We start from the raw sequence: 186,941 nt of genomic DNA, 5'->3' as shown, positions 1-186,941 counted from the left end.
TTTCATTGACGTTATAGTCATCAAAAGCACTTCCTGTAATCAAGTGACTGCTTAATTCCATCTGACAAACCATTCTTACTTGCGGATATTGCGTATTTTTTTGACGTGAAAATGCTTCATTATTCTTTGGGCTATCTGGGGCTCGCCAAACCACACCATCAACCCCCAAGAGCGTTAGCCCATTCCAATGAGGCAAATGAGCGCTGGCTAGCCAAGACGAAGTCATTCGTTGAAATACGGCCTTCATTGCTGCCTGACCAAGTGTTTTGCGGCGTTGAGTTAATGCACTTGGTGCGACAAATGCTTTCCCTGTTCTATCAACAATATCAAGTTGATTAACTACTTCTTTCATGGACTTATCATTATAAATAGCCATACCGACGAGTAACCATACCATGGATTCCAAAGTTAATTTGCGTTTACGCATGGTCACAGTGGCAGTCAGAGAATAGGCTTCATCAATAAGCTCTAGAGGAAGTAAGTCAGCCAACGTTTCAATATTATTCGGCTTCCAATCATTGATGATATTAAGTGCTTGAGATACGTCCATAAAAAAATCCGAGTGTTTAAAAACACTCGGATTTTGCCATCTTATAAAGATCGGTCAACCGATCAATAAACTGCTAAATGATCGGCATTACGGCTAATGCCGACCTTTTTTATTCACTCAAGTTTAATACTATTTGATAGTCATTAAGCGGCTGGAGTCTCTTTTACATAGAGATCCATTTGTGGGTATGGAATACCAATGCCAGCTTCATCTAGTGCAATTTTAATCTGCTCTAGAATTTCAAAATGCGCAGGCCAGTAGTCAGAACCATTTACCCATGGGCGAACCACAAAGTTAACCGATGAATCAGCAAGCTCTGACACGGCTACTGTGTATGCAGGATCTTTTAGCACATACTGGTTATTTTCAAGAATGCTAGTCAGTACCTTTTTCGTCTCAGCTAGATTTGCATCATACGAAACACCAATCACTAAACCTAAGCGACGAGTCTCCATCGCGGAATAGTTAACAATGGTGCCATTCATCATTGCCGAGTTTGGTGCGATAACCACTTTATTGTCAGGTGTCAGCAGTCGAGTTGAGAAGATAGTGATTTCATCTACCGTACCCGCAATGCCAGCAGCTTCAACATAGTCACCAACACGGCATGGTCTAAACAGCACCATTAACACGCCAGCGGCAAAGTTAGACAGTGAGCCTTGAAGTGCCAAGCCTACCGCTAAACCCGCGGCACCAATAACAGCAACTAACGAGGCGGTTTGCACACCAATTTGGCCAAGCGTGGCAACGATGGTAAATACAAACACCAATGCCCAAGCCATATTGGCAACAAACGACACGACCGTCGTATCGACTTTACGCTTTTTCAATAATTTTGTAGTTAGTTTTTTTGCTATATTCGATAAGAACTTACCGATGACAAAAATGATAATGGCAAAAAGTATCTTCATACCATAGGTGACGATTAGCTCTGGTGCTTGGTCCATTAAACCTTGCAAGTTATCCATTTACATACTCCCTTAAATATATGATAAAACTATTGAATAATAACTAAAAACTCGACACGTCGGTTCTGTTGACGACCATACGCGTTTTGATTACTGGCAACCGGGAATTGACTCCCCATACCTTTAACCTGAAATCTATTGGCAGCAAACCCAAACTGCTCAACTAATACTTTCTTTACCTGCTCGGCTCGCTCTCGCGACAACTTTTGATTAACGCTCCTGTCACCGATAGAATCCGTATGGCCAACGAGCAACAGTGGCACTCTTGTCACGGCTAGCCAACGCGTTAGCAGCTCAAATGCTTTTACCTGGGACATTAAAACTTGGGATTGAGCAAATTCAAACTTAACAACCACCGATCTATTTTCTTTACAGCTAGCCGGATATAAACGCCCATCACTGGTCGAAAAACATAAGTTTGGCACGATTCTAAGCTGCTCGATGACCACTGCACTGCCTTGACGATGATCACAACCTCGAGCATCGACACGCAGATCTCTGGCAGTATCTTCACAAGCATCTTTTAAATCTGGCACTCCATCAAGATCGGTATCTTGCCACTGCCGAGCCGATAACCCTGCCGATAAGTTCATGGTAATAAGCAACATCAGCATCAACTTTACCAAAGTCATCTCCTCTAAAAACCTAACACACTCTACTAAGCTTTTATCGATAAACCTTATATCTGACTAGAAATGTTCGATTTTACCAGCGAGACCCAACATCTATCACCATGGGCTAGGCGGTCAACATTTTACGCCAAATAATTTAAAAACACAGCAGAATAATTAACTTAAGCATTACAAGCATAGCTAATATCTAGCATATTTCGATTTTAGGGCTATTTTCCCCTCATGCAACAATAAAGACCGAACGCAAAGCATAAAAAAACCGTTATTACTGATGTAATAACGGCTTATTTGTGTTTATTAATAGCGTTCTAACTTGTCGCTTTTAACCTGACTTTGATAGTGTCGTAGCACCAGTTAAAAGCCACAGCATAGAAAAAGAAAAACACTAAGAAAGCGGCTTCCATGGCTAAAGCTTGTAATAGCGTCAAGTCTAAAAACCACGCAATGGCTGGTACGGTTATAAATATCAGTCCACCTTCAAAGCCACAGGTATGGGCAATTCGCACCTTTAAGCTACGGTTAATTCTGTCTGCGCCGAAGCGCTTATCAAACCAAATGTTATAAATGTAATTCCAAACAACAGTATACAGACTCAGTCCAACACCCACTGCCATCATAGATGTGGCTTCTGTACCCGATAGCATCGACGCTACTGGAACAATAATGGCCAACGCGATTGCCTCAAAAAGAATAGCGTGAGTGATTCTGTCTTTAAACGTCATTTTTATGCGTCCTAAAATTTACTTGTCGCTATTATCATCTTTAATTACGATACTTAAAAATTAGATACCATCACCTTTACTGATATGTTAACCATTGAACAGCTCTACTCATTTGTAACGACCGTTGAGGCAGGATCTTTTTCTGCCGCAGCGAGAAAGCTTGGCAAGGTTCAGTCTGCAATTAGCCAGCACATTATTAACCTCGAAATCGATACGAATCAGACTTTATTTGATAGAAGTCATCGCTATCCGGTATTAACTCGTGCAGGGGAACAATTACTGCCTCAGGCTAAAGCCGTGATAGCTCAACACCAACGGCTCAACCAGCAAGTTGCCGCACTCGACAAGCAAGAAGAATTAAAACTTACGCTCGCTGTGGACGAAGGGATCCCTTATGACAGGTTTACAGCAATGCTCAGCAACCTATCGAATCAATATCCAGAGTGTGAACTTGAGCTCCTATGTGCTTCGAGTCTAGATATCATTCAATTGGTAGATACTAAGCGAGCCGATTTAGGCATCGTCTTTAGCGAACTGACTTACTCTGAGAGTCTCGATTTTGAATCATTAGGTACCGTAAAGTTTGAGTTGCTCGTAAGCCCTAACCACCCGCTTGCACAGTCGACCTCATCTCATATCGACGTACTTAAACTACATAGACAGTTAGTTATTGGTTCTAAAGCAAAACAAAAAGGTTGGTTTAATACCCCTCACTCTCCGGATGTATGGCATGCAGATAACTACTACATGTTGCTTGAGTTAACAAAGGCAGGTTTTGGCTGGACCTTGTTACCACTGCACATGTGTGAAGAGGCCATTGCAGAAAAGCAGTTATGTAAGCTTAAGATTGATTTCGAGCAGCTCGGTTGGCAAGCCAATGTTGATGTGATTCAACATAAAAGCCGACTCGATAACTCGCTTAATCGTCAGCTAAGAGTATTGATGAGAGATCTGCTCAATTAAGCAAAAAGGTTCACATTGATTAAAAGATGGTTTAAAAAAAACGGCCATTTGGCCGTTTTCATATTTGAGCTAACTTACTCAAAGCTAGCTGGTGTAAAGCTGACTAAATATAAAAGCTTTACTTGCCTTCAGGCTTTGGCGGGTAGTTAAGCAGTAATGCTCCTACCGCTTCGTTAACCACTTCGACACGCTCTTCTGGCGTATCTTTGTCGCGCATTGTGTCTGCAACAGAACCTCTCCAGATAAGCTGCCCCGTCTTGCGGTCGACCATATCTAAAATTAAAGTACCGACTTCATATTCACGAACCGTTGTTTGGCTATGACCAGCGCTGCCACTCCAACCCCAGCCTGGGCCGTAATATGGGTTATAGCCGTAGTTGGTATTGAACGTGTCTACATTAATTTTCTTGTCGACTTTAGTTAAGTAGTTTACTAAAACATCGGCTGTTGCAGCATCAGTTCTTGTTAGCCCTTTTAGCTGTAGCTGATCTTCAACCGCTTTGCGAACGCGTTGATCCATAAGCCCATCGAGATGATAAGTTGCATCATCAGTTTTCTTTTGAACCCAAGCGTAAGTTTTCACTTCTGAAAAGTTTACACCTGGATCATAGTCTGAACTTGTCTTAAGTGAACTACATGCACTTAACGCCAGCGCAGCAATGACAATCAATAACTTCTTCATGTTTTACTCCAACAATAATCATATATATTTTGAGCACTTATTAAGCCAGCTTACAGAGCAATCTATTAATCTACAACTCTATTTTAGTAAAGACACCTGTCATTGAGCTTGACTTCATCGCCCAGCTTAATGATAATGATTATCAATTAGTATATTTAAGAGAATCATTATGCTTTGGTTTATGGCCGCGTTTGCTATCGCCCCTATCGTGTTTTTAATTACCCCAGAAAAAGTGACTGAAAACACAGCCACTGACACCTCATCAATTGACAAACTCAGCAAATACTCATTAGTCATATTGCCATTAGTCGTTCTTAGCTGGGTTGTGATTGCGATTGCAACAGCCCCCGTAACGCACTTTGCCGGTACTGCAATCGGTTTTGTTCTAACGTCTTGCGCTATAGCCTTGCCAAGTACACATAAATATATTGCACCGCTAGCATGCTTAACCTTTGCCTCGTTATTCATTGAGCTCGCGCTTTACCTATAAAGGTTTTAAATTCTGTAAAGAGCTGCAGTTTTTGCTCTAGCTCGCCTCTCAACAGATATGATTCTCTTTCGCTTGCCTCTCCCGTATTGCCTGCATCTTTGCTAAACTGCAGCCATAAGTTAACCAACGACCATATATATGAAATCTGATCCAAACGTATCTTTAGTCTACAGCACTGATAGCGGTAGAATAGCCCCCGAAAAAGCGATCCAATCTGCTCCTGAAGGTGATGGCATTGTCAGAATTCATAAAGACAGTAAGGGTCGTAAAGGCAAAGGGGTTTCAGTTATTAAGGGCCTAGGTTTACCTGAAAAAGAATTAAAAGCTTTGGCACAAAAACTGAAAAAACAATGTGGCTGTGGTGGTACGGTAAAAGACTTCAATATTGAAGTGCAAACCGATAATAGAGAGCAAGTGAAAACGTTGCTCGAGAAGCTCAATTATACTGTCAAATTGGCTGGGGGCTAAACGCGCCTAATATGGAAAAGTCTATGGACAGTCTACAGAATCACTTCTTAATCGCGATGCCATCTTTGCAAGATACCTATTTTGAACGTTCACTCATTTATATCTGTGAGCACAACGAAAAAGGCGCTATGGGCATTGTTGTTAATAAACCCAGCGGCATTATTGTTGATGAACTTTTAGAGCAGATGGAGCTGACTGAAGAGCCTGAAGCAATTGAAGCTTTGGCTGCTGAGGTGTTAGTTGGTGGGCCCGTTAATCCTGAGCGAGGTTTTGTACTCCACAGCACACAAGATTGCTGGAGCAACAGCGAGGCTGTCAGCGATGAGATCATGCTAACAACCTCACAAGATGTACTCACCTGTTTAGGCTCAGATAAAGCGCCAGAGAAATTCTTAATTGCTCTTGGCTATGCAGGTTGGACCCGTGGCCAGCTAGAGCAAGAGATAATTGAAAACACTTGGCTATCAATCCCAGCAACGGCAGAACTACTGTTTGAAGTAGAGCACGACGAACGTTGGCAACAAGCAACTGAGTCCCTCGGTTTCGACATTTGGCAACTGTCTAATCTTACTGGCCATGCATAATCGCCGTAACAGGCACTGTAAATACATAGGAATAAGCTGAGATGGGCGATAAAAGCGTCTTAGGATTTGATTACGGTACCAAGAGTATTGGTATCGCCATTGGGCAAGAACTCACTGCAAGCGCACGACCTTTATTATCAATTAAAGCGGTTGATGGTATACCAAGGTGGGAAGAGATAGGCGCGCTTATCAACGAATGGAAACCCGATCTTGTTGTTGTAGGTTTGCCACTTAATATGGATGGCACAGAACAAGAGATGACTCAACGAGCCAGAAAATTTGCGAATCGAATAAATGGCCGTTTTGGTATCAAGGTCGAGACTCAAGATGAGCGCCTTACCACTGCCGATGCCAAAGCAAGACTCTTTGAAATGGGTGGCTACAAGGCACTGACCAAAGGTCAGGTTGATGCTATGTCTGCAGTCTTGATTGTTGAAAGTTACTTCGAGAATCAATATCTGTAATTCGGTGCAAAATCTGAGTAACCCACATCAATATTAAAAAGGGAGCGACTATTGAATGAGTCGCTCCCTTTTTGTATCACGCCGGTATAAGCTTAAATATACGGTTTAACGATATTCGCCATCATCTTAATATGGGCGTCATCATCATTTAGCGCTGCAATATAACGATATTGTTCACCACCAGCCTCTTCAAAGATTTCACGGTTTTCACCGGCGATCTCTTCTAAGGTTTCTAAGCAATCGGCACTAAAAGCCGGACAAACAACAGCAATGTCTTTAACACCTTGACCAGGTAAAGCAGCCATTGTCGCGTCAGTATAAGGCGTTAGCCACTTAGCTTTACCGAAACGAGATTGGAATGTTGTTATATATTGCTCTTCACTCAGGCCTAGCTTTTCAACCACCAGCTTAGTCGTTGTCATGCAGAAACAGTAATAAGGGTCACCTAAATGCAGGTTACGCTCAGGCATACCATGGTATGAGAGCACTAACTTTTGTGGCTGACCATTAAGCTCAAAGTCTTTAGCAATCGATGCCGCTAAGGCATCAATAAAGTCAGGATGATCATGATAAGTATTGATAAAATGCAGCGCAGGCAGGTAACGCCAGCTTGCCAACTCTTTAGCTATGGCATCGAAAGCCGATGCTGTTGTTGGCGCCGAATATTGCGGGTAAAGCGGCAACACCACTATTTTATCAACTCCCTCTTTATGCATTCGTTGCAGGGTCGATGACACTGATGGCGAGCCGTAACGCATACAAAAATCAACCGACACGTCTGTTCCAGCTTGATCGAAGTGCTCTGCCAACTTTTGGGTTTGACGACGCGTGATATCCATCAAAGGTGAGCCTTGCTCGGTCCACACTTGTTGATAAAGTGCTGCAGATTTTGCTGGCCGTACACGCAATATAATACCGTGTAAAATGATCATCCAAAGCAACTTTGGGATCTCGACTACACGCGGATCGGCTAGAAATTCTGCCAGATAACGTCTTACAGCTGATGCTGTAGGCGCATCAGGGGTTCCTAAATTAACTAACAACACCCCAGTTTTACCGCGCTTTTTATGCCCAACTTCTTTGGTCAATCCTGAAAACTTAGCCAAGATAACTCCTTAACCTTTTAATGATAGCTACAGATACGTTTTGATCCGCTTTGAGATCAACATTAATCATAAAAAAGCTGGCAATACAAGATATTGCCAGCTTTTTATTAAACCGTTGTTAATTAATCTAAATTGAGTGTCACTCCATCCATCGAACTGCTACTCGCGGGATCTGAACTCTGTAACTTAATCATCAAGCGTAAGTCATTTGGCGAGTCAGCGTGATGCAATGCATCAGCGTAACTAATTTCACCATCGCTATAGAGTTTTAACAAGGCTTGATCGAACGTCTGCATGCCCTGCTCATTTGATTTTGCCATGGTATCTTTAAGCAAATGTAGCTCATTTTTAGCAATCAAACTTGCCACTCGAGGGGTGTTAATTAACACCTCAATCGCCGCACGCCGTCCAGTGCCATCACTCTTAGGCACCAGTTGCTGGGCTACAATGCCGCGTAAATTTAATGACAGATCAAATAATAATTGATGATGCTTACTTTCAGGCACAAGATGCATAATTCGGTCAAGGGCTTGGTTAGCATTGTTAGCATGTAAGGTAGCCATACATAGATGACCCGTTTCAGCAAACGACAGCGCAAACTCCATGGTTTCTTGGCTACGAATTTCACCAATCAAAATCACATCAGGAGCCTGACGTAGTGAGCTCTTAAGTGCAGCATCAAAGGACTCAGTATCAATACCCACCTCACGCTGCGTAATAATGCTCTGCCTGTGGTCATGGACAAATTCCACTGGGTCTTCAATAGTCAAAATATGCCCACGTGCATGGTTATTGCGATAACCAACCAAAGCCGCAAGTGAAGTTGACTTACCTGTGCCTGTACCGCCCACCATGATCACCAGACCACGTTTACTCATCACTAAGTCTTTAAGGATCGGTGGCAGCATTAGCTCATCGACATCAGGGATCTTGGTCTCGATACGGCGCATCACACAACCAGGGGCTTCACGTTGCCAAAAGGCACTGACACGGAATCGGCCCAGATCTTGTGCGGCGAAGGCAAAATTACATTCACGAGACTCGTGAAACTCCAACTTTTGTGCCTCTGTCATCAACGACTCAACAAAGTCTAACGACTGCGCCGGAGTAAACGGGTTTTCCCCCAGTGGGCGCAGCTCACCATCAACCTTTGCGCTTGGCGGAAAACCTGCAGTGATAAACAGATCCGATGCCTTACGATCAATCATCACCTTTAGAAAAGGACGAACATCCATAGCCTAACTATCCCTATTAAAAGTTGGTTTGTTTATTCGAACTCTTAGCCATGGCATCTTCACGGGTGATCTGACCGCGATTAACCAAGTTCTGTAAACACTGGTCAAGGGTCTGCATACCATGAGCCATACCTGTTTGAATTGCCGAATACATCTGCGCGACTTTATCTTCACGGATAAGGTTACGAATAGCAGGCGTACCCATCATAATTTCGTGAGCAGCCACTCGGCCTCCGCCCACCTTTTTAATCAAGGTCTGAGAGATAACCGCCTGTAAAGATTCAGACAACATGGTTCTTACCATACCTTTCTCGCCTTCAGGGAATACATCGACGATTCGGTCAATCGTTTTAGCAGCAGAGGTCGTATGTAAGGTACCAAATACCAAGTGACCCGTTTCCGCTGCAGTCATTGCTAGTCGGATGGTTTCAAGGTCTCGCATCTCACCGACTAAGATCACATCCGGATCTTCACGCAGTGCACTTCGTAGCGCGGCGTTAAAGCTGTGGGTATGACGGTGAACTTCACGTTGGTTAATCAAACACTGTTTATTTTGATGCACAAATTCTATCGGATCTTCAATCGTTAGAATGTGGTCATGGCGGTTATCATTGACGTAATCTATCATTGCCGCCAAGGTGGTACTCTTACCTGAGCCGGTTGGCCCGGTCACTAACACTAGACCACGAGGAAAACTTGAGATCTTCTTAAAGATTTCGGGGGCACCTAACTGCTCTAAGCTCAAAATATCGCTTGGAATGGTACGAAAAACCGCAGCCGCACCACGAGACTGATTAAAGGCGTTAACACGAAAACGTGCAAGACCTGGAACTTCAAACGAAAAATCGATTTCTAAATGTTCTTCATAATCCTTACGCTGCTTATCATTCATGATGTCATAGACTAGGCTATGCACACCTTGATGGTCTAAAGCAGGTAAATTAATCTTTCTCACTTCACCATCAACACGGATCATGGGAGAAACACCCGCTGAAAGGTGTAGATCTGACGCATTGTGTTTTACACTAAAGGCAAGTAACTCTGTGATTTCCATAGTTTGGGATATCCATTCAACCAAAAACTTACAACATGACAACAATAACAGACAGACTCGCAATCGCCCAGCATCGGATCGCTCAAGCGGCGCAAAAGGCTTCTCGTCGAGCAGAAGATGTACAACTGCTAGCGGTAAGCAAAACTAAGCCCAATGAATACATAATCGAAGCCTACCAAGCCGGACAACGTCGCTTTGGCGAAAACTATGTGCAAGAGGGGGAATCTAAGATAAATACGCTTAGCGAAGCGTATCCAGATATCGAATGGCACTTTATTGGGCCACTGCAATCTAACAAGAGCAAAATAGTCGCAAGCTTGTTTGACTGGATGCATACACTGGAGCGTGAAAAAATCGCTCAACGCTTAAGCGAACAACGCCCTGAATCATTGCCAGCACTCAATGTATGTATTCAGGTCAACATTAGCCAAGAAGCCAGTAAATCAGGGGTGGCTGTAGATGATGTATTTGACCTTGCAGAAAAAATAGCGCAATTACCTAAGCTGACATTACGCGGCCTGATGGCGATCCCCTCGGCCGACGTTGATGAACAAACCGCAGCGGCTGAACTTTCAGCGTTACAAGGCCTTTATACAGAGCTCGCTAAGCGTTTTGATAGTGTCGATACCTTATCTGTAGGCATGAGTAACGATCTAGAGCTTGCCGTCGCTCACGGCTCAACCATGGTACGTATTGGCAGCGCTATATTTGGTGCTCGCGATTACAGTTAGATAAGATTTAAGATAATAGTGCTTGGCAAACAATCGTAAGATGAAATCAATCGTAATATGAAATGATTGCTAGCACGATACATTTAAGTGCCAACAGCTTGCAATTCACGGTTTAGCCCAGATATTAATAGCTAAAGTTGCCATAAAACCAACTAAAACAACAAGAGATCTTCATGACGCAAAAAAAAGTATGCTTTATTGGTGCGGGCAATATGACTCGCAGTATCGTTAGCGGCCTAGTCAACAGCGGTTATAACCCTGAACTAATCGAAGCCACTAACCCTAGCCAACCAAAGCTAGATGCTATGGTCAGCGATTTTGGTATTAAGGTTTCAAATAACAATCTTAAAGCTGCACAAGCAGCAGAGGTCATCGTACTTGGCGTTAAACCGCATTTAATGCAAGTTGTTGGCGAAGAGCTTAGCGGCTTAGATCTCTCAAGCAAACTGATTATCACCATAGCAGCAGGGGTTACTGCAAAGCGTTATGGCGATTATTTTAAGCAAGAGATCAAACTAATCCGCACTATGCCTAATACTCCTACGCAAATCGGTGTAGGCTTAACGGGCCTTTTTGCAGGTGAAGATATATCTGCTGAGCAAAAAGCTATTTGCGAAACGCTAATGGCCACAGGTGGTGAAATTGTTTGGGTCGACAAGGAAGACGATTTAAACCAAGTCATTGCACTAGCGGGTAGCTCTCCAGCTTATTTCTTCCTATTTTTAGAATCTATGGTAGAAAGTGCTGTCAAAGGGGGGATGTCTGAAGTAGCCGCTAGAGATATGGCGCAGCAAGCAGCCCTAGGTGCGGCGTTAATGGTGAAGCAAAACCCTGAGCTAAGCCTTGCTCAGCTAAGAGCAAACGTCACCTCAAAAGGGGGCACAACAGCGCAAGCCGTTGAGACGTTTGAAAAAGGTAACTTACGAGGCTTGGTCGATAGCGCAATGAACAATTGCATCGCCCGCGCTGAAGAGATGGCAAAGCAGTATTAGTTTTTAAATTTAACTTGAACAAGTAGAGTAAACAGATGAATGCATTTAGTTTTCTGATAAGCACGGTATTCGATCTATACCTGATGGTTGTGGTATTACGTATTTGGCTACAGCTAGCCAAAGCTGATTTTTATAACCCGTTTAGCCAATTTATTGTAAAAGCCACCCACCCGATTGTTGGCCCATTACGCCGAGTACTGCCCTCTTTTGGTAGTTTTGACACCGCCTCTTTCGTACTGGCAATAACCGTCGTGATAGCAAAGTTTGTTATCTTAAGCCTGATGGCTGGCGCAGCGATTGATGTACTGACACTGCTACTTATCTCGCTAGTCTCTGTGATTAAAGAAGCGGGTGTACTGCTGTTCTGGATGCTAATCTTACGTGCAATTTTAAGTTGGGTAAGCCAAGGCAGTAACCCAATTGAGATGGTAATGGGTCAACTGACGGAGCCATTGCTTGCGCCAATTCGCCGTATTTTACCGCCAATGGGCGGCTTAGATCTGTCATTGCTGGTCATGATGATTATTCTTAACTTCGTCAATATCTTACTCGCGCAGTACGTGCCATTTTGGGCTAGCGTATAGTGACACCAGCCATATTGCAGCAGGGTGACCTGCTGCTTCAACTCTATATCCAGCCTAAAGCGAGTCGTGACCAAATTGTTGGCCTACATGGTGAAGAGATAAAAATTGCTATCACAGCCCCACCCGTTGATGGCAAAGCCAACGCCCATTTAACTAAGTACTTATCAAAAGCCTTTAAAGTACCGAAGGGCGATATTGCCATAGTGAAAGGCCAAATGGGACGCCATAAACAGGTAAAAATCACCGCTCCTAAGCTTATCCCAGCTGAAATACAAAACCTTTTGTAACCTTATGCGTATTATTCCAATAGCGCATTGAGCCCAACAAAGTTCTATACTGTTAGCAAGATATCTTCCTAAGGAAAGCGAATATGATCCGTTCTTTAACCGCTGTGCTAATGCTCTGCTTTTGTTTAAGCAGCAATGCATTTGCCGAACAAAAAGAAAAAGTGGGTAACTACGATATCCACTATGTAGCCCTTAGTAGCACCTTTTTAACCCCGAGTATTGCCAAGAGTTATGGTATTAAACGTAGTAGCTACACCGGCATCATCAATATTTCAGTGCTTGATACTAGCGTCAAAGGTCACCCTGCCGTTCCTGTTGAGATCTCAGGCGTCGCCAATAACTTACTCGATGCCAGAATCGACTTAAAGTTTAGGGAAATTCGCGAAGGTAACTCTATTTATTATATTGCCGAAGTTCCGTATCGTGACGATCAAGAGATCAACTTCAAGATCGCAATTAAGTCCGGTAAAAAGCTCAATACCACACTCAAGTTCAAACAAAAATTCTACGTCGAATAATCTCTCATTAAATTGAATAAATAGGGGCATTTCGCCTCTATTTTTTTAATTGTTCAACGCGATTGCTACTATCGAAAACACCGTATCTCGGCTATTATTGCCGCCATTATTAACTGACTCATCGAAAGAATCCCATGAACCAAATCGTCCTTGCCAGCGGCAACAAAGGTAAACTCAAAGAATTTTCTGAATTGATGGCTAATTACGGCGTCGAGATCTTAGCTCAGAGTGAGTTCAATGTTGTTGAAGTCCCTGAAACTGGTACTACATTTGTTGAAAATGCCATTATCAAGGCAAGGCACGCCGCGGAAATTACCGGTCATGCAGCCATCGCTGATGACTCGGGTCTAGAAGTTGACTTCCTACAAGGCGCCCCAGGTATTTACTCGGCGCGTTATGCCGGTGAAGGCGCTAAAGATGAGCAAAATTACACAAAACTATTAAATGCACTTGAAGGCCAAACCGAGCGTAATGCACGTTTTCAGTGTGTTTTGGTTTATATGCGCCACGCTAAAGACCCAACCCCAATTATTTGCCAGGCAGCATGGGAAGGCACAATAGGTTTTGGCCCACAAGGCGAAAATGGCCACGGTTACGATCCTATTTTTATCCCTGCAGAACACGAATGCGCCGCAGCTGAGCTAAGCAGTGATGAGAAAAATACGCTCAGTCATCGTGGTAAAGCATTGGTATTGTTAATTCAAGCCATGAAGCAACAAGGTATCTTTAACTAATGCTAACCCTGCCACCGTTAAGCCTTTATATTCATATTCCTTGGTGCGTACAAAAGTGCCCTTATTGTGATTTTAATTCCCATGGCCAACATGGAGAGTTACCCCAGGCTGAATATGTTGATGCACTGATTAAGGATCTCAAACAAGATCTGCATTATGTGCAAGGTAGGCAACTACACACGATTTTTATCGGTGGCGGAACGCCCTCTTTGTTCGATGCTGCGCATATAGGGCGTTTACTCGAAGAGGTGGATGCACTCATCCCCTTTAGCGACAACATTGAAATCACCATGGAAGCAAACCCTGGCACCCTAGAGCATGATGATTTTGAAGCATACAATAAAGCAGGTGTAACTCGTCTTTCTATTGGCGTACAAAGTTTCTCGACTGACAAGCTCAATCTGCTTGGTCGTATTCACGATAAAGATGAGGCTCAAGTTGCTGCGCAAAAAGCCAAAGTTTCAGGCTACCAAAGCTTTAACTTAGACTTAATGCATGGTTTACCAAACCAAAGTTTTGATGAAGCCCTTGCCGATATTGAAACAGCAGCAGAACTCGCGCCGCCGCATTTGTCTTGGTATCAGCTCACCATAGAACCAAATACCTTGTTCCATTCTAAACCACCGCAGTTACCAGATGATGAAAACTTGTGGCAGATCTACGAACAAGGCCAGAAACGTCTAGCTGAGCTGGGCTATCAGCAATATGAGATCTCAGCATATGCTAAAGAAGGCTATCAGTGCAGACATAACCTTAACTATTGGCAGTTTGGCGACTACTTGGGGATCGGTTGTGGCGCCCACGGTAAAATCACCCTAATTAACGATAATAACGTTAGCGACAGCAAAATTATCCGCACAGTTAAAATAAAGCACCCTAAGGGCTATTTAACAGCAGATAACTATACCTACGAAACCACCGAAGTTGCGCAAGAAGATCGAGCATTAGAGTATCTAATGAATCGCTTACGCCTAATGAGCCCCATTCCTAAGGTGGAATTTGAGCAGCGTACCGGTTTATCACGAGACACCATTAGTGACGGCATCAAACAAGCCTGTGCCAAAGGCTTAATGACCGAGTCTGATAAACATTGGCAACTGACTAGCAAAGGTCACCTGTTCGTCAATGAGTTGCTGTCACAGTTTCTATAGCGCGTTCCATCTGTTACAAACACCAATTAACTAGCTGAATAAAAAAAGAAAAGATGTTAATACCGGCTCGCATAGAAACATTTACTAACACTTAGATCAAAAAATTAACCGCCGGCTTCTTTAGGATAACAATCATAATTCTAAGGAAGCCTAAAAATGCCTATAAAAACAAAAATCAGCTCTATCGCCCTATCACTTTCAATTGTATTTAGTGCCACTACCACATTTAGCACCACAGCGATTGCCGCCTCATCCTCTGTACAATTATTAAGTCCAAGTGAGAGCATTGCTCATAAGGCTGAAAGCGAGTCAGAAAAAGCCAACCTCTTATTTGAAAGCATTTTCATGGAAAATGTTATGGCGAGCCCTATTTCACAAACGCACCTTGGGATTAAAACTGACTATGACAAATGGGACGAGATGGGTGATGCCGCCGATGACGCAGCCCTTGCACGAGATAAAAAACACTTAACTCTGCTACAAAAAATCGACCCAAGTAAGCTCGATAGACAGACTCTACTTAGCTATCAGCTATTAACTCAAAAGCTTGAGCAAAGCATTAAAGATGACAAGTGGCGTTACCATAGCTACCCGGTCAACCAGATGTATGGTGGCCACTCACAAATCGCCTCTTTCTTGATTAACCAGCACCAAATTGGCAACGTTGAAGATGCCAAAGCCTATATTAGCCGCCTACAAGGTGTGCCTAAGCGATTATCTCAACTACAAGCGGCCTTAGAAACGCGTGAAACTAGGGGCATTGTTGCGCCTAAGTTTGTCTTCCCTTATGTAATAACCGACAGCAAAAATATCGTAGCTGGCGCACCTTTCACTGCTGAGTCTAATAAGGGCGATATGGCACAAGATAGCGCGCTATGGGCTGACTTTAAACGCAAAGTATCAAGCCTTGAATTGAGCGATAGCGACAAAGATAGCTTATTACGCGATGCTAAAACGGCATTAGTTAACGATGTAAAACCTGCCTACGACAAGCTAATCGCCTACATGACTAAGCTTGAAACTAAAGCCGATACTCGTGACGGCGCGTGGAAATTTCCACAGGGCGAGACTTACTACAACAATGCATTAGCTCGCACGACGACAACCGACATGACCGCTAATGATATCCATGAGCTAGGTCTATCTGAAGTGGCGCGTATTCACAGCGAAATGCGCGATATCATGACCAAAGTTAACTTTGAAGGCTCATTAACCGAGTTCTTCAAGTTTATGCGCGAAGACGAGCAGTTCTATTACGCCAATGACGATAAAGGCCGCCAGGCATACCTCACAGAGGCCACCGCACTTATCGACACCATGAGCAGCAGGCTCGATGAAGTGTTTAAGGTCAAACCTCAAGCACCTATGATAGTTAAACAGGTTGAAGCCTTTAGAGAGAAATCTGCAGGTAAAGCTTTTTACAACAACCCATCACCAGACGGAAGCCGCCCTGGTACCTACTATGCCAATCTATATGACATGAAAGCCATGCCAAAATATCAGATGGAGGCGTTGGCCTACCATGAAGGCACGCCGGGTCACCATATGCAGATAGCTATCGCCCAGGAGCTTAATGGTGTACCAAAGTTTCGTAAGTTTGGCGGCTATACCGCTTATATCGAAGGCTGGGGGCTTTACAGTGAGTATTTCCCGAAAGAGATGGGCATGTACTCTGACCCATATTCAGACTTTGGCCGCTTAGCGATGGAGTTATGGCGCGCTTGTCGTTTAGTGGTCGATACCGGTATTCACGCTAAAAAATGGACGCGTGAAGAGTCTATCGAGTATTACGTTTCTAACACGCCCAATGCCAAATCTGATGCAGTAAAAATGGTTGAGCGCCATATTGTGATGCCATCTCAGGCAACCGCTTATAAAGTGGGAATGCTAAAGCTACTAGCCTTAAGAGACAAAGCGCAGCAAGCCCTAGGCGATAAATTTGATATTCGTGATTTTCACACCATAGTCCTTAAAAATGGTCCAGTACCGTTAGATGTACTCGAAAGTGAAATCGACCTATGGATAGAGCAAAACAGCTAATAACAGCGATTAATAACGGTTGTAAATAGTCATCCAGGTGCTGTCAGGCGAGCTCTGTCGCTATTGCTCAGTTGCTCTAGCTTAGCCACGATGAGCCAGCCTGCCACAATGACTGAGCGATAGAAGCCTAGCTGCAGTCGCTTAATTGCAGTCGCTTAATTGCAGTCGCTTAGCCACAATCGCTCTAGCGCAATATAGAAATCTAAACTAAAGCGGGCACAATTATATTGTGCCCGCTTTCATTTCTAAGTTGATCAACAAGACACCAGCCCTAAAAGATTCTAATTTACCTCACGGCCTTAGCCATTGATTACAGCCTAACGGTTTATGTAAACAGTAAATTCGATTCAAAATTGTACTTATCACCTCAAACAAATTAGTTTTAATAAGATAAATGTAAACATGCTGCGGTTAAGGGAATATATGTCTGAAAATACGCAAGTTGAGCTAAGCACAGAGATAGGTCCAAACTGGTTTGCCTCTGTTATGGGCACAGGCATCATCGCTAACGCCGCAATCGGGCTACCTATGTTTGGCGGGCACTTAAACGACATAGGGCTGATTATCTGGTTACTCGCATCCTTGATGTTAGTTGCTATGCTATTACTGAAAATAGTTCAGACCATTACCAAGCCCCACATTATCAAACGACAATTTAACGACCCGGTGATGTCGCAATTTTTTGGTGCACCTCCCATGGCGATGATGACTATAGCAGGAGGCGCGCTGTTGTACGGCTCACAAGTTATGGCCGTAGAGACCGCAATGACGCTAGCCTGGAGCCTGTGGATAGTAGGAACACTACTTGGGCTGCTGACCGCCGTTGTTATTCCATTTCGTCTTTTTACCCATCATCAGGTCCGGGAAGACGCCGCTTTTGGTGGTTGGTTGATGCCCGTTGTACCGCCTATGGTCTCTGCTGCTATTGGCGCCATGTTAATCCCCCATTCTGAAAATATTGCCCTACAACAAACGCTGCTTTATGCCTGCTACGCCATGTTTGGCATTAGCTTACTTAGTGCACTAATCATTATCACCATGATCTGGAGCCGCTTAGCTTACTCAGGCACATCAGGCAGCGCGCGCGTTCCGACCCTTTGGATTGTCTTAGGGCCTCTCGGGCAATCTGTTACTGCGGCTGGAGCACTGGGTAGCGCGGCGCTATTTGTGGTCGATGAGCCGATTTCTACAGGCATGAATACTATGGCAATTCTTTATGGGGTGCCTATCTGGGGATTTGCTTTTTTCTGGTCGATATTAGCAAGCTTACTAACACTGCGCGCTCTGCGCAGAAAAATGCCCTTTGCGCTCACTTGGTGGGCATTTACTTTCCCTGTTGGTACTTGCGTTACCGGAACCACACAATTAGCTTTACATACTAGGCTACCTGCGTTTGAGTGGGCTGCAGTTATTTTATTTGCCGGCTTAATTTGTGCCTGGATTATCGCAGCAACTGGCACAATAAAGGGATTTAAAGGTGGCCATATTATGAAGAACCCAACCACATCAAACCATGTCGTTTCTAAGAAGGGCAAGCTCTGAAAGACGTCATAAAAATGTTCAGTCCTAGGTCCTAGGTTCTAGGCCATCACATTTAGTCGTAAGCTCCGACATTAGGCACGCTAAAACTGACATCATTCCAAGGCCAAGGCACCTTCGCCATAAAGGCTGCTAATTCAGGTGAGTCAGCGTGTTGATCACGGATCACAACCATCGTCCTGTGTACATGAAAGGGATGTATAGGCTCATTAGCACCAATGGCGTTAAAGTACTCAGCAAGAATATCTAAATACTCTTTTTTGTCAGCTAGAGCTAACACTGCATCGGCCATTACCGGCGCCCCTTTAAGACCTGACAGATGAGCGGCACAGTCCCAGCTGGCAAACTGCTTGATGATACTTGCTAATAAGTCTGCGCCCTTTTCATCGTAACCTGCTGAAGCAAACAGATCGTACTCACTTTGGACGGTACACCCGTTGACTTGTTGAGTAACAAAGCCAAAGAATAGTGATAACGGCTTATCTTGAGCTTGCTCTTGTTTTAGAGCTTGGTTTGGCGTTTTATTTAAAACTTTATTCTGCTCATTACTTAGCTCTAGCTTTGCATCCAAGTTGGGGGCATTTTTATTCATCAGCTCATAACTGGCGTGGTAATGCAGCTGTAGCTTCGGCATTAAAGCGTTCAGTGTTTCAAGCGTTGCCAGCTTTGCTGACGTATCATTTAAATCTTGATAAAAAATATCGACTTGCCCACTCTGAGTCGGCACTTCAGTCAGCCCTGCAGGTATATCTAATATGACCCCTTTTTGCCGACATACCGCTGAAACAAGACTCGCTGAAGAACCCTGTTTTTTATCAGCGAGATCCATCAGCCAAATACGCCCATCCTCCTCGTCACCAACCGCCACCAATAATTGGTCATCAATTTGAGATTTAATCACAACGGGTTCGAGCCCAAACACCAGCAAAGAGCGAAGAATGCCACCACTATTTCGTTGCATCAGTTGCTTCAGAGGGAATATACATTCACCCGTTAACGATAGCTGCTGCACCACGCCATCTTGCCAGCCAAGCCAAATGCTGTTGCCATCAGCAGCAACAGTGGCCGAGGTTAGACACTCTACAAAGGTTTGCAGCTCATCATGGTGACTTGAGCTGCTATCGCCAGCGGCAATCGCAGTTAATGACGCCACAAGCTCTTCAGCTTGATAACTGGCACAAATTTGTGATGGATTAAGTGTCCTAACACTGCGGCTCCACAGTGCCTTTTTCTGCTTAAAATCGATTAGCTGTAATACAAAATCAAAGCCTGGAGCTTCAGCCTGATCAAAAGCTTCAGCCTGAGCAATCACTTCAGCTTGATTAAGAGCCTCGGCAATCGATTCAGAAGCGTCAGTATCAGTTAATACAGTCATGCTAACCGTCTCAGCATTGGCAAGCAGCGCAATACCGCGTTGGTTATCCATGAAAAAAGTATTACGAACAGAAATTTCCGTCGGTGCGGGCTTGCCTTCAAGTGGATGAACTTTCATCTCAGAACTAAGAGGGCTAAAGCTCACCAGTTGATGCATTCTGCGCTTTTCACGCTGATAAAACACAAACTCATTATCAGCCAAATACACCATACTGCCGTTAACAAACCTAAATGGCATTTCATAACAACTGATATCGGTACAGAGGAGCTCAAAAGAGCCAACTTTTGTATGGCTGTCATTCTCTGCAGCCGCGCTTGCCTGCCTATTTAAGGCTGCGCCTATATCGATACAGTACATTGACCGGGCGCTGCGTCGCCCACCCTGCTTGGCGCCAACGAGCCAAAGCTTGCCATTGTTACAGCAGGCATCATTTGTTGGGTACAACTCTAGCGATGTTAGCGCAACTAAACTCAGCTTGCTTGGCTTGCGGCTTTGAGAGCTAGAAGCTGAGGATGTATTTAAACTCATGTCGGAGCTTATGCCATTGCTGATATCAGAGCGGGCACCAGAGCTGAAACAAGCACTATAAATTCGGCCTATTGAATCCACCGCAATAAAGCGCTCATCATCAAGCCACTCAACCAAAAGCAGTTCGCAGTTATCACTACCAACCAATTCAAACTGACTCAATAGCTCAATATTGAAACCACTGCGTTTAACTATTTGCAGCTGAATCAATCCATCGTAGTACAACCTATGGTGCTGAAAAGAGTATTCATGCTCAGCACTTGTTTCTGAGGTCGTAGTTGCTGAAATCTTTTCTGCTGAGGTAGTTGTTTCCGAAGTAATTGTTGCTGAAATCTTTTCTGCAGAGATAGTTTCAGCTACGGTTTCAGATGCAGTTCCAAGATCAGCAGAACCCGAAAAAAGTGACTTAATAAATTTATTCAATGTAATACATGTCTCATGAAATAAATGGCTCTACAAAGCATCGAACGATAAAGCTAAGAGAAGATAATATTTTCCAATATTATCTGTAGCTTAAGATAGTTTCACTTCAAGTATCAAGCGCTTTATACCAATCTGGGCCGTAACTAAACTCGAGGCCGAAATATGCTTGGTCATTAACCCTGCAAGCAAATTCGGCTAACAATGGCTTCTATACCCAGGCCACCAGCAGATGCCGATGATGATAAGGCTCGCTAAACTCATCTCCTCGGTTATAAACAGTAGCACGGTTCACCTGCCAGCCCAGTAAGCAGACTGCTCACGACTTTCATTATTCACCAGACTGAAATGATTCAAAAGTGAAAGACCTTGATATAGAACGAACTTCAAACTGTTTCAAATGCAGAACAAGGGAAGGTATTTAAGCTTTGGTACAGCCCAAAAAGAAAAATACCCCGGCTATAAATAACCGGGGTAAACCAAACTAGGTGATGGTTTTAAGGCTGACATTGTTTTAGTTCTTAAACCGTCTGTCAGCATTGATGCAAAATGCTTTTAGCTGCTCTGTATAGCGCAATAGAGAGGGGTCATTCTCGATTACACTATAGGACTCAGAACTTTTGAATCAACTGCCTGCAATTGTATTAAAACGAGAACAAACTTCAACTGAAATGATTTTAAGTTGTTTAGCCAAGGCTAAATTCAGCTTGACTAAACAATGTACAGCAGGGATTAAGTGATTGAATAAAAGGCACTTAAGAACTCACTACATTAGCAAGATTTCACACTGTTCAAAATATAAAACAATGTTTCTCCATTTTACTTACGTTTTGCATACAATTCTTTTAAAGGCGCATCCCAATATGGCGGTGTACCGATATGATCTTTTATAAAATCAATAAAGGCACTGACCTTTGGTGCTAAGTGTTTACGTCTTGGGTAAACCGCTTGTAATGGCAAATGATGAGTCAACTGCCAGTCTTCAAGAATTGGCACCAGAGTCCCCTTTTCCAGCTCATCTTCAAGCAGATAGCTTGCTAGATAAACCACACCGAGTCCGCTTACCGCCGCCGACTTTAATGCTGGGGCATTATCGACTCTGAAATTACCTGTTACGCCAATCTCACAGTAATCATCACCTTGCTTAAATTGCCAGATACTGTGCTCATGCCATTCACCTTGATATACCAAGCAGTTATGGTCTACTAACTGCTCTGGGCGGCTAGGTACACCATGCTTCTCTACATATGATGGCGACGCGGCTAACAAGAACTGACATTTCATCAGTGGTCTTGCAACCATCCCAAGTGGCAATTGCTCTGACATCGTAAGTAGTAGGTCTAAACCTTCACTAACCACGTCGACTTTATGGTCAAGTAAGCTAACTTGAAGTTCGAGCTCTGGATGCTTAGCCATAAACTCTGGCAAAGCAGGGATGATGTGCATGGTACCGAATGACTGAGAAATACCCACTTTCAATACGCCTCGGGTAGCATCATTAAGATTATGAACGCTAGCAACAGCTTGGTCGGCATCTCTTAATAACTCTTCTCCTTGGGCATACAATAGATGGCCCGCCTCAGTTAAACTCAAGCTTCTTGTGGTACGTTGAATCAATTGAACACCAAGCTTATGCTCCAGATCGGCCACTTGGGTACTTACTTTAGACTTTGATATGCCTAACTTTCTCGCCGCAGAGCTAAAACTGCCCGCTCGAGCCACATGGGTAAAAATTGCGATTGGTTCTAAAAGTTCTAACATGTAAATCGCCTTAAGGTGTTTACGACAGTAATAGTACTTCCATCGCTAAGACATGCTGTTTTCTATTAAAAACAATATCTTAAGTGAATATATGTACGCTAGAGTAGAGTTTGTATTATGTAACCAATAGTTGGTTTTTGTTTTTATTTTTAGAAGTATACCAAAAAATCCCCATAACTCATCAAATATGTAGTTTGGGCTAGGTACAAAGGGGATCGGTAGTACAAAAGTCTAGTGAGGCTTTAAATGTAAAAACCCCTGCATAAAGGGGGGATGCAGGGGAGGTTGCAAATCAATCAAGGCAACAGCTTTACTTCATTGTTTTACCAAGCGTATATCTTAGTAACGAGTCCAGTGAAGTAATGTTTACTCAAGCATAGTGGTATTAGAGGATTCAACTAAAGGATAGCTAGCAAGTTCTGGGATCTCGTCACGCAACTGTTGCTCCAGTACCACTAAGGTTTTAAATCTTTCGCATAGCTTTTCGCCACGGGCTTCTAGATCAGCGGCTTGCTGCTCCATCTGCATCTCGATATCATCACCAATGGTTTCCATCTTTTGAGAAAAAGAGTCCATCTTCTGTTCAAAGCTATCACCGTCGCCCGACATCATTTGTGCGCCTAAAGTCATCATCATGCTGCCGAGTGAGTTCTGCACTAACTCTTCCATCTCTTGCTCAAACTCCTCTCCAAAGGCATCTTCTAGTGATGACTCTGTCGAGCCAAGGTAAAACGTATCGCCATGTTGGTACGCTACGCTTTCGATTCGTTGCTCAAGACCTGACATCATTTCGTCAATCTTAGCACCTGCGCTATCACCTAACAGTGGGGTTAACGCAAGACTCACTGCAGAAGAAGCCATTCCAACCGCATCATTAACCAGTTCAATCACCTCAGGTACTTGCGAAGAAACCTCTTGTGAATACTGACTCACTAATGCTTGCTGCTGTTTATTAAGTGACACTTGCTTGCCATTAACAAATAGCTCATCCATTTCGATGCGATACTTTTCATCACCAACCTCACTGACAATCAGTTTCTTAGGCTCTACCGTGACGTCATAATTAAGCGCGACTTCGCACTCTTTATTCATTGACTGGTCGCTATGAGCGGCAACGGTTTGTAGACTCGTTGCTGATAGCAACACGGCTGAGATCCCAACAGAGGTAAGTAGTTTTTTCATCGCATCAATCCTTTATCGCTATAGTCTGTATGATATTATTTTCAATCTTGACGTAAATAAAGCATAGACCATGCCAAACAAGCTAACACCATGTTTTTAAAGGTTATCACTTGAGTTGTATAGAGGTGATACACGCTGCTAAATAATATATTTGGCCAATTAAGCTAACAATTGGCCAAATATCAAAAACAGCTGATGTTGATACTGATGTAGGAACTAATTGTAGAAACTGACTATAGTGACTGGCTGTAGACAATTGACTGAGTAAAACTAAAAAATCGAACGGCCTAAAGTCTGACTCAAGGCTTCTAACACTGCCGTGCCCGCTAAAGAGTTGCCATTGGCATCAAGCTCCGGAGACCAAACACATACAGACATGTCACCAGGGATCACCGCGATAATGCCACCGCCGACACCGCTCTTACCCGGCATACCGACGCGATAAGCGAACTCACCCGCACCGTCATAAAGGCCGGATGTGGCTAATAACGCATTTAACTGCCGATTCTGTACAGGACTAATTAACTGTTTACCAGCAAGGCTTTTACCTGAGTTAGCTAAGTAAAACATAGCACGGGAAAGATCTGCGCAGCTCATGCGAAGTGAGCAATAGTGAAAGTAGCTGTGCAACACAGTATCAACGTCGTTATTAAAATTACCGAATGATTTCATCAAGTAAGCTATCGCGGCGTTTCTTGCGCTGTGTTGATATTCAGATGCGGCAACGATTTTATCGTATCCCACTCTATTGTTTTCACTTAAACCACGAACAATCTCAAGCATACGGTGCTTAGGCGCACCTAAACGACTTTGCAAAAGATCGGCAATAACCAGCGCACCGGCATTGATAAATGGATTTCGCGGTAAGCCTTTTTCCAATTCAACTTGAACTAAAGAGTTAAAAGAATGGCCTGAGGGTTCTTTACCGACTCTCGACCAAATCTCATCTTCTTCATACAGCATTAGCGCCAAGGTAAGACTAAATACCTTAGAAATACTCTGAATTGAAAAGGGCTCGAGATAATCTCCAGCCCCTATAGTGACACCGTCAGAGGTCGTCACTGCAATACCTAACTTATTAGCATCAACTTGGGCAAGGGCTGGAATATAGTCAGCCACTTTACCCTGTCCTAGAAGAGGTCGTACTTTTTCTAGGATCTCTTCAAGTAATGCCAATTCAGGCATTAGCCCCACCAAATATCGTAAAGCTCGCCAATTTCGAGATCAGATACAGGTTGAGCGTCAAAGAATGCTTTAACTGCAGCTCGGTGCTCTTCTGTACACTTGCCGATACCTTGAGTGGCAATAATACCTTCCCACTCTTTGTGTCCACCGCCGTGATAACCTAGGTCGTTAGGTTCAATCACTTCATCGATAAACTGATCAACGATTGCATCAATTTGCTCTTCTGTTACTGACTCATTAAAAATCCAGTTAACGTCAAATCCAAACTCTTGGAACTCATCAACGCGTAATTTCTTACGTAAGCGACGGCTACGGTTTGCTGCCATGGTTGTTCTCCTAGATAGCTTATTTACAGTATATAAATTCGGTTTAGCGCTTAAACACGCTCAAACATAAGATCCCAAACCCCATGACCTAAACGGTGGCCACGCGCTTCGAATTTAGTCAATGGACGATGATCTGGACGTTCAACAACATCACCTGTCGCAGATTGGTTTTTATAACCAGGCGCGGCATTCATCACTTCTAGCATATGTTCGCTGTAGTTTTCCCAATCTGTTGCCAGATGGAATACACCGCCAACCTTAAGTTTCTTGCGGATCAATTCAGCAAATGGTGCTTGAACGATACGGCGCTTATGATGACGAGTTTTATGCCAAGGATCTGGGAAGAACAATTGCACACAAGCCAGACTGCCTTCAGCAATGCTATTTTCAAGTACTTCAATTGCATCATGGTGATAAACACGTAAGTTAGTCACGCCCGCTTCAGCAGCTTCTGCCAAGCATGCACCGACGCCGGGTTTATGCACTTCGATACCGATAAAGTTAAGCTCAGGAGCCGCCTTAGCCATTTCCACCAATGACGCGCCCATGCCAAAGCCGATCTCTAGAACGGTATCTGCTTCACGACCAAATACTTCGACTAAATCAATCGATTCTGGAGTGTAATCTAGGCCCATGATTGGCCATTGCTGCTCCATTGCTTGAGCTTGGCCTTTAGTTAAACGGCCCTCTCTCAATACAAAGCTTCTCACTTTGCGAAGGTATTTACCTTCTTCATTGAATTCAGCGGTTGTTACGTCGCTCATTTTCGCCCTCGCTTAAGACAGCATAATTTAAAAAAGAAAGGCATTATCCAAAGTTCAACCTTCAGTGCAAGCCTTATTGTGGCGAAATTATACCAATAATCTCAGTTTGTGCGAGCAGTGCCTTTGCTTTACAGCTAAATAAGCCATATTTTGCTTACAACTCCAGCCACTTTGCCATAAAAAGCCCTGTGCTTTGCTTGTTTAAACCCTAGGCTAAAGTTACACTGCGCCGATGAAAACTACCGCGCTTTTTTCAACAAGAATTATCGAATGGTACGACAACTTTGGTCGTAAACAACTTCCTTGGCAACTCAATAAAACCCCATATAAAGTATGGATTTCAGAGATCATGCTCCAGCAAACGCAAGTTGCTACGGTTATCCCCTATTTCGAAAAGTTTATCGCACGATTTCCAGATATTGATAGCCTAGCCTGTGCCGAGCAGGACGAAGTGTTGCATCACTGGACTGGACTTGGTTATTACGCGCGCGCCAGAAACCTACATAAAGCCGCACAAATAATGCAGTCTGATTTTAATGGCGAGTTTCCAACTCACTTTGATGATGTTTTGGCATTACCTGGTATTGGTCGTTCAACGGCAGGTGCAGTGCTTTCGCTATCTTTAGGACTCAACTTTGCTATTCTCGACGGTAATGTGAAGCGTGTTTTAGCTCGCCATGGTGCAATCGAAGGCTGGCCAGGTAAAAAACCTGTCGAGCAGCAACTTTGGCAATTAACCGAAATGTTAACCCCAGCTAAAGATATTCAAAAATATAATCAGGCCATGATGGATATTGGTGCAACAGTCTGTACGCGCTCCAAGCCTAACTGCGCCCAATGCCCTGTAGCCATAGACTGTAAAGCCCAGTTAAGTGGCCGGCAGACCGAATATCCAGGTAAAAAACCAAAGAAATCCATTCCAGAAAAGTTTGCTTGGCTATTAGTCATAGAAGATGAGCATCAAGTGCATCTTGAGAAACGACCACCCGTGGGTATTTGGGGCGGTCTCTGGTGCTTTCCTCAATTTGCAGAGCGCGCCGAACTCGACGCTTATATTAAAGACAAGCAACTAAAAATGACCTCGCAACAAGAGTTAGTCGGTTTTAGACACACTTTTAGCCACTTTCACCTCGATATCCAGCCGGTGTTGGTCCGAGTAAGTGGTATTAGCAATAACCAGATCATGGAACAAAGTTCCACGCTCTGGTATAACTTATCTCATCCACCTAAAGTTGGTTTAGCCGCCGCTACTGAGCGAATTCTGGCTGACTTAGGTTCTGTATTAATTAAGGAGTAATCATGGCTCGCACAGTAAACTGCGTGTACTTAAACAAAGAAGCAGAAGGCCTAGGTTTTCAGCTTTACCCAGGTGACTTGGGCAAGCGTATTTTCGACAATGTCAGTAAAGAAGCTTGGGCACTTTGGCAGTCAAAACAAACCATGCTGATCAACGAAAAGAAACTGAACATGATGAATGTTGATGACCGTAAGTTCTTAGAAGAGCAGATGGTAAACTTTTTGTTTGAAGGTAAAGATGTCGAAATTGAAGGCTACGTGCCGCAAAAAGACGACGAGTAACTGACTGTTTAGCATTAGTTCGAGCTGGTCGCAGCTTTAGTCTGCGCCACAATGTAACGTCATCAAAAACGCCGCTTAAATTAATTTAAGCGGCGTTTTGTTTTATCTATTTAAAGCACTTTTTGGTGACTTGAAATTACTTACGAATTCCTTCTACCACTAAATCTAAAACCACATTAGCTGATGCTGGCCCTAAATCGACTTTAACGTCATAGTCTTTTAAGGCAAATTCAGTGCTGCCAACAAAACCTGAACGATAGCCGCCCCATGGGTCACTGCCCTCACCTATTATTTTGGCATCTATGGCTAACGGCTTTGTGACACCATTAAAAGTAAAGTCACCATTAATAACAAAATTGCCGTCGCCCTTGTCTACTGCTGATGTTGATACAAAGCGTGCCTGCGGAAATTTGCCCGTATTTAAGAAGTCGCCACTACGTAAATGCTTATCTCGCTCAGCATGATTAGAATCGACGCTGGCTGTCTTAATAGTCACATTGACTGTAGAATCTGCAATATTGTTGATATCGAAGCTAAAATCACCTGCAAATTGATTAAAACGGCCTACCACAAAGCTATAACCTAAATGGCTTACTTTAAATTCGATAGAGGCATGCGCGCCCTCTGTATCTATCACATAGTCTGCGGCTTGCGCGGTACTTACCATACTCATAGAAGTGGTTACTGATGCTGTTAATGCTAGAGCTAAAAATTGGCTGTTCATATTCTATCCTTGTTTATCGTGCGCTCGATTAAATGAGCTAAATCGTTTGAGCTGGTTAATCTTTGCTGTCATAGCGGCGTAACTTTAAGGCCCTATGGCAATGGCTTAATCATTCTGCTTAGGGTTTTGTCTTTATCAATATAGTGATGTTTGAATGCCCCTATAGCATGAATAACCACCAGAGCAATTAGCCCATAAGCTAAATATTGATGAATAGCCCCAGCGATATCGGCTTGTTTGCTTATCAACTCACCAAAACTTGGCACCTCTAACCAATCAAATATCCAAATACCTCTGCCATCCGCCGTCGAAATGAGATAACCACTGAGCATAATCAGCAGCATTAATAGATAAAGTGCATTGTGCGCTAAGTGAGCTGCACGTTTTTCCCAAGGCTTATGGGTCGTCAACTCGGCCGGCTTAACCGAAAAATAACGCCAAACGAGTCTAATTAAAGTCAGTAGCAGCAATAACAACCCAATACTCTTATGCAGATGGGGGGCAGTTTGGTACCAACTGCTGTAATAGGTTAAATCGACCATCCAAAAGCCGACGGCAAACAGTCCAATCACAGCGATGGCTGATAACCAATGGATCAAAATGGCCACCAAGCCGTAAGAGTTATCTGTATTGCGAAACATAATTTTCCCAGCACCTAGTTAATGAACCCATCATACAAACTATTTTTAAACATAAAACCAGTAAATTTAGGCGGTTAAATTCTATTTTTTAGAAAGGTTTTGCTCGATAGCTAAGCAAACTGCTCATGGTTGAATAAAGCAGCTCAAACATCGCGGTATTACTATTGCTGTTTTCGTTAACGCTTTATTAATAGCGCAACGGTTAATCAATTGATGAGCGCATGGGCTCAGTTGATTGTTCTGATTTATCAAGCTGCACACAAACTAGCCGAACAATCATTAATGAGTAAAAAAGCCCTTGCAGGATTTTATATCCCGCTATAAGATACGCGCACTCCAAACGGGACAGGCCTTAACGCCATCTAGTTTGCAGTAGCAAATCTAACGTTTACATTTATGTATCGCTAGTTGCCCGAATAGCTCAGTCGGTAGAGCAGAGGATTGAAAATCCTCGTGTCCCTGGTTCGATTCCGGGTTCGGGCACCAACATTTTTTAATGAGTGACTTAACAATAGTTAATTGACTGGTTAAACAAATAAGCCGGCATAGCTCAGTTGGTAGAGCAACTGACTTGTAATCAGTAGGTCCCGAGTTCGACTCTTGGTGCCGGCACCATAAAAACAAAAAAGCCACTCAATAGAGTGGCTTTTTTGTATCTAAAATCAGCAAGCATATTCCCAAAGTTATACCCAATCTATACCTAAGCTACATCACTCAATAAATTATCTTTCTATCACACAGGGGATTGCTCACCTGACTGAATAATTTGTGTCAGGTAGCCACTGTAACTCATGCATACTTAACTATCACAATTAATTTAATGAAACCTGATTTAGCCAAACCCAATGTGACGCAGCCCGATTCAATCGATTTCGAATGACTGCAACCTACCCTTTTTAGCTATAGCTTACTTTTGCTAACGCCTTTTGCTAAATTCTGCTTAGCTTGCTAATGAACTTACGACTGAAACTGACGGCTTTGCTTACTGTTTAAATCGCAAGCATCATGATTCGGTTATTTTTCATAGCACCTAGCGTTCATAGCACCTAACTTTCATAGTATCTAACTTTCATAGCACCTAGCGTTCATAGTATCTAGTTTTCATAGCACCTAACTTTCATAGCACCTAACTTTCATAGCACCTAGCGTTCATAGTATCTAACTTTCATAGTATCTTGCGTTCATAGTATCTTGCTTTGCCAGCAAACATATTTACCTGACTTACCCCTTTGCTGTGAAAGCTTACAGCTCATAGTGGCGAAGCAAATGGCGCCACTGCGCAAATAAAGCTCAAGCAGCCTTAAAAACAAGCGCAAACCTCGGGGAGAGCTTATTTGTTGCGCAGTTGCACACTTAGGTACTTGCACCTTCAAAAACATCGCTATATTATACGCGCACTCCAAACGGGACTGGCTTTAACGCCATCAAGTTTGCAGTAGCAAATCTAACGCTTACATTTAGTAGCGATTAGTTGCCCGAATAGCTCAGTCGGTAGAGCAGAGGATTGAAAATCCTCGTGTCCCTGGTTCGATTCCGGGTTCGGGCACCAACATTTTTTAATGAGTGAGTTAACAATAGTTAATTGACTGGTTAAACAAATAAGCCGGCATAGCTCAGTTGGTAGAGCAACTGACTTGTAATCAGTAGGTCCCGAGTTCGACTCTTGGTGCCGGCACCATAAAAACAAAAAAGCCACTCCTTCGAGTGGCTTTTTTGTGTCTGTAATTTAACAATGTATTCTTAGTCGACATGCGGTTAACGTTTAAAACACTACTGGTGCTGCTCCCCCTTTAACAGGTAATCAAAGTCAGTATAAAGATTTGCTCCCTCAGCCAGAGCTTAGCGCTGCAGAGGCAAGGCCATTCATGGCTCTTCGGTAACTGCGCCTGCGTTACTCAGCCTCCTATATTCATATAGCCTTGTTTTCATATAGTCGTGTATTCATACAAGCTTGCATTTATGATATTTCCAGCAGCAAACCTTAACGGATAGAGGAAATGTCTTATGTATGTCGGGAACATACAAGACCATGTGGTTTGCAACGAGTGAAGAGCATAGTCATTTTACGTTTAAGCTCGTTACACAGTATCAGAGCCGCTAAAACTTGCCTGTAAGGAGCGTTTTTGCGGCCTCCTTCTGCATTGAATAGGCTCAGAAGAAAACAACTATTATGTCATCCATTCGCCTTGAAAGAGTTTGCCAAGAAACACTCTGAGTAGATCAACTTCTTATACTGATTGGTATAATGAGCCTTCAGTCAGTGGTTATTTTCAAAAGCCACCTGTTAGCAATAGCTAACCCACGCAATAAAATCGTCATCATTAACTGTCTTAATCTGTGTCTAAACGCACTATCTTGAGCAGTACTTGAGCAATGACAGTGGTAAATAACTTACTTTAGACAGCTTTAGATTGCGATTCGTCGCCACAAAACAAAAAAGCACTTGCACCTTATAAAACATCACTATATTATACGCGCACTCCAAACGAGACAGGCTTTAAATGCTGTGTTTGAAGTAGCAAATCTAACGCCTACATTAGTAGCGATTAGTTGCCCGAATAGCTCAGTCGGTAGAGCAGAGGATTGAAAATCCTCGTGTCCCTGGTTCGATTCCGGGTTCGGGCACCAACATTTTTTAATGAGTGACTTAACAATCGTTAATTGACTGGTTAAACAAATAAGCCGGCATAGCTCAGTTGGTAGAGCAACTGACTTGTAATCAGTAGGTCCCGAGTTCGACTCTTGGTGCCGGCACCATAAAAACAAAAAAGCCACTCAATAGAGTGGCTTTTTTGTATCTGTAATTGCTCATCATTTAAAGTTCTTAATACTAAAGAAAAATCTAACGAGATAGACGCCTAACCTCCCATGCGTCTCCTATAGCACTCTAGCACTTTGTATAAGCGTTATGTTGTTCCTGAACGCTTTTCCCACCTTTGCCATGCTTTGCCCTTAAAAAAACAAAAAGGAGCCCTTAGGCTCCTTTATGGATCAAACCTCAACATTAAAGAGGCATGACAGAGTGACTAAGCTGATTACCAGCTGCGCATCTTATGGCCTTTTAAGGCGTAGAATAAGATAAACAGATAACAAGGTAAGCCAACCCAATACGCAACCTGTGTATTGCCTGCAAAGTAGGCCACTTTACCAAATACCAAAGGTAAGATTGCACCACCTGAGATCCCCATGATTAATAGAGCTGAACCTTGAGCCGTGTACTTACCTAAACCTTCTAGTGCTAACGGCCAGATTGATGGCCATACAAGTGCATGAGCTAAACCCATCATAGCGACAAATGTCACCGTATCAGGGATCACCGGAATACCGCTCCAGCCCCAAAGAATATCAGCAATCATTGTGCTTTCACGAGAACCTAACGCAGCACCAATAATACAGGCAATCCCCGCTAGAGCTGAGCCAAGTAGTGCCTTTTCTTGACTAATAAACTTAGGAATACAAGTCACACCAATAATGTAGCCAAACACCATAAACACCATGGTGTAAGACGTCAGTGAAGCAAAGTTATTTACCCCTAAACTCTCACCGTACAAACCAATTGTGTCACCAGCAATAACCTCGACACCAACATAAGCAAACAAAGCAACTGCGCCTAGTACCACTTGTGGAAAGTGAGTAATACCACCCTTTTCTTGATGATCATCAGCCACTTCAAACTCTAGCTCTGGCAGCGATGAAAACTTAACTAAACCAATTAAGAACGTCAGTGCTATAGCCATATAAATATAAGGCATCACCAGTCTTGATGATAGCTCATTGATCTGCGCTAAACGGTCGGCCTCGCTCAATGCCGCTAAGTGATCGGCAGTAAAATTTTCAAAACCTGATAATACCAATGCAGTAAATAAGATAGGTACGATGACACCAGCACCTTTGTTAATCAAACCCATAATACTAATACGCATTGCGGCGCTTTCTTTAGGGCCAATATGCACAACATAAGGGTTAGATGCGGTTTGCAAAATGGTCAATCCCGTACCCAATACAAATAACGCTCCTAGGAATAGGATAAAGTTGGCACTCTGGGCAGCGGGAATAAAGAGTAATGAGCCAACAACCATAATAGCTAGGCCTATCGCCATACCATTTTTATAACCCGTCTTCTTAAGTATCGATGACATTGGTAGTGCCATCACCGTATAAGCTATATAGAACGCAAACGTAACAAATAACGCTTGGAATTCATTAAGCTCACAAATGATTTTAAGGAAGGGGATCAGTGAGCCATTAAGCCAAGTCACAAATCCGAAGATGAAAAAGAGCACACCTATAATGGTCATAGGCAGTAAGCTGCTCTTGGGGCTAACTTGAGCCTGAGTCGTTGCTGTCATGTATTAAACCTGCTTCTTATAGTAATTGATTTTATGATACCAGATTAAACTGCTACCCCATCCTTCATTGATACCACTTAGCTTTTGCAGACTGTCATCTGCTTATATTCTGTGCTTAGCTTTTTAACGTAGTGCTAATTCAAAGCCCAATGTTTCATCGATGTTAAAGCATTATTGCAAAAAAGACAACGCTGTCATTTTTACTTAAACAACCTATTTAACTTAGTTAAAGTTGCCTCCCCGCTTACTCCCAGGCAGTATAAAGCCCAAGCTTTAGATTTAACTTAAGAGTAAGTTTAAGGCTAACAACTTAAACCTTGATGAAAATCTCGCGCTTATACATCCAGTAAAGTACCAACCACTGCACCAATAATAAGCCTATAACGCTTGCTAATGCCTGCGCATTCTCAGGCAAACTTAAAATCACGCCACCAAATAAGCTGCTTGCGGTGTAGTTCCAATTTACGATACTCGAAGCAATATAAATCACAATTGAGTTGCAGCCAATGACCGTAAATAAAAAGGCCCATTTCTGCACTTTAATGACATCAATGATGGCGTAAAACAGTGCCAAGAGCAGTATGCTCCAACCCGATGTCACTAAGGTAAAACTGCTGGTCCATAGGGTTTTGTTCACAGGAATGAGAGGAGATAACAACCAGCCTCCCCCAACGAACGCGATACCCGATGCCATTAATATAGCCACTTTATACCAGTCACCTTGAGCATGGGGCTTGACGATAAAGTGCCCCACAAACACTCCTATTAAGCCATTAACTACAGCAGGGATCGTCGAGAGTATACCTTCTGGATCAACCGCCGCATTTTGATAAGTCACTCCAGGTAAAAACAAACTATCAACTGCCGCATTAATTGAGCCCGTCACAGTAAATGGACCTGTGTCATCAAGGGATATAACGGGAAAGGCTTGTAGTAAAGCATAACCAATTAGCACTGTAATCGCGGTGATAATTTGTGTCCGCAAGCTAGTGTGCCAAACCAGTAAAGCACAAAAAAACCAAGCAAACGCGATTCTGCCTAACACACTGGCATAGCGAACGTCGCCAGCAGAAAATGGTGCCCCTGTACCCCAGCCATGGTTATAAATCACGCCAAAAAACAGTAATAACAGCAGTCGTTTTACCGCATGTTTATATAAAGGAAAACGTTGAGGTATTGGCAACTTATCAAGGCGTTTTGGTGACAAGCCTAATGCGACACCTGACAGGAAAATAAATAACGGGAAAATTAAGTCGTAGAAGGTAAAGCCGTTCCAAGCACTATGATGCATTTGCGCGTCAAACCACTTAAAGCCAGCCCAACCGGTCATCACCAACAAAGCAGCAAAAATAGCTTCGCCACCTAAGATCCAGAACATATCAAAGCCACGTAATGCATCTAAAGACTTGAGCCTAAGCTTTACTCTGGGCTTTTCATTTGATTGGGGGTTATTTGTTATTATTGTCATGGTAACGACCCTTTCTACGACTTTTTATAATGGGTATAAATCAAAGCCTTTGTTTTTCAAGTTAGTATTCACTACTGAGGCTTTGATTGACAGCTTCGTTGTTAACTGTAAATTCTTAGCTACTGAGTACTTGAGTGCTGAGTACTTGAGTGCTTAAGTGCTGAGCTCCTAAATACAGAGCTCTAAAATGCTTAGTGATTGAGCCCTTGGATACATAATCCTTGAGTACTTAATCCTTGGGTACTGAGGTCTTGAATGCAAGGCTCTTTGCTACAGAGCCCTTAGTAGCAAAGCCCTTAGCAACAAAGTCTTTAATAGAAAAAACCTTAATAAAAGAGCACTTAACAGACGAATGTCTAACACTTAGGCTCTACATAAGCTCGATAACATAGCTCATCTAGACAGCAGCACCTAGACCAGAGAATCCAGATAAGAGTATCTAGACAGCCTAACGCTTAAAAACTCGCTCACCAGCAATGAAGGTTTGCACGGCACCATAGTTATTATCAACCAGCACCATATCGGCTCGGCCGCCAAGCTTAAGTGTTCCCATCTTGTCACTAATACCTAAAAATTCAGCTGGGTATAGCGATGCCATTCGCAGTGCTTCTGCAGGCTCAATACCCAACATATTGATAGTATTAGCCACCGCACCAGCCATATCGAGCACGCAGCCCGCAAGCTCACCCGTTACAGCGTTGAGCCTGTCGCCAACACGCAGCACCTGAGTACCAAAGAGCTCAAAGCTGACCTCCTCCTCCAAACCGACTGGCGGCATTGCATCAGTCACTAACATCACCTTACCTTTAGGCTTGGCATTGATTGCGACTCTTGCCGAAGCTGGGTGAACATGGTGACCATCAACAATCAAGCCACACCAGGCATCCTGGCTCTCAAGCGCAGCACCAACCATGCCAGGATTTCTTGAATCTAGTGCAGACATAGCATTAAACAGGTGAGTAAAACCTGAAGCACCAGCGCCAAGGGCTCTTTTAACCGTCTCGTAATCTGCATTAGAGTGGCCTAGACACACTCTTACATCAGCTTTAACTAAGGCCTCTATGACTTCAGAACTCACATTTTCAGGTGCGAGAGTAACGACTTTGATGCCTAAATCTTGACGACTAAAAACCTCAAGTTCCGCATCTGAAATGCGTCTAATATGAGGCTGTGGGTGCACACCTTTTTTAGGCACACTTAAATGGGGCCCTTCAAAGTGAACACCTACAACTCCTGCACTGTTTATCGTTATCGCCTCTGCAACGGCATCAGCAGCTTGACGCATAACACTGACATCATCGGTAATTAACGTCGGTAGAAAAGCCGTAGTGCCAAATTTAGCATGAGCTTGGCCAATGGCTTCAATGCCTCGTAAGCTCGGAGAGGCATTAAATAACACCCCACCACCGCCATTAACTTGTACGTCAATAAAGCCTGGTGCAATAAGGCCGCTTACGCGTGACTCGCTGGCCCCCTGCACCGTATCAAACGCCAATATATGGCCGTCTTCAAACGTGATAGGCAAGTCAGTATGGAATCGAGTTCCGTCAAACACGCGATCTGCAATTATCGTCTGCTTCATTTTATTCTCGCTTACTCAAATATGGCGCCATTGAATTGTTTTCTATCTGCTATACATGCCCGCGCTTAAGCCTTCGCATCTTGCTGCTGAGCATAAAAGGCTGCGCCCCACTCTGGCGGCTGCAGTGTGGGTGAAAGTCTACCTAATACATCTTCGTCTAACCAAGCTGCTAATGGTTCAGCTAATCCACCAATCATAGAAAATCGAGGCGGATTTAACTCAAATAACTTTCTAGCTAGTTCGCTTATATAGCCTGCGCCTTCACGCACTATGTCCAGAGCGACGCCATCATTTTGCGCCGCACATTCAAACACGATTCTAGCAAGCTTGGCGTAGGTACTTGATGACTGCCCAGCGAGATTTTCAACAATGCCTAATGCGCTATTAACCTCAAAGTATTCATAGAGTCGCTGACTTAATAAGGTTTTTTCACCAAAACCATCTAAATCTAATAACGCGCTCTCACTGGCCTTTAGACCAAGCCAAGCGCCACTTCCCTTATCACCTAAGGCAAAGCCGTGGCCGCCTAAAAACAGCTCTTTATCTGCTACGCGAGCGTAACCACAAGAGCCTGTACCTGTGATAATAACCGCGCCATCTAGGCCTTGATGTGCACCAATACAGGCTGTGTGTAAGTCGGTAGTCAAATACATACTGGCAAACGGATGCTGCCAAGTGGCGATATCTTGATACAGCCTAGGCACATTCACTCCGGCTAATCCAAGGCCTGCGATTAAACGCTTGCTATCGGCGGGAGTCAGACCCGCATCAGCCAATGCCAGTTGGCTAGACTCTTCAATGGATTGAAATGTTTGAGCTAAACCATGAAGGGGATTGGCGCGCCCTGCGACACCCGTACCGAGAACTCGATAGTCACGAGTGTAAATTGTTGCACGGCACTTACTACCACCACCGTCGATTCCTATGTATAGGGACTCTTCTTTCGTCTGGCTCATGCCCATGACAGACCTCTTTATTGTTCTCATTCTTTTAGTGCAGAATGGATCTAGGTTTTATATACGCGAATTGCGAATAAAGCCCACCAAGTTAACCTCATGTTACAACAACAATGACAGCGTTGTCATTTGTTTTTTAAACTTGATCACAAAAACCAAAAAAACGCAGCAACGCCTTAGCACTGCTACGTTCAAGCTTAGTTACTACTTACATTTCCAACCAACACACCTGTTGAGTAATTGTTACTTAACAATTAGAGCGCGCCCTTTACGCTTACCGTCAGCTGCAATAACACGCACCTCAACTGGCGCGGTAACTGCTACACCATCTGAATATGCCTGCCATTGTCCTGTTGCATCACGATATTCAATACTAAGACCTGGAAAAATCACATTGGCAAACAATTTTCCATCTTTGATGACAGCACCAGCTGTAGGAACTCGATAGGCGATATCTGCTTTATCTAGCTTAATAAGTTCTTTAGCACCTAAGGTGTTTGCCACACGGTGCCAATCATCAGCCTGAGCTTGACGCATCTCTTTAGTAAAGAAGCCACTTTGTTGATTATAAACCGCGCCTTGGTATTGATAAGGTACTTCCCACTGTGGCTTATGCCATGCACGCTCAGCGAGCATCATTACTCGAGGAAACATCATGTATTCAGCAACATCATCACTGCGCACGGTTTCGCTCCATAGCTGACCTTGAATACCCGTAAATTGCATTGAGGCTTTTAATGGTCCGCTAATGATGTTACCCGCCTCATCTTTTTTAAGCGTATCATCGGCTTCAAAAGGCAAGTTTTCGATGTCAGTCCATTGCTCTGCATTGGCTGGCAAGTTACCCGGCATAAAGCTATGTATTTTCTGTGAGTTGGTATTACGACTCGCCCAGTAATAGCCGTGCTCTTTAGGGTCGGCCTCATACGGGAAGTCAAAATATAAGACTTCAGGCTGACCTAACACAGCCTGCCAACCAAGATTAGCCTGGGTGTGAGCGCGTTGATGACCGCCATGAGCGACTACGTCCCAAATATTTGATTGGACTTGTTTGGGCATATTTTCAGGGCGTGTATGGCTCATACCATCACTCCAGCCGGCAGCCTCTATACCTTTGTCAGCAAGTAACTTAGCCGTTCTTTCGATAAAGTAAGCACCGAGCTCTTCCATGCTAGTTACGCCTTTATCATTGTTAGCAATAAAGGCCTTACATGCTGGAGACGCTAACCAAGCACCTGCCGTTTCATCGGCACCTATGTGATAAAGGTTAAGCGGCACACCCGCTTGTTTGTGCATAGCAGCGATTTCATCAATGACTTTATTAATAAAGGTAAAGGTCGATTCCATACACACATTCAAGGTGTTGTCGTTGTAGTACTGTATTGATGAATAAACCGTTTTATCTTCGCTGTCGGACAATAGATATTGTTTTGCAGCTTCGGCTTTATCTGCAGCCATCAAAGTGCGATACCTTGCTTCCATTGACTTAATCGCTGCGCGTGAGTGACCCGGCATATCCATCGATGGGATCACTTGGATTTGTCTTGCGTTAGCGTATTTTAGAATTTCAATGTAATCGGCTTTGCTATAGTAGCCATTCACTTTAGCATCGCTAAAGGGGCCGCTGCCCAGCTGAGGCAATAAACAGCTATCTTCATTGAGATCATGACAACGCTTACTGCCAACCTCTGTTAGCTCAGGAAGATCTGCAATCTCTAAACGCCAACCTTCATCATCGGCCATGTGCAGGTGCAGCTTGTTAAGCTTGTATGCTGCCATTTGATCTAGCAGGTCTAAAATCAACTGTTTGCTATGGAAGTTACGCGAGACATCGATATGCATGCCGCGAAAATCGTAACGTGGTGAGTCTTCCACCAGCATTGGGTTAATCTCTAACGTATTGGCATCGACAAGAGATGCCAATGAGGCAAGACCATATGAGAAGCCCGCGTCATCGGCGGCAGAAATACTGATCATCTCAGGAGAAATATCCAAACGATATTGTCCTGTAGTCGCTGCTGAGGTTAATGGCAATAGTACTGTCTTGAGCCCTTTATCACTTTGACTCACACCAATTCGCGCTAATCTTTGTAGCGCAGCATCAACCGCAGCTAAGCTGACGTCATTGAGCTCGACATTTAACCCAGATTGCAGCGAAACAGGCTGACTCGCGGCTTTAATTTCAACCTTAACGGGTGTTGGTAAAATACTGTTTTCAGCCAAGGCCACGTTATTAGGCATAGCTAAGTTATTGCGATACAACACTCCTGTTGTAGCCCATTCTAGCTTGTCGATTTCACGGCGTTTATATTGGGTTTCGCTATTACTAAAGGCACTGACATAGGGACGCACCTCCATGCCTGTTTCAGGATCAACCGTGACTTGTGTACTACGAATAATGACGGGCTCAAGGCCTTCAGCAACGATATAGTAATTTGGCATGGCATCAATTTCAGAAAGTTGCCACAGCTCGCCTCTAAACTGGATGGTTTTAGTTTCGCCGAGTGTAAGCCCTTTAAAGCCTGCAGCGGGTGTTATCTTGTGTAGATCGCCTTGCACTCGCGTAATATCAAACTCATCGCCAACGATGCTTTGAATCGGACGCATCTGAGAGAAATAGATAGACCAGTCTTTATTGCTGATATCCATTTGGGAAGTGAGCGCAATTTCGGCTAAGAAGCATCGTCCATCACTAACGTTTTTATCACAGTTATCATCTGGAACATTGGTTACAACGGTATATTGAACATCGAGGGTATCGGCAATGTTATTAAGAATTGATTGCGTCAAAACACCTTGATTGACAGTTTGCGGGCTGGATGCCTTTGAACTTGCTGGGGCTTCATTTGGGTTAGAGCAAGCACTTGCCGCTAGTGCCAATGCTATTGCGGCGACTACCACTTTAATTTTCATTACTTTCCTCGTTATCAATATTCTTATATCAAAGGTGAAATAATTTAATTTATTTTGATTTGTTTGGATTTAGTCTCGCCACTTCCTCCCCTTTAGAAGTAAGCGAACCCCTATACCAACCTACGCGTCTCTTCCATTGTGCCAGATAAAAAAATGGCCGAGTACTCATAAAGCACTCGGCCCATACTAGTTTCTGGGGAGAGACTATATAGGAGTAACAAACATCATGTTTGCCAAAAACATGAAGTAGGAGACCTCATCCTCTTCATGTAGACCTTACAAACAACCTGTCACACAAGCAGATGACAACGCTGTCATTTAAATATACACAAAAGTGTACAAAACAACTACATTTATTTGACACTTAAGCCATGAATCACTGTTAGCAATTAAAAATATCTAATAAAGCTTCTTTTAAACATGTAGTTAAGAAATCCCCCCAGTTAAAGCGATCTCCCCCCTGAGGATTAAAAAGCACTCAATGCGAGTAACGTTAACCCCATTTCAATCCTCTATTGCCAGTATCACTCGAAGACAACAAATTGCTTAGCTGTTTAAGGTCAATTATTGACAGCGCTGTCACTTATTAGTATACCTATCGTTAACAAGTAACACACATGAGTGTTGCCCTACTTTAGGCTAAATAATATTTAACGACGCAATATTTACAAAGCTGTATTTATCGAGCCTGTATTTACAAAGCTATATTTATTGAAGCTGTATTTACGAAGCTGTATTTACGAAGCTGTATTTACGAAGCTGTACTCACAGCTATTTATGCCACAGTCTAAATGGCTGTACCAAAGGACTCAGTAGAATGAACAATAATATCGTCCCTCTTAATTCTGACCATCACCTTAACTTGCTCATTAGCGAGTCACAAGATTACAGCCGTTTTGCCGATCAAAACCTGATACCTGTGGTTTTTCATGAGTTTCATCATTTGGCGATAGAGTTTCCGCTAGTATTTGTAAAAAATAGCGAAACAGGTCAATTTATTCCCGTCGCTATGATGGGGATTAAAGATAGCCTCAATCTGTACTGCCAAAATAGTAACTGGCCCGCAGCAGTTAAACCTCGTGGTTTTAATAATGCACCACTGTCTTTAGTCAAACCCAACCAAGACAGTGATAATGTTCTCGTCTGTATTGATACTAGCAGCCCTTTAGTTACCGAGTCTGATGACAGTGCTCAGCGGGTATTTAACGACGACAAAGAGCAAAGTGAATACCTAAAAAAGCGTACTCAAGCATTGCTCGAAATAGCAGCATTTAATGAACAAACAAACAATATCTGTCAGTTGCTCGCCGCAAAAGGGTTATTTAGTGTAAAGCAGCTAACAATAAAGCTTGCGCAAAGTGAGCAACCTATCAATATTGATGGTGTCTATGTCGTTGATGAACAGACTTTAAACCAGCTGAGTAATGATGAATTTTTATCACTAAAAGATAATGGATTATTACCGCTTATCTACGCCCATCTGCTATCACTGCAGCAGATCCCTCGCCTTATCGAAAAACAAAATCAGTACGACTTAACTCATTAGTTAATGTGAGAGTTCAGCCGTAAAGCATCTTTGTGGTTGCTACGGCTGATAGTTCGCAAATGCCAAAGGTAGACCAAATGATCGCTACGACTCCTCCAAAAAAGATAATTATTATAGGTGGAGGCACCGCCGGTTGGATGAGCGCAAGTCTTTTGCATCATGCTTGGAGCCGTGCAGGCTGTAACATTACCGTTATCGATTCTGCCGAAATTGCAAAGATTGGTGTAGGAGAAGGCTCCACTCCAGCATTAAAACGTTTTTTTGAAACCCTAGAAATAGCAGAATCTGAATGGATGCCCAGATGTAATGCCACTTACAAATGTGGTATTAGCTTCCCTAACTGGCTGTCTAACATTGAACACAATAGCTACTTTCATCCGTTTTATTCTGATATTGATACCAAAACAGGTCAGGCGTTTATCCATAACACTGACCTAAAGCGTCAAGGTTTTGCGGTCGATGCACATCCTGATAATTACTGGTTACAAAGCTTTTTAGCAAAAGAAAACCGCAGTCCAAACACCGATATAGCGCTCAATGGCACTATGGAATATGGCTATCATTTTGATTCTGCATTATTAGGTGAATATCTAAAAGAGCGCGCAATAAAACTAGGGGTAAAGCATGTCTCTGATACAGTCGAACATATTGAGACTGATGAAAAAAATAATATAAAGCAGCTTCTCACTCAGTCCGGTGAAAGACTTACCAGCGAGCTATTTGTTGATTGCACAGGTTTTAGCGCTTTATTAATTGGTAAAACCCTAAAAACATCATTTAAAGACTATTCAGACAGTTTGCTCAACGATAGCGCAATCGCGATCCCATCGAATATCAATAACTGTGAACCTATGCCACCTTTCACTGAGTCCGCGGCTTTAAGTGCAGGTTGGGCATGGAAGATCCCCTTAAGTAGCCGTTATGGTAATGGTTATGTATATTCCTCAAAGTATATTGATAGCAACACAGCTGAAGCAGAATTGAGGGCACATATTGGCAATGACTGTGAAGGTATGCCTGCCAAGCATTTATCTATGCGACTCGGAAGAGTTGAAAAACATTGGCATAAAAATGTGCTAGCGGTGGGCCTTTCTCAAGGCTTTATCGAGCCCCTTGAGGCCACAGCCTTAATGGCAGTGCAATATACGCTAGAAGAGTTTATTCGCAGCTATGCAAGAGCTGAGTTAAGCCAGCAAAACCTATTTAACAGCAAGATTAATGCGATGTTTGATGCCATTAAAGACTACATTCAGGCACATTATTTTTTAAATACTCGCACCGATAGCCAATATTGGCTTGATGCACGAAACCTGCAAACCTGCTCTGACAAGCTAAAGCAAATCATAGCGGTTTGGGATTCACCTGCTGGCGATCTAGAGACAGTGCTACAAGCGACACAAAGCCATACGGCCTACCTGACTCCGAGTTGGTACTGCCTGTTAGCCGGGAAAGAACGTTTTAACCCACAAAACACCAACAAGCTGGCAAGCGATAAAGCGGTTAAACTTGATAATATTATCAAATACTTTAATACCGTCACACAGCACTTTCCGCCACATCAGCAGCAGCTCCAATCCCTTTACGGTAAAGAGTGGAGAGGTTCTAATCCGTACTCTTAGTACGTTATCCCTGGATGTTATCCCTAGATGTTATCCCTGAGTACTATTCCCCTGAGTACTATTCCCAGGTGCACGATTCTTAGATGCTCTCCGTAAGCGCTATTTGAGCATCGCTAGACGCTACACCCTTTGTAGACCATAGCGCTTAATTTTTTCAAGTAGCTCTCGGTGTTCTGGCAGAACACTAATTAACTGAGCTGAAACCTCATCTAGCCTTTGCTGATAGGAGCTGTTATTCAGTTCGCTTTTATCCTGATTAACCTCAGTGGTATAGTGCATGCCATAAAGCACATAGAGGTAGTTTTCTAAATCGAAAACCTCAAATTTACTAAAGAAGTCTTCTCTATTAGGTACAAAATCTTGCCAAAGGGCCAAGCGACTTTTAAGCGTATCAGACATTGTTGCGGGGCAACGATTATCAATCCAAAACTGAGAGTCGGCTCTATCTGACAAGCAATAATGCAACTTGATAAAATCAACCACTCGCTCCCAGGCATACTCCATTACATGGTTAAAACGCTGTTTCAGAACAGGTAATTGTTCTGTCGAGGTAGGAAAACGACTCGCTAACAAACCTGCTGCAAAGTCAGTTAATAAGATTGATGTGGCCTCAAGGGGCTCTAAGAAACCCTGCGCTAAACCCAATGCTACGCAGTTTTTCTCCCACGAGCGCTCACGGTAGCCGACCGTCATAGGAATAACTCTGTGCTGATGCTCAGAAAGCTTTCCACCTAAATACTTGTCCAGTTTGCTCACCGCAGTCGCATCATCCATGTATTTAGAACAGTAAACAAAGCCCACTCCACGTCGGTTGCTTAATGCAATATCCCAAATCCAACCGGCTTGATGCGCCGTAGAAACCGTGAAGGGAGGAATAATATCGTCACTTGCGGTAGCGACTTGAACCACAACAGCTTTATCGACAAACAACTCCTCAGCCTTACTGATAAACGGCACCTTTAATGAACCGTCAATTAACAATGAAGCGAAGCCTGAACAGTCGATATAAAAGTCAAAATCAAGCGTACCACTGGTATCTGTCACTAAAGACTTGATTTCGCCCTCTTCACCTAATACGACCTGTTTTACGTTCGCACGAATATGTTCGACTCCAAAGCGCTCTGTTGCATTTTCTCCTAACAGCTCAGCAAACTTTGCCGCATTAAGGTGATAGGCATACCCCAAACGACCACTGTACTCTGGATCTGTGATCGCTTTAGGGGCTTTATATGCCTCGCAAACTGCGTGTTGAGGCGATATAGTTCCTGCGTAAGCGCGATCTTTTTTAGACAACCATTGAGCCGTTAACGCTTCTCCCATTGCCGCAGGCATATCAAAGAGGTGATGATAAAAGTTTTCCTCACCATGGCTGTTTTTATCAAGCCAATTAACAAACTTTATTGATTGCTTGAAAGTCACATCACAGCGACGAATAAACTCTGCCTCACTGATCCCAAAACTGTTAAGCGATTGACGAATAGCAGGGACAGTACCCTCACCGACCCCTATAGTAGGAATATCAGGAGACTCGATTAAAGTTACCGATAAGTGCTGATTGCTTAGCGCAGCCTTACCTAAGTGATTCGCAGCCAGCCAGCCTGCTGTGCCGCCACCTACGATAGCAATTCTTTTAATATCCATAGACCCTCTCAATATTCTTGAGTCAAAAAGACCAATACCAAACTAGCACACACTAAGTATTTAATATTTGGCATTTAGCATTTAGCATTTAGCATTTAGCATTTAGCATTTAGCACTTAGCACTCCAATAAAAAATGCTAATTATCAGATTGTTATTTAATAAAAAACCCAGCAAATGCTGGGCTTTTTGATGACGACTATATTGTATTGATTAGAAGCGCAATGCTACGCCAACTTTGTAACGTGCTTCGCCCTCAAAGCTCCACACTGGGTAGTCAGCTTTAAACTCTGGGATAACCTCTGCATCAAGCGGGGCAACACCCGTTTGAACGCTATCTTCTTCTGTTAGGTTAACAGCTTCGAACGTCACATCCATCCACTCTGTTACGCTGTATGATGCACTCAAGTCAAGTGTGCCATAATCTTCGTGCTGACGGTTACCGTAGAAACCTGGCAGCTCACGCATCATGTACTCGCTACGCCAGTTATAGGCAAGACGTGCAGAGAATGAGTCCATCTCATAAAAGCCAACCAAGTTAACAGTGTGCTTCGATGAATCAGAGAACACACCCACTTGATCTGGATAGTTTTCTGATGGAGAGCTCGCATCAGCGAAGGTATAGTTTGCCGAGTAACCTAGACCATTATCGAAAGAGTCTTGAAGCTGTAGTTCAACACCTTCAATTCGACCACCTTCGGCATTGTACTTCTCACTCACTGTCCAGCAGTCAAATACGCCTTCACCACAAGCACTTGGGTTACCATTATTTTCCCAATCAGCTTTAACATCATTATCGTCAATACCAATCTGCTGATTAAGCTTTTGACGAGTAGAAATGAATGAGTTCACGTCTTTAATGAAATAGGTAATTGCTGCAAGACCTTCGCCGCCAAAGTACCACTCAAGGCTCACGTCAGCCTGTGTCGCTTTAAATGGGTCTAGTGAGACAGAACCTTTATTTAACTTCTCATTACCAGGAACACCATCGTTTAGCCCTGGTAAGGTCGATGTCGCAAACAACTCAGAGTAGTTAGGACGAGACATCACCTGCGCGGCGGTTGTACGTAAAATCAAATCTGAAGTTAAATCAAAGGCAATATTAATGCTTGGTAATACATCGCTGTAGCTCGCTTTATCAGTACTTAAATTATCAGCAAACTGGCCGGTATCACTTAATGCATAATAATCTGACCTCACATCACTAGATACATAGCGTAGGCCGACGTTACCGCGAATACCTTCAGACTGGAACGTCGCCATGGCGTACATAGAGAAGTTTTTCTCATTCAGCGTTCCATAACCTGACTTATCACGCTCAAAACCTGTAATAGCGGCATTCGCATCGTTGATCATTGCATCAAAGTTAGGTTTTGGCAGAGTAAAGCCTGCACCTGATGAAATTGTACCGTTGTAATAATATGATGGGTCACGCACTGCAATATCACCGACAATTGCAAGATCGGTTTGCTGTGTTACGTCATGATCTGCATAACGAACGCCCGTCTTGAATGAGGTAATTGCACCTAACTCAACAGGGATCGTGAAGTTTAAATCTGCATAGGTTTCTTCGTCACTGTTTGGCTGCTTCTTCAATGCCCAAGCAGCTGTTGACAGGTCGCCATTGAAATCACCTGCATCAAAGTCTTTTTTAGCGATATCGATGTCAATAATCTTACCGGTGGCATCGTAACGACCAGCAAAGTCTCCAGGTTGGCCAATTGAGTTACCATAGTTAGAGGTTAAGCTAGTACCACCATCTGATTTAGTGTTACCCACACGGCCATCAACAGTAAAGTTTTCAGCTTCATAGTTAAAATCAAAATCAAGCGTGTCAGATGTCATTTTTGCTTTACGCGCCCACGTTTGAGCCCAAGCAAATCCACCTTCACCAGTATGGGTAATATCAGTACAAACGCCTGCGGCATTGACTTGATTACAGGTATTCACGCCTTGCTGAGTCGGGAATAGGAAGATAGAGGTATTGGCGTTATTGGCTTTCATCTCTAAGCCGGTATAAGTCAGACCAAACTCTAGCGCATCGGTTGGACGATACTGTGCAGCCACATTGATAGCGGTACGTTTACGGTCTTGCTGGAAAGTAGATGGGACTATTTCCCCCCAACCAAGCAGTGTTTCAATACCGTTACGCTGGTAGTCAGTTTCAGAACCTGCTGCTGAGACTAAAACACCAAAGTTTTCATCATCATTTTTCCAGCTATAAAGACCAGAAAGCTCAGGGTCGATACTTTCTGAAATCGTACCGTAATCGCCTTTTGCGCTAATAAAAACGGTGTTTGCATCTAAATCCAGTGGTTTACGAGTCTTAACGATTACCGTACCACCAATGCCACCTTCAGGAAGGTCAGCTTGAGATGACTTGTAAACCTCAATGCCACTTACCATCTCAGGCGGTAGCAGTGAATAGTTAAAGCTACGGTCAATAGCTTGCTGATCGAACCAACCTGTTGATGCAACAGCGTGGCCATTTAATAAGGTACGGGTCAATTGGCTTGATGCACCACGAATGGAAACCTGTTGGCCTTGGCCAAACTGACGGTTAACAGTAACACCCGGAATACGAGCGAGTGACTCACCCACATCACCATCGGGAAACTTACCAATATCTTCTGCGGTAATGGCATCAACAACAGAATCTGAAAATCTTTTTTCATTGATTGACGCTTTCATTGAAGCGCGCATGCCGCGAACTTCAATTTTTTCAATGTTTTCGTCTGCTGCAGCTTTCGCATCAGCCTCTGCTGCTATTGCAGAAACTGACATAGCGCCACTCATTAGCAGCGCGATATTTGTAGCTAGTACACTTTTCTTAAAGGTAGATGGTCGCATCTCGTTTCCCTTCCATAACTTATTATCTTTTTTTTATATCCATAACCATTCCAGAAGCGGAATGACAACGCTGTCATGTCTAGGGCAAACATTACACAATTATTAACAGTCGCGCCACAACAAAATAACCACCGAGCTCATTATAATTGTATAAAATAACAATAACCGATATTGCACGACTTAATAGTCATTAAAATACATATAGTTAAATCACAGAAAACATTGTGACTAATAAGTGACTTTTTTTTAATCCGAGTAAAAAAACATAAAAGTTGCCTGCTTATCATTGCTAATTTGGATAAAACTTCGCACTATACCGCTAAATTTACGGGCAAATGGCACCATCTCAGCGCCAATTGTTAATCTTGTGTTACCATGGTTTGGCAACGCAGAATGTGTAACGAAGAGAATCTCGCTTAATGAAAGTCACCATAAATGATGTCGCTAAACATGCAGGCGTATCGATAAAAACCGTGTCACGGGTTACCAATAATGAGCCTTCGGTAAAGCAAGAGACTATCGACAAAGTGAATACCGCGATTGCAGAACTTAATTACCAGCCCAACTTGGCTGCGCGAAATCTGGCTGGAACAAAGTCATATGTAATTGGTTTTATTTATGATAACCCTAATGCTTATTACATCATCGATATGCAAAATGGCATTCTTTCTGCTTGCAAAGATTTGGGTTACGAGCTGCTCATTCACCCTTGCAACTCTAAATCAAAAAATATTTGTGAAGAGCTGACTAAATTAGTTAAGCACAACCGTTTATCCGGTTTGGTGCTAACCCCGCCGTTATCTGAAGATCCTATTATCTTAGCTGAGCTAGACAAAATCGATGCTAGCTATGTGCGCATTATCGCAGGGGATAAAGTCAAAGCAGACACAGGCTTAGCCGTTATGGTTAACGATAGATCCGGTGCAATTTCCATTACTCAGCATCTGATTGATCTTGGCCATAAAGATATCGCATTCTTAAGCGGTGATCATGAGCATGAGTCGACCAAAGAACGTTTAGCCGGATTTAAGCAGGCATTGAAAGATAACCATATCTCACTCAATGAAAGCTATATCATAGATGGCAAGTATTCATTTGAGTCTGGTGTTGAAGGAGCCAAAGTCTTACTTAAGAAACAGGTGAGACCGACAGCTATTGTAGCTTGTAATGATGAGATCGCCGCAGGTGCATTATTTGCAGCAAGACTCGAAGGTGTAGATATTCCGTCAGACATATCTATTGTAGGGTTTGAGGATAGTCCTTTTTCACGTCAGACTTGGCCTAAGCTAACCACAGTGCATCAACCCAATGAAGAGATCGCACATATTGCGACAGAGTTACTCATCGCTAAACGCCGAGAACAAAAGTCTGATGTAGCTAAAATCTTCCAGCCAGAGCCTGTCATCAGAGACTCATCAGCCAAGCCACGAATTTAATGTCGGCTATGTTCAACTAAACTCTGTAGCTGCTTTTTCGCATTATTTGTACAATCAGATAATGCGAAAAAGTCGTTAACGCTTATACCGCTTCTTCGTTCTCTTCACCGGTACGAATACGAATAACACGCTCAATATCTGTCACGAAAATTTTACCATCGCCAATCTTACCGGTTCGCGCCGTATCAACGATGACTTCTAAAGCCTGCTCAAGCAGTTCATCTTGAATCACTAGCTCAATTTTAACTTTTGGCAAAAAATCAACCATGTACTCAGCACCACGATAAAGCTCGGTATGCCCCTTCTGACGACCGAAGCCTTTTACTTCAGAAACAGTCATACCAGTAATACCTATATCAGCAAGTGATTCGCGCACATCATCTAACTTAAATGGTTTAATAATGGCTTCGACTTTTTTCATTGTAAAACTCCCTAAAAACTTGCTGAAAGGCTTAATTTGACTGCGCGGTAGCTTATCACGCAGTAGCAAAACTATGAAGTCTAAAGTGATTTATGGGTTAGCACAAAAGTAAACGCAGTCTTCATATAACCGAACAATATACCAATGCGCACTTAAATTCGTCATCAGTAGACTATACTTCGGCTGTACCCCACTCAATATTTACAGGATGTAAATATGCAACTCAAGGAAGAGTTAATATGTACTATAAATCAAGCGGATTCACTCTAGTTGAACTCATGGTGACCTTAGTTGTTGCCACCATATTGACAGTAATTGCAGTGCCTTCTTTTAACTCTATATATGCAGGCGTGCGATCCGATTCTAATATTAGAAAAATTCAGCAGTCAATTCAGATGGCAAGAAACCATGCGGTTGCCTATGGTTCTAGGGTGACAGTCTGTCCGTTAACGGCACATGCCTGTGGCAATGATTGGCAAGGTAATATCAGTATTTTTACTGATTCAGGCCAGTCTAATATTATTGATGGTAATGACAAAATTATTTATCAAATAGGTCCATTTAACTCAAAGGATTACATTAGTTACAATCGATCGGCAATTCGGTTTCAACCTGAAGGTCTCGCCTCTGGTACTAACGGCACATTAAAATACTGTCCAGACTCAGCAAACAGTGAATACTCGAGAGCTATCATTGTCAGTCAGTCAGGAAGGATCCGCTTCTCAAAGAAAACGGATATCAGTTGTGACTAAAGGCTTGTAGAACCTTTGCTAATTAATACAGTTAATGTCTTCTCGCATAAAGTCAAAAAAGTCTTTTGAGCCAATATATTGGCATGTAAAGTGGCGGATTTGGTTACTGAAAATACATCGAAAGTGTAATATACTGATGGCGTTATTAGGCAAAGGAAATCGCCATGAGAAAGTACAAAAATACAATAAAAGCTTTCACTCTTGTTGAGCTAATGGTGACGTTAGCCGTTGCGACCATATTGATCAGTATTGCCGTCCCTTCCTTTACAGCTATGTACGAAGCTTCTCGTAGCGACTCAAGCATTAGAAATATTCAGCAATCTTTAACCGTCGCTCGAAGCCATGCTATTAGTTACGGCGCTATCGTTACCGTCTGTCCATTATCAGGTACAAGTTGTGGCACAAACTGGCAAGGTGGCTATAGTATTTTTATCGATAACGGCACTATTGGTACGATTGATAGTACTAATGGTGTGAAAGATCAGGTTATTCGAGAGGTCGATGCATTCAACTCTAATGACTTTGTTAGCTATAACTTAAGCTCTATCAGCTTTAACCCCGAAGGGATGTTGACAGGAATTTCATCAGGCGGTACTAGACAAATTATTTATTGCCCTTCGAGTAAAAGCAACGAGAATGCGAAAGCGGTCGATATTATGTCATCAGGAAAGCTGCGTACTTCTTCTGCCACTGGCTTAACTTGCAGCTAATTGCTATCTTTAGCTGCCACAATAGAATAAAAGTAGCAGCTAAATGGCAACAGCAATACACTCCTTTTGATGTTTAAATATATCAAGAGGTAAGTTCATTAAAGGTTATTAGGTTGCAAGTTGAAAGCCACTGCGATGACTTCCCCCCTCTTTTACCTAGAAATGTTTATCTAGGTGTAACTTTATCCAACGCGTTAGCTTCAGCACTCTTGAAAGGCTCATCAAGTAAAACACACTCAAAGACATCTTTAATATAAGGTCTATTACTGCGACCATCATTTGGAACTTTACGAGCAGATAAACGGTTCATGTTGCGTTGAAAGCGATTAACCTCCCAACGATAAAACACTACTTTCTTACTCACAGATGTTTCTACAAAACACTTATATTCTGCTTTTTCTACTGGCTGGTCCTGTGCAACTGCAGCCGCAGAAAAAGACAATATAGGAAATAGAAGCCATTTCATTACCAACACGCCTTAGGAGTTTTTGCTCCAGTTTCAGTGATTTTTATTGTCGCGCATTCGCTGTCTCTTTTAGCTTGTCCAGCCAATGCTGTCGCCGTCAAAGTAAAGCTACCCGTTCCGGTTGAGCTACTCAGGCTGTAATCACCACTTTCACTCACATATGGGCTTTTATCAAAGCCCAGATTGGTCATGTCTGTTGTATAAACACGATTATCTAAATAAAACTGCTCCTGTCTATTTGCCGCCTCAACAAGTAGCGATAAACCATCAGCTCTAACACCTTTTGCCACATACTCTACATATGATGGATAAGCGATTGATGCCAAAATGCCGATAATTGCGACCGTAATCATTAACTCAATTAAGGTAAAACCTTTATGTTTCAACATCTATCTAACCTACTCGTCTACATGATAATAAATTCGGTTTACCCCTAATGCGCCACCAACACACTTATTGTCACCAGGTGCACAAGGAGGAGGCGGTGGGCAATCTATACTACCTGCAGGGCAATCTTTAAGCTCCATTTTATCTCCTGCTGCACCGATACCAATAAGGTACATGTAGCTGTCATCTGAACCATTTGGTGGCACAACTAGCTGCGGCGTATCTGGTACTCTCTCACCCATTTCTAAATACTCATGAGTATATGAACGGATCCCGCGGTGAAGATCAAATCCATATAGACGACCAACGCCGCTAACTAAACATTGGTTAGCATCTGAGGCTTGGCCTGGCACATAAGAAGTGAAGAACACCCGCCCTTCGATAATTGTTGCCGCAGCTAAACTCTTTTCTCCCACGCCGCCAAAGCTATAGTACCAACCGAGTGTCTTGCCAAACTCGATATTTTCGGTATCTGTTGCCGGGGAGCCTGAAGTCACATCGTAGAGGTTATTAAAGCTAATTGGACTTGGGATAGTATTATCACCCGATCCGGTAAACGAGCGAGTAACTACATTACGATCTTGCAAGGTAAAGAAGTAATCATTTCGCTTTACATCCAAAGGGTGTGGGCGATGGCCCGAGCCAATCACCACCGCATCATATGGCACACTTTGATACGTTGTAGTGCTGCTTGTTTGCCCTCCAACAGTGACATCAACTTCGGCAATATTAGTAAACACCGTTTGGGCTACTGCAGGCTCAACGAAAAAACGTCTATCACTGGTGACGGAATTCCCGCCTAAATCTGCAAATTTAAATGCTGTCCATGGTTTATTAGAATCCTTAGGATTAGCGCTTGGTAAGTCTATACGCCATACATTCGCACCTGTATCTGATGCATAGATGCGGTCAGTTAACTTATCACCATTACTGTCTAATATAGCTACCGCATTAGGAATACTGTCTGTTATACCAGGTATCTGAGTGATATTAGCACCGCTATTTGGACCAAACGAATGCACTAACGCCCCCGTTTCGGCATCCAATATAAATACTCCACGACCTTGAGAATCGTTCGTGCCAACGGCTGCACTATCTTTAGTTGCTGGTGAATAACCTGCACCAAAAATCAATACCGGTTTTGCTTTAGAGTATTCAGTATTGCCTGCTGGCCAGCCCGGAATGTAAGTCACAACAGGTTCAGACCAAGTTTGCCCAAGTTCAGCCATTCCGGGATCATTAGCACTGACCTTCCAAAGCTTTTTAGGGCTATCTGGGTTGGAAATATCTAACGCATAATAGGACTTGCCACCACGTCTCATTCCTGCAAATAGCCAAGCTTTTTCTACTTCACCAGAGCTTTTGGTTTTCACAAATGACACTGTTGAACTATCAAAGCCATACACTGAATGCAATCCAGTTGGGACATTGGCTCTTAACTCTCTGATATTGGGTAACAGCTCATAGGGCATAAATGACCAAATTTCTGAGACGGTGTTACCCTCATCTTTAAACATGTGCAGGAAGCCGTGGTTAGTCCCTAATACAATCCGAATATCAGGATTGCCTTCAGTACCAAAGTTAATCGCTAACGGCTTAGAATGCAGCGGGTCTCCAAACACATCTTCTCGAATATCAGATGTCGAATTATCATTATCGTCATCATCGGTGTCTTTACCCTTTACCCAATCAATGTAGCTAGATATTTGCGACTTATCTATGCCCATATAGGCTGCCAATGCTGTTTCACTGCCCGCTTTGGCTACCGCATTACTTCGGCTGAATGCAGACAGGCTCCCATTGTTACCAAAATCACCATAAATAGTTCGGTCACTGGTACTTGTAGTTTGTAACTCATGTAACACGCCGCCGGTACGCACATCGTTACCGTCACCACCACCGCTTGCTGCAGAGCAAACTGAATTAGGCGTCCAATACGAACAAGCTGAATCCTTTAGGTTACCGTCATCACCAATAGCATTTGCACCATTTTTATCGACAATATCACCATTACCCGTCACCTTAAATTTCTTGATATTGCCAAGCCATCGCGGCCCTTTATTCGGCAAGAACATTGCGTAGTAAACAGAATCGAAGGTTTGTGTTCTATCGAAGTTATTGCTGGCAATGGAAGGAGAGGTGAAACTGGCATTAACTTCTAGGATCTGAGAGAAAACCTCTTGTAAAGCGGATTGCAGTGCCGATGCATCTTTAGCCGCAAAATACTTACCGCCACCTAATTCTGCCGTTTTCTTCAAAATAGGCGCAGCGCTGTTAGCCCCATCACTGAAGCCAATAGTAAAAGTGGAGACATGCTGGTCACCATCCATTGACGTATTAACGTCTTTACGGTTCATAATACTCGCCAGTGCAGGCAAATAACTGCCTCCTTCACGATCTGATGAACGGTAACCATTCATACGGCTAACATAATAATCAGCATTGGTATCGTTTGTCGGAGAGCCATCCGTAATGTAAACAACATAGGCATTACTAGAGCATTGCATCGCGTTAAATGGCGACTCATAGATACCATTTTTTTCTACTGAGGTATCCCTATCAGGCGTTAAGCCAGAAGCTTGCAAGCCGTATTTAACTGATAAACCAGCAAAATAGCGGTAAGATTCATATAAGGTTTCACAAAGTGGTGTCCAAGTATCAGCACCAAGATCGTTAATAGTATTAATCAAAGACACTTTATCGGCTGGATTAAGACGCTTTATCCCTGAGATCACGCGCCCACCATTTTGGTCACTGTAATAGTTTCCGTTAAATACCGCTAAACCAAAATCTACGCCAGGCGTTGCAACAACCGTATCTTCCATTACCCGTTTGGCAATATCTAAACGCGACTCCCACCCCTTACTTTTAGTCGAGTTATACCAATTAACGTAACGCTCAGTATAAAAAGTCACTGACTTACCGGTACCAAATTTTGTCAATTTTGCAGTTTCAACTGAAGAGTCAATATCAGATGAATTTGAATTTTTATTAACATAGGTATACAAAACCGGACTTTCTTTAGAGCCTAAGCTATCAACCGGAAATCCTTTATCGATCCCGCTAGCATTGCCGAAATACAGTTTGTCGCGATCTTCAAAGTCCTCAAAACAATCGAGCGTAGTGACGTTGCCATTTAAAGTATCAGGGAGCTCTGTCCACTCACCATTTTCACCGGTATAGCTATATTGGCGAACAAAACCAGTGAACATACCATAAGAACGTAAATATCTGCGCGATGACTGGCAGCCATTAACAGAGCCAAAGAAGTGATTAGGGCTGGTGAGCTCTGGAACCCCTATTCCACCTTTGCTGTAATAAATCTTGGTAGAGTTATCGACGGTTTCCCCTCTATCATAAAACTCCTCAGTATATTCATCCGTACTCATACTGCCTGAGTTATCAAAGATAATAAGAACTTGAGGGCGAGAACCTGAACGTGCAGACGATTCAAATACATATAGCTCGGTATCATCAGCATAACTCACACCAGAAACGACTGTCATTGCCATGGAAATAGATACAACAATGGACTTAAGACACTTGTTTATTTTCATCATTAATTCCCTGTTCCACCGAGAACTTCTTGTTCAATTCCAGTAACTAACGTTAATCGCCCCATATCGTTACGACCAAAGGTTGCTTCACTAGATATTTCCATTGGCACGCAATCAATCATCCCGGCTTGATTTGGGTGAAGCATTCTCATACAGTCGACATCTCCATCTGATAACGGCGTTAGTGTATTAGTCACATCAAATGTGCCATCAGCAATAACTGTAACGTTACTAATCTGCGCTAAATTCGTCCCCCGGTTATTGGCAATAACTCGGTCTTGCGCACCGCGAGCCACAGCAACGGCTTCTACCCGCTCAGAACCGGCGCCTGCCATTCGAATTGATTGCGTAGAGTTCACTGCTAACGCAACACCAATTACCGTCATAATCAGCAGTACAATTAGTGAAAAAAATAGCACGATCCCTTTCTGCTTTTGCATGATTAGCTTCCTACTAATATCGGGTTTTCAAGTACGATAGTTGTCGATAACACTCGTCGCCTAAAACCATCGTTTGCCGCGGCAATAGTCTTATCGCCGAGTACATAAGTTTGCTCATCGGTATAACTATTATCTTCTTCTACAGTGCGAACCAGTAGGTATAACCTAAGTGCGACTAATCGTTGATTAGGAGAACCATCCCAAATAGGAGAAGTGACATTTTGTGCTGGCATAAAACTATCGGCTGTTCTGTCACCATTCGTGTCGAAGCCATACATAACACGGAAGTCCTCAACCCCTTCTACCAGTTGCTCTAATGAGTTTGAACCTGTCATGCCACCAACACCGAGAACCCTCCGCATTAAAACCGGCACGCCATTACTCAATTGGATGAAATATATATGGTGCTGGTATTCCCAAAACCGTCCGTTATCTAGACTCGGGGGAGTTTGACTACCAGCAAAAATCACCGCTTCACTTGAATTAGTCCCCATGTAATACCGGTTGGCGTTAAAGGATGTGGTACTCGGCCCAATTAAGCGTTTTATTTGAAGTACATCGGTATTCGCTACCACAGTGCCTAAGCAGGCTATGGCCTCTCCACCCACTCCACTTTCGTAGCCCCAAATTTTTCTAAAGTTTGAAGATGTAACGCTCGCAGGAAAGCTGGCATTGTTTGGACCACCGCCAATACAATCACTGGCAGCGGCGATAGCTGGAGCGATAATACTGGTGCTTGACCCCACATTCAGATCAACACCTGTTAACTCAGCCATAAAGCCAGCTTGACTCACATCACGCTCAATTAATGCTAAAGCTATACGCCCATTTTCTTGTAACTGATTAAATTGGCTAGTGGTTGTGACATTGGAAGAAGACATGGCAAACATTGAGAATAAACCAGCGGTTAGAAATAAACTCACTAGCATAGCGACCATCAACTCGACTAATGAGAAGCCTTGTTGTGAATAAGCGTTAACTAACTTTTTCATATTTATATAATCACAGTTTCAAGTAGGTATATTCTGCGGCGATCACTTGCCACACCACACGCCTTGACAAACGAGGTACTATTTTCTGCGCCGTCATTGACTTCTCTGATCCCTCGCCAAGTAACCGCTATCGATACATTACCATTCACGTTTGCATCAATACATGCTGTGACATCATCTAATCCATCCATCAACAGCTTCCATTGATAGATATCCCACGCTAACGTCTCAGCATTTGAGCAGGTGACGACGGCGCCAACAGCAACATCACAAGACTTCCCAGGCTTGGTCAAAGTACCGGTATACTCTCCGCTATAAGCGGCCATCTGAGTGCGGTTTAAACGCAGTCTATTGACAATATCATTCGCTGAATAAGCGGCTAAGGTTTGCTGGAAGGACTCGAAACTACCACGCTTAGAAACCACGTGGAGATTGAAAACACCAATCAAGCCGACGGTTAAAATAACCAAAGCAACGAGCACTTCGATCAATGAAAGTCCTTTCTCCCTGGTTCCCATTCCGTCAATTCCTTTACGTTTGTCATATTGTTGACGTTAAAGATGTTACTTTAGCGTTTAAAAACGGCAACTTATAGTAATACAAAAACATACAGGTTAATAGTAAATTAGTCGAATGTTGAACTGTAGTGACTAAGTCATAAACATGATTAACAGTCAAAGTTAACCTGAATTTTGATCAAAAAAAAAGAGGCCTAGGCCTCTTTTTTATTTCAATTTGTATCTGAGTGTCGTTAGGTATTAACGAAGCTCGGCAGGTACAGCAAAAACGGTGTCTTCTAGACGTCCTTCGACTTCTGTCACCACACTTGGCGCCATATTAGCGATAGCATCAACAACTTGTTTAACCAATACTTCTGGGGCCGATGCTCCTGCGGTTACCGCTACGCGTTGAACACCATTGAACCAAGTTGCGTCAACATCATCAGCATTGTCGACTAAGAAAGCTTGTGTTCCTTTCTTCTGAGCTAATTCACGCAGACGATTTGAATTGGAGCTGTTTTTCGAGCCGACCACAATAAACAACTCTACCTTTTCAGCCACATTACGCACAGCATCTTGACGATTTTGTGTCGCATAACAGATATCATCTTTGCGCGGGCCTTCAATCGAAGGATACTTCTTTTGCAGCGAAGCAATGACATCGGCCGTATCATCCATTGATAAGGTTGTTTGCGTGACAAAACATAAGTTCTCTGGATCGTTAACCACAAGCCGCGCGACATCTTCAGGCGACTCAACCAAATGAACACCACCTGCAGGGTTATCGTATTGCCCCATGGTGCCTTCCACTTCTGGATGGCCTGCATGGCCAATTAAGATACACTCAATGCCCTTGCGGCTGGCACGTGCAACCTGAAGATGAACTTTAGTGACCAGCGGACAAGTCGCATCAAATACTTTAAGACCACGCTTCTTGGCTTCAGAGCGAACCGCTTGAGACACACCATGAGCACTGAAGATCACGATGCTTTCATCAGGCACTTGGTCTAACTCTTCGACAAACACTGCACCGCGATCTTTTAAGTTCTGCACCACATAGCGATTATGGACCACTTCGTGGCGTACGTAGATTGGCGGAGAGAAAAGCTCTAACGCACGTTCTACAATGCTAATCGCGCGATCTACGCCAGCACAGAATCCTCGGGGATTGGCCAGAAGAATATTCATAATTACAGTACCTGTACCACTTCTAGTTCAAAGGTGAGCACTTGTCCCGCCAATGGATGGTTCAAATCGATTGTTACCGAGTCGCCCACCACATCTCTTACCATGCCTGGAATTTCACTGCCACCTGGGCCAGCAAAACTCACTATCACACCAGGCTCAAGCTTCATATCGGCAGGGAAACGGCTTTTATCCATATGATGTACAGCATCTGGATTTGATTCGCCAAATGTATCAGCGGCTTGCAATGTAAAGTTGTGCTTATCTCCCTCTTTGAGGTTGATAATCTCAGCTTCAAATGCCGGACTTAAGCTTTCATCACCGACATTAAATCGTGCAGGCTTGCCACTTGAACGTGTGCTTTCAGCGGTTGAACCATCTTCAAGCACTATATTCATATGACATAAAATTGAATGCATCTCAGACACTTAATTACTCCTTTACGCCATCAGTTTTTTTATCATCTTTACCCGTAATAAATGAGTCTAAAATGATAAGTGCTGCGCCCACACAAATTGCCGAATCGGCGATATTAAATGCAGGAAAATGGCTGGTATTCCAATAGAAATGTAAAAAGTCTACTACATAGCCATGCTGCAGACGATCGATCAGATTACCTAGCGCCCCACCAATAACTAAAGTATAAGCAAGGTTTAAGCGCCACATCTTGCTTGGCTGCTGACGCAGCCAAACTGATAATAATACGCTAAAGCCGACTGCAACAAAGGTAAATAACCAGCGCTGCCAACCGCCTGCATCACTTAAAAAGCTAAATGCAGCACCATAGTTACGCACATAGGTAAAGTTAAAAACCGGCAGTAACTGAATCGATTCACCAAGATTAAAATTCGACAACACCCATTGCTTAGATAGTTGGTCGGCAACAAATACCAACACAACTATCCAATACCAACGCAGGCCACTGTCTTTCCATGTAGTGGGCATGACAGTTCCTTTATGCAAATTGGCGAACTTCGCCTTCGCCTTCGATGTTAGTCACGCAGCGAGTACATAGTGTTGGATGCTCAGCAACGGTGCCAACATCTTCTCTATGGTGCCAGCAGCGCTCACACTTTTCTGCTTCAGACTTTTTCAAGCTCAGCTTAAGTGAAGCAAGCTCTGTTTCAATCGCATCAGCTGGTGCTGCCGCTAATGCAACGACTTCAGTCTTAGACGTTAGCAACACAAAGCGCAGCTCATCACCAAGATTTTCAAGGATTGCTGCTAATGCTTCATCGGCAAATAAAGTCACTTCAGCTTCTAATGAACCACCGATCTGCTTCTCACGACGAGCATTTTCAATAACCTTGTTCACTTCGGCGCGAACGGCTAATAACTGATCCCAGTACTCATCACTCAAATCAGATTCAAGTGTCACTGACTTAAGGCCTTCATACCAGGTTTCAGTAAATACGTATTCACCGCGCTCACCAGGCAGCAGTTTCCAGATCTCATCAGCAGTAAAGCTTAGGATTGGCGCCATCCAGCGCACCATTGCTTCTGAGATGAGGTACAGTGCAGACTGACAACTACGACGCGCGTTGCTATCTTCTTTTGCTGTGTACTGTCTGTCTTTAATAATATCTAAGTAGAAACTACCTAGCTCAACTGAACAGAACTGCATTAGTTTTTGCGTTACTAAGTGGAAGTTATACTGTTCGTATGCTTCTAGTAGCTCTTGTTGCAGTGCAGCTGCACGGCGAACAACCCAGCGATCAAGTGCAACCATGTCTTCAACTGCAACCATATCTGTTGCTGGGTTAAAGCCATTGATGTTAGCCAGTAGGAATCGAGCCGTGTTACGGATACGACGGTATGCATCAGCGCTACGGTTTAAGATCTGGTCAGATACCGTCATTTCGCCACTGTAATCTGTCGCTGCAACCCACAAACGTAGAATGTCTGCGCCTAACTTATTAGTCACATGCTGCGGTGAAATCACGTTACCAACAGACTTAGACATCTTACGGCCTTGACCATCCACGGTGAAACCGTGAGTAAGCACTTGCTTGTACGGCGCTTTGCCATTCATCGCTGTCGAGATCATGAGTGATGACATAAACCAACCACGGTGTTGATCGCTACCCTCTAGGTAAAGGTCAATATCATGGCCATGGAACTCTGGACGTGCAGCAACAACAGTCGAGAATGTTGAACCTGAATCATACCAAACGTCTAATGTGTCAGTCACTTTGCGGTACTGGTCTGCTTCTTCACCTAAGAGTTCTGATGCATCGAGATCCCACCAAGCTTGAATGCCTTGTTGTTCGATACGAGCAGCTACGCGCTCCATCAAAGACACACTATCTGGGTGTAACTCTTCTGTTTCACGGTGTACGAATAGGGTAATTGGTACGCCCCATGTACGTTGACGTGAAATACACCAGTCCGGACGGTTCTCTACCATCTTCTCGATACGGCTCTGGCCCCAATCAGGGATCCATTTAGTTTGCTCTATTTCACTGATTGCCTGCGTACGCAGACCCTTTTGATCCATAGAAATAAACCACTGCGGCGTAGCGCGGAAGATAATTGGCGTTTTATGTCTCCAACAATGCGGGTAGCTATGCTTAATTTGTACATGACTAAGCAGCGCGCCTTTCTCTTCTAGCAATTCAACAACGTTCTTGTTTGCCTTAAATACATGTAAACCAGCGAAGATTTCAGTATCTGGCTTATAAACGCCGTTATCACCCACAGGGTTAGCCACTTCTAGACCGTACTTTTGACCAACAACAAAGTCGTCTTGACCATGACCCGGTGCGGTATGAACGATACCGGTACCTGAATCAACGGTGACGTGATCACCTAAAATAACAGGCACATCAAAATCATAGAATGGGTGATTAAAACGCAGTAGCTCTAAATCACTACCGGCTACAGTACCCAGTACAGAGTGTGATTGTGCGCCAAAGCGCTCAACACATGATTCATACAAATCAGTCGCCAATACTAATGCTTGAGTCTGACCATCTTTCACCATCTCAACTAAGGTATACTCAACATTAGCGCCTACTGCTAACGCGCGGTTAGCTGGCAGAGTCCATGGCGTCGTCGTCCAGATAACCATTGAGATATCGTGAGCGTAATCAGTCAAACCAAACTTAGCCAGTAAAGCGCTCTTATCTACAGCGATGAAAGCAACATCGATCGCAGGAGACATCTTGTCTTCATATTCAACTTCAGCTTCAGCTAAAGCAGAACCACAATCTGTACACCAATGTACTGGCTTAACGCCTTTATGCAGGTGGCCGTTATCGATCACCTTAGACAGTGAGCGCACGATATTAGCTTCAGTGCTGAAATCCATTGTTAGGTATGGGTTTTGCCAATCAGCAAATACACCTAAGCGAATAAAATCATCACGCTGACCGTCAACCTGCTTAGCAGCATATTCACGGCACTTTTGGCGAAACTCAGCCGCTGTGACCTTGTGGCCAGGCTTACCTACTTTTTGCTCAACTTTAAGCTCAATAGGTAGACCATGACAGTCCCACCCAGGAACGTAAGGCGCGTCAAAACCAGACATGGTCTTTGACTTAATAATAATATCTTTAAGAATTTTGTTTACTGAGTGACCAATATGAATATCACCGTTCGCATATGGAGGACCATCATGCAAAATAAACGGTTTAGCATCTTTACGGCTTTCACGGATCTGCTGGTACAGTCCATTCTCGTTCCAAGATTTCAACATCTCTGGCTCACGATTAGCCAAATTACCACGCATCGGAAACTCTGTTTCCGGCAAATTCAAAGTAGATTTATAGTCGCTCATTGATCCTTTACCGTTTTGTTAGCTAAGCTGTTCAGCCTGCATCGCTACCAAGTAGGGCTTTCGCTCTATTGGCATCATCTTTAATTTGTTTTTTCAGCGCATCTAACGATCCAAATGGCTGCTCGTCTCTAATCTTTGCCACTAATTCAACTTCAACGGCTTTACCATAAAGGTCACCATAAAAATCAAACAAATGGGCTTCTAACTGACAGACTTGACCATTTACCGTAGGTCTAAAACCAACGTTGGCTACGCCTTCATATATATCGCTATTATCCCAATAGACTTTTACTGCAAACACGCCTCTTACCGGCGTCACTTTACGTTTTAAGGCAATGTTAGCGGTAGGGAAACCTATGGTTCGCCCTATTTTTTCACCGTGAGCAACCTTACCGCTTAATGTAAAAGGATGCCCCAACAAACGCCGAGCCTGCTCTAAGTTACCTTTTGCAAGCTGCTGTCTTATTTCGGTCGAACTCACACGCTTGTCGCCAAGAATAAAGCTCTGAGTGCTCACCACCACAAAACCAAACTTCTCTCCGGCCTTACGCAGCATCTCAAAATTACCTTTACGCTGCTTACCAAAACAAAAGTCGTCGCCTACAACTAAGTACTTAACGCCTAAGGCCTTAACTAACAGTTGCTCGATAAAGTCTTCGGCACTATAGCTTGAAAACTTTTTGTTAAAGTTGACACATAACAGACGATCAATCTTTAACTCATCGAGTAAAACGATTTTATCTCGCAGCAAACTTAAGCGAGCTGGCGCATTTTCGCCTTGAAACAACTCTCGTGGCTGCGGTTCAAACGTCATTACAGCAGCAGGCAGACCTAACTGCTCTGCTTTTTTGACGAGCCGATTAATCACTTCCGCATGACCACGGTGAACACCATCGAAGTTACCTATGCTTAATACGCAACCTCGATGTTTCGGCAAAATATTATGAATACCGCGGATTAATTCCATTATCTTACACGACACATGAGAGTAAATGGGCGGATTATATACCAGCTAGGCTTTATAATCAGCACTCAAACAGCAGCTTTCATCTTCCAAGGGCGAATTCCGAGGCAAACTAAGCAAATAAAGTAAGCGACTGCTGCAAATACAATCAACTTAACCAAAGTATAGCTGCGCTCTATAAAGGATAGATCAAGCCATTGAGCGGTTGTTGGATCGAATTGGAATAACACGAGCAACATCACCCCAGCCGCAAGCACAGACTTGGCTAAAAAGACCAGCGTCGCCTTATTCACTCGGTAAACATTAGCCTTATGTAGCCCACGATACAATAACCCCGCATTAAGCAGCGCCGACATAGAGGTGGCGATAGCTAAACCGACATAACCAAATGGAATCGCAAAAATCAGGTTAAATACCATGTTACTGACCATAGCAATAATGCCATAACGCACAGGCGTCTTGGTATCTTGTCTTGAGTAATAACCAGGTGCAAGAATCTTTATCAACATAAAGCTTAATAAGCCGCTACCGTATGCCATTAAACTGTATGACGCCATTTCTACATCTTCATAGCTAAATGCGCCGCGCATAAATAGCACCATCAGCATTGGCTTGGCGAGCAAAATAAGACCACACATTGCGGGTAACCCAAGTAATATTATCGCTTTTACTCCCCAATCCATGGTTTTGGCAAACTCAGCACTTTCCGCATTAACATGTCTTTTAGATAAAGCAGGCAAAATAACTGTCGCGATCGCAATGCCAAATAATCCTAAAGGAAACTCCAATAGTCTATCGGAGTAATAAAGCCAGCTAATCGAACCAGTCATCAAGAAGCTGGCAATAAAGGTATCAAGCAATAAGTTAATCTGTGACACCGAGACTCCAAAAAGTGCCGGGATCATCAAAGTGCGTATTTTGGTCACGCCAGGGTGACTCCACCCCCAGCTCGGTTTCACCAACGCTTTCTCTTTCATCAGGAAAGGGATTTGAAACAAGAACTGGATTAAGCCACCCAAAAACACACCACATGCCAAGCCAATTTCAGGCTGCTGCATATTTGGTGCAAGGAAAATAGCCGCAGCGATAATGGCAATATTTAAAAATACCGGTGTAAACGCTGACACCGCAAAACGGCCGCGAGTATTTAATATCGAGCCAGCTAACGCAGTAAAGGTGATAAACCATAAATAAGGGAAAGTAATCTTTAGCATTAACGAAGCGAGTTCAAACTTTGCCCCATTAGGTTCGTCATTGAGCCAAGCTAAAAACCAACCGCCGCCAAATAGAGCCGCCAAGATAGGTGAAGCAATCACGCCGACTAATGTCACAATGCTAACAAGTACACCTAAGGTTCCGGCAACCTTTGAAATGAGATCTTTAACCTCTTCACTGCTATTTTTTTCTTGATACTCCGTTAATACAGGCACAAATGCTTGCGCAAAAGCACCTTCGGCAAACAAGCGTCTTAAAAAATTGGGGATCTTGTTGGCGAAAAAAAACACATCCGCACTACTTCCCGCTCCCATGAGGTTCGCGATAACCACGTCTCGAACTAAACCTAAAACACGGGAAATCAACGTCATGGCACTCACAATCAGGCCTGACTTTACTAACTTTTTGCTCAAAACGTCTCCCACCCCTACTACAGAGCTAAATTACTTTTGCTAATATCACGTAAAAATCAGTATTAGCTCTATTGTCTCATAGCAATACCTGCTAGAATTGCGCCACATATTACACGAGTTAGGTTGAAGATAGCCAAGCTGGTTGGATTATTTTGAGTTAATCAGATTGATTCAATCATTGTCATTGACAAAGTGACAAAAATAAGGCATATTCCTCGACCTTAAAAATACCAAACCCAGTTTTAGGAGTTGCACCTTGGCTAATAGCAAGTCTGCAAAGAAGCGCGCGCTTCAGTCTGAAAAGCGTCGCCAACACAACGCTAGCCGTAGCTCAATGTTACGTACTTTCGTTAAAAAAGTAATTGCTGCAATCAATGCAGGTGATCACGCGACAGCTACTGCTGCTTTCGCTAAAGCACAACCAATTGTTGACCGTATGGCGACTAAAGGTCTTATTCACAAGAATAAGGCTGCTCGTTATAAGTCACGCTTAAATGCTAAAATTAAAGCACTTGCTGCTTAATTTTTAGTTTTAAAGCAAATTAAAAACCGGCCTCGGCCGGTTTTTTTATGCCTGTAATTTATGTACACAACTCGCATCATCAAAATTCAAGCAAAAAAATAGAGAGGCAAGCCTCTCTATCAGTCATCCATTACATCGCTTCTGCAAAGCCTATAAAACCAGCCATAGCAAATTTTGCTAACAACTGGTCTTAGTTTGACTAAGCAACTGTCTTTAAGCTTTCACAATAGATGTTATTCAGTAATTTAATGATCTCTGCAACTTCTTCACTCTTTAACGAATAATAAACCGTTTGAGCTTCTTTGCGTGTTTCAACCAAATTATCTTTACGTAACCAAGCTAAATGTTGAGACAAAGCCGATTGGCTTAATCCCAACTTTTTGTTCATTTCACCAACGCACATCTCGCCTTCATTAAGAAGATAACACAAGATAAACAGACGACGTTCGTTAGCCAATGCTTTCAACAATACAACGGCATGGTCTGCTCGTTGCTGCATTAATTCTATATTCATTACGAGCTATTTCTCCTAAAACAAACCGACGCCCTAATATAGCGTTGCCTTACAGATATAGTCGGGACATAAAGCACACTTTTTGCTAGATTGTTTTAAAAAATGGGACATACATAATAAAAACAAAGGAAACTCATGAAAAGCATCTACACCAACTTACTCTCTGGGTTAGTTTTTCTTGCCTTGATTGGCTGTCAACACACCACAACTGACAATAAAGACAATGCAGTAACAGCAGCGTTACAACAAAAAGCGCTTAGCTCTAATCTTGCTTACGAGCTGGTTGAATCTTTAACGGTTGAAGTCGGCCCTCGGTTAGCAGGTAGTGAGCAAGATCTTATTGCAGTGCAATGGGCCGAAACAAAATTAGCCTCACTCGGATTCGACAATGTATATAAAGAAGCGGTGCAAGTCCCTGTATGGTCTCGCGGCAGCGCAAAAGCTGCTATCACAGCGCCATTTCCTCAACCTCTAGTCATAACAGCCTTAGGTGGCAGCATAGCAACGCCTAAAGCTGGCATAGAAGCGAATATTATCCGCTTTGATAGTTTACATGCTCTAAAGCAAGCCAATATGGCCGATGTACAAGGCAAGATAGTCTTTATTGATCACGTCACAGAGCGTCATAAAACGGGTAAGGGTTACGGTAAAAGTGTTGGCGGACGCTCAAGAGGAGCTGTTGCTGCGGCTGAAAAAGGCGCCGTCGCGATTATCATCCGCTCAATCGGCACCGATCATGACCGCATGGCTCATACTGGCATGATGCGCTATAAAGACGGGGTGGATAAAATACCTGCTGCAGCGATGTCAAACCCAGATGCTGATCTAATCAACGCTATGCTAAAACGAGATAAAACGGTCAGTGTGAAACTGCAGCTTTCCTCTGAGAATCACGGCTTTGCGACTTCATACAATGTAATAGCAGAAGTAACGGGTTCAACCAAGCCTGATGAAATCGTGCTCATTGGCGCGCATTTAGATTCTTGGGATGAAGGCACTGGCGCTATCGATGACGGCGCTGGTGTTGCAATTGTAACCGCTGCAGGAAAACTGATCCAAGACCTTAGCGTAAAACCCGCTCGCACAATTCGGGTTGTACTGTACGCCGCTGAAGAACTAGGGCTTGTCGGTGGAAAAGCTTATGCTCAAGCCCATGAAGCTGAACTTGACAGGCATTATATTGCCGCGGAATCTGACTTTGGTGCGGGTCGTATCTATCAAATTGACTTTAGAGCCAGTGAGCAAGGATATGAAGAACTTATTAAGCTAAGTCAGCCAATGACGGCTAATGGGGTCGTTATGGGCAGTAACACCGCTTCAGGTGGCCCAGATGTATCTATGCTGCCATCTAAAGGTGTACCTGTAGCATCCCTTAGGCAGGATGGTAGCGACTACTTCGATTATCACCACACGCCTAACGATACGTTAGACAAAATTGATCCCGCGGCGCTGCAACAAAATGTGGCTGCTTATGCTCAGTTTGCTTATTTAATGGCACAGTCGACAATAGAGCTACGTCCGATAGTGGCAAAATAATAGAACTCTCAGTTTCAAGATCGACGTCTAAACAAAAAAGCAGCCGATGGCCGCTTTTTTGCAAATTACGCTTCAAATAGCAGGTTCGTTATTGCTCTTCGCGTAAAAATACTGGCTCGTTAACGCTCGAGTCTTTCTCACTGTAGTAATAACCCGCTGTATCAAATTGAGTGAGTGCTTCTAACGAGTCGATATTATTATCCAGAATATATCGGACCATCATGCCTCTGGCCTTTTTGGCAAAGAAACTGATGACCTTGTACTGGCCATTCTTGCAATCTTTAAAGACAGGCGTTATCAGGTTCGCAGTAAGTTTCTTAGGTTTAACCGCTTTAAAATACTCGTTCGACGCTAAGTTAATAATAAACTCTTCGCCTTGTGCCCGTGTAGTCTGGTTGATTTCATCGGTAATGATATCGCCCCAGAACTGATAAAGATTGGCTCCTCTATCATTGGCAAGTCGAGTCCCCATCTCTAATCGGTATGCTTGCATCAAATCTAAAGGCTTAAGCAACCCATATAAGCCCGATAAGATCCTCAGCTGCTTTTGCGCTTTTTGTAAGCTGGCCTCAGGCAGAGTATCGGCATCAAGACCGGTATACACATCACCACGAAAAGCAAATACGGCTTGCTTAGCATTGTTCGGGGTGAAATCTTTTTGCCAACTGTCGAACCTTGCTACGTTTAACCCAGCTATTTTATCGCTTACCTTCATCAAAGTCGCGATATCTGTAGGAGTAAGCGTACGGCACACCTCGATAAGCTGCTCACTTTGATCGAGTAACGTCGGCATTGAATAGCTTTCGCTGCCTGGTGGATTGTCAAAGTCCAACGTTTTTGCAGGAGAAATTAAAATCAGCATCGCTAATTCCTATAAAGAGATATTCTTAAACTGACACAATCATACTGGTCAAAAACAAAAAAACCACGCTTTAACGGCGTGGTTTTTTAGATTGTGCTGATAAAGCTTATAGATTAAGCACGATTTGCATCGGCAACTTCTTGTGACTTAATCTCTTCAGCTACCGTTTTACTGGTCCAAATGTCCCCTTCCAAGTTAGATAACTCAGGGAATTTGCTTGCATCAAATGTTGGCGTTTTGCCGCTCTTTAATTGTTGGCGGTAATCGTTAATAACGCGGATAGCCACGCCAGACAATAGCAACAATGCAATGATGTTAACCGTGGCCATTAAGCCCATAGACACATCGGCCAGGTTCCAAACTAGGCCAATTTTTGCTACGGCACCGAACATCACCATACCTAAAACACAAACTCTAAATACCGGTAACGCCTTCTTGCTGTTACCCGATAAGTACATCACGTTGGTTTCAGCGTAAGAGTAGTTGGCAATAATAGAGGTAAAACAGAATAACAAAATCGCTAATGCTACAAATCCGCCGCCCCATGGGCCAACATGCATTGTAAGCGCATCGATTGTAAGCTTGATGCCATCACTATTTGCCCCAACGTCGCCCGCAAGTAAAATAATCGCAGCCGTCGCAGTACAGATAACAATCGTATCAACAAACACGCCCATCATCTGCACAAAGCCCTGTGATGCTGGATGGTTTGGATTAGGTGAAGCACTTGCCGCAACGTTTGCAGCACTACCCATACCCGCTTCGTTAGAAAACAGGCCACGCGCAATACCCGCTTGCATCGCTTGCGCTATGGTGTATGCCACACCACCAGCTACCACTTCTTGCAAACCAAATGCACTCTTGATCACCAACATGAATACGTCAGGTAGTTTTTCGATGTTCATTGCTACAACGACAAAAGCGATCAATATATACGCAACCGCCATCACCGGAACGATGATCTCCGACACTTTAGCGACTTTACGTAAACCGCCCATAATGACGAACGCGCTAACAATCACAATGCCGATACCGACATAAGTAGGATCTAGGCCGAAGACCTGTGTCATCGCACCAGTAATCGTATTGGCTTGAACAGCGTTAAATACTAGGCCAAATGCGATAATTAGGAAGATAGAGAATAAAATCCCCATCCAACGCTGACCAAGGCCCTTTTCCATGTAATAAGCTGGCCCGCCACGATACTGACCATCTTCGTCGCGTACCTTGTAAACCTGTGCCAAGGTCGATTCGACCATTGCCGTAGCCATGCCTAAGACAGCGATAAGCCACATCCAGAAAACGGCACCCGGGCCCGCCGCACCGATGGCGACTGCAACTCCCGCCATGTTACCCGCGCCAACGCGAGCCGCCATGCTAGTACAAAATACCTGAAAAGATGAAAGGCCACCTTTACTCTCACCCTGTCGACTCTTAAGCATAATTTCACCAGAATGCTTAAAGTGAGTGATCTGAATAAATGTCAGTCGAATCGTAAAATACAGTCCGGCGCCAACCAGACCGTATACTAATAACTTTCCCCAAAGCAGCGCATTGAGAAAATTAATCGTTGTTTCTATCATATAATTCAATCCCCATGACAAGCATAATCTAGCGAGTCGAACACTAGATTAGGTTTGTCCTGTGTTTATCCTTCTTAAAGTATTTAAATAACAGCAGATTTTATTTTAAAATTGTCTTAAACGTGAAAAAATTACATCACGCCTGCTGTATTCCGCGCAGCAAAATAGCATAGCATTGCTTCAACCCCGAGCGATATAGATCACAGTTTCTCATTTAGCCGACATCTACATCACACTCACCCCAAAACACCCCCACCAAACTCAACCAAATTAACACAACAGTTACACGCAAGTTAGCTACATTTAATTGTACAAAATTCTTTCAATAAATCAGAGATAGCACACGTTTTTGTAATAAAATTACAAATATAGTGAGTTATATGAAATTTGTTTAACTTTATGATTACGTAAATGGGGTTATTTATGGCACATCAGCAAGAAATTGTCGCACTTAAGAAATTTGTTAGAGCAACTAACTTTTTAGCGACATCACAAATTTACTTAAAGAAAAACGTGCTGCATAAACGCGCACTTGAACACACGGATATCAAGCCAAGGCTACTTGGTCACTGGGGAACATGCCCTGGTATCAATTTTGTCTACGCTAACGTTAACAGACTTATCACCAAGCACAATCGCTCATTCGTTTACTTAGTAGGTCCTGGCCACGGTTTTCCTGCTGTTCAAGCAAACTTATTTATGGAAGGCTCATTAAGCCACTTCTACCCCGATACCATTCCATATAATGAAGACGGGATCACCGATATTTGTCAGAAATTCTCTGCTGCTTATGGTTACCCTTCCCATGCAAACCCAGAAGCGCCTGGTCAAATTCTTGAAGGTGGTGAATTAGGTTATTCACTTTCAGTTGCCTGGGGTGCCGTTTTAGATAATCCAGACCTGATTGCAGCCTGCCTTATCGGTGACGGCGAGTCTGAAACGGGTCCACTAGCAGCCTCTTGGTATGCGAACCGCTTAGTTTCTCCAAAAAATAACGGTGCGGTACTGCCGATTGTTCATATCAACGGTTATAAGATTTCAGGTCCAACTCGTATGGGCCGTATGAGCCATGAAGAACTTGACCTTGAATTTAGAGGTCTAGGCTACCATCCAATTATTGTTGATGACCAATTAGAAGAAGACGTTTACCTGCAGATGACTGCCGCCATGGATAAGTCATACGAAATGATTAACGACATCCAAACCCGCGCACGCGCAGGTGAAGATATCGTTAAGCCACGCTGGCCAGTGATCTTAATGCGTACAGCCAAGGGTTGGACGGGAACTGCAGAGTATAATGGTAAGAAACTAGAAGGTAACTGCGAGTCACACCAAGTTATCGTCAACAAGTGTGCTAGCGACAAAGGTCAGCTAGATGCACTCAATACTTGGCTTGCAAGCTACAAATTTGATGAGCTTTATAGCATTAATGACAAAGGTGAGCTGATCTTCGACGCAGATATTCAGTCCCTTCTACCACCTAAAGAACTGACTTGTGGTCGCCAACATTTAAGTTATGGTGGCGAAGTGGTTCGGGCACTCGCAAAACCCGATCTTAACAAGCTTGCCTATGGCCCTGAAACACCTCGAGGACATCGTGGCTTATCTATGTATAAAATGGGTGAGTGGATGCGTGATGCATTTAAGCTTAACCGCGATCAGCGTAACTTACGTATTTTCTGCCCAGATGAAACCTATTCAAATCAGTTACAAGCAGTATTTGAAGAAACTAGCCGTGCATGGCAGTGGCCAATTGAAAGCTGGGATGAAGATATGTCTCGTGATGGTCGAGTCATCGAGCTGCTTTCAGAAAATCTATTATTCGGTATGCTACACGGCTACACGGTTACAGGCCGTCATGCCATGTTCCCAACTTATGAGGCATTCTCACAAGTTGTCTCTTCAATGGCCGACCAATACTGTAAATATGTTTACGCAAGCCAAGGCGTACATTTCCGTAAGCCCGTTCCAGCTTGTAACGTAGTACTGTCTTCGTTACTTGAACGCCAAGATCACAACGGTTACTCACATCAAAACCCCTCTTTCTTAGGTGCGATGCTTGAAAAACATCCGAAGATCATTTCAGCATATCTACCCGCTGATGGTAACAGCACCTTAGTTTATACAGAACGTGCTTATGCCGATCGTGACAAGCTCAACATCTTAGTGGCGGGCAAGAAAGATCTACCACAATGGCTAACACTTGATGAAGCTCGTCAACAAGCCAAAGATGGCGTAATGGTTTGGGATTTTGCATCGGATGAAAATCCAGATGTTGTTCTTGTTGGCTGTGGTGACTACGTGACTCAAGAAGCCATGGCAGCACTTGTGCTTATTCGTGAGCTTCTCCCAAGAGTTCGTATCCGCTTTGTAAGTGTGACAGAGCTAACAAGCAGTGGCCTAGGAAGTTTAGAGTTCCAAGGCAAGCCTTGGTTGATGGATGAAGTATTTACCGCTGACAAAGGCGTTGTGTTCAACTACCACGGTTATCCAAACACGATTAAGAAACTTGTATTTGACTATAAAGGTAGCGCTCGCTTTAGAATCAAAGGTTACGAGGAAGAAGGTTCAACAACCACTCCATTTGATATGGGTGTTCGTAACGGTACCTCTCGTTACCATTTGGTTATTGATATGGCTTACAAGCTATTCCAACAAAGCGTTATAGATGAGACACAACATGTTGCGATTACGACTGACATGCTGCAGCGCCTAGTCGACCATAGAAATTACATCAAGGCCAACGGTGTTGACCCTGAGAGCATTGAAAACTGGGTTTGGACACGTTAATCAATTTAGTTTCAAACACTAAATAGACCCAAATTAAAGGGCGTCTTTTATGAAGGCGCCCTTTTTTTAACCTTAGTTAACTATTATTTTTCACAATTAAAGTGGAAAATATTACATTTGCAACAGATAATAGTGTCAGCTAGCTAAAACATAAAGGAACTCCGTGATAAGCGCTAGCGCTGCTTACAATGATTTTAAGCAGACGGAGGAGTTTTATAAATAAAACATAAGGATTTTGAATGATGAACAATACACTAAAAGCAGTTCTGCTTACTTCGATGTTACCTTTTGCTGCTAGCGCAGCTGACGGCATGAGCCCCTGGTACGTAGGTGGCGGTGTCGGCATCAACAATTACGAACCTAATTGCGATCAAAAAACCATGAAGTCTTGTGGTAAAGATGACCCCTATGCATGGGACGTATTCGCAGGTTACCTATTTAACGACTACTTCGGTGCAGAGCTTGGTTATCGTGACTTAGGCCGTGCTGAATGGGTCGACTACTCAAATAAACTCAATGACGTTGGCGCTAAAGGTATGAACCTTGGCCTAGTGGCATTTTGGCCATTTGCGGGTGATTGGAGCTTATCTGCTGAAGCAGGTGCTTTCAACTACCTTATTTCAAACAACAAAAACTACGGTAGTGAATACTACAGTGACAGCGGTGTTGCTCCATACGTTGGCGCAGGTATTGGTTATAACATTACAGACAACCTTAAGGTCCAAGCTAAGTATCGTCGTTATGAAAATCTAGACGAAGATAAATGGAAAACCCTAGAGATGGAAAGCAACTACTGGGGTCTTGAGCTAAGCTATCGCTTTGGTAGTAAAGCTAAGCCTGTTGTTCCAGTACTAGACTCAGACAATGATGGTGTCAACGACGATATGGATCAGTGTCCAAATACGCCATTTGACTATAAGGTTGATGAGAACGGTTGTCCTATCTACCTAGAAGTAGAGACGCAGCTTGATATTGGAGCCAAGTTTGCGAATAACTCCGATAAAGTAGAGAAGTCTTCATATGGTGCTATGACTGAGTTAGCTACGTATATGAAACAGCACCCTAACTCTACGGTGACGATTTCAGGTTACGCCTCTAATACTGGTAAAGCGGACTACAATATGGATCTTTCTGAACGCCGTGCAATCGGGGTTGCAGAGGTTCTTATTAACGAATACGGTATTGAACCGGGCAGAGTTTCAACTAAAGGTTACGGTATAACAAGGCCGTTAATGGAAGGCAATTCTGCAGAAGCTAACGCTGCAAACCGTCGTATCGAAGCACATGTTACAGATATAGCTGTCACTCCAGTGCTTAAATAAAGTCAACACTCGATAGTAAAGGCTCACGGTTATCACAACCGTGAGCCTTTTTAATTTTATGCCTTCATAAAAACGCTATACTTCTTGATTAAACTTTTACCCAACAACAATTTTTAGCAGAATTTTGTACTTAGATTACCAAAAAACACGCTTCAAATGATTTTTTGCAACTTTTGTGTAATTTTTTTTCATATATAGTTGGAATGTTCATTAAAATGGCTTTTAATAGCTGCTAAATTAATTGTCCAATCGATGCAGTTCCTAGAGTAAGGATGTGATACACATGGCCAACACATTAGAACAACTTAAACCTTTCACTACCATTGTTGCCGATACTGGCGATATTGAAGCCATAAAACGCTACCAGCCAGAAGATGCAACGACCAACCCCTCTCTTATTTTAAAAGCATCTGAAATCCCTGAGTACAGTGCATTAATCGAAAACGCTATCGAATGGGCAAAAAGCCAAAGTGACGATTTAGCGCAGCAGATTGAAGATGCTGGAGATAAGCTTGCGGTTAATATCGGTCTTGAGATCTTAAAAATTGTTCCAGGTCGTATTTCTACTGAAGTTGATGCCCGCCTATCATTTGATAAAGAAGCATCAATCACTAAAGCACATAAGCTTATTAACCTTTACCAAGCTGCCGGTATCGACAAGTCTCGTATCCTTATTAAGTTGGCATCAACATGGGAAGGTATTTGCGCCGCGAAACAACTTGAGCAAGAAGGCATTAACTGTAACCTAACGCTGCTGTTTAGCTTTGCTCAAGCACGTGCATGTGCAGAAGCTGGTGCTTACCTGATTTCTCCGTTCGTAGGCCGTATTCTAGATTGGTATAAAAAAGACACAGGTCTTGAATACAGCGCAACTGACGATCCTGGTGTAGTGTCAGTTACAAGTATTTATAACTACTATAAGCGTCATGGTTTTAACACCGTCGTGATGGGCGCAAGCTTCAGAAATACGGGGGAAATCATTGAACTCGCAGGTTGTGACAGATTGACCATTGGTCCTGCACTACTGGAAGAATTACAAAACAGTACGACACCAATTGTACAAAAGTTACTTCCTGCGACTGACGTTGTTGCACCAGAAGCTGAAATGACTGAAGCACAGTTCCGTTGGGAATTTAACGAAGATGCAATGGCAGTTGAAAAACTTGCTGAAGGTATTCGCAACTTCGCTATCGACCAAGGTAAACTTGAAGTCATGCTTAAAGATAAACTTTCGTCTTAACCCTATAGGACCAAAAGATGACTGAACTCACTCAACAAGCCGTATGGCAAGCGTTAGAAAAGCACAGTAAAACGCTTTCCCATATGCGCGAGCTATTTAGCACTGAACCTCAGCGTTTTAATGACATGTCGACTCAGGCCTGTGGATTGTTTCTAGATTACTCTAAGAACCGCGCCTCAAAAGAGACGATGTCTCTTTTGTTTAAGCTGGCCAAAGACACGCAGCTTGAATCAAAAATTAAGGCTATGTTTGCAGGCGAAATCATCAACAATACAGAGCAAAGAGCAGTGCTTCATACCGCTCTACGCGCTCCTGCTGACAAAGTCATTAATGTCGATGGCTGTAATATTGTCGCCGAAGTACAGCAAACATTGGCAAAAATGGGTGAGTTCGTTGACTCTGTAACGTCGGGGAATTGGAAAGGTTACACTGGAAAAACGATTACTGACGTTGTCAGTATCGGTATTGGCGGTTCTTTCTTGGGGCCTAAAATCGTGTCCCAAGCACTACGTCCTTACTGGACGAATAAGCTCAATTGCCACTTTGTTGCAAACGTTGATGGCACGTCTATCACCGAAAAGCTAAAAGGCTTAAATCCGCAAACCACATTGTTTGTGATGTCTTCAAAGTCTTTTGGTACCCAGGAAACATTAACCAATACACTTACAGCCAAAGCGTGGTTTTTAGAGCAAGGAGCATCACAATCTGATGTCGCTAAGCACTTTGTCGCTGTTAGCTCAAATGTCGCTAAAGCAACCGAGTTTGGCATCGATGTCAATAATATCTTCCCTATGTGGGACTGGGTTGGAGGCCGTTATTCACTTTGGTCTGCAATTGGATTACCTATCGCACTCCTCATCGGCATAGACAACTTTCGCGAGTTATTAGCCGGTGCTCACGAGATGGATGAACATTTTGCCAACACGCCATTAGAAAATAACATGCCCGTCATTATGGGCTTGTTCTCGCTATGGTACGGTAACTTTTTCAATGCTCAGTCTCATGTAGTGTTAACGTATGATCATTACCTACGAGGCCTGCCAGCCTACTTCCAGCAGCTAGATATGGAAAGTAATGGTAAGTCCGTCACCCTAAATGGTACCGATGTTGATTACAGCACTGGACCTGTAATTTGGGGCGGCGAAGGGACAAATGGTCAGCACGCATACCACCAGCTATTACATCAAGGAACCGCGCTAATTCCTGCCGACTTCATTATGCCACTCAACAGCCATAACCCTGTGGGTGAACATCATGTACAACTTGCTTCAAATTGCTTTGGTCAAACCCAGGCATTGATGCAAGGTCGAACATATGAAGAAGCATTGACAGAGTTAAACACTAGCGGCCTTAGTGATGAGCAAAAGCAACTTATCGCTAAACATAAGGTGATGCCAGGCAATAAGCCAAGCAATACCATCTTAATGGATAAGCTTACTCCTGCAACTTTAGGTGCGTTAATTGCGCTATATGAGCACAGAACATTTGTTCAAGGTGCTATTTGGCAAATTAACTCATTTGATCAGTGGGGCGTAGAGCTTGGTAAGCAGCTAGGAAATGATGTTCTCGAACGCCTCTGCGCAAATAAAGATGCCGATGAACTCGATACGTCGAGTAATGGCTTAATTAACTTGTTTAGGCAAGGAAATATCTAGAGTCATACGCGCATTAAAAAAGCCAGTTTCGACTGGCTTTTTTGTTTTTTCCAGCTGAGCATTCCATATTGGTTACAGATAAGCCCATATTAATCTTCTCTCAACGAATACTAAAACATTAAAAGTTCATCCTGATTTAACATTTTTGAAACATTTAAGTTGCAACATGAACAAAAATCATGCTATTAATTTGAAGACAAAATAAACAACAGGAGGTTGCCATGAATCGACTCGATTATGGTAGTGCGCTAGAACTGGATAGTGTAGTTGAAAAGCCAAGTCGCTCAAGAAGCTCCAATAAAAAGCGGAAGTGGCGTGAAATTGAAGCTCTAAAGGAAAAGCACCGTTTACTTAAAGAACTTCAAGAAATGGATAATAATTTCAGTGGCGAGCTAGACACCCTCCTGATGTAACACCAAATAAAAGAGCGCTTAACGCGCTCTTTTATTTTGAGATATAGTTTCTGATTTAACCGCTGATTTAGTTCTTAATTCAGTTTCTGAGTTGAACCTAGCTATTCCGCCGCGATTAAGTACTCTCTAAGTTCTTCAAACAGCGCCTTATCGTTATCACTAAACAAAGGGTCATCAATCAAACGAGCATCACACATAGCCGCAACCACGTGCCAGTCTTCATTGGTAATAACCTCCCTCCACTTTGGAAACACTGTCGATTCCTCAAACTCCATATGCGCTTGCTGTAAACGCACATAATTTTCTAAATCAGTAACTAACTGCTGTTTTGATACCACAATATCATTTAAAATCAGGTTTAATGTCGCCATCAAAGACGCCGATGCTTCACCTAACTTCTGATGTTCTGAAGTGAGCTTTTCATTGATATGTGCCCGGCCTAGCTTATTCCAGTAAAACTCTGAAATGACCTCTTCCAATGGATGATGGCTATGCTCAGCATAGCTTTGCATATACTCCACGATATCTCGCACTAGGTTGTAGTTTATCGCTTCGCCAGCCGCCAGCTTAGTGTATTTGTCCTTTAGAACCTTAAGTAAAATAGCAATATGTTTATGATCGCGCATGAGCCTCGCTAGCATAGTCATCTCCATCCTAATTCCACCCACTACCACTAATATTAGTAAATCGTATAAAGAACACCCAATATAACAAGTGGACTGCTATCGAGTTTATGATGAAGATCAACTAATTTTAGATTAATTAACATAACGTTATAGCTCGATAATTAACTGAAAATAAATAATACCTCTATAAACTCAACCGGTTTTTCTATGCCGTGGCATAATATTGGAAAATAGAACATCGATAGTAGGACAAGTTTAGATGCAAGCTTCTCACCTTATTGGCGCCCATGTTAGCGCGGCCGGCGGTATCGCAAATGCTCCACTTAATGCCGCTGCGATTGGCGCAAACGCTTTTGCTCTGTTTACCAAAAACCAGCGTCGCTGGCAGGCTAATGATCTAGAAGAAAAACAAATATTACTTTTCAAACAGCATTGTCTTGATGCCAATATCAGCCTTGAATCTATTTTACCTCACGATAGTTACTTAATTAATTTAGGTCACCCTGAAAATGAGCTGCTAGAAAAATCTCGTCAGGCTTTTTACGACGAAATGCACCGCTGCGAACAGATAGGCCTTAGCTTATTAAACTTTCATCCAGGTAGTCACCTAAGACAGATCTCAATCGATGAATGCTTAGCAAAAATTAGTCAATCAATTAACTTAGCCTTAGAGCGCTCATCAGGTGTCACTGCTGTCATCGAAAATACTGCAGGGCAAGGCTCAAACCTAGGCCACTCTTTCGAACAATTAGCGCAGATCATCGATGGTGTGGAAGATAAGTCTCGAGTGGGGGTCTGTATTGATACTTGTCATCTGTTTGCCGCAGGTTACGATATTCGCACCCATGCTGCTTGCAAACAAACCTTTGAGCTTTTCGATAAGGTAGTGGGGAATCGATACCTGAAAGCCATGCATTTAAACGACAGTAAAACGGCACTCAACAGTAGAGTAGACCGTCATGAATCCTTGGGACAGGGGGAGATCGGTCAAGAAGCTTTTGCCAGCTTAATGAAGCTCGATGTGGTTAAAGGGATCCCACTTATTTTAGAAACAATACGCCCAGAGATCTGGCAGGAAGAGATAAACTGGTTACGTTTTCTCGCTAAGCAGTGAACTTCATCCCTCCTTTGCTAGATTAAACATTTGTAAATCACAGCAACGACTTTGGTTGGCTCGCCCAAGTCTGATTGCAACCATACGATATGAGTGCCTTTAAGCTCTTCGCCTTGTTTAATTGCGCTCAATCTTGCATCAGCGAGTGCATTATCGCCTCGCCCAACTCCTGTCACCATAGCGAAGCTGTCACAATGGGTTACTTCAAAGTCATAAGCTTCATTAATCCTGTGGTAAAGTTCAAACTCTTCTGTTGCACAACCACTTAACAGACTCACTAATAAAACACCTATGACAGCACGAAACACAATAACAACCCTCTTTAAAAACTGCCGCGCACAATATAAAAATTCACAGCTAAAATTTGTGACCAAAATCACACAGCGTTAGTTCTAAGTACCACAGCCTGCATCAACTGCTAAATAAACTAACTAACTATAAAGAGTATGAAAACTAAGATTGCACAGCTTTACACAGGTCGCACTAACAACACATTTAAGCAACAAAAAAAAGGAAGCGTTAACAGCTTCCTTGTTTAAGTAACGACTTGTAATTTTGTAAAATACTAAACCGATAACAGCTTAAATAGGTGAGCCTTTAACAGTTCAAAATCTGCCGGTAATTCTGCCGATAAAATGGCTTTGGGAACGACTCTAGCTAAAGGCTCTGGTAACGCTAATTCAATATTAAGGATCTCCTCGACCACCTCATTAAACTTAGCCGGATGAGCTGTAGCGAGAAATATTCCCTTCTCATCTGCTGTCATCGTCTGTTTAAGCGCTAATGCTGCAATAGCCGCATGGGGCTCTGAAAGGTATCCCGAACGATTAAGCGCTTGCAAAGAGTCTGCTGTTTGCGCTTCTGATACCCCTAACCCTACAATATCTTCCAAAGACCAATCCATCGCCTTCACTATCGCTTCAACACGTGGCCAATTACTTGGCTCTGCTACATCCATCGCATTAGATATTGTCGCAACCGTTGTTTCAGGCAACCAAGTACCACTTTCTAAATAGCGTGGCACGGTATCATTACTGTTTGTAGCAGCAATAAATCGTTTGATAGGTAACCCCATGGCTTTAGCAAATAAGCCCGCCGTTAGGTTACCGAAGTTACCACTTGGAACGGCAATAACAGGATCGCTGTCATTGTGCAGCTTAAATTGAGCAACCGCTTCAAAGTAATAGCAAATTTGCGCCAGCAAGCGGCTGATATTGATAGAGTTAGCTGAGTTAAGATGTAAACCGTCTCTAATATCAAGATCTTCAAACGATTGCTTCACCAAGGTTTGGCACGCATCAAAGTCAGACTCTACCGCCACGGTATGGATGTTGCCCCCTAAGGTGGTAAACATCTTTTCCTGTAGCACACTGATTTTTCCTTTTGGATATAGCACAACCACATTAATGTTATCTAAGCCATAAAATGCATCCGCTACCGCAGCGCCAGTATCGCCAGACGTCGCTGTTAGAATATTAATTTTTTCTGATTTGGCTAACTCATTTAAACACTGAGCCATAAAACGAGCGCCAAAGTCTTTAAAGGCAAGCGTAGGGCCGTGAAACAGCTCAAGACTATAGAGATTACTATCGGCTTTCACTAATGGCAGCTCAAAATTAAAGGCGCGCTCTACTAATCTATCAACTGTATCTTGGCCAAGTTCTGATGCTAACCAAGCACCAATGACTTTCTTACTTCTTTCAACAAAGGGGAGCGCCAATAGACTATCGACATCTTGCAACTGCGGGATCTGTTTTGGGAAAAACAAGCCTCTGTCTTTTCCAAGACCTAACTTTACCGCTTCAGTAAAACTTACCACCTGTGAAGGGTGCTTTAGGTTATACAATTCCATGGTGACTTCCTTTAAATTCAATTTATTACGATCTTTTTCCGGCATGCTTAATCAACTTTACGTGCGCCAGTGCTATCAATTTTGCAGATATGAGAAAACCCTTTACCAGCTTCAATATAATAGGTATCTAACCACTGCTGCGCTTGTTGAGCGACGCTCAGATCATCAGTAACACTGAAAAGTGTTGGCCCACTGCCAGAGATCCCCGTCGTTAGCATGCCTAACTCGGCTAAAGCCGCTTTAGCATTTTGATAGTGAGGGATCTCCCCAGCGCGATAAGGCTCAGCTAACACATCCTTTAATACCGCAATCGCCAGATCTGCATCTTGCTTATAGGATGCGTGTACAAAGGCACTTAAATAACGCCCAAAATCAATAGTGGTCTGTTTATCGAATGTAGTTGGCATCAATTGGCGCATTCTTGAGGTCGATAACGAGATGCCTGGATACGCCACCACCCAATACCATTGCTTAAACTCTGGGATCGCTTCACAAACACTCTTGGGCGTATCAAGCATTAGCTGCATCCCCCCTAAGTAACAAGGTGCAACGTTATCATAATGAATTGAACCACTAATTTTGCCTTCAAACTCGCCCATTAATCGCAGTAGTTCTTGCGGATTAAATGGCTGCTGAAAATATTCATTCAGCGCCATCAATGCTGCCACAACTGAGCTAGCACTCGAGCCAAGTCCACTGCCTACAGGTAAATTTTTCTCTAAGGTTAATTTAAGTCCCGCACTTTTATCTAAATGGCTTAAGAAAAATTCAGCACATTGATAAACAATATTTAGTTGCGGATCCTGCGGAAGCTTATCAGCCCAATGACCCGCTAAAACCAACGACAATCCATTCTCAGCAGCCTCTACAGTGACTTTATCACCAAGCAGGCTACCATCGACGGGCGCTAACGCCGCGCCTAGTAAATCAAAACCTACTCCGACGTTGCCCATCGATGCTGGAGCATAAATAGTGACACTCATACGCCCACCTCTCGAGTCCAATTTAGTGTACGTAAAATATCGGCAAATGCACCAGCCGCGGTAACATCGGTACCCGCGCCATACCCCCTAAGAACAAATGGGATCGGCTGATAATAACGGCTGTAAAAGGCCAACGCATTTTCACCTCCTTTCACACTATATAAAGGGTCGGCGGCATCAACTTCAACAATCTTAACCTTGCAGCCCTCCTCATCGATTTGGCCAACATAACGCAGCACTTTACCCTGTGATTTTGCCGCTTCTACCCGCTGGGCAATGGCAGCATCAAGAGACGGTAAATTGTTCATAAATGCATTCACGTCACCAGAGGCATCAAATGAGTCGGGCAGTACTGATTCTACGTGGATATCGCTCAGCTCTAAATTCATTCCCACTTCACGAGCCAAAATTAATACCTTACGCGCCACGTCCATGCCACTTAAATCATCTCTAGGGTCTGGCTCTGTAAAGCACTTATCTCTTGCAATAGATGTCGCCTGAGACAGTGTCATGCCCTCATCTAACATACCGAAGATGTAGGACAAGCTACCGGATAAAATACCATTAAAGCGTTGCAGCTCATCACCGGCGAATAGCAGTTTTTTTAGGTTATCGATAACCGGTAGCCCAGCGCCGACTGTGGTTTCATAAAGAAATTGACGACGCTGTTTAAGCGCTGTTTTCCTTAAATCTTGGTAGTAAGCCATATCACGAGTGTTGGCCTTCTTATTAGGCGTAACAACGTGAAGTCCTGCATTCATAACATCAATATATTTATCGGATACCAATTCACTTGAAGTACAGTCCACCAGCACAGGGTTGAGTAGTTGTTGCTCTTTCGCCCACACTAACATCGCATCAAGATCCGCTTGCTGCTCAGAATCTGCTAACAACCCCTGCCAGTTATTAAGATCGATACCTTCGGCATCTAACAACATCTTTTGTGAGTTCACGACACCACAAACCCGAATGGCAATATGCTGCAGCTTTAATATCTTGCGCTGTTTATTAATCTGCTTAAGCAGCCCAGCCCCGACGTTGCCACAGCCCACAAGAAATACATCAAGGTAATGTTGCACATCGAAAAATGACTGATGACATGCCGCTATTGCATGCTTAGTCTTGCGCTGCTCAACAACAGCTGAAATCGAGCGCTCTGATGATCCCTGAGCAATCGCAACAATATTAACGGTCGCTTGTGCAAGCGCCTGGAAAAACTTGGCAGCAACACCTTTGTGAGTGCGCATACCATCGCCAATCAGTGAGACTATCGCTAAATCGTGACGCATCTCAATCTGCTCTAAAATGTCGTTTTTAAGTTCAAGTTCAAATTCTTGCTCTAGGGCAAACTTGGCTTTAATCGCATCTTCAGTAGAAACACAAAAACTGATGCTGTATTCAGAGGAGCTTTGAGTGATCAAGGACACAGATACGCCGGAGCGCGAAATCGCCCCCAGTGTACGACTCGCCATGCCGACCATCCCCTTCATACCAGGTCCCGACACATCAAACATGGTTTGATCATCTAAATTTGAAATGGCTTTAACATGTAACCCTGTTTCGTCTGGCTTATCAGACACTAGAGTGCCGACTGCATCTGGGTTAAAAGTATTACGGATATAACAAGGGATATGATATTGAGCAATGGGTGCGACCGTTTTTGGGTGCAGTACTTTTGCGCCAAAATATGATACTTCCATCGCTTCTTGATAACTCAGTTGCGATAACAACTTGGCGTCTGTCACCACTCGTGGGTCAGTATTATAAATGCCGTCCACATCAGTCCAGATCTCGCAGCAACTAGCACTAAGACAAGCTGACAACACCGCCGCAGAATAATCTGAACCATTACGCCCAAGTGTAACCACCTTGCCTTCGCTGTCGCCTGCAGTGAATCCAGGCATTACCCAAACCTGCGCGACCGATAAATCCAGTGCATTGAAGCGCAGTTTACTCGCTTCAATATCAACAGCAGATTCTAGGCGAGGGCCATAACCGACAAGTAGAGACTCTGGCACTAATAAATCAGCGCTATGGTTAAAGGACTTCATCACCTCAACCATTAACGCAGATGATAGCTTTTCCCCTCCAACTAAAACTTGTGCTTCAACACTTTCAGGGCACTCTTCAAGTAAGCTCATCCCTTCAAGCTTACTTTGCCAAAATGTGAGTTGTTGCTGCAGTTTTTCATTAAGCAAAGTATTTTGTTCTGCACTTAAGCTGGCAGCCGCCGCAGCATATAGTTCATCAAACACCCTTCCTACTTTGGCTAACACGGCGCGGTAGTCACCGCCATTCACCGCAACATCAACCATCTCAATCAAGCCATTTGTCACTGTGGCTGGGGCTGACAATACTACGGCGGTTGCTTGTGAATGAGCTGACTGGCTGATAATTTCTGCTGCGCCTTTAAAGCGCTGCCAATTCGCCAGCGAGGTTCCACCAAATTTCATTACTTTCATCAAAAACTCCTTGTGCCGCGCCACCTAAGAAACAAAAAAGCCCGCTCCTTTTGGGGGAGCGGGCTTGATATTTTACTTATATCAGGTTGTGCTTAGCCCGCCCCCACGTTGGTAATCGTGGTGGTTGTAATAATGGTGGTGTTCATTAAAACCTGGCTAAACATATAAATTCGTTTCTATCCAATTGGATTGATTTGTGTACTAACACAATTGCTTTTTTGCTAACGAGTGTCAACCCCTAAAACCAACTTTATTGTTATTATTAAGACTATTAGCAATAAACGAGATAAAACAGCCATAAAACAACTATCAATGGGAGTTTAATGAAGAATTTATTACATAACGGCTAAGTTACGTTGACGTAAACCAAAACCCATAAAACAAATAACACAATCAAAATCAAACAGATAGCTGCCACCTAAAAAGTCAGAATATCAAAATCGGTACAAATCCACGACTTAAATATGAAATAGGCCAAACGTAACATTCTTAATAGTTCAGCAAAAAGGGGCTGACAGACTGACAAAAATCGACCTATGAATAAGTTTGCACTCGATATGAAAATTCCTTCTGTATCTAATCCAGCTCGTTTAAGCCAATACTAATTTATCCCCCTAAAGATGTGGCTTAGGTAGCAGAAGTGCATTCAATCTATCGCAAATAGCGTTAAAGCAGGCTAGAATGCGCGCAAATTTCCGATTGGAGCCAATATGAAAATCACCGAAAAATGTGCTGTTAGCATCCATTACCGATTATCAGATGCGAAAGGCCAGCTTGTAGAAAGTTCTTTTGAAGCCGAGCCAATGATCTATCTGCATGGTGCAGAAAACATGATCCCTGGTCTAGAAGCTGCGCTTGAAGGCAAAGCACAGGGTGACACCCTTGATGTCACCGTAGATGCAGAGCAAGGCTACGGTCCATATCATGATGGGCTTCGCCAAGAAGTACCAATATCAGCGTTTGGCGACATTGAAGACATCGTTCCAGGTATGCGTTTTATCGCAGAGACTGAAATGGGTCAACGTCCAGTACAAGTGACAGAAGTTAAAGATGATGTTGTTATTGTAGATGGCAACCATCCTCTTGCAGGTCAATCTTTAGTTTTCAATGTTGAAGTACTTGAAGTACGTGCAGCGACTGAAGAAGAAATTGCCCACGGCCACATTCACGCTCACGGCGGCGGATGCGGCGGTCATGAACATTCTCATGAAGGTGGATGTTGTGGCGGCGGACACGATCACGGTCACGAAGGCGGATGCTGCAGTGATGACGAAACTAAAGAAGCTAAAGAAGGTTGTGACGGTAACGGCGGCTGTGGCTGCAGACACTAGTTCTTTAGGTTGAATTCAAGCCCGTTTCATTAATGATAATGAAACGGGCTTTTTTTATGCTCTATAATAAAAAACTTAACATTAAGCTACGGAATTATTAGTTATTTTTGCAAAGGAACTGCAATGCTCTCAAAAACGGTCTATGAAGCTCTACCCTACTGCTACTTCACTATCGCCAGCGCAAGTATACTTATGTTAGAACAGACCTACGCCCTGCTTTTTGCGGTGTTATTATTTCTGCTAGGAAGTAAAATTTATGCATTACGCTCGAGTAACCGCCGAACGGATCCTAAAAAACGTAGAAAAAAAGGCTTACTTCCTATAGCCCTTTATGAGCATACCCCTGCACTTTACCTATTAATGGCGCTACTTCTGTTAAAACTCGACTCAAGGTTAGCACCAGTATTGAGCCTTATGTTGCTCAGCTACGCACTATATATAGGTTTAAGACGTACCCAGTATCGCAAACATCGAATCGTTGCAGCGCCACTATTGTGATATCGGATAGGTGAAGATGAATCTGCTCGGCACATCAGGAAACCATTCCTGCTCGTGCCCTGCTTCGTACCTAATCATTTACAAGATTAACAGCTTAACCTTTTCTCTTTGCTGCTCAGTCATATGCTTAAGATAATTAGAGCAACGTGTAATCGTCGCAATACTTATTTGGTATTCCTGCGCAATTTGACGCTGACTCATCTCACCATCTAATAGCATCTGAAAAACTTTTAGCCTGCCCGCGACAGCACTGCGTTCCTCTTCCGTTAGTAACAGCTCAAACAATACAGTTAAATCGTCCTGCGCTTGATGCGATAAGACTTTCTCTAAAACCGAACCCCATTCTGCTCGCATTTTATCTCCTAATTTCAGCCACAATCACGTACTAGTGCGTCATTACAGCGATTGTATCAAGAATGCCAACCACCATGCACTTTTTATAACAACATTAGCTCTTACTAAATAAAACTCATTTGTAACTAAGAGTAACTATTGTGAAAAACGATTGCAGTCAGCAAGATAAAACTATATACATTAGGCGAAAACAGATCACATAACACAATAAAAACGTGAGAATTACCATGAAAAAGACAGCCAAAATGAGCCTTATCGCACTAGCAGCAACTGCGACCCTAGCCACTAGTGCATATGCAAATAACTTTAAAGAAGCCGATGACGCAATCGATTACCGTCAATCTGCATTTAGCATGATTGCCCATAACTTTGGTGACATGGGTGCAATGCTTAAAGGCAAAAAAGAGTTCAACGCTGAAGTTTTTGCTATGCGAGCTGAAAATGTTGCAGCCTTATCAAAGCTACCACTTGAAGGCTTTGTTGCAGGTTCTGATAAAGGTGACACCGAAGCATTAGCTAAAGTCTGGAGTGATAAAGCTGATTTTGATGCCAAGATGAAAACCTTCCAAGAGAACGCCGCGATTCTTGCGCTGGCAGCAAAAAGCGGTGATAAGAAAGAGATGAAGCAAGCCTTTGGCAATACAGGAAAAAGCTGTAAAGGCTGTCATGACGTTTATAAAAAAGACTAACTATAAACGTCAGCCCCTCTAGTCCAGAATTAGAGGCATACTTTCCATTAAGCCAGTCTGAGTCCCGACTGGCTTTTTATTTAAGTCCTTAGAGCATATCAATCACAGGCCACATCAGATAGTTCAGTACCAAAGCGCCCACCACTAAGACTAAAACAAGTGCTTTTAACATGGATGCGAAGGCTAAATTGTTAGCGCCAGAATCTGTTATTTCCGATTCTGGTAGACTTTTATAACCGCTAAACATGGCACCAAGAATTTTATCGCCTTTAATCATGTGCACTCCAACGGCTAACACGTGCATTGCCGCTAAGATTAAAATCAAGTCAAAGTTCTTCTTATGTAACCAAGTTAACCAACTTGCCGTATCTGAGCTAACAAACGAATACAGAGGGCCTTCAGTAAAAATATCGTCGGTTGCAAACAAGCCCGTTATCAGCTGAATACAGATAAGCGTAATTAAGGTCACCACCATGTAACCGCCGACGGGATTATGGCCTATTGATGATGAGATCCCTTCGCGTCGAGTTCGATTGAGGTAGTGAATAACCGTTTTAGGTGAATAAACAAAGTGACTAAAACGAGCCGTATCACTGCCAACGAGTCCCCAGATAAGCCTTACAGCAATCAAAATCATCAAGCCATAGGCAAGAATTTGATGCCACTCCATCTCACCAGCATCGGCTGTCCACCATAACCCACCGAGTAAGCACAGCATACCCCAATGAAAAACACGCGTCGGAAGATCCCACACTTTAATTTTGACCAGATTTTGTTCCATCAACTGTCACTCTTGAAAATTAATTTACCTGAGGAGGTCATTATAAACGCGGAATTACTGAAGAGCTATCGAGTTATTTACACTGATTTTTTTGCTGAAAACACTAAATAAGGGACGACTTATCCAATCCAATATGACCTGATTTTTTGGGGTTTACAAGGAAATTTGGCCAGTTATTGTCTATATTTGTCTAAGTGATCAAATAAAAGGCGAACAGTTTAAAAGAGCCAATAAAACGTGATTTAGATCACGACTTTCATATCTGAGATTGGTAGTCTGAATTCAAGGAAACAACAAAAGGTTCGACATATGATAAAGATTACTAGCAAGCATTTTGAAGTTACTGAGTCTATCCGCGAACGTATTGAAGCCAGATTAGAGAAATTAGCAAGACACGATGTGCAGCTAATTAATCCACACGTAATTATTTTACAGGAGAAGCAAGGGTTTAAAATTGAAGCTTCTGTCGGCATCCCAAGTGCCAAGTTATTTGCCCAGGCGAAACACGACGACCTCTATGCAGCTATTAATGCAATGGGACAAAAGCTGGAGAAACAGCTAAACCGCCTGACTCATAAACCTGAAAGTCAACGTCACGCAACACTTAAAATAGAAGATGATGCCATTGATGACGACTTTGATGACAACCTAGAGGAGGAATACGCAGCTTGATATTATTGTTAAATTTACACGCAAAGCGCACCTTCGGGTGCGCTTTTTATTGCAAAAAACTCAATTATGCTAAGTTTTTATTGACACTTAAGGCCCCCCGCTTTAGTTTTATTTCAATGAATAAAATCCATACTACGTTTTTTACTTTCTTTTTTATGTCCCCCACCCTCGGAGGCGGAATTTCGGTGTAAAAACGAAAGTGAAAATTCCAAAGCCTCCCACATGGGAGGCTTTTTTATATCAGCTAAGGTAAGCATACATTGTCATGCTTATCACTAGGGTATTAATACTAAGCGCAATACAAGAGTCAGAGGCTAAGATGAGTAAACCACAACCCTTAAATCACACTCGAGAGCAGATCACCAGTCTCGATAATGAACTGCTGGCTCTGCTAGCAAAGCGCAGAGAATTAAGCCTAGATGTCGCACGCAGTAAAGAAGTCGATGTCAGACCAATCCGCGATACTACCCGGGAAAAAGAGCTGTTATCACGTCTTGTAAAACAGGGGCGTGAGCAAGGATTAGATGCCCATTATGTCATCTCACTCTATCAAAGCATCATCGAAGACTCAGTGCTTAACCAGCAAGCTTATTTACACGGCCGCGCAAATCCAGAAACCCAACAGCAGCAATATTGTATCGCCTACCTTGGCGCTAGAGGTTCATACTCCTATCTAGCTGCCAGCCGATACTGCGATAGACGCCAAGTGGAGATGCAAGATTTAGGCTGCAAAAGTTTCGATGAAATAGTACAAGCCGTTGAATCTGGCCACGCCGACTATGGCTTCCTGCCAATAGAAAATACCTCTTCAGGCTCTATTAACGAAGTGTATGACGTATTACAGCACACCAGTCTTGCTATTGTTGGGGAAACCACCATCGAGGTTGGTCACTGCTTACTGGCCAATAGCGGCAGCACTATTAGTGACATCAAAACTGTTTATGCACATCCTCAGCCGATTAGTCAATGCAGTCGCTACTTAAGTCAGCACGGTGAATTCAAACTAGAGTATTGCTCTAGTAGTGCAGAAGCGATGGAAAAAGTCTGTAATGCAAATGATAACAGTGTCGCTGCTATCGGTAGTGCAGAAGGCGGCGCCTTGTATCAATTAGAAGCGATTGAAGCAGATCTTGCCAATCAAAAAATTAATCAAAGCCGCTTTATCGTTGTCGCAAGAAAGGCTGTTGAAGTGCCATCGCAGCTTCCAGCAAAGTGCACACTGATCATGGCTACAGGCCAAAAGCCTGGCGCACTCGTTGAGGCCTTACTTGTGTTAAAGGCGCGTAATCTTAATATGAGTAAACTCGAATCTCGTCCTATTCCTGGCACGCCTTGGGAAGAGATGTTCTATTTAGATATCGATGCCAATCTATCAAGCGAGCCGATGCAAGCTGCGCTTAAAGAGTTAGAGCGCACCACTCGCTTTATTAAAGTGCTCGGTTGCTATCCCTGTGAAACCGTTAAGCCTACTCAACTGAGTAATAGCCAGTTGATGATTGAGCCTAACACCTCTAAGTCGACCACTGTTGCAGCAACAACCAGTAGTAAGCAACAGCGCTTTAGTAAGCAATATAAGAGTGAGTCTACGCAAGTTATCTGCGGCCAGCTAAACCTAGGAGCCGGTAATATCGGTGCGATAGCTCAAGTACAACTCCCCCTAGAGCTTCAGCAAGTTGAGCAGCTAGCAAAAGAGCTTAAAGAATCAGGTTTCCAAGCCGTTGCGATACAGGGATTAAACCAGCAAAGCGATGTCATTAACTCCATCAATAAGTTTAAGCATGCTCTCGCACAATTTGATTTAGTTTGTGTCCTTGTCATTGAACATGAAACCGATTTAACCATGGCGACTCAGTTTGCAGATGTAGTCATGCTATCGGGGAATCTAATGTATAACCAAGCCATTTTAACCCAACTTGGCTCTTTACTGGTTCCGGTTATAGTCGAGCGCAATACCATGGCTAGCGTCGATGATCTGCTTAATGCAGCAGAGGTTATCTTGAGCCAAGGTAATCAACAACTTATCTTGTGTGAATCAGGGGTCACAACCCTTAATAACTCAGGAAAACCATCACTGGATCTAGCGGCATTGGTTGAGCTAAAAGCCCTGAGTCACTTACCTATTTTGGTCAATCCAAGCTACGCGATTGAAGCAGAACAAATGCCTACATTTGTTAAGGCGATAAAACAGTTAAAAGGCGATGGTGTCATGGTGAATTTAAGTGCTATTGAGCAAGCATCAAAAGCTGACTCTACAACGCTCTTCAATGAGCTATTAGGCAATCTATACCATTAGCTTACGGGTAAATTTATATTAGTCTTTTATATCAGTATCTTGAAAGTTAGTCTCTCGATATAAGTTATTTGATATAGTCAGCTTAATAGCGATGGCTTATACAGACAATTTGATAGCGATAGCTTGATATTGATTATTTGATAGCGGCGGCTTGATAAAGAAACTGATATTCATTATCAAACCGCGTCTGAATTGAAATTAGCGTTTACGCTGAGCAGCTTGCTCAGCGTTACTTTTATCAATCAACCGAGGGATCGTTGTCCCTTGGACTAAGATAGAAAAAACCACCACAGCGTAAGTCATCACCATTAGCAGCTCTCGCAGGTCTATATTGCTGCCACTCATGACAATTATGCCGGTAGGTAAACTCATCGCCATCGCTAACGCTAAGCCGCCACGTAATCCTCCCCATACCAAGATTTTTTCTGCATAAGAGTTATAGTGCCTAAAACGCCTAAAGCCAAAATAAGGTAGATAAATGCTGATAGTGCGCCCAATTAACACTATCGGGACAGCAAGCAGCATAAACCACCACAACTCAACATCGAAATGAATGAGTAGCAGTAGTAAGCCTAATAGCAGAAACAATAATGAATTGAAAAATGACTCTATTAATAACCAGAAACTCTCTAGGTGTCCTTGCTCCTCTTCCTTTAGCAACTTAGGCACACTCACATTGCCAATGATAATTCCGGCTGCGACCATGGCTAGGGGCCCTGAAACCCCCAACATATCGGCCCCAATGTAACCTGCACTCGGCACCAATAATGTCATCAGTAAATACTGCGTTCGCTCTTCAGAGAAATGCAGCATGCCATGTAGAATAGCGGCCAATACTCCACCGTAGAGTAAACCGCCTAACGCTTCTCTAATAAAAAGCTTACTTACATCAATAAATGTTAACGGTTCAGTTGAAAACGCGACTTGTGAAACGGTGATAAAAATTACCAAACCAATACCGTCATTGAAGAGCGATTCACCCTCAACCTGAGTGGCAATATCTTCTGGCGCGCCAAGCTGTTTAATGATTGCCAACACCGCAATAGGATCCGTTGGCGAAATCAGTGCACCAAATAGCAGGCAATAACTAAAGTTTAGGGGTAAACCGATAGCAATAGCGAATAGGTACAGCAAGCTACCAACAACAAATGTTGATATTAGCGTCCCCACAAAAGCCAGTATGAATATTTCCCACTTTTGTTTTTTTAATATATTGAGCTTAATCTGTAACGTGCCAGCAAACAGTAAAAAACCCAGCATTCCATTAAGCAGTAGAGCTGTAAAATCAAGCTGCTCTAGATCGGTCACTAAGGTTGAATAAATTTTTATACCAAAGATCTTACCGGCCACCAAAATAGCTAAGCTCAAACACAATGCCAGTGCAGTAATAGTGACGGTTTGTTGCCAACGATGTAAACGTGAAGAGACAAGAGATATCACCAGAGAAAGCACAGAAAGTAGACATAAGATTTCGTAACTAGTCACAGTGAAGTCTCATTAAGCAAAAGGGAGGGGGAAATAACAGAGATTAGATTATGCGGCCTTCAATTAAGCTCAGCCAACCTTTAATCACTCTGCCGCTAAACCATATCGCACCGCCAACATAGAGCGTGGCACTTAACCACGGCTGAGCACACAAATACCCGGTTAACATGACTAAAAATAGGCCGAGGATAGACCAACGCTGCCAACGTAAATGGATTGCCAGCATGTTATTGGCATTTTGCTGTGGCTGATACAGATTAATAACAAGACTAAGGGCTGTGGGCACTAACATTATCGGAAAGCATGCCATCAGCGCATACAGGAAGTGTGCGAGATTTTTATCTTGCAGCGCTAGTGATTGAGAATGTAATGTTGATGCCATACGCCACTCCAAAAAGAAATAAGAGACAGGCGCAATTCCATCACGACCTATCATTAACCTTACTTTCTCATGATGAGTTACGCAACTTTCACGCCTGATTTATTTCAGATTTTCATGCCATTGACTTAGCGCTTAGGTTTATATACTTACAGTTCTAAGGTCACATCTGACTTTAATTTAGTTGAACATGCTAGCACAAAGCCCTGTGCGACCTCATCAGGTGTCAATGCCATTTGGCTTGTAGACTCGGTTTCTCCCTTAACAACCCTACACTTGCATGCACCGCAAACACCTGAACGACAGGCAGCAAGAATAGGTAACCCTTCGGCTTCAATGCCGTCCAATACGGTTTGTTCTGCAGACAAGGTTCGGCTTTTATCACCGATCATCAACATAAAACCGCTTGTCTCTGCGTTAATAGCTGTAGTTTGCGCTTTTACTGCAGCCAGTTCGGCGCTATCCCCTTTAAAGCTACCAAAGCTTTCCTGGTGGAAATGCGTCATATCAAAGTCTAACGATTCTAGTAATGCTTTAACGGCATTCATATAAGGCTCTGGACCACAGACAAACACAGTACGAGTTTTAAAGTCTGGTACTAATCTCGCTAAGTTATCAACATTTAGACGCCCAGGCAGATTATCGATATAAGGACTCGCTTGCTCACTAACCTCTTCTAAAATGTAGTTAAGCTTAAATCGGGCGCTGCGCTCAGCCATCTGTGAAATAGACGCTTCAAATATAAGATCGTTACTAGATTTTGCACTATGAAGAAAGCTCACATCTGGGCCAACTTCGGTATCGGTTAACCAACGAGACATGGAGTACATAGGCGTGATACCGCAGCCAGCACTTAAAAACAGATACTTTTGCGCTTGAATATCAACTAAATTAAATACGCCATCGGGGCCGAGAGCTCGCACCATATGACCGACTTCAAGGTTATCGGCTAAGTAGTTTGAAACCTTGCCACCTGCAATACGCTTAATGGTTAGTACAATAGAATATGGACGTGAAGGTGACGAGCTTATGGTATAGCTACGAGCAATTTTCTCACCATTAATTTCCAGCAATAAAGTAAGAAACTGACCGGGCTTAAAATGAAACTTAACTGGAGTGGCAGCTTGAAATCTAAAGCTGATAACATCGTGAGTCTCATTCCATTTTTCCACACACACCAGTTGATGTTCCCCAGACTGCCATTGCTGAGCCGAAAAAGATTCTAAATGAGAAGTTTGCTTATTCATTGCCATATTCACGCTATACCTACCTATCAAACTAAGTTGTTAACCCTTAAACTAAAAATGGCCACACATTGGTGACCATTTTAAACTTACTTATCACCCGTATCGATGCAGTTACGCTACATTAAGGATGCGATTTAGATCTGCTTCTACAGTTGTGGTGTTACGAAGACCAAACTTCTCTTCTAGCACTTTGGCCAAGTTAGGCGTTAGGAATGCTGGTGCCGTAGGACCTGTCATGATGTCCTTCACACCCAGTGATAATAGTGTCAATAACACGACAATGGCTTTTTGTTCAAACCATGAAAGTACTAAGGTAAGTGGCAATTCATTAATATCGCACTCAAATGCTTCAGACAGTGCAATAGCAAGCTGAATCGCAGAGTAAGCATCATTACACTGACCAATATCCAATAGACGTGGAATACCGTTGATGTCACCAAACTCAAGTTTGTTGAACTTATATTTACCACAGCCTAATGTCAGAATAATCGAATCCGCTGGCGCTTGAGTCGCGATATCCGTGAAGTAACCACGCTCTTGCTTGTCACCGTCACATCCACCGACCAAGAAGAAATGCTTGATTGCACCGCTCTTCACATTCTCGATTACGGTGGGTGCAGCAGCCATCAGCGCATTACGAGCAAAACCTATGGTGATTAGATGGGGGATCTCATCATAGATAAAGCCTTCTAAAGACTCAGCTTTAGCAATTACTTCACTGAAATCATCACCAACAATGTGGGTTACACCAGGCCAGCCTACAATGCTACGCGTGAAGATACGGTTTGAGTAATCACCCACATTTGGGTCGATAATACAGTTTGATGTCATTACTACTGCACCAGGGAATGTCGCAAATTCTTTTTGCTGATTCTGCCATGCACTGCCGTAATTGCCCACTAAGTGTGGATACTTTTTAAGTTCAGGGTAAGCCAGTGCAGGTAACATCTCACCGTGGGTGTAAACGTTAATACCTTTGCCTTGGGTTTGTTCAAGAATAAGCTCAAGATCTTTCATGTCATGACCAGACACTAAGATAGCCTTACCCTTTACAGATTTAGTGTTAACTTGCGTTGGCTCTGGGTGACCAAAGGCATGGGTTTCCCCTTCATCGAGCATTGCCATTACGCGGTAGTTAAGCTGACCAATCTGCATTGCTGTATTAAATAGCTTATCGGCATCAACTGAGTCTTCACCAAGAAAAGCCATGATCTCGTGGAACTCGCCAGCCACTTCATCGCTGGTTTGCTCAAGTACGCGAGCATGCTCCATATAGGCTGCTGCGCCTTTAAGGCCGTATAAGCAAAGTAAACGTAAACCCATAATATCTTCATGGACTTCATCTTTACCACGGTTAGGCACAGCTTGAAGCGCTTGAGATAGCATTTCAGGCTTAGTCGCGCCCAATACCAACTGCATAGGCGCATTCATTGGCTTGGCTTCAATGCTTAGTTCACCGCACTTAGCTTCGTATGCCGACTTTAAACGGTTACGGAAAGTTTCAGCTTGGGTGGTATAAGCAATGATACGCTCATCATCAAAGTTAACGTTGGTCAGTGTCGCGAAAAATGCCTTTGGCACAAAGGTATCAATCTCATGGTCGATAATGCCGACTTCACGAGCAAGGGCCGCGTATGACGACACACCTTGGAGAATATAGATAAGAAGATCTTGTAAGTCTGAGGTATCAGACGACTTACCGCACATACCTTGCGTGTAGCTACAGCCATTACCCGCAGGTGTTCTAATTGTTTGCTCACATTGAATACAAAACACGACACTAACTCCTATATTTTAATCATGCATCTCATCTGCATGTTTTGATGTTAGTGTACGCTTCTTGACGAATTGCAAAAGGGTTTTCTAACAACAAAAGCTAAAACTATGAAAGAGATCACTTTAAGTGTTAACTAATAAACACTTAAAGTACTGAAGGAATATAAAATAAAAAGCTTTATTTTCAGTGATTAATGCAAGCGCAGGAGCCGAGGGTAGCGACGTCATCTCAAGATGCATTCGCAAGAGTGAAGTTTTTAAGTAGTGATAAGCATGACCAAAAATGCGCAGTCATTCAATTAAAGGTAAGTAAAGCAAAAGCAAAAAAAGGCGCCTAAGCGCCTTTTCAATTTAAGGATTACGAGCAGTTATTAGCCAGTCTTCATGTCGTTTACTGATTGCAACATCGCACGACTCTCACGTTGGAATTGCGGCGCAAAATCACCAAACCAGCGAGACACCTCTGCAAACTGAGCCACAAACGCATCGCGATTGCCGGACTTTAAAATAGATAACGCCTGAGAGTAGTTATCTAAGTAATCGCTGATCGCAACAAGGCTTTCCTCTTGAGCGAAGATAATATCAGCATATAACTCAGGGCTTTGGGCAAATAAGCGTCCTACCATAGCCAGCTCTAAGCGGTAAATTGGCGAGCTAAACTGTAGCAATGACTCAATATCTGCTTCCTCTTTGTAAAGGTTCAAGCCATATACAAAAGAGGAAAAATGTCGCATGGCTTGCACCAATTGCATCGCTTTATCGTGTTTGCTTGGCTCAGCTTCAACAATTCGAGCTCCCCAAATCTCAATCTGCTCTATCAACCATTGATAAGCCTGTTGCTCGCGGCCGTGACACACGACGACAACTTGCTTTGCAAGGCTGCCTACATCTGGACCAAACATAGGGTGTAAGCCAAGCACGGGGCCAGAGTGCGCCGCCAGCATCGCCTCCACTGGTGCTCCTTTGATGGAAGTCAAATCGGCCAAGATGCAATCTTTAGGTAAGTTTGTCAGTTGCTCAGCAATTAATTCACAGGTAATGTTTATCGGCACGGTGACAATAACCAAGCCTGCCCCCTCAAAGATGCTTTCGCTGTTTATCCAATCATCTTTATCAAGCGTTTTTACCTGATAACCAGAAAGCGTTAACATCTGTGAGAACAACCCACCTAACTTACCTTCCCCCCCCACAATAACCACATGACCCAAATCAGCCTTAATTTGCTTAAAGCCTACGTCCTTTTCATTAAGGTAAGACTCACGCATAAGGCGACGTAAAATATCTTCAATGAGTTGTGGCGCGACATTCATCGCTTTCGCTTCAGCACGTCTTTTCGCTAGCATATTAGCTTCACGCTGCGGCGCGTAAATTGGCAAACCTGCACCATGTTTTACCGCGCCAACTTGTGCAACAAGATCTAAACGTTTTCTCAGTAAATGCAGTAACTGCTGATCGACACCGTCAATCAAACCTCTCAGGTTCTCAAGCTCTGCTGTAGTCTTCTCATTCATCAATCTTTCTTCCATCAGCCATTTGCTACTTTCAGCATATCAAATCGAGTCGGTAATATTGGGGCTAATAAGCTAGCACCATCTCGTAACAAGTTTTCCGTGGTTTGCCAGTCTATACAAGCATCGGTCACCGATACACCGTAAGCCAGTTGATTCATCGGTATGTCACTACTTTGCTTACCTGCATTTAGGTGGCTTTCTAGCATAACACCAATAATAGATTGATTACCTACAGCAATTTGGTTAAATACATCTTCACATACAGGCTTTTGTTTATTGTGATCTTTCGACGAATTCCCATGGCTGCAATCAACAATCAAGCGTGCATTAAGCTTTGCCGCATGTAACTGCTGTTCGCACTCAGCGACACTTGCTGCGTCATAATTTGGGGTTTTACCGCCACGTAAAATAACATGTCCATCTGGATTACCGGCAGTTTGTAGTAGTGCCACCTGACCTTGTTGATTAATCCCCATGAAGCGGTGCCCACTCGCTGCTGACTCTAGCGCATTTATCGCAACGCCCAGCTTGCCGTCAGTGCCGTTTTTAAAACCAACTGGCATAGAAAGACCCGAGGCCATTTCTCGGTGAGTCTGAGATTCTGTTGTACGTGCGCCAATTGCAGACCAGGTAATGAGTTCTGACATGTATTGCGGACTGATAGGATCCAGGGCTTCGGTCGCAACAGGTAACTCAAGCTCAGCCAGCCAAATCATTAGCTCTCTTGCTTGTCTTAGACCTTTATCAACATCAAATGATTCATTCATATCAGGGTCATTAATCATGCCCTTCCAGCCAACCGTTGTACGCGGTTTTTCAAAGTAAACACGCATCAATACAAAAAACTGCTCGCCGAGCTCATTATGAAGTTTCTTAAGCTTCAAAGCGTACTCTTTAGCGGCATCGATATCATGAATTGAGCAAGGACCAGAGATCACAAGCACACGATTATCACGTTTGTGTACGATATCTGACACGGTTTTTCGGGCATTTAGCACATATTGATAAGCATGCTTAGACAGAGGCAGATCGCGCTTTAACTCCTCAGGAGTCACGAGAACTTGCTCAGAACTGATATGAACATTATTAATTGTGTCTTGTTGCATGATAACCACCTGCCTTTATCTCTTATCTGCTTTGCGCTAACAGTCTTTATGTCACTGAAGAACGTCTCAACTTATATTTTAAGCTCGGTTTTATCGTCCGAACCGAGTACCACCGTAACGGTACAGCATTACACCTTAAGAACACTATGCCTAGATGAAGCGGTGAGATCAAGCGACATTTTCTATAAATGAAAATTTCTAATCTAGCTTTCGTAAATACGGCTGAAGAGTAATACCAATAACATGAAGATTCAGGAAGGAAATTGAAATGCCCAATAAATTTAGGCAACAAAAAACCGCCATATAGGCGGTTTCTCGTGCGAACACTGCATCTTTTTTATAGCAAGTACTAAATTACTTAGTAGCAAGCTTCTCACGGATACGTGCAGACTTACCTGAACGATCACGTAGATAGTAAAGCTTAGCACGACGAACACGGCCGCGACGCTTAACTTCGATGCTAGAGATGATTGGGCTGTGAGTCTGGAACGCACGCTCAACACCTTCACCATTAGAGATTTTACGTACTGTGAATGCAGAGTGAACGCCGCGGTTACGCTTAGCGATTACAACGCCTTCGAACGCCTGTAGACGCTCTTTACCGCCTTCTACAACACGTACTTTAACAACTACTGTATCACCGGCACCAAATTGTGGTACGTCGGTTTTCATTTGCTCTTCGTTGAGCATTTTGATGATGTTATTCATTAAATAAACTCCATACTAGTAATAACTGCGCTTCGACTAATCATCTTGTTTGATGGTGTCAACAAATTCAGCTAATAGCTTCTCTTGTTCGCCAGTCAGAGCTAGATTTTCAAGTAATTCTGGTCGTCTCAACAAAGTCCTACCTAGGCTTTGCTGTAGACGCCAGCGTCTAATATGTTCGTGGTTACCACTTAACAATACGGCTGGAACATCCAGGCCATCCAAACTTTCAGGACGCGTATAGTGGGGGCAATCCAGTAATCCATCAGAGAAAGAATCTTGCTCTGCGGAAGCTTGTTTTCCTAGCACGCCAGGAACCAATCTAGATACTGAATCAATCAAAGTCATCGCTGGAAGTTCACCGCCCGAAAGCACGTAATCTCCTATCGACCACTCTTCGTCCACTTCAGTTTGAATAATACGTTCATCGACACCTTCGTATCGACCACACACTAAAACCAAACTGGATGATTGCGCTAACTCTTCAACGCCTTGCTGTGTCAGCTTACGGCCTTGAGGAGAAAGGTAGATCACCTTTGCCTCTTTTCCAGCTGCAGCTTTTGCTGCATGGATGGCATCACGTAGAGGCTGCACCATCATTAACATTCCAGGGCCACCACCATAAGGGCGATCATCCACTGTTTTATGTTTATCATGGGTGAAATCTCGAGGATTCCACGTTTGCAACTCTAGCAACCCTTTGCTAACTGCACGACCCGTTACACCAAAGTCTGTTACGGCACGAAACATCTCGGGAAACAGGGTTACTACCCCTAACCACATATGTTGTACCTCGACTTAGAAGTCCGGATCCCAATCCACTAAAATCTGTTTTGCTGCCAGGTCCACCTTTTGGATGAACTGGTCAGTAACAAAGGGAATCATACGTTCCGCTTTGCCAAAGCCATCTTTTGCGTTAGCTTTAACTAGAAGTACGTCATTCGATCCTGTTTCCACGATCTCCTGAACGGTACCCATGTTGTAGCCTTTGGTATTAGTCACTTCACATCCGATCAGATCTCGCCAGTAGAATTCATCTTCTGGTAAATCTTGCATCTGCTCAGCAGGCACAGCAATCTCACAATTAGTAAGCGCTTGAGCCTCATCCCGTGTTGTTACGCCTTCAAGACAAGCGACAACCGCTTTACCCTGAAAACGCCACTGGGCGACTTTAACCTCGCGCCATTCACCTTGCTCTTTAATAAGCCAAGGAGAATAGTCAAAGATACCTTCAACAGAGTCGGTATAGGTAGTGATCTTCAACCAACCTTTAATGCCAAAACTGGAACCTAATTTCCCAAGGATGACGGGTTCTTGTTTACTACTCATCAATCTATACCCTAACGCTATTAAGCAGCTGCTTTACGAGCGTCTTTGATCAGTTTTGCTACACGATCAGTAGTAGCAGCACCGTTAGCAACCCAATGCTCAACACGGTCAAGATCTAAGCGTAGAGCTTCTTCTTGGCCACGAGCTACTGGGTTAAAAAAGCCAACGCGCTCGATGAAACGACCGTCACGGGCGTTACGGCTGTCAGCTACAACGATGTTATAAAATGGACGCTTTTTTGCGCCGCCACGAGCTAAACGAATGGTAACCATGCGTTTGGTATCCTCTAATGATTTGCTTTTTATCAAGCAAAAATAAAAACTGAAACTCCGTGTTCGCGAAGAGCCCCAGATAGAAAGCCGGCAGATTTTACCTGACTGACCGGCGAATGCAACCGTAATCGGCGTTTTTTACGCCTAAAACGATTTACAGACCAGAGCAAGTTTCACTCTAGTCTGTAAATTTAGCTATGCAGAATATTCTAAATGCCTAGCGGCCTGGCATTTTCATGCCTGGTGGTAACATACCACTCATGCCACGCATCATTTTTTTCATGCCGCCTTTCGCTGACATTTTCTTCATCATTTTCTGCATTTGAGTAAACTGCTTAAGTAAGCGGTTCACATCTTGAATTTGTGTGCCGCTGCCCAGCGCGATTCTACGCTTACGTGAACCCTTGATAATATCGGGACGTTGGCGCTCACCTGGCGTCATAGAATTGATAATCGCTTCCATCTGCCCAGTCATCTTGCCATCTTGAACTTGAGCAAGTGCTTCTGGTGGTAATTGCCCCACACCAGGTAGCTTCTCAATCATGTTCATCATGCCGCCCATGTTCTTCATCTGTTGCAGCTGTTCGCGGAAATCTTCTAAATCAAAGTTGCCGCCTTTTTTTACTTTAGCTGCAAGCTTCATCGCCTTTTCTTGGTCTACACCACGCTCAACCTCTTCAATAAGAGAAAGAACGTCGCCCATACCTAGAATACGTGATGCGACACGATCTGGGTGGAATGCTTCTAACGCATCGGTCTTTTCACCCACACCTAAGAATTTAATTGGTTTACCCGTAATGTGGCGAATCGATAATGCTGCACCGCCTCGTGCATCACCATCGACTTTGGTCAGTACCACACCGGTTAACGGTAGCGCTTCATTAAAGGCTTTTGCTGTGTTTGCCGCATCTTGACCCGTCATGGCATCAACCACGAACAATGTCTCAACCGGGTTCACCGTAGCATGAAGCTCTTTAATTTCATCCATCATGGCTTCATCGACGTGCAAACGACCTGCAGTATCGACAATAACCACATCAATGAACTTAAGCTTTGCGTGTGCAATTGCAGCCTTAGCGATATCAACAGGCTTTTGGCTCACATCTGACGGGAAGAATTCAACTTCAACTTCAGCGGCTAAGGTTTCTAGCTGTTTAATCGCCGCTGGACGGTATACGTCGGCAGACACAACGAGAACAGACTTCTTCTCGCGTTCACGCAAGAATTTAGAGAGCTTTGCAACACTGGTGGTTTTACCCGCACCTTGCAAACCCGCCATCATGATCACTGCAGGCGGTTGAGCCGATAGGTCTAAAGCTTCATTCGCTTCGCCCATCGCATTTTCAAGTTCGCTTTGAACGATCTTAATAAAGGCTTGGCCTGGACTTAGACTCTTTGAAACCTCTTGTCCAACAGCGCGTTCTTTAACGCTATTTACGAATTCACGAACCACAGGCAAGGCAACATCGGCCTCAAGAAGTGCCATGCGGACTTCGCGTAAGGTTTCCTTAACGTTTTCTTCCGTTAAGCGACCACGGCCACTGATATTTTTCAGAGTCCGTGACAATCTGTCAGTTAAGTTCTCAAACATTATCCAGTTCTTTACCGTTTAAAATTTACATTGATGGGGCTGTATTATAGCGATGCCCAGATATTATGCTACAGAATGACGCAAGTTACTTTTACAACTCAGTGCAGTGAAACGTAAAAAATCACTAAAAATCGTCAATAAGATAAAAAATCGACCTATTTTTGCAACCAAGGTCACTGCCCAAATCCCTTCCGCTCATGCTATTCTACACAATAATATTACATGCTAACTTAATGAATAAAGTCGAAACGACTTTAATGGCTAGACTCAAGGCTATATTTAGCTCACTCAGTGATTTAACTCATGCTTGAATCACGCTACTATGCGAGTCGTTTGGTCAACTTTTAATGCATTGTTAGAACATTAGGTCCTTAAAAACAAAGTAGGTTAATACTCGATGGTCATTTTCTCAGCTACAGCCATGTTGTTCTATAGTATTGCTTTGGTTCTCGTCGCAAGCCGACTTTTTCATGTTGATGGACCAAACAGAAAATTAATTGCAGTCTTTGCCGCGCTCGGCGTGGTGTTTCATGCTGCGGCATTGTCACAAGCTATCATCACAGGTGATGGACAAAACTTTAGCTTAACCAACGTGATTTCGATGGTTAACTGGATTATCACGTTCAGTTTCACCATTTTACTTTTTAGACTCAAAGTCATTGTTGTTTTACCGGTTGTCTTTGCCTGTTCAGTAATATCAGTGGCCTTGCTTTGGCTAGTACCGCCTGAGTACATCATCCATTTTGAAGTTCACCCGGATGTTTTAGTGCATGTTGTCTTGTCGCTTATGGCCTACAGTGCCCTGATGATTGCAGCCCTGTACGCGATTCAGCTGGCAATCATTCAAAACCGCCTAAAGAGTAAGAAATTAATAATGACTTCGGCAATGCCACCGCTAATGACAGTAGAGAAGCAGCTGTATCACTTAGTGATTGTAGGGGTGATTTTATTAAGTCTGTCACTTGCTACAGGCTTTATCTTCCTCGACGACATGTTTGAAGAAGGTAAAGGTCATAAGGCTGTACTTTCTATCATGGCTTGGTGTGTGTATATCGCCATGTTAGCCCAGCAGTACTGGGTAGGTTGCCGCATTAGAACCGCTGTTGCTTACACTTTGACTGGTGCGGTCTTGCTGTCACTGGCCTACTTTGGTGCTCGTATTGTAAAAGAACTCATTCTCAGCTAATGCCACCACTTTCGTCATTTAGCCCATCTTCAAATGATGGGCTAAACTTGACACCACTTTGAAAGTTCTGTAATTACTAATTTTTATAGCACTTTATTCAATGTTTATTCGCCTCTATCTTTAAAACAACAGCGGAGCTCCAAAGTTTGGACGATATATCCACTGGCGCACTTTTATCTATTTTGTTCGTCTTGATTCTACTCTCAGCCTATTTCTCAGGCTCAGAAACCGCCATGATGTCGCTCAATCGCTATCGCTTACGCCACCTGGCTAACAGTGGTCATAAAGGTGCCATTCGCGCCATAAAGATGCTTGAACGTCCTGATAGGCTCATTGGCTTAATTCTTATCGGTAATAACTTAGTTAATATTTTGGCCTCAGCCATCGCAACCATTATTGGTATGCGCTTATTTGGTGACATGGGGGTCGCCATTGCCACAGGTGTATTAACGTTAGTCGTGTTAGTCTTTGCTGAAGTCACCCCAAAAACCGTTGCGGCTCTTCACCCTGAACGTATCGCATTCCCCTCTAGCTATATCCTTCGCGTGCTATTAGTCATATTGTCGCCCTTCGTTAAAGTTGTAAATTTCATTACCTCAAGCTTCTTACGTTTACTCGGGATCCGATCTGTTAAAGCCGATGATGCTTTGAGCCAAGAAGAACTGCGTACAGTTGTGAATGAGGCGGGCGCCTTAATCCCTCGGCGTCACCAAGAGATGTTATTGTCGATTATGGATCTAGAAAACGTCACTGTAGATGACATCATGATCCCGCGTTCAGACTTATACGCTATCAACATTAATGATGATTTTAAGAGCATTAACAAACAAGTTATTCAAAGCCCGCACACCCGTGTTTTACTCTATCGAGACACCGTTGATGATGCCGTTGGTTTTGTGCATTTACGCGATGCACTTCGTCTGCAATCTAAGGGACAATTTAGTAAATCATCATTACTTCGAGCAGTAAAGGAGCTGTATTTCATTCCTGAAGCCACACCTCTTAACGTGCAATTGTCTAATTTTCAGCACAATAAAGAACGTATTGGCCTTGTGGTCGACGAATACGGCGATATTCAGGGCTTAGTGACATTGGAAGATATTTTAGAAGAGATTGTAGGAGACTTTACCACCTCAATGGTGACCACTGCGAGTGAGGATATCACCCAACAACAAGATGGTAGTTATCTGATTGAAGCGAGTATCAACATCCGCGACTTAAACAAAGAGATGGCTTGGCACTTTCCGATTGATGGACCTAAAACCATTAACGGCCTAGTCCTTGAATATCTCGAAGAGATCCCTGAACCAAACACATCAATGCGTTTGTACGGTTACCCGCTAGAGGTCATTGATGTTGCAGACAACATGATAAAAACAGTCAGAGTGTTGCCGCAGCATTATCAGTCACCTAAAAAAGATAAATAATCGTTTATCCAGATTGACATAAAAAAGGCGCTGTTAGCGCCTTTTTTATGGGTGAGCGACTCAATCAAACAAGTTAATTAAGTCGTTTTTTTAGCTGTTTCTATCGCTCTACGCTTATCTCTGGCCATAGGCGTAATCTCTGCTAACAAGCTCTTTTCCATACCCAGCATAAAATAAATCTCTGCCATTAAGAAAAAAGGTCCAATGAGCAATTGATTAAGATCATCTACAAATGCAGGCTTGGCTTTTTCATAGTGGTGGCCAATAAACTGAATGACCCAACCAACAAAAAATACAGCAACAGCAATCCATAATGCACCAGGCATTTGCGCCACCAGACTTGAAGTGTAAAGCACTGGAATAATAAACAGGGCTAAGCCAATCGCTAACCTAAAGTGCAAAAACACGTAATAGATGAGTACCCCAACAGCAAAAATAGTCGCAACATTAAAGCTGATCACCGGGTCATTAAACACCGCAAAGTTTAGCGGGATCAAATTGAGTAATAAAAACAATGACCAGATAATCAGTGGGATCCCAATAAAGTGGGTCTTAATGTTTTTCGGGTTTAAATGCACACTCTTATAGGTCGATAACTGCTCTTCGGCGGATTTCATCTGTTCTTCTCCATATAGGCTTGCCAGTATAAAAACTTGGCTGAACCTTAGTTTCTAACGTAACGATTGTATTTGGTTCAACTTGTTACGAGTCTCGCAAATATCGCGATAACCTCTTCTCAGGCTCAGTCCCGTTAACCGCCACCAAATTTAACTAAATATTAACCTAATGGATCTTGTCACATTTTAATAGCGTAAAAGTTCAAAAGAGCTTTTTATGGTTGGCTGACTCTCCAATAAAGCAGCTTATGCTAAGTCGCCGCCCTCAGCAGAGGATAGAGTTCATCTAGCAGCTAGTCCGTCGTTGAATAGGTCACCCATTTAGCAGAGTCATCATCATAGTAGCTTTCCTGTGTGACCTTACCTTTGCCATCAAGCTTTTTAATCACCACCGCCAGGCCATTCTCATCATAGATTTTAATCTGTTTATCTGTCACCACACCGTTGACATAGGTACGCTTGAATATTAACTGACCATTACAGTGATATTTAGCAAACTCGCCATCTTCTACGCCCATATTGTAATGCTCGCGAGAATCAACCCGACCATTTTCACCACAAAAGGTTAACTGCACCCCATGGCGAGTACTTAACGGGTTATAACCATAATGCTCCTCTGAGCGCCGCTTGCCATCTGAGCCATAGGTTTCTAATATCCCGCTGTTACTTGCTCTGTCGTAGTTAAATTTACTTCTTAAACGGCCACTACTATAGTAAGTTTTCTCATTAAGTTTTTTATAATCTGCATAAATGAATTCACTATTACTCTCAAGGTCGCCGCTTGCATAATAGTCCTTGTGACGCTGGCGCTTTTCACCATCAACAAAATAATACAGGCGCCATTCTCGGCCTTTTTCATAACTGATACTCTCGACTTCTTTGTCGCCTTCAAATCGCTTATAGCTGAGGATTACGCCCTGCTCATTATAAAGCCAGTGCTCCGTTTTTACGCCTGCTTGGTAAAACCTCACCCATTGCGGCTTTCCTGTAGTCGAAAAGTGGTAACTAATCTGTTTTCCATCTAACTTACCTGCCTTATACCAAGCGGTTTCAGTCAGTTGATTATTGAGCGTCGAGAAGCTATAGCCGTGCTCGAGTCCATCTTGATACTGAGTCACTCTATAAAACGCATTGCCATAAGCATAATTGGTCGCTATGCCAGTAAACAGCTTGCCTCGATAAGACTCAGGGCAATCACTTTGATATTGCGCGCTGCAGCGAGTTTGCTCTAAATCGTCCTCACTAACCGGAAGCTGTATATCATTGCCGCATGCCGATAGTAACCACACACTTATCAGCAGCATTAATAGGGACGTTATTCGCTTTAATCTTTGGGTATACAGCATAATCATTACTCAATGTGGTTAGAGGTATTTGGCTGGCAAGCCTAATACACAAAATAAAACACGTTGATAAAACATCAACTTAAACAGCTGCACAATACACAGAGTTAACTGGGTTCTCAAACTGCCTTGGCAATTACGCTGACTTTATTGGCAGTTTCGCAACTCAAATCACTATATTCTGTCAAAGTTAGCCAAAACACCCATCCTCAGGCCGCTCCAAGGCAATGATTAACGCTAGTTAATTTCACTTCCACAATTAAAAGCGTATAGTTTTTAAGTACTCCAATCAGTTCCGCTACACTCTTTATTATGGAACTATCTTATTATAGAACCATCACAGCAAACCATATCTGATGAGGAAAACTCAATGACACAGCTCTGTTCACTCGCACAATCAGGCGTTTTATCTAATCCAACATCTCATGTGGAATACCTCACTTTCTGCCTAAAAGATCACTCAGACCTTGCAAAGCAAATAGGCGATGGTATCGCTGCGATAAATGGCATTGAGAAGTCGATTAATCAAAAAGACTTAACTGCAGGGTTAAACATATCCATTGGTTTTTCCGCAAATGCTTGGCCACAACTATTTCCAGATCAACCTATGCCTGCAGAGCTACATCAGTTTCCAGCCATGAGTAACGGCGAACGGCAGTTCCCCTCAACCTATGGTGATATTTTTGTGATGATTAAGTCAGAGCGAATCGACTTGAACTTTCAGGCAGCGAAATACATCCGCAATGGTTTTGAGGACATTGCAACACTGAGCGAAGATATTCAAGGTTATAAGTATCTAGATAATCGCGACATGATTGACTTTGTTGATGGCACAGAAAACCCTACGGGTAATGAGCGCGTAGAGTCAGTATTAGTTGCTGCTGACATTGCATTGCACCAAGGCGGCAGTTACTTGCACGTACAGCGCTATATTGACCGCCAAGCAGATTGGGATAAGCAGTCAACAGAATACCAAGAACAGGTTGTTGGCCGTACCAAGATGGATAACGTTGAGCTAAGTGATGAAGCAAAACCTGCTTGGGCGCATAATGCTAAGAGTAAAGTTGAGATTGATGGTGAAGAAATTAAAATGCTTAGACAAAACCGTCCATACGGCAATGCGATGGAGCACGGTACTATGTTTGTTGGCTTTGCCGCCACACCGTCTATTATTGAAACCTCTCTAAGCCAGATGATCCATGCCGACGAGAATGGCCACTATGACCGCCTACTCGACTTTGTAGAAGCCAAAACAGGGTGTTTATTCTTTATGCCATCTAAGGCTTTTTTAGATCAATTTGACGACGAATAAATACTTCACTACTCACCCTGACGTTACGTTGAACGTTAGGGTGAGTTGATTCTTTTTATCACCGTTTTTAAACAAGCCGCTTGAGTCTTAATCAATAAAAGCGTTACTATCCGCGCCCAAACTTTTCCTTTAGCAATTTATTGATTGAGAAAGATGAACTTCTCCTCACCTTTACTGACTATTAAGCCTATCAGCAGTGACAACCTGCCAGTATTACTTACACTACAACTCAAAAGCAATCAATTGGGGTTTATAGAGTCCATTCCTCACTGCCTACAAGAGGCTAAAGAAGACTCTCGTTATACTCCCGTTGCGCTCTGTTGTGATCAACAAGTGGTAGGATTTGCTATGTATGGCTTGTTTCATGAGTCCAAAATGCAGCGAGTCTGGTTCGATCGATTTCTAATCGCTCAAGACTACCAAGGTCGAGGTTTAGGCGAAGCCTTTGCTCAATTGCTGTTAGCGTTTCTATTTAGCCACTTTCAATGCCAGCAAATTTTCTTAAGCGTTTACCCTAATAACCATGGGGCTATCGCTTTATATCGTAAGCTAGGTTTCGAGTTTACCGGCGAGCAGGACATCAATGGTGAGCATGTAATGCTTCTAAATTCATTACAAACTCAAGATCAAGATTCTAAGATCACCGTGGCAGTAGCATAGTGCACCTCATCAGCGATAGAGATGTGTGCATGCTTGCCACCCAATAAAGCTAACCTTTGTGCAGCTCCGTCACTAAAAGCGATAAGTGGTGCGCCATTTTCATTATTGCTGATCTCAATATGCTGAAACGACACCCCGCGGCCAATGCCGGTGCCAAGCGCCTTAGCTGCAGCTTCTTTAGCGGCAAAACGCTTAGCCAGATATCGCCCAGGATGGGATGATGCAATAAAGAGCGTAAACTCGGCTTCCGTTAACACTCGCTTGGCCAAACGACAAGTTAATAACGCGGCATCGCCAGCAGCAGGAATACGCTCCTCAATCCGAGCAATCTCCACAATATCAGTGCCTAAACCTACAATCATAACCTTTACCTATTTAAACGGAGCCAATCTTTTCAGAGCGAATAGCGCTTCTGAATAAACAAAAGCCGAGAACGCATGTCTCGGCTTTAATAAACAGTATTGGACTGCTGCTTATTCGCCGCGACGTCCTTCAAGCATAAGTTGCTTCATATCACGTACGGCTGTAGCTAAACCATCAATGGCTGCACGAGCAATAATCGCGTGACCAATATTTAGTTCGTAGAGCTCAGGGATTGCCGCAATCGCTTTTACATTATGATAATGTAAGCCGTGGCCAGCATTAACAACCAAGCCCTTTCCATGAGCATACGTCGCCATTTCGGTAATACGTTGTAGCTCAGCCGCTTGCTCTATATCGTTTTTGGCATCGGCGTAACAACCGGTGTGAATTTCAATCACAGGTGCGCCTACCGTAACAGCGGCATCAATTTGAGTTTTATCAGCATCAATAAACAAAGATACTTTAATCCCCTCTTGAGTCAGTCGCGCTACCGCAGCTGCAATTTTATCTTGCTGCCCTGCAACATCAAGCCCGCCTTCGGTAGTTAACTCTTCACGTTTTTCCGGTACTAAACACACATAAGCAGGCTTAATATCGCAGGCGATATCGAGCATCTCTTGTGTCACCGCCATCTCAAAATTCATACGCGTCTTTAAGGTTTTCGCCAATGTATAAACATCGCGGTCGATGATATGACGACGATCTTCACGCAGGTGAATAGTGATACCTTCTGCGCCAGCATGTTCAGCGACGGCTGCTGCATGAACTGGATCTGGATAGTTTGTACCGCGTGCTTGACGTAAAGTCGCAATATGATCGATGTTAACGCCCAATAAGATCCGGCCCATGATTGTTCCTTAAATAATAAGCTGAAATGAAAGCAGATATTGTACTAATAGGGTGACGGTTTAGCCAGTCCATGGGTAAGAACGGTATTGAATTTATCTTATCTTGTTCTCAGTCTAATCTTATTCTAAGTCTTGTCTTGCTTAATAAACAAGCTTCTCGAGTACAGTGGTTTATCGCCAAGTATTGGCGCGAGCAACTGCCGCATCAATTTTTTTGCCTCGCCATAGTGCTCAGCCGTTAATGTCTGCTGATTTAACGCCACTAACATTTCACCGGTAAAAAACTTATGCTGATTAAACGCTGTGGCAATCACAGGTGTAAAACCATGCGCCTGCTCTAATCGATAAAAGCCACTGGCAGTGATTGGCGCATCACTGGGATCGAAATCCAGTGATGGCATAGTGCCGAGTTCTTTTAAGAGTGCATGTTCGAAATACCGAAGCAAACTTTGATCAAATCGAGTCGCCATACCGATTAAGGTGCGATGGTAATCATAAAACAAGTTCTCAGCGTTATGCTGCCCGCTTAAGCAACGGATCAGTAGTTCATTTAGATACAGCCCCGAATATAGACAATCACCCGTTAGTGGCACAGCCGGGCTTGCAGCTTCTACTTGCTTTAAGTTCTTAAGTTCTGACTTTCCTTGTAACTGAAAAATCAACGGTTGAAAAGGCTGCAAAATACTGCGAATCGAGTTCTTAGCACTACCGAGTCGCGCCACAGCATCGACACGGCCTTTACCGTCAACCAGTAAGTTAACGATGACGCTGGAGTCACGAAAATGTCTGCTGTGAAGAACGTAGCCACGCTCCATGATTATCTCATTCCAATAAGTGAATAAACCAAGACAGTTACTAACATCATAAAGCCAAACCTTGTCGTGACCAAAACTAGTTAACTAGAAAGCTGCGCGATTAAACTGACAGAGCAGAATATAAAAATGCCTCTTCTTATTGCTAAAAAGAGGCACTTTCTCAAATCTAAGTATCGATATAAAGACTGAAAATTCAGCCCCGATCGTAAACTTACGCTTTACTCGTCGCCGTAACCTAAGCTACGCAGTGCACGCTCGTCATCAGCCCAACCAGATTTGACTTTCACCCACATCTCTAAGAAAACCTTGTTATCGAACAAGACTTCCATATCAACACGTGCTGCAGAGCTGATCTTCTTGATACGCTCACCTTTGTTACCGATGACCATGCGCTTTTGCGTTTCACGCTCAACAAGTACCAAGGCATTAATCTGATAGACACCGTTTTCCATCATCTTAAACTGCTCGATTTCTACCGTACAATCATATGGCAGCTCATCACCTAAGAAGCGCATTAACTTCTCACGAACAATTTCAGATGCCATAAACTTTTGCGAACGGTCAGTCACATAATCTTCAGGGAAGTAATGTGCCGATTCTGGCAGTGATGCCACAGACATATCGAGAATACGCTGTACGTTAGTGCCCTGCGTTGCAGAGATCGGCAAGATCTCATCAAAAGGAAACTTCTTCGATAATTCTTCAAGATATGGGAATAACGCTTCTTTATCTTTAATATTATCGACTTTGTTGATTGCTAGAATCGTTTTACGGCCATCATCACGGCTCTGAAGCTTACGCAGCACCATTTCATCATCTGGCGTCCAGTTCATACCGTCAACAACAAATACCACTAGAGCGACTTCTGCCAGTGAACTTGCCGCAGCGCGGTTCATCAAACGGTTAATCGCACGCTTCTCTTCCATATGAAGACCCGGCGTATCAATAAACACCACCTGACGCGGACCATCGGTATGAATACCCATGATACGGTGACGAGTTGTTTGTGGCTTCTTAGAGGTAATACTGATCTTCTGGCCCAACAACTTGTTGAGTAGCGTTGACTTACCCACGTTTGGACGACCAACGATAGCGACCATGCCACAATAAGTCACAGCATACTTAACTGCTGATGACGGATTGTTCATATTAGCCAGTAATTCGTCTAAGCTTGGCTCGTGGCTTTCAGGTAAATCTTTGTTGTCACTCATTTCTTCATTAACTCCAACACTTGAGCAGCAGCACTTTGTTCGGCTTTTCTGCGTGAACTGGCTACTCCAACAGCAACTTGGCTCAAGTCTTCAACAATACATTCAACGGTGAAAGTCTGCTCATGAGCATCACCTTCAGTATGGACCACTTTATAAATTGGTAGTGGTTTTCTAAACTTCTGCAAATGCTCTTGCAACAAAGTTTTGGGATCTTTTTGGTTTACAGGCTCAATCACCATTAAACGTGATTCATACCACTTAAGCACTAATGAGCGACACTTCTCAATTTCTGAATCAAGATAAATCGCGCCAATAATGGCCTCCACCGCATCAGCAAGAATAGACTCACGTCTAAATCCGCCACTTTTAAGCTCACCAGGTCCAAGCTTGAGGTAATCGCCAAGCTTAAACTCAATCGCAATTTCGGCCAGCATCTTACCGCAAACCAGTGTGGCACGCATACGGCTTAAGTCGCCCTCTGTCGCTGTTGGAAATTGATGATATAAAGCATCAGAAATGACGATTGAAAGAATTGAGTCCCCTAAGAACTCTAATCTCTCGTTATGCTTATTAGACGCACTACGATGCGTTAACGCCTGGTCTAATAATGCTTTTTCGTTGAACTCATACCCTAAGGTACGGCACAAACGTGGAATATTTTTAATCGGTTCCATATTACTCAATTCCGCCTACACGGTTAAAGCGAACCCCAGTTGGGATCCAGGTCGGCAAAAAGTCCGCTGGTGCTCTGTCAAATTCAAAGCTTATCCAAATAGCGACAGCTTTACCCACTAAGTTCTGTTCAGGAACAAAGCCCCAAAAACGGCTATCCGTACTATTGTCGCGGTTATCACCCATTACAAAGTATTGGCCTTCTGGCACCACAAACTCTGTTAATGGCACGTTTTGCTGACGGAAGTAATGGCTAATTCTATCGGGTATAGATGGGTTGATAAGAATGTCATGACTAATATCACCCAACTGCTCTTTGTAACGAATTAACGGTGTACCATTTTGAGAAAACTCGCCACGATTTACCAAGGCTCTATCAACCATCTTAAGCTCAGGACAAGGACTTTGCCCCTCTGCACACGCTGGCTGGATATAAAGCTCTTTATTTCTGTAAATGATACGGTCCCCCGGCAAACCGATAATACGTTTGATGTAATCGATTTGTGGATTCACCGGATATTTAAATACTGCAACATCACCGCGCTCAGGCTTGCCAGTTTCTTTTAGCGTTGTACGCCATACAGGATCTTTAATCCCGTAACTAAACTTCTCAACCAAGATAAAATCACCAACCAGTAGAGTTGGCATCATAGAGCCCGATGGGATCTGAAAGGGTTCGTATATAAAAGAGCGTAAGATCAATACAAACGCGATAACAGGGAAGATAGACTTCGATGTTTCAACTAGTGCAGATTCGCGCATGATCTTATCAACACTTTCTTCACTCAAGTCAGCTTGTGCAGCTTGAGCCATTGCCAACTTTTCACGGCGCTTAGGCGCAAAAAATAGGGCATCAGCCATCCACACTAAGCCACTGCTTAATGTCACTAACACCAATATAAGAGAAAAATAGGCTGCCATTATTAATTAACTCCTGCCGAACATAGTCAGTTTTATGGCAAAAATGCCATTGTCATTAAGGTTATACGCCAGTAATGAAAGCGCCGCAAATTGCGGCGCTCAGTCTAGCGATATATTAACAATTCTTAACGAATTAGTTTAATCGTTAAGCTTCAGTACCGCTAAGAATGCCTCTTGTGGCACTTCAACGTTACCAACTTGCTTCATACGCTTCTTACCTTCTTTCTGCTTGTTCAGTAGTTTCTTCTTACGAGATACGTCACCACCGTAACATTTAGCCGTTACATCTTTACGCATAGCCTTAATCGATGAACGAGCGATGATCTGGCTACCAACAGCCGCTTGAACCGCAATATCAAACATCTGACGAGGAATAAGCTCTTTCATCTTATTCACAAGGGCGAGACCCTTAGAGCGGATCAATCCTTTATGAATGATCATCGCTAACGCATCGACTCTGTCACCGTTAATCAAGATATCTAGACGTACCATGTCAGCAGGCTCAAAGCGGATAAAGTTATACTCAAGCGATGCGTAGCCACGACTGGTTGATTTTAGACGGTCAAAGAAGTCCATTACCACTTCAGCCATTGGCAATTCGTAGGTCAAAGCCACTTGGTTACCGTGGTAAACCAGGTTAGTTTGTACGCCACGTTTTTCAATACATAAGGTAATAACGTTACCTAAATACTCTTTAGGTACCAGAATGTTAGTTTCAACAATCGGCTCACGCATTTCGGCGATGTTATTTATCGCTGGCAGATCAGATGGGTTATCGACATAAATAGTCTCACCATTGGTCTGAACAATTTCATACACTACTGTTGGTGCTGTAGTGATAAGCTCTAGGTTATATTCACGCTCTAGACGCTCTTGAATGATCTCCATATGGAGCAGACCCAAGAAGCCAATACGGAAACCAAAACCTAGTGCAGATGAGGTTTCTGGCTCGAAAAATAGAGATGCATCATTAAGGCTTAACTTGTTCAGCGCGTCACGGAAGTTCTCGTAATCGTCGGTAGAGATAGGGAACAAACCAGCATAAACTTGCGGTTTAACCTTTTTAAATCCCGCTAGTGCTGTTTCTGCGCCGTGCTTAGAGTGAGTCAAGGTATCACCAACGGGGGCACCATGGATCTCTTTAATACCTGCGATAACGAAACCTACTTCACCGGTTTTTAGCTCAGTAGTATCAGTTTGCTTAGGTGTAAAAATACCGACACGATCAGCATTATAGTTCTGCCCTGTAGACATCACTTTAAACTTATCGCCCTTCTTTAATACGCCATTTTTAATACGTACTAAAGACACGACGCCTAAGTAACTATCAAACCAAGAGTCGATAATCAGCGCCTGAAGTGGTCCTTCTGGATCGCCTTGTGGTGGTGGGATCTGCGCCACAATCACTTCTAGAACGTCTTTAATGCCGATACCGGTTTTAGCAGAGCAACGCACAGCGTCTGTCGCTTCAATACCGACGATATCTTCAATTTCTTCAGCGACACGGTCTGGATCAGCCTGCGGTAGATCGATCTTGTTCAGAACAGGAACTACGTCCATATCCATCTCAAGAGCGGTATAACAGTTTGCTAGGGTTTGTGCCTCAACGCCTTGACCCGCGTCAACCACTAATAATGCGCCTTCACATGCTGCAAGCGAACGTGATACTTCATACGAGAAGTCAACGTGGCCTGGCGTATCAATGAAGTTTAACTGGTAAGTTTCACCATCATTGGCTAAATAATCCAAAGTGACACTTTGGGCTTTGATGGTAATGCCGCGCTCACGCTCAATGTCCATCGAGTCGAGAACCTGTGACGCCATTTCACGATCAGTTAAGCCACCGCATTCTTGAATAAGGCGATCTGAGAGTGTTGATTTGCCGTGGTCAATATGGGCAATAATTGAAAAGTTTCTAATATGCTTCATTATGCTGGGATGACTTAACTCGAAGTTGATAAAAATTTTAAAGTGCAGAATTGTACCCGATCGCAGCTTTAATACCAATTTTTATAGTGTGATTACTGAGGAAAATAACTAATGGACTGTAATATGGTGTAGTTAATTAGTTATCTCGATTGGCTTGCCTAAGGACTTGATGATAACAGGCTGCGCCTGTGCTTCTAATCTCTTGGCCGCTTTTTTGCCGATGGCCCAGAAACAGAAGCTACCGCCTAGCGCTCCCGATATCGATAACAGATCGGAAGCACCGCCCAATAATGAGCCGATTTGGTTTGCGCCAAAGGCACCAATAAATAAACCGATTAGCGGTAAAATATAGACTAGCGTTGCCGCTTTTAAGATCACACTTTCTGGTAAACCCAGTTTTAAGCGCTCACCTTTAATAAACTGCTTATCACTTTGAATTGAAAAGCGTTGTACTTTAGGAGCAAAAGCTTTTGACACAGCAGAAGTGCCACAGGAATCGCCACTCTCGCAGTGATTACAGGCACTTTTCATTTCAACTTCTACAACGACCCAACCAGAGTTGCCATTGGCGACAACTCTAGCGACTTCTTCCATCATGATAACACCTTCATTATTGCAACATGATGCTTTTAGCAATTCGGCTTAACGTTTCAGCGGGGACTTTACCGACAGCGACCACCTCAGCATTACCGACTCGCTCGGTAGCTAGAGATAGGCCATTACGGGTAACTAACTCTTCAGGTAGTGGTGCTTCACCGGCCTTAGCCACATAAACAGATATATTGGCTAATCCATCACTAATGGCAATGTATTCTACCGCTTCTTTGCTACCGATTAACCTATGCTGATCTTTGACTAACACTTTAAAACCTGCAGGTAGCCAACTAAATTGCCAATTCTCACCACCCTCTCGGTCTGATTGAGACATTACGGCTGGCCACTCTTGCTTATAGGCTTCTTTTAAAATAGCAGGGACTTCATCAAGCACTAGCAACTCAACAACTAACAGCTGCTCCAGTAGTTGTTTGTCGCCGCTTATCATATCGAAACGCAGCGGCAAATAGGTATCCATATCTAACCAGATCTGGTATCCATAGCGATTGTTATCGTTAGGGATAATGCGCACAAGTTGTCCAGGCCGACCCGCTATTCGGCTTCGTCCGCCTAAGACAAATTGATAACCGGCTTCAAGCTTAGAGACGTCGTCGGCAAACGCGCTAGGTATAACCCCTTGAATTCGAGATGCATACACGCTGTAAGCAGGTTGGTCATGCTCGATAAAAGTGACAGTATTTCCCACTCGCACAGCATTTTTAGGCGGTCCGTTTAGATGCTCTAAAAAAGCCACTTCTTCGTCATTAACTTTACCGTGTACATAAACCAGCGGGCGGATATGATCAGCTTGAAGTTGGATAAGAGATATTTTAAATTCTTGTTCTCGCAGGGCTTGGCTCATATTTTCTAGCCAAGCTTTGGCGGGCATATCTTCCCGCGCCATCGCGGGAAAACTCATGGCTAAAATAGCCAATAGGATTAGACGCAAGCTAACTCCTCATTATTGAGCAACAGGTGTGGTATCGACCTCACTATTGTCGTCGATATTCACTCCATTATTCAATCTTTGTTGCAACATATGATCTTGGATATAGGCATTAATACGGCGACGCTGGTCGACAACCTGATCATTAGTATAACTTTGGTTCTGCTGTACGGCACCAGTTTGTAGGCTAACTGGAGATGCACTACCAATTAATGGGCGCGTATTAAGCACAGGCAACGGAGAGTTGTCCATTAATGTATCTTGGTTATAGTTTTGCACACCGACAACCGCAACCATAGCAACAGTAGCAGCAATAGCGTATTGGCCAAATTGCTTAAACAGTGGAATAACTTTACCACTCGATGTGCTTGTTGACGCCTTAGCTGCAATAGTTGGCTGAGGCGCAACAATTGCAGGCTCTTCATCAATAGCAGCCATAATGCTAGCGCTAAGATCCAAAGACATCGTCTTTGGCAGCTCACCACGCATCGCATCACCAATCATATGATAATCACGCCACTGCTCATGTGAATCTGCGTCAGCCGCTAATTCAGCTAACGTGTGCTCATCAATTTCACCATCGACAGCAGCAGATACCCATTCCTGACCTAATTTATCCATTATTCACCTATCTTTATTTAAGATGCTAACGTTCTAGCAACGGCTTAAGCTTTTTATCGATTGCTTCTCGTGCTCTGAAGATCCGCGATCTCACAGTGCCTACAGGGCAATCCATAACATTGGCTATCTCTTCGTAACTCATACCATCAAGTTCTCTGAGTGAAATAGCCATCTTCAATTCTTCTGGTAATGTGTCTAAGGTATCAAAAACAACCTTTTGAATTTCTTCTGACAATACGAGACGTTCTGGGGAGGCAAACTCCTTTAACGCATCACTGCCATCATAATATTCAGCTTCTTCAGCATCGACATCATTCGCTGGGGCGCGACGCCCTTGAGCGACCAGATGATTTTTCGCAGTATTAACTGCGATGCGGTACAACCAAGTATAAAACGCACTTTCACCACGAAAATTTGGTAGTGCACGGTAAGCTTTAATAAAAGCTTCCTGCGAAACATCTGCAACGTCGGCCTGATTTCGTACATAACGAGATATCAGATTGGCGACCTTGTTTTGATATTTTTGTACCAAAAGGTTAAAAGCGTTTTTGTCTCCACGCTGTACGCGCTCAACTAACTGTTGATCACTTATTTGTCCACTCATCCGAGCCGACTACTCCTAAATCTAATACTGATTTCTCAGCCGCTCGAATCATATTCACTTATGTAGACTAGCGCGTTTCAAAAAAGTTCTAAAAAATTTTGCAAAGATGTGATTTTCTTTTATGGAAGCAATGATTTTTTATATGCGACCTATGAAAGTATCCATATTCAGCGCCATGGTTTAACATAGTCGGACTCCCAGATAACTCTATGATACCTGATGAAACAAGTAGTTGAACACCAATCTGACGTTTTGGTTATCGGCAGTGGTGCTGCCGGTCTCACTTTAGCTTTGCATCTTGCTGAAAAATCAAAAGTTATTTTGCTTTCCAAAGGTCCACTTAGCGAAGGCTCTACCTATTATGCCCAAGGCGGTATCGCTTCAGTCTTTGACGAAGACGACACCATTGAGTCTCATGTTGCCGACACGCTCGTTGCCGGAGCAGGGCTTTGCGACGAGCCTGTCGTGAAATTTACAGCTGAAAATGCCAAAGCTGCAATGCAGTGGTTAATTAACTGCGGCGTCGCATTCGATAAAGAAGAAGTTCCTGCAGGCAGTACAGCTGAAGCGCCTTATCACTTGACTCGTGAAGGTGGCCATAGTCACCGACGCATTCTACATGCCGCCGATGCCACAGGCAAAGAGGTCCAAGTCACCCTGCAAGACCAGGCACGTAATCACCCGAATATTCGAGTGCTCGAACGTTATAATGCCATTGATTTAATTACCACCCGAAAATTAAGTCGCCCAGGAAATCGCGTGCAAGGTGCCTATATTTGGAACCGAGATGAAGAGCATGTTGAAACCGTTAAGGCACGATTTGTCGCGCTAGCAACTGGTGGCAGCTCTAAGGTTTACCAGTATACATCGAACCCTGATATCGCTTCAGGTGACGGCATTGCCATGGCATGGCGCTCAGGTTGTCGTGTCGCCAATATGGAATTTAACCAATTTCATCCAACTTGCCTCTATCATGCTGATGCGAGAAATTTCTTATTGACCGAAGCGCTGCGCGGCGAAGGCGCGTTTCTACGTCGCCCTGATGGCACCCGCTTTATGCCAGAATTTGATGAGCGCGCAGAGCTTGCACCGCGTGATATTGTTGCCCGTGCAATCGACTACGAGATGAAACGCTTAGGTTCAGATTGCGTTTATCTTGACATTACCCACAAGCCTGCTGATTTTATTATTAAGCACTTCCCAACTATCTATAAGCGCTGTTTAGAACTCGGTATCGATATCACCAAAGAGCCGATCCCTGTTGTACCTGCTGCGCATTATACCTGTGGCGGGGTAATGACAGACCTACATGGACAAACTGACCTTAATGGTTTGTACGCGATTGGCGAGGTCGCTTACACAGGACTTCACGGTGCTAACCGTCTGGCCAGCAACTCACTACTTGAGTGTTTGGTATTTGCTAGGGCCGCAGCAGAGGATATTGAAAGTCAGCTAGGTAAGATCCCGATGCCGGGCACTTTACCCGCTTGGGATGAAAGCCAAGTGTCTAATTCTGATGAAGAAGTGGTTATTGCCCATAACTGGCACGAGTTACGCTTATTTATGTGGGATTATGTCGGCATTGTTCGTTCTGATAAACGACTTGAGCGCGCATTACGCCGCTGTGTCATGTTGCAACAGGAAATTCAAGAGTATTACAGCAACTTTAGAGTCAGTAATAACTTGTTAGAGCTGCGTAACCTGGTCCAAGTTGCAGAGCTTATTATTCGCTGCGCTATGGAGCGTAAAGAAAGCCGGGGCTTGCATTACAACATAGATCATCCAAACAAGGATGCATCACCAAAACCAACGATTCTACAGCCCGATTAGCCCCAGTCGTTAACCCTTGCAGTCTATGTAATGCTAATAAAGCATTGCCGTTAACTATAGCGGTTAGCCTTTCACCTCTGACTGGCTAACTGAAGCAGACGACACAGATGTCGATAGTTTGTGTCGTCTAGCATATCCGCCCACACCACTAATCTTGTACTTCGCTTCGCGAAACTAATATCAAACATCACCGCAAAAGGCGTAATAACAGGTTTGCCTTTTACTACGAAACCTATGTTCCCCTCAAGTTTACCACCGCCGTCGGCTCTAAGAACAAAGCGACAACGCCACGTTTTTAAGCGCCATATCTGCCATATAAAGAAAATACAACATGCAATAAACAGCAATGCTTTGAGTAAGATATAAGAGATGTTTTCAGCGTAAGGCCAAATAAGAAAAGAGCTTAGACAAATAAGAGCAATAACGGCCAACGAGAGACGTTGACCGAAAGAGGTTCGAACATCAAAACTATGCTGCTGGACGTCCACGAACCCTAATAATCATTTCTGCAAACTCAGGATCATTGCACACTTCGTGGCCCATAAACCAAGCGAACAGCTCAGGATCTTCGCATTCGAGTAGTCTGACAAAAGTGTCTTTATCTTTGACCGACATAGCTTCATATTGCTGTTCAACAAAAGGTTGAAACAATACATCTAGCTCAAGCATACCTCTGCGGCACGCCCACTTAACTCTCGGTAATTTCATAGGTTCTTGGCTTGAATCAGACAAAGTAAAACTCCAATCTTTGATAGTGCCGCTAGTGTAACAGTTGCTTATAACGCTTGCCTAGCCTTAGTGTCGTAACTCAATAAACGTTTTACTTTTAGAGCCTTGCAGCTAGGCCATAACGTGAAAAAACCGTCCAATATAGCGTTAAACACTAGCCAATATTAATACCTTATAACTGCTGCACGGTCAGGTCATTACCTGCAAATAGATCGCTAAAGTCAGTCTCTAAAAGCCGCTTAACCGCTGGATGCTGGATCATTCTTTCTGCAAACATCACATGGTAAACCTCTTTAATTTCAGATGTTTCACCCAGCAGCGTCATACCGTGAGCTAATATATCTTGCTTATAAATTGACGGTGCTACAAATATTCCCTGCTTGAAAAAACCAAATGATTTCATCATGGCGGCATCATCAAATTCACCGAGAATACTCACATTAAGTGCTTTCTCGTCAAACCAACGCACTAATTGCTGCCCAAGAGAACTCCGTCTACCTGGGATCAATAACTTGCCTTGTTCTAAACATTGCGGAAAAGGCTTAGAGTAAGTTTCAGCGGAGAAAAATGCCACACCAGACTCACCTAGCTGCTTAGAGAAAATCTCAGGGTATTTAAGGCTTTCACCCGCACAATCCGATAGGATCATATCTAGTTTATGTTCGCGTAATCGTGCCATCAAGTCTTCGTGAGTCGACTCATAACACGCTAAATGCATTGAACCATCGCTGGGTACTACAGACAATAAGACTCGGCTGGTCAATGCTTTTGACAGCGCTGCAGCAATACCGACCTCAAACAAGATGTTCTCATCTTTTTGGTAGTTCAGCAGATCGAGCATCTCATAGCTTAAGCTAAACATTTTATCGGCATAACGAAATACCAACTCACCTAACTCTGTCGGCTCTAATGACCGTCCCACTCGCTTGAACAAGCTGCCATTAAGGCTAGCTTCCAATACACGTATTTGACCAGTAACCGTCTGCGGAGTTAAGCATAATGCCTCTGCAGCCTTAGCAACCGTGCCCTTTTTCTGGATCATCCAGAAGTAGTAAAGGTGATTGTAGTTTAGATTTGCCATGATTAACGCCACAGTATTGAAAATAAAAAAAGAGGCAACTTATTCAGTTGCCTCGTTAATTGACTGTGACTTATTTAAGACGCTGACAGTCCAATAAGCCTGACATAACACTCGTCAAATCATCAGTACGTTTTATTTCACCGCTTGAGAATGCTTCAGCTAATCCAGCAACAAGCGCATCACGGTCTGGGAGGTTATCCTCACAAAAGGTACGGTTAGCTTCCTGATAACGCTTACCACCTCGGTATTTAAGCGCGCGAGACTCGTAGCCATCACTTTCTAATCGTTTACCCACTGCCGCCCCTTTATACATCAAGGCTCCATCAACGACACCTTCAAGGTAGTTATGACAAACAACACTATTGATATCTTGATTACACACTTCAACCTGTGTTGCCGATGCCATTGAAGTAAAACCCAGACCAACGACTAATGCTAATAACCTTAATCTCATACTTTCTCTCCTTTTTCAGGTAGCACCTTAGATAACCAGAAATAACCTATGGTTGCAGATGCTAGTGATCCCAATAAAATCCCAAGTCTTGCATAGTCTCCGTACATTTGGCCCTCGCCAGTAAATGCAAGTGACGAGATAAACATAGACATAGTAAAACCAATACCACACATAACAGCTACAGGAGTAATATGTCTCCATCCCATGCCATCTGGTAATACTGCCAGTTTAAGTTTTACTGCTATGAAACTAAATAGCATGATACCTAATGGTTTACCGATCAGTAGTCCAAGTGCAATACCTAACGGAACAGGCGATAGTAACGAGCTCAAGCTCATGCCGCTTAAATCTACACCCGCATTTGCGAAGGCAAATATCGGCAAGATCATGAAGGTGCTCCATGGGTGCAACCCGTGCTCTAAACTCTCTGAAGGTGACGAACCATCTTTTGCACGAAGCGGAATACAGAATGCGATAATAACGCCAGCAAGTGTGGCATGAACGCCTGATTTTAATACTGCAATCCACAATATCAGACCGAGTATTCCATATGGCGCTAATGCTGTTACACCTTTAACGTTAAGCCCTATCAAACCTAAAATTGCAACCGCAGCAATGATTAAGCTAATTGTCGACAGGTCCGTACTGTAGAAAAGTGCGATAATCACAACAACACCAAGATCGTCGATAATTGCTAGCGCCAATAAAAACACTTTTAACGCAACAGGAACTCGACTACCCAATAGCGCCATAATACCTAATGCAAACGCAATATCAGTTGCGGCAGGAATTGCCCAGCCTACCTGAGTGATAGGGTCTGAATAATTGAATATTAGGTAAACAGCAGCAGGGAAAAGCATACCGCCAATTGCTGCAAACGTCGGCAAAGAAGCCTGCGCTCGACTCGATAATGCGCCTTCCAATAGCTCTCGCTTGACTTCCAAGCCTATAAGTAAAAAGAATATCGCCATCAGGCCATCGTTGATCCAATGGATCAGTGTTTTATCGATATCTAGGCTGCCAACACGGACTTGCATTTCTGTTTCCAGAAAGCCTTGGTACATACCTGATAAAGGTGAGTTCGCCAAAATCATCGCTAATGCGACGGAAACCATTAAAATAATGCCGCCTGCCGATTCCTGGCTTAAAAAATTCCTAATTGCCCGTTCCATTTATACGCTCCATAAAATCTCAATACTGCCGAGTGTAGCTGAATACGATTAACCTGAATAATCGTTTGCGCCAACTACTAACATCGGTATATCCGAAGTATTGATTTAAATCCTAATATGCATAAGTACCAAACATCAATAGAATAATCACGCTTTATAAAGCCACAATAACAATAAAGCGTTGGAGATCACACTTTTTTAGGAAGTAAAACGGTGATCTATATTACAAGCCTATTATTCACACAATATAACAATTTAAAAAACAAACTTTTGACGATTCGAAAATAACGAGTATTTACTCAATTTTTCGTCAGGTAAATGCTGAATAAAGACTTAATATAAGCTTAAACCACTAAGATAATAGTAATTTATTAGTAGAGAGTTTCAAGCGGAGTATAAAAGGGAGGTAGCAAATCCACTTTCAGTGGTTTAATAAAATGTTAAAGCAAAAACTCGCCGTTAAGCGAGTTTATAGACGACCATGAATAGCAAAAATCTACACTGAAAATGGATAACTAATCGGTTCATGATGTTCATAACCCGTAACGTCAAAATCCTCCATTGTCACCCACGTTTCTAAATCTTCAAGTGACTTAATGTCCGGATTAATCACCAATTTCGGCGAAGCAAAAGGTTCACGTGTTAGTTGCACATTTTGCATCAGTTCTAGCTGATCTTCATAAATATGTGCGTTAACAATCTTATGGAATGCTTTGCCTGCTTTATAACCCGTAATTTGTGCCATCAAGGCTAGCAAGGTAAACACCTGAACTTGGTTAAAATTAAGGCCTAGCGGGACATCACAAGAGCGCTGAAAGCTGGTCAAATGAAGCGTATCACCAACTAAGGAAAAGTTATGAGTGTGCATGCAAGGTCTTAAACATCCCATGTGGAACTCACCAGGGTTGTAGAAGCTCAAGATCTCGCCTCTATCATCTATGCCTTTTGACAAATCATCAACAATTTTACGTAACTGATCGACAGTGCCACCATCTGGCTTACTCCAAGCACGGCCCTGCACGCCATAAACGCGCCCCATGTCATCAACGCCCTTACGATGAGGGTTGTTCAACCATGCTTGATTATCATTGGCATTAGCATCCCAGGTTTTTGCGCCAATTTTTCTAAAATCAGCAGCATTATCATATCCTCGGATATAACCCAGCAGCTCAGCAATTGCCGCTTTATAGAAACTTTTACGCGTAGTAATAAGTGGGAATTCATTTTTATCGACATGATAAACCAAATCAGCATTAATAACGGTAAGGCAACGCTTACCTGTACGGCTGTTTTCAACCCAAGTCCCTTCATCAATGATTCGCTGACAAAGATCTAAATACTGTTTCATGACTATCTACCTATAAAAAAAGATGCTGGGTTGTCTCCCAGCGCTAAACGAAGAAATACTACCGACATTTACCCAGTATAACATTATGCTAAAACAAGTTTCAGGCCCACAAGAGCAAGGAATACGGCAAAAAACTTCTTTAATTTTGCCGTAGGTAAATTAGTTGCGGCTCTTGCGCCCACAGGGGCCATCAACATCGATGTCGATACAATACCAATCAATGCCGGTAAATAGATATAACCTAAGGTCCATTCTGGTAAACCAGCAGCATCCCAACCTGCGAGTGTATATCCGATACTGCCAAATAATGCGATGAGTAAACCTGTTGCAGCAGAAAACCCAACCGCATTGCGCATTTGTAGCCCACACCAAGTTAAGAAGGGTACCAAAAGTACACCGCCACCAATTCCCATAAGCGCTGCGATAATAGCTATCGCGGTCGCTGCAAAGAACAAACTCATAGGCGATGGCATTGCTCGGTTTGATTCGGTCTTAAATGGAAAGGCCATCTGCACAGCCATCAAGATAACAAATACAGCAAATATTTGTTGCAGTGATTTCGCGGCAATCATTTCAGAAATAAAACCTGAACATAACGCGCCCAGCACAAAGCCTGGCAGCATAGACTTAAATAACGTCCAAGGAATATTACCCCTTTTATGATGCGCACGGGCAGATGAAAGCGAGGTAAGGATGATGGCCGCCAAAGAGGTTGCAATCGCGACATGGGGTAACTTTTCAGGTGTAATACCAACTTGGGGTAAAATATGCAGTAACGCAGGAACAGCAATCAGTCCACCGCCGATCCCGAGCAGCCCAGCCATAAAACCAATGCCTGCACCTAGCACTAAGCAAATACACAATATATATAGCCAGCTTTCCACAAGTACGACCTTTCGTTATTATTATTGATTAAGCTTAAATTATTCACTAACGGAATAACAAGTTATTGAGGCTTTTTAACTTATCACCGATAAAAGACCGCGTTGCTCACAATAATCACTGACTCGTTTTCTCACTTCATCGCCACTATTTAGGCATAATACTTTTGCTAATAATAAGCTTAACTCTTGCTGTGAAACACGTCTTAATAAGTAATTAATTCGCGCTAAACTAGCCTGATTCATACTTAATTGCTCATATCCCATAGCAACCAGCAAGATAGCACCAATAGGTTCACCCGCAAGCTCGCCGCAAACACTAATTGGCAGTTCGAGCTCATTACAGCGTTCGACTGCAAATTTGAGCGCTCTGAGAACGCCCGGGTGATAACTATCAAATAATGGGCTAACACTAGGGTTATTACGATCGACTGCTAATAGATACTGCGTTAAGTCATTGGAGCCTACTGAAACAAAATCTACCCGTTTAGCCACTTCATCTAACTGATATAGCAACACTGGAACTTCAAGCATGATGCCCACTTTCGGCATAGTGATCTGCTTACCAAGTTCTGAAGTCAGCTCCTGGCAAGCCTGTTCTAAATAGATCAAAGCTAAATCAATCTCTTCAAGATTACTGACCATTGGCAGCAAGATATGTAGCTGCTCAGTATCAATTGCCGCCTGTAGCATCGCTCTTAATTGAACTAGGAATAACTCAGGATGATCCAGCGATAATCGAATACCGCGCCACCCTAAAAACGGGTTATCCTCAATAATTGGGAAGTAATCTAGCGGCTTATCGCCACCCACATCCAATGTTCGCATCACCACAGGCTTATTACCGGCCGCCTTGAGAACCTTGCGATAAATTTCTAACTGCTCTATTTCACCAGGAAAGCACTGTTTGATCATAAACAGGATCTCAGTGCGATACAGTCCGATACCATCTGAGTCGGCGCCAGTTTCTGAATCAACGCTACTTAACAACCCGCTATTGATGTAAAGATAAATACGCTTACCATCAATTGTCACCGCTTTATGAGAGAGTTCTTGCGCGTATTGTCTTTGCTGCTCCTCTTGCGCCGCTATTAAGCTTCGATATTCAGACAGTACGATTCCTGATGGCTCAATAATGACCTGACCACGATTGGCGTTAATAATAATCTGCGACTTTTCTATATTGGCGCTTAATATGCCTTCAACACCAATAATCGCAGGTACTCCCATAGCCCTCGCTAAAATGGCCGCATGAGAGTTAGCACCGCCAAGCTCGGTGACGATCCCTGCTAATTTTTGTCTGGGAAACTCCGCTAATAAGGTGGTAGTGGCTTCACGAGTAATCAAGATCACTGGCGTTTGAGGCTCTAAAAAAATCTTATCCGGTTCAATTAACTGCCTCAGCACACGTTGGCCGAGATCTCTAATATCATTAGCGCGTTCTTTAAGGTAGAGGTCTGTCATCGAGCCGAAGTGTACGATGTAACGCTTGGAAACCAGACAAACTGCCGTTTCCGCGCTCCAGCCGGCTCTAACTTCTTTTATGTATTCTCCGCCTAAACTCGCTTTTTCAAGCAATAGCAGTAATGCCCTAAAAATCGAGGCAGCTTCTTCATCTTTTTCTCTATCGAAGCGTTGAGATAGCCCAACAAGCAGATCTTTGCACCGGTTCATTGCATCTTGAAGGCGCCTCTCCTCCTCATCAATTGATTTGGCCTGCCGCTCAACAAGATCAAATGAAATCTGTCCACCAAGCACCAAAGCTTGAGCTATCGCAATACCTTTGGAAGCCTGAGTGCCAGTGTAGTAACGCTGCTGCAAGTTAGTGGCAGATTTAACTCTATGAGTGACCCCCTTAATTGCAACGGCTAACTGAGCAGCTAGTGTCATCAAGAAGGCTTCTTCTCCTTCACTAAATTGACGAGCCTGCACTTGCTGAACCACGATAACGCCAATAACCGACTTTTGATAAACGATCGGCACAGCGAGAAAGGCGCTATAAGCTTCTTCTGAGACTTCTGGGAGTAATTTAAATCTTGGATGAGATGAGGCATCGGCTAAGTTAATAGCCTCTTCTCGCTGAGTAACTAAACCAACGAGACCTTGTGTAATGGGAATTTTTACGCGATTAACAGCTGTGGGCTCTAGGCCATCAGTTGCAGAAAGTACGAGTTGTTGTTCTTCTAATATATAGATAGAACAACACTCTGTAGCCATAGCTTGCTTGGTTTGCGTAACAAGCAGATCTAACGCGTTTTGAAGGTCGCGAGCTGACGCAACCGCCTGTGTTATATCTCTCAGTGTTTTTAGCACTACTGCAAACCTCCCTATTTAGCTTCTACGCATACCTCGTCTTCTATTGTTCGACTCTTTAACCTGCAAAGGTAAAGTGGTCACAGCAAACTCTTTCATGACTTTTCGGTAAACATCTCTTTTAAAAGAAACGACTTGTCTTACTGGGTACCAATAACTGACCCAACGCCAATCATCAAACTCTGGGTGACCACTGGCATTTAGGTCAATAGCACTTTCGGCACTTTTCAATTGTAGCAAAAACCATTTCTGTTTCTGCCCTATACACACGGGTTTACTATCTTGTCTGATTAACCGCTTAGGTAATCGGTAGCGTAACCATGATCGCGTAGATGTTAGAATTTGCACATGTTCTGGCTTTAATCCTACTTCTTCGTATAACTCACGATACATGGCTTCTTCTGCTGACTCTCCATCGTCAACGCCACCCTGAGGAAATTGCCAGGAATGTTGGCCAAAACGTCTTGCCCACATAACCTGCCCAAAGCGATTACAGATAATGATGCCCACATTTGCGCGAAAGCCGTCACTATCAATCACATGGACTCCGAACTATTAACTATTAATCTTTTGATTGTTTCACAAAGCGTGTCCGGCGGCAAATATCTGTTACACGCCAATCGTTGGATAAAATGACTTTTCTATCAACCTTATCAACAGAGAGCCAAATGAATAACTCATGATATCCACAAAAACTGTGGATATCTCTGTTGGAAACTCAATTAAAGTCTAATAACTTGCGCATTTACTATTGGTTTATTAATTTTACCTTAGGAGAAAAGCAAACAACAAGACACACAATAACAAAGACTTACACGGAGATATAAAAACCAAAACACTGGCGAAAGCTAAAAGCGGTCACTTTTTAACCAGCGCATTTAAATAGCTTGAATCGCTAGATAGCCGAAAGGTGTTATTCACAAGTGCAACCATTTTCCGTTTAAAAAAAGCAAAAAAACCGCCTTTTAATAGATTGACAGATCACTTTGATTGCAGTAGTTACTGAATAAATATAAGTTATCCAACAATTCTGTGGATAACTATGTTGGAAAAACAGGGAAAGCAGTGGTGTAACTTAGTAAAAACTCAAGTCCAGATATGAACAACAATAAAGTTCCCCATGCAATTCACTTACTTAGGTATAATTTCTACCGTTAGCGCCCAGTGTTTAACTAGCTGTTCGTTTTTCACTCTTATTTGATATAACTGACTATTTAGGTAAAATTATGCCTATGAAGAAATCACTTAGCTCCCCAGAAAGCATCGAAGAACTGATGCAACGCGCCGAAGCCATGGCAGGTTTAACCTTAGGCCAGCTTGCAAATTATCACGATATTGAGATGCCGAATGACTTAAAACGTCATAAAGGCTGGGTCGGACAACTAATTGAATTAGAGTTAGGTGCCTTAGCGGGCTCAAGGCCTGAACAAGACTTTGTTCATTTAGGCGTAGAGCTCAAGACGATTCCAGTCAACCGACAAGGAAAAGTGCTCGAAACGACTTATGTAACGGTAGCGCCACTGACCAATATACAAGGGTTAATGTGGGAAAATAGCGTGGTTTGCCATAAGCTCCAACAGGTATTGTGGATCCCTGTTCAAGGTGACCGAGAGATCCCCTTAGCCGAGCGCCAGATAGGCTCACCTATTTTATGGCAACCATCTAGTGAAGAGAGTGAACTCCTAAAACAAGACTGGGAGGAGATCATGGAGTTAATAGCAATGGGCCAAGTCGACAAAGTCACAGCTCGACATGGCGAAGTGCTACAGCTACGCCCTAAAGCCGCGAATAGTCAGGTCGTTACAGATAGCATTGGCCGTGATGGACAACTCACCCAAACCAACCCTAGAGGCTTTTATTTAAAGACCCAATTTACCCAAAAAATACTTTCACAGCTGCTTTAAGTCTTTTTTTGGCCAAAACTCACACTCATTTGACCTAGATCACAAATACTACTAGTCAAAGTAGGGGAATATTCTATAAAATAGCGCCTCCTAAAATCGTGTAGTATTTGGATACCCCCTTAATAGTGAAAGCACATATACAAGCGAAAAAATTAGCCTTTGCTATATTCGCTTGGACTTTGGCCATGGCGGCTTTCGTATTTTTTAGATACGCGCAAACTCCAGAACTTCCACAGTGGGCCATTGGCTCCGCTGATTTAGCCACGCTTTCAATTTATATGGGCCTGATTTTCGGCAGCCTTCACTGGATGTCGAACTTAATTGCAGATTTCAGTGCTATCAATCGCTTACCCTATGTTTTTTCGGTTGTTTTTAAAGGCCTGTTTTTATTGCTCGGCGCAACAACTTTGGCCTATATCACCCAATACCTCAACATGTGGGCCATTGAAAACCATATGACTACATTGCGCCAAATGTTAACAGCGCACATTCTTTATAGTCCTTCATTCCAGGCATTGATTGTCTATCTCGTTGTGGTGCGTGTCGGCCTAGCATTTATTGAGCAGATGGCACTATTAGTTGGCCCAAGAGTGCTACTTAATATTGGTTTAGGTAAATATCATAAGCCAAGATATGAACAGCGCTTATTTTTGTATTTAGATATGGTGGCATCAACCACTCATGCTGAATCACTTGGAGACTATCGTTTTAGCCGCTTAATCCAAGACAGTTTTAGTTTATTAGCCGATACGGTAACCAATAACGAGGCTGAAATTTATCGTTATATGGGGGATGCAGTTCTTATCCACTGGCCATTAAAAGACGGTATTAAAGAAGATCGATGCTTTAATATTTATCATGAGTTTAGTCAGCAACTCAGCTGGCAAAGACGCTACTTTGAAGAACAATATGGCTTTGTGCCTAAATTTAAGGCTGCGGCCCATTGCGGTCAAGTTGTTGCTGCCGTTGTAGGTGTGCAGAAGCAAGAGATTAGCTTCTTTAGCGATGTACTTAATACCTTAGCTCGGTTACAAGACCAATGTAACCCACTGGGTCAGCGAATGCTGATCTCTGGCTCGCTACAATCACGTCTTGAATATAGCGACTCACAGTACAACCTAAATAGCTTAGGACCAATCAAGTTAAAAGGTAAGCAACACTCCATCGAAGTCTTTGGTGTCACACCTAAACTCGCTAACTCTTAGCAATAAAAAATAGCAATAAAAAAGCCGATAATTTTATCGGCTTTATTATTTATACCAACGACCTATTTATCAGCTTGCTCTAATAACTTTTGGATCTCTAATCCTATCGTTCTAAAGGTCAAAATTCGGCTTGATGTTTGGCGCCAAACTAATCCGATGTCGCGGTAAGGCGTCTCACCAGGCGGGGCCATCGTCGTTAAGTCTGTGTTATTCAAAATCCCCGCATCGATTGCCATCTGCGGTAAGAATGTTGTGCCTAGTTTACAGTTCACCATCTGTACTAACGTGTGCAGGCTCGTCGCTGCAAATGGGTTGATTTTAATACTCTCACCTAATTGACAAGCCGAAATGGCATGGCCTGTAATACAGTGCTCTGCTTGCAGTAAAAAAATACTTTCATCCGGTAAATCTTGATAGTCGATGGGTTCATGGATCTCATCGCTCAAATCTTTATGCACTACCATTTTGAACGGATCAATACCAACCTTCATGCTATGAAAGCCACTCGTATCGACCGGAAGAGCCAGCAACAACAGATCGAGCTCACCTTTACCTAACGCGTCGATCAGACGATCGGTTGTGTCTTCTTTTAAGAATAGCGTTAAGTCTGGGTAAGCCTGCTTGCAATGTTGAACCACATTACTCAACAAAAAAGGCGCAATAGTAGGAATACAACCTAAGCGGATCTCACCAGTCATAGGCTCACCTTGATGCTTAACCAGTTCGACCAAATCATCAACATCAGTCAACAGCTTACGAGAGCGCATCACCACCTCTTCACCTATCGCGGTAAAGATAAATGACTTATGGTCACGCTCAATAAGCTGGTGACCTAACTGCTCTTCAAGGTTTTGAATGCCGCTAGACAAGGTCGATTGGCTGACATGGCATATTTTAGCGGCTCTGTTGAAGTTCTGTTCTTGGTGTAGATTCACCAGATAGAACAGATTCTTTAAACTTGGTAGATGTTTCATAAAATAGATTACCAGTGACATTATTTATCTAATCGTTCAATCTAACTCTACCATAAAACGCTAAGCCAACTCTGATTTAGAGCGGTTAGACTGTGAACTGAATCAAAAATGTACAAGATAATCTCTTGATACTGTTTAACGACAGATAAAAAAATAGCGCAGTGGATAATCCAAACTGCGCTATTAATATTGAAGCTAGGTTAATTTAAGCCTTAGACTCCAAGTATTCTTTTAATTGCTGCAAGTCTTTTGAAGCGTATGCAACAATTTCATTCAACCATGCTTGGTGCTCTTGTTCCCAAGATGCTTCTTCGCCATGTTGTAATAGCTGGGCATATTGCTGAATACGTTTAAGGCCAACTGAACCCGCTGCGCCTTTGAACTTATGCGCTTCGCTACAAAGCGTATCTTTATCGTTAGCTTCTTGTGCACTGACTAGGTTGCCAACGTACTCTGGCATCAGTTGTTCAAACAAGACGACGCTTTTAAGTAGCGTACCTGCACCAATTGCACTGCAGTATTGCTCCAGTGTATTAAGATCCAGAATTGATTCTAATTCAGCCGTTGCCATTTAGGCACCTCTCAAAATATTGCCATGTATACAAAAATACGAATTTACCACATAATACCCGCTAAAATCACCGGTGCAACAACTACTGTCACACGAGGTTAAATTTACACCGATTTTAACACTTTACCAACCTATCATTAAATAAAGTAACCTTGCGGCTACCTTGCCAATCTGATACTTGAACGTTTTTCGCACAAAGCTCCTAACAGTTTAAACGCTATTTTTCAAATAGGTACCTTGACCGCCTTTTGCCTTCAGATCATCAACAATTGCCACAAGACCATTCCAACGATAGGCACACCAGTCTGGTGCTAACAACATAGGTTTTTTGGCGTAAGCGGTAACTCGATGGAAGATCACCTCTTTGGGGGTCCAGCGTATCAGTTCTCCCACGCTAAAAGCATAGGTTTCAAGCTCAAGTAAACTCATCTTGTCGTTACGCCATGCTTTGGCCATGGTGCTGCCTTCCACAATATGCAGCGGGTGCAGCTTAATGCCATCAACGCCGACGGCTAACACCTTATTTAAGGTTTCAAGATAGTCTTTATGGCTTTCACCTGGCAGCCCCAAAATCAAATGAGTACATACCTTAATGCCTAAATGACGCGCGCGCTTAACTGTATCTTCATAGGCAGCGAAGTCGTGTCCGCGGTTAATTTTCTTTAGGGTGTTGTCATTAGCCGATTGCAGGCCTAATTCTAGCCATACATCAACGCCATCATTTTGATAGCCAACTAATAGCTCCAGTACGTCATCAGGAACGCAGTCAGGCCGAGTGCCGACACAGAGCCCAACAATATCACTATCTTGTATCGCTTCATCGTACTTTTGCTTTAATACTAGGTACTCATCATAAGTACTGGTATAGGCTTGAAAATATGCAATATATTTCGATGACTTAGATGATAAGCGCTCACGCCCCTGATTAAGTTGCTCTTGAATAGAAAGCTCTGTTTTATGTTCATGACTAAACGAAGCCACATTACAATAGGTACAACCGCCCTTACCCAAAGTGCCGTCACGATTTGGACAAGTGAACTTAGCATCAATAGTCAGCTTACGGATCCGCTCACCATATTTTTGTTTGCATACACCACCGAAGGTATTAACGTAACTATCCAGTCCCAACTGCTCTATCACCTTGCGAAAAAATTTGCGCTATTTTAACCAGTTCCACAATTCATTAATTAGCGCTAGCTCAAATAACCGTAAAGACCACGCTTTACTATTAATGATTTCTTTACGTTACTAACGACTGACCTTTACTACACTCATGTTTATTTATGCATAAATACTCACAAGTAAGAGTGGTTATCATTTCACTGTATGTGCAATAAAAATCACTTTACCGAAAACAGATACAATCAACACTTTAGTTACAAATAGGCGACTAGAAAAAACCGTAAATTTCAAAATCCTTTTTATTCATAACGTTATACGTGAAGATCTGCAGTTTACGTTAAGGTAAACCGATTAATACAGGTGTATTAAACATCAATTGCAAGTTACTTTTTATGCAATAATTTGGTTTGACCTTTAACCCGCTTGAGGTTAATTTGATTGATTCGGGTGCATATCTATAGAGATTTTTTGCTTTATCTCCCGAGTTGTATCAGTTGAGGTTAGGGAGTGTAGTAATGAGCTTATATCATCCAAGTTTTGAGCGGGACAATTGTGGATTTGGGTTAATAGCCCAGATGGACGGTGAAGCAAGCCACCGTATTGTACGTACCGCGATCCATGGCCTAGACCGAATGAAGCATCGTGGCGGTATTGCTGCTGATGGCCGCACTGGCGACGGCTGTGGTCTATTAATGCAATTACCAATTAACTTCTTTAAAGCGATAGCCGAAGAAAATGAATGGCATTTAAGCCGTCGTTTCGCCGTTGGCATGCTTTTCCTTAGTCAAGATACTATCTTAGCTTCGCAAACCAAGCAGCTACTTGAACAAGAACTCCAAAAGGAAACCTTAAGTGTTGCAGGGTGGCGAAATGTGCCAGTTAATGCCGACGTACTTGGACCAATTGGTAAAGCGAGTCAACCACAGATAGTTCAAGTATTGATTAACGCCCCCATTGGCTGGCGAGAAAAAGACTTAGAACGACGCTTATATATGGCAAGGCGGCGTGTAGAGCAACAGCTTACTCACGATAAAGACTTCTATGTAGCGAGTCTTTCAGGCCAGGTCATCGTCTATAAAGGTCTGATGATGCCTGCCGACCTGCCTGCTTTTTATAGTGACTTGGCAGATATCCGCCTCCAAAGTGCAATCTGCTTATTCCACCAGCGCTTTTCAACCAATACATCACCTAAATGGCCGCTGGCTCAGCCATTTAGATATTTAGCTCACAATGGCGAAATCAACACCATTACCGGTAACCGTCAATGGGCAAGAGCGCGTGCTTATAAGTTTCACGCACCATTACTACCTGATTTACAGCAGGCAGCACCTTTCGTAAATGAAACGGGTTCTGATTCATCATCTCTGGACAACATGTTAGAGATGCTACTTGCTGGCGGTATGGATTTATATCGCGCAATGCGTCTATTGATCCCACCAGCATGGCAAAGTAACCCTGAAATGGATGCAGAGTTAAAGGCCTTCTATGACTTTAACTCGATGCATATGGAGCCTTGGGATGGTCCTGCCGGTATCGTAATGACTAACGGCCGTCACGCGGCCTGTGCCGTTGACCGAAATGGCTTGCGCCCTTCGCGTTATGTCATCACTAAAGACCGTATACTAACCTTAGCCTCTGAAGTCGGCATTTGGGATTACGCTGCAGATGAAGTGATCGAGAAAGGTCGCGTAGGACCCGGTGAGTTGTTAGTACTCGACACCCTTAATGGGCAACTTTATTCATCGTTTGAAATTGATAACGACTTAAAGCGTCGCCACCCATACAAAGAGTGGATGGCTAAAAATAGTAAAGTGCTTAAACCTGCAGAAGATTTTGGACCGAACGATCAAGGTAGACGTGAATTTGATGATGCCCAGCTGCTGCAATATCAAAAACACTTTGGCTATTCTCGTGAAGAGTTAGAGCAAGTTATTTGGGTGCTAGCTCAAAAAGGTGAAGAAGCCACAGGCTCTATGGGCGATGACACGCCGATGGCAGTGTTGTCGAAAAAATCACGTACCCTTTATGACTATTTTCGCCAAAAGTTTGCCCAGGTAACCAACCCACCTATTGACCCGCTACGTGAAAAGCACGTGATGTCGTTAACCACTTGCGCGGGTCGTGAGCAAAACCTATTCAACGAGACCACAGGTCATGCCTACCGTGTGATGTTTAACTCGCCAGTGTTGCTATATAGCGACTTCAACCAGCTAATGGCACTCGATAGCACCTACTACCGTGCCAATACCGTCGATTTAAACTATGACCTCAGTGAAGGTTTAGAAGCGGCCGTTAAACGTATCTGTGATGAAGCTGAACGTTTAGCGCGATCGGGTACCACCTTATTAGTGCTTTCAGATCGTGCAACCGCTAAATCTAAGCAAGTGATCCCAGCTGCTATGGCGGTTGGTGCAGCACAGCAAGTGCTGGTTGATAATAGCCTTCGCTGTGACACCAACATCATTGTTGAAACCGCATCAGCCCGCGATCCTCATCACTTTGCAGTGCTGCTAGGCTTTGGCGCTACGGCTGTTTACCCCTACCTTGTGTATGAGTGCATCTCTGATCTAGCTAAGCGTAACGGTGTTGAAAATACCCGTGACTTGATGCTTAACTTCCGCCATGGCATAGACAAGGGTCTGCGTAAGATCATGTCTAAGATGGGCATTAGTACCGTCGCCTCTTACCGCTGCAGTAAACAATTTGAAGCAGTCGGTCTTGCAGATGAAGTCGTCGAGCTGTGTTTTAATGGCGTGATAAGCCGAATTCAAGGAGCGACGTTCGATTTAATCGAACAAGATCAGCAACTGCTACACAAAAATGCATTTAGAGCGCACCAGCCGTTGACCCAAGGCGGATTGCTCAAATATGTTGAGGGTGGCGAATACCATTGTTTTAACCCAGATGTGGTTAACACCTTACAAGCAAGCTTGAGAGATCAAGATTACCCAAGTTATAAACGTTTCACTGAACTTGTCGATAATCGCCCAATTGCAACATTGCGTGACTTAATTGAAGTCAAAGGTGAACTTGCCCCCGTTAAAATTGAACAAGTAGAAGCAGCTAAAACCCTATACCCACGTTTTGACAGCGCCGCAATGAGTATCGGAGCCCTAAGCCCTGAAGCTCATGAGGCACTAGCCGTTGCGATGAACCGCTTAGGCGGTCGCTCAAACTCCGGTGAAGGTGGAGAAGATCCACGCCGCTTCAATACCGAAGGTAACTCGGCAATTAAGCAGATTGCGTCGGGTCGATTTGGCGTAACGGCACATTATTTAGTCAATGCTGAAGTATTACAAATCAAGGTTGCTCAAGGTGCAAAACCAGGCGAAGGCGGACAACTTCCTGGCGATAAAGTCAGCGTTGAGATTGCCGCGCTACGTAATGCTCGCCCAGGTGTGACACTGATTTCACCACCACCGCATCATGACATCTACTCGATTGAAGACTTAGCTCAGCTGATTTTTGATTTGAAGCAAATCAATCCCAAAGCGCTAGTATCAGTCAAACTGGTATCTGAGCCCGGTGTCGGCACCATTGCCACCGGTGTCGCTAAAGCCTACGCCGATATGATTACCATTTCAGGGTACGACGGTGGTACTGGTGCCAGCCCTATCACCTCAGTAAAGTATGCCGGAAGCCCATGGGAGCTCGGTCTTGCCGAGGTACATCAGTCTCTGATCGCAAACGGTCTGCGTCATAAAATCCGCTTACAGGTGGATGGCGGCTTAAAAACCGGCAAGGACGTTATCAAAGCCGCACTGCTCGGCGCTGAAAGCTTTGGTTTTGGAACTGTGCCTATGATTGCTCTAGGTTGTAAATACCTACGTATTTGCCACCTCAACAACTGCGCGACGGGTGTCGCTACCCAAAATCCAAAACTGCGCAATGAGCATTACCATGGATTACCAGAACGCGTCATGACCTATTTTGAGTTTGTGGCACAGGAGATCCGTGAGTACATGGCGGCACTGGGTGTAACAGAGTTTGAAGAGATGGTAGGGCGCAGCGACTGGTTAGCAGCCATTGAGGGCGATACGGCTAAACAACAACATCTCGATTTAGCACCGATCCTATATCGCCCTAAGGTGCCAGAAAACTCAGCGGTTACATGGCGCGAAATCAATCCTCCATCAGACAAAGGTCAATTAAACCAACGTCTGGTCGCAGATTGTAAAGAGGCCGTATTAGCCGGTATATCCATTTGTGAGATGTTCAGCATCAACAATACCGACCGTTCTGTAGGAGCGAGCCTGTCAGGCTATATCGCAACCCACATTGGTAAAAGCGGCGCGAAAGCCCCTATCACCCTGAAATTTAACGGCAGCGCAGGCCAAAGCTTTGGAGTATGGAACGCACCGGGTCTTGAGCTAATGCTATGCGGTGATGCCAATGATTACGTCGGTAAAGGCATGTCTGGCGGTAAAATTTGTGTCTATCCACCACTGGGAAGCCCATTCAAGAGCGAGCGTTCGGCGATTTTAGGGAATACCTGTTTGTACGGTGCCTCTGGCGGCAAGTTATTCGCGTCAGGTAAAGCTGGCGAGCGTTTTGCGGTGCGTAACTCAGGTGCCATTGCCGTTGTCGAAGGCTTGGGTGATAACGGTTGTGAATACATGACTGGCGGCATTGTTGTTGTGCTCGGTAGAACCGGCGTTAACTTCGGTGCAGGTATGACCGGTGGGTTTGCCTATGTATTTGACCAATATGGTCACTTTAACCGCCGAGTCAATACCGAGATGGTCGATACACACAAAGTACAATCGCCAATACATCAGCAGCATCTACGCGATTTGATAGAGCAGCATGTAACAGAAACCAATAGCGATCATGCCAAGATGATCTTGAGCGATTTCGAAAACTGGCTAGATTGCTTCATTTTAGTGAAACCAAAAAGTGTTGCACTAGATGATCTATTAAAGTTAGCGCAATCAGAACCTGCACTTGCAGTCAGAGCGGGGTAAATAACATGAGCAATGATTTTCAGTTTCTTGAAGTTGGGCGTAAAGACCCAACTAAACATGCAGCTAAACAACGTGCAACGCAGTTTATTGAGATTTACCAGCCCTTTGCCCAACCACAGGTGAAAGAGCAAGCTGACCGCTGTTTAGATTGCGGTAACCCCTATTGTGAATGGAAATGCCCACTGCATAACTACATTCCCAACTGGCTGCAACTGGCCAAACAGGGACGTATTATGGAAGCGGCTGATTTGGTCCACGAGACCAACACCCTGCCCGAGATCTGCGGCCGAGTGTGCCCACAAGACAGGCTCTGTGAAGGGGCTTGTACCCTTAACGAAGAGTTTGGGGCTGTGACTATCGGTAATGTTGAAAAGTACATTACCGATACGGCCATCTCACAAGGCTGGCGCCCCGATATGTCAATGGTTACACCACGTAAAGAGCGAGTGGCAATTGTCGGCGCAGGACCTGCGGGTCTTGGCTGCGCCGATATTTTAGCTCGCAACGGTATTCAAGCTGTAGTGTTTGATAAAAACGTGCAGATTGGCGGCCTACTCACTTATGGAATTCCGTCATTTAAGCTCGATAAAGAGGTGATGCAAATTCGCCGCAATGTACTTGAGGGTATGGGCATCGAGTTTAAATTAGGTGTCACTGTAGGCAAAGATATCGACTTTAAGCAATTAATTGAACAGTACGACGCCGTATTTCTTGGCATGGGTACCTACACCGCCATGAAAGCCAATCTTGTCGGGGAAGATGCAAGTGGCGTACATCAGGCACTGCCTTACTTAATTGGTAATACCCATAATGTCATGGGGACTGAATGCTTAGATAATCCCTACCTCAGCCTAAAAGACAAACGCGTCGTCGTGCTAGGAGGTGGTGATACTGCAATGGACTGTGTACGCACTGCAGTACGTCAAGGTGCAACGCAAGTCATCTGTGCCTATCGCCGAGATGAGGAGAATATGCCCGGTTCTCGGCGTGAAGTGCAAAATGCTCGCGAAGAGGGTGTTGAGTTTCTGTTTAATCGTCAACCCAGTGAAATTAAAACCATCGACGGTAATGTGGTGGGAATCGAATTTATCGAGACCCAGCTCGGTGAAGCCGATGACAGTGGACGTCGCCGCCCAGAGCCTATAGCAGGCAGTGAACAGGTGCTTGATGCCGATGCCATCATTATCGCCTTTGGTTTCCAACCGAGCCCAGCAAAATGGCTTGATGACTACAACATTGAGCTTAATGACTGGGGCTTAGTCAAAGCGCCAAAAGTCGCCGATAATCCATTTCAAACCAGTAACCCTAAGGTGTTTGCTGGGGGCGACATGGTGCGCGGTTCTGACTTGGTCGTTACAGCTATCGCAGAGGGCCGTGATGCCGCCATGGGCATTTTAAATTACTTAGAAGACTAAATATCTAGAAGAGCACTATTACTTATAAGAGTAAATTACTTATAAGAGTAAATTACTTAAAAAGCTAAATCATCTTTAAAAATGATGGCTTAAAAGCCTCATGTATTTAAGAGATGTATACCTAGTTACTTGTAATTATGCGCTTATGATTGTGCGCTCCCAGTGGAGCGCCTTTTTTTGCCTGCTATTTTTAGCAGTCTGTTAATCTCTATCATTCTCAGCCCCGTCCAGTCCCACCAAAATCCTTATACGTTAAATAGCTACCAGAAAAGAGCACTATCAAAGCAAAGCGTCAAATTTATCAGCTTCACCACTTGCCCCAAACCAGGCGACTTTAATAACGATTACAGCTAAAACTAATTTTTATTCAAAATTAATTTTCAGCTCGTCTGACCTGTTTAAGCAAAATTAAAGCTGGTGATTTATCACTATATAAACAATAACTTGAGAGGAATTAACCACACGCTTAATTCACCAAATTAAATCTGTGAAGCAGATCTCATTTCCCGATAAAGCTTGATCGTTATAGCTCTAACCATTAGAGTTGTTATTAATTGAACGTTCAATCAACATTCAAAAGCACAAATTTTTCACAAGAGTAAACAAAAAATAACAATAAGAATTAAATTCAGGAATTTGCTTTTATATGCCCCGTCCGCCAATGAAAACCGTCCGCCAACAACAGCTCATCGAAGCCACTCTTGTCTCTGTAGAACGTCATGGGTTGCACAATACGACTATCAATACTATCAGCGGTTTGGCAGGTTTATCTTCTGGGCTAATTAGTCATTACTTCGGCGGTAAACAAGGACTGATTGAAGCAACGCAAAAGTATCTGCTAGATCAACTAAAACAAGCATTATTGAGCCGTACCGCAGGCACAACACTATTACCACTAGAGCGACTGCACGCCATTGTTGAAGCCAACTTTACTGAGCTGCAGCGTTCAAAACCCGCAACAAAAACCTGGTTAAGCTTTTGGTCACAAGCCATGCACGAGCCAGGCCTTGCTAGGCTACAACACATTAATAGCCAGCGCTTATACAGCAACCTTCTGTTCTCTTTTAAACAACTCCTCCCTAAAGCCAACGCCATTTCCGCGGCCAAGCAGACAGCCGCGATGATCGATGGTTTTTGGCTACGTAGTGCGCTAAGCCCTACTCCAGAGAAAGAGTTTCAGCAGGCCCAAATTCTATCTAAAGCCTTTATCGAGGCAGTGATCATGCAGTACGGAGAAACCCGATGTCACTAGTCGTTTACCGCAATTATATTCACGGCAAAGCTCTCAAAAATACCACAGGCGAAACCTTCGAAGTTATCAATCCAGCTAATGGAGAGGTGAATTATTTAGTCGAAGTCGCCGATGAAACAATCCAACAAGCTGCGATTGAAAGCGCTAAAGCAGGTTTTGAAACCTGGTCAAAAATGACCGCCATAGAACGTAGTCGCATTCTACTTAAAGCCGTAGCACTGCTTCGACAGCGCAACGATGAGTTAGCAGCCATCGAAGTTCAAGATACAGGCAAGCCTTGGCAAGAAGCCTCTGTGGTCGATGTTGTCACAGGCGCAGACTCCATTGAGTTTTTTGCCGGTCTTGCCCCCAGTATTGAAGGCAATCAGCAAACTGTGGGTGATGACTTTTATTACACTCGCCGAGAGCCACTGGGCATTTGCGCCGGCATTGGTGCATGGAACTACCCGCTACAAATCGCTTGCTGGAAAGCCGCTCCCGCGCTGGCCTGCGGTAATGTAATGATCTTTAAGCCATCGGAAGAAACTCCGCTAGGAGCGATAAAGCTAGCCGAAATCTTTACCGAAGCAGGTGTCCCCGATGGTGTGTTTAACGTTGTTCAAGGCGATGGTCGGGTTGGCGCTTGGCTCACAAACAATGATGACATTGCCAAAGTGTCATTCACTGGCGAAGTTGGCACTGGCAAGAAAGTAATGGCCGCGGCGGCAAGTTCCCTCAAAGAGGTCACCATGGAGCTTGGTGGTAAATCACCGCTAATTATCTTCAATGACGCCGACATCGACAATGCAGTATCAGCAGCCATGTTAGGCAACTTCTACACCCAAGGTGAGATCTGTACCAACGGCACGCGCGTATTTGTGCAACAAGATATCTACCCGCAGTTTATTGAAAAGCTACTAACACGCACTCAAAACAATATCATCTGTGGCGATCCTATGGATCCAGCCACTAACTTTGGCGCGCTGATCTCAAAGGCCCACCAAGAAAAAGTACTGAGCTATATCGAGATAGGTAAAAAAGAGGGTGCCGAGTTATTAGCGGGTGGCCATGCGCTAACACCAGAAAATAGCCCTAATGGCTATTTTGTCGCGCCAACCATCTTTGGTCAGTGCCTTGATGAGATGACACTCAGTAAAGAAGAGATCTTTGGCCCTGTAATGTCAGTGCTGCCCTTTAGTGATGAAGAGGAAGTGGTTCGCCGTGCTAACGATACCCGTTTAGGACTTGCCGCTGGTGTATTTACCCAAGACATTACTCGTGCCCACCGCGTTATTCACCAGATGCAAGCTGGCATATGCTGGATCAACGCCTATGGCGCCTCACCTGCTGAAATGCCAGTAGGGGGTTATAAGATGTCAGGGATTGGCCGTGAAAACGGTAGTGAGACCCTAAAAGCCTATACCCAAATAAAAGCCGTATACGTTGGTATGCAGCCTCTTGAAAGTCCATTTTAAGGAGCTGATATGACGACGAATAATTCACAATATGATTATATTATCGTTGGCGCAGGCAGTGCAGGCTGCGTGTTAGCCAACCGTCTATCAGCCGATAGCAATAATCGTGTGCTGCTGCTTGAAACTGGCGGTAGCGACAGAAGCATCTTTATCCAGATGCCTACTGCGCTGTCAATCCCCATGAATACTAAAAAGTACGCTTGGCAGTTTGAAACTGATGCAGAGCCTCATCTCGATAATCGCCGTATGCATTGCCCACGCGGCAAGGTACTAGGTGGCTCATCATCGATTAACGGCATGGTGTATGTACGTGGCCATGCTCGCGATTTTGATGAATGGCAACAGCACGGTGCAAAAGACTGGGATTACGCCCATTGCCTGCCATATTTCAAAAAAGCGGAAGACTGGGCATTTGGCGGCGATGATTATCGTAGCATTGACGGTCCACTCGGTGTTAACAACGGCAACAACATGAAAAACCCGCTATACAAGGCATTTGTTGCTGCCGGTGTTGATGCCGGTTACATGGCAACTGATGACTATAATGGCGCCCAGCAAGAGGGCTTTGGCCCAATGCACATGACGGTTAAAAATGGGGTGCGCTGGTCAACAGCCAATGCATACTTAAGACCTGCGATGAAGCGTGAAAACTTAACGGTTATCACCCATGCTCAGGTGCACAAGGTACTGTTTTCAACCAAGCAAGGTGAAACGAACAAAGCCGTGGGTGTGCGCTTTGAGCGTAAAGGAAAAATGCTTGATGTGAACGCCAGCAAAGAGGTAGTGCTGTCCGCAGGCTCAATCGGCTCACCGCATATCCTGCAACTATCAGGTGTTGGAGCGGCTGATACCTTAGCCAAGGCAGGCATCGAGCAAGTACATGAGCTGCCGGGTGTGGGTGAAAACCTGCAAGACCATCTTGAGTTTTACTTCCAATTCAAGTGCCTAAAGCCGATATCGCTTAACGGCAAATTAGACCCACTTAACAAACTGTTTATTGGTAGCCGCTGGATCTTAAACAAGTCTGGTTTAGGCGCGACCAATCACTTCGAGTCTTGCGGCTTTATCCGCTCTAAAGCGGGTCTAGAGTGGCCAGACCTACAATATCACTTTCTACCTGCCGCAATGCGCTATGACGGCAAAGAAGCGTTTGCCGGGCATGGTTTTCAGGTGCACATTGGCCACAATAAGCCCAAGAGTCGCGGCAGTGTCAAAGTCATCTCAGATGATCCTAAGCAGGCACCCAGCATTTTATTTAACTACCTGTCTCATCAAGACGATATCGAAGGTTTTCGTGCCTGCGTGCGTCTAACCCGTGAAATCATCAATCAACCTGCGCTCGATGAATACCGCGGTGAAGAAATTCAACCGGGAACTCAGGTACAGACAGATGAGCAGATAGACAGCTTTGTAAGAAGCGCTGTTGAGAGCGCTTACCATCCCTCTTGCACATGCAAAATGGGCGAAGATCCCATGGCTGTTGTCGACTCTGAAACACGAGTCCATGGGCTGCAGAATCTTAGAGTGATTGACTCCTCTATTTTCCCGACCATCCCCAATGGCAATTTGAATTCGCCGACGATCATGTTAGCCGAGCGCGCTGCCGACTTAATCTTAGGTAATACGCCACTCGCGCCAAGCACAGCAGAAGTGATCATCAGCCAAGATTGGCAACAGCAGCAAAGGCTACGACCACCAGCAAGATAATCGCTTCGGCTTAGTAGGACGCGTCAGTAACTGTGACGCGACTAGCGCTAAGCCAAGCCCCTCCACAAACGAGATGAAGATGTTCGGCAATCCTTCTGCCGCCTCTTCAAACTGTTTACGTATAGGTAGCCAGCCTAAGCCACTGAGGCTAAATGGCACTAATCGCCACGTTTAATTTATCAAACCTTAACTGTCGTAAAAGCGGCAATTAAGGCTTGAGGGATTTTTGCAGCCAAAATTTGGCTAAAAGCGGGCATAACGATAATAAAAACAAGGGATAACCATGCTTTTTAATCAAGAGTTGTTTAATACAAATAAGTCAGGAGTTCAATAATGACCACTTGGCTAACTATAGGGATATTATTTACATTCGCTGCCATTGCCTTTGTGATCTACCGCTGGGGTAACGTCAAGTGTGTTGGTGTCACACCGGTGCGCACATTTACCTTTATCGCCATCCTGTTTACCTCAGGTTTGGACGTTGGTCTAATCATGTTCCCGCTAACAGAGTTTGCAGGCTACGCCGATTTAAGCGCGAGTCCTGAATATGGTTTTACCAACCCTCTGGCGATTGAATTTGGTTTCTGGGCATTTTTAATCTGGGCATTTTACTTCTTAACTTGTTTCTACTTTTGTGTCATCGAGCCACGAGTTAAGTTTTTCGAGATCCCAGTGATTAAGTTCATTAACAACCTAGTGATTATCGGCACCTGTGCCTTTACCGCTTATCTGCTATTGACCAATCTACCTTGGTATCTGCCCGAGATGGGCGATGGTGAGTCAATTGTCAGTAGCTTCTATCTGATCGTCTTTGTGATTATCGCTGCCGCCGTATACTCAAGCACCAGCATCCGTTATGTACGCCTACTTAGCTTAGCCAGCACCTGGTTATTCTTGGGTTTAATCGTACTGATGTGGGCTGGCGCGTTTATGTCAAAAGAGTCCGGTGCGGGCGAATTCGTCAATACCTTTGCCTTAATTGGTGACTACTTTGGCAATATCCACCACTTCGTACTGCCGATGAATGATTACCATGAGTTCTACCTATTCTGGTGGTTTGCTTGGAGCATCATGATTGGTCAGTTCACGTCACGCTTTGTCGGTGGCATGAAGACCTATCAAGTACTGATTGCCATGATGGTATTTCCATCTTTGCCAATTGCCGTATGGTTTACCGTTTTGTACTACTACAGCGCCAATGAAATCGCCACCACAGGCTTTTATAACCTCGCCATGGTCTTGGTCGGTGTCACCTTTGTGATTAACTCACTCGACTCTTTGATCCGTCTTTACACAGATAACCTAAACCTAACCGTTGAGCGCTTCGGTAAGACTAAATACATCATAGGTAACCTTGCCTTGATGAGTGCCCTAACCTTACTGTTCCAATTGAATTTCTTAGAGATCCAATGGGTTGGCGCACTTGCTATCGGTCTTATCCTAGGCTGTTTTGGATACATCATGGCGACAAAATATAAGAAAGTGGCTGCAATTGAGCACTCTCCTACAGAAAACAAAATTGATTTCAGCAAAATTGAATTAGCTAACTAAAAAGAAAAAAAGGAAAAGAAAGATAAATGATGAAAACAACAATTAAAAATCTAGCGCTACTGGGTCTAATCGCATTGCCAACAACGGCTATAGCCGGTGTTAGCTCAACGATTAATGCCACTTCTGACTACACCTTTAACGGTGTAAGCCAAACAGATAATGGCCCTGCTTTGCAGGCAAGCCTAGATTACGCCGCCGATGCGGGTTGGTATGTGGGTGCTTGGGCATCGAACGTTGATTACGGCTCAGGCGATGACACCTGGTTAGAACTCGATTTTTACGGCGGAATGTTCTTCCAGCTCAGCGAAAGCGTATCACTCGATGCCGGTATCGCTTATTACACTTACCATGGTGACTCGTTCTCAGATGAGTACCAGTATCCAGAGGTATACACTAAATTTGGCTATGGGTCATCGGTTGGTCAAACAGAGCTAAACTTCTGGTACACATGGGATTATTTTGGTGTAGATGCAGGCCATTACATCATGATGGCAGCGCACACATTTAGCATTGCCGAAGGTCACGACATTCGTATCAGTTTTGACCGTTCAACATCAACGGATGTGAACAAGTGGTCTTGGGATGGCAATAAATCTTATAACCATTACCGCGCAGAATACATGACAAGCTGGAAAGGGTTTGACTTTAACCTAGCCGTTGAAGATACCAGCATGGACATAGACACAGCCGATACTCGCGCCGTGTTATCGGTTGCAAGAACCTTTAACTTCTAAAGGACTCGTCGCACACTGAAGCTTGCACCTAGCATAAATAGTGCGGTATAACGCTGGTCGTTGTACCGCACTATTTTAATTACAGCGATAAAAGACAATCATATTCGCTCATTAATACCTATCAGTATAAGCATACCGGCAAAGGCCTTTTGGCCAAGGAAAACAGATGGAAAAGTACGAACAATTATTGATTTCACTGCGCCGAGTGATCCGGGCTATTGATATCCATTCACGCCAACTCAACAAGCAATCTGGCTTAACGGGTCCGCAGCTAATGGTGATGCAAAGTATTGAACAGCTTGAAACTCCGCTAGCAAAAGACGTCGCTAAAGAGGTCGCACTCAGTCCTGCAACTGTGACAACAATTATTGATCGGCTAGAAAGCCGTGAACTCGTCGTTAGAACACGCAGCGAGACCGATAAACGCAAAGTTATCCTATCACTGAGTGAGGCAGGTAAAGCATTACTGAGCAGCTCGCCTAAGCCATTACAAGAGCACTTTATTACACGCTATCAAAATCTTGAACAGTGGGAGCAAAGCCAACTGTTGTCATCAGTTGAGCGCATTGCCGCCATGATGGACGCCGAAGAGCTCGACGCCGCCCCAGTGCTGTTGGTGGGCCAAATTCAGGCAGATGAACAAACTTAACAGATGCCTGCTCTAACCTTTATCTAAAGTGAAGTAAGCTTTAATGTCATAAAGCTGCTGTAAGGGTCTTGCTTATAATCGGCAAACGGCGCGCACTCGCTAAAACCAAATTGCTCATACAACCTCTTGGCGGGTATAAACGCTGCCATAGAGCCGGTCTCAAGGCTGAGTCTTTGGTAACCTCGTAATCTCGCCTCACTGATAATATGATCCAACAGCATTTGGCCGACACCTTGGCGAAGAAACTTGTTCGATGTGCGCATCGACTTAATTTCACCATGGGTACGATCCAACTGCTTAAGTGCGCCGCAGCCCGCCAGTTCATCTTCTAACCATAGGCTCCAGAAGGTAACATCCTCAGCTTCCAAACCTGAGACATCCAGCGCATGCACGCTTTCTGGTGGCGAATGCGAGGCCATATCTTCATGGTGCGCTGCTAATAACTCAAGCACTTGTACATTGTCTAATTGACCGGTTTTTATTTGCATTGAATTCCCATTAGTACGATTAATTTTGGCCGTTAACTTACGATGGGTTAACTTAATTTAGCTGTAACAGATCCCACTTAGTGCCGTACAGATCTTCAAAAACAACCACAGTGCCATACTCTTCAACTCTTGGTTCTTCTTTAAAAATCACACCTTGAGATTGCATAAATTCATAATCTCTCCAAAAATCATTGGTATGTAAAAACATAAAAACTCTACCACCAGTCTGGTTCCCTACTGAGAACTTTTGCTCTTCAGTACTTGCTTGTGCCAACAACAAATTGGTTCCATTAGAATTAGGAGGCGTAACAAGTACCCAGCGCTTACCACCTCCTAAGTAGGTATCTTCAACTAAATCGAAACGCAATTTTTGAGTATAAAACGCAATCGCCTCGTCATAATCTTCAACAACCAGCGCGATAGCACCGATTTTCTGCTTTATCTGTTCTTTCATATTATTCTTTCCTGAGTTAAACCGCGATATTCATAAAGCTGCTTTAATCTCCATCGCCAGCAAGTGTGTTACAGGTTTTATTTGATAACAAGTATCGATGCCCGGCATATATCTCATCTTATCTTCAAGGCTTTTTCACTAACGCCTAGTGCCGTGGTATATTAGCGCCCATATTCATTCAGGTAGTAAAAAGGTCATTTCATGAAAATCGGTATTATTGGCGCTATGGAGCCAGAAGTTGCGCACTTAGTTGAGTCGATGCAAAATCCAAGCTCTACAACCATTGCGGGTATCGAGTTTGTTGCGGGTCAATTGGCGGGCAAAGACGTTATCGTTACTCGTTCTGGCATTGGTAAAGTCACTGCAAGTGTTGCGACTGCGCTACTTATCGAAAAGTACGCGCCAGATGCCATTATTAACACGGGCTCAGCCGGTGGTTTTGTTGATGATTTAGCCATTGGCGATATCGTTATTTCATCTGAAGTGCGTCACCACGATGTTGATGTAACCGCTTTTGGTTATGAAATTGGCCAGATGGCGCAGCAACCAGCAGCGTTTATCCCTGATGCTAAACTGGTTGCAGCAGCACAAAAAGCGGTTGCTAGCCTTGGCGAAGTAAAAGCGATTGAAGGTCTGATTTGTACTGGCGATAGCTTTATTTGCGATCCGCTGCGCACTAAGACCATGCTTGAGAACTTCCCAACAATGGCAGCATGTGAAATGGAAGGCGCGGCGATTGCTCAGGTTTGTCACCAGTTTGGCGTACCGTTTGTGGTTATCCGCTCACTGTCTGACAATGCTAACAACGACTCGCCTGTGGATTTTGACGAGTACATTGTAAAAGCAGGTCATCACTCAGCATTGATGGTTATCGCTCTGCTTGAGCAGCTTTAATAAGCTGCGTAACGCAAAGCTCTAAAATATAAGGATAGCGCAGCGATATGGTGCCAGAGTTTACTAAAATCTTTTCTCAAGATAGTCAGCTTTACACTGGAGCCTTAGTGTTATTAGTGTCAATTTTGTTGGCACGAATTGCCCCTCTTCCGCGCAATCTGCAGCCACTTGAATGGTTATCTCAAGTGGCTAAAAACTTAAGCACTAAAGTTAACCATGTCGACCGCGCCCCGTCACAGCAGTTAATCGCCGGCTCCCTAGCCATGTTACTGTTAATCGTTCCTTTTTGGGCAGTGATAAGTTTTCTGATAGAACTCGCTGAGTTCCCCTGGTTCTTTGAAGCCGTGGTGATTTACCTGTGCTTGCAGGACGATCATTTTCGCTATATTGCCAATGAAGTGATGATCTCGATTAAAGGGGACAATAAAGTTCGAGCCCGTGGCCTTTTAGAGCCTTGGCTAAATCGCAGCACCTATTCTCTTTCTAGCGTTGGTCTGTGTAAGGCCGCTATCGAACGACTCTCGACCACTTCAATCTACGGTACTGTTTCAGCCATCTTGTTTTATGCTATTGGCGGCATCCCACTGCTCATTGTGGCAAGAATGATTAAACAGCTTGAGTTTTGCTGGCCGGTTTATAATCCACTTTACCGCTTCTTTGGTATGCCTATATATATACTCAGTACTATAGTCCACTATATTCCAGCCAAACTATGGAGCCTAAGCCTTGCCATTCAAGGTGGCCCAAAAAGCCTTGCGACCCTGTTTCGCCCAAAAGTGAATACGACCCCATTAAATGAATATCAAACCTGCGAAGTTGTCGCCTGTGCATTAGCGATTGAACTTGGCGGACCAATTAAATTTAAAGAACTTAGGGTAGATACCCCGAAGGTGTCTTACGGTGCTCTCCCCGATGAAAATGATCTAGTTCGCGCGATTAAACTCAACTCAATCGCCTTTAGCCTTTGGGCTTTGGCTATTGTCGTCTTGCCGGGAATATGGGCACTGTTACGGGTAATGCAGGGGTGATTTCGCTGGCTTATAAACCTAAGCATTGAATTTTATTTAATTACCCCACTTTACCGCTGTTTATTTAGCCTGCGGATTGTAATCATCTTGTATAAATTGTTGGCGTTGGTATCATCCTTTAAACTTGTTGTGTTGACTCATTTTAGGGCTGAATCCATTGTTTGATAATATTCATGTTTCGCTAACCACGCCTGCTTTACTCTTTCCTGCCATCTCTTTGCTATTGCTGGCGTATACCAACCGTTTCTTTTCGTTAGCGGCACTTATCCGTAATTTGAGCGCTGATGGCAAGCCCATAAACCATAGCCAATTAAAAAACCTTCGTCAGCGAATTAGCATCATTAAGCGTATGCAAGAGTCTGGAGCATTAAGCTTCGCTCTGTGTGTGCTGTGCATGATTTTTATCTACGTTGGCTTTAACAAAGTCGGCGCGTTTATCTTTGGTTGTAGTCTATTCTTACTCTTGTATTCACTACTGCTTTCAGTGATTGAAATTCGTATCTCTGTCGATGCACTTAATATTCATCTACAAGAGTTGGATAAATGATCGATTGGATCTATTTTTTTGACCTTTGCGGTACAGCAGTATTTGCATTATCAGGTGCACTCGCTGCCGGTAGGCACAAAATGGACCCCTTTGGCGTACTGGTACTTGCGTCGGTAACCGCCATTGGCGGTGGCAGTATTCGTGACGCCCTGTTGGGCGCCACCCCCGTCTTTTGGATCCAGGACCCTAACTACATTACGGTGATTTTAATTACCGTGATACTGACCTTTATTTTTGTACGTAAGCCTAAACGAGTACCACGCTATATTTTACCTGTTGCCGATGCGCTCGGATTGGCGCTATTTACTGTAATTGGTGTAGAGAAAGCACTAAATTTAGAACTCAGCGGTATGACTGCCGTGATCATGGGTTTAATCACTGGTGTAGGCGGTGGTATTATTCGCGACCTGCTTTGTCAGCAAGTTCCTATGGTGCTTCGCACTGAGATTTATGCAACCGCATCGATAATGGGCGGGATCTGCTATACCATTAGCCTACATTGGGGAGCCGCCGATATGTTTGCTTTATTATTTGCAATGAGTACCGCACTCGTGATTAGATTAGCGGCAATCCGTTGGCACCTTTCATTACCTGCTTTTGATTTAAAGACACCACAATAATGAGATTAGCTTTTTTGAGTTTTGTATTTGTACTGTTTAGCTTTCCGGCTTTCGCTAATGTTGGCGACATGCCAAAAGAGCAGCAGTTGGCGATCAAGTATATTCAGGCGCTGACTCATCAAGATTATTCTAGCCTGAGCGCTTTTTACAATCGTGATAGCGTGTTTAACGATAAAACGGCCGGGCGTAAATACACTGGCAAACGCCACATTCTACAATTTTTAAAACGAGCCCACAGCGGCGTACTTGAATATGACTTTAACATTGAGCATATGTTTAACTCCGGCTCACTCGTGGTCTTGATAGGTAATTACCGTTACAAGGGCCCTGGCGAGCAATTTGGAAAGCCTGGGCGCATCATTAATATCGCCATTCCAGGTGTTACAACGCTAAGCTTAGACATGACTCATGAGCGGGTAAAAGAGCATCAAGATTTGATGGACTATCAAACCATGTCGGATCAACTCTCTGTTCAGTAACCCTTAAACCTCACAGCCGTTTTAACTCGCAATAACTTACCGACTCAGCTCACAATTTACTCGCAACGTGGAAACTTTTCTGCGTTCACCTGTCAAAGTATTAGGTACTTTGTATTTCGTAGGTTGTTATGAGTGTCATCAATGCTTTTCGAGCTATTATTATCTTGCTTCCACTGCTATGTGGTTCCGCCTTTGCGCTAGAGCAGCCCATAGTGGTGTCTTTTGCGGACCAACCTATCGTTAAGTTTAATCAAAAACTTGAGATCGCCCAGCACCAAAAACGCAGCTGGAGCACGCAACCAGAATCGATTTCGGCTCACTATGCAGGGACTAACTTCCTGCTCGCTAAAATTAAACAATACCAGGGCAAAGTGGTGACGTATAACGTCAGCGCGGCAAAAGGCGAACACCCTAAGATGTTATTGATTATTTCGATGGAAAAACACAAAGATAAATGGGTTTTAGATGCGGCAAGGTTAACTTGGCAATGTAAAAACGGCCTGCATTTTGGCACAGACCGCTGTTCACAGAACCATTAACGACAAGTTAATGGCTTTAGCTTTTTAAACAGGGGCACACTATCTAAACATGTTTATAGGTTTCGCAGCGCAGCCCTCTGATTTAATGCTTCTACACCAGAGTGATTTTAGCAAACTTACGCTTGCCCACTTGGAATACCGCTGAGGTACCGGCATTAAGTTGAAGACGAGTATCTTCAATCTTATCGCCATCAATCTTAGCTGCACCTTGCTTAATCATCCGCATTGCATCAGAAGTCGAGCTGACAAGCCCAGCTTCTTTTAGCAAGTTAGCAATCGCAATACCGTCACCAGCAGCAATCTCTAACTCTTCGATATCATCAGGGATATTGCCTTTTTGGAAGCGACTAATAAACTCTTGATGCGCAGCTTCAGCTGCCGCTTCGTCGTGGAAGCGTGCAATGATCTCTTTAGCCAGTGCAATCTTCACATCACGTGGGTTAGCACCCGCTTCTACGTCTGCTTTAAACTGCTCAATCTCAGTCAACGGACGGAAAGACAGTAGCTCAAAGTAGCGCCACATCAACACGTCTGAAATCGACATGATCTTACCGAACATCTCACCTGCAGGCTCGCTCACACCAATATAGTTGTGTGCTGACTTAGACATCTTCTTAACGCCGTCTAAACCTTCAAGCAGTGGCATCATGATCACAGTCTGTGGCTTTTGACCCGCAGATTTTTGTAATTCACGGCCCATCAGCAGGTTAAACTTCTGATCAGTACCACCGAGCTCAACATCAGCCTCTAGTGCAACCGAGTCATAACCCTGTAGCAATGGATACATGAATTCGTGGATCGCAATTGACTGACCTGAACCATAACGCTTTTTAAAGTCGTCACGTTCCATCATGCGGGCAACCGTTTGCTGTGAAGCAAGACGGATCATACCGGCAGCACCAAGCGGCTCTAACCAAGTAGAGTTAAACTCGATACGGGTTTTAGCTGGATCTAAGATCTTATAAACCTGTTGCTTATAAGTCTCAGCATTGGCAAGCACTTGCTCACGGGTTAATGGTGGACGAGTGCTGTTCTTACCACTTGGGTCACCGACCATACCAGTGAAGTCACCAATCAAAAAGATCACTTCATGACCTAGCTCTTGGAAGGTACGCATCTTGTTCAAAATAACCGTGTGGCCAAGATGAATATCAGGAGCGGTTGGGTCGGCACCGAGTTTAATTTTTAACGGGCGACCTTCTTTCAACTTCTCCAGTAGATCCGCTTCGAGTAATATCTCGTCGGTGCCACGTTTTATTTCTGCTAATGCTTGCTCTAAATCAGCCATATCGGCGCTTACTCCTGGGAGCCTAATCAAAAAAATATGGGCACTCATGTTACTTGTTAGCAAGCACAAATGAAAGTGTGTACACTAAAGGGATCAATAAGAAAGAGTGAATTTGGTATCAAGGTCAATGGGAAAGGTTATAACTTTATTTAAATTACTGCCAAAATTACATCAAATGCTCTTGTGCGGTTTAGTTTTTGTCACGCTAATCATTATTTTTTTGCCGTCCGATGATGTGCAAGCGTCCAAGCAAACGCCATCAGCAAATGGCGAATATGACGTTAATACCCGTTATGACGTGCCGCTGGCTTTTAGAAAACCAACACCACCATCGGCAGCGATGAGCGAGTCGACCCCGACTGAGCGCAATAACACCCGTATAGCCACTCACATAGAGAACGGTCTCGAACAAACCAATAAGCAGCCACTCGCTCAAGCGTCTGAGAAGCCCCTTGCTGCCATTGCTGTTACGCCAACATTAAACGAAAAACGTTTCCAAGTTAAAAGTGGCGATACTCTAGCAGCACTGTTTACTCGTGCAGGCTTAACGGCAAAAGATGTCTATGATGTCACCCAGCTCCCTAAAGCTAAAAAAAATCTACTGAAAATCATGCCTGGCGATAATTTAGTTATTGCTAAAAGTGAAGACGGCAAACTGGTTCAACTTAGGTATCATCTCGACAAAATCACCACCCTAATCGTTGATAATGCCCCAAGCGGTTATCAAGAGCACATTGTCACTAAAAAGGTTGAAGCGCGCTCTAAATTTGCCAGTGCGACCATTGAGAATAACTTCTGGAATGCAGGAGTTAACGCAGGACTGACGCCAAATCAAATCATGCAGCTAGCCACCATTTTCGGCTGGGATGTCGATTTTGCCTTAGATCTTCGTAAAGGCGATCAGTTTGCGATGATCTTTGAAGAAGAGTATGCCGATGGCGAGTTCTTAAAAAACGGTAATATTCTGGCGGCCGAATTTACCAACCAAGGCGATCGCTATACCGCAGTTAGGTATAAAGACGGTACCTACTACTCAGAAGAGGGCCGCAGCATGCGTAAAGCCTTCTTGCGCTCCCCGGTGGACTTTAAATATGTCAGCTCAAGCTTCAACCCCCGTAGACTGCATCCAGTAACGGGCCAGGTTAAGGCCCACCGAGGTGTTGATTACGTTGCCGCTGTTGGAACTCCGATTAAAGCGGCGGGTAACGGCCGAGTTATTAAGTCTAGTTATAATAAATACAATGGTAACTATGTGTTTATTAAGCATAACGATACCTATACCACCAAGTATCTTCATCTGACCAAGCGTAATGTAAAAACCGGACAATCAGTTAAGCAGGGGCAGATTATTGGTACCCTTGGCTCCACAGGCCGGGTAACAGGCCCACATCTTCACTATGAATTTATCGTTAACGGCGTTCACCGCAATCCTCGCACCATTAAGTTGCCTAAATCTGAGCCTATCGCAAAGAAAGAAAAGGCCCAATTTGCTACGCTTAGTAAGACAATGATGGCAGAGCTTGAACATAACAAACAGGTACAGATTGCAGCGCATTAGCGCTGCTGTTCTCTTTAGCACTGCCAGCGTTTTTTCGTTGCTGGCAACAAGTACCCATTAGGTTTATAGGTCCAATACGATGAATAACAGTTATTACATAGGCTTGATGTCGGGCACCAGTATGGACGGCGTTGATGCGGTTCTAGTGAACTTTGACCATGACCAGCCAAGCCTTATTGCAACTCATACAGAAGAGTTACCCCGTGCTTTACTCAGTAGCCTACAAAAGCTTTGCCTACCGGGTAACGATGAAATAAACCGCCTTGGTCACCTCGACCGCACGATGGGAAAACTATTCGCCAAGGCCGTCAATGCATTGCTTGAAAAAGCCAACGTCGATAAGTCGCAGGTCATTGCCATCGGTAGCCATGGGCAAACCGTACGCCACATGCCTAATCTTGAAATGGGCTTCACCCTACAGATCGCCGATCCTAATACTATTGCTGTTGAAACTGGCATAAATGTGATTGCTGACTTTAGGCGTAAAGATGTGGCTCTTGGTGGCCAGGGTGCACCTTTAGTGCCCGCTTTTCATCAACACGTGTTTGCTAGCCCAAACCACCCACGCATTATCCTCAATATCGGCGGCATTGCTAATGTGACGTTCTTGCCGGGTAACACTCAAGATGTCACCGGTTTTGATACAGGTCCGGGTAATGGCTTAAGTGATGCCTGGATCCAGCATCAGCTTGGACAACCCTTTGATAAAGATGGCGAGTGGGCAAAGTCAGGAACCACGGATCAACAGATGCTGCAGCATCTACTGTCACACCCCTACTTTGCGCTTGCAGCGCCTAAAAGTACCGGGCGAGAGCTATTTAACCAAGCCTGGGCCGAACAGCAATTATCTGAATTTGGTCATTTAACTGAAGCCGATATTCAATCTACCCTGCTTGATTTAACCTGTTACAGCATCGCCAATGACGCTTTATTGTTATCAGATAATGCTGAGCTCTATGTCTGTGGCGGCGGAGCCTATAATTGCGAGTTAATGCACCGCTTACGCAAGCTGCTCCCCAATTACAAGGTGGTCACGACCGCAGAGCTAGGTATGGACCCACAATGGGTTGAAGCCATTGCTTTTGCTTGGCTGGCGATGAGACACCACAATGGTTTACCGGGCAACTTACCTGCGGTGACCGGCGCCTCTAGAGAAGCAATACTAGGCTCTTTCCACCCTGCAGATTAATCTATTATCCTATAAAGTTAGCGAATAGAATTAGTCTATACAATTAGCCAGTACGCTCATCTGTACTGGCTATCCTTACTGCAAAAAAACGACTTAATGTTATTTTTAATCTGCCTGCAATTCAATTTAATACAGTAACTTATGCTGTAGCTTTATCACATCACGCTTGTAGTTTTGCGATAAGGTCATCAGCAAGCTGTTATTACTGCTGATATAAGTCATCGCTCCTGAGCGTGGAATACTGCCCGATGGTAACTTCAAAATAGGCGTGATAAGCCCAGTATTGAATCGCCAAAAATTAATGAGCTGAAATCCACTACGACTCTTTCTAAAATAAACCCCTTTATCGGTTGCGACCCAGTTATAGCCTTCTCCGAAATGATTGGCACTGATCAGCTCGTTTAACTCACCAGGATTTGTCAGCGACAGCATCCACAGGCCGTTTTTACCAAGCTGGGTAAAGACTAATTTATCTTCTGCTATCATCTTGCCTAAACGCATATCGATTGGGCTTATCACCTGAGGTAAACGGTTATCAAGATAGAACTCAGTGATGCCATCTTTACTGCTTGCCAGCACCATATCATCATTCCAGCCCCAACTTGGACGGTTATGATCAAGGTACGGCGTCGCAAGAATGCTGATATTAGAGGTATTCATATCTAACACATGAATTTTATTGCCCTCATTTTTATCATCCGGTGCTAAAAAGGCCACCTTAGTGCCATCATGGGACCAGCTTGGATAAGCCACGCGGCGCTTGAGGTCTGTATGTTGCCGCCTTTGATTACCGTCTGCGTCGCTGCTCCAGATCTCGTTAAAGCCAGTTTCATTCGACACATAGACAATACGCTTAGTGATGGGTGAGTAATCAGGATTACGATAGCTGTATTCAACTTGTAACAGTGGAAAGGTTGCTGTGGGAATCGATTGTTCTAGTGCAAACGAAGCCACCTGATAGTCGCGCATATAGTTGGAGTAGACCAGCTCATCACTATGAGGGATTGATCGCGGGTAGCTCATACCTTCCACATCTAACGGCAAGATCTGTTTATTATCAATGCCCACTATATAGCCATTTCTGACCCCTGAATTTTCTGTGCTAAAAATCAGGCGCTCACTATCTTGATGCCAACTCAGGCCACGAATATCTTCCAAGCCATAAGTTAAGCGTTGCTCCTCGCCTGTTTGGGTATGTAGTATAAAGATATCTTCCGAAATGTTACCAAATCGGCGCGCAACAGCGAGCCAACTGCCATCGGGACTAAAGGCCACATCTCGGTCTCGGTAGCTGCAATTCTCAGTACAAGATAAGCGTTTAGGCTCTTCGCCTTGGGTGAGTAGAGACAACTCATAAAGACCCGAACCAAATCCCTCTCCCCCGTCCCAGATATACACTAGGCGACCACCGTCTGGAGCAATATCGATAGCCGAACTATAGGTGTAACAATCACCGAGTTTACGAGCTTCATTACTGTCTAAGTCAAGCTGAGTCAAATAACACTTATCCTCACTGCGATGCTCTGAACCATAATACAGCGCGCTGCCAGTAGCACTCCAAACAGCTCTAATTTCTGCTGTTTTTGTTGAAGTCAGTCGTTTTGGCGTTTCGGTAGGATTTTGCAGATCTTTAAGATAAAGGCTGGCGTATTTGTTATTACCACGACTGCCATACACTAGCCAACGACCATCGGGGGAAACCGCAGGGTAAAGCTCAGATCCCGCAGCAGAGGTTAAATTTTGCTTAACTGTCGGCACGTATCGAATACTGTCTTGATATAAATGATAGCCCCAAGATATTGCTATTAAAGCTAAAACTAGCCCACCAGCAAATGCCAACCTTTGATTAAACTGGGTTAAACGGCTAATCTTCAATTGAGCCTGTAAAAACAGGTCTAGCTCATCGACTAAGTCAGCATCGCTAAACTGGGGCTCAAGCAACAAACGGTAGCCCATCTTACGTACAGTCTCTATAACTTGCTCACTATCACTGCTTTGAACACTGCCTTGATTAAGCTGTTTTCGTAGATGCCAGATAGCATTAGTTAATGCTTTACTGCCAACATAGCTATTACCTTCCCAAATATTGTCTATTAGCTCTTCTCGAGTAACCACTTTAGGGTATTGCCGAGCAAGATAGCTTAATACTTCAATAAATTTTGGCTGAATGGAGACTTTGTTTGAAGGTTCGTCAGTCAATGCCGCATCAAAAAAATTAAGACTGTTATCGCTAGGGTTAACCTCACAAAGTCCTAATCTAAAAATGGCCTCTTTTTTTATTTCTCTCATTAATACTCCTGCTACCGCTCATATTTCTGTCATCAACAATCTCAAACCCGACCTAAAATTCACATCTATTCAACATAGATATTGCGATAACAACAGCACCAAAATACACACTAAGCCAGTGAAAGTAAAAACAATAGAGATTAAATAGACATATAAACAACAAATAAACGACCCAACATCGATTGCCGTTCACTTACAAATTAATTACAAATGGTTGCAGTTGATAACCAGCAGTAGATAAATTGGAAAATCGACAGTATTCATCCCTGGAATGACGCGTTTAAATCATCTGAGATTTTACAAAAAAATGATTAACGTGTTTGGGAAAATTATAAAAATAAGGACTGCAATCAATGAAATCGAAGATGAAACCTAAGATGAAACTTTCAGCATTAAGCCTGGCCATCAGTATGGCCGCGCTAACACCATCAACTTTATTCGCGGCTGAAGCCGCAGATAAGAAAGCAGCAGATCAAGAGATGGAAAAAATTGAGGTAACAGGATCACGTATTAAACGTGCTGATTTCGAAGGTGTCCTGCCTGTTACTGTTATTACAGCCGACGACATTGCCAACAGCGGTCTTAACTCTATTTCAGAAGTACTGCAATCATCTGTCGCTAACACTGGTGGTTCACTTAATGGTGAGAGCGATGGTTTCACAGACAGTGCTAGCTCAGTTAACCTACGTGGTATGGGCGCCAACAGAACCTTGGTTCTTATCAACAGCCGCCGTCAAGCCTCTTTCCCAAGCGCTGCAGGTGGCACCTCAAACTTTGTTGATGTATCAGACATTCCTACAGCAGCAGTAGAACGCATCGAAATTCTAACCGGTGGTGCATCGGCAATTTATGGTTCAGATGCCGTTGGTGGTGTAGTCAATATTATTCTGAAAAAAGAGTACGAAGGCGCGAAAGTTTCAGCTAAATATAATGATCCAACTCAAGGCGGTGGTGAGCAACTCGATCTGTCTTACCTGCAGGGCTTTAATACCGATAAGAGCCAGACGCTATTAATTCTTGAATACAAGAAAGTAGAGTCAATTCAAACCTACCAACGTGATGAGCTTTACAGCCCAGCTTACTATGAAGATGAAGACGGTGACCTTCGCTGGGGCGCTGGCCCATATGGTGACGCTTCAGCATCTAGCTGGGCTTCATGGGTTCGTGACTACGGTAAAGTGTATACCAGCGACAAATATAGCCCTGTCGATGAAGCACAATGCACCAACCTATTTGGTGATAAAGGCATCTACACTCCAGCGGGTTCTTACGATTGTTACTATGACAAATATGCTGACCGCGGCCTGCAATCTGCTTATGACCGCGTAAACTTAGTTTTAAACTCTACTTACGACTTAAATGATGATTGGCAGCTTTACGGCATGATCAACGCATCATACAAAGAAGCCACCAAGTACAAAGATGAAAAAGGTTTCGGTGCATACATATATGAAGACGAAGCCACTGGTGCAATGAGCTACGACAAGTACGAATTTGACGATTACAACAAATTCCAGATGCGTCGCCGTATGGAGGAGTTTGACGGTCCACGTACTTACGATACCCAAAATACTAAGGCATCTGTCTCATTTGGCGCTGACGGTAATATTGGTGATTATGAGTTAGATATCTCCTGGTCAAGCAGCTACAACAAGTACGAGAAGCAAAATCATCATATGGTGAAAGCGGATGCACTGCTAGACATTGTCACTTTCGACCCAAATGACACAGATGCTGCTAAGTGGTACCCAAATAATCAGCTTACGACCGAGCAAGCGAATATGCTTATTGGTGATTCGACTAAAAATTCAGACTCTAGTATGCACCAGTTCCAGGCAGTGTTTGCCGGAGACTTAATGGAGTTACCGGCCGGAACCGCAGGCTTTGCAACTACAGCCGAGTGGGCACGTGAAAGCTATGAAGATACCCTAGATGAAGTGACTTCAAGCGGCGGTTATATCGGTATGGGTGGTACCGGTGGTAAGGGCGACCGTGACCGCGTCGCTGTAGCGGGTGAGTTACAGATCCCACTACTGGCTAATATGACGGGGGTTAGGTCTCTAGACCTATCTGCAGCACTGCGTTACGACCAATATTTAGATGATTCAGATGTAGGCGGCGCAACCACGCCACAAGTAGGCCTATCATACCGTCCGATTGATGAAGTCATGGTTCGTGCCAACTGGGGTAAGAGCTTTAGAGCACCAGACATGCACCGTTTATACGCCGGCCTCACTCGAGCTTACGGTTCTACCTCATACCCGCATCCAACCATTCCAGATGAGGTCTATGAAGATAATTACAGCAGCATAAGCTCAGGTAATGTCAACCTTGAAGAGGAAAAGGGTGAATACTGGAACTTTGGTATTGTCGCCAACATAACCGACAATGCAGACATCACGGTTGACTGGTGGAACATCGAACTTGATGGAGCAGTAAAAACGATCTCAACCGATGAGATGTTAGACGACGAAGCCAAGTATAAGCAAACAGGCAACTACACTAGCTGTGACCAAATGGATGTTGTCGGTTACCTAACAGAACTCGATGATGATGATATTGAGAACATCTCTTGTATGCGTAAAGGTCCAATCAACAGTGCTTATGAGGCATCTGAAGGTATTGATACTAGCTTTAACTACCAATTCCCAGAAACTGCTATTGGTGACTTCAAGTTTAAAGTTGCTGCCTCTTACCTAATTAAGAAAGAGTACCAGGAGCGCGTCGATAGCGAAATTGAAGAGCAAACAGAGACCGATTACTTCCCTAAGTGGAAAGGTAATGCGAGCCTAAGTTGGAATTATGAAGACTTCAGTGCAACGGTTGCTTACTACTACACTGGTGAAGCAAAAGGAACTGACACCTTTACCCTTATCGATGCCGATGGCGAAGAGTATGAGGAAGATGATTACACTGATACGCTAGATGCTTATCAAGTCGTCAACATTACCTTGAGCTACTACGCACCTTGGAGAGGTCGATTCACGGCAGGTGTTAAAAACCTAACCGATGAAATGCCACCTTTGTACGATGAGCGTAACGACAAGCATAATGACTGGCCTTTCTATGAAGATGACAACAGCAGCTACTCAAACGTTGGCCGTAGTCTGTTCATTGGTTACTCTCAGAAGTTTTAATCTCGTAGATATATAAACAAGTAGTTACCCAAACGACTTGAAGTTGTGTCTTCAGGTTGTTTGGACGTAAACCTCCCTTTTATGACGAGAAATAAGCGCCCAATGTTGGGCGCTTATCTTTATCGCCACGAACATCGTCACTATCCCTATTATCAGGAGATAAGAATGTCTCTAAACCCGCTCTTAATGAATGCCCTGATAGCCATTTGCAGCCTGCTATTATTCAGTTCAAATGCGTTGAGCAATAGCTATCAATTACCGAGTCAGGCACTGCAAAATGTAGTTGAGCAAACTAAAAATGTAAGTACTCGCTTATCTCAAGACAAACAATGGCTGGCGGTACTGACCCCAAGAAAACATTTATCAATTCAAGCACTGTCGCGCAGCGAGCGAAAACTCGCAGGCCTTAGAGTGTCTACGGCTCAACTCACACCTAGCCGAGTTAAATATAGCTATATCGCTATATCGCTTATCAATATTGCTAAGCAAGGCGCCGCAATAAAACCTATTAAGATTCATTTACCCAAGGGGATGCAAGCTGCCAGTGTGAACTTTTCGCCAGATAGCCGCTACTTAAGCTACATTGGCCTTACTCAAGCCGGCGCGAATATCTATGTTTACGACATCAAAAATGGCCACAGCCACAAACTAACGAGTCAGCGCCTCAATGCCACTTTAGGGCTTAAGTACATCTGGCAAAATGACAGTAAGGGAGTGTTTACTAACTTAGCTGTCACAGCCTCCTTGTTAGAATCAGAACACACGCCTATCGCGCCCAACATAAGCGAAACCTCTGGGCAAAAAGCGCCTCGTAGAACCTATCAAGATCTATTGCAAAACCCTCAGGATGAGGCTGAGTTCTCAGCATTAACCACCAGCCAACTGAGTTTTATCGCCCTTGATGGCAAGATCACTCCAATCGGCAAACCCGCCATCAATATTAGCTATAGCTTGTCGCCTGATGATCAATACCTGATCGTGAAGCGGATTTCTGCACCTTTCTCCTATATGGTGAAATATTACGATTTTGCGCAAACGGTTGAGCTGTTTAATCGCGCAGGAGAACAACTGCAAACCCTTGCCAAATTAGAGAGCAGTGAATATCGACCACCGGGCAGTGACTCAGTGCGAAAAGGGCTACGCATGATCCATTGGCGCAGCGATAAACCCAGCAGTCTCGCCTTTGTTAAAGCCTTAGATAAAGGTGATAGCCGCATAAAAACCGCTTATCGTGATGAGCTGCTTCAGCTTGAGGCGCCCTTTACTCAACCAGCAATAGCATTAACTAAAACGCCATGGCGCATAAGTAAGATACAGTGGGCAGAGCAAAACATGGCACTTATCACAGAGCGCCAATCAGATAAAAAACAGATGCGAGTAAGTCTTTTAGATACCTCAAAAGCCAGTGATAACTCACTCGCGCTTTGGTACCAAAAGGCAATTCGCGACACTTATAAAGACCCAGGCCAATTGTATCGACAGACTGCAAAACTCAATGGTCAAAGCTTAGGCCGAGTTATCAAGCTGCATAATAACGGACTGCTACATTATGGTTTAGGGGCATCCCCTGAGGGTTACCAGCCATTTTTAAAGTCATCCCCCCTCGTTATTGATAAAACATCATTGGCAATCAATGATTCAACAACGCTGTGGCAGTCATCACCTCTACAGCTAGAAAGCATCAAATATATTGTCAACCTCAAACCACTAACACTTATCATTAGCAGGCAAACCGCTGATACGCCGTCCCACCTAGTAATGCTTAATGTCGACTCGGGGCGCGAGCAGCTACTGTACCAAAATCAAAATAAACTAAACGCCTACCAAGGCATGAGCAGGCAACTGATTAATTACCATCGGGAAGACGGCCTCCCCTTATCTGGCGTACTTTATCTCCCTGCTGGCTATAGCAAAGATGACGGTCCTTTGCCGGTACTCATGTGGGCTTACCCACGTGAATACAAAAATGCAGAGGTCGCCAGCCAGATCAACTACTCGCCCAATCAATATAACCAGATTAGCCCTAAAGGCCCGGTGCCTTTCGTGGCTAAGGGGTTTGCGGTTTTCGATAAGGTTGCCATGCCGATAGTCGGTGAGGGGAATGAAAAACCTAATGACAGTTTCCGTCATCAATTAGTCGCCAACGCTAGCGCCGCCATTGATACCTTGGTCGAGATGGGAGTAGCTGACAGAGAACGGGTGGCTATCGGCGGACACTCTTACGGCGCCTTTATGGTCGCAAACCTGCTTGCGCATTCAGATTTATTTGCTGCTGGTATCGCTCGAAGTGGTGCCTATAATCGCACCTTAACGCCATTTGGCTTTCAACATGAGAAACGTAATTTCTGGGAAGCCCCTAGCCTATATCAACAAATATCACCTTTTACCCATGCAGATAAAATCGATGAACCACTGCTATTGATGCATGGTGAAATGGACTCAAACTCTGGCACCTACCCAATGCAATCGGCAAGACTATTTAAAGCGATCAGAGGACTCGGTGGCCAAGCACGATTAGTGACTCTGCCTTATGAAAGTCATAGTTATAAGGCCAAGGAGTCGATCATGCACATGCTTTGGGAGCAAGAGAGTTGGCTTGAGCAACACCTTAAAACAACCGAGCTTGTCAGGGGCAGTGAAGCCTTTAACAAGGCCAAGCCCGCTCCAACACACGTTACGTTTCATTAAGCCCCCCGAGTTTGACTCATTTGTAATTACTGACTCAAACACGGACTCACGATAAAGATAGGGATAATTGCCCGGCTTATTAAGCCGAGCAGCCCATACCGATTGGCTAATAAACAAACCCTTGTTAACCACTCAAAGTCTTGCTGTCTATCAAGGCGTTGAGTGGGACTTCAATGCAGCAATATATTTAGCCACGTCTTCTCTTTTTTTAGGATAAGCAGACTATGACTTGTTTAGATACCGCTCTACGAATATCGGCAATTTGTTCAAGCGTCATTTATGGCGCCCTGTTTAGTTCAGTCACAATGGCACAAACCGATGACCCATTTGCTCCTGTCATAGCCGCAGAGTACTTACCCAAGAATATTATCTACCTGATTGGTGATGGTATGGGACCTGCGTATACCACAGCCTACCGTTACTATAACGACAACCCTCAAACCCAAAGAGTCGAGAAGACTATTTTCGACCAACTGTTAGTTGGCATGTCGAGCACTTATCCTGACGATGACACTGTTGTCACCGACTCTGCAGCGGCTGCGACGGCGCTCGCAACCAGCAACAAAACCTACAACGGTGCGATTTCGGTTGACCAGCAACACAGCAATTTCCCTACTCTGCTAGAAATGGCAAAATCCCAAGGGAAAACCACTGCGGTAGTGGTCACCTCGCAAATTAATCACGCCACTCCAGCAAGTTTTCTCGCTCATAATGAAAGCCGCCGTAACTACGACCAGATAGCCGACAGTTACTTGAGTAACCTTATAGATAAAAGACCCGTGGCCGATCTTATGCTCGGTGGAGGTACGCAATACTTTGTACGTGATGACAAAGACCTCACCCAAGAGTTTCAAGAGTACGGCTACCAATACATAGACAAACTCAGCGACTTAAATAGCATCGAAGGTTTACCTGCCTTAGGCTTATTTGCACCAAAAGGCTTACCTGCCGCCATTGAAAGTGAAGATCCGCTGAGACTCACAACCATGACACGTAAAGCCTTAAGCCTTTTGTCCGCAAAAGGTGCCCCGTTTGTCATGATGGTTGAGGCAAGCCAAATAGATTGGTGTGGTCACAGTAACGATATCGCCTGCGCGATGAATGAAATGGATGACTTTGCCAACACACTAAGCCTGGTTAAACGCTATGTCGATAATCACCCAGATACTTTATTGGTCGCGACAGCGGACCATTCTACAGGCGGCCTGACATTAGGCACCGACGGCACCTATCAATGGAAAGGCCAATTGCTGCATCAAGTACATAGCTTACCAAGCACGATGGCCAAACTCATCATTGCCAGCCCCGATGTATTAAATGACTTAGCCGCATTTAGCACGTTTTTACGACCCCATATCAGTATTGCTATCGAAGATAAAAAAATAGACGGGCTAAGAAAAAAGCTTAACTCTCGCTTATCTCACTACAAGCATGAAAAGCAAATAACTGACGACCTTAAACAAGCAATTGATAAGCTGACCTATACTGGATGGACAACAGGGGGCCACGACGCCATCGATGTACCCATTTACGCTTACGGTAAAGGCGCACTGTACTTTAGAGGCCATAAAGACAATACCGAAATTGCCGCGACGCTTATTCAGATGGTGCAAGATGAGCGTTACAAGGTTAATTAGTCTGTCTTATCTGCATTATAATGATGAGTCATTGGCATTGTCAGATAATAAAATTCACTTTTTAGCTATTTACTTAACCCTTTATTTAGGACAACTTAAAGTAACAAAGTCTTATTTTAAAAGTCGACAAGCTATTTACAACAAATAGAGTCGGCTTAAAACACAAGGAACAGTTATATGAATATGACTCAAAAAATGACGGCTGAATTCATCGGCACGCTTTGGCTTGTCTTAGGTGGCTGTGGTAGCGCCGTCTTAGCCGCAACTTTCCCCGAAGTGGGTATTGGTTTTCTAGGTGTTGCGTTTGCATTCGGCTTAACAGTGCTGACGATGGCATTTGCCATTGGTCATATTTCGGGATGTCATTTAAACCCCGCGGTCTCTGTTGGACTCTGGGCTGGTGGGCGTTTTCCTGCATCAGAATTACTCCCCTATATTATCGCTCAGGTTGCCGGAGGTATCGTTGGCGCAGGTATTTTGTATCTTATCGCCTCAGGTCAAGATGGCTTTAACCTATCGGCTGGCTTTGCCTCAAACGGCTATGGCGACCGATCACCTGGGGGCTACAGTTTAACCGCGGCACTCATTTGTGAAATCGTGATGACGTTATTTTTCCTACTGATAATTCTTGGCGCTACAGATGCTCGCGCGCCAAAAGGCTTTGCCCCTATTGCTATTGGCTTAGGGCTCACCCTTATCCACCTAATCAGTATCCCGGTTACAAACACCTCGGTAAATCCCGCTCGAAGTACTGCTCCAGCGTTATTTGTTGGCGAAGCCGCACTGTCTCAACTGTGGTTGTTTTGGGTTGCCCCTATAATTGGAGCGATCATCGCTGGCATGATTTACAAAATATTCGATGCTAAAAAATAGCAAGCGCTAAAGAAAACAGAGCCTAAATCGGCTCTGTTTTCTTTTTCAATAGTCAGCTTGGTGCTATTATCCCTTTAATCGGCGCGTTCTCCTTGTTTCAAGGCTCGCCACATTTTAAATAAAGAGATGTAAACCATGAAAAACAAAAGCCTAAAGCAAATTACTGAAATGACGCCAGAATCTCGCTATGACTATCTTGTTGAGCAAGCAAAAGAGCACAACACACTGTGGTCATTACAAGATTTAGACGGCTGCGTAATGCTGACTACTGAAGAGGAAGATTGTATTCCGATGTGGCCAACTGAAGAAGCTGCCGCACTTTGGGCTGTTGATGACTGGAAAGATTGCCAGGCGTTATCGATCCCAGTTGATGAGTGGTTAGAGCGTTGGGTTCCTGGTATGCAAGACGACGACCTCTTCGTTGCTATTTTCCCAGTACAAGATGATTTAGGTGTGGTGATCCCACCACACGAGCTTGAAGAGCGTCTAACGCCTAAAAAGCGTCACTAATCATAAGACCGCTTATGGTAAGCCATTTAGGCTTACCATTTTTACGCTTTTATCTGCTCATAAAACGATAAAGAGAATAAAAAGTGGATACCAAACCCCCTGCACGCTCTATCGCTGATTCAGCAATACAATCAGCAACACAATGCGATATTAGCTCAACCACAGACTCCCCCCCTGCGACGCAAAGTGGACTATCTGCAACAAAAGTCACCATGCCCAAACGCCTCATTGCCCTACTCATATTTTTTGTGATGATCTCCGTGAGCGGGTTAATAGCAAAACAAGGCGTACTGTTTTGTATCCTGACCTTATTTATAGTGTTAGCCATCATAGGTAAGCAAAAAGCGGGACTTATCATGCTTAGGGTCTACACCTCATTGCAGCTCGCCGTTGTCAGCATACTACCTCTTGTGCTTTACGATCCTGACAACCTCGCAGCATCAGGACCATCAAGCTTTGCCATTGGCAGCTTCAAGGCACAGCTCCCAGACTGGCTGATATTTGGCATACTCATTTTATTAGCGATTGTGCAGGTATGGATTGCATTTACAACTAAGGTGGGACGCTACTTTAATCGAGAGATGAACCTCAACATTATGCGTTAACGCGACTTACAGATATAAAAATTACAGATAAGAAAAATTACAGATAAGAAAAAGCCGTCATTAGACGGCTTCTTTATATCTCGAGCTTCTACTCAATCAATTAGATTAAACAGAAAAACTCGCGCCACAACCACATGTGGTGGTCGCGTTTGGATTCTTAACAAAGAAGCGAGAACCTTCAAGGCCTGAAGTGTAATCCACTTCACCACCAACAAGATATTGCAGGCTCATTGGATCGACAACCAACTGAACACCTTGCTTCTCGACTGTAAAGTCACCGTCGTTTACTTTCTCATCGAACGTAAAGCCATACTGGAAACCAGAGCAACCGCCACCTGTTACGTATACACGTAGCTTAAGTGCGTCATTTTCTTCCTCTTCTAGCAAGGTTTTTACTTTTGAAGCCGCCGCATCGGTAAAGCGAATTGGCAAAGCATCTTCAGCTTGTTCAGTCATTACTACCTCTTAGATCTGTTTGCTGTGCAGAATTATCTAATACCTGACCATTTTGTTCAAGTATTATGCCCTGTTCTTTTTCATCCACAAGTAAATCTTGTGCATTATACTCTTGTTCCGTTTGTGAACCTTTGGTCCAACGGCTCGCAGGCACGATGACTTTGGCCTTCACTCTAGACAAGCTAAAGCCTTCAGGCAATGTAAATTCCCCTTCTAATACCTGAAAATACCTAAATTTGAATTTAAACGAGGCATCAGTCAAATCCGACAATTTTAGGGTAAGGGTTTTACCGTCTTGTAAGCCGATTAACGTCACTTCACTGCGACCCGATAACGAGCGCTTACGCTTCTCTAACTGTGTCAGTACCAATTTAATTCGATATTGACGTGGCTCAAGGCTTGGCTCAATCTCTAATGCATTAATCGCGACACCGTCAGCGATATTTTCCGGCGCCATCACACTACGATAAAATGCCAGTTCACGCTCCAGCTCATTTTGTTTCACATTTTGCTCAACAAACATTGTCTGCATGTTATTGTTAGCTTCACGCTCTAATGCTAGTTCGATATTACGTGCAGCCAAGGTTTGTGCTTGTTGCTGCAATTGCAGAATATACTGCTCTGATTTATCAGCCTTAACCTCAGCTTTAGGCAGGTAGTGCAGTTTTGCAACATCATAACTGAGCGCACCTAAAGCAAAGGACACCAGTAATAAAAGCAGTAAATAAACACTTGAGGGTCTAATTTGTCGTTCAATCACTTGCAAGCGATCGAGCCAACGATGATAATTTGGCATTAAGTAACAGCCCCTTAATAAAAAATCTCACATTTAACTATCAATGTGACAAACATACATTTTGGAAATTTCTGTGCATCAAACAATTGTTAAGAAGCGAGAGCAATTTCAAAAGTACCTACATACCGACCTTAAAGACACGCTGTCGCAAGCTAAGGTCAGTGTACAGTTATGTTTGCTCGCATTGCTATTTGCACTATTTGCGTCCGGCATCATTCTTCTTTTTAGATTATTACTGCTTTGGTGTGACACCTTCACCAAAACTCAGGTGATGAATTTTACGGATATCATCGATGACTGGCGAGTACTATTACCGCTTTTAGGCTCATTTTTAATCTGGGGTGTCGCAAAAATGGGATCTCAGCGTTATAAACGTATGGGCATCGCCTATGTGATCCACAGAGTTAAACTGCATTACGGCAAAATTCCACTGCAGTCTGCCCCTGGTCAATTCTTTCAAGCTCTGTTTGCGCTTGCGACTAATTTCTCTGTCGGTAGAGAAGGTCCTGCTATTCATTTAGGCGCGGTGAGCGCTAGTGTACTCGCCGAAAAATTTAAACTGCCAGACAACAGCGTAAGGGTGATGTGTGCCAGTGGTATAGCAGCAGGTATTGCCGCCATTTTTAACGCGCCTTTGGCCGCTGTCATATTTGTATTTGAAGTGGTGCTCAGAGAATACAAAATCCATTACTTCTTCCCCATTATGCTCTCTGCCATTTGCGGCGCACTCAGCAGCCGACTGGTGTTTGGTGATGTACATGAATTCGAGCAGATTGGCGTAGCAGTGATCCCCTTAAGCCAATATCCACTGCTGGCAGTATTTGGAGTAATACTTGGCTGCATCGCCGCATTTTTCAACGCAAGTCTTCTTAAAGTGACGGCTATCGGACAACACTGGCCGCTAATTAACCGCTTACTGCTTGCTGGAGCTGTCACTACATTAGTCGGTTTAGTACTACCACAAGCGATTGGTAGCGGTGAGCTCGCCATTGCAGAGACCATTAACCAACATCCCAGCATTCTATTTTTAAGTGCGATTTTAATCGGTAAAATCATTGCGACCATTGCCGCTATCGGCCTTGGGATCCCAGGCGGACTGATTGGCCCTCTTTATGGAATTGGCGCACTACTTGGCACCATACTGGCTTTAGTCTGTTCGCTAATGTTCCCAAGTATTGCACCCTATATTGGCCTCTATACTATTATCGGCATGACGGGCATGATGGGCGTCTGTTTAAGTGCGCCACTAGCGGCGCTTGTGGCATTAATAGAGCTGACCAACAACGCCTCAATTATTTTGCCCTCAATGTTTGTGGTGATCCCAGCCTTCTTGATTGCTCATCAAGGCTTTAATACTAAGTCCATTTTTTTTAAGCAGCTTGAAATAATGGGCTTAGGTTATAAAGTCGCACCGGTAAACCTTGGGTTGCAAAAAGTGGGCGTCAGGCACTTAATGGATAAACGCTTCGTCATCGTTTACGACAATCAAGAGCTTTTATTAGAGGTACTTAAGCGCGCCGAAGGCCGCTCTGTATTAGTTCGCAATGCTCAAGGTATTGTAGAAATGTTGCAGCTAGAGCTACAGGTACAAGATGATGCAAGCGCGTTAACGCGTCACCCAATTCAGGGATTACCCGACACCTCAACGCTCAATGAAGTGTATGCGATTCTTTCAAAATACCGACGAGGCGAGGTCTACATCTACCAGCAAGAAAGCGACAATATTGTTGGGGTAATTAACTGGGGATCACTACAAAGAGAGATCCGTTCTGGTCAGGTGTAACCTTGTCCTAAACAGCTAGCTTATCAAGCCCCCTTATTTAGTGTGTAAAGCACAATATTGGACGAATTTACTGAATAACAGCGCCTCTAGACAATGGGCTAAATTCCCGTTAGGGGTTAAATAGTTCTGCATGTATCCTCTCAGCTCTTCATGCCATCAAGGGTTTTGAAACAAGTTACAACCCAAAGACAGCATCTTTAACATATAGGATTTAATCTCACTTTCACCTATGTTCGACAATTAATTGCAGCATATTTTCGGCTAATTAATTATCAGTAAAAGAGTAAAAAAACACCCCAACAGTTCCAAGCGATGCTACGCAGCTTTTCGACAAAACGCTCAAACATTCTACCGATTACAGATTAAAAACCAATCCCCAGCATCTACAACACCTGAGAACAATAAAGCAGCAACAATCAGCGAACAATTCCCGCCTCTTACACTTTCAGCCAACAATAGAAGTAAAAACCGACATTACGTGTATTTATTCGGCATTTTCACAACTTTTTAGATCTTTTTACAGGCTAAAGCTCACATTTCTCTGTATTTTCACGAACTCAAACGCTTTCTTTTACCAATAACGACAATGAAGTACTCGAAAGCATTGATATAAAAACGTTGCAAGGTCGTAACCTGGTGCTAGCACCAAGGAGTTATCTGCAAATAAGGTAAGGCGAGTTTACTGGGGCCGCTTAACCAAGAGTAAACAACATCTCCCGATAAGGGCACGCTATGAGTGTAATAAATAATAAATTAGCAGCGCTAGTTGTGCTCTCAGCATCAGTACTTGGCTTTAGCAGTCAAGCCGTTGCAGAGAACTATCAGCAGCTGCTCAACATGTGTATTGCTTGCCACGGAGTCGACGGTAGTAATGAATTCGACTCAATCCCTAACCTAAAGGGACAGAACGCGGCATACATGGTTGGACAACTAAAATACTTTAAAGCTGACAAACGCCAAGACAAGACGATGAGTAAAGTCGCTAAACTGTTAACCGAAGAACAGATGCAGGCAATGGCAGTTTATTTCAATACAGGTAAGGAACAAGATTAATGGCTATCGATAGACGTAATTTTTTAAAGGGCGCTGCGGCGACCTCAGTAACAGCCATGCTCCCGCTAAACTGGGCCTTTGCATCAAACCGCCCTGCCGGTATTGAGCCGTTAGACGTATCTGCGGTTAAGTGGAAGAATGTTGATGACTTACCAGGCCACTTTAAAGTACTTAACTCAAGCCCACTCAACGCATTCCCACCAGAGCATTTACTTGCGCCAGTTAAAACGCCAGCCGACGTAGCGTTTATTCGTTGGAACGGCCAGATGCCTGAGTTCGACAAGATAGATCCTGACACGTGGGAATTCACTGTTGATGGTGAGTCAATCGAAACACCTAAGACCTACACAATTGCTGAGCTTAAAAAGAAGTTCAAGACCCATACTCAACAACTTGTTCTAGAGTGTGGCGGTAACAGCCGTGAGAACTTCTATCCAAACGCTAAGGGTAACCAGTGGAGTAACACTGCGGTATTCTGTGCAGAGTGGACTGGTGTATTAATTAAAGACGTACTTGCTGACTGTGGCGTGAAAAGTGACGCAGTTTATACCGCTCACTATGGCGCAGATAAGCATATCAGCGGTAAAGGCGCAGCCATCTCTCGCGGTGTACCAATCGATGCAGCCATGAATGAAAATGGCATGATTGCATGGGGCATGAACGGCGAAGATATTCCATATATGCACGGTTACCCACTGCGTATCGTATTCGGTGGTCGTCCTGGTTCTGTTTCACAAAAATGTGCTACGGGTATGGGCGTGAGAGATCGCGTTCACGATGGTAAGAAAATGGGCGCACCTGCTTATCAAGTCCCTAAGCACCCTGTTGCACCTGGTGAAAAAGTTGATAACAAAGACTTTAAGATCATTGAAGAGATGATTGTTAAGTCATTGATTACTTCGCCGCAAACTGGTGGTGAAATGTCACTAGGCAAAACGCTTTCAGTAAGCGGTCATGCTTGGGCTGGTATGCGAGATGTCGCTAAAGTTGAAGTCAGTTACGACTACGGCACAACATGGCAAACAGCCGCGTTAACTAAGCCTGTAAACCCTACAGCATGGCAACAGTGGAATATTGACCTTAAGCTTCCACAGACTGGTTACTATGAGATTTGGGCTCGCGCAACGGACACTAAAGGCGATACTCAGCCTATGGTTCAGCCACAGTGGAACCCGAAAGGTTACCTATTTAACGGTTGTCACCGAGTGGCAATAAGGGTCGTATAATGACAAAGACTCTGTTTACGGCAGGCTTGCTTGCCTTAAGTAGCTTAATAGGGGTTCAGGCTGCCGATGCTGTGCCAGTTAAAAGCTACCCAGTAGATCCTGTATCAGGCCTTATCATGGCACCCGGCTGGGAAATGGTGGACCAACAATGTAACGCCTGCCATACCACCTTGATTATTCCGCAGAACAAAGGTAACCGCGAAGTTTGGCGCGATACCATTCAGTGGATGATTGATACCCAAGGCTTGTGGGATCTTTCTGATACATGGGATCCGGTACTCGACTACCTCTCAACTTATTATGATGAGACAGGTATCGATATGAAGATCTTTAGACGTAAGCCATTGGAGGCCGATCAAATGCCACCACTGCCAACATCAAGCAAGGAAGGTTAAGATGCGTAATCGTTTAATTAAACAAGTCTTAGCAACCAGCTTGATATGGGCAACGACAACGGTAGCCACTGTTCAGGCCGAGACAGATACATCCTTTAAAGATACCCTTGCATTGCAAGGACTCAAGCTTGAGTCAAGCGCACTGAACTATAAAGCGGATGCGAGCAAGGGGGAAGCGCTGGCTAGCCAACGCTGTATCGCTTGTCATGGTGATGCCATGCTTGGCATGATGAAGACCTATCCCGATCTTAAAGGTCAAAAAGCGGCTTACCTATTCAAGCAGTTAGTTGACTTTAAGCGTGGCGATCGCACGGATCCCTTAATGCAAGGGCAAGCAGGCATGCTTTCAGAAACTGAAATGAAAGATATTGCTTACTACTACTCGACGCAAACCGCCTCGGATTTAAGTCAGTAGCCTTAAGCGGTTGTCGAAACAAGCCTTAAGCGGTTGTTGCAATGAGCCACTAAAAAGCCCAGATAATACGATTATCTGGGCTTTTTATTAATACGTACTTCAGTTAAAAACAGTTGGATATGATTAGTACTATCCAGCGGCTGCTTGCACTCTAGCGGCTGCTCTACTTCGTCTCCCAATTAGCAGAAAAAGCATAAAAGCTTATTTACCCTCACCTACATCACATTGCTGATACTTAACAACTAACTATTAGCTGAAACCCAGCTAAAAGCCGGTACGTTTAATCTATCAATCAGATAGTTACGCAGTAACCCCCTACTTAAACCATCAGTTGATATTTTCAGTGATCGTTACTTGGAAGTTTACATCTAGTTAACAATGGAGGACGATAGCATTTAGATCGACTAAATTAACATTGGTGACTAATCCAAAATTTTCAACATAAAGGAGTGCGTATGCTTAAGAAGCCTCAAACACTTATCGCCCTTGCCGTGTTAGCCGCTTTATTGATTCTTTATGCAGCCAACTCCCAATTTAATCCTGAAAGCGGTATCGAAACGGTGACTAAACAACAAATGGATCCCCCCTTAGCCGATAAGCCATTAGCCACAGTTTCACAATCAGAAAAAGTCGTGTCACCGAGCGCGATACAAACTCCTGAAACATCAACTTCTGAAATACAAAACAAGAAAACCGTTGCTGCCGATCTTGCGACTGCAACAGGCTCTAGCGAAACCCAAACCAGCTTTACCAAAGTATCAGACAACCGACCGAAGAAAATGCCTAAAGACGTTGTAATCAACTCGCTAGATGAGTTAAGCGACTTATTTGATTCACTTAATTACAACACTCAAAGCTGGAGAGAAGGCAATAGGGAGGTACCTAGACTCACCTTTGAGTCAGTAAGAAAAGGTTGGGAAGAAACCACAAATAAAATCCCAGTACAACAGAAGAAAATGGTGTTTTTCCGCTTGCTTGCGCCGCTTATTCTCGTCGCAAATGAAAACATTTTATTAGAGCGCCGCCTGATTGAATCCGCTCCTTTAAATGATGCAGTGTTACAAAAAATTGCATTCAAATACAAGATAGTCAAAGACGAAGACACCCCGCTCACCGAACAGCAAAGGCAAACACTTCTAGAAGAGGTCGATATTATGCCGCCCTCATTAGTGTTAGCACAGGCTGCAGAGGAAAGCGGCTGGGCCACATCACGATTTACCGTTGAAGGTAATGCCTTTTTTGGGCAATGGGACTTCAGTGGCAAGGGGATGGTGCCCAAGCAGCAGCGTAAAGAGTTAGGGAATTACGGCTTGGCGCGTTTTGACACCCCACTGGCTTCGGTAGAAGGTTATATGCTCAACCTCAACACTAACAATGCCTATAAAAAGCTCAGAGAATTACGCGCTGGTTTACGCGCTGACAATAAACCGATCACAGGCTTAGAGCTTGCTGGAACCTTAGATAAATACTCAGAGCGAGGCCAAGCTTATATTGATGGAATCCGTCAGATGATCCGCTATAACAAGTTAGATCAAGTCGATGAAGCTTATTTAAGCGATGCCGCTCCACTCCACCTTATCTCTCGACCAGAGTAAATACATTCCAGGCAAGACAGCCCATAAACAAAAAGCCGTAAACAGTTCGTTTACGGCTTTTTCATTCACCTAAGAGCAAAGCGATTTAAATTCAGGCTTGGCTTTTACGTAAATAAGGCATTAACAGCAGCATAATACCGACGAGCAGGAATGGAATACTCAAAAGCTGACCAGCACTAAATGTCCACGTATCAGCATAGACCGCTTGCTTGACCTTAACCATCTCAATCAGGAAGCGTGAGCTAAACACTAATACTAAGAATAAGCCAAAGATGGCGCCATGCTTCTGCTTCATATCGGTCAGTTTATAGACTGCCCACAACAGAGCAAAAATAGACAGATAAGCTATCGCTTCATAAAGCTGCGCAGGATGGCGCGGCAACATATCGACACGTTCAAACACGATTGCCCAAGGCACAGTGCTTGGTAATCCCAAAATTTCAGAGTTTACAAAGTTTGCCATACGGACAAAGAAGCCAAAAATCGCTGTCGCGATGGCAAGGCGATCGAGTAAGAATAAGAAAGGTAACTTAACCTGACGCTGATAATAATACAGGGCTAAAATAGCCCCTAAACCGCCACCATGACTGGCAAGGCCTCCTTCCCAAATCGCCAATATTTTTAAGGGGTGACTAAAATAATAGGCTGGATCGTAGAACAAACAGTGAGCTAAGCGCGCGCCAACGATAATGCCAACAACACAATACATCAGCAAGTTGTCTAACGACTCTACGGGTAAGTTCTCTTTAATGTAGATACGCTTCATCACCTGAAAGCCAGACGCTATCGCAAGTGCAAATAAAATGCCGTACCAATGTACTTTTAACCCCATAAAGCTTATTGCTACGGGGTCTATATTCCAAATAAAGTGGTCCAAACTAAGCCTTCCAAATCAGTTGTTTTAAATCGAAAATATGATAACTCATGCGCAGTTTTACGCGTCAGCAAGCCTTTTGGCAAGGCTTAAGCAAAATTTGCCGCAACAGAATGTTTCTGCCCATCAACTAATTGCTATAAACGAACTAAATTAATCAGTCGTTCTGCGTTTGCTATATTTATCTGTCAATTAGATTCTGCTATAGTGCCGCCTCAGCCACCCTACATAAATTTGGGCAAATAGCATTGCTATTTACGCCCCTCAGAAATTGGAAATATAGGCTGATGACTCAGTTTCAAGGTTCGCACATTCTGTCGGTAAACCAATTAGATTTGGAAGCCGTTGAAAACGTTTTTTCCGTTGCTACTCGTATGACTCCCTACGCTTTAAGACAAAAACGTACCACGGTTTTAGATGGTGCTGTTTTAGGCAACCTATTTTTCGAACCGAGCACCCGTACTCGCGTCAGCTTTGCTAGTGCCTTTAGCCTACTTGGTGGCAGAGTGAATGAAACTGTCGGTATGGGCTCCTCCTCACTATCAAAGGGCGAGTCGTTATACGATACAGCTCGAGTACTCTCAAGCTACTCCGATGTGATTGCTATGCGTCACCCAGACTCTTTCTCTGTTAGCGAATTTGCTAAAGGTAGCCGCGTCCCCGTCATTAATGGTGGTGACGGCTCAAACGAGCATCCAACTCAAGCACTACTGGATCTATTTACCATTCAAAAAGAGTTAGCTGCTGGCGGCCGTGATATTAGTGGCATGAATATCGCTATGGTCGGCGATTTGAAATTTGGCCGCACGGTTCACTCACTTTCTCGCCTGTTATGTATGTATAAAGATGTCAGCTTCACACTCGTATCACCAAAAGAGCTAGCAATGCCTGACTCTGTGATCAATGACATTGCAAATGCTGGCCATAAGATCACAATAACAGACCAACTTGAAGGCAATTTAGATCGCGCTGATATACTCTATCTTACGCGTATTCAAGAAGAACGCTTCCCTTCTCAAGAAGAGGCGAACAAATACCGCGGTAAGTTCCGTTTAAACCAAAGTATTTATACACAACATTGCAAATCAAACACGGTGATCATGCATCCATTGCCACGAGACTCTCGTGAGCAAGCAAATGAATTGGATAACGATCTTAACGACCATCCAAATCTGGCTATCTTTAGACAAGCCGATAATGGTCTGCTGATCCGCATGGCACTGTTTGCACTGACGTTAGGTGTTGATACTCAACTTGAGCAATACGAACGTCCAGTTAATTGGTATTCACGAAAAGCTGATGTATAAATCGGCTATAGACTTTTAAGGATTAAAAATGACTCGTTCTGACGAACTATTTGAGCAGGCTAAAAAGACCATCCCAGGTGGCGTTAACTCTCCAGTACGTGCATTCTCTGGTGTAGGTGGCTCTCCGCGCTTTATCGAGAAAGCTGATGGCGCTTATATCTTTGATGCCGATGGCAAAAAATATATCGATTACGTCGGTTCTTGGGGACCGATGATCTTAGGTCACAACCACCCAAAAATTCGTCAAGCTGTATTAGCTGCGGTTGAAAACGGTCTATCTTTTGGTGCACCGACTGAACTTGAAATCACTATGGCTGAAAAAGTCATCGAAATGGTTCCATCAATTGAACAAGTTCGTATGGTGAGTTCTGGTACTGAAGCAACCATGAGTGCTATCCGTTTAGCACGTGGCTTCACTAACCGTGACAAAATACTTAAGTTTGAAGGCTGCTACCACGGCCACGCTGACTGCTTGCTAGTTAAAGCCGGTTCTGGTGCACTAACTCTGGGTCAGCCTAGCTCTCCAGGTATTCCTGAAGATTTTGCTAAGCACACCCTAACTGCAACTTACAACGATCTAGAATCAGTTAAGGCTATCTTCGAGCAATACCCAGAAGAGATCTCTTGTATCATCATCGAGCCTGTAGCAGGCAACATGAACTGCATTCCGCCAATCGACGGTTTCTTACAAGGTCTTCGTGCAATCTGTGATCAGTACGGTGCGCTAATGATTATCGATGAAGTCATGACAGGTTTCCGCGTATCGAAGAGCGGGGCACAAGGTCACTACGGCGTAACACCAGATCTTACTACGCTAGGTAAAGTGATCGGTGGCGGTATGCCAGTCGGTGCTTTTGGTGGTCGTAAAGATGTGATGCAGTTTATTGCGCCAACAGGCCCAGTTTACCAAGCAGGTACCCTATCTGGTAACCCAATTGCGATGTCTGCAGGTCTTGCTCAAATGGAAGCACTTTGTGAAGAAGGCGTTTACGAGCAACTAGCTGCTAAGACTCAGTACATTGCTGAAGGCTTTAAAGCGGCGGCTAACAAGCACGGCATTCCAATGGCAATCAACTACGTTGGCGGCATGTTTGGTTTCTTCTTCACTGATGAGGAAACTGTGACTAACTTTGCCCAAGTGACTAAGTGTGACACTGCGCGGTTTGCTGAGTTCTACCACCTAATGCTAGATGAAGGTGTTTACCTAGCACCTAGCGCTTATGAAGCAGGTTTCTTATCACTTGCTCATGGTGAAGAAGAGCTTGAAGCAACACTGGCAGCAGCTGACCGCGTATTTGCTAAACTAGCAAAAGCGTAATCAATAAGCTTAAGCGCTGTAGACTAAACGTGTAAAACGACACTTTCACAGCGAGCTCAATACAAAGGAACACTTGGCTAAGTGTTCCTTTTTTATATCTACTATTTACGACATGCCATACAGCGAGAAGCGATTCCAATTATTTCGCTATCATAATTTACAGCTATAGCGTGATTTAGCTAACCCTTCTGAAAAATAAGTAAAAGCTTAACTTAGTTAAGGTAAAAACCTAGATAACATCAAAAATGCAGAATCAATCACTACAGCAAGCCTTTGCACCACCACCAATATCACACTTTAAAACAAAATAAGAGCGACTTAACAGTTGTCATGCGTCTATTGCTGTGGTTTGATCTCGCCGCCTAACCTTAAAATAAACTTAATTTGGTGTATTCCGTGTCAGTTTAGGTACGCCATAACATCACCAATGTGAGTCGCCCTATGTTGTACGCATTTTTAATTTCGCTAGCAGTACTTGCTCTGTTAAGTATTGTGTTTGAAGAGATAACCCACCTCAATAAAGCAAAAACCACACTTTTCTTTGGCTGCATCTCCTGGATTGCCTTATTTATGGCCGCTGGCGATCCTACTCATGAGAAAATCATTGAACATCAGCTCAATGAAAATCTACTCGAGATTGCTACTCTCTGGTTATTTTTAATGTCGACAATGACCTTTGTTGCTTATCTCAACGCCAAGGGCATGATTCAAATATTGGTACAGAAGCTATTTCCACAGCGAGTTTCAGTGCGATTACTGATGATCCAAGTAGCCTTATTCTCGCTTGTGTTATCTGCAATTTGTGACAACGTTACCGCCACCTTAGTATCGCTGGGCTTGCTAACAACTTTTAAACTTGAAAAGCAGATGCGCCGCCGCATGGCAGTACTTATCATTTTTGCGGTCAATTCCGGCGGTGTCGCCTTGATAACGGGTGATGTCACCACCTTGATGATCTTCTTAGGCGGCCATGTGCGTATGTCTGAGCTACTGATGCTATTTGTGCCAGCAGCCGTGAGCGTGATGTTGTTAGCCGTATTGTTTTCATTAAAAGCTGAGGGTGAAGTCTGTACCAGCCCTATCACCAAGCAGGTTCGTTCCGTCGATGTGGTTATTGCGGTGATTTTCTTTGCCACTATCATCATGACCATGGCGCTCAACATCCTATTTGGGATCCCGCCAGTTCTGACCTTCTTAACTGGTCTTTCAGTAATGTTCTTAGTTGGTCATACAACGAGAAGTGATAAAGAGGAACTACAAATTCTTGAGTACATTCGCCAAGTTGAATACGACACACTACTGTTTTTCTTGGGCATTTTACTATTAGTTGGCATGCTTAAAGAGATAGGAACCTTGGATCTGCTCACCCAAGTGTATTCTCAATTTGACCCTAATATCTCTAACTTTGTCGCAGGTATAGGCTCTGCACTGTTAGATAATGTCCCGTTAACGGCAGCACTACTTAAAGCCGAACCAATACTCAACACACCAGAGTGGTTAGGGCTCACTTACGCTGTAGGTGTTGGTGGTTCGCTACTGGTGATAGGCTCTGCAGCGGGAATTATAGCGATGAGCAAGGTTAAGGAGCTTACCTTTGTCAGCTATCTTAAATATGTCCCAGCGTTGACCCTTTGTTACAGCGTGGGCTACGGTTTAACCCTATTTTTGGCGTATCATCTATATGGTTAACAGCTAACCTGTTGTATTTTAGCCCGAAAACCAAAAGGCCTAACAATGTTAGGCCTTTTGTTGCTGTAATTGAATGCTGTAATTGCCTGTATCGGTATAAGCTTTAAATGGCTGGGACCTTAAACTCCGTACCTTCAATAGCAAGCACTACATCCCTTGGCCTTATCTCAACGATTGTCAGCTTACCTTGAATGCTATCGCCTTCTTGCAGCTCAGCGCCATCAACGTTTAGCCAACGGTTATCAGGCACGCTCGAGTAGACATGGGCATTAATATTAAATTCAGGTACTTGTAACTGTAATCCCGCAGGTAATTGTCCATATTTGGGGATAGCATCTGACTTGGGTGTCGTTGGAATCGGATCTAGCTTTTCCTCCGTCACCGGACTTGCAACCGCATTTTCACGTTCAACATCTTTAAGCGCCGCTTCAAACGCCGCTAACAAGTTATTATTGTTATCAGCTGGCTTTTCACGCTCTAGACCAACATCATTTGCTGCGTATTCAACTTGATACTTCAAAGACTCAAGCAGCTCATCGCCACGCTTATTGCTATGCGCCCCTAAAATAATCGGCTCATCAGCACTCAATTGCTGTGATGATGTCTGCGTCCCCTGCCTTGAAGAGTTCTGGTTTATTCTCGCTTGCTGCGAGCCACTGTGCTCTACACTCTCTTGTGCACTAAGCAATGCAGCCATTAAGTCATTAGATTGCGGCTTTGAGGTCACAAATTGAGTTTGGTTCGCACTGGGTGACTGCCCTACATTGCGTACAGTTGCGGCTTGGGTCTCAAAAGCCTGAGCCACTGGCAACGCCACCTTTCCCGCTAAGCGGACTTCAGAGATAAGCTCGCCGCGACTTGATTCTGGTTCTGGTTCTAGTTCTGATTGTAATTGTAATTGTCGTTGTGGCTGTAGTTGTGATGATGACGCTTTGGCTGAAACTGGTTTACCGTTCACGCCTAAGGTTTGCACAACCGCTCCAGCTTCTGGATATAGCACGCGGCTTAACAGCCAGGCCGCTAGAATCATTAGCAATAGTGAACAGGTAAAAATAACAGCAAACCTTGCACTCTTGCTCGTCTGTCTTTCTCTGTACTGCGCTCTTGGAGTCAATACAACATCATGTGTTATCGCTTGAGACTGCTGCTTATCTCGCGTCACTGCATCGAGTAAAATCGACATTAATACAACCTTTTGTCTTGGCCTAAACGCGGGCCGGCATCACTTAAATATAAGTTGATCTGTACAAGCGTTTGCGCACCTGCGATACCATCAGCAATCAAACCATGTTGGCGTTGAAACGCCTTTAACTTTTGCTCTAACTCTGGATCAAAGCTGTTTACTAATCGAGGCGAGGTGTCGGTAACACGCGCTAAACTGTTTTCTAGCCACTGGATTTGGGCTTGATTAGCTAACTGTCCAATCTCTTTTGGCTGATTCTTTGGCGCTTGCCACAAGATCTCGAAGGTACCGGTAAAGTGACGGTTAAACCAGTCTCGACTTATCCATAATTGTTGCTCATCAAGTTGTAGCAAGATTTGATCACCCTGCCTTGAAACCACTGTGCCATAGAAAGCTTGCTGATTATCATCAGCTAAATACACCACAGCAGGATAATTAAGGCGGACTAAAGAGTGCCAATTACCTTGCTGCTGGAAACAATCAAGCCCCTGCTGTTTTGCAGCCTGACATGCAGATAAACCAATATAAGGCACCTTGCCCCACAAACCTAAAATGCTGGCATAAGCGGTATCAATATCACGACTTTCAGAGATAGCAGTATTGAGTACACGCTGGCTACTGCTTAACTGGCGGCGACTGTCCTCCTGTTTAGTCATGCTGACATCAGCCACTGCCGCAGTTTGTGTGGCTTCAACACTTGAAAAAGCGCTTGGCAAGCCACTTGAGCCTGATGGACTAAACAGATAAAACGCAACACCAAAGGTTGCAACAAGCGATGCAGCGACTGCAACAGGCAGTAATACACTTTTTTTCTCAGGCTCTTCACCTAAGACTTCAGCCGATGCTAAGCGCACCATCTTATTATCAATCGGCACTTTAGATTGCGCGTAGCTGGCCATAAGTGCCCTCTCACACAACAAGTTGATTAATCTTGGAATACCGCCGCTGTACTTGTGTAACGCCTTGATTGCGCTTTTGTGGAACAGCGGCTCATGACGTCCAGCCACTTGAAGTCGATGCTGCACATACAAGGCAACCTCCTCAAGCGTTAGCGGCAATAAATGATAACGAGCAGTAATTCGTTGTGCTAACTGACGCAGCTCTTGTCTTTTAAGTAATTGCTGTAGTTCTGGCTGCCCGATCAAAATCACTTGCAGTAGTTTTTTGGTATCAGTCTCTAGATTCGTCAACAGCCTTAACTGCTCAAGTACTTCGGCTCGAAGGTGCTGCGCTTCATCGATGATCAATACCGTATTGCGGTCTTTGCTGTGATTATCAAGCAAGAACTTACTGATTAAGTCTGTAAGCTGCTTTAGGCTTGGGTTGTCGCCATAAACAATGCCGAGCTCATCACACAAGGTTGCCAGTAATTCAGACTCGGTCAATGACGGGTTTAAAATAAATGCCGTATCGGTATTATCTGGAAGCTGCTGTAACAAACAACGTGAAACGGTGGTCTTGCCGGTACCTACTTCACCCGTTAGCAATACAAAGCCACCGGTTTCACCTAGCCCATAGGTAAGATGGGCTAAAGCCTCTCTATGGCGATCACTCAAAAACAGATAGTGAGGGTTCGGCGCGATAGAAAACGGATTATCATTTAAGCCAAAGAAAGCCTTATACATGCGAGCTTTTATCCTTTTAAAACCTGTAAAGCCAACCACAAGTGATGGGTTGGATTGTTTATGCACACGAGTTAGAGTACGTTTAGAGATGAATTGCCAATTAATACTTTTAACCTGCATTCGCCAACAAACGCGAGCGTTTCACTTCGACTTAAGCGCTAGCATGAGCACAAACCATAAGCATAAACGTAGAATTAAGACTCACGTTAAAGCCAAGGGCTATGCTTGTCAAAATTTGCTTTAACTTATTCAGCTAAAGTAAGCTCAATATCAAATTGAGACGCATATCTTGCCAGTAATCGTCCCATATTCGCTATCATAAGCCCTAAAGGCACAATCGTTCCGTGCTACACTCCCACCTAAGTTACTTAGCGAGAAACCTTGTGAAAATTTACCTAGTTGGCGGCGCCGTCCGCGACACATTACTCAACCTAGATGTGAAAGACCATGACTATATGGTGGTTGGCGCAACACCGCAGCAGATGCTTGCACTTGGTTACAATCAAGTAGGTAAAGACTTCCCGGTATTTTTACACCCTAAAACGGGGCAAGAACATGCGCTTGCACGCACTGAGCGTAAAACGGCCGCCGGTTATGGTGGTTTCAGTGTTGACGCTGCACCGAACGTGACCCTAGAGCAAGACCTGCTCCGCCGAGATTTAACCATTAATGCTATCGCCCAGGATGACGATGGGAAGTTATATGACCCATATAATGGCGTAGCGGATATAGAAAAGCGCATTTTAAGACACGTATCAGATGCATTTATCGAAGATCCGTTGCGAGTACTTCGCGTTGCACGCTTTGCCGCTCGCTTCCACTCTCTTGGGTTCACTATTGCGCCTGAAACCATTAATTTGATGACTAAAATAAGCCAAAGCGGTGAGCTTGAAGCCTTAACGGCTGAACGTGTCTTCGTCGAATTAGATAAGGCATTAGCCACCGATAGCCCACAGGTATTTTTCAAAGTATTAAGAGCTTGCGGCGCACTTGCAGTGCTATTTCCTGAGATTGAAGCCCTATTTGGCATTGAACAACCTCAAAAATGGCACCCAGAGATCGATACCGGCATTCACACTTTAATGGTACTTGAGCAAGCTGCTAAGCTGACAAAAGATAACGCTGTAAGGTTTGCTGCACTGGTACACGATTTAGGTAAAGCCCTTAGCCCGAAAGAGCATCTACCTAAACATTATGGACATGGCCAAAAGGGCTTACCACTCATTAAAGCGCTCTGTTTACGCATTCGAGTGCCTAATGAATATCGCGATCTTGCACTCTTGGTTAGCGACCAGCATCAAAATATTCATAACATAACCGAGCTTAGAGCCGACACCATCGTCAAACTATTTGATAAAGCAGATTTTTGGCGTAAGCCACAACGTCTACTGCAACTACTTATCGCTTGCGAAGCCGATAGTAAAGGTCGAGCGGGATTAGAATTAACCCCTTACCCTCAGGCGGATTACCTTAAGCAGTGTTTTTTAGCGGCTTCAGCTGTTGAGGTTAAGTCAATCATAGAGCAAGGCTATAAAGGCGCGGCGATCCGAGAGCAATTAAATATCGCTAGAATTATGGCTGTTCAGGCCATCAAGGACTTACACTAATTTTGATATAAATAAAAAACTCATCAAAAGTTCATACTTTTGGTCTAGTATTAGAGTTGTGTTAAATATGTATAATTTACACTTAGCTTGCAGTTGCGGTAATTTTCGCTAAGTTATTCAGGCCTTAGCGTTAAAATGCATAGCAAAATTTTTTGTCTGTGACATAATTAACCAGTTCAGTTGTCATGTGCAGCTGTACTTATTTAATCCAACCTAAATAAAGGGAATTCCCGATGAATAAAAAAGTACTTTTGATTGCTGGTGTAGCAATGACTGCCCTTCTAGGTGGCTGTGCAAACACTACTGCTCTTGAAGAAAGCGTTGCAAACCTAGGTAACAAAGTTGACCAGCTTTCAGCTGAAGTTAGCTCTCTAAAGTCAGATCACGCTAAAATGTCTGCAGACATCAACGATGCAGCTGCTGTAGGCGTTGCTGGTCTTGCTGAAGCAGAACGTGCTAACGCGCGTATCGACAACATCGCTTCTTCTTACAAGAAGTAATATGTTTGGAATTTGGCCTAATTTTTATTCAGGCTAACTCCCAAGGCTTGGTTTCAGGTATTGCACTTGACCAAGCCTTAAATTTATCTGCAGTATCATTTTCCCAGCAAACCTCCCAACAGCTAATTACTATCCATTTACCGCCGCCTAAAACAAAACGTTAGCGCTAGTGTGTGATATCAATGCAGTCATGAAAGTGCAGACAATAAAAAAGCGCCCAATATGGATAATGCCGTTCACTTAAGGTGAACGGCATTTTTATTTTTGGCATACCGTTGAGGCCTTGGTTTTACTGTTCTGGGGA

Annotated in this window: 165 protein-coding genes, 6 tRNA genes and 1 other annotated feature; of the genes, 80 read left to right on the top strand and 91 right to left on the bottom strand. The window is 43.7% G+C overall.

Annotated elements, in window-relative coordinates; translation table 11 throughout:
* From ACVBJC_RS08920 to ACVBJC_RS08905, 4 genes are all read right to left on the bottom strand, one after another.
* On the bottom strand, nucleotides 1-550 hold a 550-nt coding region (locus ACVBJC_RS08920; protein ID WP_447160509.1), incomplete at its 3' end, for an IS4 family transposase.
* A 143-nt stretch (nucleotides 551-693) separates the two neighbouring features.
* Complete coding sequence (locus ACVBJC_RS08915; RefSeq protein ID WP_447160508.1) at nucleotides 694-1,518, bottom strand: mechanosensitive ion channel family protein; 825 nt, start codon at nucleotides 1,516-1,518, stop codon at nucleotides 694-696.
* Between the two features lie 29 nt (nucleotides 1,519-1,547).
* Nucleotides 1,548-2,150 (bottom strand): OmpA family protein, encoded by a 603-nt coding sequence (locus tag ACVBJC_RS08910; protein ID WP_447160507.1) that lies wholly within the window; start codon nucleotides 2,148-2,150, stop codon nucleotides 1,548-1,550.
* A gap of 308 nt (nucleotides 2,151-2,458) precedes the next feature.
* Entirely contained in the window at nucleotides 2,459-2,872 is a 414-nt protein-coding gene (locus ACVBJC_RS08905; RefSeq protein ID WP_447160506.1) for a PACE efflux transporter, read from the bottom strand.
* Nucleotides 2,873-2,956: 84 nt separating this feature from the next.
* On the opposite strand from ACVBJC_RS08905, the gene ACVBJC_RS08900 reads away from it, so the two are divergent.
* The gene (locus tag ACVBJC_RS08900; RefSeq protein WP_447160505.1) at nucleotides 2,957-3,835 is read left to right on the top strand and encodes a LysR family transcriptional regulator; all 879 of its coding nucleotides are present in this window, start codon (nucleotides 2,957-2,959) and stop codon (nucleotides 3,833-3,835) included.
* Between the two features lie 118 nt (nucleotides 3,836-3,953).
* Here ACVBJC_RS08900 and ACVBJC_RS08895 read toward each other — a convergent pair whose 3' ends face one another.
* Entirely contained in the window at nucleotides 3,954-4,517 is a 564-nt protein-coding gene (locus ACVBJC_RS08895; RefSeq protein ID WP_447160504.1) for a DUF4136 domain-containing protein, read from the bottom strand.
* A 169-nt stretch (nucleotides 4,518-4,686) separates the two neighbouring features.
* Between ACVBJC_RS08895 and ACVBJC_RS08890 the strand changes: the two genes are divergently transcribed.
* The 4 genes from ACVBJC_RS08890 (at nucleotide 4,687) to ruvX (ending at nucleotide 6,523) form a co-directional block, all read left to right on the top strand.
* A complete protein-coding gene (locus ACVBJC_RS08890) occupies nucleotides 4,687-5,007 on the top strand; it encodes a hypothetical protein (protein ID WP_447160503.1) in 321 nt (106 codons plus the stop codon).
* A 138-nt stretch (nucleotides 5,008-5,145) separates the two neighbouring features.
* Nucleotides 5,146-5,475, top strand: a complete 330-nt coding sequence (gene yciH / locus ACVBJC_RS08885; RefSeq protein WP_447160502.1) for a stress response translation initiation inhibitor YciH — start codon at nucleotides 5,146-5,148, stop codon at nucleotides 5,473-5,475.
* Nucleotides 5,476-5,498: 23 nt separating this feature from the next.
* The gene (locus ACVBJC_RS08880) at nucleotides 5,499-6,059 is read left to right on the top strand and encodes a YqgE/AlgH family protein (RefSeq protein WP_447160501.1); all 561 of its coding nucleotides are present in this window, start codon (nucleotides 5,499-5,501) and stop codon (nucleotides 6,057-6,059) included.
* A gap of 41 nt (nucleotides 6,060-6,100) precedes the next feature.
* The gene (gene ruvX / locus ACVBJC_RS08875) at nucleotides 6,101-6,523 is read left to right on the top strand and encodes a Holliday junction resolvase RuvX (RefSeq protein WP_447160500.1); all 423 of its coding nucleotides are present in this window, start codon (nucleotides 6,101-6,103) and stop codon (nucleotides 6,521-6,523) included.
* A 92-nt stretch (nucleotides 6,524-6,615) separates the two neighbouring features.
* On the opposite strand, the gene hemH is transcribed toward ruvX, so the two are convergent.
* The 3 genes from hemH to ACVBJC_RS08860 form a co-directional block, all read right to left on the bottom strand.
* On the bottom strand, nucleotides 6,616-7,629 hold the full coding sequence (hemH, locus tag ACVBJC_RS08870; protein ID WP_447160499.1) for a ferrochelatase: 1,014 nt from the start codon (nucleotides 7,627-7,629) through the stop codon (nucleotides 6,616-6,618).
* Between the two features lie 122 nt (nucleotides 7,630-7,751).
* Nucleotides 7,752-8,864 (bottom strand): PilT/PilU family type 4a pilus ATPase, encoded by a 1,113-nt coding sequence (locus ACVBJC_RS08865; RefSeq protein ID WP_447160498.1) that lies wholly within the window; start codon nucleotides 8,862-8,864, stop codon nucleotides 7,752-7,754.
* A gap of 16 nt (nucleotides 8,865-8,880) precedes the next feature.
* Nucleotides 8,881-9,918, bottom strand: a complete 1,038-nt coding sequence (locus tag ACVBJC_RS08860; RefSeq protein WP_447160497.1) for a type IV pilus twitching motility protein PilT — start codon at nucleotides 9,916-9,918, stop codon at nucleotides 8,881-8,883.
* A gap of 35 nt (nucleotides 9,919-9,953) precedes the next feature.
* Between ACVBJC_RS08860 and ACVBJC_RS08855 the strand changes: the two genes are divergently transcribed.
* The 9 genes from ACVBJC_RS08855 to ACVBJC_RS08815 all read left to right on the top strand — a co-directional run bounded on the left by ACVBJC_RS08855 (nucleotide 9,954) and on the right by ACVBJC_RS08815 (nucleotide 18,497).
* Nucleotides 9,954-10,649: a YggS family pyridoxal phosphate-dependent enzyme gene (locus tag ACVBJC_RS08855; RefSeq protein ID WP_447160496.1), complete on the top strand. Its 696-nt coding sequence runs from the start codon at nucleotides 9,954-9,956 to the stop codon at nucleotides 10,647-10,649.
* A 173-nt stretch (nucleotides 10,650-10,822) separates the two neighbouring features.
* Nucleotides 10,823-11,641 carry a pyrroline-5-carboxylate reductase gene (gene proC / locus ACVBJC_RS08850; RefSeq protein WP_447160495.1) on the top strand — a complete coding sequence of 273 codons (819 nt, stop codon included), beginning with the start codon at nucleotides 10,823-10,825 and terminating at the stop codon, nucleotides 11,639-11,641.
* A gap of 35 nt (nucleotides 11,642-11,676) precedes the next feature.
* A complete protein-coding gene (locus tag ACVBJC_RS08845; RefSeq protein WP_447160494.1) occupies nucleotides 11,677-12,225 on the top strand; it encodes a YggT family protein in 549 nt (182 codons plus the stop codon).
* Nucleotides 12,225-12,512, top strand: a complete 288-nt coding sequence (yggU, locus tag ACVBJC_RS08840; RefSeq protein WP_447160493.1) for a DUF167 family protein YggU — start codon at nucleotides 12,225-12,227, stop codon at nucleotides 12,510-12,512. Before ACVBJC_RS08845 ends, yggU begins: the two co-directional genes overlap by 1 nt.
* A gap of 83 nt (nucleotides 12,513-12,595) precedes the next feature.
* On the top strand, nucleotides 12,596-13,030 hold the full coding sequence (locus ACVBJC_RS08835) for a DUF4426 domain-containing protein (protein WP_447160492.1): 435 nt from the start codon (nucleotides 12,596-12,598) through the stop codon (nucleotides 13,028-13,030).
* Nucleotides 13,031-13,164: 134 nt separating this feature from the next.
* Entirely contained in the window at nucleotides 13,165-13,764 is a 600-nt protein-coding gene (gene rdgB, locus ACVBJC_RS08830; RefSeq protein ID WP_447160491.1) for an RdgB/HAM1 family non-canonical purine NTP pyrophosphatase, read from the top strand.
* Nucleotides 13,764-14,915: a radical SAM family heme chaperone HemW gene (hemW, locus tag ACVBJC_RS08825; RefSeq protein WP_447160490.1), complete on the top strand. Its 1,152-nt coding sequence runs from the start codon at nucleotides 13,764-13,766 to the stop codon at nucleotides 14,913-14,915. Before rdgB ends, hemW begins: the two co-directional genes overlap by 1 nt.
* Nucleotides 14,916-15,071: 156 nt before the next feature.
* A complete protein-coding gene (locus tag ACVBJC_RS08820; RefSeq protein WP_447160489.1) occupies nucleotides 15,072-16,955 on the top strand; it encodes a DUF885 domain-containing protein in 1,884 nt (627 codons plus the stop codon).
* A 423-nt stretch (nucleotides 16,956-17,378) separates the two neighbouring features.
* Nucleotides 17,379-18,497: a TDT family transporter gene (locus tag ACVBJC_RS08815; protein ID WP_447160488.1), complete on the top strand. Its 1,119-nt coding sequence runs from the start codon at nucleotides 17,379-17,381 to the stop codon at nucleotides 18,495-18,497.
* 52 nt (nucleotides 18,498-18,549) lie between these two features.
* Here ACVBJC_RS08815 and ACVBJC_RS08810 read toward each other — a convergent pair whose 3' ends face one another.
* The 6 genes from ACVBJC_RS08810 to trmB form a co-directional block, all read right to left on the bottom strand.
* Nucleotides 18,550-20,820: a hypothetical protein gene (locus ACVBJC_RS08810; RefSeq protein WP_447160487.1), complete on the bottom strand. Its 2,271-nt coding sequence runs from the start codon at nucleotides 20,818-20,820 to the stop codon at nucleotides 18,550-18,552.
* Between the two features lie 816 nt (nucleotides 20,821-21,636).
* Nucleotides 21,637-22,578, bottom strand: coding sequence for a LysR family transcriptional regulator (locus ACVBJC_RS08805; protein WP_447160486.1), 942 nt, complete (start codon nucleotides 22,576-22,578; stop codon nucleotides 21,637-21,639).
* A gap of 366 nt (nucleotides 22,579-22,944) precedes the next feature.
* Nucleotides 22,945-23,760, bottom strand: coding sequence for a YggN family protein (locus ACVBJC_RS08800; RefSeq protein WP_447160485.1), 816 nt, complete (start codon nucleotides 23,758-23,760; stop codon nucleotides 22,945-22,947).
* 270 nt (nucleotides 23,761-24,030) lie between these two features.
* The gene (gene glsB / locus ACVBJC_RS08795; protein WP_447160484.1) at nucleotides 24,031-24,945 is read right to left on the bottom strand and encodes a glutaminase B; all 915 of its coding nucleotides are present in this window, start codon (nucleotides 24,943-24,945) and stop codon (nucleotides 24,031-24,033) included.
* Nucleotides 24,945-25,271, bottom strand: coding sequence for a YggL family protein (locus tag ACVBJC_RS08790; RefSeq protein ID WP_447160483.1), 327 nt, complete (start codon nucleotides 25,269-25,271; stop codon nucleotides 24,945-24,947). Before ACVBJC_RS08790 ends, glsB begins: the two co-directional genes overlap by 1 nt.
* Nucleotides 25,272-25,321: 50 nt before the next feature.
* On the bottom strand, nucleotides 25,322-26,035 hold the full coding sequence (gene trmB, locus ACVBJC_RS08785) for a tRNA (guanosine(46)-N7)-methyltransferase TrmB (protein WP_447160482.1): 714 nt from the start codon (nucleotides 26,033-26,035) through the stop codon (nucleotides 25,322-25,324).
* 232 nt (nucleotides 26,036-26,267) lie between these two features.
* Here trmB and mutY point away from each other — a divergent pair, with 232 nt between their 5' ends.
* Both mutY and ACVBJC_RS08775 read left to right on the top strand, forming a co-directional pair.
* Nucleotides 26,268-27,332, top strand: coding sequence for an A/G-specific adenine glycosylase (mutY, locus tag ACVBJC_RS08780; RefSeq protein WP_447160481.1), 1,065 nt, complete (start codon nucleotides 26,268-26,270; stop codon nucleotides 27,330-27,332).
* A gap of 2 nt (nucleotides 27,333-27,334) precedes the next feature.
* Nucleotides 27,335-27,613, top strand: a complete 279-nt coding sequence (locus tag ACVBJC_RS08775) for an oxidative damage protection protein (protein WP_012276265.1) — start codon at nucleotides 27,335-27,337, stop codon at nucleotides 27,611-27,613.
* A gap of 136 nt (nucleotides 27,614-27,749) precedes the next feature.
* Here ACVBJC_RS08775 and ACVBJC_RS08770 read toward each other — a convergent pair whose 3' ends face one another.
* Both ACVBJC_RS08770 and ACVBJC_RS08765 read right to left on the bottom strand, forming a co-directional pair.
* Entirely contained in the window at nucleotides 27,750-28,337 is a 588-nt protein-coding gene (locus ACVBJC_RS08770) for a YceI family protein (RefSeq protein ID WP_447160480.1), read from the bottom strand.
* Nucleotides 28,338-28,429: 92 nt separating this feature from the next.
* Nucleotides 28,430-28,978 carry a cytochrome b gene (locus ACVBJC_RS08765; RefSeq protein WP_447160479.1) on the bottom strand — a complete coding sequence of 183 codons (549 nt, stop codon included), beginning with the start codon at nucleotides 28,976-28,978 and terminating at the stop codon, nucleotides 28,430-28,432.
* Nucleotides 28,979-29,388: 410 nt separating this feature from the next.
* Here ACVBJC_RS08765 and ACVBJC_RS08760 point away from each other — a divergent pair.
* The 6 genes from ACVBJC_RS08760 (at nucleotide 29,389) to ACVBJC_RS08735 (ending at nucleotide 31,735) form a co-directional block, all read left to right on the top strand.
* Nucleotides 29,389-29,464: transfer RNA gene (locus ACVBJC_RS08760), tRNA-Phe, on the top strand.
* A gap of 53 nt (nucleotides 29,465-29,517) precedes the next feature.
* Nucleotides 29,518-29,593: transfer RNA gene (locus ACVBJC_RS08755), tRNA-Thr, on the top strand.
* Between the two features lie 858 nt (nucleotides 29,594-30,451).
* Nucleotides 30,452-30,527: transfer RNA gene (locus ACVBJC_RS08750), tRNA-Phe, on the top strand.
* 53 nt (nucleotides 30,528-30,580) lie between these two features.
* Nucleotides 30,581-30,656 (top strand) — tRNA-Thr (locus ACVBJC_RS08745).
* A gap of 874 nt (nucleotides 30,657-31,530) precedes the next feature.
* A tRNA-Phe gene (locus ACVBJC_RS08740) sits at nucleotides 31,531-31,606 on the top strand.
* A 53-nt stretch (nucleotides 31,607-31,659) separates the two neighbouring features.
* Nucleotides 31,660-31,735, top strand: a tRNA-Thr gene (locus tag ACVBJC_RS08735).
* Nucleotides 31,736-32,013: 278 nt separating this feature from the next.
* Here the strand turns inward: ACVBJC_RS08735 and ACVBJC_RS08730 are convergent.
* The 5 genes from ACVBJC_RS08730 to ACVBJC_RS08710 all read right to left on the bottom strand — a co-directional run bounded on the left by ACVBJC_RS08730 (nucleotide 32,014) and on the right by ACVBJC_RS08710 (nucleotide 40,246).
* Entirely contained in the window at nucleotides 32,014-33,327 is a 1,314-nt protein-coding gene (locus tag ACVBJC_RS08730; RefSeq protein WP_447160478.1) for a sugar MFS transporter, read from the bottom strand.
* 310 nt (nucleotides 33,328-33,637) lie between these two features.
* A complete protein-coding gene (gene nagX, locus ACVBJC_RS08725; RefSeq protein WP_447160477.1) occupies nucleotides 33,638-34,795 on the bottom strand; it encodes a transmembrane glucosamine N-acetyltransferase NagX in 1,158 nt (385 codons plus the stop codon).
* A gap of 448 nt (nucleotides 34,796-35,243) precedes the next feature.
* Complete coding sequence (nagA, locus tag ACVBJC_RS08720) at nucleotides 35,244-36,377, bottom strand: N-acetylglucosamine-6-phosphate deacetylase (protein WP_447160476.1); 1,134 nt, start codon at nucleotides 36,375-36,377, stop codon at nucleotides 35,244-35,246.
* A 65-nt stretch (nucleotides 36,378-36,442) separates the two neighbouring features.
* Nucleotides 36,443-37,339, bottom strand: a complete 897-nt coding sequence (gene nagK, locus ACVBJC_RS08715) for an N-acetylglucosamine kinase (protein WP_447160475.1) — start codon at nucleotides 37,337-37,339, stop codon at nucleotides 36,443-36,445.
* A gap of 237 nt (nucleotides 37,340-37,576) precedes the next feature.
* Nucleotides 37,577-40,246 carry a family 20 glycosylhydrolase gene (locus ACVBJC_RS08710; protein WP_447160474.1) on the bottom strand — a complete coding sequence of 890 codons (2,670 nt, stop codon included), beginning with the start codon at nucleotides 40,244-40,246 and terminating at the stop codon, nucleotides 37,577-37,579.
* Nucleotides 40,247-41,063: 817 nt separating this feature from the next.
* Between ACVBJC_RS08710 and ACVBJC_RS08705 the strand changes: the two genes are divergently transcribed.
* Nucleotides 41,064-41,792: a SapC family protein gene (locus ACVBJC_RS08705; RefSeq protein WP_447160473.1), complete on the top strand. Its 729-nt coding sequence runs from the start codon at nucleotides 41,064-41,066 to the stop codon at nucleotides 41,790-41,792.
* Nucleotides 41,793-41,851: 59 nt separating this feature from the next.
* Nucleotides 41,852-43,411 (top strand): tryptophan halogenase family protein, encoded by a 1,560-nt coding sequence (locus ACVBJC_RS08700; RefSeq protein ID WP_447160472.1) that lies wholly within the window; start codon nucleotides 41,852-41,854, stop codon nucleotides 43,409-43,411.
* A gap of 120 nt (nucleotides 43,412-43,531) precedes the next feature.
* Here ACVBJC_RS08700 and ACVBJC_RS08695 read toward each other — a convergent pair whose 3' ends face one another.
* Together ACVBJC_RS08695 and ACVBJC_RS08690 are read right to left on the bottom strand one after the other, a co-directional pair.
* Complete coding sequence (locus ACVBJC_RS08695; RefSeq protein WP_447160471.1) at nucleotides 43,532-45,052, bottom strand: tryptophan halogenase family protein; 1,521 nt, start codon at nucleotides 45,050-45,052, stop codon at nucleotides 43,532-43,534.
* A 211-nt stretch (nucleotides 45,053-45,263) separates the two neighbouring features.
* Nucleotides 45,264-47,900 (bottom strand): TonB-dependent receptor, encoded by a 2,637-nt coding sequence (locus ACVBJC_RS08690; protein WP_447160470.1) that lies wholly within the window; start codon nucleotides 47,898-47,900, stop codon nucleotides 45,264-45,266.
* Between the two features lie 419 nt (nucleotides 47,901-48,319).
* Here ACVBJC_RS08690 and ACVBJC_RS08685 point away from each other — a divergent pair, with 419 nt between their 5' ends.
* On the top strand, nucleotides 48,320-49,336 hold the full coding sequence (locus ACVBJC_RS08685) for a LacI family DNA-binding transcriptional regulator (protein ID WP_447160469.1): 1,017 nt from the start codon (nucleotides 48,320-48,322) through the stop codon (nucleotides 49,334-49,336).
* 82 nt (nucleotides 49,337-49,418) lie between these two features.
* Here the strand turns inward: ACVBJC_RS08685 and ACVBJC_RS08680 are convergent, their stop codons facing one another.
* Nucleotides 49,419-49,757 (bottom strand): P-II family nitrogen regulator, encoded by a 339-nt coding sequence (locus ACVBJC_RS08680; RefSeq protein WP_012154353.1) that lies wholly within the window; start codon nucleotides 49,755-49,757, stop codon nucleotides 49,419-49,421.
* Between the two features lie 239 nt (nucleotides 49,758-49,996).
* Between ACVBJC_RS08680 and ACVBJC_RS08675 the strand changes: the two genes are divergently transcribed.
* Both ACVBJC_RS08675 and ACVBJC_RS08670 read left to right on the top strand, forming a co-directional pair.
* Complete coding sequence (locus tag ACVBJC_RS08675) at nucleotides 49,997-50,509, top strand: GspH/FimT family pseudopilin (protein ID WP_447160468.1); 513 nt, start codon at nucleotides 49,997-49,999, stop codon at nucleotides 50,507-50,509.
* A 164-nt stretch (nucleotides 50,510-50,673) separates the two neighbouring features.
* Nucleotides 50,674-51,219 carry a GspH/FimT family pseudopilin gene (locus ACVBJC_RS08670; protein WP_447160467.1) on the top strand — a complete coding sequence of 182 codons (546 nt, stop codon included), beginning with the start codon at nucleotides 50,674-50,676 and terminating at the stop codon, nucleotides 51,217-51,219.
* 166 nt (nucleotides 51,220-51,385) lie between these two features.
* On the opposite strand, the gene ACVBJC_RS08665 is transcribed toward ACVBJC_RS08670, so the two are convergent.
* The 12 genes from ACVBJC_RS08665 to murJ all read right to left on the bottom strand — a co-directional run bounded on the left by ACVBJC_RS08665 (nucleotide 51,386) and on the right by murJ (nucleotide 65,116).
* Nucleotides 51,386-51,685: a TapY2 family type IVa secretion system protein gene (locus tag ACVBJC_RS08665; protein WP_447160466.1), complete on the bottom strand. Its 300-nt coding sequence runs from the start codon at nucleotides 51,683-51,685 to the stop codon at nucleotides 51,386-51,388.
* On the bottom strand, nucleotides 51,685-52,074 hold the full coding sequence (locus ACVBJC_RS08660) for a type IV pilin protein (RefSeq protein WP_447160465.1): 390 nt from the start codon (nucleotides 52,072-52,074) through the stop codon (nucleotides 51,685-51,687). Before ACVBJC_RS08660 ends, ACVBJC_RS08665 begins: the two co-directional genes overlap by 1 nt.
* 9 nt (nucleotides 52,075-52,083) lie before the next feature.
* Nucleotides 52,084-55,629: a pilus assembly protein gene (locus ACVBJC_RS08655; RefSeq protein WP_447160464.1), complete on the bottom strand. Its 3,546-nt coding sequence runs from the start codon at nucleotides 55,627-55,629 to the stop codon at nucleotides 52,084-52,086.
* Between the two features lie 2 nt (nucleotides 55,630-55,631).
* On the bottom strand, nucleotides 55,632-56,069 hold the full coding sequence (locus ACVBJC_RS08650) for a pilus assembly PilX family protein (RefSeq protein WP_447160463.1): 438 nt from the start codon (nucleotides 56,067-56,069) through the stop codon (nucleotides 55,632-55,634).
* Nucleotides 56,070-56,071: 2 nt separating this feature from the next.
* Nucleotides 56,072-57,061: a PilW family protein gene (locus ACVBJC_RS08645; RefSeq protein WP_447160462.1), complete on the bottom strand. Its 990-nt coding sequence runs from the start codon at nucleotides 57,059-57,061 to the stop codon at nucleotides 56,072-56,074.
* A 2-nt stretch (nucleotides 57,062-57,063) separates the two neighbouring features.
* Entirely contained in the window at nucleotides 57,064-57,579 is a 516-nt protein-coding gene (gene pilV, locus ACVBJC_RS08640) for a type IV pilus modification protein PilV (RefSeq protein WP_447160461.1), read from the bottom strand.
* Between the two features lie 240 nt (nucleotides 57,580-57,819).
* The gene (ispH, locus tag ACVBJC_RS08635; RefSeq protein WP_447160460.1) at nucleotides 57,820-58,749 is read right to left on the bottom strand and encodes a 4-hydroxy-3-methylbut-2-enyl diphosphate reductase; all 930 of its coding nucleotides are present in this window, start codon (nucleotides 58,747-58,749) and stop codon (nucleotides 57,820-57,822) included.
* Nucleotides 58,750-58,751: 2 nt separating this feature from the next.
* Complete coding sequence (fkpB, locus tag ACVBJC_RS08630; RefSeq protein WP_447160517.1) at nucleotides 58,752-59,165, bottom strand: FKBP-type peptidyl-prolyl cis-trans isomerase; 414 nt, start codon at nucleotides 59,163-59,165, stop codon at nucleotides 58,752-58,754.
* A 13-nt stretch (nucleotides 59,166-59,178) separates the two neighbouring features.
* The gene (gene lspA / locus ACVBJC_RS08625; RefSeq protein ID WP_447160459.1) at nucleotides 59,179-59,691 is read right to left on the bottom strand and encodes a signal peptidase II; all 513 of its coding nucleotides are present in this window, start codon (nucleotides 59,689-59,691) and stop codon (nucleotides 59,179-59,181) included.
* A gap of 10 nt (nucleotides 59,692-59,701) precedes the next feature.
* Nucleotides 59,702-62,524, bottom strand: coding sequence for an isoleucine--tRNA ligase (ileS, locus tag ACVBJC_RS08620; RefSeq protein WP_447160458.1), 2,823 nt, complete (start codon nucleotides 62,522-62,524; stop codon nucleotides 59,702-59,704).
* A 31-nt stretch (nucleotides 62,525-62,555) separates the two neighbouring features.
* Nucleotides 62,556-63,491, bottom strand: coding sequence for a bifunctional riboflavin kinase/FAD synthetase (gene ribF, locus ACVBJC_RS08615; RefSeq protein ID WP_447160457.1), 936 nt, complete (start codon nucleotides 63,489-63,491; stop codon nucleotides 62,556-62,558).
* 65 nt (nucleotides 63,492-63,556) lie between these two features.
* Nucleotides 63,557-65,116 carry a murein biosynthesis integral membrane protein MurJ gene (murJ, locus tag ACVBJC_RS08610; protein ID WP_447160456.1) on the bottom strand — a complete coding sequence of 520 codons (1,560 nt, stop codon included), beginning with the start codon at nucleotides 65,114-65,116 and terminating at the stop codon, nucleotides 63,557-63,559.
* 256 nt (nucleotides 65,117-65,372) lie between these two features.
* Here murJ and rpsT point away from each other — a divergent pair, with 256 nt between their 5' ends.
* The gene (rpsT, locus tag ACVBJC_RS08605; protein ID WP_447160455.1) at nucleotides 65,373-65,639 is read left to right on the top strand and encodes a 30S ribosomal protein S20; all 267 of its coding nucleotides are present in this window, start codon (nucleotides 65,373-65,375) and stop codon (nucleotides 65,637-65,639) included.
* A gap of 199 nt (nucleotides 65,640-65,838) precedes the next feature.
* Here the strand turns inward: rpsT and ACVBJC_RS08600 are convergent, their stop codons facing one another.
* Nucleotides 65,839-66,153, bottom strand: a complete 315-nt coding sequence (locus ACVBJC_RS08600) for an ArsR/SmtB family transcription factor (protein ID WP_012276241.1) — start codon at nucleotides 66,151-66,153, stop codon at nucleotides 65,839-65,841.
* 135 nt (nucleotides 66,154-66,288) lie between these two features.
* Here ACVBJC_RS08600 and ACVBJC_RS08595 point away from each other — a divergent pair, with 135 nt between their 5' ends.
* Nucleotides 66,289-67,689, top strand: a complete 1,401-nt coding sequence (locus tag ACVBJC_RS08595; protein ID WP_447160454.1) for a M28 family metallopeptidase — start codon at nucleotides 66,289-66,291, stop codon at nucleotides 67,687-67,689.
* A gap of 88 nt (nucleotides 67,690-67,777) precedes the next feature.
* Here ACVBJC_RS08595 and yaaA read toward each other — a convergent pair whose 3' ends face one another.
* Nucleotides 67,778-68,551, bottom strand: coding sequence for a peroxide stress protein YaaA (yaaA, locus tag ACVBJC_RS08590; protein ID WP_447160453.1), 774 nt, complete (start codon nucleotides 68,549-68,551; stop codon nucleotides 67,778-67,780).
* A 113-nt stretch (nucleotides 68,552-68,664) separates the two neighbouring features.
* Nucleotides 68,665-70,134, bottom strand: coding sequence for an alanine/glycine:cation symporter family protein (locus ACVBJC_RS08585; protein ID WP_447160452.1), 1,470 nt, complete (start codon nucleotides 70,132-70,134; stop codon nucleotides 68,665-68,667).
* A 423-nt stretch (nucleotides 70,135-70,557) separates the two neighbouring features.
* On the opposite strand from ACVBJC_RS08585, the gene ACVBJC_RS08580 reads away from it, so the two are divergent.
* From ACVBJC_RS08580 to ACVBJC_RS08560, 5 genes are all read left to right on the top strand, one after another.
* Nucleotides 70,558-72,924 carry a phosphoketolase family protein gene (locus tag ACVBJC_RS08580; RefSeq protein WP_447160451.1) on the top strand — a complete coding sequence of 789 codons (2,367 nt, stop codon included), beginning with the start codon at nucleotides 70,558-70,560 and terminating at the stop codon, nucleotides 72,922-72,924.
* A gap of 239 nt (nucleotides 72,925-73,163) precedes the next feature.
* Nucleotides 73,164-74,246, top strand: coding sequence for an OmpA family protein (locus tag ACVBJC_RS08575; protein ID WP_447160450.1), 1,083 nt, complete (start codon nucleotides 73,164-73,166; stop codon nucleotides 74,244-74,246).
* Between the two features lie 283 nt (nucleotides 74,247-74,529).
* A complete protein-coding gene (gene tal, locus ACVBJC_RS08570) occupies nucleotides 74,530-75,486 on the top strand; it encodes a transaldolase (RefSeq protein WP_447160449.1) in 957 nt (318 codons plus the stop codon).
* A 17-nt stretch (nucleotides 75,487-75,503) separates the two neighbouring features.
* Nucleotides 75,504-77,141, top strand: coding sequence for a glucose-6-phosphate isomerase (pgi, locus tag ACVBJC_RS08565; protein ID WP_447160448.1), 1,638 nt, complete (start codon nucleotides 75,504-75,506; stop codon nucleotides 77,139-77,141).
* Between the two features lie 221 nt (nucleotides 77,142-77,362).
* Nucleotides 77,363-77,554 carry a DUF3545 family protein gene (locus tag ACVBJC_RS08560; protein ID WP_447160447.1) on the top strand — a complete coding sequence of 64 codons (192 nt, stop codon included), beginning with the start codon at nucleotides 77,363-77,365 and terminating at the stop codon, nucleotides 77,552-77,554.
* A gap of 101 nt (nucleotides 77,555-77,655) precedes the next feature.
* Here ACVBJC_RS08560 and ACVBJC_RS08555 read toward each other — a convergent pair whose 3' ends face one another.
* Nucleotides 77,656-78,195 carry a hemerythrin domain-containing protein gene (locus ACVBJC_RS08555; protein ID WP_447160446.1) on the bottom strand — a complete coding sequence of 180 codons (540 nt, stop codon included), beginning with the start codon at nucleotides 78,193-78,195 and terminating at the stop codon, nucleotides 77,656-77,658.
* A 244-nt stretch (nucleotides 78,196-78,439) separates the two neighbouring features.
* On the opposite strand from ACVBJC_RS08555, the gene nfo reads away from it, so the two are divergent.
* Nucleotides 78,440-79,294: a deoxyribonuclease IV gene (gene nfo, locus ACVBJC_RS08550; RefSeq protein ID WP_447160445.1), complete on the top strand. Its 855-nt coding sequence runs from the start codon at nucleotides 78,440-78,442 to the stop codon at nucleotides 79,292-79,294.
* A 17-nt stretch (nucleotides 79,295-79,311) separates the two neighbouring features.
* Here nfo and ACVBJC_RS08545 read toward each other — a convergent pair whose 3' ends face one another.
* The 4 genes from ACVBJC_RS08545 to thrA all read right to left on the bottom strand — a co-directional run bounded on the left by ACVBJC_RS08545 (nucleotide 79,312) and on the right by thrA (nucleotide 84,591).
* On the bottom strand, nucleotides 79,312-79,602 hold the full coding sequence (locus tag ACVBJC_RS08545; protein ID WP_447160444.1) for a hypothetical protein: 291 nt from the start codon (nucleotides 79,600-79,602) through the stop codon (nucleotides 79,312-79,314).
* Nucleotides 79,603-79,859: 257 nt separating this feature from the next.
* Nucleotides 79,860-81,146: a threonine synthase gene (gene thrC / locus ACVBJC_RS08540; RefSeq protein ID WP_447160443.1), complete on the bottom strand. Its 1,287-nt coding sequence runs from the start codon at nucleotides 81,144-81,146 to the stop codon at nucleotides 79,860-79,862.
* 47 nt (nucleotides 81,147-81,193) lie between these two features.
* Entirely contained in the window at nucleotides 81,194-82,129 is a 936-nt protein-coding gene (gene thrB, locus ACVBJC_RS08535; RefSeq protein WP_447160442.1) for a homoserine kinase, read from the bottom strand.
* On the bottom strand, nucleotides 82,126-84,591 hold the full coding sequence (gene thrA / locus ACVBJC_RS08530; RefSeq protein ID WP_447160441.1) for a bifunctional aspartate kinase/homoserine dehydrogenase I: 2,466 nt from the start codon (nucleotides 84,589-84,591) through the stop codon (nucleotides 82,126-82,128). The genes thrB and thrA overlap by 4 nt, the downstream gene beginning before the upstream one ends.
* 710 nt (nucleotides 84,592-85,301) lie before the next feature.
* Here thrA and slyD point away from each other — a divergent pair.
* Both slyD and ACVBJC_RS08520 read left to right on the top strand, forming a co-directional pair.
* Nucleotides 85,302-85,922, top strand: coding sequence for a peptidylprolyl isomerase (gene slyD / locus ACVBJC_RS08525; protein ID WP_447160440.1), 621 nt, complete (start codon nucleotides 85,302-85,304; stop codon nucleotides 85,920-85,922).
* Nucleotides 85,923-86,045: 123 nt separating this feature from the next.
* On the top strand, nucleotides 86,046-86,420 hold the full coding sequence (locus ACVBJC_RS08520; RefSeq protein WP_447160439.1) for a hypothetical protein: 375 nt from the start codon (nucleotides 86,046-86,048) through the stop codon (nucleotides 86,418-86,420).
* A 78-nt stretch (nucleotides 86,421-86,498) separates the two neighbouring features.
* Here ACVBJC_RS08520 and trpR read toward each other — a convergent pair whose 3' ends face one another.
* Nucleotides 86,499-86,774: a trp operon repressor gene (trpR, locus tag ACVBJC_RS08515; protein WP_447160438.1), complete on the bottom strand. Its 276-nt coding sequence runs from the start codon at nucleotides 86,772-86,774 to the stop codon at nucleotides 86,499-86,501.
* Nucleotides 86,775-87,019: 245 nt separating this feature from the next.
* On the opposite strand from trpR, the gene ACVBJC_RS08510 reads away from it, so the two are divergent.
* Complete coding sequence (locus tag ACVBJC_RS08510; RefSeq protein ID WP_447160516.1) at nucleotides 87,020-87,463, top strand: c-type cytochrome; 444 nt, start codon at nucleotides 87,020-87,022, stop codon at nucleotides 87,461-87,463.
* An 88-nt stretch (nucleotides 87,464-87,551) separates the two neighbouring features.
* On the opposite strand, the gene ACVBJC_RS08505 is transcribed toward ACVBJC_RS08510, so the two are convergent.
* A complete protein-coding gene (locus ACVBJC_RS08505) occupies nucleotides 87,552-88,244 on the bottom strand; it encodes a cytochrome b/b6 domain-containing protein (RefSeq protein ID WP_447160437.1) in 693 nt (230 codons plus the stop codon).
* 309 nt (nucleotides 88,245-88,553) lie between these two features.
* On the opposite strand from ACVBJC_RS08505, the gene hpf reads away from it, so the two are divergent.
* Together hpf and pheA are read left to right on the top strand one after the other, a co-directional pair.
* Nucleotides 88,554-88,916 (top strand): ribosome hibernation-promoting factor, HPF/YfiA family, encoded by a 363-nt coding sequence (hpf, locus tag ACVBJC_RS08500; protein WP_012154318.1) that lies wholly within the window; start codon nucleotides 88,554-88,556, stop codon nucleotides 88,914-88,916.
* Nucleotides 88,917-89,035: 119 nt separating this feature from the next.
* Nucleotides 89,036-89,156 (top strand) — a sequence feature (Phe leader region).
* Between the two features lie 79 nt (nucleotides 89,157-89,235).
* On the top strand, nucleotides 89,236-91,209 hold the full coding sequence (pheA, locus tag ACVBJC_RS08495) for a prephenate dehydratase (protein WP_447160436.1): 1,974 nt from the start codon (nucleotides 89,236-89,238) through the stop codon (nucleotides 91,207-91,209).
* Between the two features lie 198 nt (nucleotides 91,210-91,407).
* On the opposite strand, the gene ACVBJC_RS08490 is transcribed toward pheA, so the two are convergent.
* From ACVBJC_RS08490 to ffh, 11 genes are all read right to left on the bottom strand, one after another.
* Nucleotides 91,408-92,694 (bottom strand): cation:proton antiporter, encoded by a 1,287-nt coding sequence (locus ACVBJC_RS08490; RefSeq protein ID WP_447160435.1) that lies wholly within the window; start codon nucleotides 92,692-92,694, stop codon nucleotides 91,408-91,410.
* A gap of 43 nt (nucleotides 92,695-92,737) precedes the next feature.
* On the bottom strand, nucleotides 92,738-93,076 hold the full coding sequence (locus ACVBJC_RS08485) for a hypothetical protein (RefSeq protein WP_447160434.1): 339 nt from the start codon (nucleotides 93,074-93,076) through the stop codon (nucleotides 92,738-92,740).
* A gap of 146 nt (nucleotides 93,077-93,222) precedes the next feature.
* Nucleotides 93,223-94,326, bottom strand: coding sequence for an FAD-binding oxidoreductase (locus ACVBJC_RS08480; protein ID WP_447160433.1), 1,104 nt, complete (start codon nucleotides 94,324-94,326; stop codon nucleotides 93,223-93,225).
* Between the two features lie 105 nt (nucleotides 94,327-94,431).
* Nucleotides 94,432-96,096 (bottom strand): hydroxylamine reductase, encoded by a 1,665-nt coding sequence (gene hcp, locus ACVBJC_RS08475; RefSeq protein ID WP_447160432.1) that lies wholly within the window; start codon nucleotides 96,094-96,096, stop codon nucleotides 94,432-94,434.
* 371 nt (nucleotides 96,097-96,467) lie between these two features.
* A complete protein-coding gene (gene tyrA / locus ACVBJC_RS08470; protein ID WP_447160431.1) occupies nucleotides 96,468-97,607 on the bottom strand; it encodes a bifunctional chorismate mutase/prephenate dehydrogenase in 1,140 nt (379 codons plus the stop codon).
* 14 nt (nucleotides 97,608-97,621) lie between these two features.
* Nucleotides 97,622-98,713: a 3-deoxy-7-phosphoheptulonate synthase gene (locus ACVBJC_RS08465; RefSeq protein ID WP_447160430.1), complete on the bottom strand. Its 1,092-nt coding sequence runs from the start codon at nucleotides 98,711-98,713 to the stop codon at nucleotides 97,622-97,624.
* A gap of 354 nt (nucleotides 98,714-99,067) precedes the next feature.
* Entirely contained in the window at nucleotides 99,068-99,421 is a 354-nt protein-coding gene (gene rplS, locus ACVBJC_RS08460) for a 50S ribosomal protein L19 (RefSeq protein ID WP_012276214.1), read from the bottom strand.
* 36 nt (nucleotides 99,422-99,457) lie between these two features.
* Nucleotides 99,458-100,204: a tRNA (guanosine(37)-N1)-methyltransferase TrmD gene (trmD, locus tag ACVBJC_RS08455; protein WP_447160429.1), complete on the bottom strand. Its 747-nt coding sequence runs from the start codon at nucleotides 100,202-100,204 to the stop codon at nucleotides 99,458-99,460.
* 15 nt (nucleotides 100,205-100,219) lie between these two features.
* A complete protein-coding gene (gene rimM / locus ACVBJC_RS08450; RefSeq protein WP_447160428.1) occupies nucleotides 100,220-100,750 on the bottom strand; it encodes a ribosome maturation factor RimM in 531 nt (176 codons plus the stop codon).
* Between the two features lie 20 nt (nucleotides 100,751-100,770).
* Entirely contained in the window at nucleotides 100,771-101,022 is a 252-nt protein-coding gene (gene rpsP, locus ACVBJC_RS08445; RefSeq protein ID WP_012154307.1) for a 30S ribosomal protein S16, read from the bottom strand.
* 217 nt (nucleotides 101,023-101,239) lie between these two features.
* Nucleotides 101,240-102,613: a signal recognition particle protein gene (ffh, locus tag ACVBJC_RS08440; RefSeq protein ID WP_447160427.1), complete on the bottom strand. Its 1,374-nt coding sequence runs from the start codon at nucleotides 102,611-102,613 to the stop codon at nucleotides 101,240-101,242.
* 397 nt (nucleotides 102,614-103,010) lie between these two features.
* On the opposite strand from ffh, the gene ACVBJC_RS08435 reads away from it, so the two are divergent.
* Together ACVBJC_RS08435 and ACVBJC_RS08430 are read left to right on the top strand one after the other, a co-directional pair.
* Nucleotides 103,011-103,799, top strand: a complete 789-nt coding sequence (locus tag ACVBJC_RS08435; RefSeq protein WP_447160426.1) for a cytochrome C assembly family protein — start codon at nucleotides 103,011-103,013, stop codon at nucleotides 103,797-103,799.
* A gap of 146 nt (nucleotides 103,800-103,945) precedes the next feature.
* Nucleotides 103,946-105,226: an HlyC/CorC family transporter gene (locus ACVBJC_RS08430; protein ID WP_447160425.1), complete on the top strand. Its 1,281-nt coding sequence runs from the start codon at nucleotides 103,946-103,948 to the stop codon at nucleotides 105,224-105,226.
* A gap of 77 nt (nucleotides 105,227-105,303) precedes the next feature.
* Here the strand turns inward: ACVBJC_RS08430 and ACVBJC_RS08425 are convergent, their stop codons facing one another.
* Both ACVBJC_RS08425 and ACVBJC_RS08420 read right to left on the bottom strand, forming a co-directional pair.
* Nucleotides 105,304-105,843 carry an Mpo1 family 2-hydroxy fatty acid dioxygenase gene (locus ACVBJC_RS08425; RefSeq protein WP_447160424.1) on the bottom strand — a complete coding sequence of 180 codons (540 nt, stop codon included), beginning with the start codon at nucleotides 105,841-105,843 and terminating at the stop codon, nucleotides 105,304-105,306.
* Nucleotides 105,844-106,136: 293 nt separating this feature from the next.
* Complete coding sequence (locus ACVBJC_RS08420) at nucleotides 106,137-107,147, bottom strand: toxin-antitoxin system YwqK family antitoxin (RefSeq protein WP_447160423.1); 1,011 nt, start codon at nucleotides 107,145-107,147, stop codon at nucleotides 106,137-106,139.
* 409 nt (nucleotides 107,148-107,556) lie between these two features.
* On the opposite strand from ACVBJC_RS08420, the gene ACVBJC_RS08415 reads away from it, so the two are divergent.
* Together ACVBJC_RS08415 and ACVBJC_RS08410 are read left to right on the top strand one after the other, a co-directional pair.
* The gene (locus tag ACVBJC_RS08415; protein ID WP_447160422.1) at nucleotides 107,557-108,498 is read left to right on the top strand and encodes a Dyp-type peroxidase; all 942 of its coding nucleotides are present in this window, start codon (nucleotides 107,557-107,559) and stop codon (nucleotides 108,496-108,498) included.
* 153 nt (nucleotides 108,499-108,651) lie between these two features.
* Nucleotides 108,652-109,158, top strand: a complete 507-nt coding sequence (locus ACVBJC_RS08410) for a GNAT family N-acetyltransferase (RefSeq protein ID WP_447160421.1) — start codon at nucleotides 108,652-108,654, stop codon at nucleotides 109,156-109,158.
* On the opposite strand, the gene acpS is transcribed toward ACVBJC_RS08410, so the two are convergent.
* From acpS to rpoE, 11 genes are all read right to left on the bottom strand, one after another.
* Nucleotides 109,125-109,520, bottom strand: a complete 396-nt coding sequence (gene acpS / locus ACVBJC_RS08405; protein ID WP_447160420.1) for a holo-ACP synthase — start codon at nucleotides 109,518-109,520, stop codon at nucleotides 109,125-109,127. The two genes, ACVBJC_RS08410 and acpS, sit on opposite strands and share 34 nt — an antisense overlap.
* Nucleotides 109,521-109,631: 111 nt before the next feature.
* On the bottom strand, nucleotides 109,632-110,369 hold the full coding sequence (gene pdxJ / locus ACVBJC_RS08400; RefSeq protein ID WP_447160419.1) for a pyridoxine 5'-phosphate synthase: 738 nt from the start codon (nucleotides 110,367-110,369) through the stop codon (nucleotides 109,632-109,634).
* 125 nt (nucleotides 110,370-110,494) lie between these two features.
* Nucleotides 110,495-111,184, bottom strand: a complete 690-nt coding sequence (recO, locus tag ACVBJC_RS08395) for a DNA repair protein RecO (RefSeq protein WP_447160418.1) — start codon at nucleotides 111,182-111,184, stop codon at nucleotides 110,495-110,497.
* A 218-nt stretch (nucleotides 111,185-111,402) separates the two neighbouring features.
* The gene (gene era / locus ACVBJC_RS08390; RefSeq protein ID WP_447160417.1) at nucleotides 111,403-112,395 is read right to left on the bottom strand and encodes a GTPase Era; all 993 of its coding nucleotides are present in this window, start codon (nucleotides 112,393-112,395) and stop codon (nucleotides 111,403-111,405) included.
* Nucleotides 112,392-113,069 carry a ribonuclease III gene (gene rnc, locus ACVBJC_RS08385; protein ID WP_447160416.1) on the bottom strand — a complete coding sequence of 226 codons (678 nt, stop codon included), beginning with the start codon at nucleotides 113,067-113,069 and terminating at the stop codon, nucleotides 112,392-112,394. Before rnc ends, era begins: the two co-directional genes overlap by 4 nt.
* 1 nt (nucleotide 113,070) lies before the next feature.
* Nucleotides 113,071-113,988 (bottom strand): signal peptidase I, encoded by a 918-nt coding sequence (gene lepB, locus ACVBJC_RS08380; protein ID WP_447160415.1) that lies wholly within the window; start codon nucleotides 113,986-113,988, stop codon nucleotides 113,071-113,073.
* Between the two features lie 138 nt (nucleotides 113,989-114,126).
* On the bottom strand, nucleotides 114,127-115,917 hold the full coding sequence (gene lepA / locus ACVBJC_RS08375) for a translation elongation factor 4 (RefSeq protein ID WP_447160414.1): 1,791 nt from the start codon (nucleotides 115,915-115,917) through the stop codon (nucleotides 114,127-114,129).
* Nucleotides 115,918-116,049: 132 nt separating this feature from the next.
* Complete coding sequence (locus tag ACVBJC_RS08370) at nucleotides 116,050-116,514, bottom strand: SoxR reducing system RseC family protein (protein WP_447160413.1); 465 nt, start codon at nucleotides 116,512-116,514, stop codon at nucleotides 116,050-116,052.
* 13 nt (nucleotides 116,515-116,527) lie between these two features.
* Nucleotides 116,528-117,460, bottom strand: a complete 933-nt coding sequence (locus ACVBJC_RS08365) for a MucB/RseB C-terminal domain-containing protein (RefSeq protein WP_447160412.1) — start codon at nucleotides 117,458-117,460, stop codon at nucleotides 116,528-116,530.
* A 12-nt stretch (nucleotides 117,461-117,472) separates the two neighbouring features.
* Nucleotides 117,473-118,078: a sigma-E factor negative regulatory protein gene (locus tag ACVBJC_RS08360; protein WP_447160411.1), complete on the bottom strand. Its 606-nt coding sequence runs from the start codon at nucleotides 118,076-118,078 to the stop codon at nucleotides 117,473-117,475.
* Between the two features lie 25 nt (nucleotides 118,079-118,103).
* A complete protein-coding gene (gene rpoE / locus ACVBJC_RS08355; protein WP_012154289.1) occupies nucleotides 118,104-118,682 on the bottom strand; it encodes an RNA polymerase sigma factor RpoE in 579 nt (192 codons plus the stop codon).
* Between the two features lie 219 nt (nucleotides 118,683-118,901).
* Here rpoE and nadB point away from each other — a divergent pair, with 219 nt between their 5' ends.
* Nucleotides 118,902-120,512: an L-aspartate oxidase gene (gene nadB, locus ACVBJC_RS08350; RefSeq protein WP_447160410.1), complete on the top strand. Its 1,611-nt coding sequence runs from the start codon at nucleotides 118,902-118,904 to the stop codon at nucleotides 120,510-120,512.
* Between the two features lie 71 nt (nucleotides 120,513-120,583).
* On the opposite strand, the gene ACVBJC_RS08345 is transcribed toward nadB, so the two are convergent.
* From ACVBJC_RS08345 to rppH, 9 genes are all read right to left on the bottom strand, one after another.
* The gene (locus ACVBJC_RS08345; protein WP_447160409.1) at nucleotides 120,584-121,000 is read right to left on the bottom strand and encodes a protein YgfX; all 417 of its coding nucleotides are present in this window, start codon (nucleotides 120,998-121,000) and stop codon (nucleotides 120,584-120,586) included.
* Nucleotides 120,981-121,220, bottom strand: a complete 240-nt coding sequence (locus tag ACVBJC_RS08340; RefSeq protein ID WP_447160515.1) for an FAD assembly factor SdhE — start codon at nucleotides 121,218-121,220, stop codon at nucleotides 120,981-120,983. Before ACVBJC_RS08340 ends, ACVBJC_RS08345 begins: the two co-directional genes overlap by 20 nt.
* 193 nt (nucleotides 121,221-121,413) lie before the next feature.
* Nucleotides 121,414-122,322, bottom strand: a complete 909-nt coding sequence (gene nhaR / locus ACVBJC_RS08335; protein WP_447160408.1) for a transcriptional activator NhaR — start codon at nucleotides 122,320-122,322, stop codon at nucleotides 121,414-121,416.
* 70 nt (nucleotides 122,323-122,392) lie between these two features.
* The gene (locus ACVBJC_RS08330) at nucleotides 122,393-122,776 is read right to left on the bottom strand and encodes a hypothetical protein (protein ID WP_447160407.1); all 384 of its coding nucleotides are present in this window, start codon (nucleotides 122,774-122,776) and stop codon (nucleotides 122,393-122,395) included.
* Nucleotides 122,773-123,948 carry a Na+/H+ antiporter NhaA gene (gene nhaA, locus ACVBJC_RS08325; RefSeq protein WP_447160406.1) on the bottom strand — a complete coding sequence of 392 codons (1,176 nt, stop codon included), beginning with the start codon at nucleotides 123,946-123,948 and terminating at the stop codon, nucleotides 122,773-122,775. The genes ACVBJC_RS08330 and nhaA overlap by 4 nt, the downstream gene beginning before the upstream one ends.
* Before the next feature lie 496 nt (nucleotides 123,949-124,444).
* Nucleotides 124,445-125,296, bottom strand: a complete 852-nt coding sequence (locus tag ACVBJC_RS08320) for a thymidylate synthase (RefSeq protein WP_447160405.1) — start codon at nucleotides 125,294-125,296, stop codon at nucleotides 124,445-124,447.
* An 83-nt stretch (nucleotides 125,297-125,379) separates the two neighbouring features.
* Nucleotides 125,380-126,180: a sulfite exporter TauE/SafE family protein gene (locus tag ACVBJC_RS08315; RefSeq protein WP_447160404.1), complete on the bottom strand. Its 801-nt coding sequence runs from the start codon at nucleotides 126,178-126,180 to the stop codon at nucleotides 125,380-125,382.
* 75 nt (nucleotides 126,181-126,255) lie between these two features.
* A complete protein-coding gene (gene ptsP, locus ACVBJC_RS08310) occupies nucleotides 126,256-128,490 on the bottom strand; it encodes a phosphoenolpyruvate--protein phosphotransferase (RefSeq protein ID WP_447160403.1) in 2,235 nt (744 codons plus the stop codon).
* An 18-nt stretch (nucleotides 128,491-128,508) separates the two neighbouring features.
* Nucleotides 128,509-129,030 (bottom strand): RNA pyrophosphohydrolase, encoded by a 522-nt coding sequence (gene rppH / locus ACVBJC_RS08305; RefSeq protein WP_447160402.1) that lies wholly within the window; start codon nucleotides 129,028-129,030, stop codon nucleotides 128,509-128,511.
* A 692-nt stretch (nucleotides 129,031-129,722) separates the two neighbouring features.
* Here rppH and mutH point away from each other — a divergent pair.
* Both mutH and ACVBJC_RS08295 read left to right on the top strand, forming a co-directional pair.
* Entirely contained in the window at nucleotides 129,723-130,394 is a 672-nt protein-coding gene (gene mutH, locus ACVBJC_RS08300; protein ID WP_447160514.1) for a DNA mismatch repair endonuclease MutH, read from the top strand.
* Between the two features lie 125 nt (nucleotides 130,395-130,519).
* Entirely contained in the window at nucleotides 130,520-131,599 is a 1,080-nt protein-coding gene (locus ACVBJC_RS08295; RefSeq protein WP_447160401.1) for an adenylate/guanylate cyclase domain-containing protein, read from the top strand.
* Between the two features lie 62 nt (nucleotides 131,600-131,661).
* Here the strand turns inward: ACVBJC_RS08295 and oxyR are convergent, their stop codons facing one another.
* The 3 genes from oxyR to ACVBJC_RS08280 form a co-directional block, all read right to left on the bottom strand.
* Nucleotides 131,662-132,573, bottom strand: coding sequence for a hydrogen peroxide-inducible genes transcriptional activator OxyR (oxyR, locus tag ACVBJC_RS08290; RefSeq protein ID WP_447160513.1), 912 nt, complete (start codon nucleotides 132,571-132,573; stop codon nucleotides 131,662-131,664).
* A gap of 205 nt (nucleotides 132,574-132,778) precedes the next feature.
* Nucleotides 132,779-133,144 (bottom strand): Hpt domain-containing protein, encoded by a 366-nt coding sequence (locus ACVBJC_RS08285; RefSeq protein ID WP_447160400.1) that lies wholly within the window; start codon nucleotides 133,142-133,144, stop codon nucleotides 132,779-132,781.
* Nucleotides 133,145-133,354: 210 nt separating this feature from the next.
* Nucleotides 133,355-134,272, bottom strand: coding sequence for a TIGR01212 family radical SAM protein (locus tag ACVBJC_RS08280; RefSeq protein WP_447160399.1), 918 nt, complete (start codon nucleotides 134,270-134,272; stop codon nucleotides 133,355-133,357).
* Between the two features lie 509 nt (nucleotides 134,273-134,781).
* On the opposite strand from ACVBJC_RS08280, the gene gltB reads away from it, so the two are divergent.
* The 8 genes from gltB (at nucleotide 134,782) to ACVBJC_RS08240 (ending at nucleotide 147,992) form a co-directional block, all read left to right on the top strand.
* Nucleotides 134,782-139,230 carry a glutamate synthase large subunit gene (gene gltB, locus ACVBJC_RS08275; protein ID WP_447160398.1) on the top strand — a complete coding sequence of 1,483 codons (4,449 nt, stop codon included), beginning with the start codon at nucleotides 134,782-134,784 and terminating at the stop codon, nucleotides 139,228-139,230.
* A 5-nt stretch (nucleotides 139,231-139,235) separates the two neighbouring features.
* Nucleotides 139,236-140,645, top strand: coding sequence for an FAD-dependent oxidoreductase (locus tag ACVBJC_RS08270; RefSeq protein ID WP_447160397.1), 1,410 nt, complete (start codon nucleotides 139,236-139,238; stop codon nucleotides 140,643-140,645).
* 646 nt (nucleotides 140,646-141,291) lie between these two features.
* Nucleotides 141,292-141,897: a transcriptional regulator BetI gene (betI, locus tag ACVBJC_RS08265; RefSeq protein WP_447160396.1), complete on the top strand. Its 606-nt coding sequence runs from the start codon at nucleotides 141,292-141,294 to the stop codon at nucleotides 141,895-141,897.
* A complete protein-coding gene (betB, locus tag ACVBJC_RS08260; RefSeq protein ID WP_447160395.1) occupies nucleotides 141,888-143,351 on the top strand; it encodes a betaine-aldehyde dehydrogenase in 1,464 nt (487 codons plus the stop codon). The genes betI and betB overlap by 10 nt, the downstream gene beginning before the upstream one ends.
* 9 nt (nucleotides 143,352-143,360) lie before the next feature.
* Nucleotides 143,361-145,058 carry a choline dehydrogenase gene (gene betA, locus ACVBJC_RS08255; RefSeq protein WP_447160394.1) on the top strand — a complete coding sequence of 566 codons (1,698 nt, stop codon included), beginning with the start codon at nucleotides 143,361-143,363 and terminating at the stop codon, nucleotides 145,056-145,058.
* A 333-nt stretch (nucleotides 145,059-145,391) separates the two neighbouring features.
* The gene (locus ACVBJC_RS08250; protein ID WP_447160393.1) at nucleotides 145,392-146,609 is read left to right on the top strand and encodes a BCCT family transporter; all 1,218 of its coding nucleotides are present in this window, start codon (nucleotides 145,392-145,394) and stop codon (nucleotides 146,607-146,609) included.
* Nucleotides 146,610-146,638: 29 nt separating this feature from the next.
* The gene (locus ACVBJC_RS08245; RefSeq protein ID WP_447160512.1) at nucleotides 146,639-147,343 is read left to right on the top strand and encodes a TorF family putative porin; all 705 of its coding nucleotides are present in this window, start codon (nucleotides 146,639-146,641) and stop codon (nucleotides 147,341-147,343) included.
* 166 nt (nucleotides 147,344-147,509) lie between these two features.
* Nucleotides 147,510-147,992, top strand: coding sequence for a MarR family winged helix-turn-helix transcriptional regulator (locus ACVBJC_RS08240; RefSeq protein ID WP_447160392.1), 483 nt, complete (start codon nucleotides 147,510-147,512; stop codon nucleotides 147,990-147,992).
* Nucleotides 147,993-148,015: 23 nt separating this feature from the next.
* Here ACVBJC_RS08240 and ACVBJC_RS08235 read toward each other — a convergent pair whose 3' ends face one another.
* Both ACVBJC_RS08235 and ACVBJC_RS08230 read right to left on the bottom strand, forming a co-directional pair.
* Entirely contained in the window at nucleotides 148,016-148,480 is a 465-nt protein-coding gene (locus ACVBJC_RS08235) for a GNAT family N-acetyltransferase (RefSeq protein ID WP_447160391.1), read from the bottom strand.
* A gap of 52 nt (nucleotides 148,481-148,532) precedes the next feature.
* The gene (locus tag ACVBJC_RS08230) at nucleotides 148,533-148,934 is read right to left on the bottom strand and encodes a VOC family protein (protein WP_447160390.1); all 402 of its coding nucleotides are present in this window, start codon (nucleotides 148,932-148,934) and stop codon (nucleotides 148,533-148,535) included.
* 201 nt (nucleotides 148,935-149,135) lie between these two features.
* On the opposite strand from ACVBJC_RS08230, the gene ACVBJC_RS08225 reads away from it, so the two are divergent.
* The 6 genes from ACVBJC_RS08225 (at nucleotide 149,136) to ACVBJC_RS08200 (ending at nucleotide 153,041) form a co-directional block, all read left to right on the top strand.
* A complete protein-coding gene (locus ACVBJC_RS08225; protein ID WP_447160389.1) occupies nucleotides 149,136-149,828 on the top strand; it encodes a 5'-methylthioadenosine/adenosylhomocysteine nucleosidase in 693 nt (230 codons plus the stop codon).
* Between the two features lie 47 nt (nucleotides 149,829-149,875).
* Nucleotides 149,876-150,856, top strand: coding sequence for a cobalamin biosynthesis protein CobD/CbiB (locus ACVBJC_RS08220; RefSeq protein WP_447160388.1), 981 nt, complete (start codon nucleotides 149,876-149,878; stop codon nucleotides 150,854-150,856).
* A 169-nt stretch (nucleotides 150,857-151,025) separates the two neighbouring features.
* Nucleotides 151,026-151,403 (top strand): DUF2721 domain-containing protein, encoded by a 378-nt coding sequence (locus tag ACVBJC_RS08215; RefSeq protein ID WP_447160511.1) that lies wholly within the window; start codon nucleotides 151,026-151,028, stop codon nucleotides 151,401-151,403.
* Entirely contained in the window at nucleotides 151,400-152,023 is a 624-nt protein-coding gene (locus ACVBJC_RS08210) for a trimeric intracellular cation channel family protein (protein WP_447160387.1), read from the top strand. Before ACVBJC_RS08215 ends, ACVBJC_RS08210 begins: the two co-directional genes overlap by 4 nt.
* Nucleotides 152,023-152,502: a nuclear transport factor 2 family protein gene (locus ACVBJC_RS08205; protein ID WP_447160386.1), complete on the top strand. Its 480-nt coding sequence runs from the start codon at nucleotides 152,023-152,025 to the stop codon at nucleotides 152,500-152,502. Before ACVBJC_RS08210 ends, ACVBJC_RS08205 begins: the two co-directional genes overlap by 1 nt.
* Before the next feature lie 128 nt (nucleotides 152,503-152,630).
* Nucleotides 152,631-153,041, top strand: coding sequence for a hypothetical protein (locus ACVBJC_RS08200; RefSeq protein ID WP_447160385.1), 411 nt, complete (start codon nucleotides 152,631-152,633; stop codon nucleotides 153,039-153,041).
* Nucleotides 153,042-153,132: 91 nt separating this feature from the next.
* Here the strand turns inward: ACVBJC_RS08200 and tyrS are convergent, their stop codons facing one another.
* Nucleotides 153,133-154,329 (bottom strand): tyrosine--tRNA ligase, encoded by a 1,197-nt coding sequence (gene tyrS, locus ACVBJC_RS08195; RefSeq protein ID WP_447160384.1) that lies wholly within the window; start codon nucleotides 154,327-154,329, stop codon nucleotides 153,133-153,135.
* A gap of 127 nt (nucleotides 154,330-154,456) precedes the next feature.
* On the opposite strand from tyrS, the gene ACVBJC_RS08190 reads away from it, so the two are divergent.
* The gene (locus ACVBJC_RS08190; protein ID WP_447160383.1) at nucleotides 154,457-155,887 is read left to right on the top strand and encodes a peptidoglycan DD-metalloendopeptidase family protein; all 1,431 of its coding nucleotides are present in this window, start codon (nucleotides 154,457-154,459) and stop codon (nucleotides 155,885-155,887) included.
* A 79-nt stretch (nucleotides 155,888-155,966) separates the two neighbouring features.
* The gene (locus tag ACVBJC_RS08185; protein ID WP_447160382.1) at nucleotides 155,967-157,076 is read left to right on the top strand and encodes an anhydro-N-acetylmuramic acid kinase; all 1,110 of its coding nucleotides are present in this window, start codon (nucleotides 155,967-155,969) and stop codon (nucleotides 157,074-157,076) included.
* Between the two features lie 126 nt (nucleotides 157,077-157,202).
* Here ACVBJC_RS08185 and ACVBJC_RS08180 read toward each other — a convergent pair whose 3' ends face one another.
* Nucleotides 157,203-159,365, bottom strand: coding sequence for a winged helix-turn-helix domain-containing protein (locus tag ACVBJC_RS08180; protein ID WP_447160381.1), 2,163 nt, complete (start codon nucleotides 159,363-159,365; stop codon nucleotides 157,203-157,205).
* A 353-nt stretch (nucleotides 159,366-159,718) separates the two neighbouring features.
* Between ACVBJC_RS08180 and ACVBJC_RS08175 the strand changes: the two genes are divergently transcribed.
* From ACVBJC_RS08175 to ACVBJC_RS08150, 6 genes are all read left to right on the top strand, one after another.
* The gene (locus ACVBJC_RS08175; RefSeq protein ID WP_447160380.1) at nucleotides 159,719-162,502 is read left to right on the top strand and encodes a TonB-dependent receptor domain-containing protein; all 2,784 of its coding nucleotides are present in this window, start codon (nucleotides 159,719-159,721) and stop codon (nucleotides 162,500-162,502) included.
* Nucleotides 162,503-162,667: 165 nt separating this feature from the next.
* Nucleotides 162,668-165,190 carry a prolyl oligopeptidase family serine peptidase gene (locus ACVBJC_RS08170; protein ID WP_447160379.1) on the top strand — a complete coding sequence of 841 codons (2,523 nt, stop codon included), beginning with the start codon at nucleotides 162,668-162,670 and terminating at the stop codon, nucleotides 165,188-165,190.
* Nucleotides 165,191-165,495: 305 nt separating this feature from the next.
* A complete protein-coding gene (locus ACVBJC_RS08165) occupies nucleotides 165,496-166,827 on the top strand; it encodes an alkaline phosphatase (RefSeq protein WP_447160510.1) in 1,332 nt (443 codons plus the stop codon).
* A gap of 177 nt (nucleotides 166,828-167,004) precedes the next feature.
* On the top strand, nucleotides 167,005-167,700 hold the full coding sequence (gene aqpZ, locus ACVBJC_RS08160) for an aquaporin Z (protein ID WP_447160378.1): 696 nt from the start codon (nucleotides 167,005-167,007) through the stop codon (nucleotides 167,698-167,700).
* A gap of 135 nt (nucleotides 167,701-167,835) precedes the next feature.
* Entirely contained in the window at nucleotides 167,836-168,210 is a 375-nt protein-coding gene (locus tag ACVBJC_RS08155; RefSeq protein ID WP_447160377.1) for a DUF2750 domain-containing protein, read from the top strand.
* Between the two features lie 83 nt (nucleotides 168,211-168,293).
* The gene (locus tag ACVBJC_RS08150) at nucleotides 168,294-168,815 is read left to right on the top strand and encodes a hypothetical protein (protein WP_447160376.1); all 522 of its coding nucleotides are present in this window, start codon (nucleotides 168,294-168,296) and stop codon (nucleotides 168,813-168,815) included.
* Nucleotides 168,816-168,920: 105 nt separating this feature from the next.
* On the opposite strand, the gene erpA is transcribed toward ACVBJC_RS08150, so the two are convergent.
* Nucleotides 168,921-169,271: an iron-sulfur cluster insertion protein ErpA gene (gene erpA / locus ACVBJC_RS08145; RefSeq protein WP_447160375.1), complete on the bottom strand. Its 351-nt coding sequence runs from the start codon at nucleotides 169,269-169,271 to the stop codon at nucleotides 168,921-168,923.
* Nucleotides 169,264-170,067 carry a DUF6776 family protein gene (locus ACVBJC_RS08140; RefSeq protein ID WP_447160374.1) on the bottom strand — a complete coding sequence of 268 codons (804 nt, stop codon included), beginning with the start codon at nucleotides 170,065-170,067 and terminating at the stop codon, nucleotides 169,264-169,266. The genes erpA and ACVBJC_RS08140 overlap by 8 nt, the downstream gene beginning before the upstream one ends.
* A gap of 61 nt (nucleotides 170,068-170,128) precedes the next feature.
* On the opposite strand from ACVBJC_RS08140, the gene ACVBJC_RS08135 reads away from it, so the two are divergent.
* From ACVBJC_RS08135 to ACVBJC_RS08110, 6 genes are all read left to right on the top strand, one after another.
* A complete protein-coding gene (locus ACVBJC_RS08135) occupies nucleotides 170,129-171,850 on the top strand; it encodes a chloride channel protein (RefSeq protein ID WP_447160373.1) in 1,722 nt (573 codons plus the stop codon).
* Between the two features lie 732 nt (nucleotides 171,851-172,582).
* The gene (locus ACVBJC_RS08130; protein ID WP_447160372.1) at nucleotides 172,583-172,903 is read left to right on the top strand and encodes a c-type cytochrome; all 321 of its coding nucleotides are present in this window, start codon (nucleotides 172,583-172,585) and stop codon (nucleotides 172,901-172,903) included.
* Nucleotides 172,903-174,129, top strand: coding sequence for a molybdopterin-dependent oxidoreductase (locus ACVBJC_RS08125; protein WP_447160371.1), 1,227 nt, complete (start codon nucleotides 172,903-172,905; stop codon nucleotides 174,127-174,129). Before ACVBJC_RS08130 ends, ACVBJC_RS08125 begins: the two co-directional genes overlap by 1 nt.
* Complete coding sequence (locus ACVBJC_RS08120; protein WP_447160370.1) at nucleotides 174,129-174,524, top strand: cytochrome C; 396 nt, start codon at nucleotides 174,129-174,131, stop codon at nucleotides 174,522-174,524. The genes ACVBJC_RS08125 and ACVBJC_RS08120 overlap by 1 nt, the downstream gene beginning before the upstream one ends.
* A 1-nt stretch (nucleotide 174,525) precedes the next feature.
* Nucleotides 174,526-174,939, top strand: coding sequence for a c-type cytochrome (locus ACVBJC_RS08115; RefSeq protein WP_447160369.1), 414 nt, complete (start codon nucleotides 174,526-174,528; stop codon nucleotides 174,937-174,939).
* Nucleotides 174,940-175,394: 455 nt separating this feature from the next.
* A complete protein-coding gene (locus tag ACVBJC_RS08110; protein WP_447160368.1) occupies nucleotides 175,395-176,534 on the top strand; it encodes a glucosaminidase domain-containing protein in 1,140 nt (379 codons plus the stop codon).
* A 91-nt stretch (nucleotides 176,535-176,625) separates the two neighbouring features.
* On the opposite strand, the gene lgt is transcribed toward ACVBJC_RS08110, so the two are convergent.
* On the bottom strand, nucleotides 176,626-177,411 hold the full coding sequence (gene lgt / locus ACVBJC_RS08105; RefSeq protein WP_447160367.1) for a prolipoprotein diacylglyceryl transferase: 786 nt from the start codon (nucleotides 177,409-177,411) through the stop codon (nucleotides 176,626-176,628).
* Nucleotides 177,412-177,695: 284 nt separating this feature from the next.
* On the opposite strand from lgt, the gene ACVBJC_RS08100 reads away from it, so the two are divergent.
* From ACVBJC_RS08100 to nhaD, 3 genes are all read left to right on the top strand, one after another.
* Entirely contained in the window at nucleotides 177,696-178,715 is a 1,020-nt protein-coding gene (locus ACVBJC_RS08100; protein WP_447160366.1) for an aspartate carbamoyltransferase, read from the top strand.
* A gap of 28 nt (nucleotides 178,716-178,743) precedes the next feature.
* The gene (hemL, locus tag ACVBJC_RS08095) at nucleotides 178,744-180,033 is read left to right on the top strand and encodes a glutamate-1-semialdehyde 2,1-aminomutase (protein ID WP_447160365.1); all 1,290 of its coding nucleotides are present in this window, start codon (nucleotides 178,744-178,746) and stop codon (nucleotides 180,031-180,033) included.
* A 441-nt stretch (nucleotides 180,034-180,474) separates the two neighbouring features.
* Nucleotides 180,475-181,722 carry a sodium:proton antiporter NhaD gene (gene nhaD, locus ACVBJC_RS08090; protein ID WP_447160364.1) on the top strand — a complete coding sequence of 416 codons (1,248 nt, stop codon included), beginning with the start codon at nucleotides 180,475-180,477 and terminating at the stop codon, nucleotides 181,720-181,722.
* 103 nt (nucleotides 181,723-181,825) lie between these two features.
* Here nhaD and ACVBJC_RS08085 read toward each other — a convergent pair whose 3' ends face one another.
* Together ACVBJC_RS08085 and ACVBJC_RS08080 are read right to left on the bottom strand one after the other, a co-directional pair.
* On the bottom strand, nucleotides 181,826-182,905 hold the full coding sequence (locus ACVBJC_RS08085) for a general secretion pathway protein GspB (protein ID WP_447160363.1): 1,080 nt from the start codon (nucleotides 182,903-182,905) through the stop codon (nucleotides 181,826-181,828).
* Complete coding sequence (locus tag ACVBJC_RS08080) at nucleotides 182,905-184,530, bottom strand: AAA family ATPase (RefSeq protein ID WP_447160362.1); 1,626 nt, start codon at nucleotides 184,528-184,530, stop codon at nucleotides 182,905-182,907. Before ACVBJC_RS08080 ends, ACVBJC_RS08085 begins: the two co-directional genes overlap by 1 nt.
* A 383-nt stretch (nucleotides 184,531-184,913) precedes the next feature.
* On the opposite strand from ACVBJC_RS08080, the gene ACVBJC_RS08075 reads away from it, so the two are divergent.
* Nucleotides 184,914-186,137, top strand: a complete 1,224-nt coding sequence (locus tag ACVBJC_RS08075) for a multifunctional CCA addition/repair protein (RefSeq protein WP_447160361.1) — start codon at nucleotides 184,914-184,916, stop codon at nucleotides 186,135-186,137.
* Nucleotides 186,138-186,370: 233 nt separating this feature from the next.
* Nucleotides 186,371-186,637: an Lpp/OprI family alanine-zipper lipoprotein gene (locus ACVBJC_RS08070; RefSeq protein WP_447160360.1), complete on the top strand. Its 267-nt coding sequence runs from the start codon at nucleotides 186,371-186,373 to the stop codon at nucleotides 186,635-186,637.
* Nucleotides 186,638-186,941: the final 304 nt, after the last annotated feature.

The sequence above is a fragment of the Shewanella sp. 0m-6 genome (assembly GCF_052977325.1).
Note: the sequence above shows the minus strand (reverse complement) of the source record. Positions and strands in the feature narration are given on the sequence as shown.

Excerpts from the sequence above, each read along its gene's own strand:
- ACVBJC_RS08915 (WP_447160508.1), bottom strand. The coding sequence starts at position 1,518 with ATGGATAACTTGCAAGGTTTAATGGACCAAGCACCAGAGCTAATCGTC.
- ACVBJC_RS08910 (WP_447160507.1), bottom strand. The coding sequence starts at position 2,150 with ATGACTTTGGTAAAGTTGATGCTGATGTTGCTTATTACCATGAACTTA.
- ACVBJC_RS08905 (WP_447160506.1), bottom strand. The coding sequence starts at position 2,872 with ATGACGTTTAAAGACAGAATCACTCACGCTATTCTTTTTGAGGCAATC.
- ACVBJC_RS08900 (WP_447160505.1), top strand. The coding sequence starts at position 2,957 with ATGTTAACCATTGAACAGCTCTACTCATTTGTAACGACCGTTGAGGCA.
- ACVBJC_RS08895 (WP_447160504.1), bottom strand. The coding sequence starts at position 4,517 with ATGAAGAAGTTATTGATTGTCATTGCTGCGCTGGCGTTAAGTGCATGT.
- ACVBJC_RS08890 (WP_447160503.1), top strand. The coding sequence starts at position 4,687 with ATGCTTTGGTTTATGGCCGCGTTTGCTATCGCCCCTATCGTGTTTTTA.
- yciH (WP_447160502.1), top strand. The coding sequence starts at position 5,146 with ATGAAATCTGATCCAAACGTATCTTTAGTCTACAGCACTGATAGCGGT.
- ACVBJC_RS08880 (WP_447160501.1), top strand. The coding sequence starts at position 5,499 with ATGGACAGTCTACAGAATCACTTCTTAATCGCGATGCCATCTTTGCAA.
- ruvX (WP_447160500.1), top strand. The coding sequence starts at position 6,101 with ATGGGCGATAAAAGCGTCTTAGGATTTGATTACGGTACCAAGAGTATT.
- ACVBJC_RS08865 (WP_447160498.1), bottom strand. The coding sequence starts at position 8,864 with ATGGATGTTCGTCCTTTTCTAAAGGTGATGATTGATCGTAAGGCATCG.
- ACVBJC_RS08860 (WP_447160497.1), bottom strand. The coding sequence starts at position 9,918 with ATGGAAATCACAGAGTTACTTGCCTTTAGTGTAAAACACAATGCGTCA.
- ACVBJC_RS08855 (WP_447160496.1), top strand. The coding sequence starts at position 9,954 with ATGACAACAATAACAGACAGACTCGCAATCGCCCAGCATCGGATCGCT.
- proC (WP_447160495.1), top strand. The coding sequence starts at position 10,823 with ATGACGCAAAAAAAAGTATGCTTTATTGGTGCGGGCAATATGACTCGC.
- ACVBJC_RS08845 (WP_447160494.1), top strand. The coding sequence starts at position 11,677 with ATGAATGCATTTAGTTTTCTGATAAGCACGGTATTCGATCTATACCTG.
- ACVBJC_RS08835 (WP_447160492.1), top strand. The coding sequence starts at position 12,596 with ATGATCCGTTCTTTAACCGCTGTGCTAATGCTCTGCTTTTGTTTAAGC.
- rdgB (WP_447160491.1), top strand. The coding sequence starts at position 13,165 with ATGAACCAAATCGTCCTTGCCAGCGGCAACAAAGGTAAACTCAAAGAA.
- hemW (WP_447160490.1), top strand. The coding sequence starts at position 13,764 with ATGCTAACCCTGCCACCGTTAAGCCTTTATATTCATATTCCTTGGTGC.
- ACVBJC_RS08820 (WP_447160489.1), top strand. The coding sequence starts at position 15,072 with ATGCCTATAAAAACAAAAATCAGCTCTATCGCCCTATCACTTTCAATT.
- ACVBJC_RS08815 (WP_447160488.1), top strand. The coding sequence starts at position 17,379 with ATGTCTGAAAATACGCAAGTTGAGCTAAGCACAGAGATAGGTCCAAAC.
- ACVBJC_RS08805 (WP_447160486.1), bottom strand. The coding sequence starts at position 22,578 with ATGTTAGAACTTTTAGAACCAATCGCAATTTTTACCCATGTGGCTCGA.
- ACVBJC_RS08800 (WP_447160485.1), bottom strand. The coding sequence starts at position 23,760 with ATGAAAAAACTACTTACCTCTGTTGGGATCTCAGCCGTGTTGCTATCA.
- glsB (WP_447160484.1), bottom strand. The coding sequence starts at position 24,945 with ATGCCTGAATTGGCATTACTTGAAGAGATCCTAGAAAAAGTACGACCT.
- ACVBJC_RS08790 (WP_447160483.1), bottom strand. The coding sequence starts at position 25,271 with ATGGCAGCAAACCGTAGCCGTCGCTTACGTAAGAAATTACGCGTTGAT.
- trmB (WP_447160482.1), bottom strand. The coding sequence starts at position 26,035 with ATGAGCGACGTAACAACCGCTGAATTCAATGAAGAAGGTAAATACCTT.
- mutY (WP_447160481.1), top strand. The coding sequence starts at position 26,268 with ATGAAAACTACCGCGCTTTTTTCAACAAGAATTATCGAATGGTACGAC.
- ACVBJC_RS08775 (WP_012276265.1), top strand. The coding sequence starts at position 27,335 with ATGGCTCGCACAGTAAACTGCGTGTACTTAAACAAAGAAGCAGAAGGC.
- ACVBJC_RS08770 (WP_447160480.1), bottom strand. The coding sequence starts at position 28,337 with ATGAACAGCCAATTTTTAGCTCTAGCATTAACAGCATCAGTAACCACT.
- ACVBJC_RS08765 (WP_447160479.1), bottom strand. The coding sequence starts at position 28,978 with ATGTTTCGCAATACAGATAACTCTTACGGCTTGGTGGCCATTTTGATC.
- ACVBJC_RS08730 (WP_447160478.1), bottom strand. The coding sequence starts at position 33,327 with ATGACAGCAACGACTCAGGCTCAAGTTAGCCCCAAGAGCAGCTTACTG.
- nagX (WP_447160477.1), bottom strand. The coding sequence starts at position 34,795 with ATGACAATAATAACAAATAACCCCCAATCAAATGAAAAGCCCAGAGTA.
- nagA (WP_447160476.1), bottom strand. The coding sequence starts at position 36,377 with ATGAAGCAGACGATAATTGCAGATCGCGTGTTTGACGGAACTCGATTC.
- nagK (WP_447160475.1), bottom strand. The coding sequence starts at position 37,339 with ATGGGCATGAGCCAGACGAAAGAAGAGTCCCTATACATAGGAATCGAC.
- ACVBJC_RS08710 (WP_447160474.1), bottom strand. The coding sequence starts at position 40,246 with ATGAAAATTAAAGTGGTAGTCGCCGCAATAGCATTGGCACTAGCGGCA.
- ACVBJC_RS08705 (WP_447160473.1), top strand. The coding sequence starts at position 41,064 with ATGAACAATAATATCGTCCCTCTTAATTCTGACCATCACCTTAACTTG.
- ACVBJC_RS08700 (WP_447160472.1), top strand. The coding sequence starts at position 41,852 with ATGCCAAAGGTAGACCAAATGATCGCTACGACTCCTCCAAAAAAGATA.
- ACVBJC_RS08695 (WP_447160471.1), bottom strand. The coding sequence starts at position 45,052 with ATGGATATTAAAAGAATTGCTATCGTAGGTGGCGGCACAGCAGGCTGG.
- ACVBJC_RS08690 (WP_447160470.1), bottom strand. The coding sequence starts at position 47,900 with ATGCGACCATCTACCTTTAAGAAAAGTGTACTAGCTACAAATATCGCG.
- ACVBJC_RS08685 (WP_447160469.1), top strand. The coding sequence starts at position 48,320 with ATGAAAGTCACCATAAATGATGTCGCTAAACATGCAGGCGTATCGATA.
- ACVBJC_RS08680 (WP_012154353.1), bottom strand. The coding sequence starts at position 49,757 with ATGAAAAAAGTCGAAGCCATTATTAAACCATTTAAGTTAGATGATGTG.
- ACVBJC_RS08675 (WP_447160468.1), top strand. The coding sequence starts at position 49,997 with ATGTACTATAAATCAAGCGGATTCACTCTAGTTGAACTCATGGTGACC.
- ACVBJC_RS08670 (WP_447160467.1), top strand. The coding sequence starts at position 50,674 with ATGAGAAAGTACAAAAATACAATAAAAGCTTTCACTCTTGTTGAGCTA.
- ACVBJC_RS08665 (WP_447160466.1), bottom strand. The coding sequence starts at position 51,685 with ATGAAATGGCTTCTATTTCCTATATTGTCTTTTTCTGCGGCTGCAGTT.
- ACVBJC_RS08660 (WP_447160465.1), bottom strand. The coding sequence starts at position 52,074 with ATGTTGAAACATAAAGGTTTTACCTTAATTGAGTTAATGATTACGGTC.
- ACVBJC_RS08655 (WP_447160464.1), bottom strand. The coding sequence starts at position 55,629 with ATGAAAATAAACAAGTGTCTTAAGTCCATTGTTGTATCTATTTCCATG.
- ACVBJC_RS08650 (WP_447160463.1), bottom strand. The coding sequence starts at position 56,069 with ATGCAAAAGCAGAAAGGGATCGTGCTATTTTTTTCACTAATTGTACTG.
- ACVBJC_RS08645 (WP_447160462.1), bottom strand. The coding sequence starts at position 57,061 with ATGAAAAAGTTAGTTAACGCTTATTCACAACAAGGCTTCTCATTAGTC.
- pilV (WP_447160461.1), bottom strand. The coding sequence starts at position 57,579 with ATGGGAACCAGGGAGAAAGGACTTTCATTGATCGAAGTGCTCGTTGCT.
- ispH (WP_447160460.1), bottom strand. The coding sequence starts at position 58,749 with ATGAATATTCTTCTGGCCAATCCCCGAGGATTCTGTGCTGGCGTAGAT.
- fkpB (WP_447160517.1), bottom strand. The coding sequence starts at position 59,165 with ATGCATTCAATTTTATGTCATATGAATATAGTGCTTGAAGATGGTTCA.
- lspA (WP_447160459.1), bottom strand. The coding sequence starts at position 59,691 with ATGCCCACTACATGGAAAGACAGTGGCCTGCGTTGGTATTGGATAGTT.
- ileS (WP_447160458.1), bottom strand. The coding sequence starts at position 62,524 with ATGAGCGACTATAAATCTACTTTGAATTTGCCGGAAACAGAGTTTCCG.
- ribF (WP_447160457.1), bottom strand. The coding sequence starts at position 63,491 with ATGGAATTAATCCGCGGTATTCATAATATTTTGCCGAAACATCGAGGT.
- ACVBJC_RS08600 (WP_012276241.1), bottom strand. The coding sequence starts at position 66,153 with ATGAATATAGAATTAATGCAGCAACGAGCAGACCATGCCGTTGTATTG.
- ACVBJC_RS08595 (WP_447160454.1), top strand. The coding sequence starts at position 66,289 with ATGAAAAGCATCTACACCAACTTACTCTCTGGGTTAGTTTTTCTTGCC.
- yaaA (WP_447160453.1), bottom strand. The coding sequence starts at position 68,551 with ATGCTGATTTTAATTTCTCCTGCAAAAACGTTGGACTTTGACAATCCA.
- ACVBJC_RS08585 (WP_447160452.1), bottom strand. The coding sequence starts at position 70,134 with ATGATAGAAACAACGATTAATTTTCTCAATGCGCTGCTTTGGGGAAAG.
- ACVBJC_RS08580 (WP_447160451.1), top strand. The coding sequence starts at position 70,558 with ATGGCACATCAGCAAGAAATTGTCGCACTTAAGAAATTTGTTAGAGCA.
- ACVBJC_RS08575 (WP_447160450.1), top strand. The coding sequence starts at position 73,164 with ATGATGAACAATACACTAAAAGCAGTTCTGCTTACTTCGATGTTACCT.
- tal (WP_447160449.1), top strand. The coding sequence starts at position 74,530 with ATGGCCAACACATTAGAACAACTTAAACCTTTCACTACCATTGTTGCC.
- pgi (WP_447160448.1), top strand. The coding sequence starts at position 75,504 with ATGACTGAACTCACTCAACAAGCCGTATGGCAAGCGTTAGAAAAGCAC.
- ACVBJC_RS08560 (WP_447160447.1), top strand. The coding sequence starts at position 77,363 with ATGAATCGACTCGATTATGGTAGTGCGCTAGAACTGGATAGTGTAGTT.
- ACVBJC_RS08555 (WP_447160446.1), bottom strand. The coding sequence starts at position 78,195 with ATGCTAGCGAGGCTCATGCGCGATCATAAACATATTGCTATTTTACTT.
- nfo (WP_447160445.1), top strand. The coding sequence starts at position 78,440 with ATGCAAGCTTCTCACCTTATTGGCGCCCATGTTAGCGCGGCCGGCGGT.
- thrC (WP_447160443.1), bottom strand. The coding sequence starts at position 81,146 with ATGGAATTGTATAACCTAAAGCACCCTTCACAGGTGGTAAGTTTTACT.
- thrB (WP_447160442.1), bottom strand. The coding sequence starts at position 82,129 with ATGAGTGTCACTATTTATGCTCCAGCATCGATGGGCAACGTCGGAGTA.
- thrA (WP_447160441.1), bottom strand. The coding sequence starts at position 84,591 with ATGAAAGTAATGAAATTTGGTGGAACCTCGCTGGCGAATTGGCAGCGC.
- slyD (WP_447160440.1), top strand. The coding sequence starts at position 85,302 with ATGAAAATCACCGAAAAATGTGCTGTTAGCATCCATTACCGATTATCA.
- ACVBJC_RS08520 (WP_447160439.1), top strand. The coding sequence starts at position 86,046 with ATGCTCTCAAAAACGGTCTATGAAGCTCTACCCTACTGCTACTTCACT.
- trpR (WP_447160438.1), bottom strand. The coding sequence starts at position 86,774 with ATGCGAGCAGAATGGGGTTCGGTTTTAGAGAAAGTCTTATCGCATCAA.
- ACVBJC_RS08510 (WP_447160516.1), top strand. The coding sequence starts at position 87,020 with ATGAGCCTTATCGCACTAGCAGCAACTGCGACCCTAGCCACTAGTGCA.
- ACVBJC_RS08505 (WP_447160437.1), bottom strand. The coding sequence starts at position 88,244 with ATGGAACAAAATCTGGTCAAAATTAAAGTGTGGGATCTTCCGACGCGT.
- hpf (WP_012154318.1), top strand. The coding sequence starts at position 88,554 with ATGATAAAGATTACTAGCAAGCATTTTGAAGTTACTGAGTCTATCCGC.
- pheA (WP_447160436.1), top strand. The coding sequence starts at position 89,236 with ATGAGTAAACCACAACCCTTAAATCACACTCGAGAGCAGATCACCAGT.
- ACVBJC_RS08485 (WP_447160434.1), bottom strand. The coding sequence starts at position 93,076 with ATGGCATCAACATTACATTCTCAATCACTAGCGCTGCAAGATAAAAAT.
- ACVBJC_RS08480 (WP_447160433.1), bottom strand. The coding sequence starts at position 94,326 with ATGGCAATGAATAAGCAAACTTCTCATTTAGAATCTTTTTCGGCTCAG.
- tyrA (WP_447160431.1), bottom strand. The coding sequence starts at position 97,607 with ATGAATGAGAAGACTACAGCAGAGCTTGAGAACCTGAGAGGTTTGATT.
- ACVBJC_RS08465 (WP_447160430.1), bottom strand. The coding sequence starts at position 98,713 with ATGCAACAAGACACAATTAATAATGTTCATATCAGTTCTGAGCAAGTT.
- rplS (WP_012276214.1), bottom strand. The coding sequence starts at position 99,421 with ATGAATAACATCATCAAAATGCTCAACGAAGAGCAAATGAAAACCGAC.
- trmD (WP_447160429.1), bottom strand. The coding sequence starts at position 100,204 with ATGTGGTTAGGGGTAGTAACCCTGTTTCCCGAGATGTTTCGTGCCGTA.
- rimM (WP_447160428.1), bottom strand. The coding sequence starts at position 100,750 with ATGAGTAGTAAACAAGAACCCGTCATCCTTGGGAAATTAGGTTCCAGT.
- rpsP (WP_012154307.1), bottom strand. The coding sequence starts at position 101,022 with ATGGTTACCATTCGTTTAGCTCGTGGCGGCGCAAAAAAGCGTCCATTT.
- ffh (WP_447160427.1), bottom strand. The coding sequence starts at position 102,613 with ATGTTTGAGAACTTAACTGACAGATTGTCACGGACTCTGAAAAATATC.
- ACVBJC_RS08435 (WP_447160426.1), top strand. The coding sequence starts at position 103,011 with ATGGTCATTTTCTCAGCTACAGCCATGTTGTTCTATAGTATTGCTTTG.
- ACVBJC_RS08425 (WP_447160424.1), bottom strand. The coding sequence starts at position 105,843 with ATGAAATCCGCCGAAGAGCAGTTATCGACCTATAAGAGTGTGCATTTA.
- ACVBJC_RS08420 (WP_447160423.1), bottom strand. The coding sequence starts at position 107,147 with ATGCTGCTGATAAGTGTGTGGTTACTATCGGCATGCGGCAATGATATA.
- ACVBJC_RS08415 (WP_447160422.1), top strand. The coding sequence starts at position 107,557 with ATGACACAGCTCTGTTCACTCGCACAATCAGGCGTTTTATCTAATCCA.
- ACVBJC_RS08410 (WP_447160421.1), top strand. The coding sequence starts at position 108,652 with ATGAACTTCTCCTCACCTTTACTGACTATTAAGCCTATCAGCAGTGAC.
- acpS (WP_447160420.1), bottom strand. The coding sequence starts at position 109,520 with ATGATTGTAGGTTTAGGCACTGATATTGTGGAGATTGCTCGGATTGAG.
- pdxJ (WP_447160419.1), bottom strand. The coding sequence starts at position 110,369 with ATGGGCCGGATCTTATTGGGCGTTAACATCGATCATATTGCGACTTTA.
- recO (WP_447160418.1), bottom strand. The coding sequence starts at position 111,184 with ATGGAGCGTGGCTACGTTCTTCACAGCAGACATTTTCGTGACTCCAGC.
- era (WP_447160417.1), bottom strand. The coding sequence starts at position 112,395 with ATGAGTGACAACAAAGATTTACCTGAAAGCCACGAGCCAAGCTTAGAC.
- rnc (WP_447160416.1), bottom strand. The coding sequence starts at position 113,069 with ATGGAACCGATTAAAAATATTCCACGTTTGTGCCGTACCTTAGGGTAT.
- lepB (WP_447160415.1), bottom strand. The coding sequence starts at position 113,988 with ATGGCAGCCTATTTTTCTCTTATATTGGTGTTAGTGACATTAAGCAGT.
- lepA (WP_447160414.1), bottom strand. The coding sequence starts at position 115,917 with ATGAAGCATATTAGAAACTTTTCAATTATTGCCCATATTGACCACGGC.
- ACVBJC_RS08370 (WP_447160413.1), bottom strand. The coding sequence starts at position 116,514 with ATGATGGAAGAAGTCGCTAGAGTTGTCGCCAATGGCAACTCTGGTTGG.
- ACVBJC_RS08360 (WP_447160411.1), bottom strand. The coding sequence starts at position 118,078 with ATGGATAAATTAGGTCAGGAATGGGTATCTGCTGCTGTCGATGGTGAA.
- rpoE (WP_012154289.1), bottom strand. The coding sequence starts at position 118,682 with ATGAGTGGACAAATAAGTGATCAACAGTTAGTTGAGCGCGTACAGCGT.
- nadB (WP_447160410.1), top strand. The coding sequence starts at position 118,902 with ATGAAACAAGTAGTTGAACACCAATCTGACGTTTTGGTTATCGGCAGT.
- ACVBJC_RS08340 (WP_447160515.1), bottom strand. The coding sequence starts at position 121,220 with ATGAAATTACCGAGAGTTAAGTGGGCGTGCCGCAGAGGTATGCTTGAG.
- nhaR (WP_447160408.1), bottom strand. The coding sequence starts at position 122,322 with ATGGCAAATCTAAACTACAATCACCTTTACTACTTCTGGATGATCCAG.
- ACVBJC_RS08330 (WP_447160407.1), bottom strand. The coding sequence starts at position 122,776 with ATGAGATTAAGGTTATTAGCATTAGTCGTTGGTCTGGGTTTTACTTCA.
- nhaA (WP_447160406.1), bottom strand. The coding sequence starts at position 123,948 with ATGGAACGGGCAATTAGGAATTTTTTAAGCCAGGAATCGGCAGGCGGC.
- ACVBJC_RS08320 (WP_447160405.1), bottom strand. The coding sequence starts at position 125,296 with ATGAAACAGTATTTAGATCTTTGTCAGCGAATCATTGATGAAGGGACT.
- mutH (WP_447160514.1), top strand. The coding sequence starts at position 129,723 with ATGAAGAAATCACTTAGCTCCCCAGAAAGCATCGAAGAACTGATGCAA.
- oxyR (WP_447160513.1), bottom strand. The coding sequence starts at position 132,573 with ATGAAACATCTACCAAGTTTAAAGAATCTGTTCTATCTGGTGAATCTA.
- ACVBJC_RS08285 (WP_447160400.1), bottom strand. The coding sequence starts at position 133,144 with ATGGCAACGGCTGAATTAGAATCAATTCTGGATCTTAATACACTGGAG.
- gltB (WP_447160398.1), top strand. The coding sequence starts at position 134,782 with ATGAGCTTATATCATCCAAGTTTTGAGCGGGACAATTGTGGATTTGGG.
- ACVBJC_RS08270 (WP_447160397.1), top strand. The coding sequence starts at position 139,236 with ATGAGCAATGATTTTCAGTTTCTTGAAGTTGGGCGTAAAGACCCAACT.
- betI (WP_447160396.1), top strand. The coding sequence starts at position 141,292 with ATGCCCCGTCCGCCAATGAAAACCGTCCGCCAACAACAGCTCATCGAA.
- betB (WP_447160395.1), top strand. The coding sequence starts at position 141,888 with ATGTCACTAGTCGTTTACCGCAATTATATTCACGGCAAAGCTCTCAAA.
- betA (WP_447160394.1), top strand. The coding sequence starts at position 143,361 with ATGACGACGAATAATTCACAATATGATTATATTATCGTTGGCGCAGGC.
- ACVBJC_RS08250 (WP_447160393.1), top strand. The coding sequence starts at position 145,392 with ATGACCACTTGGCTAACTATAGGGATATTATTTACATTCGCTGCCATT.
- ACVBJC_RS08245 (WP_447160512.1), top strand. The coding sequence starts at position 146,639 with ATGAAAACAACAATTAAAAATCTAGCGCTACTGGGTCTAATCGCATTG.
- ACVBJC_RS08240 (WP_447160392.1), top strand. The coding sequence starts at position 147,510 with ATGGAAAAGTACGAACAATTATTGATTTCACTGCGCCGAGTGATCCGG.
- ACVBJC_RS08235 (WP_447160391.1), bottom strand. The coding sequence starts at position 148,480 with ATGCAAATAAAAACCGGTCAATTAGACAATGTACAAGTGCTTGAGTTA.
- ACVBJC_RS08230 (WP_447160390.1), bottom strand. The coding sequence starts at position 148,934 with ATGAAAGAACAGATAAAGCAGAAAATCGGTGCTATCGCGCTGGTTGTT.
- ACVBJC_RS08225 (WP_447160389.1), top strand. The coding sequence starts at position 149,136 with ATGAAAATCGGTATTATTGGCGCTATGGAGCCAGAAGTTGCGCACTTA.
- ACVBJC_RS08220 (WP_447160388.1), top strand. The coding sequence starts at position 149,876 with ATGGTGCCAGAGTTTACTAAAATCTTTTCTCAAGATAGTCAGCTTTAC.
- ACVBJC_RS08210 (WP_447160387.1), top strand. The coding sequence starts at position 151,400 with ATGATCGATTGGATCTATTTTTTTGACCTTTGCGGTACAGCAGTATTT.
- ACVBJC_RS08205 (WP_447160386.1), top strand. The coding sequence starts at position 152,023 with ATGAGATTAGCTTTTTTGAGTTTTGTATTTGTACTGTTTAGCTTTCCG.
- ACVBJC_RS08200 (WP_447160385.1), top strand. The coding sequence starts at position 152,631 with ATGAGTGTCATCAATGCTTTTCGAGCTATTATTATCTTGCTTCCACTG.
- tyrS (WP_447160384.1), bottom strand. The coding sequence starts at position 154,329 with ATGGCTGATTTAGAGCAAGCATTAGCAGAAATAAAACGTGGCACCGAC.
- ACVBJC_RS08190 (WP_447160383.1), top strand. The coding sequence starts at position 154,457 with ATGGGAAAGGTTATAACTTTATTTAAATTACTGCCAAAATTACATCAA.
- ACVBJC_RS08185 (WP_447160382.1), top strand. The coding sequence starts at position 155,967 with ATGAATAACAGTTATTACATAGGCTTGATGTCGGGCACCAGTATGGAC.
- ACVBJC_RS08180 (WP_447160381.1), bottom strand. The coding sequence starts at position 159,365 with ATGAGAGAAATAAAAAAAGAGGCCATTTTTAGATTAGGACTTTGTGAG.
- ACVBJC_RS08175 (WP_447160380.1), top strand. The coding sequence starts at position 159,719 with ATGAAATCGAAGATGAAACCTAAGATGAAACTTTCAGCATTAAGCCTG.
- ACVBJC_RS08170 (WP_447160379.1), top strand. The coding sequence starts at position 162,668 with ATGTCTCTAAACCCGCTCTTAATGAATGCCCTGATAGCCATTTGCAGC.
- ACVBJC_RS08165 (WP_447160510.1), top strand. The coding sequence starts at position 165,496 with ATGGCACAAACCGATGACCCATTTGCTCCTGTCATAGCCGCAGAGTAC.
- aqpZ (WP_447160378.1), top strand. The coding sequence starts at position 167,005 with ATGAATATGACTCAAAAAATGACGGCTGAATTCATCGGCACGCTTTGG.
- ACVBJC_RS08155 (WP_447160377.1), top strand. The coding sequence starts at position 167,836 with ATGAAAAACAAAAGCCTAAAGCAAATTACTGAAATGACGCCAGAATCT.
- erpA (WP_447160375.1), bottom strand. The coding sequence starts at position 169,271 with ATGACTGAACAAGCTGAAGATGCTTTGCCAATTCGCTTTACCGATGCG.
- ACVBJC_RS08140 (WP_447160374.1), bottom strand. The coding sequence starts at position 170,067 with ATGCCAAATTATCATCGTTGGCTCGATCGCTTGCAAGTGATTGAACGA.
- ACVBJC_RS08130 (WP_447160372.1), top strand. The coding sequence starts at position 172,583 with ATGAGTGTAATAAATAATAAATTAGCAGCGCTAGTTGTGCTCTCAGCA.
- ACVBJC_RS08125 (WP_447160371.1), top strand. The coding sequence starts at position 172,903 with ATGGCTATCGATAGACGTAATTTTTTAAAGGGCGCTGCGGCGACCTCA.
- ACVBJC_RS08120 (WP_447160370.1), top strand. The coding sequence starts at position 174,129 with ATGACAAAGACTCTGTTTACGGCAGGCTTGCTTGCCTTAAGTAGCTTA.
- ACVBJC_RS08115 (WP_447160369.1), top strand. The coding sequence starts at position 174,526 with ATGCGTAATCGTTTAATTAAACAAGTCTTAGCAACCAGCTTGATATGG.
- ACVBJC_RS08110 (WP_447160368.1), top strand. The coding sequence starts at position 175,395 with ATGCTTAAGAAGCCTCAAACACTTATCGCCCTTGCCGTGTTAGCCGCT.
- ACVBJC_RS08100 (WP_447160366.1), top strand. The coding sequence starts at position 177,696 with ATGACTCAGTTTCAAGGTTCGCACATTCTGTCGGTAAACCAATTAGAT.
- hemL (WP_447160365.1), top strand. The coding sequence starts at position 178,744 with ATGACTCGTTCTGACGAACTATTTGAGCAGGCTAAAAAGACCATCCCA.
- nhaD (WP_447160364.1), top strand. The coding sequence starts at position 180,475 with ATGTTGTACGCATTTTTAATTTCGCTAGCAGTACTTGCTCTGTTAAGT.
- ACVBJC_RS08085 (WP_447160363.1), bottom strand. The coding sequence starts at position 182,905 with ATGTCGATTTTACTCGATGCAGTGACGCGAGATAAGCAGCAGTCTCAA.
- ACVBJC_RS08080 (WP_447160362.1), bottom strand. The coding sequence starts at position 184,530 with ATGTATAAGGCTTTCTTTGGCTTAAATGATAATCCGTTTTCTATCGCG.
- ACVBJC_RS08070 (WP_447160360.1), top strand. The coding sequence starts at position 186,371 with ATGAATAAAAAAGTACTTTTGATTGCTGGTGTAGCAATGACTGCCCTT.